This window comes from Lactococcus protaetiae (assembly GCF_006965445.1).
Taxonomy (GTDB): Bacteria; Bacillota; Bacilli; order Lactobacillales; family Streptococcaceae; genus Lactococcus; species Lactococcus protaetiae.
The window spans coordinates 1,382,672-1,613,357 of record NZ_CP041356.1; the positions used below are offsets into that span (position 1 = coordinate 1,382,672).

Genomic DNA, 230,686 nt, shown 5'->3' on the forward strand with positions numbered 1-230,686 from the left:
TGAATTTACTGCTTTTGGGATTAAGGCTGTAGGTATCTCAGGAGATATTTCAAAATCAGAAGACGCAAAACGAATGGTTGGCGAAGCTGTTGAAGCGTTGGGTTCAGTGGATATTTTGGTGAATAATGCGGGTATCACACGTGATGGCTTATCACTCAAAATGTCTGAAGAAGATTTTGAAGCGGTACTCAAGATTAATCTGACAGGGCATTCAACATGACACAGGCTGTCCTAAAGCCAATGACTAGAGCAAGAAGTGGGGCAATTATCAATATTTCATCAGTAGTTGGATTGATTGGTAATGCGGGTCAAGCAAATTATGCTGCATCAAAAGCGGGCTTGATTGGTTTCACAAAATCAATTGCGCGTGAAGTGGCTGGACGCAATGTACGTGTTAATGCTGTAGCACCAGGTTTCATTGAATCTGATATGACAGACGTACTCTCTGATAAAGTAAAAGATGCCATGAAAGCTCAAATTCCAATGAAACGTTTTGGAAATCCAGAAGAAGTTGCTTCAGTTGTGAAATTCCTTGCAGAGCAAGAATATATGACTGGTCAAGTCTTAGCAATTGACGGCGGAATGGCAATGTAATAAAATAATATGCTAGAAAGACTTATTTATAAACTCTCAAAAATTCTTTCTAGCTAGTTATAATGTATGGGATACTGCAAATCAATTGTGTGGTACTTTCATTCAAAAAGAACAAAGTCGTTCAGAAACTGATTTTGATTTCGTTTGAAACTACTTTTTAATACTGTTTGATTTTTAAACGTTTCGCTATTTATCTAATAAATTGTCATAGAGAAGTTAAAGATGAACTAGTATAAGATTGTAGATAAGAAAGAAAAATTTGTGTTAAACACAATTCGGTTAAAAACCTTCTGAACATGTCTAATAATAAAGGATAAAAATATGACAAATCGTGTAGTTATCACAGGTTATGGTGTTGTTTCTGCAATTGGAAATACTCCAGAAGATTTTTGGAAAAGTCTTAAATCAGGTAAAACTGGTATTGGACCAATCACACACTTTGATGCGCAAGCAACGGGAATCTCTGTTGCTGCAGAAGTGAAAGATTTTCCATTTGACAAATATTTTGAGAAAAAAGATGCGCGTCGCATGGATACTTTTAGCTTATATGCTGTCCATGCAGCACTTGATGCTTTCAATATGTCAGGTATTAACGAAGAAAATACAGACTTTGATCGTTTAGGCTGTATCATGGCTTCTGGTATTGGTGGTTTGGAACAATCACAAAAAAATGCTCAAGTTATTCTCCAAAAAGGACCACGCAAGGTGGCGCCACTCTATGTGCCACTTGCAATTGCTAATATGGCGACAGGAAATGTTGCTCTGCGGACGGGCGCGCGCGGTGTTTCTCGTGCGGAGGTGACAGCTTGTGCGGCCGGTGCCAACTCGATTGGTTCTGCTTTCCGTGAAATCAAGCATGGTTACGCAGATGCTATGATTGCTGGCGGTGCAGAAGCTGCAATTTGTGAACTTGGTATTGCTGGTTTTGCTAATTTGACTGCACTTTCTAAAGAAACTGACCCAATGATTGCTTGTCGTCCTTTTGATAAAGACCGCAATGGTTTTGTGATGGGTGAGGGTGCTGGAGCCGTAATTCTTGAAAGTCTTGAACACGCTCAAGCACGCGGTGCGAATATTCTTGCTGAAATCGTAGGTTATGGGAATACAAACGATGCATTTCATATGACGACACCATCAGGTGTTGGGGCAGAAAAAGCAATGAAATTGGCGCTTGAAGAAGGTGGAATCAAACCTGAGGAAGTTGATTATATCAATGCTCATGGAACTTCTACTCACGCAAATGAGGAAACAGAGGCAGCTGCGATTCATAATGTCATCGGTGATAAAGCACTCGTTTCATCTACTAAATCATTCCACGGTCATGCACTTGGTGGAACAGGTTCTATTGAAGCTGTTGCTACGATTATGTCCATGCAAAATAATTTTGCACCAGTTAATGCTGGGACAAAAGAACTTGATGAAGGAATGACGATTAACGTTGTGCTTGGTCAAGGTCAAGAAGCTGAAATTAATGTTGCGCTGAGCCAAGATTTTGGTTTTGGTGGACACAATGCCGTTCTTGCATTTAAGAAATGGTCTGAATGAAGTCAAGACTAAATTCGAAGCATAGTGCTGCTTTATCCCCTACCTAAGATAGGATATGCTAGTTGTTACACCTGGGTAGGGTTTAGCACGTACTTGCTTTGATAAAAAGATTAGAGTTATGCGGTTTTTGAAGAGCTTTTTAGCAGTGAGTATTCTAAAAATTAATTTTTAATGAATTAGAAATGAGTTGTAAGATGCTCATTGTTAGAAATAATTTTCATAAGAACTGTATGGAGAAATATTATGAATATCAATGAAGTTAAGGAATTGATGAAACAGTTTGATGGTTCATCTTTACGTGAGTTTTCTTGGAAAAATGCAGAAGGCGAGCTTGGTTTTTCTAAAAATGATGGACATGGAGTCGTTGCAGCATCAGCTGCGCCAGCTCCTTTATTAGCAACTGTTCCAGTCGCATCCCCACTTGTAGAAAATTCTGAGAAAGTTTTGGACGAAGCTGTTCTAGAAGTAAGTGTAGCAGAGGGAGAAGCAGTTAAATCTCCTCTTGTAGGTGTGGCTTACCTGAGACCAGCTCCTGAAAAATCTGAGTTTGTAAGTGTTGGGGACAGTGTGAAGAAGGGACAAACCTTGCTTATTATTGAAGCGATGAAAGTAATGAATGAAATCCCCGCTCCACGTGATGGCGTTGTGACTGAAATTATGGTTTCTGCAGAAGAAGTTGTTGAGTTTGGTCAAGAATTGGTACGAATCAAGTGAGAAGTTCATGACAATGATTTTGTCAGTAAAGCTTATTGCTGACAGAAAGCTGTCAGTAATTTTTGAAACCATTTATTAGAGGAATTTTAGAATATGGCTGAAACACGAATTGATGTAACTAAAATTATGGAGGCTTTGCCACATCGTTATCCATTTTTATTGGTGGATCGCGTGATTGATATTGCTGACGATGAGATTACAGCAATCAAGAATGTGACGATAAATGAGGAGTTTTTCCAAGGACATTTTCCACAATATCCAGTAATGCCTGGGGTTTTGATTATGGAAGCTTTGGCGCAAGCCGCAGGAGTTTTGGAATTATCAAAACCTGAAAATAAAGGAAAACTGGTTTTTTATGCAGGCATGGATAATGTCAAATACAAGAAACAAGTCACGCCGGGAGATCAACTTGTTTTGCACGCAAAGTTTATTAAACGTCGTGGACCTATTGCAGTAGTTGAAGCTGAAGCAACTGTTGATGGAAAATTAGCAGCGAAAGGTACTTTGACTTTTGCTCTAGGTGCTTAGTTTTCTGATAATTTATTGATTTGTTTGAGTGTGTTGTGTGGTTTGGAGTAACTTACTCGGATAAAAAAAGGTTTATCAAAGCAAGTGCTACACCCTCACTCATAGGTAGGGGCGGAAGCGAAGGGGTGACTGCGTATTGAAGAGATAAGGTTGTACCCTAAATTCAGTGGTGAGTTGCCCTTTTATCAGTCGCATTTGCCTTTTGCTCTTGCCAGCTTTGCTTGCTAAGCAAACGGACAGCGGAGCAACGAAGTTGCGTAGACCGTTCGCAGAACGGCGTGCAAAGCACGTAGCACCATAGCGAGCATGAACAGCGAAGCAACGAGGTTGCGGAGATAGTGAAATCGACAGCGTAGTGAAGCGGAGAGAGAGCGAATGGATAGCGAAGCGCAGCAAAGATAGCGACTAGAGAAAATGAATAAATGTTTTACGAAACTCCCACTGAATAAGTCTTGACTTTATTTTAACCATGACTGATTATTTTTCAGTTATGGTACATTTTTGGACTTATTTTAATTTTAGTTATAAAAGTTTTGCTATAATTTTTATTAAAGCAAAAAAATTTCTGTATTGACAGAAACTTTCTATTTGGAGAAAGGAATTGAGTTCAACTATTTAGAAATGATGACTCTACGGTTTGCTTATTACAGCAGGCAGAGGGTTCTTGTTTTATATAGCTGATACTCGCATCTTAGATATGTTTAATAAAATTTTAATCGCCAATCGTGGCGAAATCGCAGTTCGGATTGTCCGCGCTGCTCGTGAATTAGGTGTAGAAACTGTCGCAGTTTATTCGGAAGCTGACCGAGATGCGCTGCATGTTGCACTCGCCGATGAGGCGATTTGCATTGGACCAGCGCGTGCAGCAAGCTCATACTTGAATATGAATAATATTCTTTCAGCGGCAGTTGCAACAGGTGCGCAGGCCATTCATCCAGGATTTGGTTTCCTTTCTGAAAACTCAAAATTTGCTCGCCTTTGTGAAGAAATGAATATCAAATTTATCGGTCCTAGCGCTTCTGTAATGGATATGATGGGAGATAAAATCAATGCTCGTGCTGAAATGATTAAAGCTGGCGTGCCCGTCACACCAGGTTCTAAAGGTGAAGTGCATACCACTGATGAGGCGGTGAAAATTGCAGAAGAGATTGGCTATCCAATTATGCTTAAAGCTTCAGCAGGCGGTGGTGGTAAAGGAATTCGTAAAGTAAATAACGTCGAAGAACTTGTCCCTGCTTTTGAAGCAGCAACAGCAGAAGCAAAAGCAGCATTTGGTAATGGGGCAATGTTCATCGAACGTATGATTTTCCCCGCACGTCATATTGAAGTACAAATTTTGGGTGACCAGCATGGTCATACGATTCATCTTGGTGAGCGTGATTGTTCTTTACAACGTAATAATCAAAAAGTATTGGAAGAATCGCCTTCGGTTGCTATCGGTCATACTTTGCGTGAAAAAATCTGTACTGCGGCAGTCAAAGCCGCAGCCCACGTAGGTTATGAAAATGCGGGAACAATTGAGTTTTTGTTGGATGAAACTTCTGGAAATTTCTATTTTATGGAAATGAATACGCGAGTGCAAGTTGAACATCCAGTTACAGAATTTGTCAGTGGTGTTGATATTGTCAAAGAACAAATCCGAATTGCTGCTGGTTCAGAACTTTCTGTGAAGCAAGAAGAAATTGTTTTCAAAGGTCATGCCATTGAATGTCGAATCAATGCTGAAAATCCAAAGTTTAACTTTGCGCCATCACCAGGAAAAATCACGAGTCTTTTTTTACCGTCAGGTGGTGTAGGTTTACGTGTAGATTCAGCGATGTATGCAGGTTATACAATTCCTCCTTACTATGATTCGATGATTGCTAAAGTCATTGTTCATGGGGAAAATCGCTTTGAGGCATTGATGAAAATGCAACGTGCCCTGATGGAATTTGATATTGAGGGTGTAACGACAAATATTGACTTCCAATTAGAACTCATCGCTGACCCTTATGTTGTCGCTGGTGATTACGACACAAGCTTTTTGGGTAATGTTTTCTTACCAGAATACCTGAAAGAAGACTGATAGAACTTCTGTCAGCGATAACCAAAGCTGTCAGTATACTGACAGAAAAAATAACTCTGCGTGAAGTCAAAACTAATTTTCGTCAAAACGTAAAACGAATTAACTTCACAAGTTTAACGAAAAACGAGAAAAGGAAGCAAAAATGGCTCTTTTCCAAAAGAAAAAATACATTAAAATCAACCCGAATCGTTCAATCATTGAAAAACAAGCTGAAAATCCTGAAGTTCCTGACGAACTTTTTGCAAAATGTCCAGCGTGTAAACATACGATTTATCAAAAAGATTTAGGTGAAACAAAAATTTGTCCAAACTGTGACTATAATTTTCGAATTACAGCTCATGAGCGTCTTGCTCTTGTAGCAGATGAAAATTCATTTGAAGAAATGTTCACAGGAATTAATACAAAAAATCCACTTGATTTTCCTGGATATCTTGAAAAGTTAGAGGCAACAAAGGCAAAAACAGGTCTTGATGAAGCGATTATGACAGGAAGCGCAACGATTAAAGGTCAAAAAACGCTACTAGCCATCATGGATTCAACTTTTATCATGGCTTCAATGGGAACCGTTGTCGGTGAAAAATTGACTCGACTTTTTGAATACGCAACTAAAGAAAAGCTTCCTGTTATTGTTTTTACAGCATCAGGTGGTGCTAGGATGCAAGAAGGAATCATGAGTTTGATGCAAATGGCAAAAACATCAGCAGCTGTTAAACGTCATTCGGCTGCTGGTCTTCTATATATTACTGTTTTGACAGACCCAACGACAGGAGGTGTTACGGCATCATTTGCGAGCTTGGGGATATTATTTTGGCAGAACCGCAGTCACTCATTGGTTTTGCGGGACGCCGAGTTATTGAACAAACAGTACGACAAACGTTACCAGATGATTTCCAAAAAGCAGAATTTTTGCTCAAGCATGGTTTTGTAGATGGTATTGTAAAACGTACAGAACTCCGAGAAAAACTTGCTCTTTTGCTTGCGTTTCATGCTGAAAAGGAGGATGAAAATGTCTGATATTGCTAAAATTATCAATAAAGCAAGAGCAGCAGACCGCATTTCTGCTCGCGATATCATTACTCATGTTTTTACTGACTTTTTTGAACTTCACGGCGATCGTCAATTCACAGATGATGAAGCTATTGTTGGTGGAATCGCACGATTTAATGGCAAATCTGTAACGGTTATTGGTATCCAAAAAGGAAGAAATCTTGAAGAAAATTTAGCCACAAATTTTGGTCAACCTTCACCTAATGGCTATCGTAAAGCGTTACGCTTGATGAAGCAAGCAGAAAAATTTGGTCGTCCTGTTATTACTTTTGTCAACACAGCAGGAGCTTATCCAGGGATTGAAGCTGAAGAACGCGGTCAAGGAGAAGCTATCGCAAGAAATCTATTCGAGATGTCAGATTTGAAAGTGCCTATTATCGCCATCATCACTGGAGAAGGTGGTTCAGGTGGTGCTTTGGCTCTGGCGGTGGCCAATAAAGTATTCATTCTTGAGAATGCTGTTTATTCGGTTTTATCACCAGAAGGATTTGCAACAATCCTTTGGAAAGATGGTACAAGACGGGATGAGGCAGCCGAGCTCATGAAGATTACGGCTCCACATCTGCTTGATATGGGTGTAGTTGATGGCATCATATCAGAGGAAAATCTTGTCGAAAACATTAAGAGTGTACTGACAGAACAAATCGAAAATCTGTCAGCACTGACAGCACAAGAACTAGCGGAACAACGCTATGAACGTTTTAGAAAATACTAAAAATCAGTCTTAACTGATTTTTTTTACTTATAAACAAAAGAATTATTTCATAATGTTAAGTAGTTTTGAATTTAAGTAAAATAAAACACGTAATAAATTTATTCAGTTACAATTTGTAACTGTTTTTATTTTTATACGAAATAATAAAGTAATCGAAAGTACATTTTTTTAGCTATAATTAATAAAGTAATAAATATATTACATTATTGATAAATAAAGGAGCTATTTAAAATGTTGAAAACAAGACGTCATTTCTGAATTGTTATTGTTGAAATTCAATTAATAACAATTTTGTTGGTAACAAGAAAAACCAAAAATTCGGGAGAAATTAGATGATTTATTATAATGAAAAATTAAAAGATAAGAAAAAGTTATTTCGTATGGGACGAGCGAGTATTATGCTTTTATGTATAAGTTTGCCATTTTTGAGCATGACTTCACAAGTCCAAGCAGAAGAACAACCAAACCAATCCCCCAAAATACCTTAGCGGCTCCTGCAGATAACATTATATCTATTCCAGATAGTTTTCTAAAACAAGCAATTGTATCTACCCTAGGATTAGCTGCAGGAAGTGATGTAACACAGTCTGATATGGCTCGCTTAACCGCTCTAACATTAAATTCTGCACAGATTAGTAGTTTTGAAGGTCTAGAATATGCAGTAAATCTCTCATATATCTACATGAATGTGGATAACAATATAACAGATTTTAGTCCTTTAGCACAACTTTCATCCTTAACAATGGTCTATCTCCAAACGTCAAGTCTCACAAGTAGTAATTTTCCAGACTTAAGTAAGAGTACAGGACTAACAAATCTGAGTTTAGCTGGAACTAGTATAGATGATAATGTGCTCCCTAAACTTGCAAAATTAACTAGTTTGACATCTCTAAATTTAGACTCAAATATGAATATTACTACATTTGCACCCTTAAAGACATTGCCTAATCTAAAATCGCTGAATGTTCAGTTTTGTGGAATTACAGACTTTACTGTCATTAATCAATTTCCAGTCCTTAACAACTTGGCTGCTTTTGGACAGAACACAGGGCGAAATGATTTGCCTACCACGATTGGTCGCTCCTCTTTAGACTATAATTCTGATAATCAAACTTTATTTTTGCCTTTCTCCATGATGCCTAATCGAATGATAAATTTTGATGGTTATATTCCACCGTTTACAACTTCGAATACAGCAAGTAATACATACTTGGATTTTAACGGTGTACAATTATCAGCAGATCGTCTACAGATTGATGAACAAGGGATAACAGTTCTAGGTGTGACTGAGGATGAGTTTAAAAATATCACTAGTTTTGAATACAATGCTCGCATAAATAATCCAGCGGAACTTATGCTACACCTGATGGGTACACATTTTATGCCATTTCATCAGGAACTTACCTTCACCAATTTAAAGTTGCTGAGGACGGGCAGCCTGTGACGGTCCATTATCAAGATGAAAATGGAGAAAAAATGAGTGGAGTAGCTGATAAGACTATTTCTGGATATGCAGGAGAGGCATATGATACCACGACTTCAGAATACAAAATAGAAATTCCAGGTTATCATATCGATGAAAATAGAATCCCAGATAACGCAGTAGGAGTATTTACGGCTCAAGCTCAGACGGTAACTTACACATACATTAAAGATAAAAAAGCGACTATTGCAGCCCATGACTCAATACTATATGTAGGAGATAGTTGGAAACCTGCAGATAATTTTGATGGAGCTACTGATGAAGACGGAAATGCTGTTACTTTTGAACAAAATATGACAGACGATAAGGTAGATACTAGTAAAGCTGGTATATATCCTGTCAACTACTCATATCATGGGGCAACTACAACAATAAATGTGACTGTTTTAGAAAAAACGCCAGAGGATTCAGAGTCAGCAGATAATCAAAAACCGAAAGAAAAAGAGGGTAAAAATAGGACTTCATCAAATAAAAACAAAGAAAAGTCAAATCCAAATGTAAAGAAAAAAACTCTTCCTAGGACAGGTGAGAAGTCAGAAAAGACGTTATTTATTACAGGAATTACTTTTATCTTTGGAAGTCTTATCTACCTTAAAATAAGAAAAGATTAATAAGTTTAAGAAAATACGACTAGAATTGGTCGTTTTTTATTAAAACAGAGATATGTTATAATGAAACAAGCCACACAGATTTATAATTGCAACAAAAAGGAAGTGAAAAATGTACGATTTTTATTGGTATCCAAAATGTTCAACTTGTCGTAAAGCCAAGGCGCAGCTTGACTCTCTTGGAATTGAATATAGAGAAATTGATTTGAAGTTGCTACCTCCAGCAGCAGAAAAATTTGAAACTTGGTTTGCTCAGGGAGATTTTCCTACGAAAAGGTTCTTTAACACGAGCGGGCTTGTTTACCGAGAGTTGGGATTGAAAGATAAATTGGACTCACTTTCGGAAGCGGAAATGGCACAGTTACTTGCATCAGATGGTATGCTGATTAAGCGCCCACTCATCGTCAAAGATGGAAAAGTTCGGCAAATTGGTTACAAAGAAGAACAGTATACTAGCTTACAATGAATTGATTCTTTTCTAAGTGAATTGAGATAGATTTGGAATAGAACAAACGAAGTCAAGATTTATTTAGCGGGAGATTTAACTTGCTATTAGATGAAATAATCTTGTCCTAGAAGTTTAAGTGCTAAAAGTTAGGGTAGTCAAACTAAATTTGAAATTTAGCACGTACTTGATTTGATAAAAAAATGAGCTGGTTAGACTCATTTTTTTATGTAATAATTTTTATGGAGCACTATTTTCGGAAATGTTTGGTAGAGAGCCATTTTATCATGATGATAATAATCGAAATTGTAATCATATTAAGTGCTCCTAGTAGGAAAATATGTTTCATTTGAAATTATATTTATTTCTTATGAAATAAATATAGCATAAGTTAGATAATCTGTCAATAAAAAATCTGGACTATTTCCAGATTTTTTTATAAATATGATTTATTGAGTTAAGCGATAATCACATCAATTTGATTTTGAGTGAGGAAACTTTTTATTTTATCGCTAATTGAACTATCGGTATAGACTTTTGAGATTTCAGAGAATGAAAATTCTGTGACCGTCCCATTTTGTTGAAATTTTGAAGCATCTGTCAGGATGATAACCTCTTTTGCGGCAGCTGACATGAGATGTGTCGTATCGCTTCTATCAATATCGTTACTTCTAAATCCTCTAACCTCGTCAAAACCATCAATGCCAATGAATAACTTATCAACATAAAATTCGTCAACTACTTTTTTTATTAAAGGTCCTACATTAACTTGTGAATTACTTTGATATTCTCCTCCAAGTAAAATCACTTTAATTGCATCAGATTTACGCACATAGTTGGCGATAAAAACAGAGTTTGTGATTAGGGTAATGTTTTTGCGATTAAAGGCTAGTTCTTCGGCGAGTAACGCACAAGTGGAACCTGATTCAATCATGACAACATCACCATCAAGAATATTTTCAGCAGCTTTCAAGGCAATTTTTCGTTTTAAATCATAATTTTTAGCTAAACGGAAGTTGATGTCATCAGTATTGTTTATTACAGCAAAGCCGTGTTGACGATTGATGATTCCTTTTTCTTCAAGTTTATCGAGATCTTTTCTAATGGTAACATTTGAAACATCAAGCAACTCTGCAAGTTTGTTGACTTCTATCTTTTTAGCATCACTAACAATTTTGATTATTTCTTCTGAACGCGACATAGGGAGACCTCACAAATAGATTTACTTTGAGCTTATCACAAAAACGATAAAAAATAAAATAATTAGCCAAAAGAAAGCTAATTATTTTTGAATGAAAATAATTGATTTTGAAGTGATTACTTCATTGGTGGGGAGTTAGTAGCACTTGCTAAGTTAAATTTCAAATTCTAATAAAATAGGAATGTGATCCAAGCGTTCTCCAGAATCCATTGGTTCAGAAGTCAGAAGTTGTTCAGCAATCCGGTTGGAAACGAGCCAGTAATCGATTCTCCAACCAGAATTATTGATTTTTGAAGTTTTTGCGCGTTGGGCAAACCAAGTATAAAGGCTATGTCCCTCTGCGTAAAAGCGCTCAACATCACCGTGAATTTTACGGAAACTATCGGTAAATCCACTGGCTAAAAGTAAACCAAATTTTTCACGCTCTTGGTCTGTAAAGCCTGCAGTATTGCGGTTTCCTTTTGGATTGGCAAGGTCAATCTCGGTATAGGCAGCATTGAAGTCACCACAAGCAAACACAGGTTTTTGAGCATCCAAGCTTTTCAGGTATTCGCGGTATTTATCATCCCAAATTCCCCGTAAATCTAGGCGTGTTAATCCTTCTTGAGCATTTGGTGTATAGACGGTTGTGACAAAGAAGTCAGGAAATTCAAGAGTAATGATGCGACCTTCAAAGTCCATTGGACTAGGTGCTCCAATCTCTGGATAAGTGACAATGGGTTCAGGTAAGCTCTTTTTGTAGAGGAACATTGTACCTGAATAACCTTTTCTAGCAGGTTCATTAGACGAACGCCAAACAATATTATAGTCTTCGAATAGAGCTTCTAGCACTTCAAGATGGGCTTTTTTGGGACCTGAGGAAGGAAGTTTTGTTTCTTGAATAGCAAGGACATCGGGTTTTGCATCAGCAAGTTGTTTGACAACAGCGAGTGATAATGCCGCGCGTTCAGAAGTACCTGTTAGTGCTGCATTGAGTGAATCAATGTTCCATGAGATAAATTTATATTTCATTATATTTCCTTTTTGATTTCTATAAGATTGAGAGGGATTACTGTAAGCAATCGTCATCTGATAAGATTAATTATATCAAATTTTTGGTATAATATTTAGATGAGAATCTTCTCAAATATCGAGCCTCATTTGCTCGGAAAGCTGAAGAAAGGAATTGAGTTCGCCCTCCTTGAAGTCAGCAAAAATAGATAAAATGGAACCTGTGCTGTGCACAGAACCCATTTTCCTAATTTTAGTAACTTCAAAGCAGTCGGGCTCACATCTTAAAATATGACTGAAAACAAAACTTTTTACATTACTACTCCGATTTATTATCCGTCCGGTAAGCTTCATCTGGGTTCAAGTTACACGACCATTGCTTGTGACGTATTGGCACGCTATAAACGCTTGATGGGCTTTGACACTTTTTATTTGACAGGTCTTGATGAACATGGAATGAAAATTCAACGAAAAGCCGAAGAGTTGGGATTGACACCGAAAGAATATCTTGACCCCATGGCGGAAGATGTTAAAGCGCTTTGGAAAAAGTTGGATATTTCTTATGATAAATTTATTCGGACAACGGATACTTATCATGAAGAAGCGGTAGCTAAGGCATTTGAGCAGTTGCTTGCGCAAGATGATATTTATTTGGGCAAATATGCAGGTTGGTATTCAGTTTCTGATGAAGAATTCTTCACGGAAACGCAGCTTGAAGAAGTTTATAGGGATGAAAATGGTGTGATTACTGGTGGTATTGCACCAAGTGGTCACGAAGTGGAATGGGTTGAAGAAGAAACTTATTTCTTCCGTATGGGTAAATATGCGGACTGGCTCTTGGATTATTATGAAACACATCCTGATTTTATTCAACCTGAAATTCGTAAAAATGAAATGATTAACAACTTTATCAAGCCTGGTTTGGAAGATTTGGCATTGACTCGAACAAGCTTTACTTGGGGGATTCCTGTACCGTCAAATCCTAAACACGTTGTTTATGTCTGGTTTGATGCGTTGCTCAACTATATTACTGCGTTGGGTTATAATTCTGAAGATGATAGTAACTTTAAAAAGTTTTGGCCGGGGATCAATATGGTGGGTAAGGAAATCGTGCGTTTTCATACGATTTATTGGCCAATCATGCTCCATGCGCTTGGTTTACCTGCACCGAAGAAAGTTTTTGGTCACGGCTGGCTTTTGATGAAAGACGGAAAGATGTCTAAATCTAAAGGGAATGTGGTCTATCCTGAGATGTTGATTGAACGTTATGGACTTGATGCGGTACGTTATTATTTGATGCGCGCCATTTCTTTTGGTCAAGATGGAATTTTTACACCTGAGGATTTTGTAGGGCGGATTAATTTTGACCTTGCCAATGATTTGGGAAATCTTTTGAACCGTACAGTTTCGATGATTAATAAATATAATGATGGTCGAATTGAAGCAACTACTGCGACAACTGAGTTTGATGGATCTTTAGAAGAAGTTGTTACAGATACAGTGGCGCATTTCCATGAAGCAATGGACAAATTTGAGTTTAATGTGGCACTTGCTGATGTTTGGACTTTGATTGCACGAACGAATAAATACATTGATGAAACAGCGCCTTGGGTACTTGCGAAATCGGCAGATGATAAGGCGAAGCTCAATAACGTTTTGTATCATTTGGCTGAAAATCTGCGCGTTGTTGCGACTTTATTGCAACCATTTATGCGTGCAACTTCTGGGAAAATTTTTACACAGTTAGGACTTTCTGAAACGAGCTTTTCAATCGAAGAATTAGCATTTGGTTATGACTTTGTAAATCCAGTAGTAGCCAAAGGAGAACCTATTTTCCCACGACTTGATGTCGAGGAAGAGGTGGCTTACATTAAAGAACAAATGAGCGGAGGTAAAACTGTGGAGAAAGAATGGATTCCTGAAGATGTTGAATTGAACTTGACTTTACCTGAAATTAAATTTGATGATTTTGAAAAAATTGAATTGAAAGTGGCAGAGGTTCTTGAAGTTGAGCGTGTGGAAGGTTCTGATAAATTGTTGAGATTTAAACTTGATGCTGGTGATAGTGAACCTCGTCAGATTTTATCTGGTATTGCACAATTTTATCCTAATGAACAAGAGTTGGTTGGTAAAAAACTACAAATTGTCGCAAATCTGAAACCACGTAAAATGATGAAAAAATATGTGTCGCAAGGAATGATTCTGTCAGCTGAATTTGGGAATGAATTGCGTGTGTTGACAGTGGATAAGGATATTCCAGCAGGATCATTAATTGGTTAATGATGAAACATGAAAAACAGGATTTGTCAGCACTGACAGAAAAACTGATGATTGAAAATGTAAATCTGTCAGTGCTGACAGAAGTTATGATGATTGAAACCACTGGTTTTTCAGTGGAAGAAGCAGCAACGGAAGCCGCAATGTATGAACGTATTGAAAAATTGCAAGATACCTTTCTTGTTGCTAAGACAGAATCAGGAAAAGTAGCAGGATTTATTGTCGCCTGTGCTTCAAAATTACGCTATATCACGGATGAATTATTTGAGAATGTGCGGAAAAATGAGGGAACAGATGATTATCTCTTGGTGCTAAGTCTTGCGGTTTTACCTGAGTTTCAGCATCAGGGGATTGCGGGAAAACTTCTCCTTGCTCTAGAAAATGTAGCTAAAAAACAGCAACGTAAAGCGATAAGTTTGACTTGTTTGGCAGAAAAGATAGGGTTTTATGAGGTTAATGGCTATCGTAACGAGGGCGTTTCGACATCAAGCCACGCCCATGAAGTTTGGTATAATCTTGTTTTAGAGTTGGCATACTAGACTAACTTTGAAGTGATTACTTCATTGGTGGGTCCACCAACGATAGGGCACAACCTCATATCTTTGATGTGAGGTCAATCTATTCGCTCTATCTCCGCTTCGCTACGCTGTCCACACCACGGGTATCCATCTCGCCTCGCTACGGTGCTGAAGCACCAAGTCGCAATGGTTCTTGCTAAGTGGCTAAAGCCACAAGTCGAGTCGCAAAGCGCTAAGACCCTAGGGCAGTAGAACGAAAGCAGAGCTTAGTGCTTTTAAGAGGTGTGGAATTGCGATTGTGACTAGGTGCTTTGCCTTTTGCTCTTGCTGCTTTAGCAGCTTAGAGCGAATGGATACCTGTGGTGCATCGACAGCGTAGCCCAAAGGGCGGAGATAAGTTAAAACAGTATATTTTATCAAAGCAAGTGCAATTAACCCAAAATCGGAATGTTTTTAGTCAATAGAAGAAAATTGAGTGTGATGATATGACATTTGAAGAAATTTTACCTTTGCTTAAAACTGGTAAGAAGGCAGTACGTACAGAAGGTTGGGGTGGTGCCGAAAATTATGTGAAAATTTATGATTCAATCGTGTTGGAAAATGGGGAGAAACTTGATGTAACTCCTTATTTCCTAATTAATGTCGAAGGCGAAAGCGAAGGTTTTTCGATGTGGTCTCCTACACCATGCGATGTTTTGGCTAATGATTGGGTTCTTGTCGAATGAGATTTTCAGGTAAAAAAGTATTAGTGACAGGTGCAAGTTCTGGAATCGGTTTGGCTCAAGTGCAGGCTTTTTTGGCAGAGGGAGCTGATGTCATTGCTGTTGACGTTAAAGTATTTACTGACAAAAATGCTGTCAGTAAATTTTCAAATCTGTCAGTAAAAATTTGTGACGTTTCTGATGCTCATGCTGTTCAAGTATTGGCTGATGAGGTGGGCAGCATTGATATTTTGTGTAATACAGCTGGAATTTTGGATGATTATGCGACTATAGAAGAAACGGATTTTATGTTATGGCAGCGGATTTTACATACGAATCTTGACTCCATGTATTTGATGATTTCAGCATTTTTACCGAGAATGAAGCGGAAAAAATCAGGAGTGATTATCAATATGGCTTCGGTTGCTGGACTTGTTGCTGGAGGTGGAGGAATTGCCTATACAGCGAGCAAACACGCAGTTGTCGGATTGACGAAACAGTTAGCGCTGGATGAAGCTCAGCACGGAATACAAGTGCTTGGCATTGCTCCAGGAGCGATCGACACACCGATGAATGCTGCTGATTTTTTGGAAAATAATGGAGAAATGGCAAAATGGGTAGTATCTGAAACCCCCGCTAAACGTTGGGCAAAGGCTTCTGAAGTCGCAGAATTAACGCTGTTTTTGGCAAGTCCACAGGCAAATTATATGTCAGGGGCAATCGTTCCTATTGACGGAGGTTGGACCATTAAATAATAGACTTATTTTGAAATTCCTCAGCATTCGAAGACTATCTCGTTCTTGCGCTCGCTTACTAGCACTGCTTTAGGGTTGAAGATAAAAAACGTAGTTTTTCTCGTTCATAGTCATGAATAAGCGAAAAATTGGATTTTAGAGTAGATTTAATACTGACAGATTTCTGTCAGTAAATAAAAGTGTTGACAAGAGTCTGTCAGCACTTTTCATTTTGTAAGAAATCTGATAAAATAGGGACGTTGCTTTGACAGGAATAGAGAGAAGCGATCCTCAGGACTTATGACCTTTGCCTGAGCATATTTCAAGTGAACCGAGATTGCAAAATCAAATTCAACGGTTTCACTAAAGGAGAAAAATTGAAAAAATCAAGAACTTATGATGTAGTGACAATTGCTATTGTCGCAGCGCTGTATGTCATTTTGACTGTTGCACCAGGATTGAATGCTATTAGCTATGGACCAGTCCAGTTCAGAATTTCTGAAATGTTAAACTTTACAGCATTTTATAACAAAAAGTATATTATTGCTGTGACGATTGGGTGCATGATTTCCAACTTTTTGAGTTTTACTTGGGTAGATGTCATCGTTGGTGGACTGTCAACACTGGTCTTTTTAAGTTTGGGTGTTTTGCTATTTGAACGCTTTAAAAAGCAATATTTATTTAATGGGCAGCTCAATAAAGCATTTTTATATTTTGCTATTTTTTTCTCAATTAGCATGGTAACTATCGCAATTGAGCTCTATTATATTGCTGGTTTACCTTTCTGGATTGACTGGGCGACGCTTGCGCTGGGCGAGTTTGCTAGTTTGATTGTGGGAGCTTTCATTATTGATAAACTTGGGAAACGAATTGATTTAACGAAATAATTGTAGCCTTTAGGCTACTTTTTTTGAACGAATAAGAAAACATTAGTGATAAGATTTGTTATAATTATATTAGACTCACATTAATAATGTCATTCTATATACAAATTACTTTATCAAAGCAAGTGCGTGCTATCTCCGCCTTACGGCCAAGCTGTCGATGCTCACTAAGGCGCTGAAGCCCTAGTCGCAATCGCAATACTCCGACCTCTTAGGTCGGAGATAAAGCAGCACTAAGCCTTGAACTTCGTCCGACTAAATTCAGTGGTGAGTTGCCCTTTTATCAGTCGCTTTGCCTTTTGCTCTTGCTGCTTTAGCAGCTAAACAAACGGGCAGCGAAGATAGCGACTGGAGAAAACAGACAAATGTTTTACGAAACTCCCACTGAATAAGTCTTGACTTCATTTTACTCTCTGGTATTGGTAATGAGTGTATTGTAATGAAAAATGATTAAGCGAACTGCAAATAGACTGAATTGCAGTGCCACTAGTCGTTTTGTTTTATTGCTTTAGCAACTTGGAACGAATGGACACCTGTCGTATAGACATCTGTAGTACAAAATTTTAAAGTGAGACTTATAACTTCAGCCATGAATAAAGAAACAGGAGGTTTCATTTAATGAAAAAGATTGCAGTAATCGCAGCAAGCGGAAAAGCAGGAAGCTTAATTGCTGAAAAAGCAATGACAAAAGGATTTGAAGTCGTTGCTATTGTCCGCAATAAAGCACGTCTGAAAGTAGCTGTGACAGAGGTTATTGAGAAAAATATTTTTGATTTAACGTCAGAAGATTTGTCGGGATTTGACGCTGTCGTCCTCGCCTATCGGGCTCCTGAAGGGAATGAAGCTGAATATTCTAAAGTGGCACATCATGTCACAGAGATTTTGTCAGGAAGTACAACGCGCCTTATCGTAGTTGGAGGAGCGGGTTCGCTTTACTTGGATGAAAGTCGAACACGTCGTTTAGTTGACGAACTTTCCAAAGATTTGCCTTATTACCCAACCATTGCGGAGATGGGAAAAGCAAGCCTAATTTATAAAAATTCTAATGTTAATGTAACTTTCTTCTCACCAGCAGACTTTTTCGATCCAGACGGAGCAGAAACTGGAAGCTACACAATTACGAGTGATATTTTTGAGAAAAATAAATCAGGAAAAAGTAGGGTAAGTTATGCTGATTATGCTGATGCAGTTGTAAATATGATTGATAAAGGGACACATCAGAACGAACATATCGGAATTTATGAGAACTAGAAAATTGCACGAAAGTGCAATTTTTTTATTGAACATGTACGATTTTGAACGCATTATGAGAGATAATTACTCTCATCTAATAAGCAAGTTCTTGGCAGTCATACAAATTTTAACCATTTTTTGTTATAATTGAGTTCATATGATGGGCAATGAAGTCAAGACTTATTCAGTGGAAGTTTCGTAAAACATTTGTCCATTTTCTCTAGTCGCTATCTTCGCTGCGCTACGCTGTCCGTTTGCTTAGCTGCTAAAGCAGCAAGAGCAAAAGGCAATACGACTGATAAAAGGGCAACTCACCACTGAATTTAGTCGGACGAAATTCAAAGTTAGCACGCACTTATTTCGATAAAATTTCTACTAGTCATCGTTAAGCTTTTAGCACCAGCATTGTGGTAAGTATAGACCATGTAGCAATGATGTATTTTTTATATAAGTTTATCTTTAATTTTTCTAAGAATAATAAGTAGACAAACTGCAAATATACACATTATATTTATTGTAGGGTTGGTTGTTAGCGATTGACTTTACCAAAGTTTGGTAAAAGTGCTGCTTGAATTGACGTAGCATCTCAACTGTAAAAGTCATCATAGACCTCTCGAAAGAGACAAAAAGTTGAAATTGTATAAATGAGTATTTTGAAGCAAAATATTGCTAGGGAAAATACTGCTGTATAAATGGAGGGGCTTTATGCGTAAGCTTCAAGAAAAATTAAAAAATGATTTTGGGATTAGCTTTTCTGATGAAGAATTGCTGAAAACAGCTTTTACCCATTCTTCATTTACTAATGAAGAACGGCTCCCAAAGATTGCAAACAATGAACGTTTGGAATTTTTGGGAGACGTGGCTTTGTCACTTGTTATCTCAGACTATCTTTATCGTACTTATCCGGAAAAACTTGAAGGAGAGTTGTCGAAAATGAGGTCGAGTATTGTTCGGACGGAATCTTTAGCAAATTTTGCACGTAATTGTGGATTTGGTGAATTTTTACGTTTAGGACATGGTGAAGAAAAAATGGGCGGTAGAAGTCGTGAAACAACTCTTGAAAATTTGTTCGAAGCCTTTTTAGGCGCGCTTTTTTTGGATAAAGGGATGGATGAAGTACGTCAGTTTATTAATCGTGTCGTGATTCCTCATGTGAAAGCTGATGATTATGTTAAAATCATTGACTATAAGACAGAGCTACAAGAAATTTTGCAAACAGGTGGCGACGCGCTGATTTCATACAAAATCCTTTCAGAAGAAGGACCGGCACATGACCGTTCATTTGTTGCTGCCGTTTACAATAATGGTTCAGAACTTGGACGAGGAATGGGAAAATCAAAAAAAGTCGCTGAACAAAAAGCGGCAGAAAATGCGATAAAAGGACAAAGCAACCACTAATTCATTTCTATGCGGACTACCCAAAACTGAGAATTCTGATCGTGCAGTGGAGGTACAATTAATAGTGTACTTTAAAAAGTGGAGCTTTTTATAAAAATGTATCTAAAAAAAATGGAAATTGTCGGCTTCAAATCATTTGCCGATCGAACAAAAATTGAATTTGATAAAGGAATAACAGCAGTTGTTGGGCCAAATGGTTCTGGCAAGTCCAATATTGTAGAAAGTTTACGTTGGGTTCTTGGTGAACAATCTGCAAAATCGCTGCGTGGCGGGAAGATGCCTGATGTTATTTTTGCAGGAACAGAGAAAAGAAGAGCACTCAACTATGCAGAAGTGATTGCTCATTTTGATAATACAGATGATTATTTAGTGGGACACGATGAAGACGATGAGGTCGTAATCACACGTCGTTTGTATCGAAATGGTGATTCAGAATTTTTGATTAATGGTAAAAAATGTCGTTTGCGTGATATTCATGACCTGTTTACAGATACTGGATTGGGGCGTGACAGCTTATCCATTATTTCTCAGGGGCGGATTGAATCTGTTTTCAATTCTAAACCAGAAGAGCGCCGTGCGATTTTTGAAGAAGCTGCAGGTGTTTTGAAGTACAAAAATCGAAGAATAGAAACAGAGTCAAAACTAACAGCTACTCAGGATAATTTAGACCGTTTAGAGGATATTATTTTTGAATTAAACGGCCAGCTTGTTCCCCTACAGGCTCAACGAGACGTTGCTCTGCGCTTTCGTGAATTGGAAGCCAATCGCAGTGAACTTTCGCTCTCTGTGCTAGTTGGTCAACTCCTTTTTGAGAAAGAAAAGTATGATGAAACTCGAAATCAACTGACAGAAGTTCTGTCAGTGCTGACAGGATTGACAGAACGTAAAAAAGTCTATGACGATGAACTGTCAGAACTTAGAAAACGTCGTATCGAAGTCGAACAAGAGCAAGAACAATGTCGAAATGAACAGATGACATTATCAGGCTTAAAAGCAGATTTGACAAGAAAAATTGAACTTTTTGATGTGCAGAAAGATTCTTCTGAAAAAACGGCACTAGAGCGTGAAAACCGTTTGAAACAACTGATAGACAGGCTGACAGCAATGGAAGAAGAACTGTCAGTACTGACAGAAAAGCAAAAACTTCTTTTAGAAGAAAAGACAAAACTTGAGCTTACGCTTGAGGCGCTGTCAGTAGAGTTGGAATCTTTGTCAGAAGCACCTGAGACCGTCATTGAGCGTCTTCGTGATGAGTTTGTCACTTTAGTAGGGCAAGAAGCGGAGCAATCAAATATTATTGTTCGAAATAAAGCTGAAATCGAAAACTTGACGAGAAAGCAGTCAGAACAAGATGAATCAACAAAAGAAAATCTTGCTAAATTTGAAAAAGTATCTGCTGAGCTAGATCAGTCTGAAAAAATTTACGAACAGTTAAAAAATGAAATCAGCCAACTTTTAGAGCAGTATGAAAATCAGTCAATCATAAAAAAACAATACGAAGAACAAGAGCGCTATGCACAAAATGAAATGTATGACCGATTGCAAGAGTTGAATCAACAAAAAGCGCGCTTGACTTCATTGCAGAATATCCGTGATAGTCACAGTAATCTATTTGCTGGTGTGCGCAGTGTGATGCAAAATCAAGATAAAATTGGCGGTATCATTGGTGTTGTAGCAGATGTATTGAGTTTCGATAGTAAGTACACCACAGCAATTGACATTGCACTTGGTGGAGGTAGTCAAAATATCATTACTGAAGATGAAAATGCCGCGAAACGTGCCATTGCTTTTTTGCGCGAAAAACGCTTAGGGCGTGCGACATTTTTGCCTTTAACAACGATTAAATCTCGCGAATTTAACGGTCTTTCGAGAATTTCTGGACAAAAAGGATTTATTGATTTAGCAATAAATCTAGTACACTTTGAACCACGTTTACAAAAAGCGCTGAGTTCACTTTTGGGGACAACGGTCATTGTGGACACAGCAGAGAATGCGACAGCGATTGCTAGGAGCATGAGCTATACTGTAAGGATTGTAACGCTTGATGGCACACAAATTAATCCAGGCGGATCTTACGCCGGCGGAGCTGGAAAACGTAATACAACGACTTTCAGTAATGTAGAGATTGATGCGTTAAATGGGCAAATCTTGACATTAGAAACTCAGCTAAAGCAAGCAGAAAAAACAGTTCAAAAAGCTCAAAAAGAAAGACTAGAGTTAGAACAACAACTTGCTACTCTAAAAGCACAAGGTGAAGAAAAACGTTTTGAGGAAAAGACGCTACTCATGACAATTGAGCAACTAAAATCTCAAAAATCAACCTTGTCAGCACTGACAGAACTTTCTGTCAGTAAAAATACATCAGAAACTCTGTCAACATTGACTCAACAAAGTCAAGTAGCGGATTCAATGCTTACAAAAATTTCTGAACGTAAATCAGAAATTGAGCAACAAATTGACCAACTCAAATCTAATAGTCAAGCTCATAAAGCCTTACAATCGGAAAAAACGCAAGCAAGTTCAGAAACACAGCTTCGTCTTTCAGAGGTTACAAGTGAATTGCGCTTTAGCAAAAACGATGAAAAACGACTACTGACAGATTTGTCAGCACTGACAGAAGAAAAAACGCAGTTACAAGCAAGTTTGAACCCAGTAAAATTTGATGAAAAAGAGCGAAAACTTTTTGCTAACCAACTCCAAACAACAGAACAAAAGCTCGGCGAGCTCAATGTCAAAATGGTCAGTCTCAAATTTGAACGCGAAGACCTATCAGCGCAAATGGAAGATTTGGAGCAGCACAATCAGGACTTTATCCAACAAAGTCAAAATCTGAGTACACAAAAAACGCGTTATGAAATGCAGCTTGAACAGTCAGAGCAACGTTTGATGACACTTCAAGAAACGCTCAATACTGAACATCAGATGAGTTTTGAAGAAGCGCAAGATACTGCTGTTCAGTTGGAAAACTTAGTAAGTGCAGAACAAGAACTCAAACAGCTTGAGCGTCAGATTCGTGCACTTGGTCCAATCAATCTAGATGCGATTGCTCAATTTGAGGAAGTCAACGAAAGATTTATTTTCCTATCAAGTCAAAAAGATGATTTGCTAGAGGCAAAAAATTTACTTCTTTCAACAATTGATGACATGAATGACGAAGTTAAAATTCGTTTCAAATCAACATTTGACGCTATTCGTGAGAGCTTTAAAATGACTTTCTCACAGATGTTCGCAGGAGGTCAAGCCGACCTTGAATTGACAAGCGACAATTTACTTGAGGCAGGAGTCGAAATCAAAGTTCAACCACCAGGTAAAAAATTATCAAGCCTAAATTTGATGTCAGGCGGAGAAAAAGCACTGACGGCACTTGCTCTCATCTTTGCGATTTTGCGTGTCCGCACAGTACCTTTCGTTGTACTTGATGAAGTAGAGGCTGCACTTGATGAAGCTAATGTCAAGCGTTTTGGCGACTATATGAATCATTTTGATAATAGCAATCAATTTATTGTAGTGACACATAGACGCGGGACAATGGCAGCAGCAGGAAGTATGTATGGCATCACCATGGCAGACGCAGGGGTATCCAAAGTTATCTCTGTCAAGCTTGAAAATTGAGCAAAAAGAACATTAAACAATTCATTTACTTTTGGCGTTAACGTTTTATATTAGTTCTACATGAGCAAAGACTTATTCAGTAGGAGTTTCGTAAAACATTTGTCCATTTTTTCTAGTCGCTATCTTCGCTGCGCTACGCTGTCCGTTTGATTGCCATTTGGCGTTGGCACTTTAGTGCCTTACAGCCAATGGTCATGCGAAGCTAGCTGCTAAAACAGCAAGAGCAAAAGGCAAAGCGACTGATAAAAGGGAAACTCACCACTGAATTTAGGGCACAACCTCTAGGTGTAACAACTAAGCGACCTGTACGCAGCTAAAGCTGCAACAGTCTGCTTAACATCTTCGATGTGAGATCACACCTCCGCTTCGCTTCGTTATCCATTCGCTCTATCTCCGTTTCACTGCGCTGTCCACACCACGGATATCCATGCTCGCTACGGTGCTGAAGCACCAAGTCGCAATGGTTCTCGCTAAGTGGCTAAAGCCACAAGTCGAGTCGCAAAGTACTAACGCCCTAGGGCAGTCGGACGAAATTCAAAGATTGCCATTCCGCCTTATCGTTTTAGCGAGTTGCGACTTCGACTAGGCACGTTCGTGCCGTAGCGAGAATCGACAGCGAAGCAAAGCGGAGGTAGAGCGAATGGACAGCGTAGCCCGAAGGGCGGAGATAGCACGCTCTTGTTTTGATAAAAACTTGATAAGATTTTAATAGTGGGAATTATCTTTCACTAAAATATCTCATTATTACGATTAAAAGTCCTAATTAATGAAGCTTAAATAGTGTTAGAATCTAACTTAAGATTTCGTTAAACTTAATATGGTATATTTAATTCTAAATTTTTGTGTAAATATTGTATATGATTTGCCTAAAATAGCTAAATAGCATATAATTTAGGCAATCTAAAAACAATAAATTTGTTTCAAAATTTTATTTTCTTCATCATAGGCTATACTTTAACATAAGCTTAAAGTCAACATTTAATTCCAATCTACCCTTAATTTTCTGTGAAAAATTATTGGAAAAACTGGAGTTTTCCTGACGATAGATGGAGTAATAAGCTATGAAACACATTCAACGGTTTTCTATCTATATTGATTTATTAAAAAATATTTCGCGGATACAAAATGAGATATTTAAAAAATTAGTCTAGCACGTTTCCACACAAAAAAGAAATTAGTTTTGGAGTTACAAAATTGAAAAAACTACTATCTGCGTTCAACACTCGTGTTGGCTTGCTTAGTTTTATTGTATTTTTCGTTTGGGTTAAATCAATGATTGCCTACTTTGGAGTTTTCAATCTCCGAGGCGTAGGTCCAGCCGAATTTTTACTAATGATTATTAACCCAATCGGGTTTACTGCAACTTGCTTTGCCGTTCTACTATTCATTAGGAGAACATCAATCTTTTATTTGGCAACACTTATTTTAAGTATCGCAGCAAGCTTTCTACTCTATCTCAATGTTCTCTATTATCGAGAATTCACCGATTTTATAACAATTGATACAATGACAGGTGGAGCAGGAATGTTCCAACACGGCTTTGATTTTGGCTCGATTCCTGTGCATTTGATGGACTGGGTTTATTGGATTGACCTTGTTGTACTTATTGTTTTAGTTATTGCTAAAAAGGTCAAGTTGGATAATAGACCAGTAGGCGCTAAACGTGCCTTTACTTTCATGTCAATGGGGCTTGCACTTTTTGGATTAAACTTCTGGTTTGGTGATTTTAACAAACATCAATTGATTTTACGTCGTGCCCAATCGGATAAAACATATGTTGTCCGTTATCTTGGCTTAGGTCCATGGATGCTGACGGATGGTTATTACACTCACCTTGCAAACTCACAGCGTAAAGATGCTAGTAAAGAGACATTAGACCAAATTCAAAAATATATTGCTTCTAATCGTTATCTTGCACCAAATGCCAAAATGTTTGGTATTGCTAAAAACAGAAACGTAATTGAGATTCACCTTGAATCTTTCCAACAAGATTTGATTGACTTAAAAATTAAGGGAACAGATGGTAAAGAACACGTTGTTACACCGTTCCTGAACTCACTTTATCATTCGAACTCTGTTTATGCATTTAGTAATTTCTTTAACCAAGTTGGACAAGGGAAAACATCAGATGCAGAAAATATGCTAGAAACTTCAACCTTTGGTTTGCCAGCAGGCTCACTCTTTGCGAAATATGGCTCAACACAGACTTTCCAAGCGATGCCAGCAATTCTAAATCAAACGGATGGTTATAGCTCAGCCGTTGTTCACGGAAATGTCGGAGCCTTCTACAATCGTCTAAATACCTACAAACAAATGGGTTATCAAAATTTCTTTGATCAAAGTTTCTTCGATAATTCAGCTTCAAATATGAGTCCTTGGGGGATTAAAGATAAACTCCTATTCCGAGATTCAGTACCATTGCTTGAACAAATGCAACAGCCGTTTTATATTAAATATCTGACAGTAACTAACCATTTGACTTATACAATGGATGACGAAGACCGTGACCCAAATTTTGCCACCGTAGATTCAGGGGATAAACTTGTTGATGGATATTTTGAAACAGCACATTACCTTGACCAAGCCGTACAACAATTCTTTGACTATCTGAAAAAATCAGGTTTATATGAAAAATCAATTATTGTACTCTATGGTGACCATTACGGTGTGTCTGGTTCAGATTTGAAAGCTTTGGCTCCGTATATTGGTTACACTTCAGATGATTTCAATAGTTTTGATAATACAATGTTACAACGTACACCATTCATGGTAGATATCCCTGGTCGGACAGATGGACATATCATAAACACTTACACTGGTGAGATTGATGTGATGCCAACCCTAGAACATTTACTTGGTATTAATACTCAAAAGTACGTTCAGTTTGGTCAAGATATGTTTGCATCTGGAAGACAAGACTATGTCGCACTGCGAAATGGTGGCTTTGTTACTCCAACCATTACCTTACCAAGCTTGAATAGTCGTTATTATTACGACACTCAAACTGGTTTGCAGATTGATAAGCTAACTCCTGCACAGGAGGCTTACGTCAAGTCGACAAAAGAAAAAGTAGCAGAGTTGCTATCAGCATCTGATAAAGTGAATAATCAAAATCTACTTAGGTTCTACACGCCCGAAGGCTTTACTCCAGTTAATCCTAAAGAGTATAACTATGCAGTTAAGCCAACAGAAAGTAGGCTGAAGAAAGAGAACGAAGATCTTTCTGCAAAATCAAACAGCTTACTTAGTCAAAATCAAGGTAAATCAACATTACCTGATTATACGACTGACATTCCGCAAGTCAAGGACGGACAGGATAAAACAAAAGTGAAAGATTAAACATAAGAAACTGTCAACCTGAGCAGAATAGAGTTTTGAAGTAATTACATTATTAGTCGGAGATTTTTTCTCCGACTAGTAGTGGTAGAATGTGCTACTTAGTCAATATTTAACCAAGCAAGTGTCTGCTAACCCCCACCTATTTTAGGTGGAGGGGCTAGCAACACTAAGCTTTGCTTTCGTTCTACTGCCCTAGGGTCTTGGCGCTTTAGCGAAATCGACAGCGTAGCAAAGCGGAGGTGTGACCTCATATCTTTGATGTTAAGCAGACTGTTGCAGCTTCAGCTGCGTACAGGTCGCTTAGTTGTTACACCTAGAGGTTGTACCCTAACATCAGTGGGAGAGAAAGAATCGTCCACTGATGAAGTAATCACTTCAAAAGAAAGACTTATGCACGCACCTACTAAGTTAGACTTATTAAGAGAGGAATCAATGAAAACAGGATATTTTCTTCCAGTTTCGCTCAATCATCGATTGGCTTGGCTCTGGACAATCATCATTTTAAGCTTTGAAAGAGTTATTTTCTACGAACTTGACAAGAAGGGAAATTGGTTTCTGACTGCTTTAGCAATTATTTCCTACATTGCTTTTATCGTTTTGATTTGGCCACATCGTTTCTTCATCTCAGATAAACATTTGCACTTCACAACATTTCCCGTGTAAAAATGAAAAGCATTGATTTGAAGTACATCACAGCAGTCAGGACGACAAAATTTGGCTTTGAATGTAGCTATGCTGGGAAACGTTATCAATTTTTAACTTTTGGTAACTCCAAGCAAACACTTGCAGAACTACAAACTATTGAATCTGAACAAGAAGTAGCAGAAATAAAAGCCTAAATCAACTTAAAAATGCAAAGAGAATTAAGGCTAAAAACAAAATTGTTTTAGCCTTTTTTCTCCGACTTGAGCTCTTTAAACTAATATAAAAATATGAACATAAAATTCATTACAAAAAAAATACTGCTACCAATTCTAATCAGTGTATTTGTTTTTGTTATTGTTGATAATGACAGTTTTATCTATCAAATGCCTGTTGGGAGAATTGTAAAAGTAACCACCACAAATATTCAAGAAACATCAGACGATTTTCAAAACAAAGACCGAGAAATCACACAAAAATTAACCATTAAACTGTTAAACAATAATCACCAAAAACTGACCCTAAAAAATACAGTAACTGAGTCGCAAACAACAGGTCAGATTTATCGTAAGGGGCAACAAGTAATCCTAAAAAAAATAGGTGGAAATTATCAACTTTCCACTCTAAAAAGAGATGCTTTGATTGCTGCCTTAATCACTTTGTTTATCGGTTTCTTAATTAGTTTTCAACGCTTTAAATCCTCTATTTTTCTGATTTTATCACTGATTTTAAATCTAGTGTATTTTGTCATTGTTATTGGATTAAATGTTGAGTTCAATCCTCCAGTGCTTGCATTATTTGGTGGATTATCAGTAATATTTGCAGTTTCTTCCTTATTTTTTGTTTTGGGAGCAACACGTCAGATGTTTTATACTTTTATAACCACTATTCTGACGACTTTACTCACTTTTGCCCTCACGTTAACCGTTTTAAACCTGACAGGAAATACAGGAGTTCACTTTGAGTATTTGGAGTACGTCACACAAAATCCATCCGAATTTTTCTTTGTAGGAACGATGATTTCCGTTCTTGGTGCAATTATGGACGGCACAGGCGACATTGTTGCAGGACTTTTTGGTCTAGCTAGACAAAATGAACTGAATAATATCAATATGACAAGAACTGATTATATAAAATCAGGCATTTCAATAGGTCAAGAAATTATAGGAACGCTAACAAATGTCCTCTTTATGATTTTTATGGCAGAAGCTCTGCCTATGACTTTGCTCCTTCTCAGAAATGGGAATACATGGGGATATATTGCAACCATCGGACTTAATCTAGGTTTGCTTCAAACAGTAATATCAGCAATTGGAATCGTTCTAGCAGTACCAATTACAGCTTTTGTAACAAGTATAGGGTTAGTAAAATATAGTGAACGAAAGGAGATTCAATCATGAACTCTCTCCTTGTTTTATTAATTATTTTGGTTGTACTGATGCTCTTGGTTGCCAGAAAAGACGGTGTGCGAAATCTAATGGGCTTACTGATAAATTTTGGTATGATTTTTGTACTCATTACCTTGATTTCTTGGGATTCAATGCACTCTTGGTCTTGGTTATTTTATCCGTAATCATTTTAGCTTTTGCAATTTTCATGTCATCAGATGAAAATGAGATGACAGTCATCGCTTTTAAGACAAGCGTCATTGTTGTTTTAAGTCTTATGGTATTAGCAGTATTTGTTCAGCATATTGGACAATTTCAAGGTTTTGCAGCAGAAGATGTTGATGAATTAGAAAATCTCTCACTAACTGTTGGACTAAATTTCTCAAATGTTGCTATTGTAGTTATGGTAATTTCAATGCTTGGAGCTGTTGCCGAATCTGCAATGGCACTGACAGCAAGTTTGTATGAAGTCATTGAGCAAGATGAATTCATGACAATTGAACAATTTAAAAATCAACGAGTCATTATTTCTCAACAAATATTAGGAACAGCAGTCAATACACTATTTTTCGGTGTTTTAGGTGCAACTGTTGGATTAATTCTCTGGTTTGTACGACTTCAATATAGTTGGGCAGAGATTTTTAACTCAAAATTGTTAATGGCAGATGTTGCTGCGATGCTTTTAGGAATGCTTGGAATTTTATTTTCTATCTGGCTTTCAGGATATTTTGTAGAAAAAGATTTTGAAAAAGAAAAACATGAATCAGACTAAACAAATTCAAGACTTATTCAGTGGGAGTTTCAACTCACCACTGAATTTAAGGTACAACCTCACATCTTCGATATGAGGTCACCTTGTCCAAGAAGCCTAGGCGCTAAAAGCGCCAACGCCCTATGGCAGTCGGACGAAATTCAAGGCTTGCCATTCCGACTAGGTGCTTCAGCACCTTAGCGAGGATGGACAGCGTAGCAAAGCGGAGATAGTGCTGCTAATACTCCTACCTAAGAGGTCGGAGTATTAGCACGCACTTGCTTTGATAAAAAAATATTTAAATTTTAGGTCATATCATTAGCATAAGTTAAGAAAACTATGATAAACTGGTAACGTTGACATCTTTTATTTATGTTATAACAAGAAAGGAACTTATTTAATTATGGATGTTTCATGGATGACAAAGTATCTTGCCGAAGGCTTGGGGACAATGCTCCTTGTTTTGCTTGGTAATGGTACAATTGCAGGAGTAACTTTAAAAGGCTCTAAAAATGAGGGAATGGGTGGCTTAGCCATTGCATGGGGATACGGAATTGCTATCTTAGTCCCTGTTCTTGCTTTCGCAAATATCTCAGGAGCGCACATTAACCCAGCAATTACTCTTGGTCTTGCATCAGCTGGGCTTTTCCCTTGGGCGCATGTCGCACAATATATCTTAGCACAATTAATTGGTGCTATTGTAGGTCAATTGCTAGTCGTTGCAATTTACAAGGAATACTTTGCTAAAACAAACGATGCTGCAATCTCTCTTGGAGCATTTGCGACAACAAATGCTTTGGATGATGGTAAAAGTCGTGGTAAAGCTATCTTAAATGGTTTTGTGAATGAAGTTATTGGGATGTTTGTATTCGTATTTGGTATCCTCAGCTTTACAACCAATTTCTTTGGTGCCGAAGGTATAAAATGGATGACTGACTATGCTCAAAAACAAGGAGCAAACATCAATTCTAGCGATACAGTAAGCCAAATTTGGGCATCAGTTTCAGGAGCTTCATCGTCAAAAATGGTTGGAGCGCTTGCAATTGGTTTGATGTTTGTTGGGTTGGTTACAGCTTTTGGTGGTGCAACAGGTGCAGCACTAAATCCTGCGCGTGACTTTGGACCACGTTTAGTTTATAGCTTTATGCCAAAATCAATCGTTGGTCAAGATAAAGATGCAAAATGGTGGTACGCATGGGTACCAGTTGTCGCAACAATTATTGGTGCAGTTATTGCAGCCACAGTTTTCAAAATATTCTTTGCTTGATGAAGTCAAGACTTATTCAGTGGGAGTTTCAACTCGCCACTGAATTTAGTCGGACGAAATTCAAAGCAGCACTTGCTTTGATAAAAAACTAGTAAGAATAACAAAAAAACCAGTTCTAAAAGAATTGGTTTTTTTGTTATTCTAATGTCCAATCCCCTTATAAATCAAATCATACATAGAAATTTTCATAAGATATAAAAATTTAGGTTTAAAAACACTAGGTTCAACAGGAACGTCAGAGCTTAACCAAAGAGACAAAAGAGCATAGATATAAGTATTGTAAAATCTAACAAGCTCTTTTGCCGTAAATATTGGAGCAAGCCTATGTTCTTTAACCAATCGCTCATAACGATCTCCCAGCCAAGAAAATGAAAGCTCTACAGTCTGAGAAGCAGGCTTGAATGGCAAATCAGAAGTATAAATGATGTGTGCTTCATCTCGGTGCTCCCACATTACAGACAATAAAATATCAGCAAATATTTCCAGTGGTAGTTCATCAGGTTGATGTCTAAAAATTTGATTATTAATTTCCTGAACAATATTACCATTGATATAGTCAACGATACCTTTTATTCCCTCGTTATTAAAATTTCTTTGAATAGTATTTCTTGTGATATTTGAACGACGTGAAACTTCCTCAATAGTAAGACTACCATGTTGCGCTGCTATTTCCAGTAAAGTACGAACAATAATTTTTTTAGTATCTTTAGTCATTATAAACATATTCTTTCAAAAATGAATTAGCTAATCTATAGCTGATAAGATTATATCAAAAAATATGAATTATTTCCTTTTGTTTACGATTATATTTTTGACTATTATAGGTAAAAATAGAGTAAAATTTTTATTTTAATAGGATAAATTAGCTGTTTTTTACTTTATTATTAATCAAAATAATCTATTATTTAATACGGCTTTTACTGAATCTAATTAATATTTTGTGTAAAAAACAAGTAAAATAGATTTTTATTATATAATAAAAGACTATTTCGATTATCTTTTAACAATTGCAAAAAATAGAATATTTTTGTAAACTAATCGTAAAGAATGGTTTGTATAAAAAGGAGAAGAATATGAAATTACCCACAGTTAAGTCACTTAACCGTAACGTTGCGCTGTCATGTGTAACTTTATTGACGATAACGACTCTAGGAGGTGTGTTACTGACTACAACGGCAGCTTTTGCTGCTTCATCGGGTGAGATAATTATTAATGCTCAGTCTGCTGCACCACAAATGACCAATGATGGAACACAAACAGGGAATACTAATATCGGTCAAACCTCTGGTGCGGGAGGACAGGGAAACACTTCTGGTACAACCAATGATGGTTCTGACCAAAGTGCATTGGACGCAAATAGCACAATGGCAAATGTTACTTTCTCCGCTACCCCCATCACACCAGATACAGCAAATGGTAAGACAGCAGCAAATATGGTTGCACCAACGATAGCTTCGGATGGGACAACCTCAACTACTGGTGCAGGATATGTTATCAATAATTCAGTGAATAGCGGCGTCCCTTATGATGCCACTACAAATAGTAATGGAGTTGCTACATTGAGCAGCTTACCTAATGGCTATTATCTTGTTCAACAAGAAACAAAAGTTGGTGGTGTATATGAGATCCAACCTTTTATTGTGAATGTAGATGGAAACACAGGAAGTGCTACGAGCCCTACAAGTCCAGGAGCAGTCACAAATGTTTATCCGAAACTCGACCTCACAACAACAATGAATACTCAAAATACAGCAGTCACAAATGCTGAGGATGCTGTAACAAATACACTGAATAACAATACAGCTACACCAAACGATTTAAGTCCAGCTACAAGCGCTAAAGCCGGTGCATTGAATACACCAACATCCAATCAATCAGATTTGACAGATTTAAGTGTATCTGATACTGGTAATACCACAACAGCAGCGGGCGGGAACCAAGTTTCTTTTAACTTAAACACAAGTTTTGATGCATCACAAGTAACAAATGCAGCAGACGGTTCAACAACATCTACTTCATATACTGATTCATCAGGGAATAGCTATATTACAGGAAGTTATAGTATTACAGATATTCTTCCTACAGATTCATCTACAAAACAACAACTTGCGACACTTAATAATAATTTGACTGGAGATGTGACAGATGATGTAACTATCCCATCTATTGTTCTCACAACTGGCGATGATGCTGGAAAAGATTTATTATTATCCTTGAAAGCCAATACAGATTATACAGCAACATCAACAGATGGTAAAACAATAACGATTGCTTTAACTTCACAAGGTCAAGTTGATATTGCTAATCAGATTGCAGCAGCAACAGGAACACCAGTGGGACAAGTTTCAGGAACGCTCAATATTCAAGTTGCTACAACGGTTCCCACAACTGCAGTGGGGTCAGCGATGAACCTAGTAACAACAAATGTTACTAATGCTTTTGGTACCACTCTAACGACAGGGAGTGCGGGAAATACTACAGCATCTTCAACGTTAAATGTTGGTGGATTGGATATTGAAAAGGTGGATACTGATAATTCACCAATTAAAAACGTAACCAATGGCGCAACTTTCGTCTTGATTAATGCAGCGAGCTGGGCAGACGCACAAAAATTAGTAAGAGATAATGCAGCATCATTTGATAATACGATTCCGATGAAACAAATCACAGATAGCAGTACTGGAGCCGCTCTTGTTTTAGGAAATAGCTCAGGAGCAGTAGATGCAAGCGGAGCAACGATGACACCAGTTTCTGCGGTATCCAGTACAACAGATGGGACTCTTTCTTTCACAGGTTTAGATTTGTCAGGTAGCGGTAATTCATCAAAAACAACACAAGGGCAATCCAACACAGGAGCCTCAGGGAATTATTATGCAGTTGAAGTAAAAGCTCCAACGGGCTATCAACTTCCAAACCCTAGTACAGGCGCTAATGTTTTCGGGCCTACAAATAGTATGAATGTCAGCACAAATCCTGTGCAAAATCTCATACAAAATAGTAAACCTTTTGCACTTCCATTTACAGGGGGAAAAGGAATTATTGGTGTTATCATTCTCGCCGGAACGCTTACCGTAGGAGGTGTGGTTATTCGCAAACGTCACGGAGATAAAGTGAGTGAATTTTAAGCTGATATTGATGTTCTAAAAGAACTTAAAGATAAATAAATAGATAATGAAGGAGGTTCACTTAATGGCGAAAAGGAAAGAAAAAAACGCCAAAAAGAGAACCTCTTTTCGTAATATAGTAAGCACGATTCTGTTTTTCTTAGCGATTATAGTATTATTTTATCCGATTGTGTCAAACTATCTTACTGGAAAGCAGATGACTCAGTCCATTCAAAACTATAAAAAAACTTATTATAATGAATCAAAAGAAAAGCAAGAACAACAACTTTCTTATGCCAAAAAATATAATGAATATATCTATGATAAGGCAAATCTAATCCCTTGGAGTGGGCAGATTCCACAATATAATCAAGCGCTAGAAGTGGATAAAACAGGGATGATGGGTTATCTTAGCATACCACAGATTAAACTAAAAAACCTTCCTATCTATCATGGTGCTACCGAGGAAATTCTTGCAGGAGGCATTGGACATTTACCTCAAACTTCACTTCCAATTGGTGGAAAAAGCACTCACGCAGTACTCCCAGCTCACTCAGGGAGAGTAAACGATTCACTATTCACTGATTTGGATAAACTTAAACTTGGTGATGTGTTCTATATTCACGTATTAAATCAAAATTTGAAATATCAGATTGATAATATAAAAATTGTTAAGCCCAATCAGATTTCTAGTCTTAGTATTGTAAAAGGGAAAGATTTAGTAACTCTAGTAACATGTTATCCGACAGGGATTAATAATGAAAGACTCCTAGTGACAGGACAACGTGTCCCTTATAGTGAAAAAATCCCTAATGAAAGTATTCAACGCAATAAATATGGATACGATTTTTGGGTCATTTTATTTTCGGCGCTTTTAGCAATTCTTGGATTAAGTTATCTTATTTATTGGCTTTTAGATATGATATTACTTTCATTAGGGCATTTAGGAAGACTTTGGGTACCCAAAATACATTTGAATGCTGCACTGATTTATCATGGTAAAAGAGTAAGGAGAGCAAATAGTAGAATTGATCATATCGAAATCTTATCGCTTCATCGCCAAGAACCAATAGTTCTACCCGAACACACAGGTAAAGTAGTGATGAATTCTGTGGAGGCGATAGAAACATTATCTGTCGGAGACCAATTTTACATTCGTAGACTTCTTCGGAAGAAAAACTTCCAAATCGTAAATATCCAAAAGCAAAGTAATAAAGTGAGAGTAGTACCTCTACATAGAGCAAATATTATAACCTTGAGTAGCTCATTTGACTCTGAATATTGTGTACTTATCACAGGTAAGATGCTGAAGAAAACTAAGACTAAAACTAATAGATAAAAGATCAAAAAGGAAGAAAGGTAATGCAAAAATTAAAATTCATTGTGGCAACTTCTATTTTCCTTTTATTGGTTTTAGGGGTAACGCCATCTGTACTAGCAGATAGTAGTCATACTCAACAACTCATCATTATTAAGTATGGTCTCTCCCAAGGAGCAACAGGATTTTGTAAAAAAGATACTCAAAATAGTGGATTGAAGATTAATAATATTCCAACAGACAACTTTAATAATGAGTTATCTCCCGTGGCGGACATTCATTATCGTATTCAACAGATTTTTCCAAAAATAAACGATTTTACAAAGATTTCTCTGAAAAAGCCAGAAACTTATGCAAGAAAAGGTAAAATTTTTGAAATAAAAACTAATATAACAGGTGTCGCTAATATAAAATTATCTGATGGTTTTTATATCGTAGAAGAACTTCCTAATCCAACTCAACATCTAAATGCCCCAGCTCAACCTTTCCTTATTGATTTGCCTATCTGGGATTCGGAGAAAACTGAGTTGAACAAGGTCTATATTTATCCAAAATCAAGCGTAGATCTCCCTTTAAGAAATCCTTCTTCACAAATAAAAAATACTACAAAAGAAAAAGGTACTTTACCAAAAACAGGAGAGGTGCAGGATACATTAGCTTGTATTATAGGATTAGGTTTATTTGGACTTGCTTTTCTATTGAAAAAAGAAAATAAGGATAAGGTAAGAATCATTGAAAATAGTTAAAATAACCAGTATTTTTTAGAATTAAGGTTATAATGAAATAAGCGAGGTATTAACGAAAGAATAAATCCAAAATACATTCTTGAAAAATAGGTTAAATTAAAGTAAAATACAATGGACAGAGTATTTAGAATTTATAATAAATAATAAATAATAATTTAAAAAAAGAGGGGAACTTATGAAGGAGTCAAATGAGGGAGTTGTAGATTTAAGGGGGATTTTATCAATTTTCCGAAAACGATTGCTCATGATTATCATGAGTGTGGTAATTGTTGGATGTTTTGGAGCTGTTTATACGTTTTTTATTGCAAGTCCAGTATATACGGCCTCAACTCAGTTAGTAGCAAAGTTGCCAACTTCAGATAGTTCAAGTGTTTATGCAGGTCAAGTAACAGGAAATATTCAGATGGTTAATACAATCAATCAAGTTATTGTTAGTCCGGCAATTCTTGATAAGGTCAAAAACAACTTAAACCTCAACACTAGTCTTTTAGAGCATGTAACAGCAACAAATGCGACAAATTCCCAGGTTATTAATATAACGGTTAGATATAATAATCCCTATACGGCTCAGAAGATTGCCGATGAAACAGCAAAAGTATTCAGTAGTAACGCTCAAAATATTTTGAATATTACAAATGTTAGTGTTTTAGCAGGGGCCACAGTCAATACCACACCAGTTAGTCCTAGGCCTTTACTTTATATTGGTATTTCTGTAATAATAGGTCTCATTTTGGGACTTGGTTTAGCACTTATTCGTGAGGCTTTCAATAATAAAATAGTTACCGAACAAGATGTAGAGGTAATAGGTCTTACTCTACTTGGTACAACAGCATTTGCTAAAGCAAAAGATTTTAATAGTTCAAAGATTGCTCAAGCGGAGAATACAAGAGCCCAAAATCCATCAAGAACGAGAAGAGGACGTTAGAGAAAATTTGAATCGTCAAAAATAGGGAGTAATCACATGTCAAAGAAAAAACTCGAAGTAGATAGTAACCGTCTAGTTATATCAAGTGTCAATCCACAGTCTCCAATTTCGGAGCAATATCGTACTATTCGTACAAATATCGAATTCATGATGGTTGATAATAATCTTCGGACACTATTGGTCACCTCAGCAGAAGCAAGCGCAGGGAAGTCCACTCTTATTGCAAATTTAGCGGTAGTTTTTGCTCAACAAGGAAAAAAAGTCTTGTTGATTGATGCAGATTTACGTAAACCGACAACACATCTTACATTTAGAGTGGATAACAAAATAGGTCTGACGAACGTTCTAACCAGACAAGCGTCATTGGACACGGCACTGCAAGGAACTCGAATTGCAAAGAATCTGGCCATTCTTACCTCTGGTCCCATACCACCTAACCCTTCAGAATTATTGAGTTCTCAGATAATGAAAGATTTGATTGCTACGGCTAGTCGTAACTTTGATGTTGTTCTGGTAGATGCACCACCAGTGGTCAGTGTTACGGATGCACAAATACTCAGTCGTATTATTGATGGAGTTGTTGTTGCAGCATGTGCAAATCAAACTAAAAAAGAAGAATTATCTAGAGCTAAGAGGTTGCTTGAGCATGTTCAAGCTAATGTGCTTGGATGTGTACTTACTCAATATGAGTCAGAAGATACTGCCTATTATTACTATGGAGTATAGAAAATTAAGGAATCTTTATGATTGATTTACATTGTCATGTTTTACCTAATATCGATGATGGTGCAAAAACAGTAGAAGATACCCTGAAAATGCTTCAGGCTGCGATTGCAGAAGGAATCACAGTTATCACGGCGACACCACATCACAATCCTGAATATAATAATGAGCGTCAAATCATCTTAGAGAAAGTAAAAGAGATTGAGAAAATTATTACAAAAAATAATCTTCCTATTCAACTTCTTGCTGGTCAAGAAGTTCGAATCTATGGTGATTTAGTCGCGGATTATAATGCGGGAAAACTTGTTACATCAGCGGATAGCACACGATATATGCTCGTTGAATTCCCAAGCAATCATGTTCCTAAATATGCCGAACATCTTTTTTATGATATGGCATTACAAGGTTTACAACCTATTCTAGTACATCCTGAAAGAAATTCAGGAATAATAAATAATCCAGAATTACTTTATAATTTTGTAAATCAAGGTGTACTATCGCAAGTCACAGCTTCAAGTATCACTGGTCATTTTGGTAAAAAAATCCAGAAGTTAACTTTCCAAATGATTGAGAATAATCTTACGCATTTTGTAGCATCTGATGCACATAATATAACTTCAAGAGCATTCAAGATGAAAGAAGCTTTTGAGATTATTAAAAATAAGTATGGACAAGCAGTCGCAGATGAATATAAGATAAATGCAGGTCGAGTGATTGAGGATAAAGTTATTTATCCCGCCGTTCCTTCTAAAATAAAAAATAAAAGGTTTTTAGGATTGTTTTAGACTATCGTCATTACAACAAATAAGGAGAAAAAATTGGAGTTAAACATTCATCACAGACCTCCTGATGAATATTCAAAGGATTTGCTTGTTAAAGATTTAATAGCCTTCAGGCCTTTTACGTATCGTGAGCTGTTTTTTAAGCGAATCATAGATATTGTAGGTGGTATGGTTGGTAGTTTTCTCTTTTTAATTGTGGCAGTCATTCTATTTATGCCTTATCTTTTGTCCAACGAAAAAGATAAGGGGCCGATGATATATAGGCAAAAAAGATATGGATATCATGGTGAAGTCTTTTATATTTTAAAATTTCGAACAATGATAATGAATGCTGAGGAGTATCTTAATACTCACCCAGAAATCAATAAACTTTATCATGATAATGGAAACAAATTAGAGCGTGATCCGAGAGTCACAAAAATTGGAGCATTTATTAGAAACAAGTCCATTGATGAACTTCCGCAATTTATAAATGTTTTAAAAGGAGATATGAGTTTAGTAGGTCCAAGACCAATTCTCCTTTTTGAGGCAGAAGAGTATGGTGAAAAACTTCCCTATCTCCTTGCCTGTAAACCAGGAATTACGGGCTATTGGACAACGCATGGTCGGAGTAAAATTCTTTTTCCAGAACGAGCAGACTTAGAACTCCACTATTTGAAGATTCATGGTTTTCGAATAGATTTATCTATAATCTTAATGACAATTTATCAGGCAATTCATGGAGCAGATGCCTATTGAGTTCAATCAAGGCTCATCGGAAGAAAATATGAATAAAAAAAATTTAGTAATTATCATACAGTCAGAAATAGCTGGTGCGAGTAAATATGTACGTGATTTAGTAGAGAACTTAGACGAGGCGATTTTTCAAATCAATCTTATATATAATCCTAAATTTGCTGATTCTGCATTTATTAAAAGTATTTTTTTAAATAAACATGTTGTATATATTCCGATAGAAGAAATGACTAGAGAAATTAATTTAAAAAAAGATTTATCAGCTTTTCGTAAAATTAATCAGTGGATGAGGGAAAATAAGCCTGATATCGTTTATTGTTTGTCTTCAAAGGCAGGAGTTCTTGGGCGTTTAGCGGCTAAAAGAAATAAAATTAATAGAGTTTATTATAATCCTTTGGCTTATTCGTTTATGTCAAAGGGTGAATTTTCTAAAAAACAAAAGTATCTATTCATTACAATAGAAAAATTCCTGAGTAGGTATGCAACGACAAAAACAATTGTAGAATCAGAAGGAGAAAAAGAAGCGGCAATCAGTGTTGGGCTAGATAGGGAAGATAAGTTTTTAATTATTAAAAATGCAATGAAAGATATGTCACTTCCAAATAAAGAAAAAATCCGACAGAAAGAAAACTTCCCGATAAATGCTTATATTATTGGGACTATTAGTAGATTATCAGAACAAAAAAATCCCATTTTATTTATGGACATAGCAGTAAAGTTATTAAAAAAATATCCAGATATACATTTTGTTTGGATTGGAGATGGACCACTAGAAGATGAAGTTAAAAATTATGCTAAACGCTTAGGAATTGACTCTTATATTTCGTTTTTAGGTTATCGAGATGATTCTGCCATACTTGCGGCATCTTTTGATGCCTATATGTCAACTTCATTGTATGAAGGATTACCTTATTCATTAATGGAATCAATAAGAGTTGGTGTACCATTGTTTGTCAGTAATGTGATTGGTAACAATGAAGTAGTCTTACCTAATAAAAATGGACATCTTTTCGAGTTGGGGAGCCAAAATATTGAGGAAGACTTTTCCAAATTTAAAGCATGGCAACAAAAAAATTCTGATGAAAACATTAGACAAACATTTCTTGACAATTTTTCAATGGATAAATTTATTGAAAAAACAACGCAAGAACTATTAAAATGAAAGAAATAAAAAATGAGTAATCCTCTAATAAGTGTTATTATTCCTTGTTATAATATAGCTGATTATGTGATGGAGTGTGTTCTCTCGGTTATAAACCAAACATACAAAAATATTGAGATAATATTGGTTGATGATGGAAGTACTGATGATACATTAAAAAATTTAGAAGTTCTTAAAACATTGGATAATCGTATTAGAATTCTTCAAAAAGAAAATGGCGGATTGAGTGATGCACGTAATGAAGGAATAAAATTTTCAACGGGTGATTATATCACTTTGATTGATGGGGATGATTCGGTAAGTGAAAATTATGTTAAACATTTATATCAAGGAATTTTAAAAGGTGCAGACATTTCTTGTGTCTCTTGGTACCTAACATATGAAAATGAGAAAATCGATTTCAAAGAGATTAGTTCCGCAAAGGATGATATTATCATCTTGTCAAAACGCGAGGGATTAAAACAGGTGTTTAATCAAGGAAATTTTGAAACAACTGCCTGTGCAAAGCTTTATCCACGGATATATTTTAATAAAATTAAATTTCCTAAAGGACTTTCTTTTGAAGATTTGGCAACAGTTCCTCTGTTATTGGAACAAGCTAATAAAATCTCATTTTGTAATGTCAGAGATTATTATTATTATCAGCGAGATAATAGTTTGTTACATGAAGACTTTAATCAAAGAAAGATGGATGTATTAATCGTTGGAGAGAGATTAATTTCGGAATTTCTACCTAAAAATTTTGAAATTCAGAGTATTTTTTATGGGAGGATTTTTGCTGCTTATTCAACAATCTATAGACAAATACCTGATAAAACAGATAAGTATCAAGAAGAAAGAGAAAGACTATGGAATGGAATGAAAAATGTCCGAAAAAAATTAAAAATTTTTGAAATTGAGAATAGTAAAGTAAAGCTTGGAGTCATTTCCTCTTATTTTGGTCAGCCAGTTTTTCGATATATTTTTAATATCTATAGTCAAAGAATTGTAAAAAGGAATTGATAAATGTTTATTTATTTTCTAATTTTTCCTATTATAGGATTAATTTATTTGGCTTTTCATAATCCGATAATCAAAAATAGAAAGTTATTTTTGATATGTTCTTTTTCTTTTTTAGCGGTTATTGCAAGCCTGAGGGCAAACACAGTAGGATCAGATGTAGCTAATTATCAAAATATCTTCGAAAGCACAATCAATGGGTACACCCCCGATACTAGATACCCTGTCTATGTTACTTATTCACACATTGTAGGGCTTGTTTCACAAAATCCCTATGCTATTACTATAGCAAATTCTCTGGTAATTTGTTCTTTAATTGGTATTTTTATCTATAGAAGTGGTGTTCACAGCTTATATTCCACCTTTTTATTTGTTGGTATGTATTTTTATGGAGATAGCTTGAATGGTGCTCGGCAATATATTGCTGTGGGATTAATTGCGAATGCTTTCCTGTTTATTTTAAATAAAAAGTGGATGCAGTATATTTTGCTTACAGTCCTTGCTATAGGTATCCATTCTACAGCAATTTTAAGTTTAATTTTTATTCCTATTGTTGTAGTCAAATGGACAAGAAAAAATATTTTTATGTTCTTTGTAATTATTATTGTTATTTCTCTTTTATATAATAGAATAATAAGCTTATTTTATATAATCTTTCCTCAGTATAGCATATATTCAAATCAGCAATTTCTAAGTACAATTCCTACGCAAGGCACGGGGATGATTGTTATTTATTATCTATTTTTATTATGCTTATTTTTGGTTTTTTTATATGTAATCAATTCTTACAATCTCCAATTAACAAGTGTTGAGATAAAAATTATTTTATCATATTCAATAAGTTTGTTGTTATCAATAATCTTTTTTAAAAATGTACTTATAATTCGTATGTTATGGTATTTCTCAATACTAGGGATTATCTGTTTCCCGATAATTATAGATAAAGTGAGTGCTCTTTTTAAAAAAAACAAGCAGGCGAGAGTTGTCATATTTTCTCTATTCTTTGTTATTATTTTCTTTGCCTATGTTATTCAACTCAAAAAAGGAATTGATGAAATCGTTCCTTATATAACATGGTTATAAACGAATGAGGTAAAATTTGTTAAAAATACTAAAAAAAATATTAAAAAAATTTATTCCAATAAGAGTTCGGATTTATATCAAATCGTTAAAATATAATGCTAGATACGATAAATATCGTTATGATGGAAAGAAAATTTTTCTCTTTGGTACACCTCATTCGGGTAACTTGGGAGACCAAGCGATAGTTATAGCTGAACTTGAATTTTTAAAGAAGCATTTTCCAAAGTATAGAGTGTTTGAAGTACCTGTTCCAATAATTTCAAGAAGTATAAAATATATAAAAAGGATAGTTGATTCGGAAGATTTAATAATGCTTCATGGTGGTGGTAGTGTAGGTGATTTATATTTGGATGCTGAGATTGGTACAAGGGCAGTTTTAAGTAATTTTCCAAATAAAAAGATAGTTTTTTTCCCACAATCCGCTACATTTACTAGTACTAATCAATCCTTTAAAGAGTTGAAAAGTTCACAAGATGTTTACGATAGAGCTGGAAAAAATTTGATAATAACAGCTAGAGAGAGTAAAAGTAAAGAAAAATTTGAACAAATTTTTTCTAAAAATACAGTTATTTTGGTACCTGATATAGTATTTAGTCTTCATAGTGAGCTACACAATAAAAGAAAAAATATCCTGTTTTGTATGAGAAAAGATTCAGAGAAGGTGTTAACATACGCTGACGAAACTACCTTGATTAAAAGTTTGTCTCAGAAATACAAGAATGTGCATATTTCTGATACTACAATTTCTGAAATTGTGACAAGAAAGACACGTGTGGAAATAGTAAATGAAAAATGGGATGAGTTTCGTAATGCTCGAATAGTAATTACAGATCGTTTGCATGGAATGATCTTTTCAGTTATAACAGGCACTCCATGTGTTGTGTTTGATAATTATAACTCTAAAATAAGAATGACTTATAAAGACTGGTTGAAAGACTATAAAAATATTAGATTTATTGATGAAAGCTTTGATAGTAACGAGATAATGAAGGCTGTAGAGGAAGTAATTGATCAAGAAATTCTCCCAATTAAATTTGAAAATAAATATCTTCCCCTTGTAAATGCGATAAAAGAAGCGGAGATGCAAAATAAAAATGATTCATTCGAGTAAAATATTTATTACTGGAGGAGCAGGGTTTATTGGTTCTTCTTTGGCAAACGTTCTTTTAAAATACAATAATAAGGTAATTGTTGTTGATGATTTATCAATGGGAAGGTTTGAAAATTTAATTCCATCTACTAATCTTATAACAATTAAAGGTTCTGTGACTGATAAAGAGTTAATGACCAAAATTTTAAAAGAATATAAATTTGATTATATTTTTCATTTAGCCGCTGTTGCTTCTGTTGCTGCATCTATTGCTAAACCATTAGAAACACATGAGGTTAATTTTGACAGTACATTGATACTATTAGAATATTTAGTAAAACACCCTAAAAATTTAAAGAGGTTGGTATTTTCTTCTTCCGCAGCGGTGTATGGTAATGAAAAAAGGCTACCTAAAAGAGAAGAGTCTCCTATTCTCCCATTAACTCCATATGCAATTGATAAATTTTCATCTGAACGATGGATTACAATTTATAATACTCTATATGGAATTCCAACAAGTTGTACGAGATTTTTTAATGTATATGGTCCAAAGCAAAACCCAAATTCTCCATACTCTGGTTTTATTTCTATACTTGTGGATAGATTGAAAAATTTGACAGAATTGAATATTTTTGGAGATGGGGAACAGGCAAGAGATTTTGTCTATATTGAAGACGTTATCCAAGCATTAATATTAATTGCTACATCTGAGGAGTCTCTAGGAGAAGTGTACAATGTTGGGACTGGTAGTCAAAGTACCTTAAACGAATTAATTGAATTATCGCAAGTATTAACCCAAAAAAATATAAAAGTAAATTATTTAGAAAATCGTGAGGGAGATATTAGACATTCTGTGAGTGATATTTCTAAATTAAAAGCTATTGGTTATCAACCAAAATTTGATATAAATCAGGGAATGAAAAAGTACTTCGACTATGAATTCAAATGAAATCAGATATAGTGGGCATAATCATAGGATAAAAAAATGAAGACAATATTTTCAAAATTATTGGGTAATACTGCAATTTTTGCTATTGGTAATGGAGCAACATTAATTGTATCCTTTTTCATGGTACCTGTTTATACTCATATTTTATCAACCTCATCATTTGGTATATCTGATTTAATAAATACAACAGTTAATATGCTTTTACCAGTTGTATCCCTTAATATTTTTGCAGCAGTATTTCGTTGGACGCTGGATGAAGAAACCAATGAGTTAGAAATATTCTCTAACGGTCTATTTATAACGGGAATTGGTGCTTTTACATCAATTATCATAGGTTTAGTCTTAATATTATTTCATGTAAAATACACTTGGGCAATTGGAATTAACTTGGGTGGGGTCGTTCTTCTTAATCATTTTCAGAACTTTGCTCGTGGAACGGATAGAATAAAACTCTATGCATTGTCTGGAGTAGTTAGTTCGGTCGTTAATGTCTTATCCAATGTTGTTTTAATGATAGTTTTTAAGTTTGGTTTAACAGGTTACCTTATTTCTTTAATTCTCTCAAATTATATTGCGGTTTTATTTTTAATAGTTTTTGGTAAACTTTATCACTATTGGAGCAGAGCGTTAATCTCCAAAAATGTTATTCGCGAAATGCTTAGATTTAGTCTACCTATGATTCCCAATGCTTTTACTTGGTGGATGACAAACGATGCTAGTAGATTGATTATTTTGATGTTTGTTGGACCTGCTGGTAATGGACTTTTTGCAATTGCGAATAAAATCCCGTCTATGATTACTACTGTATTTAATCTTTTCCAAAATGCATGGCAGATTTCTGCTGTGGAAACATCTAAAGAAAAAAATGTATCAAGGATTTATTCTATTACATTTAATGTTGTTTTGGGCTTCCTTGTTTTTGGGTCAACAATTATTGTCAGTATGATAAAATTGTTTATGCACTATTATGTTGCGCCAGATTTCTTTATAGCTTGGGAATTTGTTCCTATTCTACTGTTAACAGTAACGTTTTCTAACGCATCAGCTTTTCTTGGCACAACATATCTTGTAGCTATGAAGACAAAAGGATTGTTTACTACAACTATTTGGGGGACTATTATAAATTTAAGTTTGAGTTTTATCTTGATTCCTTTATTTGGGGTACATGGTGCGGCAATATCTGGGGCTTTAGGTTTTTTAGTAGTGAGTGTGATGCGGCTTAAACAAACTGCCAGATGGATTAGAATTAGGATAAAATGGGGACTTCAACTGGTGTTAATTGTTGGATACAGCGCGATGACTGTAATTGAATATATAAGTGCTAATGCAATAATATTAAAAATTTTCATTTTGATTATAATGGCTGGATTTTTAATAGTTTATTTGAAGAGTGTTAGAAAATTTAATTTTAATAAGTAGTTTGAGGTTGTTATGGGAAATTATAGAAAGCATAAAAAGAGTAAATATAAACACATCCGGATAATAGGAATAGTAATTCTTTTCGGAGCTATTGCATTTGGCATATATTCACTGAGTGAAAAAACTTTCACTAATAAAAAACTATCGGCACCACATATTGCACAAACAAACAACTCTCCTAAAAAAACAAATGAAGTAAATGGCTATATAAGTTCAGATTCGCCAAAAGCTGTATCTGGAAGTATGCAAATAGTAGCAAACAGTGGTGCTCCTCAGTGGGTTAAAGTTCCTTCAAATGAACAGTTAAACAGATTTACAGATATGTCAAAAGATGGTCTTACAATTTATCGGATAAATAACCCTGAAGTTCTAAAGACAGTTACGACGTTGAAAACACCAAGACGTTCGATGACTGATATCGAAAAAGAATATCCTAATACATTGATAATGAATGCCTCGGCTTTCAATATGACGACAGGTCAGATAGTTGGTTTTCAAATTAATAATGGTTTTCTACTAAATGACTGGGCGGTTGGGAACTATTTGCAGTATACTTTTGTCATTAATAAAAATGGTTCATGTAAAATATATGATTCGACGACACCTGCAAGTACAATCATTAAAAATGGTGCAACGCAAAGTTATGATTTTGGTACGGCACTTATTCGTGATGGAAAGACTGTTCCTAGTGACGGTAGTGTAAATTGGGAAATTCATGCTTTTATTGCTAATGACAAATCTAATAATCTTTATGTGATTTTGAGTGATACAAATGCTGGTTATGATAATATCATGAAAGGTGTTGCTTCTCTAAATTTGGAGAATATGCTCCTTCTTGATAGTGGGGGTTCTAGTCAGCTTTCTGTAAATGGCAAAACAATTGTAGCTAGTCAAGATAATCGTGCTGTTCCAGATTATATTGTGATGAAATAATTTTATATTGTTTTGGTTTGTTAGGAAAAAATGAGAAAATAGTATTATAAAAATCGAATGGAGTCTTGATTTGGTACTATTTTGTATTAGTAGCATCGTTGTTCTTAGCATTTTGGTTTTATTATTAAACCAGGGAGCGAGCAATAATATTAATCGCAATGCTGGAGATTTAGAGGAGATGAGAATCTTATCTGAAATGAGTAAGGGAATAAATAAAAAATCATGAGTAGCACTCATGATTTTTTTGTTTACTATTGGAGAGAAGTGAGGAAGAGGTGTTTGACAGTTGTTAATTCATTGCTTGTTATAATTTCGTTACCATCTTGTTTAGTGGTATGAAGATTAAGCTTACTTGTCGTCAATAGTGCCTTATTGTAGTGAATTAATATTTCTTTAAATTCGTTGAAAGAAATATTGGTTTTTACAGTGTCACTAAAAGAGTAAAGAATGTTGCGATAGTAGTTAAAGTTAGAAAAATTCTTGGCTTTGGTTAGCTTTTGAATATTGCCATAAAGTGCCATTGAGACGTTTTGGATGCGTGTGATAAGGGCTTGTTGGTCGTTTTTGTCAACGAGAGAAAGATAAGCCTGAACTTCTTTAGTAGCATTAAGGTGAAGAGTACCTCGGTTAAACTGGTAGCCTTCTGATACAAAGGCAGTAGGATTTTGAAGAGTGATCCCTCCGGTTGCTTCAACTATCTCTCCTATTTTATCTATGTCTATTTGTACGATTTTATTAATAGGAAGTGATAAACTTTTGTGAATGTCGTTGAGGACAGCATTTTTACCTCCCTTGGCGTAGCTATCAGCAATTGTTGTTTGATTGGGCAGTGTAGCTGTAACTGGGAAATTTAAAAATGTAGTTTGTTTGGTTTGGGCATTAGTGGCAACTAAAACTGCTGCAAAACAGGAATTTTCTCCATTTACCGTATTGGTTTCTATAATCAATGTCGTAAAAGGTTTAGATTTTGAAAAATTGATAGGTGTAGTAGCTGAACTTTTAGCGTATGAGCTAGAAAAGGTAGACTCAATATTCTTGTAAATACCAAAAGCGGCTGCACCTATAATTAAGATAAGTGTAATAATGACACTCAAGATAATCTTTAGAGCTAAGTGTTTTTTTCTTTTATGGTGTCGGTGATGACTTTTTGATTTATGTGCCATTCTCTGCCTCTTACGTTAATAATATGATAACATTATACTATATTGCACTGAATATGGAAAGCTTTTACAGGGGAGAAGAGTGTAACTTAATTGCGGTGCTAATATTTATAAATTGTGAATGTTTAGAACACGATAAATAAAAATTTAGGAATAAATTTGTAGTAACAATGACTTCAAACTATTTGTCGTGTGATGGGGTATGATATAATTAATCCATGGAAAAATTTTACAAAGTAGGAACAATCGTAAATACGCAGGGACTTCAAGGGGAAGTACGTGTGATGCCATCAACAGACTTTGCTGAGGAACGCTTTTCTAAGGGAGCAGTTCTGGCGCTTTTTGATGATAAGGATAACTATATACAGGATTTAAAAGTTAAATCAGGTCGTTCTCAAAAGAATTTTTATATTGTTAAGTTTGAAGGCTTTTATCATATTAATGAGGTAGAAAAATTTAAAGGGAGTGTTCTTAAGGTTTCAGAAGAACATCAGTCTTCTCTTGATGATGGTGAGTTTTATTATCATGAGATTATTGGAAGTGATGTTTATGAAAACGGAGCGCTTATTGGGCAAGTCTCAGAAATTTTGCAACCGGGAGCAAATGATGTCTGGGTGGTAAAACGTAAAGGAAAGCGAGATTTACTCTTACCATATATTCCTTCGGTCGTTTTGAATGTTGATGTAGCCAATCATCATGTGGATGTTGAAATAATGGAAGGTTTGGATGATTAGTAGGGAATAAAATGAGAATTGATATTTTAAGCATTTTTCCAGAAATGTTTATACCACTGAATCAGTCTATCGTAGGAAAAGCGCAAGAAAAAAATATTGTGGACTTTCATACGCACGATTTTCGTGAAAATGCAGCAAATAAGCAAAGACACGTTGATGACATGCCTTATGGTGGCGGTCAAGGAATGTTGCTCATGCCACAGCCGATTTTTGATACAATTGAGCAAATTCCAGTTTCTCAAGAAAAAGTGCCGCGCGTGATTTTGATGGATCCTGCAGGCAAACGCTTTAATCAAAAAATGGCTGAGGAGCTAGCTCAAGAAGAGCAACTTATTTTCATTTGTGGGCATTATGAAGGCTATGATGAACGGATTAAGACATTAGTAACAGATGAGGTTTCACTAGGAGATTTTGTGTTAACAGGTGGAGAAGTAGCTGCTACGGTGATGATTGATGCAATCGTTCGTTTAATTCCTGGTGTTCTTGGGAAACAAGCAAGTCATGAGGATGATTCTTTTTCAAGTGGTTTATTAGAGTATCCACAGTATACAAGACCAGAAGAGTTCAGAGGAATGAAAGTACCATCGGTGTTGATGAGCGGTCATCATGAAAATATTCGAAAGTGGCGTTTAACTGAAAGTTTGAAAAAAACATTAGAACGTCGTCCAGATTTGCTTGAACACTATGAAGCGAATGAAGAAGAAACGAAAATTTTGAAATCTTTACGCGAAAATGGTAAAGATGTGGTAAAATAAGAGAGTACTGAAAATTTTTATTAATGCGATTTCATAGGTTAAATTTGCTTTAGATTTGACTGTGAAATCGAAAAATTTTACCGTGAATTTTGGTAGAAATGATTTGATTTTGATGTTAGGGCACAACCTCTAGGTGTAACAACTAAGCGACCTGTACGCAGCTAAAGCTGCAACAATCTGCTTAACATCAAAGATATGAGGTTACCCTGTCTCTGAAGTCTATCTCGCTTTGCTCCGCTGTCGATTTCGCTAAGTTGCTAAAGCAACAAGCTCAAATCGCAATCGCTAAAGCGCTAAGACTCTGGGGCAGTAGAACGAAAGCAAAGTCTAGTGCTGCTTATCCGTGGGGAGTTGCCACTCCGACTAGGTGCTTTAGCACCGTAGCGAGGATGGACAGCGTAGTCCAAAGGGCGAAGATAGCACGCACTTGCTTGGTTAAAATGGAAAAAATGGAGTGACTTTAAAAATGACTTTAACTATTGACCGCGAACAAGAGTTCGTTAATCAATTTCATTATGATGCGCGTAACTATGAATGGGAAAAAGAAAATGGAACGCCTGAAACAAATTTGAATGTTCAATTTCAATTGGTTCCTGTTGAACAGCTTGAAAAAGCAAATGAGGGCGACACCGCAATTCATGCTGTGTTGACTTATCTGATTGCATTAGATAATATTGTTCTTTCTGGATTTGTTAGTCAGCTCAACTATGTAAGAAATCGTGTGATTGCTGAACAGGAAGAACTTGAACAAGAGGAGCTGGGGCAACTTGCAGCGCCTTTGTTTGATTTGCTTAAACGTTTGGTCTATGAGACAACGGAAGTCGCCTTGGATCAACCAGGGATTAATTTGGAGTTCTAATTAAGAATTATTATATTTTTATGAAATTAGCTGTTATTACTGACTCCTCAGCGGACTATGCTGAGAAATATAAAACTTACGAGAATCTTTTTGTTTTAGATATCCCTATATCAATTGATGGGGTAGATTATGACTTGAGGAAGATTTCTCATGAAGAATGGTTTGACTTGATGGAAAAAGCACAGGATGTGCCAAAAACGGCGCAACCTAGTGTGGCTGAACTTGAAGTTCTTTTGAAAAATTTGGAAAAGCAGGGCTATACTCATGTTTTAGGTCTTTTCTTGCCCGCGGCCATCTCTGGTTTTTATCAAAATGCTTTCTATTTACAAAATGAATTTGAACAAATGGAAGTGAAGTTTCCAGAAACATTTATTACTTCTAGTCCTTTGGGATATATGGTGGAAACTGTTCTTGATTTGTATGAATCAGGGGCTTTATTTGACGAAATCATATCAAAATTTGAGAAACAGCGTGATGGAGACCGAGCTTACATGCTCGTAGATGATTTGAACTGGTTGGCTAAAGGCGGACGTTTGTCCAATGGAGCCGCTGTTTTAGGGACTTTGTTGAATATCAAACCTGTGTTGACTTTTAGTCAAGAGGGTAAAGTTGAGGTTTTTGAGAAGGTTCGTACAGTAAAAAAATCAATGAATCGAATCAAAGAGCTATTGCTACAAGAGGCGGAAAGTCGCTCTGCTTACAAGGTGTATGTTATTCATGCTCGTGCCGAGGAGAGAGCACAAGAACTATACGATTATGCGCTAGAGCAAGGTTATGATGATGTTGAGATTGTAACTTTTGGTCCTGTGATTGCGACACATTTGGGACTTAATACTGTGGCTTACGCTATTTCACCGAAAAAATGAAGTCAAGACTTATTCAGTGGGGAGTTTCAACTCCCCACTGAATTTAGTCGGACGAAATTCAAAGTTAGTGCTGCTTCATCCCCTACCTAAGAGGTAGGGGTGTTAGCACGTACTTACTTCGATAAAAGCACGTCTTTGCGTGCTTTTCTGTAAATGTGAATGTTCAGAAAAATCAAAATTGTGCTAGTTCATCTAAGCGACCTGTGCGGAACAGTCTGCTTAACATCAAAAATATGAGGTTACACTGTAGTGAAGCGGAGATAGTACTGCTAAGTTAAAACAACTATTGGATGGACTGCTATGCGGACGATGGTTTTCTTGGAACGAAAACTTTAATGATATTTTAATGATATGAGGAGAAAGAAATGAGTAAAATTAAAGTAATTATTGCGGGATTTAAAGGACGTATGGGTTCTACTGCTGTAAATATGGTATTGGAACAGGCAGATTTTGAATTGGTAGCTTTGCTTGATCCTTTTACAACGGAGGCAGAGGCCTTTGGTGCACCAGTTTTTAATGTAAAAGAGGAACTGAAAGACTTGTCGGCAGATGTTTGGATTGACTTCACTCAGCCATCTGTTGCTTTTGAAAATACAAAATTTGCAATTGAACATGGATTTCGACCAGCCATTGGTACAACAGGCTTTACAGAAGAACAGATTGCAGAATTAATTGAGATTTCACGTCTAAAAAATTTAGGTGGGTTGATTGCGCCTAACTTTGCATTGGGTGCTGTGTTGCTCATGCAATTTTCGAAATCTGCTGCAAAATATTTTCCAGATGTAGAGATTATTGAGCTTCATCATGATAAGAAAATGGATGCACCGTCAGGAACAGCTGTGAAAACTGCAGAATTGATTTCTGAAAATCGGAAGAGTCACAAGCAAGGAGCAGCAGATGAGCTGGAAACTTTAGCGGGCGCGCGTGGTGCAGATGTTGATGGAATGAGGATTCATTCGGTGCGTTTGCCAGGGCTTGTCGCACATCAGGAAGTGATTTTTGGTTCGCTAGGTGAAGGCTTAACTTTGCGACATGACAGCTATGATCGTGTGAGCTTTATGACAGGGGTTGCATTGGCTGTGCGTGAAGTGATGAAAGTCAATGAGTTGAAGTATGGTTTGGAGCATTTCTTGGATTTATGATGTTCTTGAACGAATAGAAAATTGAGAAGTTTTATGGAAAATTTAGAAATCAGGCAACTAGAGCCAAGAGATTTAGAGGCTTTTCTACGCTATACTGCTGACTGGAAAACAGATACAAGCCCCTTCAAGATTGATGAGACAAGTATTTATAATGAAATTTCTAGGGAAAATTTTTTGGAGTGGCAGGAGAAAATTCGTCGTGAAGAATTTGCTGTTGAAAACCCTGATTGGTCAACTTGTACGAAGTATTTTGCTTTTGTTGATGGCGAAATTGCAGGAGTTTGCTCTTGTCGTTGGCAGATTGAAAAGGGAATTTTGCTAGAATGGGGCGGACATATCGGCTATGGTGTAGCACCGAGCTTTCGTGGCGCACATTTAGCTAGTCAAATGGTAACTTTTGTACTTGAAAAATATCGGGAGCGAGGGATTTTGTCTGTGATGATTTCTGCTGATGAAGATAATATTGCAAGCCGTAAGACCATTGAACAGTGTGGGGGTGTACTTGAAAATATTGTTGATATTGATGGAGATGAAGTTTGTCGCTATTGGATTGATTTGAGATAAATATGTGTTTGTCAGTACTGACAGAATGTACTGATACTGTTTAATTTCTAAATATTCCATTTAGAAATTAAAGTTTGCGTGAAACGCAAACTGCTCCTTGTTCGAGCGCAAGCGCAAGGCAATATCTTTGCAGTTGCCATTTGGCGTTGCTGCTTTAGCAGCTTACAGCCAATGGACAGCGTAGCCAACTAATAATTTTACTGCGTAAAATTAAAGATGAACTAGTATAACATGAAAAAGTTTACTGACAACAGTTCTGTCAGTAAACTTTTTTGATATTTAGAGCATTGTGTTGAGATTATCGGACAATCTTTAGAGCGAGTGGAAAGAACGTGGCGAATTTCACGTTTTTTTGATAAAATGAAAGAATGAAATTAGAAAAAATGCCGTCAGAGTTTGTTCGAGCGCTGCCGGTTTTGCAAAAAATACAAGCGCATGGTTTTGAGGCTTATTTTGTAGGTGGAAGTGTGCGTGATGTGCTTTTGGGGCGTGATATTCATGATGTTGATATTGCGACGAGCGCTTATCCTGAAGAAGTCAAGATGATTTTTCCACATACGATTGATATCGGAATTGAGCATGGCACGGTATTGGTGCTTGCAGGTAAGGACTTACGTGATGAAACAGAACATTATGAAATTACAACTTTCAGGACGGAGAGTAAATATACGGATTTTAGGCGACCTGATTCTGTGGACTTTGTGCGTGATTTGCGTGAGGATTTAAAGCGGCGTGATTTTACGATTAATGCATTTGCTTGTAATGCTGATGGTGAAATCATTGATTTGTTTGACGGCTTGTGTGATTTGCATGAGCGCCGTTTACGTGCAGTGGGTAGTGCGTTTGAGCGTTTCAATGAAGATGCTCTACGAATCATGCGCGCCATGCGCTTTGCGGCGACACTTGAGTTTGAGATCGAACCCGAAACTTTTACCGCAATGAAAAATCATGCATCATTACTGACAAAAATTTCGGTGGAACGAATTTTTATCGAATTGGATAAGTTGTTGAATGCTGAGGGATGGCGCAATGGGCTGTTACTGCTTGCACAGTCTGATGCTTGGAAATATTTACCTGAATTTGAGTTGTCAGCACTGACAAAACTGACAAAAGAGCTGTCAGTAGATTTTAGTTTTAAATGTTCAGAACAAGCATGGGCAGCGCTTTTGGTTAGATTTGATAGCATTGATGTTAAGAAATTTTTGCGCCAATGGAAAGTTTCTAATGAATTTATCACAGCTGTCAGCAGTCTGACAGAGGCTTATAAGTTGTCAGCATGGGATTTACCGAGCCTCTATCGCTTTGGCTTAGAAAAGTGTCAAATGATTGATGACTTGAAAACAGGAGAAGGCAAAAATGTTGATTTTTCTGAAGCAATCAAAATTAACAATGCTTTACAGATTCACGATAAATCGGAAATTGTAGTGACAGGTAGCACTTTGATGAAAGAATGTAATCTAGAAGCTGGACCGCTACTTGGCAAAATCTTGAAAACAATTGAAGAAAAGATTGTCAAAAATGAGTTAAAAAATGATAAAGCCAGCATTATGAACTTTGTTGCAGAAAACTTTGCTCATTAATATTATTGCTAGTCCCGCTTCGGAATAGTCGAGGAGAATAAAATGAATGTTCATCAAAACGGCAGTCCGCTGTTACTCATTCCATTATTGATTATTGTGTTCATTGTTAACTTCATTGCGGCACGTTTTATGCACTATGAATGTCCGCAGTGTCAAGTGCATTTTCAGACTTCAGTAGCAGATGATATGTTCAAGCCACATTATTTTGGCGAAAGAGAAGAAACTTGTCCACACTGTGGCTATACAGGGTTGATGCGCAGACATTCAGGTAAAAATTAATCTTGAGTCTGCTCATTAGCTTCATTGCGTGAATAAATGACATGACTAAAAAATTCAAATTAGAATGATAGGAGTTTATAATGAAATTTCAAGACAGAAAAAAAGGTTCATGTACGACAGTCTTAGTCGGGAAAAAGGCGTCACTTGACGGCTCAACACTCATTGCCCGCAACGATGATGGGCACGAAGCACTTGACCCACAACGCTTTGTCGTTGTTCATCCTGACGACCAGCCACGCCACTACAAAGCAGTTCTTTCAGGGCTTGAACTTGATTTACCTGAAAATCCATTGCGTTATACTTCTACACCGAACGCTGTCCTCAAAGACGGCATTTGGCCAGCAGCAGGCATTAACAGCGCCAATGTTGCCATGTCTGCGACCGAAACGATTACGACCAATCCACGCATTCTTGGGCTTGACCCTTATGTTGAAAATGGGATGGGCGAGGAGGACTTGGTTACGTTAGTCTTGCCTTATATCACTTCAGCACGCGCAGGTGTAGAGCGTCTCGGCGAGTTGCTCACGACTTACGGCACTTATGAGCCAAACGGCATTGCTTTTGCTGATCATGATGAAGTGTGGTGGCTCGAAACGATTGGCGGACATCACTGGGCAGCAGTGCGTATCCCTGATGACAGCTATGTTGTCGCACCAAACCGTATGAATATTGACGAGTTCAAGTTTGACAATGACGACTATCTTTGCTCATCAGACTTGAAAGCCTTGATTGATGAAAATCATCTGAATCCTGATGACTTTGGCGGTTACACGACACACTACAATCTGCGCCATATTTTTGGTTCAAGCTCGATTAAAGACAGCGTTTATAACAATCCGCGGACTTGGTATGGGCAAAATTTTTTAGGTGAAAAGTCTGATGACCCACAAAATCATGACCTCCCTTTCATTTGCGAAGCAACTCGAAAAATCTCTGTTGAAGATGTGAAATTCGTCCTGAGCAGTCATTTTGAAAACACACCTTACGATGTTTATAGCACGACAAATACAGCAGCCGAGCGCAAACTTTTCCGTCCGATTGGCATTAACCGAAACCACAGTGTGCATATCCTTCAAGTCAGAAATCATGTCCCTGCTGAACTTGCAGGCATTCAGTGGCTGGCTTTTGGTGCAAATACCTTCAACCATGTCGTGCCTTTCTACACGAATATTGACGATACACCTGCTTGCTACCGTGACGCCAAAGCCGAATACGACCCAACCAATATGTACTGGCTCTCTGCGACAACGGCGGTGCTTGGCGATAGCAACTATGACCTTTTTGTTGATTTGCGTGATACTTATGCGCTTGACACGATGGCAAAATTCCACGAAATCCAAAACGAAACTGACCGCAAGCTCCCAGAAATCAACATCACAGCCTATCTCACAAAAGCGAACGAACAACTTGCCAAAGTCGCCCTTGAAGCTCAAACCGAACTTCTCGGACGCATGGTGGTTTTAGGCTCTGCTAACATGAAATTGCGATTTGATTTTAATGATTAAATGATAAAATAATGAGAAAAAAAACATAGATGATATGCTGTGAAACGCATATCATTTTTTTTTTTTAGATTTTTATTATAATTATATTAGAAAATGATTATAAATAAAAAGGAGATCTATGAGCCAATCAATGAATAAAAAGTCAGTCCTTTCGATGATTTTGTTAAGCACACTCATACTTTCACAAGCTGCACCAGTTTTCGCAACTGTGCAAGAAGAAATCACTGAGCCAAACACGGAGCTTGTCACTGAAACACCAACAGTTGAAACTGAAAGTAATGCAGAAGCACCTCCAACAGAGGAAAACTCTGAACTAGAAGATAACTCTGAAATGCTTCAAAAAATTGCAGAAGCAAATTTAACGCAAGTCACAGAAGAAACATTTGCAATCACACCATCAGAAGACACAATCTTCGATGGTGGCAATGGCACAGTTGAAAATCCTTATCTTATTTCTACAGCGGAGCAACTTGATAGAATACGTGATGATTTGGGAGCTCATTACGAATTGACGGCAGACATTGATTTGTCTGCTTATTCAAATTGGACACCTATTGGAGGCACTATTGAAGATCCCTATAAGGAATTTATGGGTTCGCTAAATGGAAATAACCATTCAATCAGTAATTTATTAATCAGTAATGCGTTATATACAGGACTGTTCAGAATGACTGGTTCTACTGCGGATATTCGAAATATATCTTTAAATGCGGTAGATATATCAGGCATGACCTGGGTCGGTGGAATAGCAGGAAGAAATTCTGGGACTATCAATAATGTTATAATTACTGGAAATATTAGTGGTAGCAATGTCATCGGAGGAGTAACAGGTTCTAATAGTGGCGGAACCATCTCTCACAGTCGTGTTGATGTTAACATTGCTGCTAATTATAGCCCCTCTAACGCTGGCGGGATAGCTGGACAAAATTCTTCCTCAGCTTCTATCATTTCATCTTATTCTTTAGGGAAAGTAACTGGCTTAGGCACAGTTGGAGGACTTATCGGAAGCAACAATGGAAATGTTGAGAATTGCTATTCATTGACCGATGTAGAAGGAATTACAAATGTTGGAGGACTTATCGGTTATAGTGCTGGAAAAGTGAGTTCAAACTATGCTGCTGGAGATGTGACAAGAGTAGGATCAAACGATACTGGAAGATTCGGCGGTTTGATTGGCTCTACTAGTTTTTCAGCTATTATGAATAATGTAGCAGTAGGAAAAACGATTAATGCCCAAAGTGTTCCTTATGTTAATGCTGTTCTCGGTTTAATTGAGGGGCACCTGATATTAGAAATAATCATCGTTATGTAGGGCTTGCCATAAACGGAACTTCTATAGGTTCCGAAATTAGTAATCAAAATCATGGTTCAGCCTTAACAGCTCAACAACTTCGAGACAAGCAAACTTTTGTCAATCTTGGCTGGGATTTTGAAAATGTTTGGACTTGGGATAGTGAACGAAATATTCCAATCTTAGGATTTGGCGATGAGCAGGATACTTTTCCTATTGCGCCTGTCAATCATGGGAATACGATTGACAAAACTTATGCAGGGGATACTAAACTCACTTTTGACATTGATGACCTCTTTACTTTTAGTGATGATTTTAGTTCTGCAGATTTCACTTATGAGTTGGTTACAAAAGACGCTGAGGCTAATTTAAGTCAAAACGGTAATGAATTGACTTTAACTTTTGAAGATGTCAAACGTATCGGAACTTATCAGATTCGAGCTGTGCCCAATGGCGGAGAAAGTCGTCTGCTCCAAAGTGCAGATATTGCTACGATTAACATTGCTCCTGCTGAGCTGACGCTAACTGAAAACATTAACTTGACAAGAGCCTATAATGGAGCAAATACTTTTACCTTATCCGCTGCTGATGTGAACAGTCTATATACTGGAGAAATTTTTGAAGAAGATAGCGCAAGTATAGCTGGTATGACTGGGAGCACAGCAGATACTTCCGCCAATGTAGGAATGAGTACACTTGTTCTTGATAATGGGGGGCAACTTGTTGGAGAGCATGGGGTGAATTATCGTTTCGTTATGGCGGACAATGTGAGTATCAATACCGAAATCAAACCCGCAACGCAAGACATTATGGTATCTGATTTTGATGTAAAGACGACAGCGACTACGCTCACGGTGTCAAATGTTGAAACGAGTAGTCCACTCGGTGATTTTGTTCTTGAGTATGGCGTTACAGATGATTCTTCTGGTTATGGGACACACTGGCAAAGCAGTCCAGTATTTACTGGTTTAAAAACAGATACTAAATATTATATCCATGTTCGTGTCGCCAAAAGTCAAAATCACTCTGTTGGAGCTTTCTTGGCGAAAATTATCAATACGACAAAAGGTGTAACAGCCGAAGATACAAAACTAGTCTATACTGGACGCACACAAGAATTAGCTGATTTGTTTGAATTTGCGGACGGTTTGTCTATTGATGATTATGACTTACGACTGCTTGATGGCAAGGGAGAGATTGAGGGTTCTATATTAAACTTTGAAAAGGTAGGAACTTTTGAGATTGGCGCTTTTGCCAAGCACAACGATGAAAGAGCTGAGGCGGTGCTTGAACTCATGATTAGCCCTCGGTCTGTCCGTTTTGGCGGAGAGATTACATTGACAAAAACGTTTGATGGGTCAAGCTTCTTTGGCATACTTCCCACTGCTGCTGGAAACTTTACTAGTACCGTGACCAATGCTGATCGTTTTTTAAATGCTGAGAATTTAGAGTCTGGAATTATCGAAAGGGATGAACTGTTGATGTCCAATGACTTTACGCACTTTTCTGGAGAACACATGGCAGGGAGCAATGCTGGCATGAGTATACTTGAACACAAACAACCTATCATAGATTTTCTGTTGTATGGTGCGCAAGCAGCGAATTATGAGTTGAGTGAGAAACCTGTGATTAACACAGTGATTACACAGGCAACGCGTGATAACCAGTTTGAACTCAACTTGGGAGTAGAAAGTTTCAGTCACAATCATGTCAGTCTTAGCTATACGTTGACTCATCTGGAGTTGGCGGAGCGCTTGATGACACCAATGAACTTTACGAGTCTGACTCGTGCGGAAGTTGATGATACACCAAGGGTAGAGTATGCTTATAGTGCAACAAACTCAATAACTGGTGTAACTTGGCAGACTAGCCCAACATTTACTGGTTTGCAACCAAACACAACCTATCATTTCTTTGCTCGTGTTGCTGAAACGAATAACTTTCATGCAACAGCACATGAAGTTTTATCCCTCCGCACTAATGCTTTAGGGAATGTAACAGTCCCAGAAGAGATAGAGGACGGCAATGGTGGGGGAGTAATGAACAGAACTTTACCACAGGTGCTGAAAATGTTGAGGGATCTAAAAACTTACCAAGTACAGGCGAGGTACTAGATCCACTCTTTGGTCTTTTGGGTACAGGTGTGCTTGTAGGACTTTTAACTTGGCTCAGACAAAGGAAAAATTGAAGTGATTACTTCATTGGTGGGAATTCTTTCTCCCCACCAATGTTAGGGCACAACCTCACATCAAAGATATGAGGTCACCCTGTCCCTGAAGTCTAAGCGCTAAGACCCCTAGGGTAGTAGAACGAAAGCAGCACTTGCTAAGTTGAAAGCTTGGATTTCCAAGCTTTTTTGCATCTCATTTGCTAAAAAAGTTAAAAGTGATAAAATGAAGTCAGGGAAAGAAGGTGGGTATGAATTCAAGAAAGCTAAGAAAAGTTAAAAAACATCGAGGGCGAAAGATTGTTGTTACGCTCTTGTCCATCATCGTGGTGTTGGCATTGATTGCTTTTGGCACTATCATGCTAGAGCGTCATATGATTGCAAGCAAGACGGAGGCGATAATCTCAAAAATCGTGCCGAATACGTCAAGTTTAGACGAGGCAGCAGGAAAGATTGCCTCTGCGAGCCCTAGTGGCATTGCCAATAAACTGAATGAAAATGCGGATGCCATCGTGAGTCAGTCGCAAGGTCTGATTGATTCTGCTAAGGCTACGAGTACTAACTCAGGGGTGACCTATACTATTCAATCTTCAAAGCTTAATGCTGCTGCGGTAAACACACTGCTCACAACAAATGGAGACCAAGCGCAGACGATTGCAGATAAGGTATTAGATGCGATGAGTCAGTCAGGCGTTGAGCATCCCAAGCTTAAACTCCAATTGACAAATGCCAGTGGAGAAACAGTGAAAACTCTAACTTATGATAAATAGTCAACAGATAATCTGTTGATTTTTTCTTGCAAAATTTACCAATAAAGAGTAGAATGTTTTATAAAATTAAAATATTTTCAGAATATTATAAAAGGGAGTTTTGCTATGAATTTAATTGAAGAAGTACGTCCTGGGGCGAATCGTTATGTTTCTGGAGTTGGAGTATTGAAAGATTTGCCTGAGTATCTGAGGGATTTTGAGAAGATTGCGGTAATTACTGGAGAGCAGTCTTATCAGGTGTTTTCAGACTTTTATCAGGGAGAATTTACTTTTCCTGTTTTTCGTTATGATGGCACGGCTTCCACGGCAAATGGAAGAGCACTTGCGAGTGAAATTGGTAAGGCAGATGTGATTTTGGCCATTGGTGGTGGTCGTGTGATTGATACGGCAAAAGTTGTGGCGCGTGAGCTTGGCTGTGATCTAGTGGTGGTGCCGACTTTGATTTCAAATTGTGCGCCTTATACACCTGTTGCAGCGCTGTACCATAGCAATCATACATTTGATAAAGTTGATTATTTTGCACGTGGGCATATTTAACACTGGTTGACTGGGAATTTTTACTTGCGACACCACGAGAATATTTGGTAGCAGGGATCGGCGATACTGTCGCTAAATGGTATGAAATGGAAGGAATTGTGCGTCATGTGGCGTCTGAAGATTTGACGGCTTCTGTACGGCTTGGTTTTGCAAGTGCTAAGACAGTTTTCAAGATTTTGTTTGAGGATTCGGCGGAAGCTTTGCAAGCTTTAGAAAATCAAAAAGTTACACCTGCTTTTGGTCGGATTGCAGATACGATTATTGAGCTTTCTGGAACTGTAGGTGGTTTTGCGGGTTCTTATGGTCGGATGTCGGGGGCGCACGCTTTGCATAATGGCTTGTCACTTTTACCTGAAACACATCCGATTTTGCATGGCTCGAAGGTGGCTTATGGTGTTTTGGTGCAGCTCGCATATACAGGAGATTTGGCTGAGGTTGAAAAATTATTACCCTTCTATGTAGCGAGTGACTTGCCTACACGTCTGGCGGAGTTGAATATTACAGGCTTTGACCGTCAGAAACTTTTAAGTGTGGCAGAGTTTGCTGCAAGCAGCAAAGAGTCCTATGTGCTGATTGATCCAGAAGTGACGGGTGAGAAAGTGCTGGATGCGATTGAGAAGTTGGAGCAGTTTGTTGCTAAAATTGTCTAGAATCTGTATTAATTTATCGAAAAAGTGGAATTATTGTGCTAAATGATGAAGTCAAGACTTATTCAGTGGGAGTTTCGTAAAACATTTGTCCATTTTCTTTAGTCGCTATCTTCGCTGCGCTGCGCTGTCCACACCACGGGTATCCATGCTCGCTACGTGGCTACGTGCTTCGCACACCGTTCTACGAACGGTCTACGCAACTTTGTTGTTTGCTTAGGGCTAAAGCCCCAAGAGCAAAAGGCAAAGCCACAAGTCGAGTCGCAAAGCACTAACGCCTTAGGGCAGTCGGACGAAATTCAAAGCAGTACTTGCTTTGATAAAATAAGTATAAATTTGGATTTAAAACAACAGTCTGTTGAAAAATTTGATATAATATTCGTAGATAAGTGATTCTGGTTCATTTTAGTATTGTTTTGCATTGTGGACAATTAGCGGAATTTCTAATTCTAAATTTTATAGCCTCAAAAGCAGTATCAGGAATAAGAGGTTAAACAATATTAGAAGGAATAAAGAGATGGATATCAAAGATAAGTTTTTAAGTCAGGCAAATGGTTTTGAGATGATTTTTAATGACGTTTTTAGTAGTAAAAATCAGGTGGGGGATGAAGATTCAGAAATTGCGCTTTTATTGTTTAATCAGGTGGACTCGGCTGAGAAGTCAGATGTGACTGCTAATATTGATAACATGGAAAAAGTTTATAATGTCATCCAACTTCAAACGGAGATGATGACAGAGTATATTCGCGCGACAGTAGGTTCAATCATGAGTTGGATAGCGAGCGAGGATGCAGCGGAAGATGAGATTATTCCGATGTTTATGTTTGTCCATGAGAAGATGATTAAACTTCATGACCAGCTTGATTTTTTCTATTCAAGTTTTGAAGAAGAAGACCTTAAAAAAGGTTTTAGTATTACTAGACGTAGTGTGGCGGCGATGAAATTCACTAAAAATACAGAAAAAGATCAAGTGATTGCTTTTGTTCGTAGCTTGAAATCACGGGTTCTGGGTTATCTGACCACAGTAAATAATATGCATGATTGGTTACACGGTATGCTTGATACACTTGATTCAGAGTTGAACAAGAATGGCGAAATTGAATCAGTACATCACCATTGAAGTGATTACTCCATTGGTGGGTGATTCTTTCTCCTCCACCAATGTTAGGGCACAACCTCTAGGTGTAACAACTAAGCGACCTGTATGCAAACAGTCTGCTTAACATCAAAGATATGTGGTCACACCTCCGTTTCACTTCGTTATCCATTCGCTCTATCTTCACTTTGCTCCGCTGTCGATTTCACTAAGCCACTAAAGTGGAAAGTTCAAATCGCAACTCGCTACGTGCTTCGCACGCCGTTCTACGAACGGTCTACGCAACTTCGACTAGGGCACGTTCGTGCCGTAGCGAGAATCGACAGCGCAGTAAAACGGAGATAGAGCGAATGAACAGCGTAGCTAAGTGTAGATAGCACGCACTTGCTAAGTTAAAATGTCGCTTTAGCGGCTTTTTTTAGACATGGGGGAGATGATGAGTTTTCTCAGAAGAGGAAATATGTTAGAATGGAACTATTGTTCAAAAATGAGGAAGAAAGCAAATCCTCCTAGCTTTCTTGTGATGAAGGATGGTTTATTTTGGGAAAGGAGCAGGGGACATAATGCCTTTTTAGCAAGGGAGTAGAACAGTCGGATTTGTAGCATTTTAAAGGAGAAAACATGAAATTTAATGGACGCTTAGGAATTCTTACGGCCATTTTTATTGCGACATTTATGACCTCTGTTGAGGTGACAATTGTGACAACTGCAATGCCAACGATTATTTCAGAATTGCATGGGCTTGAGTTACAGAGTTGGGTGTTTGCGATTTATTTGCTTACGACTGCTATTACGACACCGATTTATGGGAAATTATCCGATACGATTGGGCGTAAAAGAATCTTTATGTTTGGACTCTTTTTCTTTTTAGTTGGTTCAGGGCTTTGTGGATTTGCCCCAAATATGCTGACGTTGATTATGTTTCGCGCGGTTCAAGGATAGGTGCTGGGCAGTTATGCCGTTGACTTTCACGATTATTGCGGACTTATTTACTTTTGAAGAACGGGCAAGTATCATGGCATTGAACAATACGGCTTGGGCGATTTCAGCGCTTGCTGGTCCGCTGCTTGGGGGATGGATTGTTGATACGCTGGGGTGGCACTGGGTCTTCTTTATTAATGTTCCGCTTGGTCTGATTACGATTTTACTTGCTGCTTTTGGTTATAAAGATTTACATGAGAGAAAAGATAAGGTGTTAATGGATTGGATGGGGATTTTATCTCTTTCTGCGCTATTGATTTCTTTGTTAATGGTTTTTCAAGGTTTAGCTGGAGCAGTTATTAATTGGACTTTTGAAGCTATCTTTGCGGTTATATTTGTGATGGCTTTGGTGATTTTTATTCGAGCAGAGAAGAAAGCAGCGGATCCTATTTTGAATTTTGAAATGTTCAAAACGAGGACTTTTACGATTCAAATTTTGCTGGCGACACTTTTGTCAGGGTGTCTGATTGGGTTTAATATTTATTTTCCGATTTGGCTTCAAGCCATTTATCGTGTGCCAGCTTTTGTCGCTGGTCTTGCTTTGACACCAAGCTCAGTCCTTTGGATGATTGCCTCGTTTTTTGTTGGGTTTTTAATGCGACGATTTATGGTGCGTCCTTTGTTTGCGGTGCTTATTGGTATATTGCTTATCAGCTATATTCCACTTGTTTTTGCTGGAGCAAAATTTCCAATGTTTGCTTTCTATGTGATTTCAGGTGTGACTGGTGCGGTGATGGGAATTATTTTGACGGCAACAACTTTGCTTGCTCAAAAACTTGTTCCAAAGGAAATGGTAGGGCAGGCGAGTTCAATGGTTGTTCTTGGTCGAACGCTTGGTCAAGCAATGATGACAGGAATTTTTGGATTGGCATTTTCACTTGGAATTAATATAGGCCTCAAGAAATTTCCAGAGGTGAGTTATAAGTTAGTCAACGAGTTTGTCAGTACGACAACTTCAAATGCTGTGCCTAGTGGACTGCACGCCTCGCTTGAAAAAATTGTCCTTGGAGCAATCCACCATGTTTTTTGGATTACAATTGTTTTATGTGCATTGAGCTTTGTCATCAATCTTTTTGATAAAAAAGTCGTTAGTAGCGACAAAATATGATAGTTACACTTTAAAAGTTGTAAGGGTTTTATACCCCAATCGACCGCACAATCCTTTTGCAAGAGATTAATCATAATGTGGTCCATGCTGATGAAGTCATCAGCTCAATGACAAACTCTCTGTCAGTACTGACAGAGAGTTTTTAGGGTAATCAGCAGGAAAAGTGTAATATATGGTATAATTTACCTTAGTATTGCAAGTGTTTCATCTCATATTTATCAAAACAAGTGCGTGCTAATACTCCGACCTCTTAGGTCGGAGATAAAGCAGCACTAAGCTTTGAATTTCGTCCGACTAAATTGCTCTGTTATAATTTAACAAATGCTTTGAAAAAGAGAGATGGAGCGACAACTTTATTGACAGAAATTAGGATAAATAATGGCAGATTTTATTGCGCAAAATTTGACAAAGTCGGTTGGTGACAAGACGGTTTTTGATAAGGTTAATTTTATCATTCACGACCTTGACAGGATTGGACTTTTGGGAATAAATGGAACAGGAAAAACGACACTTCTCAATGTGATTTCAGGAAGTAGTGGATTTGATGGCGATGTATCGCCTTTTGAACATCCACAAAATTATAAGATTACTTATTTGACGCAGGAACCAGATTTTGACGATGATGCAACGATTTTGGATGCAGTTCTGGATGACCAATTGCCACAGATGCGCGTGATTAAGGCTTATGAACAGGCTTTGAATGATTTGTCAGTACTGACAGAAAGCCAAGAAGCGCTGTCAAAACTGACAAAAGTTCAAGCAGAGATGGATGCATTAAATAGCTGGCGGGTTGAAGCTGATGTAAAAATGGTCCTTTCGAAGCTCAATTTGCCTGAGCCGACAAGTCGGATTGGAACGCTTTCAGGAGGTCAGAAACGTCGAGTACAGTTGGCACAGGCGTTAGTCAATGCGTCTGATTTGTTGCTTTTGGATGAGCCGACGAACCATTTAGATGTTGAGACGATTGCTTGGTTGCAAAATTATTTAAAAAATGCGAAGCGTACTGTGCTGTTTGTGACGCATGACCGCTACTTTTTGGATAATGTCGCAACTCGCATCTTTGAGCTAGAAAATGGTGGTCTTCGTGAATATCAGGGAAATTATCAAGATTATCTTGCCAAAAAAGCAGAAGATGAGGAACGAGAAGCGGCTGCCAGCCATAAGGCAAAGCAACTTTATAAGAGCGAGTTGATATGGATTCGCAAATCACCACAAGCAAGAAGTACGAAACAGCAAGCGCGAATTGACCGTTTTGAAGAACTAAAAACGGCTGTAAGTAGTGACAAAACGAATGATGACAGCCTGTCAGTAAATATTGCAAGTACCAGACTTGGAAAGAAAGTGTTGAGCTTTAAGGATGCGGGTTTTTCTTATCCTAATCGTACCATTTTTGAGCATTTCAATCTGCTAGTGCAACCTCAAGCTCGGATTGGGATTGTGGGGGATAATGGTGTTGGAAAATCAACACTGCTTAATCTGATTGCAGGAGAATTACCGCTGACTTCAGGACTTTTAGAAATTGGCGAAACAGTGAAAATTGGTTATTTCAGCCAAGAAATTCGTGGTTTGGATGAAAATAAAAGAATCATCAATTTCCTTGAAGAAGTCGCCTCAGCTGCACATAATACAAGTGGTGAGAATATTTCAATTGTGAATCTACTTGAACAGTTTTTATTTCCACGAAGCAGTCATGGAACATTGATTTCAAAACTTTCAGGTGGTGAGAAAAAACGACTTTATTTGCTTAAGATTTTACTCTTGCAACCGAACGTACTTTTGCTCGATGAACCAACGAATGACCTTGATATTGCAACCTTGACCGTACTTGAAAACTTCTTAGCTCATTTTTCTGGTAGTGTTTTGACTGTCTCACACGACCGCTATTTCCAAGACAAAGTTTCCAATGAATTGTTGGCTTTTGAAAATGGTGAAATCAACCATTATTTCGGTGCTTACAGCGATTATTTAGCTGTAATCTCGCCTAAAGGCTCGAATGTCGATGGAACTAAAGGCGCTAAAGCACCAAGTTCCAGTCGCAACTCTACTGAAAAAATTGCTGACAGCTCTGTCAAAACTGACAAAAAAGCTGTCAGTACTGACAGGAAGACAAACAGCGAAAAAACAAAACTAACCTACATGGAAAAGAAAGAATGGGAAAGCATTGAAGCTGAAATTGAGCAGTTGGAAGATCGAATCACAGCCATTGATATAGAAATGAATGAAAATGGTTCTAATACAACACTTTTACTTGATTTACAAAAAGAACGAGATATAAAGTCGAAAGAGTTAGAAACGAAATATGGCCGCTGGGAATACTTATCAGAAAGGGCAGAATCATGACAACAGCAGAACTTATTGAAAAATTATCCAAACTTCCTCAAGATGTCACAGTCAAAATCATCCAAGAAGACATGAGTGGTGAGCGTTTTTTTGATGTCAATACTGTTGAAAATCTTGCCAGAGTACGTGTGACAACAGCAGGAGTAGAAACAGTTGAAACAGTAATCATTGGAATTTAATGATGTCAAGAGCAGTAAAAATAAAAACACTAATTATTAGTGTTTTTTTCGTAAAAAATTAAATTTCCCTTTAAAGTGTTTCAAAGCAAGATAGCGTTCACGCGCTTTATGCATGGCTTGATAACGCTTAGGATCTTTCTTATAAAACTGTTGATGATAATCTTCAGCTGGCCAAAAAGTCTTAGCATCTTCAATCGGCACAACGATAGGTTTTTCCCAAATTCCAGACTCGGCTAGTAACTGTTTGCTCGTTTCTGCAATCTCACGTTGCACCTCATTTTCAACAAAAATCACGGGACGATAATTATCTCCACGATCATAAATCTGCCCTTGTTCATCTGTTGGGTCAATCAACGTCCAATAAAGTTCAACTAATTCTTTATAAGTAATCACTGCATTATCAAATAAAATTTCAACGGCTTCTGTATGCCCAGTATATTTTCCAGAAACTTGGTCATAAGTTGGGTCATCCACATGTCCACCTGTGTAGCCACTTGTCACAGACAAAATACCCGAACGTTGTTCAAAAGGCTCAACCATGCACCAAAAACAACCTCCAGTAAAAATTGCACGCTCTGTACTCATATTTGTACCTCCCAAAAGAGTTATAAGCTCATTATATCACGGAAAATGCCCGCTCGTGCTATAATGAGCTCATGGAAAAAAATGCAGAAAAGCAAGAGTTGCTCAATGAACTTTATAATCTCATCTTAGATAAACATATTCGTGATTGGGAGCGTAAGCAACTCATTGATATGAAAAATAATTTAGCAAATCAAGAACGATTTACGGATGAATTATCACGTTTAGAAATTGCCCTTCGCCCTCTAGCCTTACGGCATAATTTAACTCCAAAGATGACAGTTTTCTATGAAAAAATAACAAGTTCCAAACTTTTTGGGCGTGGTGTTGGTGGTATTTTTTAGCAGTCCTGAACAGATAAGATAATAAAAAATCATTTTATCAACCACTAAAGTGCTAAGAACCTAGAGCATGAGAAAAGACAAAATGGAACCTGCTCTACGAGCAGAACCACATTTTTCTATTTCTCTACGCTTCTTGACGGCGTTACTCACATCTTGTTATAATTAGAGAAGAAAAAGTAGGAAAAGGAAAAATTTATGACGTATGCAGACCAAATCTTCAAACAAAATATCGAAAATATCTTAGAAAACGGCGTTTTTTCAGAAAATGCACGTCCAAAATATAAAGATGGAAAAACTGCTAATAGTAAATATATTACAGGTTCTTTCGTGACTTACGATTTACAAAAAGGACAATTTCCTATCACTACGCTCCGTCGTATTCCTATAAAAACGGCGATTAAAGAATTAATGTGGATTTACCAAGACCAAACAAGTCGTCTTGATATTCTTGAAGATAAATATGGTGTCAAGTATTGGGGAGAATGGGAGATTGGTGATGGTACGATAGGGCAACGCTATGGTGCAACGGTCAAAAAACATGATATTATCACTAAGCTTCTCGCAGGTTTAGAAAAAAATCCTTGGAATCGAAGAAATATTATCAACCTTTGGCAATATGAAGACTTTGAAGAAACAGAAGGGCTGCTTCCTTGTGCTTTCCAGACCATGTTTGATGTTCGCCGCGAGGCCGATGGAGAGATTTACCTTGATGCAACACTCGTCCAACGCAGCAACGATATGCTCGTCGCCCACCATATCAATGCGATGCAATATGTTGCTTTGCAAATGATGATTGCCAAACATTTTTCATGGAAAGTTGGAAAGTTCTTCTATTTTGTCAATAATCTGCATATTTATGATAATCAATTTGAACAAGCGAGAGAACTCCTCAGCCGTACAGCTTCCGATAAAGAACCTTACCTCCTGTTGAATGTTCCAGATGGAACAAACTTTTTTGACATTAAGCCAGAAGATTTTGAACTGGTCAATTATGAACCTGTCAAACCTCAATTAAAATTTGATTTGGCGATTTGAATCTTCTTTAGAAAATAAAAAATTACTAGGGATGTGTTTTTAATATCATTTCTTACAAAAAATAAAAAGTTGTTGATTAATTAATCAACAACTTTTTATTTTACAAATTTAAGTCAGATATAAATGGATAGAATAAAAATGACAACGTTTACACTGAAAATTATACAAAAATTGTAGGAAAAATCATAAATGAAAACGTATACTTAAAAACAGATATATCAGTTCTACTCAAAGGGGTACCTCTTTCTCTTTTATCTACAAGAGAAATCTAGAAAGACTCATTTCATGAAAACATCATTATTTATTCCTTATCTCTTGCGAGATGGTGCAGTTTTACAAAGAAATGCCATTAATCATTTTTGGGGATATACTGCATCGAACAAATTTATTAGCTTAACTTATGAAAATTTCTTTGAAAAAGTTTCAGCAGATAAATATGGTTATTTTATCTTTGAGCTTCCTGCGCATGAGGCAAGTTCAAATCTTGATTTTACGATACAGATAGATCGTGAAAAGTGGGTAATTAGAGATATTTCTTTTGGAGATGTCTTTCTATTAAGTGGTCAGTCAAATATGCAACTTCCGATGGACCGCTTAAAGATGCTTTATCCAGATGAAGTTTCTAAAGCGAACAACCCCCATATTCATTTTTTTGAAGTGCCCGAATCTCCTGTTTTTAAAGAAAAAAGGAAAGAACTTGAATCAGGAGTCTGGTATAGAGCTATTGGAGAGGATTTAAAAAGACTATCTGGGATTGCCTATTTCTTTGCTAAGGAAAAATATAAAAAGGACGGGATTCCTATTGGTCTAATATTAGCTGCAGTTGGAGGAAGTCCGATTAATAGTTGGATGAGTGAATTGACGCTTAAAACATTAAATTCTCTACCAATATATTATTCTTCATTGAAAGATGAAACCTTTCTCAAATACCGTACAACTCTTGATGAAGAGTATCAAACTGGCTACCAGAAGATGTGTGAGCAAACAGATAGGGGCTTATTAGAAAATTGGAAAACGGTTACGTTTGATGATAGTGAGTGGGAAGAAGTTGAGCTTAATAAACAATGGTTACAAAAATATAGAACGCCAGGTTGTATCTGGTTACGCAAAAAAATCGTGTTACCTAAAACATTTGTAGGCAAAACTGCTCAACTCTACCTAGGAACAATGAAAGATGCAGATGAAGTTTTTGTCAATGGAAAGTTAGTTGGTAATACTGAATATCAGTATCCACCACGGATTTATGAACTGACAGAACTTTCATCAGTACTGACCATTGTTATCCGAGTAAAAATTTATCAATCTTTAGGTGGGATAACACTGACAAAAAACCACTGTTTACTGACAGAAACACAGTCATTAGATTTGGATAATTTTGGTCATTGGAAGATCAAGCGTGGGAATCATCTTCCAGAACGTGTTCCGCAATATTTTCCTCAATGGGAGGCAAGTGGACTTTTCAATGGGATGATTGCTCCGTTAAAGCATACGCGCTTTTCAGCAATTCTTTGGTATCAAGGTGAGAGTGATACGGTTTCAGCCAATAATTATGGTTTAAGATTTTGCAAATTAATACAAGAGTGGCGCAAGATTTTTTCAGATTCAGAACTCCCTTTTCTCTTTGTTCAACTTCCTAACTATGCTTTGGAGCCAGAAAATGATTGGGCAAGATTACGTGAAGAACAAAAGAAAGCTCTAGTATTAGATAAGACGGCTATGGTTGTATCAGTTGGAGATGGTGAGGATGATGACCTTCATCCTCTCAATAAGGAGGTCATTGCAAAACATCTTTTTCAATCCTATCAAAAGATAGAAAAATATCCTCATGGTTATTGTAATGGTCCTCTAGCTCTTCAAGCTTATCAGTATAAAGATCAAATCGTCATTGAATTTCAAACTTTTGGAAAGCATCTAAAAATCAATCACCAACTTGAACTCAAACTCATAGAAAATGAGAAAGTGTATCAGTTAACAAACATTGAACTAAGTGAAAATGAAGTCAGAATACGTCTTCCATCAACATTAGAGTTGACTCATACAAGTTTAATTAGATACAACTGGACTAACCATCCAAAACCATTCATTACAGATGAAGCAGGCAATGCAGCTTCGCCATTTGAACTAAAAATTAGCTAAAAAAATATTGGAGAATATACCTAATGAAATTTAACTTTAAACAAAATTGGAAAAAAGTCGCTCTCGGAGGGACAGCACTACTTGCGGTAGCTACACTTGCAGCATGTGGCAGTGGTGCCTCAGCAAGTAAAGCAAATGCAAAAGCAAATCTAAGCTTTTGGTGGTGGGGCTCAGCAGACCGTAACACTGCGACTCAAAAACAAATTGATAATTTTCAAAAAAGCAATCCTAATATCACTGTAAAAGGTCGCCCAACAGGATTTGGAAATTTAGATCAGGTCTTTGCTACTCAATACGCAGGTGGGACATCAGCTGATGTTTTAACTTTACTCTACAATTGGGTGCCAATGTACGGTCAAAATGGAGGATTTTATGATTTAAGTAAAATCAAAAGTCTTGATTTAAAAGATAATTATGATGCGAGTTTCTTGAAATTTGGTCAAGTCGATGGTAAACAAGTTGCAGTTCCCTATGGTCAAAATGTAATGGTAATGTGGGTTAACAAAACAGTTTATGAAAAATTTGGTGTAGATGTCTCAAAACTTCACACTTGGCAAGATTATATTAATGCTGCTAAAAAATTCCCTAAAGGTTATTACCCATTATGCTCTCCAACTTGGAATTTTATGCCGACAATCTATCTTCAACAACTTACAGGAAAAACAGAATTTGATGCTAAGGGTAATCTGAACTGGTCAGAAAATGACATTGAACAAGCTGTTTCTTGGTATTATAGTCTAGTTAAAGATGGTGTTATGGTTCCAGCAGATAACTATATTGCAAACGTTGGTTCAGACCCAGTTAGCTTAGCAAATAATAAAATGGAACTCAATGGTAATTACGCAGGTGGCGTAGGATGGAATGCAGGACTGCAAGCTGACCACGATGCGCTTGCTGCTAAGGGCGATGATATGGAGATTGTTCCATATCCAGTGATTGATAACGCAAAAGGAGCTAATATCCTCTCTAAACCATCACTTTTACTTGCAATTAAGAAAGATGAAAAGAATCCAGAGCAGGCTGGAAAATATTTGAATGATTTTCTCAATGGAAAGAAAGCGAATCAAATTTTGGGAACGACTCGTGGTGTCCCAGCATCAAAATCAGCAGTAAAAGCGCTCACGGATAATGGACAATTAACAGGTTTTGCAAAATCAGCATATGAAGCAGGCTTAAATGTCAAGACAATGAACGAAACACCTTTCTATGAAGATGGTACATTGACTCAAATCTGGACTCAACAAGCTCAGGCTGTAGAGTTAGGTAAACAAGATGTAAAAACTGCCGCTAAAAATATTTATACTCAAACAAAAGCTCAAGCAGCTAAATTAGCGGTGCAGTACAAACTTACTAAGTAAAAAAGACCAGAGAAAAGTCACTCCTAAGGCTTTTCTCTAGGATTTTTAAGCAATCCAATGAGAGTTGGATCGCTCAGTGCTATTGAAGTGATTATTTCAATAGTACTAAGCAATTCATCACTCTACTATTATTAAAATTAAAGAAAGGAATTCCATGAAAAATCATAAGATTGGATTACTTTATATTGCACCCTGGATTATCGGATTTTTGGTTTTGACGATTTGGCCAATTATCATGTCCTTCTATTACTCGTTGACAGATTATAATATGATTACTACACCAAGCTTTATCGGTTTTAAAAATTATACGAGTCTTTTTCAATCATCACTTGTAAATCCGAATAGTTTTACCGTTTCACTGAGAGCTACAATCATCTATGTTATTTTTTCAGTACCTCTGCAGCTCGTTTTTGCGTTATTTGTCGCCTTTGTACTAAATTTCAAAATCAAAGGAATTTCATTTTTCCGTACGGCCTATTACATCCCATCAATTCTTGGGGGAAATGTCGCGGTTGGAATTCTTTGGCGTTTTATGTTTAATCCAACGGGACTTGTGAATACTTTTCTTGGTACATTCGGTATTCATTCTGTGGACTGGTTATCAACAACGGCAGGTGCAATGTTTAGCATTGTATTACTGAAAGTTTGGCAATTTGGTTCATCTATGCTGATTTTTTTAGCCGCTTTAAAGAATTTACCACCAGATTTATATGAGGTAGCAAGTCTTGAAGGGGCAAGCAAACTTAAACAATTTTTTAAAATTACAATTCCGTTGATTACACCTTCTATTTTCTTCAATTTGGTAATGCAAATCAGTAATGCTTTCCAAGAGTTTAATGGTCCTTATCTGGTAACACAAGGTGGTCCGCTACAAACTACAAATTTAGCGTCACTATTCATTTATCAACAAGCGTTTCAACGATACAATATGGGCTATGCGAGTGCAGCAAGTTGGGTTTTATTTGCGATTATTGTAAGCATTACAATTATTTTGTTTGCTACTCAAAGATTTTGGGTTTACTATTCTGATGGAGGTAATGACTAATGGAAAAGATTACAGGTGGATACCATACAAAAATAAAAACTCGGCAACGTTTGGGTAATATTTCAAGATATGTGATTTTGACACTCTTTGCTATTATCATGATTTATCCTCTATTATGGCTAATTGGTGCAACTTTCAAGACCAACGCTGAAATTTTTACACAAGTTAGCTTCATTCCAAGAAGGATTGATTTTACTCCTTATATCAAAGGGTGGACATCACCAGGTGCTGGTACCAATACTTTTACGACCTATTATATCAATACATTTTTGTATGTTATTCCAAAAGTAGTTTTTACAGCACTTTCAGCGACAATCGTAGGCTATGGTTTTGCTCGTTTTGAATTTCCATTTAAGAAAATATTTTTTGCTCTTTTAATGGCAACAATGTTTTTACCAGCAGTTGTAACGCAAATTCCACTTTATCTGTTATTTAAACAAGTAGGACTGCTTGACTCTTATGCACCATTAATCATACCAGCGGCTTTAGCACAACAGCCTTTCTTTGTATTTTTGATGATTCAATTTATCCGTTCAATCCCTAGAGATTTTGATGAAGCGGCAACAATTGATGGATGTGGTTCATTTGGGATTCTATGGCGAATTTTACTCCCTTCTCTCAAACCAGCGATTATGTCTTGTGTAATCTTCCAGTTTGTATGGAGTTTTAGTGACTTCTTGGGACCTTTGATTTATATTACATCTCCTGAGAAATATCCTGTTTCTATTGCGTTACAGTTAAACACAGATACTTCATCAGGAGTTGTACCTTGGAATCAAATTTTTGCAATGTCGGTTATCTCGCTACTTCCTGCAATTATTTTGTTCTTTAGCGCACAAAGATATTTTGTTGAAGGAGTTACTTCCTCAGGAATAAAGGGTTAGTTCAAATGAAAAAGAATTTTAAGTGGAGCTTTAACATTATCACAGATTGGACCGTTCTTGGAGTTAATTGGTTTTATAAGTTAATCGTGCAAAATTTATATTTTGTTTTGTCTAACTTATTATTTATTGCTATGTTATTTGTTTTTCAACTCACTTTAAATAATTTCCCCTTGTTTATCATACCCATTTTTTTATTTTATGTGAGTTTGGCTACACAGTTTAAGATGATAGAGCAAGGAGGGCAAGAAGAAAACGGAATATCATTTGGAAGTTATCGGAAATATTACCAAAAAATGATTAAGAAGAATTGGAAAACTTTTCTGTTTTATACTTTTCTTACCTCATTCATCATTTTTGAAGTAAAAGTGCTTTGGATGGCACAAAAGGGTTTATTACTCATTCCTTTATTAATTACAGCTAGTTTTTTAGCAAGTGGTATGTTCTTTGTTTTTCTTCTTTCAAGTGATGAGAGAGCAAGTCAGATTTCTATGGGACAAAAATTTTTTTCTATGCTACTTGTAAGTTATAAGCTGCCATTCGTAACAGTAGTCAATATGATTTGGATTATAATCGTAGTTTTTGCGTTGCAAAGATTTTCGTTAGCTTACCTTTTATTTTTAGGAGGAGCGATTAATTATATGATTTGTCTTAACCTGAAACGACGATTTTCTGTTCGACTTTATTTTGAACAAATAGGAAAATAAAATCGAAGTAAATTTTTTATAAAATGGAAGGTAGAGATTATGGGAGTTGATGAAATGTGGTTAAATTCATCAAAGATAAAAGATATTTTGAAAAATGAAGTATTTTATTGTAACTTTGATGAGGAAGATAGCGTTACTCTACGCTTACGTAGCGAGATAGTGAATTGGTTGGGATTGAAGCTGACCACAAAACAAGAGCTGGCTACTATTAAGTTAGAGATTGATAATAAGCTTGATAAAAACTTGGAGGCTTATCAGATAAAAGAACAACAAATTCGGGGAACTTCCTCAAAAGGAGTGCTTTATGGATTTTATGCTTATTTGAGAAGAAAATTAATAAAATTACCTTTGGAAGAAACATCTGCACCACAGCAGGCATTGCGTATGATTAATCATTGGGATCAAGTAGATGGTACGGTTGAACGAGGTTATGCTGGGGAGTCAATTTTCTTTGGAAGATTTGGAAGTAATGATAATACAGACAAGGGGTCTTTTGAAGTAAAAGATATTGGAACAGATATTTTTCGTAATGACTTTACCCGTTTAGAAATGTACGGTCGTTTTCTTGCTTCTATCGGAATTAATGCTATTTCTTTAAATAATGTTAACGTTAGAGGACTAGGGACGAGTCTAATTATTTCTCCTTATATTGAGAAGGTAAGCGAGATTGCAAAAATATTTTCTAGTTTTGGAATTAAGACTTTCTTAGCAGTAAACTGGTCTGCTCCCAAAATAATCGGCAAATTATCAAGTTCTGACCCTCTAGAATGTGAAGTTCGTCTTTGGTGGTCGAAGGTTATCTCTCATATTTATCAAGTGATTCCTGACTTTGGAGGTTTTGTAGTAAAAGCTGACTCTGAAGGTGAGCCAGGTCCTTATCAATATGGCAGAAATCATGCAGAAGGGGCCAATATGTTAGCAGAGGCTTTTCAAGCCTATCAAGGATTAGTGATTTGGCGAACTTTTGTTTATAATTCGCAAACGGACTGGAGAAACCGTAAAAACGATCGTGCAAAAGCTGCCTATGAGAACTTTATGCCACTTGATGGGAAATTTGCAGAGAATGTAATCTTACAAATTAAGTTTGGTCCAATTGATTTTGGTGTACGTGAGCCGTTAATGCCTTTGTTTGGTGCGTTGAAAAAGACGAATCAACTGATGGAATTTCAGATTACCGCAGAGTATTTAGGACAACAAATTGATTTAAATTATTCTGTTCCACAGTGGTTATCTATGATTCATTTTAGTAATTATGGACAAGCAAAAGATACTGTAAGAGATAATTCACCTCTTCCAAGCAACTCTGGTTTTGTCGCAATTAATAATGTTGGGATGGATGAGAACTGGTGTGGAAATAAATTGGCTCAAGCTAATTTTTACGGTTTTGGTCGGATGTGTTGGGATAATAATTTAAATGCAGAGCAAATATTGGATGAGTGGTTAAAGTTAACTTTCACAGAAATAGATGCTATTACACAAAAGAAAATATTCACGATGCTTATCAGCTCAAATCGGACCTATGAACTTTATAATGCTCCTTTATCTGTGGGGAGCATGATGGTACCACATTATCATTATGGTCCAGCGGTTAATGGTTACGAATACGATCGCTGGGGAGCTTATCATTTTGCTGATTGCAATGGTGTAGGTGTTGATCGTACGGTAGCGACTGGGACGGGCTATACTAGTCTTTATGAACCAAGTATAGCTAAAAAATTCGAGTCTTTGGAGGAGATTGCTGATGAAGATTTACTCTTTTTTCATCATGTGAACTATAATTATATTTTACATAATGGAAAAACTTTAATTCAAACGATTTATGATCAGCACTTTGAAGGGGTATCATGTGTTAAAAATTATATTAAAGTTTGGCAAAGTGTCAGTGGAGAAGTTGATGAAGATACATATAATAATGTTGCGGAGCGACTTAATTTGCAACTATGTAATGCTCAAAATTGGTGTGACCAAGTGAATACTTATTTTTATCGGATGTCGGGCATAGATGATAATCGAGGTAGACAGATTTATAAGTAAGCATGTTTTTTCCGAACGTTCGAAAAAGCCGAACAATAAAATAGAAAAGTTCTAATATTACTGGTTGGAACTTTTTTTATTCGTTCTGGTAGTCTAGAATAAGAAGCATAAAGAATTCCGTGGAAGGATGGAGGCTTATTTTGAAAAAAGAAACTTTGCTTTATGAGGGTAAGGCTAAGAAACTCTATGTTACTGATGATTCAGAGGTGCTTTGGGTAGAATATTGTGACCAAGCGACAGCATTAAATGGCGCGCGCAAGGAGCAAATTGCAGGTAAAGGAGCGTTGAATAATCAGATTACTGCTTTGATTTTTGAGCGATTAAATGCCGAAGGTGTGACGACTCATTTTATTAAAAAGTTGTCTAAAACCGAACAATTAAATAAAAAAGTAGAGATTATTCCATTGGAAGTTGTCTTGAGAAATGTGGTGGCAGGTTCATTTGCCAAACGTTTTGGTCTTTCTGAAGGGAGCGTTTTACCTGCTCCAATCGTTGAGTTTTACTATAAAAATGATGATTTAGATGATCCTTTTATCAATGATGAGCATGTGAAATTCCTGAACATTGCGACTGATGACGAGATTGCATTTTTGAAGTCTGAAACGCGTAAAATCAATGAAATTCTCAAAAAGATTTGGTCAGAAATTGGTTTGACTCTGGTGGATTTCAAGTTGGAATTTGGTCGTTTGGCTGATGGGAGTATTATTCTTGCGGATGAGATTTCTCCTGACACTTCACGGCTCTGGGACGCGGATGGAAATCACATGGATAAGGATGTTTTCCGTCGGAATATTGGCGATTTGATGGAGGTTTATAGCGAAGTTTTAGCGAAATTGCAAGCAGCAAAATAAGAGGAGAATGAGCAAAAATGACAAAAGCAACAGTTTATGTAACCTACAAAGAAAGTATTCTTGATCCTCAAGGACAGGCAGTGCAAAAGGCGGCAAGCAAGCTTGGTTATGACAAGGTGTATAAAATCCGTATCGGTAAATATTTTGAAATCGAAGGGACAGGGTCAGCCGAAGAGCTGAAAACACAAGTCGAAGCGTTGTCTAATGAGCTTTTGGCCAATCCAAATATGGAAACATACAGAGTTGAGGTTCAAGACTAGAAAGGGGGAAGTGCAAAGCGTGTCTTTTTAGGCACAGTGAGCAGCTTTCGAGTTGCTGCTTGGAACAGTGCTTGAAACTTCGTTTCAAGTCAATGAACACTGTTCTACGCTACAATCGAAAGCTTAACGCTCACTTTTGCACCAAGATTATGAAATTTGCAGTGATTCAATTTCCTGGCTCTAACTGCGATTTTGACTTGCTTTGGGCGATTCGGGATGTGATGGGTGCTGAGGCAGAGTTTGTCTGGCATGATGAGACCTCCCTCTCTGGTTTTGATGGAGTGTTGATTCCTGGAGGATTTAGCTACGGCGATTATTTGCGCTGTGGTGCGATTGCTTCTTTTGCCAATATTATGCCCGAAATCAAGCGTTTAGCGGCTGAGGGGAAACCTGTTTTTGGCACTTGTAATGGTTTTCAAATTTTGGTTGAAGCTGGGCTTTTGCCAGGCGTATTGATTAGAAATGACAGCTTAAAGTTTGTCAGCAAATGGCAGACTTTAAATGTTCGGAATAAGCAAACAAAATTCACGACAGAATACGCTGAAAACGAGGTCATTAACTTGCCCATCGCCCACGGTGAAGGAAAATACGTGGCAGACGAAGCCACGCTTGCTGAGCTGAAAGCGAACAATCAGATTATCTTTACTTATGAAAACGGCAATCCGAATGGCTCGGTTGACAATATCGCAGGCATTATCAACAAAGAGGGTAATGTGCTTGGCATGATGCCTCATCCAGAGCGTGCGATGGAGGATCTGCTTGGCGGGAGTGATGGTGCGAAGCTGTTTGCTAGTGTGTTGAAGAATTTTGTGAAAGTGGAAGAGGTGAACGCCTGATGACTGTTGAATTATCACCTGAACAAATCCGTGAAACGAAGATTTATCGTGAATGGGGTTTGACGGACGAGGAATATCTGAAAATCAAAGATGAGATTTTGGGTGGGCGGCTGCCGAATTTTACGGAAACGGGAATGTATGCTGTGATGTGGAGCGAGCATTGCTGCTATAAGAACTCGAAGCCTGTGCTGAGGAAGTTTCCAACGACTGGTTCACAGGTGCTGATGGGACCTGGTGAGGGTGCTGGCGTGGTCGATATTGGCGATGGTCAGGCGGTCGTTTTTAAGGCGGAAAGTCATAATCATCCCTCTTATGTTGAGCCTTACGAGGGTGCGGCGACTGGTTCTGGCGGAATTATTCGTGATATTTTCTCAATGGGTGCGCGTCCGATTGCGATTTTGGACAGTTTGCGTTTTGGGCAGATTGATAATGCACACACGAGGCATATCGTGGACCAAGTTGTGGCAGGGATTGCAGGCTACGGCAACTGTATTGGGATTCCAACGGTTGGTGGCGAGGTGGCTTTTGATGAGTCTTATAGTGGAAATCCGCTGGTTAATGTGCTTTGCGTGGGCTTGATTGACCAAAAAGACATTCAAAAAGGTCAGGCAAAAGGTGTTGGCAATAGTGTCTTTTATGTCGGCGCGAAAACAGGTCGTGACGGCATTCATGGGGCTTCATTTGCCTCAAAAGAATTTGGCTCTGGGTCTGAAACGCAGCGTTCTGCGGTACAGGTCGGTGATCCATTTATGGAAAAATTGCTGCTGGAAGCTTGTATTGAAGTGATCCAAAAGCATGGCGATATTTTGGTCGGCATTCAGGATATGGGTGCAGCTGGTTTGGTTTCATCGACCTCGGAAATGGCTTCAAAGGCTGGCTCTGGCTTGCGGTTGAATCTTGATGATGTGCCACAGCGTGAAACAGGCATGATTCCTTACGAAATGATGTTGTCCGAAAGTCAAGAACGGATGGTGCTTTGTGTCAAAAAAGGACATGAGCAGGAAATCGTGGATTTGTTCAAGAAATATGACCTTGACGCGGTCAATATTGGCGAGGTAACAGACGATGGCTACTATACCTTGTACCACAAGGGGCAACTGGTAGCGCACGTGCCTGTTGACAGTCTTGCTGAGGACGCGCCTGTCTATTACCGAGAAGCAAAAGTGCCTGCACGCATTAGCGTATTTGCTGACGAAGCGAAATATGTGCCTGTCATTTCTGACGCTACTAAAATTTTTAAAAAATTGCTTGCTCAACCAACGATTGCCAGCAAACGTAGTATTTATGAGACTTATGACAGTCGTGTCATGACTAATACTGTTGTCGCACCTGGCTCTGACGCTGCTGTTTTGCGGGTTCGTGGGACAAAGAAGGCGCTCGCGATGACGACTGACTGTAACGCGCGTTATCTCTATCTTGACCCTGAAAAGGGTGGCGCGATTGCGGTGGCTGAAGCGAGCAGAAATATCGTGGCTTCTGGTGGGAAACCGCTTGCCATCACGGACTGTCTCAACTTTGGTAATCCTGAAAAACCTGAACAGTTCTGGGAGCTGACGACTGCGGCTGACGGCATTTCTCGTGCTTGTTTGGCGCTTGACACGCCTGTCATTTCGGGCAATGTGTCGCTCTACAATGAAACGAATGGTTCTGCGATTTTGCCAACGCCGATGATTGGCATGGTTGGGCTGATTGAGGACACTGACTATATCACGACACAGGATTTCAAAAGGACGGGGGATAGCATTTATCTGATTGGGACAACTGCTGATGATTTTGCAGGCTCTGAGTTGCAAAAAATGCTGACAGGTAAAATCAGTGGAAGGATTGACTTTGACTTGGATAGCGAGAAGCGCAATCAAGATTTGGTCCTTGCTGCAATCAAGGCTGGTCTAGTGGAGTCCGCACACGATTTGTCAGAGGGTGGACTTGCGATTGCACTGGCTGAATCAGCCTTTGCAGGCAATCTTGGTGTGACTGTCAAATTTGACGCTACTGATGCACAGCTTTTTAGCGAGACACAGGGGCGCTTTATCCTGTCTGTCAGCGCTGACAAGACTGCTGATTTTGAGAAATTGGCAACTGAGCACGCTGTCAAATTTGTGCAAATTGGCGAGGTTACTGACAGCGGTGTTTTGGATATTAACAGCATCTCTGTCAGTACTTCCGAAGCCTTTGCTATTTATGAAAATGCTTTGCCTGAATTGATGAAATAATAATCTGAAAAGACGCGAAATCAAAATTTTGCGTCTTTTTTGTTGAGATAACTGACAGGAGAATTGTCATAGAATGATTTGAAATTGAAAAAATTTCATGAGTACTAAAAAGCTGTCAGTACACTGACAAATATCAAATTTTCACTCTAACTCACTTTTTCCTTGACAAAAATAATCCCCAAGAGATATAATTGATACTATCAATAATATCAAAAGGAAAATAAAAATGACAAGAGAACAAGCGGAGCGTTTTACGGATATTGTCAAGGCGGTGAACCAGTCAGAAGCTGTGGAGAGCTTCAACTTATATGCGCATGGCGAAATGTTGGTGCTGGTGCATTTGGCACGGGCTTTTGGACAGACGGTCTTTCCGAGTGAAATCGCTGAGGCGACACGCACCAGTCCAACGCGCGTGGCGAAAATCTTGAATACGCTGGAAAAAAAGGGCTACATTGTCCGCAAAACAGATGTCAAAGATCGGCGCAAAGTTCAGGTCAGTGTTACGGAGCTGGGCAACCAGAAGGCTCTGCAGGAAAAAGAGAAGGCGCTGACACGGATTTCCAATGTTTTGGAGGAAATGGGGCAAGACGATAGTGAGCAATTTATCCGCTTGCTGACGCAATATTTGACGATTACCGAGCGGCAAAGTTTGGACTGGGAGGACTGAGATGGCAAAGGACATTCACGGAAATCCCTATTCTCTCTGGGCTTTGGCAGTTTTGGTTTTGGTGGCGACCTTTGCCGGCGACTTGAACGCGACCATGCTGGCAACGGCGGTACCAACGCTCATGCGCGACTTCAATATCTCACTCTCGACTGCACAGCAGGCTTCCACTTGGTTTTTGCTGGGCAATGGCATTATGATTCCCGTTACGGCTTATTTGGGGACGCGTGTTCCGACGAAAATTTTGTATCTGTTCTCGCTTGCGGTGCTGTTTCTGGGCGGACTTGTGGCAATCGCTGCGCCGAGCAGTAATTATCTGCTCTTTATCGTGGGGCGCGTGATTCAGTCGCTGGGCGTTGGCGTGATTATTACCTTGCAAATGGTCATTTTTGCGGAGATTTTTCCTGAAGAAAAGCGTGGTCAGGCGATGGCGATTGCAGGGCTATCCCTTGCGGTTTCCCCTGCTTTGGGGCCAACTTTTGCAGGCTGGGTGTTGAATAAAAATCACAGCTTTTTAGGACTGACTTTGAGTGATTCTTGGCGCTCGATTTTCATTGTGCCAACGGTCATTATCGGGATTTGCCTACTTTTAGCGCCCTTTGTCATGCGTGATGTGCTGAAAAATAAGACTGTCAAATTGGACATCCTGTCTTTAATTTTGACCGTTGCAGGTTTTGGGCTATTTTTGTACGGTCTGACAAATGCTGGCACTGACGGCTGGCTCACATTTGACACTGTCTTGCTACCAACGCTGTCAGGGTTGATTTTACTTATCATTTTTAGTCTGCGACAGTTAAAAATGACAGCACCATTTTTAGATTTACGTTTACTGACAAATAAGCAATTTTCGCTTGCTACGTTGATATTAGCCTTTGTGACGATGGCGATGATGGGTGTGGAAATTATTTTGCCCGTTTATTTGCAAGAAATTCGAGGATTGAGCGCCCTGGGGTCAGGTTTGACCTTGCTTCCTGGGACTTTGATTATGACCGTTGCCATGCCAGTTTTTGGTGGCATTTATGACAAGATTGGTGGAAAAATGCTGTCCATCTGCGGTTTCATTGCCCTGACACTTGCGACGATTCCCTTTATTTTTATCAGCAGCAGCACGCCGCGAAGCTGGATTATCTTCTTTTATGCCATTCGCGCCGTCAGCATTGCCGCTGTGATGATGCCGATGATGAGCGCCGTGATGGATGCGGTCAAGCCGAGCGAAATGACGCACGCCTCCGCCCTGAGCAATACGCTCAAGCAAGTCGCGTCCGCGCTGATTGTCGCCGTCTTTACGAGTGTGACAACCAAAGTGTCGAAAGACCATCTGCCATCAGCACAGCTGAAAGTCGAAAATCCTACCTTGTACCTCACCAAATTCATCAATGCCACGATAAAAGGCTATTCCGCAAGCTTTCTGCTGGCGGTAGTGCTTGGCACGATTGGTGTTGCTTTTACGCTTTTTTTGAGAAATAAAAGCCGTCAGCACTGACAGAAAGATAAAAAATTGTTTGTAAGTGCTGATGAAATAATAAAACTTCTGAAATTTTTATCAGAAGTTTTTTATTAACGAATTAAGAATGCTCAGCAATCCATTCATCTAAGTCAATCAATTCATAATTTTCCTGCGTGTTTTTCGCCACTTGTGCCAGCGTTACCTTTGTCAGCGTACTGACAAGCGTGTTTTCAATCACATCAAGTGCGTCAGTAATGGCGCATTTTTGCGCTTTATCGCCCTCAGTTCCGAGGAAATTTTTCAGCAACTGCTGACTAGCAAATATCCGTCCGCGTCCCTCAATCGCCAGAAAAACATCATAAAATGTAATCTCAGTCAGCGGTTTTGCCAGCGAAAATCCGCCATATTTCCCAGGTGTGGAGCTAATCAACCCCTCATTGACTAAAGATTTGATAATTTTATGTAAATAGGTTGGCGATACATCGAGTCTCGCCGCGATAGGAGCTGCGCTCATCAGCCTTTTTTCGGGCAAGCGTCCCAAAATCAGTAACACATAGACCGACTGCTCCCAGCCAGAGGATAGTTTCATTCTTGCAAATCTCCTTATGAAGTTTTATAATAGTTATTGTAGATATAATTTATCCATAATAACTATTATTCTATCTTATTTTACCATTTTGGAGGTCAAAATACAATGCAAACTCAAACAAGCAGGCGCGTCTTTCTCACCTGTATCCTCTTAACCACAGTCTTTATGGGTTCATCTTTCCCAACTGGCAAATATTTGATTTCAGTTGAGCAGGTGCCACCGTTTTTGCTGGGTGCTTGGCGCTTCATCATCGCAGGGCTCATCATGATTCTCTGGACACTTATCACAAAAGGTGGCGAAGCCATTATTCCACGCAGTAAAGGCAGCTTTTCAAGAGGATTTCTCCTTGTCGCGGTCATTGGTTTGCTCCAAACAACAGGCACGATGGGGCTGCTCAACCTTGCAATGGCACACGGACTTTCATCCTCAATGTCATCGGTTATTCTCTTTACCAATCCGCTCTGGCTGGCGCTACTTGCTCATCCCTTGCTCGGCGAAAAGCTGAATCTTTGGAAAATTTTATCCCTTATTTTAGGTGTTCTTGGTGTGATGATTTGTCTTGGCTTGGATAGCTCTGCGCTTGGCATTGGCGCCCTTTTCGCACTTCTTGGTTCATTTTGTTGGGCGATTAATTCTATCGTGACAAAACGTGTGCCTTTTGACAAAGGTGCTTGGATTTTTACAGGTTGGCAACTCCTGATTGGTGGAATTTTGATGCTGATTTTCTCATTTCCTATGCACGAAAGTTACCACATTTCACAACTTAACAGCTGGGGTTGGCTCTGGTTTGTTTGGCTGATTTTGCCTGCAAGCGTTGGTTCGTTTGGACTTTGGTTTTCAAGTCTCAGACAGCGCAAAGCTACGATTGCCAGCAGTTTTCTCTTTCTCGTTCCGGTGTTTTCCACGATTTTTTCAATCATTGGTTTGCACGACAAATTTACCCTAGGACTGGTCGTCGGTGGATTGCTGATTGTTATTGCCTTGATTTTGGTTAATCGTGAAACGAAAGAAATCCAAAAATAAAAATAGCTTTTACTGTACAGTAAAAGGGAGGAGCAAGCTCCTCCCACAAAAAAAGATAAAGGATTAAGACAATGGAAGTTGGAAACGGAATATTAATATCAGATGGAAAACAATGGAGCTTTGAAAATCAGGTGGCTGATCATTTCGATGAACACGTGAAACTTTCTGTTCCTCTTTATGAACAAGGACACGAACTGATTGGCTATCTGAGCGACTTCTTTTTACGAGATAGCAGTGTTTGCTACGAAATAGGTTGCTCTACTGGTAGGCTCATTGGGAAAATTGCTAAACGACATTTTCACAAATCAAATATTCAATTTATAGGAATAGAACCCGTTAAAGAGATGATTGATATAGCAGAGAAAGAGCAGGAAGTTAGTCAAATTAAATTTGTAGAAAGTTCCATAGAAGCTGCAAATTTAAAGCCGTGCGATTTGGTTTTGAGCTATTACTGCTTGCAATTTGTTTCGCTTTCTCAAAGAGATGAAGTTTGCAAAAAAATCTATAATGCCCTCAACACAGGCGGAGCTTTTATCCTTTTTGAAAAAGAAATTGCTGATGATCCTAAAATAAATAAGCTCATTACATCAAGCTATATCAAGTTTAAAGTTCATAATGGATTTAGTTCTGAGGAAGTCCTTTCAAAACAACTAAGTCTGGAAGGTGTTATGAAAACAAACACTCATTCTGAAAATAAAAAAATGTTGATTAATGTTGGATTTCAGCATGTTTCAACAATTATGAAATATGGAGAATTTAATGGATATGTCTGCATCAAATAAGACAAACGTAGAAAAATGGGCTGATTTACATCAAAAATCTAGTACAATCAGCATTCGTACTACACCAAATTATGCCGTCAAACAAATCTTGGATTTGAAACCTAAGAGGAAACTTGACAACATACTAGAAGTCGGATGTGGTTTTGGACGAAATCTAGCTTTTCTGATAAAAAATGATTACTCAAAAAATTACTATGGGATTGACCTTACCAAAACTTCTGTAAATAAATGTATAGATACTCTTGCTGACTTAAACGCCAAAACGGATATCAGAGTAGGAAATGCTGGAAAGTTTCTTGATTTTCCTAACAACTTTTTTTCTTCGGTGTTTGATATTATGTCAGCTATTACATTTATTTCCGATATTTCTGAAAGAAAAAAATATTTTTCCGAAATTGCGCGTGTCCTTGAACCAGAGGGGCATTATTACTTTCTGTGCCCACGAAAGAATGGGAAATTTCATGATATTTTTGAAAATCAAGACTTACTAGAAAAGGGCTATATTAAACGTAAATTAGATGGAATGTTAGAGAAAGTCTATACAAAAGATGAACTGACTCAATCATTTCCAAATTTTGACTACCTAAAATTAGAAGTTGTTTCAGAGCATACACGTGCTTTTGGAGATGAAAAATTTATTCGCGAGGACGGTTTCTGGTTTGGAGATTTCAAAAAGAGAAAATAGTATCAGTCAAAAGGCACTTACTTTAGCTACTATCGCAATGCTCATTTCTTTCATGAGCTGGTCTAGTCTGTCACCGTTGGCAAATTCTATCGCTTCACAATTTGGACTAAATATTACTCTACAAAAGATTTTGGTGGCTTTGCCTGTATTATTTGGTTCGTTATTGAGAATTCCGCTTGGTAAACTTTCAGATAATTTTGGTGGTAAGAAAATATATTTGAGTACTTTAGGGATAAGTTTAATTCCTTTAGCACTTGCCTATTTTGTATTAAAGTTTCATTTATCTATTAATCTTTTGTTTTTGGTAGCTCTAGGACTGGGAATATCTGGTGCTTCCTTTGCAATTTCTTTATCTTATGCCAGTGCTTGGTTCCCAGAGAGCAGGCAAGGTCGTACTCTAGGAATTGTTGGAATTGGTACAGTTGGCAACGCGATAAGTTCGGGGCTTCTTCCCTTTATTCAGAAAATATTTCATTCTTTAACGAGTGTTTATAGTTTCTTGTTTTTTATAACTCTCATCTTTATTGGAATTTTTAAATTTATAGGTGATGAAGTTCCTATTAACTTTAGAAAAAAGGAAGATAGTCCAAAATTAGATAAGAGATTTTCTTTGTTTTCACTTTCTTTTGCTTGCATGGTTGCCTCTGGATCTTTCGTAGCTTTTGGCGCATTGCTACCAACTTTTTTAGGCATTCATTCAATATTTGGTTTATCATCACTGACAGCAGGTTTATGGGGTGCAGTATTTTCAGTCCTCACTATTGTTACAAGACCACTTGGAGGATATTTTGCTGATATTTCCAACGCAAGAATCTATCTTGTGTTTTCGTTATTTGGAATTATGATATGTCAGTTTCTAATCAGTTTTTTCATACAATCACTTTTCTTATTTCTCTTTGTTTTTATGACTTATGCAGTCTTTATAGGACTTTGCAACGGCTGTATTTTCAAAATTACGGCTGAATATTTTCCAAGAAATATTGGATTTGCTTCTGGAATTGTAGGAGCAGTGGGAAGTTTTGGAGGTTTCCTATTTCCATTCATTTTTGTTTTCGTACCATCAAGTTCTGTAGCCTTTATTGTACTTGGTTTTTTGACTTTATTTAGTGTATTTTCTTCTATTTTTTCCTTAAAAATATTCTAAATAAAAGATAGCCGTGATGGATGCGGTCAAGCCGAGCGAAATGACGCACGCCTCTGCCCTGAGCAATACGCTCAAGCAAGTCGCGTCCGCGCTGATTGTCGCCGTCTTTACGAGCGTGACAACCAAAGTGTCGAAAGACCATCTGCCATCAGCACAGCTGAAAGTCGAAAATCCTACCTTGTACCTCGCCAAACTCATCAATGCCACGATAAAAGGCTATTCCGCAAGCTTTCTGCTGGCGGTAGTGCTTGGCACGATTGGTGTTGCTTTCACGCTTTTTTTGAGGAATCAGGAGAAATTTAAAAAATGAACATCAAACAAATCGCTGAAAAAACAGCTCTAAGCCCTGACACAATTCGTTATTATGAGAAAGAAAATCTCATCAGAATCCCACGAAACAGCAGTGGTTATCGTGACTTCAGCGCACAAAATCTGGAACGCTTGACTTTCATCGGGAAAATGCGTGCGGCTGGCTGTGGAATTGATTTTCTGAGAAAATATTGCGCGCTTCTTGATGACACAGAAAATCATGACAGCGAACAGCGCGAAATGCTGATTGTAGAGGCAAAATCAGCAAGAGAACGACTGTCAAATTTGACAGATGCCTTAGATTATCTGGAATGGAAGATTGACGTGTACTATAAAAATGTCAAAACGCAAGGAGACAAGTCAAAATAGAAGCTTTTTGCTTGCATTAGAGTGCACTTCAAGGTTTATAATAGACTCATAAACTAAGAAATGGAGATTTCAAAAATGACAAACAATGATAAAGTGTGGCTCGTGACAGGCTCTTCCACAGGCTTCGGGCGCGCACTTGTTGAAGAACTCATTGCGCAAGATTACAAAGTGGTCGCCACCGCGCGTCATCTGTCAGCACTGACAGACTTACCAGACAGCGAAAATGTACTCAAGGCAAGGCTTGATGTCACTGATAAAGCTTCTATCAGTGCTGCAGTGACTGCCACGATTGAAAAATTTGGTCGGCTTGATGTTTTGGTCAACAATGCAGGCTTTGGCTATTTTGGCGTCATGGAAGAATCGGATCAGACTGCCGTCAGACGCATGATGGATACGAATTTTTGGGGCGCAAATGACATGACACTCGCTGTTTTGCCTTATATGCGTAAGCAAAAGTCTGGGCGCATTCTCAATACAGTCAGTCGTGGTGGACTGACAACGACAGAAACGCTCGCTTATTATCACGCGACAAAGTTTGCGATGGAAGGACTTTTCCAAACATTGCGCAAAGAAGTTGAGCCCTTAGGGATTTTCGTGACTAATATTGAGCCTGGCTCATTTCGCACAGATTGGGCAGGACGCTCGAAAGAAAGCAGCCCCGCTGAGATTGCAGATTATGCCGTAGCGCACAAGACGCTTGAGCGCCTGAATAGCTACTCTGGAACTCAAGCGGGCAGTCCTGCTCTCGCAGCCAAAGCTTTCATCAAGGTGGCTGAACTGGATAATCCGCCCATGCACTATCTCATGGGCAAGGACGCTTATCAGCTCAGCAAGCAAGTTTTTGAAGCGGCACTTGATGAGTTTGAGGCTTACAAAGAAGAGGCGCAGCACCTTGATTTTGGTGACGAAGCCTATTGGGAATAGCAAATTTCCGAACAATGGCTGCTCAAAAATCGCTGATATACTACGTACATCAGGTTTGACAAATCTTGTCAAACCAACATTGGAGGCAACATTATGAGCGAAATACTTGAAGAGGGTAAAGCCATCTGCGAAGAATGCGGCGGCGAATTTTGGGAAGATGAGTTAGAAGACAGCTACTGCGAAAACTGTATGGATTTTCTCATTCAGTGCGGGATTGATGCGATGAACGGAGATTGACTTGGGAATATTTGACATCATCGCAGCCGTGGGCGATGCGCTTTCGGAAAATGGCGACAAAGCGACCTATTCTGACGAAATCAAAAACGATAAGCGCATTCAAAAAATGATGCACACTGATGGTACAACGCACCAGACCATCAAAGCATCAAAAGTAAAATATAAGAGTGGCAAGGTTACGGAAACACGCTCTTATTACGAAGATTAGAAAAATGGACTGACAGAGTAATTTGTCAGTTCATTTTATTTCTGTCAGCATACTGACGGATGACAAAACTATTTTTTCCGAACAATCTTTTCCAAAAAATCCAAAAATCTCACTTAGAGCTTTTTATTTCCAGACAATCCAGCTAAAATAAAGCTATAAACAAAGAAATTGACGAGGAAAAGCAACCAATGGCTGACAAGACAAAAATCAATCCCCCCACGTAAGAAAAAATTGGTGGCAAACGCACCCCGATGACGAGCGTTCGCATCTCAACGAAGAATGTGGGCTTTTCGGCGTTTGGGGACATCCAGACGCAGCTCGTTTGACCTATTTCGGGCTGCACGCTCTACAACACCGAGGTCAAGAAGGTGCAGGAATTTTAGTCAATGACAACGGAAAACTCAGTCGTCATCGTGGCTTAGGACTGGTCACAGAAGTTTTCAAAGACGAAAAAGACCTTGAGCTGCTTTCAGGCTCCGCAGCCATTGGCCACGTCCGCTATGCCACTGCTGGCTCGGCTGATATCAACAATATTCAGCCCTTTCACTTTGATTTTCACGATGGCGGTCTGGGTTTGGCGCACAATGGCAATCTGACCAATGCGCAGTCGCTCAGACGAGAGCTGGAGCATGATGGCGCGATTTTTAGCTCCAACTCGGACACTGAAATCCTCATGCACCTCATTCGCCGCAGTCATCATCCTGAGTTTATGGGCAAGGTCAAAGAGGCGCTGAACACCGTGCATGGCGGCTTTGCCTACCTGATTATGACCGAGCATTCGATTTTGGCGGCGCTTGACCCGAATGGCTTCCGTCCACTTTCTATCGGTCAAATGAGCAATGGTGCGATTGTTGTTGCCTCTGAAACTTGTGCCTTTGATGTGGTCGGTGCGACTTGGTTACAAGATGTCCAACCCGGCGAAATCATCGAAATCAATGATGACGGCATTCATGTGGACCAATTTACAGACAGTACCAATCTCACGATTTGCAGTATGGAATACATCTATTTTGCACGCCCTGACAGCAATATCATGGGGGTCAACGTGCATACTGCTCGCAAGCGTTCAGGCAGAATTCTTGCCCGCGAGGCGCATATTGACGCGGATATCGTCATCGGTGTGCCAAATTCCTCGCTCAGCGCAGCCAGTGGCTATGCCGAAGAAAGCGGTCTGCCCTACGAAATGGGACTGATTAAAAATCAATATGTGGCACGAACCTTTATCCAGCCCACCCAAGAGCTCCGCGAGCAAGGCGTGCGCATGAAACTCAGCGCCGTCCGTGGTGTTGTTGAGGGTAAACGGGTCATCATGGTTGACGACAGCATTGTCAGAGGAACCACCAGCAAGCGCATCGTCCGCCTCCTCAAAGACGCAGGCGCAGCCGAAGTCCATGTCGCCATCGCCAGCCCCGCCCTCAAATATCCTTGCTTTTACGGCATTGACATCCAAGACCGCGACGAACTCATCGCAGCCAGCCACACCACCGACGAAATCTGCACCCTCATCGGCGCTGACAGCCTGACCTACCTCAGCCAAGAGGGTCTCGTCGAGGCTATCGGACACGACAAGCTCACACTTGCCTATTTTGACGGGAAATATCCTACGCCGCTTTATGATTATGAGGAGGAATATTTGGAGAGTTTGGAGAAGAATGGGGTGAGATAAAATCCATCATTACTGATAACAGATGAGAATACTGACAGAAATCTCTGTCAGTATTTTTCACAATCAAAAAGTTTGACCAATACTGACCAATCAGGTATAATAGGAATGTAGTGAGAAGAGCTCACTAAAAACTGAATGGAAAAGGAGTGAAATTGAGTTCGCCCTCCTTGAAGCTATACAATTAGATAAAATGGAACCTGCACGCTATGCAGAACCTCATTTTCCTAAATTGTTACGCTTCAGAGCAGTCGGGCTCACATCTTAATTATGGACATCGAAAAAATGACAACAACAATGCAAGAAAGTCTTGCTGCGGCGCAGCAAATTGCGCAGACGCGGCATCAGCAGGCGATTGAGATTCCGCATTTGTGGCGGATTTTTGTGCAACCGAATAGTTTTGGAGCAAATTTTTATCAGGATTTGGGGATCAATCTGGACGAATTTACGTCCGTGATTGAGCAAGAAATTGACAAGATTCCATCAGTGGAAGGCAGTTCGGTCAGTTATGGGCAAGGGCTGAGTCAAGACTTGTTCAAACTTTTGAATGAAGCAGATCAGATTGCTAAGAAAATGGGCGATGAATATCTCTCAACCGAAATCGTCTTGCTGGCGCTCTTTGAGTTGAGGCAAAATTCATTGACCCAATATCTGACAACGCATGGCGTGAGCAGACAAAAGGCTGATGAAGCCGTGAAAAATCTACGTGGAGGTGATAAAGTGACGAGTCAAAATGCAGAAGAAACTTACAAAGCGCTAGAAAAATACGGTGTGGACCTCGTACAACAGGTCAAATCGGGCAAGCAAGACCCTGTGATTGGGCGTGATGAGGAGATTCGCGATGTGATTCGCGTACTTTCTCGGAAAACGAAAAATAATCCGGTGCTGATTGGTGAGCCGGGTGTTGGTAAAACAGCGATTGTTGAGGGTTTGGCGCAACGGATTGTGCGCAAGGACGTGCCTGAAAATCTGAAAGACAAGACGATTTTCTCGCTGGATATGGGCGCATTGATTGCGGGTGCGAAATATCGGGGCGAGTTTGAAGAACGCTTGAAAGCGGTGCTGAACGAGGTCAAAAAGTCTGATGGGCAAATCATTTTGTTCATTGACGAGCTGCACACGATTGTAGGCGCAGGTAAAACCGAAGGTTCGATGGATGCAGGAAATCTGCTCAAGCCAATGTTGGCACGTGGTGAGCTGCATTTGATTGGTGCGACTACACTCGACGAATATCGTAAATACATGGAAACCGACAAGGCACTAGAACGCCGTTTTCAAAAGGTTTTAGTGACAGAGCCAACGGTTGAGGATACGATTTCCATTTTGCGTGGGCTGAAAGAGCGCTTTGAAATTCATCACGGCGTGACGATTCATGATAACGCGCTCGTGGCAGCTGCAACTCTATCCAATCGCTATATCACTGACCGCTTTTTGCCCGACAAAGCGATTGACCTGGTTGACGAAGCCTGCGCGACCATTCGGGTGGAAATGAATTCTTTGCCCACCGAGCTTGACCAAGCCAATCGTCGTCTGATGCAGCTTGAAATCGAAGAAGCAGCACTCAAAAAAGAACGCGATGATGCGTCTAAAAAACGGCTGGAAATCTTACGTGCCGAAATCGCTGAACTTCGTGAAGAAAATAATCAACTCAAAAGCCAATGGGAAGCGGAGAAAAAGGAAGTCGGCAAGATTTCTGAAAAACGCAACGAGCTAGAACAAGCACGTCATGAGCTTGATGAGGCGCAAAATGACGGCAATCTCGAAAAAGCTGCAGCGCTGCGCTATGGCAAAATTCCTGAAATTGAAAAAACGCTCAAGGAACTTGAAGAGAAGGCGAAATCTGATGATTTGAGTTTGGTGCAAGAGTCTGTCACAGAGGAGCAAATTGCCGAAGTGGTCGGGCGCATGACAGGCATTCCCATTACCAAGCTGGTTGAGGGCGAGCGTGAAAAACTACTCCATCTGCCAGAAACCTTGCACGAGCGTGTGGTGGGGCAAGATGAAGCCGTTGAGGCAGTATCTGATGCTATTATCCGTGCGCGGGCAGGCATTCAAGACCCCAATCGTCCGCTGGGTTCTTTCCTTTTCCTCGGTCCGACTGGGGTCGGTAAGACTGAGCTTGCCAAGGCGTTGGCTGAAAATCTATTTGACAGCGAGGAGCATATGGTGCGGATTGACATGAGCGAGTACATGGAAAAGCACAGTGTATCGCGGCTGGTCGGCGCCCCTCCAGGCTATGTCGGCTACGACGAGGGTGGCCAGCTGACCGAAGCCGTGCGGCGCAATCCTTACACGATTATCCTGCTTGACGAGATTGAAAAAGCGCACCCTGACGTGTTCAATATTCTCTTGCAAGTCTTGGACGACGGGCGTTTGACAGATTCCAAAGGTGTTCTGGTTGATTTCAAAAACACAGTGCTGATTATGACGTCAAATGTTGGCTCGCAGTATTTACTTGACGCTGTCAGTGCTGACGGAAAGCTGTCAGAAGAGGTCAATGAAGCCGTCATGGCGCAACTCCGTGCGCATTTCAAACCCGAGTTTCTCAATCGGATTGACGACACGATTATCTTCAAGCCTTTGTCGCTTGACAACATTAAAAACATTATCGTCAAAATGACGAGTCTGCTGACCAAACGTTTGGAAGAAATGGAAGTGACCCTTGAGCTGACCGACGAGGTCAAGACATGGATTGCCGAAAATGCCTACGAACCAGCCTATGGCGCGCGTCCACTGAAACGCTATCTGACAAAAGTTATTGAAAATCCACTCGCGAAATTGATTGTTGGTGGGAAGATTTTACCGAAATCGAAGGTTTTGGTAGAGTTGAATGATGGGCAGATTGATTTTGAGATTCAGTCTATTTCTGAATAAAAATTAGAACCGCTGAGTGCATGATTTTCAGCGGTTTTTTGCTTGCTCTTGGCTGAATAAAAAGGTAAAAAATGGTAAAATTAAAGGAAGTAAAAAGAGTTTGGAGAGAGAATGACAGCACAAAATCAAAGACAAGAACTACAACGAAATATCTGGTCTATTGCTGACCAAGTTCGTGGCGCTGTGGACGGGTGGGACTTTAAACAGTACATTCTAGGGATTTTGTTCTACCGTTTTATCAGTGAAAACTTTCAAAATTATATAGAAGCAGGTGACCCAGAAGTTCACTATTCGGATTACCCAGATGAAGCGATTAGCCCTGAGATTATTGATGACGCAGTAAAAACGAAGGGTTACTACATTGCACCCAGTCAACTTTTCTCAAATGTTGAGAAGACTGCGCGTGAAAATGCTGATTTGAATACAGACCTCAAAGCAATTTTTACCGCCATCGAATCAAGTGCGATTGGCTATGCTTCGGAAAATGACATCAAAGGTTTGTTTGATGACCTTGATACAACCAGTAATCGCTTAGGAAATACGGTTGCAGAGAAGAATAAACGCTTAGCCGATGTCCTTGAAGGAATCAATCAACTGAACTTTGGTCGTTTTGAAGATAATCAAATCGATCTTTTTGGTGATGCTTATGAATTCTTGATTTCAAACTATGCCTCAAACGCTGGTAAATCAGGAGGCGAATTTTTCACACCTCAATCTGTCTCAGCACTACTAGCTAAAATTGTCATGCTTGGGAAAGATGAACATAATAAAATCAATAAAATCTATGACCCTGCCTGTGGTTCAGGCTCTCTTTTGCTTCAAGCGAGAAAGCAATTCTCAGAGCATATCATCGAAGAAGGTTTCTTTGGTCAAGAAATCAATATGACCACCTATAACCTTGCACGCATGAATATGTTTTTACATAATATCAACTATGATAAATTTGATATTAAACGTGGAGATACGCTTATCAATCCACTGCACAATGATGACAAGCCTTTTGATGCCATTGTCTCTAACCCTCCTTATTCCATCAAATGGATTGGTTCAGATGATCCAACTTTAATTAATGATGACCGCTTTAGTCCAGCAGGTGTTTTAGCGCCCAAATCAAAAGCCGATTTTGCCTTTATCATGCACGCTTTAAGTTATTTGTCCGCCAAAGGTCGTGCCGCGATTGTCACTTTCCCAGGGATTTTTTATCGTGGTGGTGCCGAGCAGAAAATTCGTAAATATTTGATTGACAACAACTTTGTGGAGTCTGTTATCCAACTGCCCAGCAATCTTTTCTTTGGGACAAGTATCGCCACTTGTATCTTGATTTTGGCAAAAAATAAGTCGAATACTGATACATTTTTTATTGATGCAAGCAAAGAGTTCAAAAAAGAAACTAATAATAACATTCTAACGACTGATAACATCGATAAAATCCTTGCTCATTTTGATAAAAAAGAAGAGTTGGACTATTTCTCAAAAGCCGTCAAATTTGATGCGATTGTCGAAAATAACTATAATCTCTCTGTTTCTAGCTATGTGGAAGCAGAGGATTTGACGGAGAAGATTGATATTGATGTACTTAATCAAGACATCAAGGTGACTGTTGAGAAGATTGATAAATTGCGAGCTGATATTGATGAGATTGTGAAGGAGTTAAGTAAATGAAAAATCTAATTTTAGAAAAACTCCTAGAAGAACGAAAAAACGGTCTTAAAGGTGGGCTTTATCACAAAACACAAGTCAGCTTGACTTACAATTCCAACCGAATTGAAGGCAGTAAACTGACCGAAGAACAGACGCGCTATGTCTTTGAAACAAAGACGGTTGGTTTTGATGCGGACGGTCTGCCAGTTGATGATATTATCGAAACCAGCAATCATTTTCGAGCGTTTGATTATCTGCTTGACACGATTGAAGAAGATTTGAGCAAGAAAATCATCAAAACTTTTCACAAAATCCTAAAAGAAGGCACAAGCGATAGTCACAATGCTTATTTTAATGTTGGCGATTGGAAAAAAATTCCGAATGAAGTTGGCGATATTAAGACAAGTCTGCCAGAAAATGTCGACTCAGATATTTCCAACCTTCTTGTTGAATATTTGACAAAACCAGCAGTTACTTTTAATGATTTAATCGCTTTTCATGAGCATTTTGAGCGCATTCATTCTTTCCAAGATGGGAATGGTCAAGTTGGACGTTTGATTCTTTTTCGGGAATGCTTGAAACAGGACATTGTGCCCTTTGTGATTGATAATGATAAAAAGTTATTTTACTATCGTGGTTTGCGTGAGTTTGCGACTCAATCGGGTTATTTGATTGAGACTTGTTTAGCGGCGCAAGATTGTTTATAAAGAGTGGGTTCAGTATTTTTATCCAGAGGTTGAGGTGGATGACGATTAAGTTGTTAAAAAAACGGACAACACAAGTGCTGTCCCTCCCAGATCAATGCAAGCATTCTCCTTGGCATAGGTTGAAAAAGCTTATCTGGATGGTATTACGAAGCTTGGGAAAGAAAGGAAGCGGGAAGTTAGGAAGAAAAAATGAAAAAGTTAAGAGAAGATATAACAAAGCAACTTAGAAGTCTAGCAATAACAAAGCAACTGAACTTTTTGATAGGTTCTGGTGTATGTTTTGATGTGATTCCGGGTATGGGTGATAAGGCCTATCGAAATGATGAAATTGAAAATAAACCATGGGTTTCTTTGAGTGTTAATGATAAAGAAGATGTTTCAAAGAAGCTGACAGCCAAAGTATCTGAGGTTAGTAGCGAATTATTGAGTGACAGTCCTGGGGAAGATGTAGCGAATCTACAGAAATCCTTTGATGGATTTATGCAGTCTATTGTGTCTGTATTAAATCTATCGAATTCTCGTCAGACTCCAAGAAGCGCGAATATTTTTTCTACAAATTATGACTTGTTCATTGAAAAATCTGCTGACAATGTCCTGAAAACTAACAGACTAGTTTTTAATGATGGAGCAAGTGGGTATTTTGAGCGTTATTTGGATGGACAAAATTATAATAGATTGGTCTCCTATAAAGGACTTAACGATAACTATATCAGTGAAATCCCACAAATTTCTTTGATTAAACCTCATGGATCAATTAACTGGCAGAAAACCAGTGATGGCAAAATTCAAATAAAGAATGAAGTAGTTTCAAATTCCGAAGTGGTTAATCCTCTAGGTTTTGAATCAGAGGACACATTCTTGAATAATCACTTTCATGAAATGCTTCGTCTTTTTCAACTAGAGTTAGATAAGCCACAAACTGTTTTATTTGTGAGTGGCTTTTCTTTTCAGGACCCTCATATCTCTAAAATGGTCTCGCGTGCTATACAAAATCCTGAATTATTAACTTATGTTTTTGCTTATGACGATAAAGCAAAAATAGATATACTTAATAATATCAAAATATCTGAGAGGGTGAACTTTAAGGTTTTAACACCAAGGGATATTTTTGAAAATGTAGAAATAGAGGATAAGTTGACACTAGAAGTTTTGACCGAGATTCTAAATGGTTCCAGTTTGGAGGATTTGAAAGAAAATGGAAGTTCCAAGTAAAAAACTCGGTGTTATTGTCGGTGTGGACGGTACTGTGGCGCAAGTTGGAATGTATGATATGTCAAACGATACAAATTACATCTGGTTTGGAAATATTTTGTCAGGACCGAAAGTTGGTGCATTTTTAACAATTAATCAAAATTATTCAAAAATTATTGCTAAAGTTATCTCTGAGAAGGTAGTTGACCAGCAAAATACTATCAAGAGTACGGAGTTTGATAATAGGTATAGTAAGAACTCCATCAATAGGGTCATTTATCTTAAAACACAAGGAATAATTGAAGACGGTATATTTCAAGTAACTAGTTCTGTTGTACCGATGGTTGGGAATGAAGTCACTTTAACAACTCAAGAAGAGATAAAAATCATATATAATCTTCATCAAAATGATGCTACTATTTGTGTTGGGAAATCTATACTTGAAAATCAGCCAATACTTCTTTCAATAAATCAACTTTTTGCCAGCCATATTGGGATTTTTGGAAACACTGGAAGTGGAAAATCAAATACCTTGCACAAGGTTTTTCTTGAGTTATTTCGTTCAAAGTATTTACCCCAAATTATCAAGCACTCTCAATTTTTCGTTATTGATTTTAATGGAGAATACACTGGAAAAGATTTGTTTGGTATTGATGAAAACCATAAGAGAATCTTTGGAATTAATACTCGAAAACCTCAGAATGGTCAAAAACTACCAGTTAAAAAAAGTTATTTATTTGATGCAGATATCTTGTCAATTCTTTTTGACGCAAGACCTGCAACACAAGTTCCTTTTTTGAGAAATGCACTTCGTACTTACAGAGAAAAAATTAGTGATGGAATGTCATTTGCGAATCTTGAAATAGGACTATTAAAATCATTAATAATTTCAACAGATAAAGTTGAAAGTAATTCTATTGATGCATGGGTTGAGGCTGCGAGTTCATTACAAATTAATAAATCGCTTTTTGACGGAATCTTGAATAATCATTTCAAAAAAAGTTATGGAAATATGAATATCTACAACGAAAGCAATGAGGTTATCGTTGAAAATAACAATATTAGTATTAGAGGAGAGCAATTTTTTAAATTAGAGGAACTTGCTAGTGCTCTGGGTGATGCTTTTAACTCGGCAAGTGAAATTCAGAAATTGGCTTGCTTTTTACAATTTCAGAAAGTATATGTGTCTGCATGGAAATCTACTAATATTGAGTTTATCAATCCGTTGTTTCACAGGATTAAAACAGCTTTTGACAGTTTAGAAAAAGTAGTTGAAATAAAAAATTCTATCGAGAATGAGTTCTCAACCTTAAATATTATTTCTCTGTTGCATGCAAATCAAGAAATAACAAGATTACTGCCAATGCTTCTTTCAAAGATGATTTATGATGAACAAAAGATTGGTGTTTCGGAAAATCAAGCAAAGCAAACTAAACATCTAATTATTGATGAGGCTCATAATATTCTAAATGACCAATTTAGAAATAATAATGACGACTGGCAAGATTATCGTTTGACGGTATTTGAAGAAATAATAAAAGAGGGACGGAAATTTGGCTTTTACTTAACCCTGAGTTCGCAACGTCCAGCCGATATTTCACCAACGATACTTTCTCAAGTTCATAACTATTTCATTCATCGGCTGGTAAATGAAAAAGATTTGCGCATGCTCGAGAATACGATGCCTACTCTTGATGCTAGCTCATTTCAGATGATTCCCAGTTTAGGTAAAGGAGAAGTTATAATCACAGGAAATAGTATGCAGGTTCCAGTATTTGCTAAAATCTCAAAAGAAGAGAAGCTACGCCCATCTAGTGATGATATAAACCTGACGGAAATGTGGAGTGAAGAAAATGAATAATCTTTTAGACCTTATCCAAGGCGCAGATGTAGAGTGGAAACCACTTGGCGAAATTCTTGTCAGAACAAAAGGCACAAAAATTACTGCAAAGCAGATGAAAGAGGTTGACAAATCTAACGGACCAGTCAAAATCTTTGCAGGAGGGAAAACTGTTGCTTTCGTCAACTTTGACGATATTCCTGAAAAAGATATTTTGACTGAGACGTCTATAATTGTAAAATCTCGCGGGATTATTGAATTTGAATATTATGATAAGCCGTTTTCTCATAAGGCTGAGATGTGGTCATATCATAGTGAAGATGAAAATATTGATATCAAGTATGTTTACTATTTCTTGAAAATGAATGAGAAATATTTTCAAAATCTTGGTTCAAAAATGCAAATGCCACAGATTGCTACGCCTGATACTGACAAATATAAAATCCCCATCCCCTCCCTCGAAATCCAGCAAAAATGTGTCGAAATACTTGACAAAATGACAGATTATGTTACGGAGCTGACGGCGGAGCTGACGTTACGCCAAAAGCAATATTCGTTTTATCGGGATAAATTGCTGACCTTCCCTGGCGGTCAGAGCGACTCGGACGAGTCGCTCGCTGTTCGGTGGACGACTTTGGGGAAGTGGCAACGATTTTGGCTGGCGGAGATTTACCTGAAAAATATAACAAAGGTCAGAAAGAACCCAGTGAGGAATTTCCGTATCCGATTTATTCAAATGGTACAGGAAATCAGAGCTTATATGGATTTGCCAATAGTTATCGCATTGATGATGAGGCCGTTACAATTTCCGCACGCGGAACTTTAGGCTGGCATACAATAAGAAGTGCAAAATTTACACCGATTGTACGTCTGCTAACTTTAATACCTGATAAAGAAATCATTTCGACTAAATTTCTAAATTATATTCTAACACAAGCAGAATTGGGCGGTGTGCAGACAGGAATTCCAAGTTTAACCAAACCAATGGTTGAAAAAGTCAAAATCGCTATACCTCCCCTCAACCTCCAATCCAAAATCGTGGAAATCCTCGATAAGTTCCAAGCACTGACGGAGGACGTGTCAGGACTTTTGCCTGAGGAAATCGCCTTGCGTCAAAAACAATATGCTTATTATCGTGAACAGCTCTTGACATTTACCGCAAATAGTGGTAAAGCCAGCCAGCCAGCCAGCCAGCCAGCCAGCCATTAATTAGCAGCTATCTCTTTGTTTTGCGTGAAGCCGCTGAGAAAGTTGGCGTTTCGCTGGATGATTTGGTAAAAGTGATTTGGACAACGTTAGGGGAAATCGGTGAGTTTGTGCGCGGTAATGGAATGCAAAAAGCGGATTTTGTAGAAAATGGTTTTCCAGCCATTCATTATGGGCAAATTTATACAAAGTATGGACTGTCAGCTAATCAAACTTTTAGCTACGTTTCTGCTGACTTAGCGAAGAAACTCAAGATTGCTGATAAAAATGACTTGTTACTTGCGACAACCTCTGAAAATGATGAAGATGTATGTAAACCACTCGCTTGGTTAGGCGAAAAAGCTGCAATTTCGGGAGATATGATGCTTTTTCGACATCAACAAAATGTTAAATTTTTAGCTTATTACATTCAAACCACAATGTTTCAATCAGCTAAAAAGAAAAAAATTACAGGAACAAAAGTTCGACGTGTATCGTCAGCAGATTTATCAACTATGAAAATTCCAGTGCCCTCTCTGTCAGAACAAACCCACATCGTCGAAATTCTCGATCGCTTTGATACCCTCACGTCAGACCTGATAGTGGGCTTACCAAGGGAGATTGAGCTCCGACAAAAACAGTATGAGTATTGGCGAGAGCAGTTATTAAGCTTTAAAAAAATAAAATTTTAGGAGTTTATAGGATGGGAAATGAAATCTTTGAGTATGGTTTTCACTTAGTAAGTGAATTAGAGATTGCTGCAAATTTTATTTGGGCCGGTATAAAGGAAGTCAATAAAATAAGAGACTTTGAAGTTGATATTCCAATAGAACTGTCAGACCTAATGGATAAAACTGTTGATTATGGTAGAGCAGGAGGAACTTTTCAAGAAGCTAATGCACATCTAATAGTTAGAGAAAACCAAGATAAAATATTTACGGCTCTTTACCATTTTTCGATTGGAATTGAGAGAGTTCAAAAGACAATCCTTAAATTATATTTGTTTCCAAAGGATAGGGATGAGGATTATGAAAAGAGTGATCTTGAATTACTAAAAAGCCATAAAATGGAGGCACTTCAGCAACGCCTGAAAAGATTATTTCCAGAGCTTCATTTTGAAAAAAGAGAAAATAATCTTCTTGAACTTTTATCGCACTATTATAATCATGAAAGGTACATGAATCTTCATGCAGACACCAAGGAGGATAATTACTATCATCTTTTTATAGAGTTTCTTAAAAGGTATTCTAAAGATTTAACAAATAGGAAAACTGTATTAGAGGTTATTGGTAGTTCTGTTGGACGTATCATAGCAAAATACTATAGTATTCTTGAAAATTTAAGTCATGAAAAAGGAGTTTTTGTATATGAGATTAACTACCAAAAAGAGAGCAGATACGTTTATTTAGCATATCAAAATCGGAACGCTTCTTTACAAATCCAGTTTGATAAGATAAGACGTGCAAAACAGGAGTTAATCTTGTATCTGATAGAACAGGGGAAAGCAATTTATCCAGTAGATAGTTTAGAAATTGATTCTTTAGATTTTGATTTTGCAGAGCTCCCTGATATGATAGATTACATTTTGAATGAAAATGTTCTAAATGATTTCACAGACACAGTGGAAAGCTTTGATGACGATATCTTTTATGAGGTTGAGGATAAAAAGGAATTTCAAAGAATTATAGCTGAACGGAAAGAAATTCTAGATAATTTTTATAAATGATTGGTTTGGTAAAAAATAGGATAATAATTATGGGAAAAACTTTGAGTGAGATTGCAGAAGAGTTAAAAGAATGCGATAAAAAAGTTCAGCTCATTTATGCTTTCAATGGAACGGGAAAAACAAGATTGTCGCGTGAATTTAAGAAATTAGTACAGCCAAGTGATGCGAAAGATATCGAAACGGATAGTATGGCTCGCGATACAATTTTGTACTACAATGCGTTTACAGAGGATTTGTTTTATTGGGATAATGATTTAGAAGAGGATACTGATAGGAAATTAATTGTTCAGTCCAATTCTTTTATTGATTGGATTATTTTTGAGCAAGGTCAGGACCAAAGTATTATTGAACATTTTCAGCATTATACTGATAACAAGCTAGTTCCCAAATTTGAACTTCCTCCTATAAAAGATGAGAAAGGGGAAACTATTGGCTATGAAAACCACGTAGAAGCAATATCCTTCTCTTATCAGAGGGGAAATGAGGATGATTATGAATTAGTAAAAATTTCAAAAGGAGAAGAAAGTAATTTTATTTGGAGTATTTTCTACTCTCTAATTGAAAATGTTGTGGATATCTTGAATGTAGTGGAAGATAGAGAAACAGATGAATTTGATAAGTTAAAGTATATCTTTATTGATGATCCAGTGAGCTCATTAGATGAAAATCACTTGATTGAGACGGCTGTTGATTTGGGAACCTTGATAAAGTCTAGTGAATCAGATGTTAAATTTATTCTCACAACGCATAACCCATTATTTTATAATGTATTGCACAATGAGTTCAATAAAGCAAAGAAATATTTTTTGAAGCGATTGGAAGACGGAACATTTGAACTAAAAGAACAGTCAAATGATTCTCCATTTTCGTATCATTTAACTTTGCTAGAAGAGCTTCATCATGCAATCAAAGTTAACGAGATAACCAAATATCATTTTAATTTTTTAAGGAATTTGCTGGAAAAAACTTCAACATTTTTGGGCTATAAAAACTGGACTAGCTTATTGCCAGAAGATAGCAGAAAGGCTTACGAAAGCAGGATTATAAATATTTCAAGCCACTCTAAATATACAACAGATGAAATCGCTGAAGCAAATGATCAAGAAAAACAAATGTTAAAATATCTTGTTGAACTGTTAGAAGACACCTATAAATTTAATAAGGAGCAATAATGCAAGAAGCAACCGAAACTTCCCCAATCATAGAATCCAACAACTTCATCGTCCTTGACAAATGGACAAAACTTGAACAAAAAGGGAGCTTTCAATCTGAGGCAGACCTTGAACGTGAGATGATTTCAGATTTGCAACAGCAAGGCTATGATTATGCTAATTATTTAGTGACACCAGAAGCCTTACTTGGAAATTTGCGGCTTCAACTGGAAGATTTAAATGCTGTTCATTTTTCAGATAGTGAGTGGGAACGTCTTTTATCAGAATACATTAATAAACCAAGTGATGGCATTATCGAATGTACACGTAAAATTCATGATGACCATGTCTATGATTTTATTTTTGATGATGGGCATATTCAAAATATTTATCTATTGGATAAGAAAAATATTGCGCGCAATAAAGTCCAAGTCATCAATCAGATGAAGCAAAAAGGCAGTCATGCTAATCGTTACGATGTGACGATTTTAGTGAATGGTCTGCCTTTGGTGCAGATTGAATTGAAAAAGCGTGGGGTATCCATTCGGGAAGCCTTTAATCAGATTCATCGTTATAGTAAAGAAAGCTTTAACGGAGAAACTTCTCTTTTCAAGTATCTCCAAATTTTTGTGATTTCAAACGGCACAGAAACCCGTTATTTTGCTAATACCACAAAACGGGATAAAAATTCCTATGATTTTACCATGAATTGGGCGCGTAAAGATAACGAGCCGATTAAAGATTTGAAAGATTTTACGGCGACTTTTTTAAGTAAACGAACACTACTCAATGTTTTGATGAACTATTCGGTGTTTGATTCAAGTAACACGCTTTTAATCATGCGTCCTTATCAGATTGCTGCAACGGAGCGTATTCTTTGGAAAATTAAATCCGCTCATGATTCAAAATTAAAAGCAGGGATTGAAACAGGGGTTATATCTGGCACACTACAGGCTCTGGTAAAACGTTGACCTCGTTTAAAGCTGCCCGCCTTGCGACGGAGCTGGAGTTTGTTGACAAAGTTTTATTTGTGGTAGATCGAAAAGATCTCGACTATCAGACGATGAAAGAATATCAACGTTTTTCACCAGATAGTGTGAATGGTTCTGATAGCACAGCTGGCTTGAAGAGAAATATTGAAAAAGAAGACAATAAAATCATTGTGACGACCATTCAAAAGCTCAATCATCTCATGAAAACGACAGAGGCACATGAGATTTATGACAAGCAAGTGGTCTTTATCTTTGATGAATGCCATCGTAGTCAATTTGGTGAAGCACAAAAGAATCTGAAAAAGAAGTTTAAGCATTATTACCAATTTGGCTTTACAGGGACACCAATTTTTCCTGAAAATGCTTTGGGGAGTGAAACAACAGCTTCCGTATTTGGGCGAGAATTACATTCATATGTGATTACGGATGCCATTCGCGACCAAAAAGTTTTAAAATTTATGGTGGATTATAATGATGTTCGTCCACAGTTTGCAAGGCTAGAATCTGAAACAGATGATCAGAAATTATCAGCGGCTGAAAATCGACAAGCCTTACTTCATCCCACACGGATTCATGAAATTTCAGACTATATCTTAAATCATTTTGCGCAGAAAACGCACCGAACAGCAGGAAAAGGGTTTAATGCTATGTTTGCTGTATCAAGTGTCGAAGCAGCGAAACTTTACTATGAAGAACTCCAAAAATTACAAGAAAAATCTGAGAAGAAGCTGACGATTGCGACCATTTTTTCTTTTGCAGCAAATGAAAACCAAAATGCGATTGGTGATATTGAAGATGAAAGCTTTGAACCAACAGCATTAGATTTATCTGCAAAAGAATTTCTGACGAAAGCGATTGACGATTATAATCACAGCTTTGGTACAAGTGAATCAATTGAAAAATTTGAACAATATTACAAACGATTAGCTGAAAAAGTTAAAAACAAAGAAGTAGATTTATTGATCGTCGTCGGGATGTTTTTGACAGGCTTTGATGCGCCGACATTAAATACCTTATTTGTGGATAAAAATCTGCAGTATCATGGCTTGATTCAAGCCTTTTCACGGACTAACCGAATTTATGATGCGACCAAATCTTTTGGAAATATTGTGACCTTCCGTGATTTGGAAAGTAAAACAAAAGCAGCGATTACTCTATTTGGAAAATCACAAACAGCAGAAGTTCTCCTTGAACGACCATATAACGAATATATGAATGGCTTTAAAGATGATGAAACTGATGAAGCTAGGCGAGGTTATTTAGATGTTGTTCATGAGCTAAAAGAGAAATTTCCAGAGCCAGGTAAAATTGTTAAGGAAGTAGATAAAAAGCAATTTGTTAAACTCTTCGGCGAATTTTTGAAACTGGATAATATCTTGCAAAACTATGATGAATTTGCAGGATTGCAAGCTTTACAAGAAATTGATTTATCAGATGAGCAGGCGGTTGAGGAACTTAAAACAAAATTTTATTTAGATGATGAAAAGATTCAGGAGCTTGAACAACTAGAAATTCCAAATGTTCGAGAAATACAAGATTATCGCTCAACTTATAATGATATTCGCGAGTGGTATACGAATGAACGGCGGAATAAAAAGCAAGGAGAATCAACTGTAGATTGGGATAGCGTTACTTTTGAAGTAGAGCTCTTGAAATCCCAAGAAATTAATTTGGACTATATTTTGGAACTTATTTTTGAAACAAATAAAAAGGTTTCGGATAAAGATAAGCTGATTGATGAAATTATAGGGACAATCCGTGCGAGCGTTGGAAATCGTGCGAAGGAAAGTCTAATTGTAGATTTTATCCGTCATACAGACATTGATGCGATTAAAAATCGTCCAGAAATTCTTGAGAAATTTTATACTTTTGCGCAAAAAGAGCAACAAAAAGAAATGATCAAACTCATTAAAGAAGAAGGGCTAAATGAACAAAGTACAAAACGTTATATTCAAGCTTCGCTTAAACGCGAGTATGCAAGTGAAAATGGAAATGAGCTCAATGAAACATTGCCAAAAATGAGCCCTTAAATCCAGCATATCACACCAAAAAACAAACGGTCTTTGAAAAGCTCAGTGCTTTTGTAGAGAAATTTAAGGGATTGGTGGAAAATTATAATTTTTTTCGGACATTTGATTATGATAGAGATATAATAATCTTTGAATAGGGGAAGATGATGGCTGAGAATGCTGACTTGAAGTCTGGTGTTGAGGTTGGTTATAGGTGGTGAATCATGTTTTGTAGATAGTTCCTTTCATCGCCATAGGAATGCTGAAAGAGTTGATGAGGAAGCCATCAGCATCTGTGAACAAGTATCTTCATAAATTTACCGCTAGTGATTTATTGATAAAATTGGTGATAAAAGTGACAAAGGATAGATTGAAATAGTAATAGGGGGGGAGAGTTAAGTTTATCTATGCTTAAGGGAGAAGGGAAGAGATGGGTTATTACGATATTCTTGAAAAAAATAGAAATATTTTACTTTTTATAGATGGAGAAGATGCTACAACGAAAGTTGAATATGTGCAGCAAAATTATAATAAAATTGTAATTAAATATGTGGGTAATGAGAAAGTTTATAACTATTCATTTAGTAGAGCACAGTTCTTTAAAGTGATTGAAAAAGTTAATTCTGATACTACAAAAATTTGGATTGATGGGAAGGAAAATTTTTATTTTGATTTTGCGCAAATATTTAAAGATTATATCCGAATTATAAATGAGAATGGTTATTTTGAGGTCTATGAAAAAAGCCGGGTAAAAATTGAAAAATCGGCACTAGATAATTTAGAAACAAAGAGAACTTTCGATTATTTTAAAGAACTAGCAGGGATTAATTCATTAGATTATAATGGAACTAAGTTACTCAGTAAAAATTATGGGAAATGTTTTGTGAGAAAGCAAAGCGTTTTGGCTGATTATTTGAAAGGAAATTTTACTCAAAATGCAGAGAAAATTTCTGATATTCCGATTTTTCCTTTTGGATTTAATCTTAGCCAAAAAGAAGCGGTAGAAAAGGTTTTTCAGAATAAAATCAGTGTTATAGAAGGACCTCCTGGTACGGGAAAGACGCAAACCATTTTAAATATTATTGCGAATGCAATAATGCATGATAAAAAAGTTGCAGTGGCTTCTAGTAATAACTCAGCGACTTCTAATGTATTTGAAAAACTTCAAAAATATGATTTGAGCTTTTTTGCTGCTTTTCTTGGAGGGACTGTCGAAGAAGGTGGAAGTAGGAAAAAATATTTTATTGATCATCAGCCTGAAATTCCCGAGTTATCAAATTGGAAAAAAGACCAAAAGCAGAAAGAAAATCTTTTAGTTGAAATTCATACACTATATGATGATTTACAAAGCAAGCTAGCTGCAAGAAATCAACTCGCGAAACTTGAACAAAAACATGAAGAAATTCGACTTGAACGTAAATATTTTGTAGAAGATTATGGGAAGCAATTTGATTCTGATAGTGAAATTATTCTCCATAAAAAATTATCTTCTGAAAATTTTATGGAACTCTGGGTTAGATATGAAAATTTGCTTATTAGAAATAAACAATTCAATGTTTGGAGAAGACTTGTTAACCGTATAAAATTAGGGATTAGTAACCAAGAGATTTATAGCCATGCCTCTGACGAATTTATTTTCTTATGTCAGAAAAATTTTTATGATGAATTACTCAGAGAACTCGAACTACAAATCACAGAATGTAAAGATATTTTAGTGCATTTCTCATTTGAAGGTAAATTACAAGATTATCAAACTTTGTCAATGAAATATTTCAAAGCTTTCCTTCATGATAATTATCATAGCAGGAAGAGAAGAAAATTTAAAGATGGTGGCTCTAAGGAAGAGGGGAATTTATGGAAAAATTCCGAAGCTGTCTTGCAGGAATATCCCGTTATCTTGAGTACAACTTTTTCATTGAGTGTAATTTTTTCTGATAATCCTTTGTATGATTATGTCATTTTAGATGAGGCGTCTCAAGTCGATTTGGCGACAGGAGCGCTCGCACTGTCTTGTGCAAAAAATGTTGTGATTGTTGGGGATTTGAAACAACTTCCAAATGTGGTAACTAAGGAAGATAAAATAAATTCTGAACAAATCTTTAAAAGTTACAATTTATCGGAGTCGTATCAATATTCTACGCATAGTTTGCTTCAATCTATTAAAGAAGTTTTTCCCAACAGTGCTTCAACCTTGTTGAGAGAACATTATCGTTGTCACTCGAAAATTATTGGATTTTGTAATAAGAAATTTTATAATGACGAGTTGATTGTCTTATCAAAAAGTGAGGCTTCCGAAGCGTCTCCGTTGGCAGTCATTACGACAAAGCCTAGTGAGCATATGAGGTGGTCTATTGGACACAAAAACCAAAGAGAACTTGATGAAGTGGAGAACATTCTTTTACATGACTATGAAGAAAAGAACGAGTGGGGAGTGATTACGCCTTATCGAAAACAAGCTAATGAACTTCAAAAAATGCTATCAGAAGAAGGCTATTCTGCGGATACTGTTGATAAATATCAGGGGCGTGAGAAAAATAAAATTATTTTCTCAACAGTTGATAATAAAATTACACAATTTTCTGCAAGTCCTAATCGCTTGAATGTGGCGGTTTCACGAGCCATTAAAAAATTTATTTTGGTTGTAAATGGAAATGGTGAGGAAAAGCGTAATAATAATATTTCAGATTTGATAAATTATATTAAATATAACAATTTTGATGTTTCTGAAAGTAAAATTTATTCTATTTTTGACTATCTCTTCGAGGTAAATAAAGAAGCGCGAAAAAGATATTTGAAAGGGAAAAAATACAAGTCAAGGTTTGATAGTGAAAATTTGATGTTTTCACTCATTGAGGAGATTTTGGGCGAAGATAGATTTAGTAAATTTAAAGTTGTGCCTCAATATCAGTTGAAATTATTGATTAGAGATTTTGATGGTTTAGGATTAAGTGAACGAGAAAGAAAATATGCTGTAAATTCTAATACTCGAATTGATTTTTTAATTGAGAGTAAGATGGACAAAAGTCCTGTACTTGCGATTGAGGTAGATGGTGTGACTTTTCATAATGAAAATACTGCGCAGTTCGAACGGGATAAGCTGAAAAATCATATTTTAGAAGTTTGTGGTGTTAAATTACAACGTTTTCCAACGGATGGAAGTCGTGAAAAGGAACGTTTAACCAAACTTCTTGAGGAGTACTTGCTGTTACAAGACGATAACGCTAAATCCGAACAATAACCCCAAAAAGTTCCAGTATATCCTACTGGAACTTTTTATTTCCGAACAAATCATTTAACATAGAGTTATCAAATAAAAAACGGAGAATAAAAATGTCTGAGAATGCATATGCAAAATCTGGTGTTGATGTTGAAGCGGGATATGAGGTGGTTTCACGGATTAAGAAGCACGTGGCTAAAACCGAACGTTTGGGGGTGCTAGGTGCGCTTGGTGGTTTTGGTGGCGCTTTTGATTTGTCGGTGCTTGATGTGAAAGAGCCAGTGCTAATCTCTGGGACTGATGGGGTTGGGACAAAGTTGATGCTTGCGATTGCTGCCGATAGGCATGATACGATTGGGATTGACTGTGTGGCGATGTGTGTGAATGATATTATTGCAGCTGGAGCTGAGCCTTTGTATTTTCTTGATTATATTGCGACGGGGAAAAATGTGCCTGAAAAGTTGGAGCAGGTGGTTTCAGGTGTTGCTGAAGGTTGTGTACAGGCAGGTAGTGCGCTAATTGGTGGCGAAACGGCTGAAATGCCTGGTATGTATGACGCAGAGGACTATGATTTGGCAGGTTTTGCGGTTGGTGTGGCTGAGAAAGCGAATCTGATTGATGGGGAGAAAAATGTCGCTGAGGGCGATGTTCTGCTTGGTTTGGCTTCATCTGGGATTCATTCAAATGGTTATTCGCTGGTGCGCAAGGTTTTTGCTGATTTTGATTTGAATGTTGTTTTGCCTGAACTTGAGCAACCTTTGATTGATGTGCTTTTGACGCCGACTAAGATTTATGTGAGGGAACTTTTGCCTTTGATTAAAGAAAAGAAAATCAAGGGGATTTCTCATATTACTGGTGGTGGCTTTGTTGAAAATATTCCGAGAATGTTCGGAAATGGACTTGCCGCGGAGATTGCTGAGGGAAGTTGGGATATTTTGCCGATTTTCAAAGCGCTTGAAAAATACGGCAAAATCAAGCACGAAGAAATGTTCGAGATTTTCAACATGGGTCTTGGTATGGTGTTGGCGGTTTCGCCTGAGAATGCAGCAGCAGTAAAACAGGAACTTGGTGCTTTTGAGATTGGGCGCATGGTGGAACGGACGGATAAGGCGGTTGTGATTAAGTGAAAACTGCGCTTGGTAGCAGCGTAGAAATTTAGGAAAAAAATCCGTAGAATTGATGAAATCAATGAGGAATTTTTATCTAATTTCCTAGCTGCTAGCGCAGTTTTCCAGATAGGAGATCAAATGAATATAGCAGTTTTTGCATCGGGAAATGGTTCTAATTTTCAGGTGTTAGCGGAGAAATTTCCAAATCATGTGAAGTTGGCATTCTCTGACCATCATGAGGCTTTTGTACTCAAACGTGCGGAAAAGTTGAATATTTCAGCTGTAAGCTTTGAGTTGAAAGAGTTTGTTAATAAAGCGACTTATGAATCAGAGCTGGTTGGGATTTTAGAGCGTGAAAAGATAGAGCTGGTTGTACTTGCGGGTTATATGAAGATTATTGGTCCAACTCTGCTTAAGAAGTATGGAGGAAGAATCATCAACATTCACCCATCATTTTTACCGAATTTTGCAGGTTCACCGCACGCTATTGAAGAAAGCTGGGAAGCTAAGCGAGGATTGGGTGTGACGGTGCATTATGTTGATGAGGGTGTGGATACGGGAGAGATTATTGCGCAAGTGGCACTGCCTTATCTTGAGAACCTAGCAGAATATGAGCAAAGCGTGCATGAGGTGGAATATCGACTTTATCCTGATGTGATAGAAAAGATGATTTGTAGGTAATCACTACTGTTCAACTCTTAGAAATCATGTTTGGAAGTCAAAGTGTGTGTTTTTTGCCCTTATTGTTTTATACTAGTTCATCTAATAGTTTTACTACGTAAAATTAAAGATGAACTGCAACTATACTGCCTTGCGCTCGCGCAAGAGGTGGTTTGCGTGAAACGCAAACTTTGACTTTTAAGCCGTAGGTTTAAAAGTCAAACAGTATTAGAAGCTGAGCAAATGGACGGTGGAGCAAAGCGGATGTAGAGTGATGGACACCTGTGGTGTGAAATGAACGTAGAGTGTCTGCAGATATGTCATGGAGCTGCCTGAAGTTAGATGGCGACATCAATCTGTTGTTCGTTTTCCAATGGATAAGATATAGTATAAGTTGCTGGTAGCTGCTGGCTTCTATTTTTGTGTGAAAATAAAAGCTCCGAAAAGTTTTTTCAGAGCTTTTATATAAGGAAATTTACACTAGTTCAACGCTCTTACCTTACACTTGTGCAAGATGTAGTTTGTGTGAAACTCAAATCTTTAACTCCTAAAAAGAGTTTTTAGAAGTTAGACAATATTAGAATTTCAGATAACCTGTATGATAAGAGATTACGCCATTGAGGTCATAAGATTTAATCTTTGCAAGCGAAGCTTCAGCTTTTTCATTGTCCCAAGTCATGGCTGGATTTGAGCCGTGAAGTTCGTTGTTGTCTGCGATATTCGCGGCATCACCAACGACCATGATTTTGCTACTGCGAAGGTAGAAACTAGCATGACCTGGGGTGTGTCCTGGTGTGAAGACGGTTTCTATGCCACCGCATAAGTCAAGGACATCTCCATCACGAAGAAGGGTATCAACAGGAAGATGAGCCGTAGCAAAGCCTGTTTTTAGCATATTGTAAAAGGGAAGTTCAGCTGGGGAGAGGCTGTTTTTGCGTTGCTCTAAAGCCTCAAGTTTGGTTGGTGTTTTCTTGCCATCAATAAAGGGGGCGTCAATTTCATGAGCATAAACTTTGGCTTGAGGGGCAAACTTGAGCAGTTCACGAGTGCCACCAATATGGTCAATATCTTGATGAGTTAAGAGAATTTCTGTCAAATCTTTGGCATCAAAACCTGCATTTTTGATAGCTTGAGCGATGATTTCGCCTGAATTTGGGAGTCCAGCGTCAATAAGAACGAGATGGTTATCATTCCATATGAGGGTTGGATAAAGGGTCATGGTCTGCTCACCTCTAGGAATTTTAACTTCGAGCATTTCAACGTTTTCAGCAATTTTCATTTTTTTGATTCCTTTCTTGTTCAAATCGTGTATCTTTATTATAAACTAAAAAATAGGGAAAACCTTTTTTAATAAATTATTCGATATTTCCGAACAATAAAAGGTAAAAAAATGGCCTAGATCTGATTATTCCTTTTTGTTTATTGAAAAATACACTAAAATAGAGGAGCATCCTAAAATTGCCCTAAACTTTGTTTTTTTAGGAAAGATTTACTAGAGTTTATGAAAATGGAGAGAAAAATGCATCCACATTTAAAAGAAGTTTTATTTACTAGAGAAGAAATTGCTGTGCGCGTGAAAGAGTTAGCGGCAGTGATTTCGCAGGACTATGCAGGAAAAAATCCACTGGTTGTCGGGATTCTGAAAGGGTCAATCATGTTTACTGTTGATTTACTCAAGGAACTTTCGATTGATGCGGAGGTTGATTTTATGGACGTGACGAGCTATGGTTATGGGATTTCTTCATCAGGCGAGGTGCGAATTTTGAAGGACTTATCAACAGTAGCACATGGGCGAGATATTTTGATTGTTGAGGATATTATTGATACAGGAAATACTTTGCTCTATCTGAAAGGCTTGCTTGAAGAGCGGCAGGCGAATTCTGTGAAGATTATTTCATTTTTGGATAAACCAGCTGGGCGAAAAGTTGCGATTGAGGCGGATTATGTTGGTTTTGAGGTTCCTGATGAGTTTATCGTTGGTTATGGGATTGATTATGCGGAGCGCTATCGTCAACTGCCTTATATTGGGGTGTTTAATCAGGAATTTTTGATTAAAGACTAAGTTTTTGATTTGATGATGGGGCTGTCAGCGCTGACAGGATAAGCTTGTTTATAGGTAGAAGAGTGGAGTGGAATAAATAAAATCAAGTCTAAGTCCGATTTTTCTTTACAAATGTTGCTGCAATTGTGGCTACTTTGATTTAGGTATTGTAAGACAAGAATAAAATATATTATTTCCGAACAATAAACTTGAAAAGTCTTAGAGAACTACTCTAGGACTTTTTATTAGCGAACAATAAGCTTAAAATAGAATTATAAACTTCTGTCAGTATACTGACAGGCTGTCAGCACGCTGATAGAGATAAAATGATGTTGAAGTGATTACTTCATTGGTGGGGATTCTTTCTCTCCACCAATGTTAGTAGAACGAAAGCAGAGCTTAGTGCTGCTTATCTCGTCACCTTATAGAGGTGGGGGAATTAGCAGGCACTTGCTAAGTTAAAAGTGAGGATATAAAGTTGTCAAAACGTGCATTAATCAGTGTTTCAGATAAGACGGGGATTGTAGAATTTGCCGGAGAATTGGTCAAGTTGGGTTGGGAGATTATTTCAACGGGAGGGACAAAAGCGGCTTTGGATGCTGCCGAAATTCCGAACATTGCGATTGATGATGTTACGGGTTTTCCTGAGATGATGGATGGCCGTGTGAAAACCTTGCACCCTTTGGTGCATGGGGCACTCCTCGGACGACGAGATGTTGAAAGCCATCTTAAGGCAATGCATGAGTATGGGATTCAGCCGATTGACCTTGTAGTGGTTAATCTTTATCCGTTCAAAGAAACATTACTTGCAGGCGGCAGTTATGAAGAGATGATTGAGAAGATTGATATTGGTGGTCCCTCAATGCTACGCTCAGCGGCTAAAAATCATGCTGCGGTAACCGTTTTGACAGACCCAGCAGATTATGAAACTGTTTTGACAGAGCTGTCAAATACTGGGGAAACGCTGTTAACCACCCGAAAACGTTTGGCTGCCAAGGTTTTTCGCCATACGGCAAGTTATGATGCGCTGATTGCGGATTATTTAGGCAAGCAGCTCCACGTGACAGATCCTGAGCGCACGACATTGACTTATGATGTCAATCAACGTTTGCGTTATGGTGAAAATGAACATCAAGCTGCAGTATTTTATCAAACGGCGCTTTCAACGAGTTACTCGATTGCGCAGAGCAAGCAGCTCAATGGAAAAGCACTTTCATTTAATAATATTCGTGACGCGGATGCAGCGATTAAAATTGCGCGCGATTTCACAGCAGCACCGACCGTTGTGGCGTTGAAACACATGAATCCTTGTGGGATTGGAACGAGCGACACGATTGAGCAGGCTTGGGACTATGCCTTTGAAGCGGATTCTGTGTCAATTTTCGGTGGCATTGTTGTACTCAATCGTGAGGTTGACGCAGCAACGGCTGAAAAAATGCACAAAATTTTCCTTGAAATCATCATTGCACCAAGCTATTCTGCCGAAGCTTTGGAAATTTTGACGACGAAGAAGAAAAATCTGCGCTTGCTCCAGCTTGATTTCGCTGAAGCAGAAGCTTCCAAATCTGAGATGGAATACACCGGCGTGCTTGGCGGACTATTGGTGCAAAATCAAGATGTCATTGTAGAAAATCCAGCAGAATGGACAGTCGCAACAAAAACTCAGCCGACAGCACCGCAGTTTGAAGCCCTGAAATTTGCCTGGAAAGCGGTCAAATTTGTCAAGTCAAACGGAATTTTGGTATCCAATGAACACCAGACTTTGGGCGTTGGACCAGGTCAAACCAACCGTGTTGGCTCAGTTAAAATCGCGCTGGAAGCCGCATTTGAGAAGTCTCGTGAACTAACAGAAAATGCTGTGCTTGCGTCAGATGCTTTCTTCCCCTTTGCTGACAATATTGACGAAATCGCAAAATCAGGTGTCAAAGCCATCGTCCAACCTGGTGGGTCGGTACGCGACCAAGAGGTGATTGACGCTTGCGACAAGTACGGGATTGCCATGGTGTTCACTGGGGTGAGACATTTTAGACATTGAAATCAACTTACAGCCTGTCAATTTACTGACAGAGCTGTCTTTTTTTGATAAAATATGAGATAGAATATTTTCTAAGAAATGAGAAAGGAACTGAGTTCGCCCTCCTAGGAGCTAGCGACAATGTGACATCAAAGATATCACATTGTTGCTGTCCGCGAAGTCTAAGCGCTGAAGCGCCAAGACCGTGCGGCAGGCGATTAGATAAAATGGAACCTGCACTATGTGCAGAACCACATTTTCCTAAATTGCTACACTCCTGAGCAGTCGGGCTCACATCTTATTATGACAGTTTTACTTTTCGACATTGACAACACTCTTCTCAATTTTGACAAAGCGGAGTATGATGCGCTGGGCAAGATTTTTGCGCATTATCACATTGCTGATACGGCTGAAAATCGGGCGATTTATTCACGAGAAAACAAAGCACTTTGGCGGATTCATGAGTCGGGTGGAATGTCGCGCGAAGCGCTTACTTCGACTCGATTTGTGAAGGCTTTTGAGGCACTGAATGTCTGGTCTGATGGGCTTGATGGTGTTGCGATTGATGCGGAATATCAGACCTATTTGTCAGAGGGGCATGAGCTGATGAGCCATGCTAAAGAATTGCTGTCAGTGCTGACAGAGCGTCGTCAGGAGATGTATGTTGTGAGTAATGGTACATCGCGTGTGTCGCGACCTCGTATTGTGGAAGCGGGTATTGCCGAATACTTCCAAGAAATTTTCATTAGCGAAGAAGTAGGGGCGCATAAGCCTTCTCGCGAATTTTTCGACCGTGTATTTGCGCAGATTGATAGCGCAGAACGTAAGGAATTTACGATTGTCGGCGATAGTCTTGCAACGGATATCTTGGGTGGCAAAAACGCTGGTATTCACACGGTTTGGTACAATCCAAAACATCTTATGTATTCAGAAGATATTAAACCTGAGCGTGAGATTTCTGATTTGTTGGAGATTTTAGAGCTGGTAGGAGAATAAGAAAAAGCGCTCAACCAAGCGCTTTTCATCTCCAATCAAACATGACTCAAAACATCCTCTACCGAAAAAGAACCATCAAAAAGCAGTCGCAAAGTCAGCGTCATTTTATTCGCCAGAATACGAGCGTCAAGCGCAGAATAAGCAGACTCGACAAGCAGCTCAGCAATCGTTTGCTCATAAAGCGCCCAAGTCTTGAGGAGGCGCAGCCGCAAATGTGGCGTCTCGTCAATGATTTTTGGGATATTGAAAAAGTTTTTCGGGTCATCATCGTCAGCGATACACTGCCGGATAAAGTCAGGATAACTCTCCCAAACATTGTCAGGATTTGACCTCAGCCAAGACGAGATTAAATCTAGGAGAATGGTTTCATCATTAAAGATAATATCGTCCTTGCTCGAAAAATATTGAAAAAGGGTTTTTTTAGCAATCGCTGAGGCTGTCGCAATTTCCTCGGTGGTTACGCCATCAAAGCCCTTTTCTTCAAAAAGGCGCAGCGCATTTTCTATGATTTCAAGCCGTTTGGCTTTTTTCTTTTCTTCTCTTAAGCTCATAAATTGATTATAACATATTTTTAGTAACTCGGTAACTTTTTTGTTGACAAATAAAAAGTAACCGAGTATAATAATTTTGTAAAAGGTAACTGAGTTACCAAAAGAAAGCCAGGTTATTTCACAATGGAAAAACACAACAATATGCGCTTGCTCATGATTCCACTCATGCTGGTGCTATTTATCTCTACACTTGACCAAACGGTCGTGGCAGCAAGTCTAAGCTCAATCGGCAAGGCACTTGGTGATGCCAATCAAGTCACATGGGTAACGACTGCTTACTTGATTACAAGCGCCGTTACTACGCTGATTTTTGGCAAACTTGGTGATATGATTGGGCGCAAGCTCATGCTTCAAGTTTCGCTCAGTATTTTTCTGATTGGTTCGCTTTTGTGCGGACTTTCAGGCAATATGTGGTTGCTCATTGCCAGCCGTGCTTTTCAAGGCATTGGTGGTGGCGGTCTCGCAACGCTTTGTATGGCAGTGGTCGGTGATCTTGTCCCACCACTCGAACGCTCACGCTATCAAGGCTTGATTGGGCTGGTTCCATCTGTTGCGTTGGTTGCAGGACCATTCTTGGGAGGTTTTATTACAGACCAACTCAGCTGGCATTGGATTTTCTTCATTAATCTTCCGATTGGCATCGTGGCACTCGTTTTTATTGGCGCTTGCCTTCATCTTGAAAAACGTAAAATCTCAGGAAAGATTGACGTCTGGGGAGCAGTCACGATTTCGATTGCGACAGCGACACTTTTGCTCAACCTCAGTCTTGGCGGTGAAAAATGGACATGGGCTTCAGGACAAAGTATCGGTTTATTTGCGACCGCTGCCCTCATGCTCCTCGCCTTTATCTTGATCGAACGTAAGGTAAAAGCACCGATTACACCATTGACTTTTTTCAAATCCAATATTTTCACGATATCTACGATTCAATTTTTCTTGGTTTCAGCAACAATGTTTGTTTTCATGCTTTTCACGCCGATGTATTTCCAAATGCTTCGTGGTTATTCTGCAAGTAGCGCAGGCTCAACCGTGATTCCGCTGATGATTGGGGTTATCATAGCCTCAGCATCACTTGGTGAATTTATCACACGCACAGGTCGTTATAAAATTCTCCCTGTTTTTGCTAGTAGCTTGATTGCAATTAGTGCGCTGATGATGGGAATGATAGGTGAGCATACAAATGTCTGGTATGTCGCAGCAGCACTCTTTATCAGCGGTCTTGGACAAGGGGCAATGATTCAAACCGTCACAGTTGCTGGGCAAAATGCCGTGCCTTTTCAGCATATCGGGGCAGCCACAGGAGCACTCAATTTCTTTAAAAGTCTTGGTGGCTCATTTAGCTCCGTTATTTTTGCCTCTATCTTGGCAAATGCGACTGGAAACAGCCTACTTCCAGCACATTTGGCGCACGGCTTCTCTATCACATTCCTCTGGGTTCTTCCGCTCATGGCAATTTCCTTTATCCTCGCTATCTTCATGAAAGAAAAACCACTCTCAGAAGAAATGGTTAAAATCGCTGCTGGTGAAGAAGAAGCGCCAGAATATTGAATAGAATTTATACTGTTTTGTTTGCCTTTTTATCAGACGCTTCAGTCGCTAGATAAAAAGGACAGATGTTCATCGCGTAGCCCAAAGGGCGGAGATAGCACTTAGACTTCTGGGACAAGGAGATCTCATATCTTTGATGTTAAGCAGACTGTTGCAGCTCTAGCTGCGTACAGGCCGCTTAGTTGTTACACCTAGAGGTTGTACCCTACCATTTGTAGGGTAAGAAAGGGGTCCCCACTAATGAAGTAATCACTTTAATTTTCCTCAATAATCCAGCCCAGTGCTACTGACAGAAATTTCCCAAAGTCTGTCAGCTGCTTTGAGGTCAATCGAGTGTTGACGGACACCGCCGCCAAAGTTGTCAGCTTCGCTGTCAGCCATCAGTCTTGCGATATTGACGTCTTCGCAGTAAAGACCACCCTTGTCAGTGAGGTCAGGGCTGACGGCTGCCCAAACTTGTGTTGCTGCGCCTTGACGAGTGGTTTTGAAATAACGATATTTGCTACGGTCAAAGCCAGCTTTTAGACCTTGAAAAAAGACAGGAATATGAATAAAACCGAACTTGTCAGCGATTGTCCGTTGCCAGGGGGCGACATGAAATTGCTCGCGACCGATATTTGTCATAAGGACCATGCCAGGATGAACGGCGAAAGCGCGTATGCCGTCTTTTTGTCCGAGTGCGTCAAGTTTGACGGAAAACAAGACATTTGCCGTTTTTGATTGCTGATAGCCGATTTGAGGACTGTAGGTGCTTTCGTCAGTGAAGTTCCAGTCTGCCAGCAAGCCTGTGGACTGTTGAGCACGGCTAGAAACTGTGATGACACGGGCATTTCCAGCTGCTTTGAGCAAGGGTAAAAGCTCCATTGTTAATTGGAAATGTCCGAGATGATTGGTCGCAAAGTGAGATTCTATCCCACGCTCATCGCGCTGCAGCGGAACATACATGATTCCAGCAGAATTGACCAAAATGTCAATCTTGTCAAATTTACTTTTGACGCTGTCAGCAAAATCATGAATACTGACAGGATTTTGTAAGTTCATTGGTAAAACTGTCAAATTTGACAGTCCTGTCAATGCTGTCTGTGCCACATCAAGCCGTCTAGCAGGAACGATGACTTGCGCGCCAGCACTGACAAATTGCTTAACCGTTTCTAGCCCAACGCCTGAATAACCGCCTGTCACCAGTGCGATTTTCCCAGTCAAGTCAATATCTTTCATCACTTTTTTTGCAGTTGTTTTAAAATTAAACTTGTAGTTGTCAAATGGAATTTGCTGATTCATTTTTTCGCTCCTTTGTGATATGATACAAGTGTAACGTTTGGAGCGTCATTTTTCAAGATAAAACGACTGTCAAAGCGCTAAAATTGACAGTTTCAAAGGAGTGTAACATGACCGAGCGCAAGAATCAGTATCAATCTTTTCACGAATTTATCATCACGGCGACCATGCAATGTCTGGATAAGCACACGCTTTCAGAGTTGTCAGTAACCGAGATTTGCGAGCGAGCAGGAGTCAGCCGAATGGCATTTTATCGCCATTTCAAGAGCAAAGAGCAGGTGCTGCTGGAGTATTTCACGCCAATATACGGTGACTTTTTGGATAATCTGTCAAATCTGACAGAAATCAACAGCCAGATTCTCGCCGAAAAACTCGTTGATTTTTTTGCCAGCCAAGGCGCTGAAATCAGAAAAGCCACGCAAGCAGGCTACTATCTCCTGATTTTTCAGGTCTTTACCAAAAAACTCGCCGAATTTTATGACAAAACAACGACTTGGGAGGACTACGTCAGCACCAAACGCCAATGGTGGAACGACTTCATGGCAGCAGGTCTATTCTACGTTTTGGGAAATTGGGCAAAACACAGCGGACCCGAAACGCGCGAGGAAGTGATCAAAATGGTGATTGAATTTCATGAATGATTGAATAAAAATAGCTCTATTTCACATCAGAAATAGAGCCGTTTTTTATGAATTACCAGCAGTAGAATTGTCATTATTTCCCATACCACTCGGCATTAACATGATTGTTTTTGCCGTTTTTGATGTGCTGCTCGTTGGGATAATCACGACATTTGAGCCTGTGGTAACATCGCTAAGACTTGCGCTGCTTGATGAATCATCAGATGACGATGAGCTAGTCGTTCCGCCTTGATTAGGACCTTGTCCCATCTGGGCTTCTTGGACGCTTGTGCTGCTATTGATTGTGAAAGTTTCAGACGAACCAGACCTTGTTTTAATCGTAACTGATGACGAGCTTATCGTGCTGACCGTGCCCATATCGCCATTTTTCCTATCGCCAGCAAATCCGCCTGTTTGCCCCTGACCTTTCGTAAAATTCGCCGAAGTTTTGCTGTTGGCATGGTGTTGTCCGACAAAGTAACCGCCAGCAAATCCGCCTGCAGCAAAGAGAATTGCGATTAGTCCAGTCAAAATCAATAGAGGAGTCATCCTCTTTTTTCTCGTTCTAGCCTGATAGTTATTGCTCATATTTTCTCCTTTTCTAAGATGTGAGTGCGACTTTTAGGAGGCTGAACTCAATTTTTCTGATAATGTGTATATTTTACTGGATAAATCTTTTAACTCTCTTAATTTATTCTTTGCCTGAGCTTAACACATCTATATTGCTTTTGAGATGAATGGCTTTTTGTTAAAATATTAATTAGAATAAAATGAGAAATTCATAATAACATGAACTCAATAAATAATGAGAGGAAAATATGGAAAAAGTAGAAACAGCGAAAAAGTTTTGGAATCGTGACTTCATTCTTTACATGATTTCATTTGATATGGCTGAGATTGCAACGGCATTTTTACGCTTTGCAATTCCTGTCTATATCTTGACTCAAACGGGTAATGCTACGCTTTTAGGCACAGTGATGACACTTTCTTGGTTTCCTTTTGTACTTTTTACCTCGGTCGGTGGTGTGCTGGCTGACCGGATGAATAAAAGGCGGATTATTACCATTTTTAATTTTCTGATTGCACTGCTCATTGGAATTTACACGATTTTTTCAGGAATTTTTGACCATTTTTCCTTAACAGTTTCTCTGCTTTTTTTGATGACAAGTCTGCAAAGCTTGCAGTCACCCGCTTTTGACACGATTGTTTATCAGCTTATTCCAATGGAGCAGCTGATGAAAGCCAATCAAGTCACATGGGTCCTAATGATTGCTTCAGGAGTTCTCGCACCAATGCTTGCAGGGCTTATGCTTGCTCATCTAGGACTGACCAGTCTCATGATTGCTAGTAGTTTGCTTTTCTTGCTTGCCGCTGGGCTAAATTCGCAGCTGAAAATCAGTTTCAAAAAGACGAAACAGGAACAGGGCATTTTTCGGACAAGCTGGTCAGATTTCAAGTCAAGCCTGAGATACATTGGACGAGAAGATGAGGTGCTCAAGCGCTCCACTATCGGCTTATTTCTCTATGCATTGCTGCTTTTCCCAATCTTGACTTTACTCCCCACAGTTCTCATTCATCAGCGACTTCTTATGGGAGAGGCGAGTGTTGGCTTCGCACAAGGTTTTATTATGATTGGTGGTGTGCTGGGTGTTCTTTTAATCAGCAAAATCGGCAAGCAAGTGACTATCCAGAAAAGTGCGACTTTACTTATAGTCAGTTCGAGTTTGATGTTACTGACTCTCGTTTTGTTTGGGCTGACGGAGCATCCTGGACTAGCGTACGGGATTTTATTGGTCGGTTCTCTCTTGGTCAACACGACTTTAGTGATTTATTCGCTGAATTATTTTACCTATCTCGGTCAGCGTACTGACGAGCAGATGGTAGGCAAGATAATGGCTTTTGCCATAACCGTCATGATGTTGGGAGGGACACTCTCACAGTTTGCCCTCGGACGATTTTTTGAAATATTTAGTGAAAATCTTGCACTTGCAGGCATGATTTTACCACTTGTAGTGCTGTTATTTTCATTTACGATAAGGATAAAGACGAAGTAAATCAAAATCTGTCAGCATACTGACAGAAAATGACAAGGAGAAAAAGATGAAACAAACGATTGATGATTACTTACAAGCAAAAATTGGCGCAGAAAAAGATTTTCAGCCTGACTGGGAGGCGCATCGTTATCTGATCCGTGGGAAAATGTTTGCCATGCACGCGACTGATAAAAATGGGAAGGAAATTTTGACCCTCAAGCTCTTGCCCGAACACGGCGAGGAGTTGCGTGAGTTGCACAAGGACAAGATAATTGCAGGTTATTACATGAACAAAACGCACTGGAATAGCATTTATCTCACAGAAAATCTGCCTGATGAACTCATCAAAAAGATGATTGATGAGAGTTATCGTTTGATTCTTGGAGGATTTAGCAAGAAAGTGCAGCGTGAAATTATGGAAGGAGAAGTATGATGATAGAAATTCAAGACTTGAAAAAGTCCTATGCTAATAATCAAGTTTTAAAAGGTGTCAATCTGACGATTGAGAAAGGCTCTTGTACAGCGCTTGTCGGTAATAATGGCTCTGGAAAATCAACGATTGTTGATATTATCACAAAATCTAAAAAGGCAAATAGTGGACAAATCAACTATGACTTTGATGAGCAAAAACTTTTTGAGCATATTGGTGTGCAGCTACAAAATGCTGACTTTGACCAGCGCTTAAAGGTCAAGGAAATCATTCGACTCTGGCGTGATATTTATGGAGAGCCAGACGCTGAAATTGCACAATTTATCAAGATTTTGGGCATTGATGAAATCATGAATCAGCGTTCAACGAAGTTATCTGGTGGACAAAAACAGAAGTTGAGTATTTTGCTCTCTGTTTTTCATCAGCCAGAGCTGTTGATTTTGGACGAGCTGACGACAGGCTTGGATGCAGCGACACGTGAAGATGTGCGCGAATTTATCCGTGAATACAATAACAAAGGTAAAACAGTCTTTATCGTCAGTCATTACATGGACGAGGTTGAGGCGCTCTGTGATGTTGTTCATTTCCTCAAAGATGGTGTAATTTTTGAATCAGGAAATCCAAAAGCGTTACTTGTCAAGCATGATGTGAAAAATCTGCAAGAATTTGTCCGAAAAAATATGAGAAAGGCGGTGAGCCATGTTTAAAGGATTGATGAAATACCACGTTACGGTCTTGTCACGAGATTATATGAATGTACTTGTTGGACTGACGCTCCCTTTTATCATGCTTTTTGCGATAAGTCGGCAAATCCCAGAAGCTGGACTTTCAGCTTTTCTTGAAAGCCACTTTGTCCTTTGGCTTTTTATCTCAGGCTTGTTTTTGACCTTCTTTGGCGTCGCATGGGACACATTCACACAAGAAAAACTCGCTTTCTTCGCCGCTTACGGATGACACCAGTGACGGCAAAGGACTTCCTGCTCACAGGATTTACAGCTTGTCTGCCAATTTTGACAACAATGGCAGTCGCTCTGCTTGCGGTCATGAATCTCCAGATGGGCAAAGATTTGAGCGGTAGAAGTTGGTTGAGCTTTACGATTGCGCTATTCATCAGCTTTGTCATGTGTTATCTGATGAGTATGTTTATGGCAAATATCGTAGCAAATGCAAAAATGTCAGAATCACTGATGTATATCGGATTTTTCAGCTTAATTGGGCTCCTGCAATTTCAGCAGATTTTTCCAGAAAGCATCAGACAAATCTTGGACTACCTACCCAATTTTAGTGCATTAGAGATGATGCATATCGCATGGACTGGCGGTAACATCTTTGCAAGTGCGGCACTTTACATCACGCTTGTTTGGACTGTAGGCTTTGCTTTGCTCACTGTGAAATTTTTCAAATACGAATAAGGGCTATTTCCGAACAATAGCAAGATAAAAAAGTTTGACTTTAGACTCAGGCTTTTTTATTTTTGTTGTTCGGGCTAAAATGAAAGTATGAATAAAAAAATGAGAATTTTGGTGATTGGTAGTGGTGGACGTGAGCACGCGATTGCAAAGAAGTTCACGCAGAGTGCTCAGGTGAGTGAGGTTTTTTGCGCACCAGGGAATGCTGGTATGAAAAAAGACGGAATTCACATTGTCAATATTTCCGAACTTGATAATGAAAATTTAGTCAAATTTGCTCTAAATCAAAACATTGACTTGACTTTTGTTGGTCCTGAAACAGCCTTGATGAATGGTGTAGTTGACGCATTTGATGCAGTTGGATTACGAATATTTGGACCGACAAAAGCGGCGGCTGAGCTTGAGGGCTCAAAGGATTTTGCCAAGCAAATCATGAAAAAATATGGGGTGCCAACGGCGGACTATGCGACTTTTGAGGGGCTGGACGAGGCGCTAGCTTATGTGCGAGAAAAGGGCGCACCGATTGTCATCAAGGCTGATGGCTTGGCGGCTGGCAAAGGTGTGACGGTGGCAATGGACTTGGAAGTTGCTGAGGCTGCTCTGGCTGATATTTTTGAGGATGGACGAGGAAAAGTTGTCATTGAGGAATTTTTAGATGGCGAAGAGTTCTCTTTGTTTAGTTTTGTGCATGAGGGCAAGATTTATCCAATGCCGATTGCGCAAGACCACAAGCGTGCTTTTGATGGCGACAAAGGTCCGAATACTGGGGGGATGGGTGCTTATTCGCCTGTTTTACATCTGCCACAAAGTGTGGTGGACGAAGCGCTTGAGCGTGTCGTTAGACCGACAGTTGCAGGGCTGATTTCCGAGGGGAAATCCTTTACTGGCGTGCTTTATGCAGGTTTGATTTTGACTGCTAATGGTGTAAAAACGATAGAGTTCAATGCTCGTTTTGGCGACCCTGAGACGCAGGTCGTTTTACCACGCTTGACAAGTGATTTGGCGCTTGCGCTTGACGCGATTTTGGACGGACGCGAGCCAGAGCTGACATGGCTTGAAAATGGTGTCACGCTTGGCGTTGTCGTGGCGTCTAGTGGTTATCCTGCAACAAGTACGAAAAATCTGGAAATACCGAACATTCCAGCTGATTTGAATGTTTACTATGCGGGTGTCGCAGAAAAATCAGGCAAGCTTGTAAGTAACGGTGGTCGTGTCTATTTAGTCTCTGAAACAGGCATTGATGTCGCAAGCACACAGAAATCCCTTTATGAAAAATTAGCGAAATTGGATAATCAAGGAATGTTTTATCGGCATGATATAGGTTCGCGTGGATTATGAGCAAGATCCTTGTAAGTGCTTGTCTAGCAGGCTTTCCATGTCGTTATGATGGAAAAGCGAAAACAAATGAAGAAGTTGTAGCGCTTGTAAAACAAGGCCTTGCAATTCCAATCTGTCCTGAGCAACTTGCGGGTTTGGCGACTCCAAGACCTCCAATGGAAATCTTAGGAGAGCGAGTTGTAGCCGTTACTGGTGAGGCATTCACTGAGGAATTTTCCTATGGTGCAAGGGCAACTTTGCACTTGGCACAAAAATTTGGATGTAGTCAAGCGATTTTGAAGTGATTACTTCATCATTAGGGGAGGTTTTTCCCTAATGATGTTAGTAGAACGAACGCAAAGCTTAGTGCTGCTTATCCTCTAAAGGAGGATTTAGCAGTCACTTGCTTGGTGGAAGTCTGGTAGTCCATCTTGTGGATTTGGGCTGATTTATGACGGCACATTTTCAGGTCAGATGATTGCTGGAAATGGGATAACTGCGCAGTTACTTGCCGACAATGGAATTGAAGTGATTACTTCATCAGTGGGGATACCCACTGATGTTAGTAGAACGAATGCAAAGCTTAGTGCTGCTTATCCTCCAGAGGAGGATATAGCACGCACTTGCTTGGTGAAAATGGAGAGTAGATGATTTTTGTTTTCGATATAGATGGGACGATTTGTTTTAACGGTGTAAAAATCGCTGATGACATTCTGTCAGCACTGACAGCGCTTGAAAAACACGGTCATCAGCTCGTTTTTGCTTCAGCTCGTCCTGTCAGAGATATGCTGCCTCTACTGGCAAATTTTTCTGAAAATTTTCTCATCGGGGGAACGGTTCGATTGTTCGGAAAAATGAACAGATTGAAATTGTAAAAGCGATTGGAAACTCTGACTTTGAATGGCTTAGAAAGTTTGTTATTTCAGGGAATTTGGACTATCTCGTAGATACTGACTGGGACTATGCACTGAAAAATCAGCATGATGAAATCACGAACATTAACCAGAAAATCGACCAAAATCATCTGGCGAAAAATATCTCGTTGAATGAAATTGCGCAAGCGATAAAGTTCAATATCTTGAATTTTTCAGGAGATGAAGTAGCGTTCAATAAGTTGAACGTTGAAATCATTCGCCATGAGAACACGAAAAGCCTTGATATCACTGCAAAGAATATCAATAAATACACAACATTCAGAAGATATTTTCCATCAGAAAACTACATTGCGTTTGGCAATGATGCAAATGATGTAAAACTTCTGAAACACGCAGCATATTCTGTTGCAATCGGCGACAATCCTGCATTGAATTTTGCAGATGAATACTTGTCAGCACTGACAATGACACAATTTTTGAAGGAGAAAAAATGGCAGAAGTAGCAATCATCATGGGTTCCAGCTCAGATTGGGCAACCATGAAAAATACAGCAGATTTATTAGATGAATTTGGCGTTGAGTATGAAAAATTAGTCGTATCGGCTCATCGGACCCCTGAATTGATGGCAGATTTCGCACATAGCGCGCGCGAAAAAGGCTACAAAGTGATCATTGCTGGGGCAGGAGGAGCCGCGCATTTGCCAGGAATGACGGCAGCAATGACGACGCTCCCAGTGATTGGCGTTCCCGTCAAATCTCGCTCCTTATCTGGCTTAGACAGTCTCTACTCCATCGTCCAAATGCCCGCAGGCGTCCCTGTGGCGACAATGGCAATCGGCGATAGCGGTGCCAAAAACGCAGCGCTCTATGCCGTTCAGATACTCGCTGTCAGTGATGAAGCCTTGCATGAGAAATTGGTAAATTATCGGGAGCAGGCTAAAAAAATGGTTGAAAAATTAAATCATGATTTAGTTTAATTTAATGGGCGTATGATTTAAAATACAATCATTGAGGAATCTGTAAACACAATTATCTTAACAAATATAAAATCCGAACATTGGTTCGGTTTTTTTAATTTAATACCTTTTTTTAGGAGAAATTTCCGAACAAAAGTCGTAAAATTTAGTTATATAAGGCAGATTCTAAAAGCATTTTAGAAGTTAAACAGTATTAGAAAAGGGTTGACAAAATGTCAAATAAAAAGAAAACAATTGGAATTATTGGTGGTGGGCAGCTTGGTCAAATGATGGCTATTTCGGCACAATACATGGGACACAAAGTCATTACGCTAGACCCGAATCCGACCTGCTCAAGCAGTAAGGTGTCTGATGAGATGATTGTGGCGGATTATGATGATGTCGAGAGTTTGCTGAAACTTGCTTATGCTTGTGATGTCATCACTTATGAGTTTGAAAATGTAGATGCGGTGGCTTTGCACCAAATCGAGAGTTGTGTCGCGATTCCTCAGGGCATTCGCTTACTTGAAATCACACAAAATCGTAAGTTTGAAAAGAAATTTTTAACTGATGAGGCAAAAGTCCATGTAGCCCCTTGGCAATTGATTTCAAATGTTTCTGATTTGCCTCATCATGTTGTGAAAAAACAGGTTTTGAAAACTACAACAGGTGGATATGATGGGCATGGACAGGTTGTTTTGAAAACGGATGAAGATTTGATTGCAGCACGTCAATTGGCAACTGCAACGGAATGTGTGCTGGAAGATTTTGTCCCATTTGAACGTGAGATTTCTGTGATAATGTCCGGAAATGGCGAACTATTTGTTGCTTTTCCGTTAGCGGAAAATGCTCATAGTGAAAATATTCTACATCGCACGATTGCACCTGCGAGAATTAGTGAAGAGGTTGCTGAAAAAGCGCGTCAAATGGCGTTTGATATTGCGCGTGAATTGAGTCTTGCAGGAACTTTATGTGTAGAAATGTTTTTGACAGCCGATGGGGAGATTTTTGTGAATGAATTAGCCCCTAGACCACATAATAGTGGGCATTACACGATTGAAGCGTGTGACTTTTCACAGTTTGATTTGCATATCAAAGGTGTGTTAGGAGAAAAACTGCCAGAGCCTCAGCTTTTAAAAGCAGCAGTAATGCTGAATGTCTTGGGACAACATGTTGAACCAGTCAAACAGCTCACGGTTTCCCATCCTGACTGGCACCAGCATGATTATGGTAAGCCAGAGGCAAAGCACAATCGTAAGATGGGACATATCACGATTTTGACAGATAGTTTTGCCGAAACCTTGAAAGAAATTGAGCAAACAAAGATTTGGTAAAACACAAAAAAACACGGTAACCAGCCGTGTTTTTTTGTGTTTTAGGAGTAAACTTAATGAAAAAGTTTTATTGGAATGACTTTATTATAGACAATCTTACTTAACATTTACTAAAGTAAGGCTAAAATGAGACTAAAATAATAAATTATTTACTCAAGGAATAAGGAAGTTCAGAATCCTTGTATTGCTGCGGATTTGGTACGATGCCTAGTTCAAATTTTATTTCTCCACCAGCCATTAAATCATCATGATGGAAAAATGTTGTGCTGACCGTTTTTTTGTTAGTGCTGACAGATTGAACAAACATTTGCTGTGGCTGATTTGGTTCTGACAAAATCGTCAAATCTTTGCCTGAACTCAAATGCATCACTGCTTTATCCCATAAAGGCAGCCCAATCACGTACTCAAGCGAAGCAGCAGTAACAGGGTAAAAACCAAGACTTGAAAAGATATACCATGCCGCCATCGTGCCATTGTCTTCATCTCCTGGATAGCCGTCTGGTGTGTCATCAAAAGTTTGCGCGAGCAGATTTTTAATCAAAGGTTGCGCCATCCACGGCTTGCCGATGTAGCTGAACAGGTAAGGATAATGGAAACTTGGCTGATTGGAAATCGCGACTTGCCCGAACTCCAGTGCTGCCATCTCACTCATTTCGTGAATTTCAAAGCCATACCCTTCAACATTGAAATTTGGTCGCTGGTTGCAAAGGGCAATCAATTTCTGTTCAAAATGATCTGCGCCACCGTGTAAATTGATCAAGCCAGCAAAGTCTTGAAAAACAGACCAAGAGGTTTGCCAAGCAGAGCCTTCCGCATAATCACGACCCCAGCGGATATCAAGAAAATCAGGTCGAAATTCGCCATTTTCGTCTTTTGCTCGCATAAATCCAGTTGTCTTATCAAAAATATTGCGATAGTTGAGCGCTTGTTTGGCATAAAAATCTGCCGTTTCACTGTCGCCAACAACTTTTGCAACGCGCGAAATACAATAATCCGAAAACGCATAATCTAGCGTGTGGTTGACCGATTCATGATGATTAAACGGCACGTAGCCGTATTTCAAATAATCCGCTGTGCCTTGCCGTCCATAGTTTGGATTGTCAGATTGCACAGTTGCTGATTTTTTCATTGCGCTCAAAAACTCAGGCATCAAATCGGGTCGAATGCCTTTTGCTGCGGCATCAGCAATGACAGCGTCAATCAAAGTTCCAGGCATTAAACCACGTTCGTCAGGCGATAACCATTTCGGTAAAAAGCCTGTTTCGCGATAAGAATTTAAGAAACCTTCCAGCATATCGCCGTATTGCTCCACAGCGATGAGCGAATAAAGCGGATAGACGGTGCGAAAAGTGTCCCAAAAACCGTTATTCGTATAAAGCGGACCAGATTTGACCGATTGGTCAAAGGTATCATAATGAATTTTCTTTCCATTCTGGTCAAATTCGTAAAAAGTCTGTGGAAATAAGAAAGTCCGATACAGATTGTGATAGAAAGTCGAGACTTGACTTGCATCATGATGTTCAAGCTCAATCTTAGAAAGCTGTTCAGACCATGCTTTTTCGGCGTTTTCGAGATAGTTTTCAACTGACCAATCTTGTTCTCTTGAAAGATTTAATTTTGCTTGGTCAAATGAGATAAATGAAGTGCCAAAACGGACAATTTGCTTGCTGACCGCTCCAAAATCAATTCTGACAGCGCCATCAGTGTCTGTCAAATCGCTGTCAGTGCTGACAGGGCTGTCAAAAGCCATGACGACATAAAATTTGAAATCCTTATCTTCACATCCTGCAAAATTCACGACTGAAAAGGCGATTTCGTTTTCTGTCAGTACTGACAGCTCATATTTTCCAGGTAAATGCAACATCAGCGCATTGTCATGAACGGCTGAATTTTTGAAGACCATTTCCAAAACACCGCCATACATTGATGGAATCAAGCGTGAAGTGATTTGGTAGCGCAACTGCGTCAACTTTATCTGTGCGGGGGTCATCACAGCTTCACTTGGACGATACGACGAAATCGTGTGCCAGAGGGATGTTTCAGGCAAATGGCCTGCCACAGGTGTCAACGTAAAATGAGAAAAATCGCCCATCCACGGACTCGGCTGATGGGTCAGACGATAGCCCTCAAACGTTCGGTCTTCTGGATGAAACCACCATGCTCCCTTGCTATCAGCCGTTGAAGGGGAAAAATAATTCATTCCCCAAGGCAGTCCAGTGTAGGGCAAACAATTTCCGTGAGAAAAACTGCCCGAATTTGCCGTTGCATGACGTGTGTCGATTGTGTTGAGGTTCATTTCAACTCCTTTGGGATAAGATTTAATAAGCGATTGAGTTCAATCGTTGATAAAATTAGAGCAACATTATTTTGTTGTGTTTCGTTCAATAAGTTGAATAGGAATTTTCACATCATCTGGTACAAGCCCAGTATTGATCCATTCCACAAGCAATTCTCCTGCTTTTTTTCCAATTCCAGCGAAATCTTGGGCAATTGTTGTAAGTGGTGGATTTGATAAACTTGCTGCCAAGATATTATCAAATCCGATAATCGAAACATCATTTGGTATATCAATTCCTTGAGCTTGTAAGTTTGCCATCGTTTGTAGCGCCACAAGGTCATTTTCACAGATTAAAGCTGTAACATGTTGTTCATTAATCAAGTGAATAATCGAGTCTTCATTTACATTTTCATCATCTAAAGTAGTATGGAAAGCTAAGTGGCTTTCCTTTAGAACTTTGACATATCCTAGATAACGATTGCGCGTTGTATGTGGATGATGTTCTTCATTACTCATGACAAAGGCAATACGCTCGTGACCAAGACTGACGAGTGCTTGAGCGGCTTGCTCTCCACCATTAAAGTTATCAGAGGCCACACAAGGAAATCCCAAATCATAGATTTGCTTATCAAGCAAAACAACAGGGAAGTTTTGAAGAGAAAGTTCCAGTAAAACGTCTAAATAATCTTCGGTATGCATTGGATAATAAACCAAACCATCGAAGTTTTCTTTGATTTGTGCTGCAGTGTTTTCTTTTAAGTAGTTTGAATAAGTGATGAAAATAGTCGTATCATTTTCCTTTAAAGCAGGAGCAAGTCCTTGAGTAAAATCTCCAAAAGACATTCCCTCAAAAGGAATTACAAACAAAACTCGTTTAAGAGGAGCAGTATTGCTTGTGCTGGGACTTTTTACAAAAGTCCCCTTTCCTCTTGTCCGAGTGACCATGCCGAGTTGTTCCAATTCTGTCAGAGCGCGTTTAGCAGTAATGCGACTGACTTTATAAGTATCAGAAAGCTCTTTTTCTGTAGGAAGTTGCTCACCGGATTGAATCTTTTTAGTAATGATATTTTTCTTTAATTCATCAGAAATTTGTTGGTATAATGGTACATTCATGCGATTGTCCCTTTTTCTATAAATTAATTGATATACCATATTTTACTCTTTTTTGACAAAAATACAAGTCTTTTGAGTAAGAAAACGATTACTCTTTCTAAAAAGATATGTCTTTTTGGAGGTGAAATTCAGAAATAATACAATTAAATTGCAAAATTAATATAAATTTAATGAAAAACATCAAGTAAGCCCTTGCAAATCAAAAAGAAAAATAATACAATGTATATAAATGATATATCAAATATAAAAAATGAGCATTATTTCAGACAGAAATGATGAAAAGGAGAGGAAGTGAGTCCCATCATTCCGAAATCAGTGACAGACTTTATGAATGAAATCACAAATTTATGTGGTAAAGAACACAAAGATTGGGCAGTTAATTTTAATCAATCATTTTCTAATACGTTGGAAACAACCGTAAGACGATATGACGATGGCAGTACCTTTCTCTTGACGGGCGATATTCCGGCAATGTGGTTGCGGGACTCGACAGCTCAATTACGTCCTTATCTTGTCCTTGCTAAAGAGGATGAGGATATTTTAAAGTTGATTGCTGGTTTGGTTCAAAAACAATTTTTCTTTATTAATCTTGATCCTTATGCAAATGCTTTTAATGAAGCAGCTAATGGTGCTGGACACCAGACTGACCATACTAATTTTAATGAAAATAGAGACTGGATTTGGGAGAGAAAATACGAAATTGACTCACTTTGTTATCCAGTACAACTTGCTTATTTACTCTATAAAAACACAGGCTGGACAGCTCATTTTGATAAAAATTTTGTGAATGGTGTCAAGAAAATATTGGAAGTGTTCAAGACGGAGCTAAATCATGAACAATCTCCTTATCGATTTATCCGTGATACTGAACGCAAAGAGGACACTTTGACACGAGAGGGACGAGGTGCTGAGGTTGCTTATACAGGGATGACTTGGTCAGGTTTTAGACCGAGTGATGATGTTTGTGAATATGGCTATCTTGTTCCATCAAATATGTTTGCAGTAGTAATATTAGGATATATCAAATCAATATTTAGTGAAATTATAGAAAATACAGAGCTTGCGCGTGAGGCGGATGAATTGCAACGAACGATTCAACAAGGGCTAGATGAATTTGCTAAAGCTAAAAATGAAGCGGGGCAAGAAATTTGGGCTTACGATGTTGATGGCTTGGGGCATCAAGCGATTATGGATGACAGCAATGTACCAAACTTAATCGCAGCGCCTTATTTGGGTTATTGTGATTCCGAAGATGAGCTTTATTTGAACACGAGAAAAACGATGTTGAGTAAGGAAAATCCTTACTACTATGAAGGAAAGTTTGCGCGTGGTATTGGTTCAAGTCACACGCCAGAAAATTATGTTTGGCCTATCGCTCTTGCGATGGAAGGGATGACTACAAAGAATAAGCTTGAAAAGGAGCGAATTTTAAATCACTTGGTTGCAACTGACGCAGGTACACACCTCATGCATGAGGGATTTGATGTGGATAATCCAGACCATTATACGCGCGAGTGGTTTAGTTGGGCAAATATGATGTTTTGCGAACTTGTTATGGATTACTTTGATATTCGTGTTGAGATATGAGCAGATTATATCAAGAATTAAGCAAAAATGTGCTTGAACAGCTGATTTATCAATATTTTGGGGAAATAGATTTCACTGCTGAAGTGTTAAAAGGTGGAATGTTCAATACGACTTATTTGTTAGAAACAAGTGAAGACAAATTTGTTTTACGACTTGGTCCCATTCATCAAGAGTTGCTTTTGCCTTTTGAAGAAAATCTAATGGCTGCCGAAAAATTTGTTTATGAGCAGTTTAAAAAAAGTGAAATCCCAACTTCAGAGCTTGTGATTTGTGATGAGAGTAAAGCGTATATCAATCGTGATGTGATGATTGTCCGATATATTCCATCGCAAGTTTTATCTGAAAATGAAAGCCCTCATTATTATGAACAAGTTGGGAAACTTACCGCCAAAATGCACCAAATAAAAAGTAAAAAATTTGGAAGAATTTCTCAAATATTAAGAGGAAAAAGTTATGACAAATGGAGTGAATACTTGCAGAATGAATGTGCTGATGTGAGTAGGACTTTGCTTCGTTATGAGTTACTTTCCACGGAAGAAGTTTCAGAGATAGTTAAATGTTTTGAAAAATATCAAGTCCTTCTGAATGAAATTAAATCTCCTTGCTTGGTTCATGCTGATTTGTGGTCGGGCAATGTTTTGGTGGATAAACAAGAGGTTGTGGCAATCATTGATGCGGATCGTGCAATTTTTGGAGATAAAGATTTTGAGTTTGCTGGTGGTTGGCTGATTAACGATGATTTTCTTTGCGGATATGGTGAAAATCTTGGACAGTCGCAAGCAGCGAAAATCAGACGAATGCTTTATCAAATTTTGCAAGGCATGATTGATGCTTACGTTTGGTCTATTGAATATGAGAACCATGAAGAAGGAAACAAGACGAAACAGATGGTTTTAGAAAAATTGAAGGGGTTAGAAAAAATAAATGCCTAAGAAAACAGTACATATCATTTCCCACAGTCACTGGGATCGCGAATGGTATATGGCTTATGAAGAACACCATATGCGATTGATTAATTTGGTAGATGACTTGCTCGAGTTGTTTAAGACGGATCCTGATTTTGATAGTTTTCACTTGGATGGACAGACGATTATCTTGGACGATTATTTACAGGTTCGACCAGAGCGGGAAGCTGAGGTGCGTGCGGCGATTGCAGCTGGCAAACTTCGAATCGGTCCTTTCTATATTTTGCAGGATGATTTTCTGATTTCTCCTGAATCAAATGTACGTAATATGTTGATTGGGCGCAAAGAGTCTGAGCGTTTCGGAGCACCTGTTGAGCTTGGGTATTTTCCTGATACCTTTGGTAATATGGGACAAACGCCTCAGTTGATGAAACAAGCAAGGCTTGATGTCGCGGCATTTGGGCGCGGTGTGAAGCCGATTGGTTTTGATAATCAGGTGCTGGAACAATCAGAAGAAGCCTATACATCACAATTTTCTGAGATGTGGTGGGAAGGACCTGATGGCACGAAAATCTTGGGGATTTTATTTGCAAATTGGTATTCTAACGGCAATGAAATTCCTGCAGAAAAAACGGCAGCTATTGAGTTTTGGAAGCAAAAACTGGCTGATGTTGAGAAGTTTGCTTCAACCTCACATCTTTTGATGATGAATGGTGTTGACCATCAGCCTGTACAAAAGGATTTAAGTGCTGCGATTAGATTAGCGAACGAACTTTTCCCTGATTATGAATTTGTTCATTCAAACTGGCCAAAATATCTGGAAGAAGTAGCGGCTGATCTGCCAGAAAATTTATCAACGGTAAACGGAGAGTTGACTTCACAAGAAACAGATGGCTGGTACACGCTTGCTAATACTGCATCTAGTCGAGTTTATTTGAAACAGTTCAATACAAAAGTTGAGCGGAAGTTAGAAAATATTGCTGAACCCTTATCAAGTTTGGCATATCGTTTGACAGGTGAATACCCGCATGACAAGTTGACTTACGCATGGAAAACTTTGCTCCAAAATCATCCTCATGATAGTATTTGTGGATGCTCGTTGGATGAGGTGCATCGTGAGATGATGACACGTTTTGAAAAGTCTGAGTCCGTGGCTGATTATTTAATTGAAGATGCTTTAATCACTTTATCAAAAGGTATATCATTTGAAGGTGAGCATCCTTTTGTTGTTTTCAACACAGCGGGTCACAAAAAAACAGGAGAAGTTGAAGTTGAAGTAGTCCTTACGAGAAAACTTTTTAGAGAAGGCTTACCAGAGCAGCTATACGATGAACTAAAAGCGCAGCCTAAGCACATTTACAAAGTAGTTGATAGTGAGGGAATTGAAGTTCCAGCCGAAATTAGTGCTGAAGAAGTTCTTTTTGATTATGACCTTCCTAAAGACCGTTTCCGTATTCCTTATATGAAACGCTTTGTTAAAGTGAAATTATTTTTAAATGAGATGGATGCTTTGTCGTGGAAGACCTTTGATTTAGTAGAATCGTCAGAAGAAGTAACTACTGATGAAAGTATGATTTCAGGTTACACGATCGAAAATGAACTTATAAAAGTTTTTGTCAGCACTGACGGAAGTCTGTCAGTGACGGATAAACAGCTTAATCGCACATTTAATGATTTACTTATTTTTGAAGATACGGGCGATATTGGAAATGAATATATCTTTTTCCAACCTACAGGTACACATCCGATTTTATCTACTGACAGCTTACCAAAAATTTCTGTCAAAACTGACAGACCTGAAATCGCACAAATTCAGCTAACACAAACAATGATGATTCCAAAATCTGCTGACGAATTGCTTGATGAAGAGCAAAAGAAAGTCAAAGAATTTCATCATCGACAAGCAAAACGCTCTAGAGAATTGGTGCCACTTGAGTTGAATACAATCATTACAGTGAGAAAAAATTCACGTAAAATTGATTTTGAAACAACTTTTGACAATGAGATGAAAGACCATCGTGTGCGCGTGCTATTTCCGTCAGAACTGACAGAAGATACGCATGAAGCTGACAGCATTTATGAAGTGGTCAAACGTCCGAATAGCATGCCAAAAACATGGGAAAATCCCACCAATCCGCAACATCAAGGTGCTTTTGTCAATCTACACAATGACGACTATGGTATAACAATTGGTAACTTCGGACTCAATGAATACGAAATTGTTAATCGTTCAACTATTGCACTGACACTTTTAAGAGCTGTGGGTGAACTTGGAGACTGGGGCTATTTCCCAACGCCAGAAGCACAAACACTTGGGTCACACACTTTTAATTACAGTTTAGAGTTTCACGGCAGACCTGAGCAGCGCTATGAAACATATAAAAATGCTTATGCTGCACAGATTCCATTCTCGTCAGTTCTCCTTGATTCGTCAGTACTGACAGAAAATGATAAGCATACTGAGTTATCTCATGAAGGAAAATTTATCGAAGTCAATGCTGACAAATTTGCAATTACAGCTTTGAAACGCCGTGAGAGTGATAATGGATTGATTTTGAGAGGTTATAATTTATCAAATCAAAATGAAAAAATAGAAGTCAAAGCAAAAACGACTTCACTAAATTTACTTGAAGAAGAAATCGGAGAAAAACCAGAAAATCTCGCTCCTTATGAGATTAGAACCTTGCTGATAAAGGAAGGTCTAAACAATGATGGAGAAGATTCTACTCGGCAGATGAAATCTCCGAAGGAGGAATCAAATTGAGAAAATTTTTTAAAAACCTCTGGCGCTACAAAGCACTAGTCTTAATGGTATTGCCGGGTGCGATTTGGATGATTTTCTTCTTCTACATACCAGTGCTTGCCAACGTTGTGGCATTCAAAAACTTCCAATTTAGCCCCAACGGCTTCCTTGATAGCTTAATGAATAGTCCCTGGGTGGGTTTCAAGAATTTTGAATTCTTGTTTAAATCAGGTGCAGCCTTTGAAATCACAAGGAATACAGTACTGTATAACTTAGGATTCATCAGTCTAAATCTGATTATCTCCGTGACTTTTGCGATTATTATGTCTGAGTTACGCAACAAGCGTTTAGTCAAAGTTTATCAGACGATGACGCTTTTGCCTTATTTCCTTTCTTGGGTCGTGATTGGATACTTTGTCTACGCTTTCTTGAGCGTAGATAAAGGTCTGATTAACCAGTGGATTACAGGACATGGCGGTACCGCAATCCAGTGGTATTCTGATCCGAGATTCTGGCCATTTATCTTGCTGTTCATCGGAACTTGGAAGGGAATTGGTTATAATTCGATTATTTACTTTGCGACAGTAATGGGATTGACCCTACTTACTATGAAGCAGCAATGGTCGATGGTGCAACGAAATGGCAACAAATCAAAAATATTACTATTCCACAACTTGCTCCTTTAATTACAATCATGACAATTTTGGCAGCAGGGCGAATTTTCTCAGCTGACTTCGGATTGTTCTTCAATATTCCGCAAAACTCTGGTGCACTTTACTCTGTGACACAAGTCCTTGATACCTATATTTATAATGGTTTGAAGAGTACGGGAGACCTTGGTACGTCAACAGCTGCTGCTCTTTATCAATCTGTTGTTGGCTTTGTCTTCCTGATGTTTACCAACTGGCTTGCACGTCGTGTTGACAACGAATCAGCACTATTCTAGGAAAGGAAAATCATCGTCTGGTTAAAATTATGAAAAAGAAAAAAATCACCCAAGTGAGTGTGCGCCAATTTAATAAGCCTGTCAATTTGATTTTCAACATTACCATCGCTATTTTTGCACTCTCATGTATCTTACCTTTCCTGTTTGTTGTGGCAATTTCGGTAACAAAAGAATCTGCAATCATGTCACATGGGTATAGCTTCTGGCCAAGTCAGTTCAGCTTTGCTGGTTACACTTTCCTCTTTGGTCAAATGAAAAGTCAAATCCTACAATCATTGTTGGTCACTGTGACTGTCACGGTATCAGGAACAATTCTTAATTCGTCAATTGTTTCTCTGTATGCCTATGCTATCTCTCGAAATAATTTTCCATTCCGCAAGTTTTTCACTATATTTGCACTGATTACAATGCTCTTTTCACCAGGGATGGTAGCAACTTATTTGGTCACTACAAACTTACTACATCTTGGTGATACAATCTTTGCACTGATTGTTCCAAGTATGGTCAATGTTTTCAATATTATTGTTATGCGAACATTCTTTAAACGTTCTGTACCTGATGCGATTATTGAGTCTGCAAGGATTGACGGTGCAAGTGAGATGCGTATCTTTACACAAATTGTCTTGCCACTTGCAGTGCCTGGTGTAGCAACAATTTCATTATTTGCAGCGCTAGGTTATTGGAATGATTGGTTCAATGCTCTGCTCTATATTCAAAATGACAATCTTATCCCATTACAATATTTATTGATGAAAATTCAAAATAATTTGCAATATCTGATGCAAAATGCCGTTGCAGGAGCGCAACTTCAAGGAGGATTAGCTTCTTTACCTGGTGAGTCTGCCCGTATGGCAATTGTTGTTGTATCTATCTTGCCTATCGTTATTTCTTATCCATTCTTCCAACGTTACTTTGTTAGAGGATTGACGATTGGAGGTGTAAAAGAATAAGAAAACACCAATCTTTACGATGAGATGCCACAAGTTGATAGCGGTGGTAATCTATTACATCTTCATTGATATTTTTAGCGTTATGAACTGCTTCGACAAAGCGTTGAAGCAGTGAAAAATAATTTATTTTTAAAGCGTTTACAAAAAGTTAATTTGTTAATAATAATTGGGCAAACCCCAAAGGAGTAAAACATAATGAAAACATCACAAAAAGTCGTACTTGGTGCAGTTTCAGTGCTCTCTGCTTTAACTCTTGTTGCTTGTGGTAACTCTACATCAGCGAAAAAAGCAAGCGGACCTGTTACACTCAAAATGTATCAAGTTGGAGATGCACCTGTCAATCTTAAAACATTGTTGGCCAATACGAATAAAGTTTTAGAAAAGAAAATCAACGCGAAATTGGATATTCAATATATCGGTTGGGGAGATTGGTCGACAAAAATGAACGTTATCGTTTCATCAGGTCAAAACTATGATATGTCACTCTCAAATGGTTATGTTGTTAATGCTGGAAAAGGGCTTATGCAGATTTGACAAAGCTTTTACCTAAATATGCGCCTGATTATTATAAACAATTGAGTAAAGATTATATCAAAGGGAATGAAGTAAATGGTAAACTTTATGCCGTTCCTACAAATGCAAATATCTATGCTCAACAAATGTTGACATTCAATTCTGCTTACCTAAAGAAATATAATATTGATGTTTCAGGAATCAAAACTTATGCTGACGCAACAAAAGTGATGGAAGAATTCCACAAAGCTAATCCTTCAGTCGCAACACTTGCAATTGGTCAAGGTTATGTGGCTTCGGGTGATTACGACTATGTCTTAGGAAATACTCTACCATTTGCAGTATCTACCACAGGAGATGGGTCAAAGATTGTCAATCCTTATGACCAAAAAGACTTCCAAGATATTTTGAAAGTTCATCGCCAATGGTATAAAGAAGGAATCATTCCTGCTGGTGCTGCAACATTTAATCAAGGTTATCCATTGAATGGGGATACATGGTTTGCTCAAGTACAAACCCAAGGGCCTTTCGACTATGGGGATAATGCCTTGAAGTTGGCTGCCAATCAAGATGTGCAATCTGAACCTATTACCGTTCCATTGATTACAACTTCACAAGCTCAAATGGCGAATTTTGTTGTATCAAATACATCTAAACACAAAGAATTAGCTGTTAAAGCATTTAATATTATTAATTCTGACCCTGAAGTTTTGAATGGTTTGGTTTATGGTCCAGAAGGTACAAACTGGAAATTCACTGGTAAAGAAGTAGCAGGCGTGAAACAAATTGAATTGACATCTGAGTATGCAAAAGGTAATACTCACATGGCTGCGTGGAACACAGGAAACAACGCTATCTTGTATTTACCAACTACTGTTACAGCTGAACAAGTAAAAGAACGTGATGCATCAATTGCAGCAGCTAAAACTTCTCCATTGCTTGGCTTTAACTTTGATACAGCCAGCGTACAATCACAAATCACAGCAATCCAAAATGTTATGGCCAAATATATCAACGATATCAACACTGGTACAGTTGACCCAACAACAACCATCAAGAAAATGGATGCAGAGCTTAAAACGGCTGGTTATGATGATGTTTTGAAAGAAATGCAAAAACAATATGATGCGTTCAAAGCAACAAATAACTAAGTATATCTTGATGTGCAAGACTTCTTTCTATAGATTTTTTAGGTAGTTGAGAAGTCTTGTTTTCTTATGTTTTTTGAATATAAATTTTAGAGATGAACTGTAGTTATACTGCCTTTTGTTCTTGCAAGTTTTTCTTGCGAAGCAAACGGACCGTACAGTGAACCACCTTGCCTTGCTGTTTTAGCGGATTGCGATTTGAACTTGCTACTTTATAGGATAGCCGTTGGCGCTAAAGTAGCAACGGATATGCTAGTTGTTTCACCTAGTGGGTTGCCACTGCGACTAGGTGTTTTGCCTTTTGCTCTTACCATTTCGTCTTGCCAGCTTTGCTGGCTTAGAACGAATGGATAGCGGAGCGGAGCGAAGATGCAAGCTTTGCTTGCTAGCTTCGCATGACCATTGGCTGTAAGGCACTAAAGTGCCAACGCCAAATGGCAATCAAACGGACAGCGGAGCAACGAAGTTGCGTAGACCGTTCGCAGAACGGCGTGCAAAGCACGTAGCACCATAGCGAACCATTTCGCCTTGTTGCTTCAGCAACTTAGAGCGAATGGATACCCGTGGTGCATGGACAGCGAAGCAACAAAGTTGCGGAGATAATGAAATCGGCAGGGTAGCAAAGTGGAGATAGAGCGAATGGAGACCTGTGGTGTGCTATGAGCGGAGACTGTTCGTAACGGCACATGAAGTGCGTGCTTTTTGACGAGTGTGAAAAGCATTGCTTCTGTTCACAACCTTGGCGCACTGCGTCAAGTAAAAAAAAGAAAAAAGAGGTACGATTGGGGAAACGCTGTTTTCCTTATCTGCAAGCCTTGATGCATTGCATCAAGCATGGAACCCGAACTTTGACTTCTAAGCAGAATGATTAGGAGTTAAAGAGTATTAATTTATTAGTTTCAAATTTTAAGGAGATTCAAATGAAAGCTTCAAGAAAAGTGTCCATTGCATTTGGAGCAACAGCACTGATTGCTGCAAGTGTTGGAGTACTTTCAGCTTGTTCAAGTAACAGCTCTGTAAATATTAAATACAAGACAACAAGTAGTACTGCTATGTTGACACCTGATGTTCTAACGAGTAAAAATGCACCGATTGCGTCGTATTGGTTTCCAAATCAATTTTTAAAATGGTCAGCCAATAAAGACAAGGATTTGGATTATAACAAATCGACTGTGCCGCTTGCTAAACGTATTGTAAGCTCTAAGCTCACACCGACAAATGCAACACAAAATAAAGAGACAAAAATTGTTGCGTTGTCAAATATGAATTCGTCAACATCTGGAAATCCATCACGAGGTACAAATAGTATCAATGCTTATCCTTTTGATTATTGGCAATATGTTGATACTTTGGTTTATTGGGGTGGTTCAGCTGGTGAGGGAACGATTGTTCCTCCAAGTGCAGATGTGATTGATGATGCACATACAAATGGAGTGCCAGTTTTAGGAACGATTTTCTGTCCTCCTACGGTTTATGGTGGAAAAACTTCATGGGTTGAAACCATGATTAAGCAAGATAAAAATGGTGATTTTCCTTTTGCGAAACAAATGGTTGCTGTAGCTAAAGCTTATGGTTTTGACGGTTGGTTCATCAATCAGGAAACAGAAGGTTTAAATAGCAGTCAGGCTACGAAAATGAAAGAGCTTGTTGCCGCAGCTAAAGCACTTGATCCCCAATTGGATATTATGTGGTATGATGCCATGACCAAAGACGGAAAAGTGGGTTGGCAAAATCAGTTGAACAGTGAAAATGCTGAGTTCATTGATGATAACGGTCAAAAAATTGCGGACTCAATGTTTTTAAATTTTGATTGGAATCAAGCAAAATCAACACCTAATCTGGTAAAAAATTCAGCAGATTATGCAAAGAAAATTGGTGTTAATCCTTATGATATTTACGCAGGGATTGATGTTGGAGATGGTGGTGGAGTCAGCACGCAGGTCAATTGGCCACTGATTGAATCTGGTAAAAATTCTACTCATACTTCTATTGGTCTGTATTCTCCAAGCGCAACTTATTCTAATGCGAGCGATTTTGATGATTTTCAAACGCAAGAGTCTGCTTTTTGGGTCAATAGTCAGGGTGATCCTCGTGAAGTTGGCACATCAACAAATTATTCTTGGATTGGTTTGTCTAAGTATGTGATTGAGAAATCCGTTATTCAAGGGGAAGATTTTTCGACAAATTTCAATATTGGTGTGGGCTACAATTGGTTTAAAGATGGACAAAAAGTTTCAGCTCAACAGTGGTCTAATCGAAGTTTAGCTGAGGTGATGCCAACTTATCGTTGGATTATTGATAATGAAGGCAATAATAAATTGACACCAAGTATTGATTTGGCAAATGCTTATAATGGTGGAAGTTCGTTGAAATTTATGGCGAATATGGACGCTGGAAAAGCTTCTACGGTCACTTTATTTGCTTCACAACTAAAGGCAAACAAAAATACAGAATTTTCCGTAGCGATGCGCTCTGACGACAAGTTGAATGTATCGGCGGTTGTTGAACTTTCTGATGGCAGTAGCAAAACAATCAAAGGGAATACGGCTGCAACGAATAAATGGGGACTGATTAAATTTGATACGAAAGGCTTGATTGGCAAAACAATCACTAAGATTGGGTTGAAGTTTGAGGCAGATAAAGCGTTAGCGGGCAATGCAATAAATCTTGGTGCGCTTAATTTCACAGACAACCTTACATCTAAAAAACTCAGTATTTCTGATGTGAAGGCTGAGAGTAAAGTTTTTGAGCAAGAAGGAACGGTCGCTGGTGTTCGTTTGTCTTGGAATGGAACGACGAATAAAGATTTACAAAATTATGAAGTTTATCAAGTGAATAGTGATAGAACACGTAGCTTTATCGGAGCAAGTAATATTAATAATTATTTTGTTGATGCGCTTGTTCGTGGTAAAAATGTTAAATCGACGAAGTTCGAAGTTGTTCCTGTTAACAAGCAAGGAGAAGTTGGAGCTGGTGCGACGACTTCAATCACTTGGCCAGATAATTCATTGCCAAAGGCGAACTTTACTGCTGACCAAACAGTGGTAGCACCAGGTGCTACGGTTACCTTTATCAATCAGTCGAACTTGCCTTCAACGAAATTTAAATGGACCTTTGAAGGTGCGGATAAGACGACTTCTACGGCTAAAAATCCTAAAGTCACTTATGCTAAGGCAGGAACTTATAAGGTAACGCTTGAAGCGATTAATAGTAAAGGGAAAACTGATACTAAGACTAAAACAGGATTCATCACAGTGACTGATGCTGCAAAAGCTGGTCTTGAAAATTATGCGCTTAAAGCGAAAACGACAGTCGATAGCTTTACGAATGATAATGAGTGGGGACCAAATGCAGTTGATGGAAACGTCAAGACGAAATGGTGTGCTGTTGGTACAACACAACATAATATTGTAATTGATCTCGGAAGTACGAGAAAGATTAATGAAGTGGTGATTGATCACGCAGAAGCTGGTGGTGAATCTCCTGATATGAATACAAAAGCATACACGGTACAGGTCAGCACGGATAATAAAAACTGGACAGAAGTTGTTAATGTAACAAATAGTACTGCTGCTGAAACTAAAGATTCATTTGCACAAACAGATGCAAGGTACGTAAAATTGACAGCAGTTAAGCCAACACAAGGTTCTGACAACGCTGTTCGTTGGTATGAAATTCAAGTGCTTGGATTGAAAAACTAGGTGCTTCTCTAAGAAGCCATAAACAAAATAAGACTTCCAGATTCCAAAAAGTGTGGTTTGGATGTCTTATTTTATCAAAACAAGTGCGTGCTATCTCCGCCCTTCGGGCTACGCGATGAACATTTGTCCGTTTTATCTAGCCGCTGAAGCGTCTGATAAAAAGGCTGTCGATGCTCGCTAAGGTGCTTCAGCACCTTAGCGAGGATGGCAATCTTTGAATTTAGTCTTGACTTCATTATAGGTGTGTTTAGAAAGTCTGCTTTTTGTCGGACTACGGTTGTCTTGTCTACAATTTTAACAGTGTCAAGCGCTTGACATTTATGCAGAGTAAATGGATACAAAATTGTCATAGAGTGACCAGACTTCTTGGACAAAATCACTTCGCCTTGCGACTTTTAGTCGCTTACGATTTGAACTTCTATAGGATATCCGTTTGCGCTTCAGTGCTTACGGATATGCTAGTTGTTTTACATAGTTGGTTATGAAATCGACAGTATAACGAAGTAGAGATAGAGCAGGTGGATATGACCTCACATCGAAGATGTTAAGCAGACTGTTGCAGCTTTAGTTGCGTACGGGGTGCTACACCTAGAGGTTGTGATTTTGGTTTGCTGTCAAAAGTAATGTAAGTTTGTGAATAACTTTATTATAAGTGAGGAGCTGAGGAAATGGAGCGAGGACTCTTATTGGATGTAGGGCGTAAGTTTTGGTCAATTGATGAAATAAAGCAGTTGATTGAGCTTATGGCTAAGATAGGCCTGACTCATTTACAATTGCATCTGAGTGAAAATGAAGCATTCAGATTGAATTTGAAAGCTGTCAGTACTGACAGAATGTCATCAGTTAATGACAGAACTTATTCTTATGATGATATTCAGGAAATATTAAAATTTGCACATCGCTATAAGATTCAAGTGATTCCGGACATTGATGCACCAGGGCATTTACGAGCTTTGTTGAAAAATCGACAAGAGTTTGCACTTCCAGAAACAGAAGGATGTGCGTTAGATGTTACGAATTCTTTGGCTTGTGAGTGGTTTTTATCTATCATTCGTGAGTGCTGTGAGTGGTTTTCTGAGTGTGATATTTTTCATATTGGGGGAGATGAGTTTATTGATTTTAGGCGGATGGAAGATTATCCTTATTTACTTTCAAAAAGCCGTGAATACTACGGTGAAAAGGCTTCGGGCTTGGAATTTTATGTTGACTTTGTCAATTATATCGCACAATATTTGTCGCTAAAGGGTAAAAAAGTACGAGTTTGGAATGATGGCTTTTTACGGAAAGACCTTGAGAGTCTGTCAGTACTGACAAAGGATGTTGAAGTTTGTTATTGGACGAATTGGGATGTGAATATGGCATTAGTTGAGGACTGGCTACACGAGGGTTATCGCTTGGTTAATTTCTGTGATAATGATTTGTACTATGTGCTAGGGGAAAATGCGGGTTACAACTATCCGTCGGTTGAAAAATTAGTCAAATTTGCTGACAGAAATAAGTTTTCAGGCGGACAAATACTGACAAGTGAGGAAATGAAGTCTGTCAGTGGCACTTATTTTTCAGTGTGGGCTGACAAGGCGGAAGCGAAGTCTGTCAGTGAAATTTTAAATGATTTGGCGGAGCTGCTTCCTATTTTTGTCAAAAAATATGGGAGATTTAATGGAAAATTGGTGGAAAAAAGCGGTAATTTATCAGATTTATCCACGGAGTTTTAAGGATACAAATGCAGATGGTATCGGTGACTTACAGGGGTTATTGAGAAGTTAGATTATTTACAAAAATTAGGAATTGATGCGATTTGGTTGTCACCTGTCTACCAGTCACCAATGATTGATAATGGCTATGACATCAGTGATTATTTAGCTATTGACCCATTATTTGGTACAATGGATGATTTTGAGCGCTTGGTGTCAGAGGCGAAAGCGCGTAAAATTCGATTACTTATGGATTTGGTTGTCAACCATACTTCTGACCAGCACGATTGGTTTAAAGAAGCACGACAAACATTGGAAAATCCTAAGCGCTCGTTTTATATCTGGCGAGAACAGCCAGTTTCTGATGATAAAAACTGGACTTTTGACCCGCTAACTCAACAGTATTACTTTCATCTATTTAGCAAAAATCAGCCAGATTTGAATTGGGAAAATCCCGAGGTTCGCAGTGAAATTCATAAAATAATGAAGTTTTGGCTAGAAAAGGGAATCAGTGGTTTTAGGCTTGATGTTATTGACTTAATTGGCAAAATTCCAGATGAAAATATCACGGTAAATGGTCCTAAATTGCATGAATATTTGCAAGAGATGAATCGCGAAGTTTTCGTTGGGGACGATTTGCTCACAGTTGGTGAGGCTTGGTCAAGTTCGCCAGAACTCGCAAAGTTGTATTCAGCGCCAAATAGGCATGAACTATCTATGGTTTTCGGATTTTGGCATATTTTGACTTCGGCAGGAGAAGGGAACAAATGGAATTATCTTCCACTCAATGTTCCAAAGCTCAAGCAAGCTTTGTCGGATTGGCAGGAGATTACCCCTGATGAAGGGTGGAATTCATTATTTTGGGGAAATCATGATTTGCCACGTTTGGTATCATTTTGGGGAGAGTTACCTGATAAATATAGAGAAAAATCAGCTAAAGCATTCGCGATTTTATTACATCTGATGCGTGGCACACCCTATATCTATCAAGGAGAAGAGCTTGGGATGACAAACTTTCCGTTTGAAAAATTTTCAGAAATAAATGATATTGAATCTCTTGATTTTGCGGAAGAGAAGCGCAACATGGGCTGGACTGATAAAAAAATTATGGACGTATTGCGCAAAGTGAGTCGTGACAATGCTCGTACACCAATGCAGTGGGATAGCGGGGAACAAGCAGGTTTTACCACAGGACAAGCTTGGCTTGCGGTTAATCCGAACCACAAGAAAATTAATGCTCTGCTTGCCATAGCGAATCAGCAATCAATTTTCTACACTTATCAAAAATTGATTGCCCTTCGTCACGAGCAAGCTTGGCTGAATACTGCGACTTATGAATTACTTGATAGCTCTGATGAAATATTTGCCTATCTAAGAAAAACGGAAAATCAAACTTTTCTTATTGTCGCAAATCTGTCAAATCATGAAAATACTTTTGTCAGTAATTTTAGAAAAAAAGCTGAAATTATCAGTACTGACAGCTTCCCGTCAGCGCTGACAGAAATAAAAATGAAAGCTTGGGATGCGTTTGCTCTGGAGGTTGAGTGAAACAATGTAACCCCTAACATTTTTCTAAGTAAATGATATAATATATAAAGAAGAATGAAGGCAAGACTTATTCAGCGGGAGTTTCGTAAAGCATTTGTCCATTTTCTCTAGTCGCTATCTCCGCTATGCTACGCTGTCCGTAGAACGGCGTGCGAAGCACGTAGCGCCTTAGCGAGCATCGACAGCCTTTTTATCAGACGCTTCAGCGGCTAGAGAAAACGGACAAATGTTTATCGCGTAGCCGCAAGACGGAGATAGCACGCGCTTGCTTTGATAAAATGAAAGTAAAATTACGCTGGTCTCATTTTGAAGTGATTACTTACTTATTATAGAAATTAAGCAGTATTAGAAAGATATAAAAGCATGATTGGAAGAGCCTTAGAAGTATTATTTATCCGAATTTGGGTTGTAGTAAAATTGACCTTGATTTTCTGGTTATTAAGTTTATCTGGCGGCTTTGTTTTAGGATTTGGTCCAGCTTTTAAAGCAGTAACAGAGCTTTACTTAGCAGAAGGATTTGAGCATACAGCGATTAAAGTGAAAGAGGCTTATCGTATTTTCAAACGTAATTTTTGGCGTGCTAACTTAATCTTTTGGTTCTATGGCGCAATAAGTTTGCTCTTGATTTACAATCTATATTTATCTGTTCAAATTCGGGTTTGCTGTTTTTCATTATTGATTTTATTTTACTTTTTGGGTTGACATACGTGTTAACAGCCTTTGAGTATTCGATGATTTTAGATAGTCAGTTTGAGATGAGCTTTGGAAATCTTTTAAAAATCAGTTTTATTTCAAATTTTGTAAGTTTTAGAACTTACTTGAAACTATTGCTGGGAACGATAATTTTGCTGATCTTAACTTGGCAATTTAAAGGTTTGATTTTGTTTGCTGTAATTGGTGTTTTACAAATATACTGTGTAACAGTAACAAAAGAGTGGCGAGTGAAAATTGATGAACAATTGGCAGAGTAAATATTGAAGTGATTACTTCATTGGTGGAGGATTCTTTCTCCCCCACCAATGTTAGGTCACAACCTCTAGGTGTAACAACTAAGCGACCTGTACGCAGCTAAAGCTGCAACAGTCTGCTTAACATCAAAGATATGAGGTCACCCTGTCCCTGAAGTCTATCTCGCTTTGCTACGCTGTCGATTTCGCTAAGTTGCTAAAGCAACAAGCTCAAATCGCAAGCGCTAAAGCGCTAAAACCCTAGGGCAGTAGAACGAAAGCAGCTTGTTACTTCGACTTATCGCTTTGCTTTTTGCTCTTACTGCTTTAGCAGTTAAGCAAACGGACAGCGGAGCAACGAAGTTGCGTAGACCGTTCGTAGAACGGCGTGCAGAGCACGTAGCGAGTTGAGACTTCGACTAGGCACATTCGTGCCGTAGCGAGAATCGACAGCACAATGAAACGGAGATAGAGCGAATGGACAGCGTAGCGAAGCGGAGATAGTGCTGCTTATCCCGCCACCTTATAGAGGTGGGGAAATTGCCACTCCGACTAGGTGCTTTAGCACCGTAGCAAGGATGGACAGCGTAGCCCAAAGGGCGGAGATAGTACACACTTGCTAAGTTAAATTTTCCCATTTTACTTTGGGGAGATATCGTTTGAAGGAGGACTATGAACTTACAATTTCCAGAGAAATTCTGGTGGGGAGCGGCAACGAGCGGTCCACAAACAGAAGGTCGGTTTAAAAAACAGCATGATAATGTTTTTGATTATGATTTTGACCATTTTCAAGAACGATTTTGGGGAGCAATTGGCCCCGATACAGCAAGCAATTTTTTCAATGATTTTCGTGATGATATTGAGTTGATGAAAGCTGCTGGCTTGAATTCTGTGCGGACAAGTATTCAATGGTCACGTTTGATTGATGATTTGGAGCTTGGCACGCTCAATGAAAAAGCGGTTGAATTTTATAATGCAGTAATTGATGAGTTTTTAGCGCATGGGATTCGTCCAGTGATTAATTTGCATCATTTTGATTTGCCAGTGGAGTTATTGCATAAGTACGGAGGCTGGGAAAGTCGTTATGTGGTGGATTTATATGCGGACTTTGCTGGGAAATGTTTTGAACTTTTCTCAGATCGTGTGAGCGACTGGTTTACCTTCAATGAGCCAATGGTTGTTGTAGAGTGCGGTTATCTGCTTGGTTTTCATTATCCTGATGTGGTGGATGGCAAGAGAGCAGTTCAAGTTGCCTATCATTTACAATTGGCTTCAAGTTTGGCAATTAAGAAATTTAGAACAATCAATCAAAACCCCGCGGGACAAATTGGTATCATCTTAAATCTGACCCCTGCTTATCCTGCAAGCTCGCATCATGCAGATGTTTTTGCAGCAGAAATGGCGGATTTGTGGCAAAATCGTCTATTTTTGGACGCCTCGGTAAAAGGAGAATTTCCGTCAGTGCTGACAGAAATGCTGTCAGCAGAAAATGCGCTCTGGAAAGCGAATGACGAGGATTTGTCAGTGATTCGTCAGTATAAAATTGACGTTTTAGGTGTAAATTATTATCATCCCAGTCGTGTTCAAGAGCCAGAATTTTCAAGTGATAGTTTAGCCCAAGATTTTCGTCCAGATAAATTTTATGCCTCATACAATAAACGGGGGGTGCGAATGAATGCTGATCGTGGTTGGGAAATTCATCCACAAACGATTTATGAAATTGCCAAAAGAATACAAAACGATTATGAGAATCTCCCGTGGTTTATTTCGGAAAATGGGATGGGTGTTGCTAATGAACAACGCTTTGCTGACAATGACGGTGTCATTCAAGACGATTATCGTATTCAGTTTACAACCGAGCATCTTTATTGGCTTCATAAAGCAATCAGCGAAGGTGCAAATTGTTTTGGCTATCATGTTTGGACACCCATTGATTGTTGGAGTTGGAGAAACTCTTATAAAAACCGTTATGGATTGATTGCCTTAGACATTCACACACAAGTCAAGACATTGAAGAAATCAGCTCATTGGTTCAAGAGCCTGTCAACTGCTGGTGTACTTGAGGTTAGTCAGCAAATTATTAATAAATATGCTGACGATTACTGACAGAAATTCTGTCAGTAAGTTCATCATTTCTGGAAGAAGCTTTTCGTTTCAAATTTCGTATCATGAGATTACGTAATTAAATATAAATCATAAAAGGAGCAAAATATGTCATTACTAACGATTGATATTGGTGGTACAAGTATTAAATATGCACGTTTTGATAAAGGTCAGTTGAGCAATCAAGGAGCATTTGCAACGCCCGATAATCTTGAAACTTTTTATCAACATCTGAGTGCGGTAGTAGAGCAATTTAAGGAAAATAGCGATGTTTGTGGTGTTGCGATTAGTTCACCAGGTGCGGTAAATAAAATATCTGGTGTAATTGAAGGTGCTAGTGCTTTACCTTATATTCATAATTTTGATATTCATAGCGAATTTGAGAAACGTTTTGGATTGCCTGTTTCTATTGAAAACGATGCTAATTGTGCCGCACTTGCAGAAGTTAAGTTTGGTGCAGCTAAGGGCCATTCAGATGTGCTATTTCTTGTTTTAGGTACAGGGTAGGCGGTTCTGTTGTCGTTGATGGAAAAATTCATCACGGGAAGCATCTTTTTGGTGGTGAATTTGGATTTATGCTCATGGACGAAGAAAATTCATTTTCAACGCTTGGTACGACTGTTCGCATGGCGGAACGTTATAACACACGTACAGGTGAAAAGCTTGATGCCATTGATATTTTCAAGTTGGCTTTTGCGGGCAACAAAATGGCTAAAGAAGAAATGGATATTTTTACATTTAACGTTGCTAAAGGTATCTTTAATCTGAGTTATTCTTTTGACCCTGAATGTGTCATTATTGGTGGCGGAGTCTCTCAAGCAGAATGGCTTATTCCAGAGCTACAAAAACAACTCCAAAAGATTATGGATACCATCAAGATTGCACCGTTTATGCCTGAGATTACTGCTTGCCAATTTAAGAATGATGCAAATCTCATCGGAGCAACAGTGGATTTTGCTCAGACTTTTGATAAATAACTCTATTTATACACTTTTATATACGAAAAAAAATTCAAAAAGTCACAGAAATATACTATTTTTAAGGAAAAATTATGACAAAACTTTATGGTTCAGTAGAAGCAGGAGGAACAAAATTCGTCCTTGCTATCGGTGATGAACAATTTAACATTATTAAATCAATACAAATCCCAACAACTACTCCGGAAGAAACAATTACATCCGTTATTGAGTTTTTCAAAGATAATCCTGTGTCCGCCCTATCAATTGGCTCTTTTGGTCCCATTGACATCAATCCTGAAAGTCAAACCTATGGTTATATTACAACCACACCAAAAGCAGGCTGGGCAAATGTTGACCTTCTCGGCGAGCTTAAATTGGCGCTTCAGATTCCGATGGAATTTACGACAGATGTAAACAGCTCTGCATATGGTGAAATGGTCGTGACAGGGGGAACTCTCTGGTTTATTACACGATTGGTACAGGGATTGGTGGCGGAGCCGTTCAGGACGGAAAGTTTATTGGTGGCGTTTCACATGCAGAAATGGGGCATCAATATGTCAAAAAACATCCGAAAGACCTTGATTTTGCAGGAGTTTGCCCTTTTCATGGGGATTGCCTTGAGGGAGTTGCAGCAGGTCCTTCTCTTGAAGCAAGAACGGGGATTCGAGGTGAAAATATTCCACTTGACAGTGAAGTTTGGGAGATTCAAGCTTTTTATATCGCACAAATCGCCGTTAATACAACTTTGGCTTTAGCGCCAGAAAAAATTGTATTCGGCGGCGGAGTGATGGCGCAAGAACATATGATTTCGCGAGTACGTGAACAATTTGAAAAGCAACTTGCAGGTTACGTTAAAATTCCATCAGCACTGACAGAATATCTTGTCACTCCGTCAGTTGCTGACAACGGCTCAGCGACTATCGGGAACTTTGCTTTAGCTGCAAAATTATTGTAAGCTTGAACCGTAGTCAATTTTTGAAGTGATTCCTTCATTGACGGAGGATTCTTTTCTCCCACTAATGCTAGGGCATAACCTCTAGGTGTAACAACTAGACCTGTATGTAGCTAAAGCTGCAACAGTCTGCTTAACATCAAAGATACGAGGTCACACCTCCGTTTCACTTCGTTATCCATTCGCTCTATCTTCGCTGCGCTACGCTGCCGACTTCACTAAGTCTGAAGTGGCAAGTTCAAATCGCAATCGGTTAAAGTCGCAAGGCGAAGTGGTCCTGTCCCAGAAGCTTAAGCGTTAAGCTCTTAGGGCAGTAGAACGAAAGCAGTGCCTGCTAAATTAAAACGTTAGGTCTCCTAGCGTTTTTTTGATAAAATGAAATTAAAATTAGAAAAAGATTGGATAAAAATGTGAATAAAAAGTTAATTATTATTTTGATAGCGGGAAGTTTACTGATGTTAGGAGCTTGCACTAATGAGTCAGCCTCAAATAACACTGCAGCAAGGCAAGCAACAACTCATGCAATGAATTTTCTCATTAATAATGACACAAGAAATATAGGAGCAGTCACAAATGATGCCCCTTCTGAGATTATCTCAGAGCTGAAAGAAGACATTATAGAAGAACAAGAAAAAATATTAGGAGGTAAAGATGTCGTCCAAACCCTCAGTCTTAATCATATCCCAGCAACAGAAATCATTAAAAATTATGCTGACAAAGCGGTCAATGCTCTGACAAAAATCCAAGACTTTGAAATCACATCAGTCGTGACAAAAGGAGAAACAAAAGAGGTTACATTAAGATTTACACCACTGGTTGGAGTAAAAGAAACTTCTAGCAATACCGAACTTCTACAAGAGCTAAACGATTTTAATCCCAGATTATCATCAACACTGACCACCGTAAAACTACAATTAGAAAAAGATGGCAGAGGCATAGATTTTGATGATGATCATTTTAGAAAATTGGTCAATGCTGCATTTATTTAAAAAGATTTACTATTTCGCTTATTGGTGTCAGTAACAGAAAACGATGACAGCGCTTTTTACATATTATCTAAAAATCATCTCTGCAAAAGTTAATAATTTATGTTAGAATAAATCTAATAAATTTTAAATGAACAAAAGCATCCAGGGCAAAAAATAGTCACAAGATATGTGAGTTTAACGTTCCTTAAATGGTTGCTTTTGTATCTTACAGAGGAGGGTCCCTTGTCCGACAACACACTTGAAAAAATCATCGTGCTTGACTACGGTTCACAGTATAATCAACTTATCGCGCGCCGTATCCGCGAAATTGGTGTTTTCTCAGAACTCATGAGTCACAAAGTCACAGCCGCTCAAATCCGCGAGATTAATCCTATTGGTATTATTCTCTCAGGTGGTCCAAATTCCGTATATGATGAAGGTTCATTCGATATTGATCCAGAAATTTTTGAACTTGGCTTGCCTATTTTAGGGATTTGCTATGGAATGCAACTGATGAGTTATAAACTTGGTGGTAAGGTTGAAGGTGCTGCAGAACGTGAGTATGGTGTTGCCCCCCTCTCTCTCCAAAAAGAATCAGCACTTTTTGCTGGTACACCAGACTGCCAAGATGTTTTGATGAGTCATGGTGACCGCGTCACAGCAATTCCAGAAGGATTCCACGTTGTAGGAACTTCACCCAATAGCCCATTTGCAGCTGTTGAAAATACGGAACGAAACTTGTACGGAATTCAATTTCACCCAGAAGTCCGTCATTCAGTTCATGGGACAGACCTCCTTCGTAATTTTGCGCTAAATATCTGTGGAGCTAAAGGCAATTGGTCAATGGAAAACTTCATTGATATGCAGATCAAAGATATTCGTGCAAAAGTTGGTGATAAAAAGGTTCTTCTCGGTCTTTCAGGAGGAGTGGATTCATCAGTTGTTGGTGTTCTTTTGCAACGTGCAATTGGTGACCAATTGACATCAATCTTTGTTGACCACGGGTTTCTTCGTAAAGGTGAAGCTGACCAAGTCATGGAAACTTTAGGCGGAAAATTTGGACTCAATATCATCAAAGTAGATGCTCAAAAACGTTTTATGGAAAAGCTTGTAGGACTTTCAGACCCAGAGCAAAAACGTAAAATTATTGGTAACGAATTTGTCTACGTTTTTGATGATGAAGCAAGTAAATTAAAAGGTGTAGACTTCCTTGCCCAAGGCACGCTTTACACTGATGTGATTGAATCCGGAACAGATACAGCTCAAACCATCAAGTCTCATCATAATGTAGGTGGTTTGCCAGAAGATATGCAGTTCCAGCTTATTGAACCTTTGAATACACTCTTTAAAGATGAAGTACGTGCTTTAGGAACTCAACTAGGAATGCCCGATGAAATCGTTTGGCGTCAACCTTTCCCAGGACCAGGTTTAGCAATTCGTGTCCTTGGCGATTTAACAGAAGAAAAGCTTGAAACTGTTCGCGAATCAGATGCTATCCTACGCGATGAAATCTCAAAAGCAGGTCTTGAACGTGATGTTTGGCAATATTTCACAGTTAATACAGATGTTCGCTCTGTTGGGGTTATGGGTGATGGACGAACTTATGATTACACAATTGCGATTCGTGCAATTACATCAATTGATGGTATGACCGCTGACTTTGCCCGTCTTCCATGGGATATTTTGCAAAAAATTTCAGTTCGTATTGTCAACGAAGTTGACCACGTCAATCGTATCGTTTACGATATTACGAGTAAGCCACCAGCAACTGTTGAGTGGCAATAGAAATTTTGAAGTGATTACTTCATCAGTAGGAGATTCTTTCTCTCCTACTGATGCTAGTAGAACGAAAGCAAAGCTTAGTGCTGCTTATCCCTCCACCTAAGAGGTGGGGATTTAGCACGCACTTGCTTGGTTAAAAAAGTAGACAATTTCAATTGCCTGCTTTTTTGTTTTTCTCTATAAAAATAGTTAAAGTCATCATAAAAAAATTTTATAACGACGTATATAAGCTCATGGTAATCTATATATAGAAAATAATTAGAAAGTCTAGAGAAAAATGACAAATTTAAAAACAAAAGTAATCCATGGTGGTATATCAACAGATAGTACAACAGGAGCAGTATCTGTTCCTATCTATCAAACTTCAACTTATAAGCAAAATGCTTTGGGTCAGCCTAAAGAATACGAATATTCACGTTCAGGGAATCCTACGCGCCATGCTCTTGAAACTTTGATTGCAGAGCTTGAAGGTGGAGTGAAAGGATTTGCATTTAGTTCGGGACTTGCAGGAATCCATGCTGTACTCTCAATGTTTTCTGCTGGAGATCATCTTATTTTAGCTGATGATGTATATGGTGGAACCTTCCGCTTACTTGACAAAGTATTAGTACGCAGTGGCATCACCTATGATTTAGTTGATTTGAGTGTGCCAGCAAGTTTAGAGGCTGCTTTTAAGCCTGAAACAAAAGCAGTTTACTTTGAAACACCTTCAAATCCTTTACTGAAAGTCCTTGATATTAAAGAAATTGCTCGTATTGCTAAAGCTCATCATTCACTCACTTTAGTTGACAATACTTTCGCAACTCCTTATTTACAACGACCATTAGAATTAGGTGCAGATGTTGTGTTGCATTCTGCTACTAAATATCTTGGCGGTCATTCTGATGTGGTAGCAGGATTAGTAACAACAAATTCGGAAAACTTGGCAGAAAAAATAGGTTTTCTACAAAACTCAATCGGAGCAGTGCTTGGTCCACAAGACAGTTGGTTGATTCAGCGTGGAATTAAGACACTTGCACTTCGGATGGATGCTCATAGCAAGAATGCAGAAAAAATTGCAAAATTATTAGAGGAATCAGAAACAGTAGCCAATGTTTATTATCCAGGCTTGTCAAGTCATAAAGGCTATGAGATTGCGCAAGCTCAAATGGATGCCTTTGGTGGAATGCTTTCTTTTGAATTAGTCGATGAGTCAAAAGTAAAACCATTCGTTGAAAGCTTACACTATTTTACGCTTGCAGAGTCACTTGGTGGAGTGGAAAGTTTGATTGAAGTGCCAGCCATAATGACTCATGCATCAATTCCCAAAGAAGTTCGTGAATTATCTGGTATTAGAGATGGTTTGATTCGTGTTTCTGTAGGTATTGAGGACGTAAATGATCTTATTGATGATTTAAAACATGCCATTCATTTAATCGGAGCATGAAATGGATAAAATTGTTGAAAATATTGTTGAACTCATCGGTGAAACGCCAATTGTAAAACTAAAAAATACTCCAAAAGGGAGTGCAGATGTTTATGTTAAGTTAGATTTTTTTAATCCTGGAGGTTCGGTAAAAGATCGAATTGCCTTAAACATGATTCGTCAAGCACAGATGGACGGGCATCTGAGAGAAGGAGGGACAATCGTTGAGCCGACTTCTGGAAATACAGGGATAGGACTTGCTCTTGTCGGCGCAGCTTTAGGTTATAAAGTTGTGATTATTATGCCTGATAATTATTCAATTGAGCGGCGTAAACTTATCCAAGCCTATGGTGCAGAGTTAATTTTGACTCCTGCATCAGAGGGAATCAGGGCCGCAATTGATTTGGGAAAACATCTGGTCAAAGAGAAGGGGTGGTTTATGCCAATGCAATTTGAGAATTCAGCTAATATTACTGCACATGAACAAACGACAGCTCCTGAAATTTTAGCGGCTTTTGGAAGTCAAGGATTGGATGCTTTTGTAGCAGGCGCAGGTACTGGGGGAACAATATCAGGAGTTTCACATGGATTAAAGACCATAAATTCAAAGATAAAAACTTTTGTGGTTGAACCTGCTGAATCTCCAGTCTTATCTGGTGGAAAAAGTGGACAGCATGGAATTCAAGGAATTGGAGTTCCTTTCGCATCTTTAAATTTAGATAACGAGGCTTATGATGATATAATAGATATAACGACTGATGAGGCAATTATGACTGCTCGAGAAGTTGGACGAAATGAAGGAATTTTAATTGGTTTTTCTTCAGGTGCAGCAATTTGCGCAGCATACAAGGTGGCCAAAAAACTTGGAGTTGGTAAAAGAGTTTTAGCACTTTGTGCAGATAATGGTGAGCGCTATTTGTCAACGGAGCTCTATGATTTTTGATTGAAGTGATTACTTCATCAGTAGGAGATTCTTTCTCTCCTACTGATGTTAGTAGAACGAAAGCAAAGCTTAGTGCTGCTTATCCCTCCACCTAAGAGGTGGGGGATTTAGCACGCACTTGCTTGGTTAAAAAGACGAAGAAATAAGACGATGGATTATATTTTAAAAGGGGAATATTGTGAAAAAATTTTTTGACCACATTGATGAGAAAATGGTGAAATTTTTGTCAAGAATCAGTTTCTTGTCATTGATGGTTGTGGGACTTGTTATTGTATTTTTTCTTTTTAGAGAAATCTACAGTATGGTAACAATGGCATTTCAAGCTGATTCATCAACACATTATTATGAAGTTTTACAAAGTATTCTCTCGTTCTTCATCTTCTTTGAATTTTTAACATTGATCATTACATCAATTCGAAATAAAGGTCATGTTTCACTTATTTTCTTATTATCCCTAGGGATTACCTCTTTAATCCGAGTGCTATTGACTTATCATGACCAACTGATTGGCTTGATTGCAATATCTAGTAGTATTTTGTTACTCATCATTGGTGTGGTTGTATTGAAAAGGTTTATTTTTACGGAAGATAAAAACGAAGAACATTTATAGAATTTAGATTATTATCTGAATTTTATTATAAAATCCTTGACAAGCCTATAGAAAAGTTTTACAATATGAACAACATCAGAAGAGTAACTCTTTACAAGAATTTTTTCAGGAAGTCTGCGGTTGTGTGAGCAGATAAATTCAAGAGAGTGAATGGACTGATTTCAAAGTCGATAATGTTTTATCGCAAAAATGATTTGAAACAATAAAAATCACGGATGCTCCCGATACCGAGCTACTTGTTGTTAGACGAGAAAAAGATGAGTCTTTTTAGGTATTTTTTAGACTCTCAAATTACGGTGGCACCGCGTGGAATACGCCCGTAGAGTATTTTTTACTCTGCGGGTTTTTTTTGACTTTCCAAAATGGAAAAAAGGAAAATTTTACAAATGAGAAAGCGATGGCAAAGTTCAATGAAGTCAAGACTTATTCAGTGGGAGTTTCGTAAAACATTTGTCCCTTTTCTCTAGTCGCTGAAGCGACTGATAAAAGGGCAACTTACCACTGAATTTAGTCGGACGAAATTCGAAGCTTAGTGCTGCTTTATCCCTTTAGGGATATTAGCACGCACTTGCTTTGATAAATGAGCATAAAAATTAATAAATTAATAAATAAATAAAAAGAGAGAAAATAATGAGAATAATAAAAGAAATCCCAGCAGACACATTGACACCTATTTCAGTTTATCTTCGTTTGAAGGGGAAAAATAAGGTGATTTTGGAGTCGATTCCGAGGGAAAATGATCAGTCGCGTTTTTCTATCATTGCTTTAAATCCTGTCAAACAGGTGAAGTTTACTGACGGAGTTTTGACGGTAAATGACGAAGTTGTCAGCACTGATGAGCCTTTGAAGTTTGTTGAAAAATTAGTTTGTCTTGCTGATAAAAATGATGAAGACAATTTGCCTTTTACGAGTGGTGCGATTGGCTACGCAGGATTTGACACTTACGGCATTTTTGAGAAGATTCAGCCAGAGTTGATTGATGAGATTGGTACGCCAGACTTGTATTTTATGCTTTATGAAAATGCGATTGTCTTTGACCACAAGCGTGAAAAATTGATACTGGTTGAAGACAACATTTACAGTCATAGGGGAGAAGAAGCGCTGCAAGCGGCGCTGACAGAAAAAATCGAGGCGCTGTCAGTGCTGACAGAAGCAGAAAAACGAATTCCGAAGCTGTCAAAAATGAATTTCACAAGTAACACGACAAAAAAGGCGTTCAAGGAAAAAGTTGAGGCTGCTAAAGCTTTAATCAAGAATGGCGATATGTTCCAAATCGTTTTGTCACAACGATTGAGCGCAGATTTCACGGAAAATCCTTTTGATTATTATCGTCAGTTGCGCGTGGAAAATCCGTCATCTTATATGTATTTTCTTGAATTTGACGATTTCCACGTGATTGGCTCATCGCCTGAGCGGCTGGTCGCTGTGCATGGTAATCAAGTCTCAACCAATCCAATCGCAGGAACGAGAAAACGTGGCGCAGATGAGTTTGAGGATCAACAGCTCATTGAAGAATTAGAAAATGACCAAAAAGAAATTGCCGAGCATAAAATGCTGGTTGACCTTGGGCGAAACGACATCGGAAAGCTGTCAGAGTACGGCTCAATCAGTGTTCCAGTCTTTATGAAAGTCGAAAAATATCGCTACGTCATGCACATCACGAGCGAGGTGAAAGGTCAATTACGCCCAGAATTTAGCGCAATGGACGCCCTGCTTGCGACTTTGCCTGCTGGCACTCTGTCAGGTGCGCCAAAACACCGAGCTTATCAGCGCATTTACGAGTTTGAGCAAGACAAGCGTGGGATTTACGGCGGTGCGATTGGCTATTTGACGAAAAACGGCAACTGCGATTTCGCGATTGCCATTCGGACGATGATTTTGAAAAATAAAAAAGCTCATGTACAAGCAGGCGCAGGCATCGTTTACGACTCCGTGCCAGAGCTGGAATATCAAGAAACATTGAATAAAGCACGGGGATTGTTGGAGATTGGGGAATAAGATGAATACAACGCAGCAAAATAATAACGCTTGGGATCAGAAAGTGGAAGAGGGATCTCAGTGGACAAAAGCCGTCAACCATGAAATCATCGAACAAGCGAAAAAAGGAAATTGGGAAATCACGGTGACGACGGAGAAAGCAGTACCTAAGTCATGGCTTCCGAAGGATTTGGCTGGGGTTAAAATATTGTGTCTCGCCTCGGGCGGAGGGCAACAAGCTCCAGTGCTTGCAGCAGCCGGAGCGGATGTGACCGTGACGGACATTTCTAAAAAACAACTTGAACAAGATGAAAGGGTTGCTAATCGTGAAAAGCTGGATTTGAAAATTGTTCAAGGAGACATGATAGATTTGAGCGATTTTGAAGATGAGAGTTTTGACATAGTGGTTAATCCAGTTTCTAATTTATTTGTGAAAGATATTCAGCCGGTTTGGAACGAAATCGCACGCGTCTTAAAGTCTAATGGAACTTTGATTGCAGGTTTTACCAATCCTTTGCTCTGGATTTTTGATGATGCTTTGGAGCAGCAAGGCATTTTGGATGTGCGGCATTCTATTCCTTCATCGACTTTAGATTATTTGCCTGAGACAGAAATCCAAGCTTATCTTGATAGCAATCAAACTATTGAGTATGCTCACACTTTGGAGAGTCAAATTCAAGGGCAGATTGACGCAGGATTTGCCATCACGGGATTTTATGAAGACGATTTTGGCGGTTCGAGAATGTTGGATAAGTATATTAAGATTTTTATTGCAACAAAAGCAGTTAAAGTGGTTGAAAATAGAAGATGACAGAGCTGGAATATCAAGAAACATTGAATAAAGTACGGGGATTGTTGGAGATTGGGAATAGTGAACGATTTTGAGAAAGGAAATTTTTGATAAATGAATAATCAAAATCTATCCGAAAATTTTTCAGGAAAAGCCGAAAGCTATCGTCTTGCCAGACCAGGTTATCCAGAGGAGTTGCTAGATTTTATTGCAGAAAAACTTCCCAAATCTGCAAAAGTGGCAGATATTGGTGCAGGAACAGGCAAACTAACCGAGTGTTTGGCTCAAAAAGGATTTGACACTTATGCTGTTGAACCCAATGCAGATATGCGAGAACAGCTTTTGCTGACTGTCAAAGATTTTTCAAATGTGTCAATTTTGACAGGACTGGCAGATGATACAGGGCTGCCTAGTCAGAGCATGGATGCTATTTGCGTTGCTCAGGCACTTCATTGGTTTGACCCTGTCACTTTTCGTGCCGAATGCGCGCGCATTTTGAAGCCGAATGGCTATGTTTTCTCGATTTACAATAGCTTTAGCTATTATGATGAAAATTCAAAAATCAAGCGAACAGAAGGACATAGCGCAAGCTCGGCATTGAGTTTCTTCAAAAAACAACACGATATCGAATTTCCCAATCCACAGACCTACACTAGAGAAAAATGGCTGACTTTTATGAGCAGTCACTCACACAGTCCTTTGCCTGACGATGAAAATTACGCTACTTATTTTAAAGAAGTGAATGAAATTTTTGAACGAGAAGCTGTGGATGGCGTGCTTAGCCGTGAGGTCAAGACTTGTGTGTATTATGAGAGATTATAAAGAAATGGAGCTTTAAAAATGATTTTAATAATTGACAACTACGATAGTTTCACCTACAATCTCGCCCAGTATGTCGGCAGTTTGACTGATGTGCAGGTGCTGAGGAACGATGACGCACGGCTTTACGAGGTCGCAGAAAGGGCTGACGGCTTGATTTTCTCGCCAGGTCCAGGTTGGCCAGCTGATGCGGGGAAGATGGAGCAGATGATTGCGGAGTTTGCGGGCAAAAAGCCGATTTTGGGCATTTGCCTTGGTTTTCAAGCCATTGTCGAAAGCTTTGGCGGAAACTTGCGCTTGGCGCACACGGTCATGCACGGCAAAAACTCACAAGTCCGTCAAACCTCAGGAAACTTGCTTTTTGGCAAGCTCCCTAGCAAATTTTCAGTGATGCGTTATCATTCGATTGTGATGGACGAAAACGTTGCGCTGCCTGATTTCGCGATTACCGCACTTGCCATAGATGACGGCGAAATCATGGCGATTGAAAACGAAAAATTGGGCATCTACGGCCTGCAATTTCACCCTGAAAGCATTGGCACACTTGACGGCATGACGATGATTGAGAATTTTGTGAAAGTAGTGGGATGATTTTATGAAAATAATCAAAGCAATTTCTGAGCAACTTATCATAAAAGAGCTGGCGCAGGCAGAATTTGAGCAGGCATATCCGCTTGTTCATCAGTTACGGCAGGCTTTACCACTGACAGATTTTCTGTCAGTAACCGCACAAATGCAAGGCTACCGCGCTTTCGTGCTGATGGATTCTGACAAGGCTGACAAAATCGTCGCCTACGCAGGTTTCGCCGAACAGCTCAATCTCTACGAGGGGCGACACATTTTCGTGTATGAGCTGGTCACGGACGAGGTCGTCAGAAGCCAGGGATACGGCAAAATGCTTCTGTCAGCACTGACAGAAGAGGGAAAACGCCTAGGCTGTGAAATGTTGGTCTTGACCTCAGGCCTACAGCGTGTGGACGCGCACCGATTTTATGAGAATAATGGACTGACGAAAACGAGTTTTGTGTTTCGCAAGGAGCTGTGAAAATGAGAACAAGATTACAAGAATTAGAAATGATTGCTTACGACTCTGACCCGTACACGACAAGCCTGCCGCCGCAAGAACAACTCAATGACGATGCGGCTTATGGCGAGGGAATGGCAATGTATAAGGGCTACATGATTATCCCCGATATGCCTGGGATTTTTCACTCGGAGGCTGAGGTTGATGAGTATCTGAGATTAAAAGAAGAAAAATGAAAAACTCAATTTGACAGAGCTGTCAAATCTGACAGATGCAATCATCAGCTCTGACAAAACAAAATTTTAAAAAAAGGAGATATAAATTATGATTAATCACTTCGGTATTGCAGTTAAAGATTGCGCACGTTCAAAACAGTTTTATGACGCAGCGCTTAAACCGCTTGGTTACAAGATTCATCGCACAGGAGCTGGAGGAACTGGCTATACAGATGGTATTTCGCATGATCCTTTTGGCGATTTTTGCTTTTTTGAAGGGTAACCATATCCTTTTCACTATGCTTTTGAAGCAAAAAGTAATGAAGCAGTTGACGAATTTTATAAGGGAGCAATCGAAAATGGAGGAATAGATAATGGAGCTCCTGGATATCGTAAAGACTATCACGAAAATTATTATGCTGCTTTTATCATTGACCCTGATGGCTATCGGATTGAAGCCGTTTGTCACAATGGACAGGCACATGGACTAGACAGAGATTTTTTGACAGAGATAGAATAACCTTGACAAACACTCAAAGGTAAAAATTAAATAGGAAATAGAGAAAGGAATTGAGTTCGCTCCCCTAGAGATTAGGAAAATGTATAAATTGAAACTTGCGCTAATGCCAGAATCTTCGCGATTTTGTCGCTATGCTGCGGCAAATAAAATTGCAAGTCAAGTGGAAATTTTCTACGTCTCTGATCAGTCGGACTCACATCTTATTATGAAAAACGAACTCGAAAAAGTAATCGCAGGTCACAACATGACCGAAAACGAAATGAATATGCTGGCAAACAGCATTATTCAAGGCGAACTCAGCGAGGTGCAAATTGCAAGCTTTCTTGTCGCACTGAAAATGAAAGGCGAAGCAGCGAGTGAGCTGACAGGTTTGGCGCGCGCCCTTCAAAAAGCCAGTCTCAAAATCCCGACTCAAATCACGGATGCGATGGATAATTGCGGAACAGGGGGCGACCGCTCGTTTAGTTTCAACATCTCGACAACTTCGGCTTTTGTTTTAGCCGCTGGTGGTGTCCACATGGCAAAGCACGGCAATCGTTCGATTACCAGCAAATCTGGCTCAGCAGATGTACTTGAAGCACTTGGAATCAATCTTTATTTGCCAGAAGAAAAACTGGCGCAAGTCTTTGACAAAGTCGGCTTAGTCTTTCTTTTCGCACAAAATCTGCACCCTGCGATGAAATATTTTACACCAGTGCGCAGACAGCTTGAAATTCCAACGATTATGAACCTGACAGGCCCTCTGATTAATCCGATTTCCCTTGATACGCAGCTCCTCGGCACTTCACGTCCTGATTTGCTAGAGTTGACGGCAAATGTCCTAAAAGGCTTAGGGCGCAGGCGCGCAGTGGTGATTACAGGCGAGGGTGGCATGGACGAGGCAGCACTTTTTGGTGTCAATCGCTACGCACTACTTGAAAATGGCGAAGTCAGCCTACACGAGTTTACAGCGAGAGACCTCGGCATGAAAGAAATCCAGCTCAATGAAATCCGTGGCGGCGAAGCTCCTGAAAATGCAGAAATTCTAGTCAAAGTGCTAGAAAATGAAGCCTCACCATTCTTGGAAACAACCGTCTTAAACGCAGGCTTAGGCTTCTTTGCAAATGGCAAAGTCGAAAGCGTGAAAGACGGTGTGCAACTCGCGCGCGAAGTGATTGCAAATGGCAACGCCCTTGCGAAATTGAGGGAGTTGCAAGCTGAGCAGGTGGGGTAAAAAATGAAGTCAAGACTAAATTCGAAGCATAGTGCTGCTTTATTCCCTACCGAAGAGATAAGGGGGATTGCGACTAGGCGCTTTGCCTTTTGCTCCTGCTGCTTTAGCAGTTAAGCAAACGAAGTTGCGTAGACCGTTCGTAGAACGGCGTGCGAAGCACGTAGCGCCTTAGCGAGCATCGACAGCCTTTTTATCAGACGCTTTAGCGGCTAGATAAAAAACGGACAAATGTTTATCGCGTAGCCGCAAGGCGGAGATAGCACGCACTTGCTTTGATAAAGAATTATGAAGAGTAAAATCCAAGAAAATGAGGTAAAAACATGGGAATCGTGCAAGAATTACAGGAGCAAGGGATTTGCCCGACTTGCTATAAATTTGAACATGGTGGGGTATATTCCGATTTTACAAAGCGTCTGATTTTCGAGGACGAGTGGCTTTACTGCTTTTTGGAAGAAAGACCTCGTGCGAAAGGGCATACGATTATCCTTGTTAAGGCGCATTATGATGATATGGCAGCTTTGCCCGATGAACTTTGTGCGCACGTTTTTACCATTGCCAAAAAATTAATGAATGTGTTGAAAACCGAGCTAAAGGCAGAGCGCGTGTATCTTTGCAGTATGTGTGACGGGAAAGCCAATCATTTTCACGCGCAGCTCCTCCCTCGCTATGCTGGCGAAAAAATCGGCTCAACAAATTTTGTAAAAGAACGATGGACTTATGACGGAAATCCTGTTCCTGTTGAGCGATTGGAGCAGTTGATAAAGGCGATGAAAGAAGGAACAAATAATGAATGATAGTAAGATTATTTTAGCAGAGCATGAGATTTTTGAGACCAATCGACTCATTTTGCGAAAAATTACTTTGGCGGATGCTGAGGATATGTTTGAGTTTACAAGTGACCCAGAGGTAGCGCGGTATGTCACTTATCCGCCACATGAAAACTTGGACGTGACAAAAGAGGGAATTGTGAATTACTTTATTCCTAATCGGCTAGAAACTTGGGGCTTGTGGAAAAGGCTTCAAATAAGCTCATTGGGACACTTGACCTTAGGGTAAATGGAGATTCTGGCACTTTTGGTTGGGCTTTAAATAGAAATTATTGGGGGCAGGGCTTGATGCCTGAAGCAGCGAGTGTTTTGCGCGATTTTGCCTTTAATACGCTGAAATTAAACGTGATTATTGCTGACCATTATGCTCTGAATCAAAAGTCTGGACGCGTGATGGAAAAACTCGGCATGCATAAAATTGGACAGATTTGGGTTTATGTGCGAAAAGAAGAGAAATCTGTGCTGGCGGATTATTGGGCATTGACACGTGCTGAATATTTGGACGAGGTAAAAAATGGAAATTCTAAAATATCGAAAAGCTGATGAAATGCGCTATGCACAGACTTTAGCTTTGCGGGATAAGATTTTACGGCTACCACTGGGGTGAAGATTTATGATGAAAATTTGGATTACGAAGTTGAAAATATTTTCTTCGGTGCTTTTGAAAATGGTGAGCTGATTGGCACGGTTAATTATTTTGAAAAAACGTCAAAAACGGCTCAACTCTGTGCTTTTGCTGTCACTGCTGAACGTCAAAAATCGGGGATTGGTCGTCAGTTGATTCAGGTGTTATTTGCTGATTTACGTGCGCAAAAATTTGAAAAATGTATCGTGGAAGCGCGTGGCACAGCCGTTGGATTTTATGAGAAAATGGGCTTTGTGTTGACGAGTAGTGCCTTTAAAAATGAGCGCTTGGGGCACGAGGATTTCATGATGGCGATTGACCTATGAACAAAATTTTCATAGAAATCGGTTTTGACCTTGACAATAATCGTTTTGGTTTTGGAAAAAGTGTGGAAATTGAACACACTGACGGTAGCGAGGTGCGCATAAAAACGGCACCTCAAATTGATAAGCCGAAGTCCTATTATGTTAGAATTTGGATAGGGAAAAGTGTCTTGATTTTTGATAGTCAAAGTCCACATTTTTCATTCAAAAAGAAAAGGCGTCGGAATTTTAAGTTTGTGATTGGGAAGTGGGGAGAGGAAATATGACAATAATCTATTTTATTCGGCACTCAGTGCCTGATTATGCGGATGGGATAGCTGATGGGGAACATCCTTTGACCGATGAAGGTTTGAAACGTGCCGATAAGTTAGTTGAAATTTTTGAAGATATCAAAATCAATGAAATTTTTTCAAGTACTTATAAGCGCGCAATGCAGACGGTTGAGCCGATTGCAAAAGATAAAAATTTGGATATTCAAGAAGTCTATAACTTCCGTGAACGTGAACGAGGGCAACGAAAAATCAATTTTGATGAGCTTATAAAAAGAATGTGGGCAGATTTTTCGTGGCAACCTGAAAATGGCGAGAGTTTGCAACAAGTACAAGAGCGAAATATTCATACACTGAAGCAGATTTTGACGGAAAATAAAGGGCAATCGCTCATTATTGGTACACATGGTACAGCGCTTTCAACCATTTTGAATTATTATGAGCCAAGTTTTAGTGTGACAGAATTTATGCGGATTGCAGATGTGATGCCTTATGTGATTAGGCTGGATTTTGACGCTCTGGAATACTTGGGGAAGGAAGAAATAACGGAAATATGAACATTGAACAGGGAAAATTTTTAGAGACTATCTTGGCACAGAAAGCGCAAGAAGTCGCAGAAATGCCAAACGAAGAAGTGGGGAAAGTGCGCAAAACCTACAAGCTCTATGACTTTTTGCGAACGCACACTGATCAGCTCCAAGTCATTGCAGAGTGCAAAAAAGCCTCGCCTAGTCTTGGCGACATCAACACCGAGGTGGATTTGGTAGCGCAGGCAAAAAGTTACGAAAAGGCAGGCGCAGCGATGATCTCGGTGCTGACCGACCCAGTGTTTTTTAAGGGCGATATTGAATATTTGCGTGAAATTTCTAATGCCGTTAGCATTCCGACGCTCAACAAGGATTTTATCATCGACAAAAAGCAGATTGACCGTGCAATCAACGCTGGTGCAACGGTGATTTTGTTGATTGTCGCTTGCTTTGCAAATGACGATGAAAAATTGCGCGAGCTTTATGATTATGCAATTTCGTTAGGACTTGAAGTGCTGGTCGAAACGCATAATAAGCCCGAACTTGACCGCGCGCACGCACTTGGCGCAAAGATTATCGGCGTGAATAATCGTAATCTCAAGACATTCGAGGTCAGTTTGCAAAATTCGCTGGATTTGGTGCAATTTTTCAAGCCTGAAAATATCTATATTTCGGAGAGTGGCATTTTTGGCACTGCCGAGGCAGAATTAGTTGCGGACGGTTTCAACGGAATTTTGGTGGGGACGGCGTTGATGCAGTCTGACAATGTTTTGTCAGCACTGACAGAATTGAAAGTAGAGAGAAGATGAACACGATTATTTTGTGGATTGCTTGTCTTGGCAACTGGTTGCTTTTTGAGGGAACGCTGATTCAAGCAATGATAGAGCTGAAAGATACCTCTGAAAAAGTAAAATTACTGCGTGCAAGGGGCTGGACAATCGTCTCATGGGGCGCCTGGTTATCTGCTTTAGCGGTTGGGAGGTAAGTCAAACGGTCGTTTTATGGTTAGTGTTTACTGCATTAGGTAGCGTCTTAACCGTTGGAATTACAACAAAAATTTTTTCAAGGGAGTTCGGGGGATTAAAAAATGAACATCAAAATCTGCGGGCTCCGCACAAAATCCGCTGTTGATGAGGCGGTCAAAAATGGTGCGACACACCTTGGCTTTATCCTGTCAAAATCGCGCCGTCAAATCACGCCAGAAGAGCTGTCAGTACTGACAGCCGATGTGCCGAAGTCGGTCAAAAAAGTTGGCGTATTCGTCAATGAACCGATTGAATTTGTCAAAAATGCAGTGGCGACTGCTGGACTTGACCTTGTGCAGCTCCACGGTGACGAAGATATGAGCTATATTCGTCAGTTGTCAGTGCCTGTGATTAAAGCTGTCAGTGATTTTGCAAAGACCATCCAATACGAAAATGTTATTTTGCTTTTGGATAGCAGCTCAGGTGGCAGCGGTCAGTCTTTTGACTGGCAATCTGTAAGTAGCAACGATTTCAAATTGCCCTTTTTTGTGGCTGGTGGATTGAATCCTGACAACGTGGTTAACGCGGTGCAGTATTTTCAGGATTTTTCTAACTTCTATGGTGTGGATGTGTCGTCTGGCGTGGAAACGGATGGGGTCAAGGATTTGATGAAAATTCGTGCTTTCATCCAAAGTGCAAGTCTGGCACGTTATGACTATTTGCTGACAGCATTTCAGACTATCTCGCAAAAGCTCAATGCACATGGCATCATACCTTATCTGATGGGAAGCATTGCCACCCAGTTGGTGACTGGTTTTTCGACCAATCCTGATGATATCGACATTCAGCTTCGACTGTCTGATTTTGTGCAATTTGAGCGATTGTCAGTGCTGATGGAAGAGTTAGGCTACCATTTGATTGACCTGCATGAGCATAAGTTTGAAAAGGGTAATATTCATGTTGGTTTTGCCAATGTTGAAACGCTGGAAAGCTATGCTAACGTTGATTTTACAGCTTTATCAAAAAGTGAACTCGGCGAATTTTATTTGCCCAATCTTCAGCAAAACATCAAAATTTATGAGGCAGCAATCCACGACAGTTGGCGCAATGGTAAGCACAAAGATAAATTGATTTTAGAAAAATTAAAGGCGCTGGAAAATGGAAACTGAAAGCGAAGTAACCATTCGCCCCGTTCAAAAAGCGTATTTACGAGAATTGTGGGAAATCAGCTATGGCCCAAAAGCCGATTTGAAATGGATGGACTACAACGGACCATATTTCCAAGACCCAATTTTGAGCTGGGAAGAATTTTCAGCAAAAATCACTCCCAAAATCAATCAACCGAATTTTGCACTGATTATCTATCAAAACCGCATTGTTGGGCAACTTTCGAGCTATTGGGAAGATGGCGACTTGCAAAAATGGCTGGAGTTTGGACTTGTCATCTATGACAGCAAACTTTGGGGTAAAGGCATTGGCAAAGGTGTTGTACCGATTTGGATGCAGCAACTTTTTGAAACTTATCCAGAAATCCAACACCTCGGCTTCACCACTTGGTCAGGAAATCCAGGTATGATGAGACTAGGTGAAAAATGCGGCTTAAAACGTGAGGGACAAATACGCAAAGTTCGCTTTTGGCAGGGAAATTGGTATGATTCGGTGAAATATGGAATTTTGAGAGAAGAATTATGACTAAGTTTAAAAATATAAAATGGCTTTTCTTTGACCTGGGCTCCACACTTGTCAACGAAGAGAAAGCGCAAGAAGCACGAATCAGAGAAAGTGTGAAACTCCTTGCAGAGCAAGATATTTCAATGACTGAACAACAATTCTTTCAAGAAATGTGCAATGCTTCAAAACGTTATGAATCGCAATATTTTACAGTCATGAAAAACTTAGGGAGCGACAAAATAGCGCCCTATCCTCATCAATTTGAGCAACTCTATGCAGAGACCTTACCGCTCTTAGACAAATTGCGACAGTACTATAAAATAGGAATCATTGCCAATCAATCGCTGACAGGTGCAGAACTTTTGAAAAAATGGCAGTTACAAGATAAAGTGGATTTTATTCATTCATCCGCAGACCTTGGTATCGCAAAACCAAACTTGGAAATATTCAAAATAGCACTGAAATCCAGTGACTGTGAACCAGAAAATGCTTGTATGATTGGAGATAGACTGGATAATGATATTTTTCCAGCCAAACAACTTGGAATGAAAACGATATGGGTCAAACAAGGCTTTGGAGCTTATCAAGTGCCAATTTTAAAGGCTTATGAACCAGATTTGGAAGTTGAAAGTTTGAAAGAGTTGTTTGATTTGTTATAGATTGAGGAGGATAAAAAATGTCGTATTCAACATCTGGCATAGACCACTTCGGTCTGACCGTGAAAGATTTAACAGCCAGCAGCAACTTTTTCATCAACTGCTTAGGTTTCGAAAAAGTTGGCGAGCGCCCAGAATATCCAGCGGTGTTTGTCGCGGATAGCGCGGTCATGATCACGCTCTGGCAGGCAAAAGATGATGCTGAGACTCTGGATTTTGATCGACAGCATCATGTTGGACTCCATCATCTCGCTTTTCGTGTTCAAAATCATGAGCAACTCGACCAGTTATTTGCCAAAATAAAGAACTGGCAAGCTATCAAGATTGAGTTTGCACCAGAAAACCTCGGCACAACAGAAGCGCGCCATTTTATGATTTACGAACCAAGCGGAAATCGGATTGAATTTATTTCGAGAAATGCTTGAAAATCAATGCTGAAAGGAGCAAAATGCCAGAAATCATCACGACAAAACAGGGAAAAATCGAAGTAGAGATAGAAGGAACAGGACTTCCAGTTATTGCTATCCATGGCAGTCCTGGCGGCTGGGACGGTGCAAAAATGATGCATGATTTTTTACCATCAGACAAATTTCAAAAAATTGCCTTTTCACGACCCGGTTATCTCGGAACACCGCTAAATGGAAAAAATGATTCGATTGACCACGAAGCTGATTTGATTGCCAGCTTGCTAGAAAGTTTACAGATAAAACGTGCGGCAGTTTTGGCATGGTCAGGTGGCGGTCCGTCTGCTTACCGTTTGGCGGTGCGCTATCCAGAGCAGATTTCGACCATGGTGATGATTGCCGCAGTGAGTGAGCGCTGGATTTGCCCACCTTATCCCGCATCCGACAGGTTTCTTTACGGCACAACCTTTGGGAAATCTCTTGTTCATTTTCTGGCAAATGTTGCACCAAAACAGATCATCAGCGGTGCTTTGGCAGGTGAGGGAAAGCTCAGCGATGCAGAAGTCCAGAAACAGACAGAAAACGTGATGGCGCATCCAGCGCAGCGTAAAGCCGTTCTTGATGTGGCAAAAACCATGAACTGGGTCGGCAAACGAAAGCCAGGCTGGGACAATGATGTGAAAAATTATGCCAAAATCGACAGCCTAGAGTTAGAAAAAATCCGCTGTCCAGTGCTTATTGTTCAAGGTGAGGTCGATACTGATGTGCTTCCTTTTTACAGTGAAAATGCACACAAATGCCTGAACAAGAGTCAACTTATCATGGTAAAAAATGGCACACACCTTGCATTCTATGCCCATCCTGACGCAGAGAAAATTCAAGCACAAGCTGAAAGGTGGTTTTTGGAGCATTTATGATAAATAAAATCAGTTGTTTTGGAAATACGGCTTCGGGCAAGAGCTATCTCGCCGAAAAGCTCGCTCAAGAGCTAGATTTGCCACATTTTTCATTGGATAAACTTTATTGGCAGGAAAATTGGACGCACTGCACGAAAGCTGAATTTTTAGCAGAGCAAAGGAAAATTCTTGCCGGGGAGTATTGGGTGCTTGACGGCACCTTTGCAGAATGTGGCTTAGCTGAGCGTATCGAGCGTTCAGAACTCGTGGTATTATTAGACAGCAAGCCACTTGATTGCTTTACCAAGCAAGTGGCTGCTAAATCTCCCACCTCTTAGGTGCGAGATTTAGCAGCACTAAGCTTTGCATTCATTCTACTAACATCAGTAGGGGAGAAAGCTTCCCTACTGATGAAGTAATCACTTCAAAACGTGCCTTGAAAAGACGGGGAAACGAAACAGAACGTTTGCCAAATGGAGCAGATGATCAAAAATTAGGCTTTTTCCGTAGCATACAATTTTTATCAAACCAAGTGCATGCTAACATCCCCATCTCTTAGGTGGGGGATGAAGCAGCACTAACTTTGAATTTCGCCCGACTAAATTCAATGGGAGTTGAAACTCCCATTGAATAAGTCTTGACTTCATTTGATATTTTAACTTTCAATCTTCGTGACCGTAGGAAAATCCTAAAACTCACGCATCGTTTTCCTGAAAAACTTGTGATTTTACAGGATTGGAGCGAGGAGGAAAATTTAATCAATCGGCTCATGGGACAATAACATGAATAGATAAGAGGAGAACAAAAAATGATCTACAACCAACCAGACGAACGCGGCTTTTACGGCAAATTCGGTGGACAATTCGTCCCTGAAACGCTGATGACGGCGGTCAAAGAACTCGAAACGGCTTACGAAGAGAGTAAGCAAGACCCTGATTTTCAGGCAGAGCTGGATTATTTGCTCAAAGATTATGTTGGACGTGAAAATCCGCTCTATTTCGCAAAACGTTTGACCGAATATGCAGGTGGCGCCAAGATTTACCTGAAGCGCGAAGACCTCAATCATACTGGTGCGCACAAAATCAACAACGCGCTTGGACAAGTCCTACTCGCGCGCAAAATGGGCAAAAATAAAGTGATTGCTGAGACTGGCGCAGGACAGCACGGGGTCGCAACGGCAACGGCGGCGGCACTTTTCGGCATGGAATGCACGATTTATATGGGAGAAGAAGATGTCAAGCGTCAGGCGCTCAATGTTTTTCGTATGGAGCTGCTGGGGCGAAAGTTCACAGCGTGACGGACGGTTCGCGCGTGCTCAAAGACGCGGTCAATGCGGCTCTGCGTGCGTGGGTGGCAAATGTCGAGGACACGCACTATGTCATGGGATCCGTCCTTGGACCACACCCTTATCCTGAGATTGTGCGCGACTATCAGGCGGTCATCGGGCGTGAGGCGCGAGCGCAATTTCTCGAAAAAGAGGGCAAACTGCCTGACGCGCTGGTCGCCTGTGTCGGCGGCGGTTCAAACTCGATGGGGTTGTTCTATCCTTTTGTCAATGACGAAAGTGTCGAAATGTACGGCGTTGAGGCGGCTGGTTTAGGTGTTGATAGCCCTTACAATGCGGCAACCATCACCAGCGGTCGCCCTGGCATTCTCCACGGTCAACTGATGGATGTCCTGCAGGACGAAAATGGTCAAATCCTCGAAGCTTTCAGTATTTCTGCGGGTCTGGACTATCCAGGCATCGGTCCTGAACACAGCTATTTCAACGCGATTGGACGAGCAAAATACGTCGATATTACCGACGATGAAGCGGTCGAGGCTTTTCAACTCCTCAGTCGTCAAGAAGGCATTATCCCAGCGCTCGAAAGCTCGCACGCCATTGCCTACGCGGTCAAACTCGCCAAGAAACTCGGCAAAGAAAAGAGCATGATTGTCTGCCTGTCTGGTCGTGGCGACAAGGACGTTAATCAAATCAAAGAACGTCTGGAAACTGGCGAGACGAGTTTGGAGCATTATGAAAAGATGTATAAAAAAGACATTGAGAAATGAATGAGAGCAAATAAAAAATGAAAAACTCAGCATTAATCGTGGTAGATTTGAACGCTGGCATTCAAAAAATTGCGAAACACCCCTATCCGCACAGTTGGACGGAGATTGAGGCGAACAATCGCGCGCTGATGACCGCTTTTCTGACGGAAAATTGTCCTGTTTATGTGACTAGCGTGCAACCCAAATTTTTGCTTAAAAGTTGGGGACGAGCCTTTGGAAAACAGCTCATCACTGACATCTCAGGTGCCCGCGAAGTCGTCAAATTTGGTCCGTCAATTTTCACGCAGTCTGACGCAGGTTTAGTTGAAAAGTTGAAAGCACAAGGCATCACGAAAGTTTTCTTTTCAGGAATTTCTACAAGTAATGGCGTTTTTAAATCAGCAAAAGATGCCGTAGCGCAAGGGTTTGACGTGGTGCTCGTGAGTGACGCAACGGCGGATAGAAGTGCTCCTGGTTATGAAAAAATTATCAAAGATGAGTTTCCAAAGATTGGAGAAATCCAGACGACAGAGGAAATTTTGGTAAAAAATGAGCGATAAAAAAAGGATGTTTCGCCCTCGACGTTTTGGTTGGGGGTTGAGACCGCAGACAAAAAGGGGGGTTTCATTATCGCTTGGTTGATACTATTTGTTGTACCAGTGGAAATTGCTGCTTTGTTATTCAAATCACAGCTAGGCATACTGTTAGGATTAATTTGGGCGATATTGGGTAGCATTTTACTCACAATTTTTGTTGTAATTTATTTGAGAAAACATTATTGTGATTGAGGAAAGTTATGAAAACACTGAAAAGCAGGCGGACACAATGAGAGAGCGAACTTATGGACAAGTTGAGATAGATGGAGATACATTGGTTTATAAAATCACGGGTCAGGGTTTGCCGCTCCTTTGCATTGCAGGTGGTGGCGGTGAGGGAGACAGCTTTCTTCCACTCGCAGACCAGCTGGCTGAGCATTTCAAGGTGATAAGCTATGACCGACGTGCTAATGGTCGCTCTACGGCACATTTTCCTGAGCATTTTGATTTAGCACAGCAGGTGCGAGACGCTAAAGCCGTGCTTCATGCGACTGGCGAAAATTCCGCTTATCTGCTTGGCAATAGTAGTGGTGCAGTGATTGCGCTGAAAATGTTGCAAGATTTTCCAGATACGGTCAGAAAGGCGATTTTTCATGAGCCGCCTTTGACTCATTTGGCGGAAAATCCTGAAAAATGGCAGACTTTCATGAGCGATTGCTATCAGTTAGCGCTGGATAAAGGGGCTTCTAAGGCAGCGACAAAGTTTGGCATGGGAATCGTAGAGCGTTTTACGATTGAGCCGCTTTTAGCAGATTTTTATCTGAAACGCTATCTACGTACAGAAGCCAAAAAGGAAAGCTTGCCAAAGATTGAAGATGGACTTGCTGACAAGATTTTCATTGAGCAGGAGCTGTTAGCCGTAACAAATTTCTTGCCCGACTTTGCTGTCTTGGAGAAGTTAAAGAACAAAATGATTTTTGCGGCAGGTGAGTGGACTTTAGATAAAAAAGTCTGGTTAGCGCAGCCTCCTAAAGCTTGCAGTGAAAGGCTAGATTGCGATTTTGTTCGCTTAGCTGGCGGACATCTTGGCTTTATCAATCATGCGAAAGCCTGGCGCGAGATTTTAGAAGATAAGTTTTTGGAGCAAGAAAATCAGGTAAAATAAAATGAAAAAATATTTTGTTTACGATGTCAACATGCTGTCGATGAATTCGATTCTGCCATTTACAGCAAAGGACGCTGAGGCGGAGTTGAAGAAAGCGCAGGTTGAGTTTGGCGCAGATGTCGAATATTTGGCAGCTAAAGAATTGTTCCAAAAATTAAAAACAGGGGTACGCAGAAAAATGCGTGGCGAAGACGCAGAAATCATCTTGTCGCCTGTTTTGCAACGATATTTGGGCAGCTTTCGCACCGAATTTCCTAAAGCAATCGTGTGGGTCTATGACGAAGGACGGGCTGTTCCTGACGGACCACGTGGACCAATGTCTGCTTGGGGAAATGGCAATCCGCAATAGTAAAATAAAATAGAAATGGTGAAACAATGAAAACATTAGAAAAACATTTAAAAAACATTAGCAAAATCTTTATTCCCTACATCATGGCAGGTGACCATGAAAAAGGGCTGGATGGACTGCAAGAAACAATTTCAGCGCTGGCAGCTGCTGGGGCTTCGGCCATCGAAATCGGAGTGCCATTTTCCGACCCTGTGGCTGACGGTCCTGTCATTGAGCAGGCAGGACTGCGTGCGCTAGCGAAAAATATCAATCTGACAGACATTGTAGCGACTTTGAAAACTGTCAAATCTTCTGTGCCTTTGGTCATCATGACTTACATGAATCCTGTCTATCAATACGGCACAGACAAATTTCTGTCAGCACTGACAGAAACGCCTGTCAAAGGTTTGATTGTCCCTGATGTGCCAATGGAAGCGCAAAATTTTATCACAGATTTTATCGGTGACAAAGACATTGCCCTCGTCCAGCTTGTCAGCCTGACCACAGGTACTGAGCGTCAAAAAGAATTGGTCAAAAATGCCGAAGGCTTTGTCTATGCTGTCGCTATCAACGGCGTGACAGGAAAAGAAAATGCCTATTCTGACGAGCTAGACGAGCATTTACGTCAGCTGTCAGTACTGACAGAAGTCCCAGTCTGCGTTGGTTTTGGTGTTTCTAGCCTGTCAGATGTTGAGCGCTTTAACAAAGTCGCTGACGGTGTCATCGTCGGATCAAAAATTGTCCGTGACCTGCATGAGGGCAAAAAAGACGAAGTGCTTGCCTTTATTCAAGCAGCTACGCAGAAATAATAATAAATAAAATATATATTCTAATTTATTGTTGACAACGATTTCTTGAAATGTTATACTTATACTCAAATAAAACGTTTTCACGAAAAATGGATAGTGATTATTAAGTTAAGCTAGACCTTATCATACCTTATATTATGGGGTGGGTAAGGTCTTTTTTGTGAAATAATGGAGTAAAATTTGAAAATCAAAAAAGTTCTGAACAATAATGTGGTCATTGCGAAGAATGAAAACGGAGAAGAGACTATTCTTATGGACTAGGTCTTGGATTTGGAAAAAAGTCAGGAGAGTTTGTAGAGGATGAAAAAATAGAAAAGATTTTTTCTCTGAAAGCTGGTACTGATAAGCAGAATTTTTATGAAATTCTTTCAGAAATTCCAAGTCACATCATTGAGTTATCAATGGTCACGCTTTCTGAAGCGAAAGCGAAGTTCCAAAAAGAAATCTCAGATACAGTTTTAATTTCTTTTGCTGACCATCTCAATGCAGCAATCATTCGTGCAAAAGAAAATATTGTCATCAAAAATTTCTTGCTGTGGGATATTAAAAGATTTTTCCCCGAAGAGTTCAAAATTTGTCTAGGAACATTGGAAAAAGTAAAACAAGAGCTGGGAATTTCATTGCCAGAAGATGAAGCAGGTTTCTTGGCGATGCATATTGTCAATGGAACACTGGGCAGTGGACATGAGTATGCGACTCAGTTGACTAAACTTATGGAAGAAATCCTAACAACATTAAAATACACCTTACAAGTCAATTTTAACGAGCAAGATGCCTATTTTCAACGTTTTATCACACATCTCAAGTTTTTTGCTGAACGTATCTTGTCTGGGTCAATATCTGATGAAACGGCAGATGAGGATTTATTTGAACTCATCGTTCGTAAATACCCTAGAGCTTACCTCGGAACATCAAAAATAAGTGAGTTTTTGAAACAAACACGCGCTTATCAAGTTTCTCAAAGTGAGCAAATTTATATGACCGTGCATATTGCGCGAATTCTGGAAAAAATCCAGAAAAATTAATCTTGGTAACAATTGGATCGTGACATTAAGTTGGCGAAACCTCTAAAAAATATATTATTTTGGAGGTTTGTAATGGGCAAATATGAAGCTCTTGCAAAAGACATTGTAGCAAATGTGGGAGGCAAAGAAAATATCCTCTCACTAACAAATTGTGTGACGCGGTTGCGCTTTAAACTCAAAGATGAGAAAAAAGCAAATACCGATGTCCTAAAGAAAATGGACGGTGTGGTCACCGTTATGCAAGCTGGAGGACAGTATCAAGTTGTCATTGGTAACCATGTGCCAGATGTGCGAGCAGATGTAGATACAGTCATCGGAAAGCTAGATACATCTGCTGCCGATACAGCACCAAAAGGAAGCCTTTTTGACCGTTTTGTTGAATTGATTTCTGGAATTTTTCAACCTATTTTGGCACCACTTGCAGCAGCAGGGATGCTTAAGGGATTGAATGCGATTCTTTCCTTTGCACTTGGTAAAGGATTTCAGGCATCGTCAACTTATGCAGTAATTCATGCGATGGGAGATGGACTTTTCTTATTCCTTCCTATTTTCATTGGTTACACAGCAATGAAGAAATTCAAGGGTTCGCCATTTGTTGGGATGATGATTGCGGCTGCGATTGTTTATCCTGGATTTGTCGATGGTTCAGTGGCAAAAACTTTTGCGGAAAGTGGTGGTTTAAGTTTCTTTGGTATTCCATTTTCTGTTCCTGTTGCAGGTTACGGTTCTTCGGTTATGCCGATTATCGCAATTACAGCATTTGCAGCCTTTCTCGAACATCAACTTAAGAAAATTATTCCTGATGTAGTTAAACTCTTTTTGACACCGTTTTTTACAGCATTGATTACGATTCCTTTGGGATTTTTAATCATCGGTCCAGTGATGAATGTTATTTCTGATGCTCTTGGTAAAGGATTGATGGCGCTTCAAGGATTTAGTCCAATCATTTTTGGATTGGTTCTTGGATTCACTTGGCAAATTATGGTAATGTTTGGACTTCACTGGGCGCTTGTACCATTTGTAATCATTGCTCTTGCACAAGGTGAGCCTACAACACTTTTAACAGCAGCAAGTACGGCTTCCTTTGCACAAACTGGTGCTGTAGGTGCTGTTATGATGAAAACTAAAGATAAACGTTTGCGTGAACTTGCAATACCAGCTTTTATTTCAGGGTGGTTTGGTGTTACGGAACCCGCGATTTATGGGATTACCCTCCCTAAAAAACGTCCGTTCTGGGCTTCATGTATTGTCAGTGCAGTAATCTGTGCAGCAGCAATGGCATTGGGAGTTAAAGCGTATACAATGGCAGCGTTTGGAATATTTAGTTTTACTGCCAATATTTCGCTTGACGGAAATGTTTCTGGTGCAATAACAATGATGATTTTATGTGCTATTTCAGTTATTGCTGGTTTTGGATTGACTTGGATATTAGGTTTTGAAGATGATAGCAGCGAACCTATTGAAGAAACTTCTAAAAATCCTATAAATTTTAAACCAACAACAGAAAAAGAAGTTATTTTAACACCTATCGAAGGAAATGTTCTTTCACTTGCAGAAGTAAAAGATCCTGCTTTTTCAGCAGAAATCATGGGGAAAGGCGCAGCAGTTGAACCGACAGTTGGTGAAGTGAGAGCACCTTTTGATGGAACAGTTATGATTATGTTTCCAACCAAACATGCAGTGGGACTCGTTTCAAATCAGGGCACAGAAATTTTGATTCATGTCGGCATAGATACTGTGCAACTTGATGGAAAATATTTTGAAGCTTTTGTAAAACAAGGACAAACTGTTAAAAAAGGAGATTTGCTTGTTAAATTTGATATTGTAGGAATTCAAAATGCTGGATATAGTACGCAAGTTCCGATAATTGTGACAAACACTGATGATTATATGGATGTCATTGCAACGGATAAGAAATTTGTTAGTAAAGATGATATGCTGATAACAGCGGTTGCAGCGCAAACCACTCAGTTGGTGGCAAATCCTGCATAGTAAAAACATCAACAGGTAGAAGAACTAAATGATAAAAAACTAAAAATAAGGAGACAAAATGGGATTTAAAAATGATTTTTTATGGGTGGTGCGACAGCAGCCAATCAATTGGAAGGTGCTTATGATGTTGATGGAAAGGGACTTTCTGTTGCTGATGCGATGCCCGGTGGGAAACAGCGCATGAGTATCCTTGCTTCTCCAGAGTTTGATTGGACGATTGATGAAAAGCACTACGTTTATCCTAATCATTATGGGATTGACCATTATCGTCATTTTAAAGAAGATATTGCACTATTTGCGGAAATGGGTTTTAAAGCTTATCGGTTTTCGGTTGCTTGGTCAAGAATTTTTCCTAAAGGAGATGAAACGACGCCAAATGAGGCGGGTTTACATTTTTATGATTGTTTGATTGATGAATGTTTAAAATATGGGATTGAGCCAGTTATCACGATTTCGCACTATGAAATGCCTTTGCATCTAGCTAAAGAATATGGTGGATGGAAAAATCGTGCTTTGATTGAATTCTATGTTCGCTATGCTAAAGTTCTCCTTACACGTTATCAAGATAAAGTTAAATATTGGATGACTTTTAATGAAATCAACTCAGCTACTTTTTTCTCTGCACTTAGTCAAGGCTTGGTTCCGTCCAATGGTGGCGCTGATAAGACAAATGTCTTTCAGGCCTGGCATAATCAATTTGTAGCAAGTGCTGAAACAGTTAAGTTTGGGCATGAGCTAAAGAAAGATTTACAGATTGGTTGTATGAGTATTTATTCTACGACTTATTCGTTTGATTCCAATCCAATTAATCAGATTGCGACTCAACAAAGTATTCAGGAGTTTAATTATTTTTGTAACGATGTGCAAGTGCGTGGAGAATATCCTGTGTTTACTCAGCGTTTACATGAAAAATATGGTGTCAAATCGGAAGATTTGGAGATTACAGAAGAAGATTTAATTTTACTCAAAAATGGTTGTGTGGACTATATCGGGTTTAGTTATTATATGTCAACAGTAGAATCAAAAACTGGTGAAGGGACTTCTGCAAGTGGCAATATGGTACTTGGTGGAGTCAAAAATCCATTCTTACAGGAAAGTGAATGGGGCTGGGCAGTGGATTCTGATGGTTTACGTTATGCTTTAAATGATCTCTATGGTCGCTACCAAGTTCCACTGTTTGTTGTTGAAAATGGTTTAGGAGCGATTGATAAAGTTGAAGAAGATGGGTCGATTAATGACGATTATCGGATTGACTATCTGAGAAAACATATTATTGCCATGAATCAAGCGATAGAAGATGGTGTGGAACTCATGGGTTATACGCCTTGGGGATGTATTGATTTGGTATCGGCTTCTACTGGTGAGATGAGTAAGCGTTATGGGTTTATTTATGTTGATTTGGATGATTTAGGTCATGGTACAGGTCAACGCTCTAAGAAGAAATCTTTTGACTGGTACAAAGAGGTAATTGCTTCAAATGGTGAGAAACTCTAAAAAGGATAAGAAATTCCGTCAAATTTGACGGAATTTTTATGTATCATAATAAATTAGATAGCATCTCAGACTTCATTTTTGGTTTGACTAAGATGACAAGATTGGAGAAAAATAAAGATATAAAACTTCTAAGAAATTTTGTTTTGTTTCGAGATTTTCTATTTTGTAATGAAGGTCTGCTCTTTGGGACTGTATATAAATGCTTATAATGAGTAAGTCTTATCTCTAAGTTTTCTTGATTTTCCTGAGTTCTGGACAAACAGCTTCACATCTTGATATAATTGAGCTTGTGTTAAATTAGATTAAAATGATATAGAGGAGTATATGGAAAAAGAAAAGAAAAATTCAGGGATGTTTGCTGTATTTGCAGCGCTTGGTGCCAATGTTTTGGTGGCAATCAGTAAATTTATTGGTTTTGGGTTGTCTGGCTCCGCTGCGATGCTTAACGAGAGCATTCATTCGGTTGTAGACTGTGGTAATCAGATCTTGTTACTCTTCGGTGACAGGCAAGCGAAACAGGCTTCAAGTAATCTGCATCAATTTGGTGAGGCGCGAGCGAAATACTTTTTTAGCATGATTGTTGCAACGTTTCTATTTTTTGGTGGAGGAGTGATTGGTGTGATGGAGGCATTTGAAAAGCTTATTCATCCTGAGCACTCAGTTGAAAATCCTTGGATTGTTATTGTAATTTTGCTTGTTGGTATGTTGATTGAAGGGTCATCATTGCGAATTGCATTTAAAGAAATTGCGGAGTTGAATACAGATAAATTACCTATTTTCAAGTTTTTACATGAGAGTCGTCACAGCGAAATTTTGGTTATTTTTGCTGAGGATTTATGTGCAATTATTGGACTACTCTTGGCGCTTTTAGGAACTGTTTTGACGATGTTTACGTCTAATCCATTATTTGATGCAATAAGTGGTCTTTTAATTGGCTTTTTACTTATGGCTGCAGCGATTTTCTTGACAAGAGAATTTTATAGTTTGATTGTCGGGGAGAGAGTGACAGACAGTGACCTTTCTAAAATTTTATCAGCATTTGAACGTCCTGAAATTAAACAAGTCATCAATATTAGAACGACTCATCTAGGTCCAACAGAAATCTTGATTGCAGCAAAAATAGATATTATAAGTAGTGAAGAAGCGCATGGTTACGGAATTATCAATAGTATTGAGGAGAAAATTCGACAAAAGCTCCCAGATAAAAAATGTTATATTTATGTTGAAATTGATGAATTTGATGAACATTATAACAGATGATAGGTTTCTGCCATAACTATTTCCACTTTAAAATCCAATAGGAATTTTATACGACAGATGTCTATCCGCTCTAAAGGACTAGAATGATTCGTGGCAACTGCAATTAGTGCATCATGGTGCTATTTTTACGCCGAGAAGTCGATTCGTTGTTGCTTTTCATAACAAATAGCTATATAGTAGAATTAAAACCTGTCAGCATGCTGACAGGTTTTTGTAATTAATAATATTAGAATTTTTTTAGATAAATTTTATCAACATAATGATTTTCTGATTTATGTAGGATGACTTCTGCACGATTTCTCGTAGGTTCAATGTATTCTTTTAAATTAATTCGATTAACTCTTGCCCAAGTTTCTTTTGCCAAATTGACAACTTTACTTGTAGACATTTTAGTAAATTGGTGATAAAAATTTGTTGTGTCATATTTTGCTAATTTTAAAAGACTATCAAAACGTTCTAGATACCACTTTTCAATTAATTCCTCTTCAGCATCAACATAAATTGAAAAATCATAAAAATCACTGATATAGAGCATCTGATTTTGTGGATTTTGTAAAACGTTGATTCCTTCAACAATGAGAATATCAGGACTGTCAATAGTTTGAACTTGATCAGGAAGAATATCGTAAGTTTCATGTGAATAAATTGGAATTTCACATTTCTCACCATTTTTCACATGATAGAGAAAGGCAAGCAGCCGCTCCATATCGTAGCTCTCAGGAAAACCTTTTCTATCAAGTATTCCTCGGTTTTTCAAATCATCAGTAGTATATAAAAAACCGTCAGTAGTGACTAACTCAACACTGAGTTTAGGAAAAGCGCGTGAAAGTAAAAGCTGCACAAGTCTTGCTGTAGTTGATTTTCCGACAGCGACAGAGCCAGAAATGCCGATAATTAATGGTGGCGTTTTCACGATTTTTTGTAAAAAAAGTCCTTTAGAAAAGCTCATATCTTCTAAATTTTTTTTGTATAAACGTAAGAGATGGACGAGCGGTAGATAGACATCTTGCACGTCTTTCAGACTAATTTCGTCATTGAGTGAGCGAATAGATTCAAGCTCATCATGTGTCAGAGGCGCGATAGAAGTTTTGTAAAGATTTTGCCAAGTTTCACGGCTAATTTCGTCGAAATTGATGAATTCATTCATGATAAATATTTTATCATATTTCTGTCATTACTGACAAACTTTCTGTCAGCTGTCAGTAAGCAGTAAATCTGTGATGAAGTCAAGACTTATTCAGTGGGAGTTTCGTAAAACATTTGTCCATTTTCTCTAGTCGCTAAAGCGACTGATAAAAGGGCAACTCGCCACTGAATTTAGTCGGACGAAATTCAAAGATTGCCATTCCGACTAGGTGCTTCAGCACCTTAGCGAGGATGGACAGCGTAGCGCAGCGGAGATAGTGCTGCTTTATCCCCAATCTAAGAGGTGGGGAATTGCGATTGCGACTAGCCACTTTAGTGGCATAGCGAGCATCGACAGCGGAGTCGTAAGGCGGAGATAGCACGCACTTGCTTCGATAAATATATAAGTTCAAACATAGAATGTAAGCAGTGCTTAGTTCTGCTAAGTTAAATATCGTAAAATAGCTTCAACGATGTGGGTTGCCAACATTACATCTAAATAAATGTAAGAGTTTACATGATAAAATTGCACTTATGAAAAAATTTTCAGCGCGAAAAAAAATGATTTATGATAGAATAATGATAATGGTAAAGACAAATATGTACTACGAGGATAATCGTGATTTAGCGCATGATATCCAAGAAATAAAAGTTCAACTTCTAGGAATACCCATGAAATTTTTGACAGACAGTGGTGTCTTTTCAAAAAACGGGATTGATTATGGTTCACGAGTTTTATTAGAAAATTTTGAACAAGAGGGTGCTAAAACGCTATTGGATGTTGGTTGTGGTTATGGGACACTTGGACTAACTTTAGCCAAAAAATATGATTTAGCGGTCACAATGGTTGATGTAAATAGTCGTGCATTGGATTTGTGCCGTCAGAATGCTGACAGAAATGCTGTCAGTACTGATGAAATCAAAATTTCTGATCTTTATGATGCTGTCAGTGGGAAATACGATGCAATTATCAGCAATCCACCGATTCGGGCAGGAAAATCAGTTGTTCATGGTATTTTAGAGGGAAGTTTTGAACATCTCAATGATGAAGGAACGCTTACGATTGTCATTCAGAAAAAGCAAGGAGCACCATCTGCTCAAAAAAAGATGGAAGAAGTCTTCGGCAATTGTACCGTAGTTGCGAAAGATAAGGGTTACTTCATTTTGAGAAGTTACAAAAAATGATAGTAAAATTAGAATAGGAGCAAAAATGACCTATAGAATGGTTGACCTCATCCAAAAAAAAAGAGATGGTGAAAGTTTTAATAAACCCGAAATAGACTGGATGATTGAAAATTATGTAGCTGGTAGCGTTCCAGACTATCAAATGTCTGCACTTGCAATGGCAATTTATTTCAAAGGGATGAATACTTCTGAAATATCAAATCTCACGATGGCAATGGTTCATTCAGGAAAAGAATTTGATTTGAGTGAAATCCCAGGCATCAAAGTAGATAAACATTCAACAGGTGGTGTTGGCGATAAAGTAACGCTAATCCTCGCTCCACTCGTTGCTTCTTTCGGTGTTCCTGTTGCAAAAATGTCAGGACGTGGACTTGGTCATACAGGTGGAACTTTAGATAAATTAGAGTCTATTCCAGGTTTTAATATTGAAAAAACTGAGGCAGGATTCATTGAACAGGTAAAAGATATTGGGATTGCTGTGATTGGACAATCAGATGAGCTTGTAAAGGCGGATAAGCTCCTTTATGCGCTCCGAGATGTAACAGCGACAGTTGACATTATTCCTCTTATTGCAAGCTCTGTGATGTCTAAAAAGATTGCCGCAGGTTCAGATGCAATTTTACTTGATGTGACAGTAGGAGATGGTGCTTTCATGAAGTCTGTGGAAGATGCACGGATTTTGGCACGAACTATGGTTGATCTCGGTAAATCTGTTGGCCGTGAAACTGTTGCTGTTATCACAAACATGAGTCAGCCTTTAGGCTATGCCATTGGAAATCGTAATGAAATTACAGAAGCAGTCAATACGCTAAATGGTAAGGGAACAGCTGAATTTCGCCAATTTATTGCCGAATTAGCACAGATTATGCTGGAGCTTGCAGGCGATAAAAAAACAATCCCAGAAATCCTACAAAATCTTGATAATGGACTTGCCTATGCCAAATTTGTCGCTATGATAAAAGCCCAAGGAGGCGATCCAACAGCCTTTGAAAATCTGACTGCACCGCTCAAAACCAAATACAAAGTTGAAATTCGTGCCTCCAAAACAGGCTTCATCACTGATGAAAAAGCATTAGGTGTTGGTGTTCTTGCCATGAAACTGGGTGCTGGACGCGCTACAAAAGCTGATACAATTGATTTTGAAGCAGGAATTCTACTTGCAAAAAAAGTCGGAGATAAAGTTAGCAACAACGATTTAATTGCAACACTTTATAGTAATCGTGAAATTTCAGAAGAACTCATCTCCGAGTTTAACGATAGCATTGTCATTTCTGACGAACAAGTTCATCAGAAAGAAATATTAGAAATTGTTCGCTAAAATGAATGATGATTTAAAACTTCCGCCAGTCATTGTTGGACTTCAAGTCGTATTATCTGCACTTTCTGGTGCAATAATAAAGTTGCTCTTGCAAAATTATAGTTGGGTTATACAACTTATCGCTTTTATTATCATCTTCGTCATTATTTACATCATTGTCGGAATGGTTTATTTGAAATGGAATAAAAACAGAACCTAGTGTTTACGCAAACCATCTCTTATGTTTGCCCTTACTTTTATCATTTATCGCATACTAAATCTGCTAATATAGTTTTAGATTTAGAGATAAACTATTAAAAGATAAAATTTAAAAACAATAAAGAAAGGAATTGAACTCCAAATAAGGGGTTCATCTCTTAAAAATGAAAATTAATAAATATATTGACCACACGATTCTTAAAGCGGATAGCTCGCAAGAAAAAGTTCAACAAATCATTGATGAAGCTAAAAAATATGACTTTATGAGTGTATGTATTAACCCAACATGGGTAAGTTTTGCAAGTAAACAATTAAAAGATACGGATGTTAAAGTTTGTACAGTCATTGGTTTCCCTCTTGGAGCAAACACATCAGAAGTTAAGGCTTTCGAAGCAAAAAATGCCATTGAAAATGGTGCTGATGAGATTGATATGGTCATTAATATTGGTGCAGCTAAAGATGGAAATTGGGAGCTTGTTGAATCAGATATTGCAGCAGTAAATGCAGTAAAAGAAGACAAACTTTTGAAGGTCATTATTGAAACAAGCCTCCTTACAGACGATGAAAAAGTCAAATCTTGCGAAGCAGCAGTACGTGCAGGGGCAGATTTTGTCAAAACATCAACTGGTTTTTCAACTGCAGGAGCAACGGTTGCAGATATTAAATTGATGCGTGCTACAGTAGGTCCTGATATGGGTGTTAAAGCATCAGGTGGGGTACATAATCTTGAAGAAGCCAAAGCAATGATTGATGCAGGGGCAACGCGACTTGGTGTATCCGCAGGAGTTGCAATCATGGAAGGTTTAGGGCGACCAAATGAGGGTGCTAAATCTGCGGATAAAACATCGGGAGAGAGTGATGCCAGTTACTAATGATATGATACAGGCGGCTAAAGATGCTGCTTCGCACGCTTATATCCCCTATTCTCATTTTCCAGTTGGTGCAGCTTTTCATACACCAGATGGTCAAATCATTACAGGGTGTAATATTGAAAATGCCAGTTTTGGATTATCTAATTGTGCCGAACGAACAGCGATTTTCAAAGCAATATCAGAGGGGATAACACATTTTGATGCGCTTTATATCTATGGTGAGACGCAAGAACCTATCAGCCCTTGTGGTGCTTGCCGACAAGTGATTGCAGAGTTTTGTGCTGCAGATATGCCAGTTTATCTATTGTCAAAGACGGATAAAGTTAAGGAAACTTCTGTAGGTGAATTGTTACCTTATTCGTTTACCGAATTGAACTAATTAAGAGTAGGAGGGTAGTATTATTCAATTTTGCTTTCTTACAAAAGAAAGCACTCAGATTTTTCTGCCAGTGAAATTCATTGGCAGAAAAATTAGAGTATTAAAGAAAGCGCTGTAATTTAAAAATTGGACACAATTGTGTGCATAATTGAAAAAAGTAAGCGCATTTCCAGTAGAAAAATAGTATTCTATAAAAATTGTAAGGTAATACCGAACGTTAAGGGAAAAGTACCTTCAATCTTTGTATAATGCTTGAAAAAAAGAAACAGATAGCTTAAAATAGTCTTAAGCTAAAGTTTAGCCATTAAAAAATATTCGGAGGGTTCCGTTTCCATGAACAAACGCGTAATCGCAGTCGGTGCAGTTGCACTTGCTTCAGTGGCAGTCCTTGCAGGATGCCGTTCACACGATGCAGCAGGGTCATCATCAGGTAAAGCTAAGACAGACCTTAAAGCAGCTATCATCACAGATACCGGTGGTATCAACGACCGTTCATTCAACCAATCAGCGTGGGAAGGTCTTCAAGCGTGGGGTAAAGAAAACAACCTTAAAAAAGGTCAAGGTTTCATGTACTTCCAATCAAATTCAGCTTCAGATTATACAACAAACTTTAACTCAGCTGAACAACAAGGTTATAAACTTTTGTTTGGTATTGGGTTCTCACTTCAAGATGCTACTTCTGCAGCAGCTAAGAATAATCCAAAATCAAACTTCGTTATCATTGACTCAGTAATTACTGGTCAAAAGAACGTAGCTTCAGCAACATTTGCTGATAATGAAGGAGCTTATCTTGCTGGTGTAGCTGCTGCGAAAGCAACTAAGACAAATAAAATTGGTTTCATCGGAGGAATGCAATCTGATGTTATCACTCGTTTCCAAGTTGGTTTTGAAGCAGGTGCAAAATCTGTAAATCCTAACATTAAAGTAGATGTTCAATATGCTGGTTCATTTACAGACGCAGCTAAAGGTAAAACTATTGCAGCAGCAATGTATGGTTCTGGTGATGATGTAGTTTACCAATGTGCCGGTGGTGTTGGTGTTGGTGCATTTAGTGAAGCAAAAGCTTTGAATGCTCAAAAGAATGAAGCAGATAAAGTATGGCTTATCGGTGTTGACCAAGACCAAAAATATCTTGGTGGTTACACTTCTAAAGATGGTAAAAAATCAAACTTTGTCCTCGTTTCAACAATCAAAGAAGTTGGTAAAGTCGTTCAAGATATTGCTGATAAAACTAAAGATGGCAAATTCCCTGGTGGAACAACTGTTACTTACAACCTCAAAAATGGTGGGGTAGACCTTGGTCTTGATAATGTAACGCCACAAATCAAAGATGCTGTTGCTACTGCAAAAGCTGATATTATTTCTGGTAAAATCACTGTTCCATCTAAATAATGAAGTCAAGACTTATTCAGTGGGAGTTTCGTAAAACATTTGTCCATTTTCTCTAGTCGCTAAAGCGACTGATAAAAGGGCAACTCGCCACGGAATTTAGTCGGACGAAATTCAAAGCTTAGTGCTGCTTTATCTCCGACCTAAGAGGTCGGAGTATTAGCACGCACTTGCTTTGATAAAAATAAAAAACCAGCAAATATGTTGGTTTTTTTTATATTGGATTGAATTGTCTGTTAAATTATATGTTTTTGTATAAAAATAGTGATAAACTATGTTATAATGATATAGACAGATTATAAATCGGTATAGATTTTTTAGCAGAGGGGAGAGGCCATGAGAAAAGCAGTGCCAAACTATATTAAAATTCATGATGCACTTAAAGATGAAGTTGAGAAAAATATCTGGAAAATTGGTCAACGTCTGCCAAGTGAAAGAGATTTGGCTGAACGATTTGGTGTAAGTCGTATGACCGCAAGGCAGGCAGTAACCGCTTTGGTAGATGAAGGGATTTTGGACCGAAGAGTCGGCTCTGGTACCTACGTTGCAAGTCGTCGAGTACGTGAAAAAATGAGAGGTACGACTTCTTTCACAGAGATTATCACATCACAGGGTAAAGTGCCTTCAACTGAAGTATTAAGCTATATCAAGACCGCTCCCAATGAAGTAGAGTGCGAAAAATTGAACATCACTAAAAAAGATTCAATCATTCGTATGGAGCGGATTCGTTATGCGGATAATATTCCTATTTGTTTTGAAGTGGCGAGTATTCCTTTTAATCTAGTAAAAAACTTTGATAAAAAAGAGATTACAAGTAATTTCTTTAAAACATTGGAAAAGCATGGGCATGTGATTTCGCGTAGTGAGCAAATCGTTTCTGCTAAAAAAGTAAGTACTGAGGTGTCTGAGTATTTAAAAACTCGTGCTGGTTCTGCAATTTTAGGGTTAACTCAAGTTTCTTATCTTGCTGATGGACAGCTTTTGAGTATGTACTTTCCCAATATGTTGGAGATCGTTTTGAGTTTTATTTGGAAAGATAGTATAAGTATATAGTACGCTAGTTTTATTTTACTTAGCAAGTGTGTGCTATCTCCGCCTTTGGGCTACGCGATAAACATTTGTCCGTTTTATCTAGCCAAAAAGCTGTTGATGCTCGCTACGGTACGAAAAGTGCCTATTCGAAATCGCAACTCGCGCACTGTTCTATGAACGTTCTCCACAACTCTGTTGCTTCGTTGTCTTCTTGTTCGTATGCAAGTAGAGCTTGCAACGATAGAGGCGAAGCGATAGGACGTAATGGCAATCTCTGCTTTCCTTCTACTGTCCTAGGATTTTGATTTTAGTGCTTAGACTTTAGGAACAGAGGAGATGCTACTATTGGTGGGGAGAAGAATTACCCACCAATGAAGTAATCACTTCAAAACCCTGCCAGTTGACTAGCAGGGTTCTTTTATTTGCGGTATTATGAGAGGCCTTTTTTTATTTTTCTTTTATATTGATATTGTTTGATTTGAAAATGGAGCCAGCACCCCACACAGAAACCACTTAGGGCTACACTTGCTGCGATGAAAACGAACGCGGCAAAGATAATAGCAAGAATAAGATGACCAAAAAGCGAAGCAATTAGGCTTGCTGTTAAGAGTACAGTAGCAATAATTTGATTAAAACGCAAATCAGACTTATCTTCCAAAAGGTATTCAGAAGCTTTCTTTTTTAGAAAATGTTTTGCGATAAGAATAACAAAGTTTCGTTCAAAGAAAATACCAAAAAAACCAGCAAGGATAGGGAGCAGGAGGAACCAAAAAAATTGAGTGACAACGGCAAGGATAATACTGATGATGATTACGGTTTGATTGGTGCGCACAAGTGGGCGAGGAACGCCTTGGATACTAGGTTTGTTCATAAGAAATCTCCTTTAAGATTTTCGAGTTTGTACAGATTTTTTTAAAATGAAGTCAAGAATTATTCAGTGGGAGTTTTAACTCACCACTGAATTTAGGGCACAACCTCTAGGTGTAACAACTAAGCGACCTGTACGCAGCTAAAGCTGCAACAGTCTGCTTAACATCAAAGATATGAGGTTACACCTCCGCTTTGCTTCGTTATCCATTCGCTCTATCTCCGCTTTGCTGCGCTGTCGATTTCACTAAGCCACTAAAGTGGCAAGTTCAAATCGCAATCGACTAAAGTCGCAAGGCGAAGTGGTCTTGTCCCTGAAGCCTAAGTGCTATCTCCGCTTCGCTACGCTGTCCACTCTCGCTAAGTGGCTGAAGCCACAAGTCGAGTCGCAAAGCGCTAAGACCCTAGGGCAGTCGGACGAAATTCAAAGATTGCCATTCTGACTAGGTGCTTTGCCTTTTGCTCTTGCTGCTTTAGCAGCTAAGCAAACGGACAGCGGAGCAACGAAGTTGCATAGACCGTTCGCAGAACGGCGTGCGAAGTACGTAGTACCGTAGCGAGGGTGGACAGCGTAGCGCAGCGGAGATAGTGCTGCTTTATCCCCAATCTAAGAGGTGGGGGAATTGCGATTGCGACTAGGTGCTTCAGCACCGTAGCGAGCATCGACAGCCTTTTTATCAGACGCTTTAGCGGCTATATAAAACGGACAAATGTTTATAGCGTAGCCCGAAGGGTGGAGATAGCACGCACTTGCTTTGATAAAAGCAATCTACTAGAACTACTTTAAAATGAGATTGCCATTTTATTTAGTTGTTCTTAGATTGGCGGGTTCTGGTGCGTTTTTGTGCCAGAACAGATGCGAAGCACCGCAAACCCTCGTGATTTTTACAATGATTTGGCTATAGTTTGATTTTATCTTATTTGAGGAGAGATGGATTTAAAATTTTTTTATGATGAGTGATAAGTTTGACAAAGGTAGAGAAAAAAGCTTCTGTCAGTACACTGACAGAAGTCTATATCCATTGCTTATGGTCGTATAAAGCTGTCAGTATGCTGACAGAGTGTTACAGGGTGACGGTAAAAGTCGTCCCTTTTCCGATAATGCTGACAACGTCGATGTGTCCTTGAAGTTCCTGAACGTTTTTTTCAACAATTGAGAGTCCAAGCCCAGTTCCTTTAACTTCTGAACGACTTTCATCAACACGATAGAAACGGTCAAAAATGCGTTCTTTTTGGATTTCTGTCAGCCCTGGTCCATTGTCAGTGACACTAAAGATTACTTTTTTATCTTTGGTTTGAAGACTGACAATAATTTTCCCATCGTTTGGTGTGTATTTAATGGCGTTTTCGATGAGATTTTCAAAAATGCTATGAACCATTTGTTGGTTGGTTTTAAAAGTTATATTTTCAACTTGAGCTTCCAAATGGAGATTTTTTTCTGAAATTTGCGGACGAGAGGTGTTCAAAATATCTTGGATGAGCGTGGTAAGATTGAGTTTTTTCTTATCAATTCGATGATTTTGTTTGGTTAAAAGTAGAGTGTCCTGCACCAAATTCATCAAACGAGAACTTTCTTTATTGATAATTGCTGCAAAGTTTTTGCCTTCTTCTTGAGAAATATCATCAGATTCTAAAAGTTCAGCAAATCCTTTGATAGAAGTCAGAGGTGTTTTCAATTCATGCGAAACGTTGGCAATAAAGGCGTTGTGAGCATCTAAGGTACGATAGTAGCTTGTAACATCCATCATAGTAACGAGAAAACGGCTATCAAGTTCTGGTAAAGGTGTAATTCTAATTTGATAGTAGGCAGCAATTTCTTCAAAATAAAAGAGTTTTTCTTGGATATCAGGATGTAACATTTTATCAACTAGGAAGGTCAGAAAATCAGCATAAGGGCTAAAAATATCAAGATTCTGTGTATCCGTAAATTCATTTTTAAAGGCAGCATTAGTTTTGCGAATTTTACCTTTGTTGTTGTAAATAAAGATGGGAAATTGGAAAAATTCAATGAATTCATAGAGGTTTTCTTTTTTCTCAGTATGAGATAATCCTTGTCGCTGGATGCTTTCACCAAGTGTATTTAGTGCTGTTGTGATACGATCATCTTTTTCACTGATGAGATAACTTTGTGTAAGTGGACTGCGCTCAATATTTTTAATTTTTGCAACGGTGTTTTCAGTAAAATTGTGCAATTCACGAGCTCGTTTGAGGACTTGAAAGCCTACACTGAGATAAATTAAAATAGCAAAAGTAATCGTGGCAAAGGTGATGAACCAAGTGGAAGTCCGACTTTCGGTAATTTGCAGATAATTTTTGACCTGCCCATCGTCGAAAATCGGGCTTGTAATTGTAATCTTAGATCGGGTCAAATCTCTTGAGTAAGCAGCACCATGTGCAATTTTTCTTGTGTCAGAATCATCTGTAGCTTTGGGGAGAAGCTCAAAACCTTTAGGGAGAGAAACATTGGGATGCTTTTCAAGAAAAAGTTGAATATTACTTGAGCGTTCAAGCACTCGATTTGTATCATTATTAAGAATATTTTGATTGAGCAAAATAACTAAACTCAAAGTTGCGATGATATAAATCACCGTCAGGATGACGATGTTTCTAAGCTTCGTTTTCTTCAAAGTAGTAACCAAATCCTCGTTTTGTTTTGATGTATCGATTGTCTAATTTTTTTCTTATTTTTGAGATAAGGACGTCAATAGTTCTTGTTTCTGCGGATTCTGAAATTCCCCAAAAATGCTTGAGCAACTCTTCGCGGCTGACAACTTCGCCTTGTCTTTCTGCTAAAAGTTCTAAAATTTCAAATTCTCGCTTGGTTAAATCCAAAATTTTCCCGTCAAAAGTTACTTCTTTTTTGACAAAATCAATTTCCATTCTGTCAGTAATCAATGAGGTTGGTTTGTTGTTGTCAGTGCTGACAGAATTTTTAGGAACATCGTTATACATCTGACTGCGACGAATCAATGCGTTGGCACGTACGATAATTTCTTTCATTGGAGTGGTTTTATCCAAATATTCATCAGAACCTGCTGACAGTCCTGTCAGTTTCATTTCGTCATCATCTCGTGCTGTCAAAATTAAAATCGGTGTAAAATTTCCTTCCTTACGAAGTTTTTTTGTTACTTCAATCCCGGAAAATTCAGGCATCATGAGGTCTAATAAGATTAAATCAAATGGATTTTTCCTCGCTTTATCATAAGCTTTTTTTCCATCATCAGCTGTCGTCACTTCAAAATCATTTTGACGGAAATGATAAGAGAGAAGGGTCAAAATTGACCGATCATCATCAGCAATTAAAATTTTTTTCATACTTTTTATTATAACAAATGAATGCTGATTTTGCTCCCAAAGATTCACATCTTTTGCTAAATAAAAGCAGTCAATTTTATTTGACAACATACCCATACGGGTATATAATGAAATTATTAAACGATTATTTCTACTTTGAAAAGATATTTACCGAAAAGCAATTCGCGTATTAGGCACTGTTCTTGCGCCAGAAATCATCTAAAAATATAGAAGTAGAGCAAACAAGAAAAATTGGAGATTAAAATGAAAACTGTAAAAATACAAGAATTAACACAAGCGATGGCAAACAAAGCAGTTATTGTCGATGTCCGTGAAAGCAATGAATATAAAGCAGGACACGTACCAACAGCAAAAAACATTCCTTTGAGTGAGCTTGCTACGCGAGTAAATGAGGTTGAAAATGGAGCTTACATTATTTGTCAATCTGGTGCGAGATCAAAACGAGCCTGTCAATTTTTGGAAAGTAAGGGATTGGACGTAACAAATGTGAGTGGCGGCACGCTTGCTTGGAAAGGAAATTTGGTAAATAATGGCTAAAAAATATCTCATTGTTGGTGGTGTAGCTGGCGGAATGTCTGCCGCAACTCGATTGAGAAGGCTCCAAGAGGATGCAGAAATCATTGTTTTTGAAAAAGGTCCCCATGTGTCATTTGCAAATTGTGGTCTGCCTTATTATGTTGGTGGTGAAATTGAAAATCGTGATGACTTAATTGTTCAATCTGCTCAAGCTTTAAAAGCACGTTTTAACTTAGATATTCGTGAAAATGCTGAAGTGGTAAAAATTAATGCTGACAATAAAACCATTTCTGTAAATAGTGATGGAAAAATTTACACTGAGCGTTATGATACATTGATTTTGTCGCCAGGTGCCAAACCTATTGTTCCACCAATAGTAGGTCTGTCAGAAGCAAAGCACGTATTTACTTTACGCAATATTCCTGATGTTGATCAAATTATGGCGCACGTTGAAAAACATCATCCACAATCAGCGCTTGTCATTGGTGCAGGTTTTATCGGATTGGAGATGGTAGAAAATCTCAAAAAACGGGGAATAGAAGTCACACTTGTAGAAAAAGCAACTCATGTTTTACCGATGATTGATAGAGAAATGGCTGTTCAGGTTCGGAGGGAACTAGTTAAAAATTCTGTCAGTATACTGACAGGAACGTCTGTCAGTGAATTTACTACGGACAACATTATTTTAGAAGATGGTAGAGCTCTGTCAGCAGATATGGTGATTCTGTCAGTAGGTGTGCAACCTGAGTCAGCTTTGGCTCAAGAAGCTGGAATAGAATTAGGCTTACGTGGTGGTATCTTAGTTGATGAAAATTACGAAACCTCAATAAAAGATATTTACGCTGTTGGTGATGCGATTGTTGTCAAAAATCAGATTACTGAGCAGGATGCCTTGATTTCTCTAGCTAGTCCAGCCAATCGTCAAGGGCGTCAAGTTGCAGATGTTTTGTCGGGATTGCAAGTCAAAAATCGCGGCTCCATTGGAACAGCAATCGTTCGTGTTTTTGACTTAACCGTCGGATCCACAGGGATTTCTGAACGATATGCACAAGAATTAAAATTAAATCATAAAGTTGTTCATATCACAGCCAATGACCATGCAAGCTATTATCCAAATGCAACTTCAATTTTACTAAAGCTCATCTTTAACCCAGAAAGTGGGATGATTTATGGTGCACAAGCGGTTGGACAAAAAGGTGTTGATAAGCGAATAGATGTCTTGGCAACAGCAATCAAGGGCAATTTAAGCGTCTTTGATTTACCTGAGTTGGAGCTGACTTACGCACCGCCATTTGGCTCTGCTAAAGATCCAATCAATATGTTGGGCTATGCGGCAATGAATATCAGTTTAGGATTGTCAGAAAATATTCAGTGGCATGAATTAGCCAGCGAACTTGCGAAAGGGAAGCAATTGCTTGATGTGCGCAACCCTAGTGAAATTAAGCTTGGTGCGTTCAAAAATTCTATCAATATTCCACTTAATGAACTTAGGAGTCATCTTGACAAACTAGACAAAAATCAAGCCTATATCGTAAGCTGTCAATCAGGCTTGCGTTCTTATAATGCAGAGCGAATTTTAAAAGGAAATGGTTTTCAAGTCCAAAATTTAGACGGTGCATATGGACTTTACAGCTCAGTGACAAATGAAGGGTTGGAGTAAAAATGAATAATTATGATAAAAAAATGACAAATCGTTTAAAACGCGCAGATGGACAGCTTCAAGGAGTTCTGCGCATGATGCAAGAGGAAAAAGATTGTATTGACATAGTCATGCAGCTTACCGCTGTACGTTCTAGCTTAGATAATCTCATTGGGCTTATCGTAGCTGAAAATTTGAAATCATGCCTGTTATCAGAAGATATTGAGAAAAAAGAAGATAAAATTGAACAAGCTATCAAAATGATTATAAAAAAATAAATACTTTTGCTCCAGAACTGTAACAGAAACATTTTGTGCTCTCTCTTTACAATTTTGTACTTTATTTGTTCTAAAATACCAAGCGGATAAAGCGAAAACTCTAGTAAAATCTTCAATGAATATTTAGTAATGTTGACTTTTCATGATGAACTATCTATAGTATTGAAAAAAAGAGTATAAAAAGCTATAATATGGTGAAACTTTTAACTTAGTGTCAGAGAGCGACTCCTCCACTGATGAAGTCACCACACTAGAAAAATACTTAATAAAATAGCGAGGAGATATAGCGTGAAAGAAGTGAGACAGCCGAGGTACCAACAAATTGCTATCCTAATTGCTGAAAAAATAGTTCATAATGAGCTCAAAGTTGGACAAAAAATATATGCACGTTCGACCTTAGCTACCACCTTTGGTGTATCATCCGAAACAGCTAGAAAAGCAATCAGTGTATTAGGTGATTTGGGTATCGTTGACTCAATTCATGGAAGTGGAGTTGTCATCGCCTCACGCCAAAAAGCTCAAGAATATTTAGCACAATATCAGGAAGTAAAAAGTATTCAGGATTTACAAACAGAGATTTTAAAAAGCGTATCTCGCCAACAAAAAGAATTAGCTAATTTTTCATCTATTCTTGATAAACTTGTAGGACAAACAGAACATTTTCAAAAGTCGAATCCAATGACTCCTATCGAATTTGAGCTTGCAGGAGCATCTGAAAAATTAGGAAAAACGTTGGGTGAGATGAGCCTCTGGCAAAATACAGGTGCGACAGTTATAGCAATTCTCCAAAACGATGAATTAGTGATTTCCCCTGGACCGTATGCAACAATAAACCAAGGAGATACACTTTATTTTGTTGGGACATCAGATACACTTCAAATTCTTCAAAACTTCTTTTATACCAAGGATTAGCATTGTTTGATTAAACAATGCTTTTTCTTTATGTCAAACGGTATGTTTGACAAAGTGACAACTTGCTGATATTATTAAGTGGTCACTTTACGCATATTCAAAAGATAACAGTAATGGATAAGTGATTATGGTTAGTTGTAGAAATTTTAAAAGAGTAAAGGAGAAAAGTTTGCCAGTAAAAGTTAAAATTGAACATCTTACCAAAATATTTGGTAAGCGTGTGAAAAATGCACTAGCAATGGTTGAACAAGGAGAATCCAAAAATGAAATCTTGAAAAAGACAGGTGCAACTGTCGGTGTCTATGATACAAATTTTGAGATTAATGAGGGAGAAATTTTTGTGATTATGGGATTATCAGGATCCGGAAAATCTACCTTATTACGTTTGTTGAACCGTTTGATAGAGCCTACAAGTGGTAAGATTTATATTGATGGACAAGATGTCGCAACACTCAACAAGGAAGACTTGCTTAAAGTTCGTCGTAAAACAATGAGTATGGTTTTTCAAAATTTTGGACTGTTTCCTCATCGTACTATTTTGGAGAATACAGAATATGGCTTGGAGGTTCAAAATATACCTAAAGAAGAAAGACGTAAACGAGCGGAAAAAGCACTTGAAAATGCAAACTTACTTGATTTCAAAAATCAGTATCCTAATCAATTGTCAGGCGGGATGCAGCAACGTGTAGGATTGGCGCGTGCTCTAGCCAATGACCCTGAAATTCTGCTCATGGATGAGGCTTTTTCTGCGCTCGACCCTTTAATTCGTCGAGAAATGCAGGATGAATTATTGGAACTTCAGGCAAAGTTTCAGAAAACAATCATATTTATCTCCCATGATTTAAATGAAGCTCTTCGAATCGGAGACCGTATTGCGATTATGAAAGATGGGAAGATTATTCAAATCGGTACAGGTGAGGAAATCTTGACTCATCCAGCCAATGACTACGTAAAAACCTTCGTAGAAGATGTTGACCGAGCTAAAGTAATAACAGCAGAAAATATTATGATTCCAGCTTTAACAACGAATGTTGATGTTGATGGGCCAAGTGTCGCGCTTAAAAAGATGAAGACAGAAGAAGTCAGCTCTTTGATGGCTGTTGATAAAAAGCGCCAATTTCAAGGAGTTGTCACAAGTGAGCAAGCCCTAGCAGCAAGAAAGAATAATCAATCTTTGCGTGAGGTGATGACAACAGAAGTCGGGAAAGTAGGCAAAGAAACATTAGTCAGTGATATTTTACCAATCATTTATGATTCACCAACACCAGTAGCAGTAGTTGATGAGCAGGGATATTTAAAAGGGATTCTGATTCGAGGAAGTGTATTAGAAGCTTTAGCAGATACACCGACAGAAACAGAGGAGGAGATTAATGATTGAGTTATCAATTGATAAATTACCGTTGGCAGAATGGGTTTCAACGGCAACAGATTGGATTACAAGCCATTTAGCGACTGGTTTTGATATTATCCAAAAATCTGGAACGACAATAATGAATGGGTGACTGCGGGGTTAACGGCTGTACCATTTTGGTTGATGATTATTGTTGTCACTCTATTAGCCGTTTTAGTTTCAGGGAAAAAAATCGGTTTTCCTATTTTTACATTTTTAGGTTTAGTTTTGATTGCTAATCAAGGACTTTGGTTGGATTTGATGAATACCGTAACTTTGGTGTTATTGTCTAGTTTATTATCAATTATTATTGGTGTTCCATTGGGATTTGGATGGCGAAGTCAGAGCTTGTTGCTAAAATTGTGCAACCTATTTTAGATTTTATGCAGACTATGCCTGGTTTTGTTTACTTGATTCCAGCAGTAGCATTCTTTGGAATTGGAGTCGTTCCTGGTGTGTTTGCTTCGGTTATCTTTGCCTTACCTCCAACAGTTCGTATGACCAATTTGGGGATTCGACAAGTTCCTACAGAGCTGGTGGAAGCTGCAAATTCATTTGGTTCCACACCAAGACAGAAATTATTCAAGCTAGAATTTCCATTAGCCAAAGGGACGATCATGGCAGGGGTTAATCAAACGATTATGTTAGCATTATCTATGGTTGTGATTGCCTCTATGATTGGCGCACCAGGTTTGGGACGTGGAGTATTATCAGCCGTCCAGTCAGCAGATATTGGTAAAGGGTTTGTTAATGGTATTGCACTAGTTATTCTTGCTATTATTATTGACCGTTTTACCCAAAAATTAAATGTATCGCCAATTGAAAAACAGGAAAATGCTAAATTTAGAGTTTGGAAGCGCCGTGTTGCACTGTTATCTCTAGTTGTTCTTATCATTGGGGATTTTCAGGAGTCTCTTTTAAGAACAAGACGGCTAATAAAAAAGTTGACTTGGTTTACATGAACTGGGATTCAGAGATTGCCTCAATTAATGTTTTGAGTGAGGCGATGAAGCAGCATGGTTTTCAAGTTAAAACAACGGCGTTGGATAATACAGTGGCTTGGCAGACTGTAGCAAATGGTCAGGCAGATGGGATGGTTTCAGCTTGGTTGCCTAACACTCATAAAACACAGTGGAAAAAATTTGGGAAATCTGTTGACTTATTAGGGTCTAACTTGAAAGGGCAAAAGTCGGTCTGGTTGTTCCAAGTTATATGAAAGTCAATTCTATTTCTGAATTAACAGATCAAGCAGATAGGACAATTGTTGGAATTGAACCAGGAGCTGGTGAAATGGCTGCGGTCGAAAAAACACTTAAATCATATAATAATCTTAAAGATTGGAATTTGGTTCCATCATCTTCTGGAGCAATGACAGTTGCGCTTGGAGAGGCGATTAAACAGCATAAGGATATTATTGTGACAGGCTGGTCACCACATTGGATGTTTAATAAATATGATTTGAAATATTTATCTGATCCTAAAGGAACGATGGGAACGGAAGAAAATATCAATACTGTAGTACGTAAAGGATTAAAGAAAGAAAATCCTGTTGCTTATAAAGTATTAGATAAATTTAATTGGACCCAAAAAGATATGGAAGCTGTAATGCTAGATATTCAAAATGGTAAAAGTCCTGAACAAGCAGCGGATGTATGGATAAAGGCGCATCAAAAACAGGTGGATGCGTGGTTCAAATAAAGTTTATTGACAGTCAATACATTGAGTTTTAGATTTAAAAATTGTAAACACTTTTTTGTACTTTTCATATTACGAATGATAAAATGATAAGTAGATTAAAGTAAAATAAAAGGAGGGGTGAAAATGCACTTTATATGGTCATTGATTGTTGGAGCTCTTATTGGTGCGATTGCAGGTGCAATCACGAGTCGAGGGGCGAAAATGGGAATCATTAGCAATATTTTGGCTGGTCTAATCGGTTCGGCTATAGGTGAAGGACTTCTGGGACATTGGGGACTTCAATTGGCAGGTATGGCTATTTTTCCCTCCATTATTGGCGCAGTAATTCTAGTTTTGGTTGTATCAGCCATTTTTGGACGTTCAAATAAAAGGACATAATTATGTGAGCTATAATAACTCTCAATTTATGATTTGATAGATAAAGATGGAGGTGGATAAAGAATAAAAAAATAGGCACCTAAATAACTTAAAAATCATTAACAACTAAGGAGGAACTTTCATGACATTAAATGATAAACTTGATGCAGCTAAGGATAAGACAAGTGGAAAAATTAAAGAAGTAGCCGGAAAAGTGACAGGTGATGAAAAATTAGAAGCTAAGGGAAAAGGTGAGGGACTTCTTGGGAAAGCCAAAGAAGAACTTGGAACACTTAAAGACAAAGCTTCTGAACTCGCTGATGATGTTGCGGAAAAGTTCAATGATGTGGTTGATTCTGTGAAGGATAAAAAAGACAAATAGTCATTTAATTTTTAATAAATGAGGAGTTGGTAAGGTTTTCTTGCTAACTCTTTTTCTTTTTGCTTATTTGAGTAAACGCTTTAATTTATTTAATTGAGAAAACTTACAAAAATGTAAGATTGGGGCTACGAATTTGCTATTACTTTAAGTTATAATTATGCAAAAGGGACAGCTATGGATGGGAGAGTGGCTACGGAGATTAGTATCATTCGTCAGTACAATCAGCATCTGAAAGCATTTTGGAGTTAGATTAGTTTAGATTGAAGAGAGTGTTATGAAGAAAGTAATTGGGATTTTTGTTGTTATTGTACTGATCGGAGCTGGTATTTTTGTTGGATTGAATATCAAACATCAACATGATGTCAAGGTTCACAGAGAAAAAGTTGCCTTAGCTTATAAAAAATTAAAAAATGAAGCAATAAAGGCTGAAAAAAAAGCAGAACAGACGCTTGCTGACGAGGATATTGCAAGGAGTGAAAAATTAATTAATCGCCTAAAAAAATCTGACCGTACTTCACTGACAAAGCAACTGAATCAGGTCAAAGAGATAAGAGAAGATTTGGCAAATGCGCAGTTGCTGGTTGCAGAGGCGAACAGAAATCAAACAGATCAAACGATTGCTAATGCACAAGAAAAAGTAAATCAACTGACAAGCAAATCTGTCAGTACTGACAGAGCTCAATTACAGGCACAAATTAATGCTGACAAAGAGAAATTAGCAAAAGCAAAAGCAGAGGTAGCAGCGAAGGCAAAAGCAGATGCAGATGCGAAAGCAAAGGCTGCAGCGGAACAACAAAAAACTGCGAAAAGTCCAAAAATGATTGCCCTAACTTTTGATGATGGACCAAACCCAACGACAACTCCTCAGCTTTTACAAACTTTGCAAAGTTATAATGTTCACGCGACATTTTTTGCACTTGGTCAGCAAGCACAAGCTTATCCATCAATCATTAAGCAAGAAGCTGCTCAAGGAAATGAAGTTGCTTCACATACTTGGGATCATAAAGATTTGACCACATTGTCACAAAGTGCACAAGTCCAAGAAATTATGTCAGCTCACAATTTAATTAATCAACTCACAGGACAAAATGTGACACTTTTCCGCCCACCTTATGGAAGTTATGATGCAACAACGCTTGCCGCAACTCCCCTCACTGCAATAAATTGGTCAGTTGATACAAATGATTGGCGCTACAACAGTTCTGCTCCAGTGATTCAAAATGCACTTGCGAACGCTCATGATGGTGCGATTATTTTGATGCACGATATTCATCCTTGGTCTGTTGCCGCGGTACCGACAATCATCCAGCGGATCAAGGCACAAGGCTATACTTTTGTAACTGTATCTCAATTGCTAGAGGCGCGATATGGAGGCGCTCAGGCACAACATGTTTATTTTGGAAAATAATGAAAGAGGCTTAATCTTAGCAAGCGCGTGCTATCTCCGCCTTTGGGCTACGCGATAAACATTTGTCCGTTTTATCTAGCCACTAAAGCCTCTGATAAAAAGGCTATCGATGCTCGCTACGTCACTAGGTGCAACAACTAGCATATCCGTTGCTGCTTTAGCGCCAACGGGTATTCTACAAAGTGGCTAGTCGCAATCGCAATTCCCCCACTCTTAAAGGTGGCGAGATGAGTAGAATGCATCCTATTCATGAGGAGAAGTTGCTTGTATGTTATAATGTAAGAATGGAAATCGAAAAAACGAATCGAATGAACACCCTCTTTGAATTTTATGCTACTCTACTGACAGACAAGCAGATGAACTATATTGAGCTTTATTACGCAGACGATTATAGCCTTGCTGAGATTGCTGAAGAGTTTGATGTCTCTCGCCAAGCCGTTTATGATAATATCAAGCGAACAGAAAAAGTTTTAGAGGGGTATGAAGAAAAACTACATTTGTTTAGTAACTATGTTGTCAGAAATCAATTATTAGAGTCGCTGACAGAAAAATACAGTACTGACGAATATCTTGTCAGTAAACTTCGTGAAATTCAACAAATTGACGAAGAAGAATTTTAATAATAAGCACAGCCTTAGGATAATATAACTCTTTTTAATAAATTCTATTGCTGATAAAAACTCGAATTTATTCTGTCAGTACTGACAGAATGTGGAAAATATGCTATAATTATGCTCTAAGATTCAGTGATAGCTACTGATTTTTTATAAGGGGGCGTTACGGATTCGACAGGCATTGTCGCGCATGAACTGCAACTGCTGAGGGATCAGGATAATCATCCGCAGATAAATATAACTGCTAAAAATAATACACAAACTTACGCAATGGCTGCCTAAAAAACACCATGCGTGCCGAAATTTCATTCACTGATGGTGATACTTTCGGCCTAAACCTTTAGTCAGATACGTTGCTGTGGTAGCTTGACGCAGCAAAAGAGATTTCAAGCTCCGCAAAATATCGCTGTTTGAGACTGGCTTTGGTATTTTGTTAAATTTGAGAAAGTCCTATAGTTGTAGACGTTGATGTAGCAAGGTGTTTGGACAGGGGTTCGACTCCCCTCGCCTCCATAATACAGTTTGTATAGAATCTTATAGACCAAGAAATCGCTCAATAGAGCGGTTTTTGTTTTTTTATAATCCGATATGATACGATATAACCTGATAAAAGACAGACCCAAAAGCAGACCCAAAAAATATAAAAAACTAGCATATTTAGCTAGTTAAAAATCAATGTATGCTGAGAATTTATCGCCAATATTATCTTTGGCAAATTCTGTGATGTGAGTATAAACGTCCATAGTAGTTTTTAAATATGTTTTTATTTCCAAATTTAATTTTTACTCCATTTCTTGTTAAAATGAGCACAGTAAAACACCACATTTTCTGTGATATTTACTAAATATTTGTACTTAATCCGCCCTAGCCGTCCAAAGTTTAGGCGGATTTTTTATTATTTATGATTTTCTATAGCTTTCTTAATTTTATCTTGATATAGAGCGATATCGATAGGAGTATCTATCTCAAATGTACCAGCATCACGAATTTCTATAAGATTTTTTGTGGCTTTTTGGTAAAATCTAAATACCCATTTTCGATTATTATCATCAATTAAAATTCCAAAATAACTTTTTGTATCCCGATAATATAAACGAGAAGGGTCTATAAAATCCTTGGATGCTACTTTAAATACTGTAAAGGCTTCAAGTTCTTCAGGAGTAGTAATAATTCCATCATTAGGAGTGGCATCTGGTAATTCTTCAGATTCAACAATCGCTTTTGTTTCTACACTTGTATTTAATGCTGCTGAAAGTTTTTCATTTACTCTTTCAGTAATAAACTGATTGAACCCTTTTTTAATGATTGGAGAAAATTTTTCAAGTGTACTCTTTGTTTTTATTCCATCATATATTTGAGATACGAGGTAAGCAATAAAGCTTTCATTTGGTTCGTTTAAGTTATCTGACAAGAATAGTTTTAGATTGTTTAAATATTTTAACTCAGCGGCAGAGGAAGTTATCTTATCAACATCAAAATTTTCTTTGTGAAATTTTGCTAATTCTAAAAATTGATTATCTTTAATATTAGTAAGGTCAATTACCTAGCTTTTAGTGAGATTTAGGGTTTGCTCGCAAGTTCAAAAAACTAATTGTGATTGATTTTCAAAAGCAATTTGTTCCATTTCTTGTGCTGCCACATCGTAGAACTCTTGTACCGATAGTTTAAATCGAGTTAGAAACCGCTCTGGTGTGTAATAGTTGATATGATAGTCAATCTCTTCTAAGTAATCAATAGCTTTGCAGTGTATCATAAATCTATTTGCTTTAGCTTCGTTAATGATATGTAACTGACTTGGGCTTAGCTTAGAAAGTGTATGCCCTTTTATTTTATGTCCGCATTCATGTAAGATTACGCATTCAGTTTCTTCTTCACTTAGACTCAGCCTAACAAATATGATTCCATTCTCCGATTGACACTCTTCAGCGTAAGGAACATAAAAACCCTTGTCGTGTAATTCAGGAGCCCATATTAAGACTATTCCTGTTTCACGCAAAATATCGTGATAGTCCATATAAACTCCTTATTTTTTATTTTTTCCTGCAAAATAACCAGCTAGAAGCCCTTTTATTATTTCCTTGTCATGGTCATCCATCGGTTGACCTGAATAACCTTCTGCATTATCAATGGCTTCTAAGAGCTCAGGAGAAAACTGCGGTCCTTTAATTTCTTCACGTCCGAGAAGATAGTCCACAGTCACATGGAAGTAATCGGCTACTTTAGCCAAATCACTTGCTTTAGGATTTGAAGTTTTCCAACGATAAAAAAGGTTATCACTAAACTTTAAATCGGCAGAAACTGCAGGTAAAGATTTACCACGTTTTTCTGCAAGTTCTTTTATCCTGTCAAATGTAGTTTTATCATGCATTATATAGCCCTTTCAAAAATGTTTTTACAAAAACGTATACCACTTCTTGACAAAAATTACAAAAACGTATATAATTATTCTTGTAAGATAAAAAGTTAGAAAAAATATCTTAATCATAAACACAATAAACGAGCTGGCAAGCGGTTCTAAATGTTTTTGTTAAGGCTTTTCTCTATGCTTATATTCTATACGAAATGTAGATATAAGTCAAGCATAAACTACAAATAATCTAACTTTCTATCTAATTTTATAAAATAAAAAGACTTGGGGCGGAAAGGAAAACTGAATGTCAGAAGTAGAACAAAGTTTCGATTCTCAGCGAATGAAAATTGTTGATTATTTGAAACAACCAGAAAAAGGAAAGAAGGATGCTGTTTGGGCTTATGAAAATATCAAAGAGCCGCCTTATAAATTCACTAAATCAGATATTAGTGCTGCATTAAATGGAAATCGAAAATATACGCAATCAGTAAAATGGTTGATCACGTTTTTAGTTAAATATTTTGATTTAGATTAGGAGGTAAAGTATGAATGAATTAATAAAAATTTCGTCAAACGATTTGGGGAAGCTATAAAACGTACTATAAAAAGACAGCGAGAATATGGTTATGCTCAAGATATTCTTAAATCTTGGAACAATAAGGGGATAAAAACTCTTAAGCAAGCGAAAACTGAAGAAGTAAGTTTTAATAACAAATTGCAAAAAAATTATGCTCAAACACAATCTAAGCCAGTTAAGAACGTTCCTGATTGGACAGATGAAGGAAAACTTATCAGAGCAGGTGTTGATACTACTGGCATGGCTCAGAACGAAAGGTACAAGCTCGCTAGAGAGATGGGGTTGAATTAATGAAGTTTGAATTTGAATTGGATAAAATGTCTATAACGCAACAACAAAAGGGAATTAGTTATAAAAATGGGAAACCTATTTTCTATAACCATAGAGGTACTTATAATCAAGAGTTAAGGCTATTACTCATGCGAAATAATCCTCCTGAGTGTTTTGGAAAAGGAATTCTGATAAGCTTTCAGTGACATTTACTAACGCGATTAAGCAGGAAAAACGTTGGTTCAAATGGAAAACGACAAAATCTGATTTAGATAATCTCATGAAGAATTTACAGGACTATATGACAAAGCTTAAATTTTACAGTGATGATAGCCAAATCGTTTGTCTGGAGGCTAAAAAATATAACGGAGAGAGAAATAAAATTGCAATTGAGATAACTGAGGTTAGTCATGGATGTGATTGAACAAGTAATGAATACAATTGAAGGATACGAAGATAATGATTTCAACCGCTCGGAGCAGGCCGAGTCAGAAAACAAAAAGCCCACGGCAATGGGCTTTGACAACCTCATTATACCACAAAGGAGAATGAAATGGCTGATAAATTAGATAGAATTATTGGGGATTACTTAACAGGGAGGCTGAATGCCAATATTAAAGCAAGAGAAATTGATTTAAGAGCAAAGAAACCTATTGATAATTTAGGAATTCGGATGCAATCAAAAGGGCTTTCTCCACAAGAAGTAGTCTATCTAAGAATTGAAGAAGATGAACTTTTTGGGTTACTCGGAAGAATGAAAAAACAAAAAGAAATTCTTGATGTTTTCTGGAATGTAGAATGTGAGGATACTAAAAAGGCACTCCTGCTTCATTACAGAGAGCGAAAGACTTGGTATGGTGTTGCTCAAGAGTTATTTGTTGGGATTACCACTTTATGGCGGTGGAATAAAGCTTTCAAAGCAATGATTGAGCCTTATTTATAAAATGGCAATTTGGTGAAATGTTTTTGAAAGGTTCATTGAAAGATCCCCCTAAATTTAGTGAGATAATAGTATCATGAAGGAACGAGCAAGTAAGTATTCATTCAAATCAGTTCGGTGCTCAAACCCTTCATAGATTTTAAAGGAGGTCTAACAACTTTTAGTTGTTGTCGGTTCGATTCCGACTTAAAATCATTCCTAATTAAAAATACAGCTGTACATTAGGGCGAAACAGTCAGTAGATTGACGAATTTTCTTGGACTGAATAAAATGAAAGAAGGGGAAAGTAAATTGGGACAACAAGAAACAGCAAAACAAATCTGGGATTATCTTACGTCTCGCGGATGGAGCAAACAGTCTGTAGCGGCTCTTTTAGGAAACATGCAGAGCGAAAGCGGTATTATTCCTGACCGCTGGGAAAGTGACATTGTTGGCAATATGAACGGTGGATATGGTCTTGTTCAATGGACGCCAGCTACAAAATATATTGACTGGGCAAAATCGAATGGCTTGGTTTATCAAGATGTTATTTCTCAGTGCAAACGACTTGAATGGGAAGTTGCGAATAGTCAACAATTTTATCATCCGACTATGACTTTTGCACAATTTACTAAGAGTACACAATCTCCTGAAGAGTTGGCAGATATTTTTATTAGATACTATGAACGCCCACTTAATCCCAATCAACCTGTGAGGGGGACTCAAGCGCGTTATTGGTATAATCTCTTCCAAAATACAACAGGGGTTCTGGATCCGAAAACCAAACAAACAAAGGAGAAATTGAGATGTATTTAATTAATACAATTGACACAAAAAATTGGTATGTATCAAATGGAGTACAATGCAAATGGGTCAAAACCGAGCGCGTACTTAGAAATTATCAAAATGAATTTGGGAAACTTAATCTTCCAGTGGATAAAATGTACAGCACAGAACTATACAACGAATTCGCTCAAGATAAGATTTTGAAATAACTACCAAGTAGCTAAAGATGTCAGGGTTCGACTCCCTGACTTGCTATTATATTAATCAATAAAGCTGTCATCGATGACGGCTTTTTGTATGGAGTTTAGAGAGGAGAGAAAATGGCAAAAGCTAAATATGAGGAATGGCTTTCAGAAGAAGGGTTACCACTTTATGGTGGTGGAATAAAGCTTTCAAAGCAATGATTGAGCCTTATTTATAAAATGGCAATTTGATGAAATGTTTTTGAAAGGTTCATTGAAGGATACCCCCTAAATTTAATGAGATAATAGTATCATGAAGGAACGAGCTAATAAGTATTCATTCAAATAAGTTCGGTGCTCAAACCCTTCATGGATTTTAAAGAAGGTCTAACAACTTTCGGTTGTTGTCGGTTCGATTCCGACTTAAAATCATTCCTAATTAAAAATACAGCTGTACATTAGGGCGAAACAGTCAGTAGATTGACGAATTTTCTTGGACTGAATAAAAAGGAGGTCAATATGGCAGGATCATTAAATAAACTTGTTGAACGTATGGTTTATTGGTGTACTGAAGTAAGCCTTGGTTATGACCAAAGTAATCGTTGGGATATTCGAGATGGTGGAGAAACAGACTGTTCTGCTCTGGTTATTCATTGTTTACAAGAGGCAGGATTTACAACTGGTGAGGCAAGCTATACAGGAAATATGCGTTCCGCATTGACAGCGAATGGATGGACAGTAGTGGCGAACAATGGCTCACCACAAACAGGAGATATTCTCTTGAATGACGTGAATCATGTTGCAGTATATATTGGAAATGGGAAACTTGCTCAAGCTTCTGGGGATGAGAACGGCCAAATTTCTGGAGGACAAGCTGGTGACCAGACAGGACGCGAAACTAATGTAAGTAGCTATTACAACTACCCATGGGATTGCTATTTACGTTGGTCAGGGGGAGACGACTCAGGGTCATCTTCTAATAATCAAACAAACAAAGGAGAAATTGAGATGTATTTAATTAATACAATTGACACAAAAACTTGGTATGTATCAAACGGAGTACAATGCAAATGGATCAAAACCGAGCGCGTACTTAGAAACTATCAAAATGAATTTGGGAAACTTAATCTTCCAGTGGATAAAATGTACAGCACAGAACTATACAACGAATTCGCTCAAGATAAGATTTTGAAATAACTACCAAGTAGCTAAAGATGTCAGGGTTCGACTCCCTGACTTGCTATTATACTAATCAATAAAGCTGTCAACGATGACGGCTTTTTATATGGAGTTTGAGAAAGGAGAGAAAATGGTAATTTGATGAAATGTTTTTGAAAGGTTCATTGAAAGATACCCCCTAAATTTAATGAGATAATAGTATCATGAAGGAACGAGCAAATAAGTATTCATTCAAATAAGTTCGGTGCTCAAAATCCTTCATGGATTTTAAAGAAGGTCTAACAACTTTTAGTTGTTGTCGGTTCGATTCCGACTTAAAATCATTCCTAATTAAAAATACAGCTGTACATTAGGGCGAAACAGTCAGTAGATTGACGAATTTTCTTGGACTGAATAAAAAGAAGGAGATTGAAAAGTGAAAATTGGTTCAAATGGTTTAAATCTTATCAAACAATTTGAAGGTTGTCGACTTACAGCTTATGCTCTTGGTGATGGTAAGATTACTATTGGTTGGGGGCACGCAGAGCTGGTAGGACAAACTGGCTTGGTAGCTGGTGTTACAACATGGATTCAAGCCCAAGCAGATAATCAACTCGCTGCTGATTTGGTCCCTTGTGAAAATGCAGTAAATAATTATTTTACTCGCTCATTTAACCAAAATCAGTTTGATGCTTTAGTTTCTTTTGCTTATAACTTGGGAACTGCTGTATTTGCAAATTATAGTTGGAATAAAACAGCAAGTGATAGCTGGATTACTTCTGAAATGATGCTTTATATAAATAAAGGAACTCAGTTTGAAGAGGGATTAACGCGACGCCGTCAAGCAGAGGTAACTTTATATAACAATGAGGCAACATCTGGTACAACAGGGAGTTGGACGTGGTCTTTTACCAAGCCTTATACTGGCATCGTCTATTTAGATGGTCAGCAATTCGGTAATACTTCATATCCTAGAGGGCGTGGCTATTTCCATGATGGATTTGATTTTGATGCTAGCGTTTATGGTCCAGATATTTTAGCTGTTTCTGATGGAGAGGTAATCTATACTGGAGTGATGGGAGACGGACTTGGTTCTGTTGTTGTTTTGTCTATCCCACCCTATCAAGTAATGTATCAAGAATTTTCAAATTCCATGAGTGATATTTTTGTTTCAGTTGGGCAAAAAGTAACTAAAGGTCAACGTATCGCTCGGATGAATGGGGGACACATCTTCATTTAGGGATTACTAAAAAAGACTGGCGCACAGCATTAGCAAGCTGGGATATTGATGACGGGACATGGCTTAATCCAATAACGATTATTCAAACTGGAGTGGGAGAACCTGATCCAGAAACAAATATGGAGGAATTAAAAGATATGCTTAAATTATTTAAAATCAACACAGGTTACAAATCGCTTCAGCTTGTAAACACTGATACATTGAAATATTTCGCGATGAATGCCGATGAGAGTGCTCGTATGCGAAAATTCTTGTATGACAAGGAACCAATGTTTGAACCTGCTGAGTTTCAAAATGTATTGGACATTATCAAACATGTTCTCTAATTAACAACCTCATGTAAAAAGGTTGCAAAAAAAGCAAGTTAGGGTTCGACGCCCTGACTTGCTATTATATTAATCAATAAAGCTGTCATCGATGACGGCTTTTTGCAAGGAATATCTGACGATGAAAGCCAAGGTATCAAGAGCTGACAAACAAGGAGCACATTGCGTAGTCTTTGAAAAACAGAAAGATATTGCTCAAGACACAGAACACCTGTGGTATTTGTGGTAAGCCAATTGATAAGAGTTTGAAAGCCCCTGACCCATTGAGCGCGGTTGTTGACCACATCATCTATTAATAAAGGCGGTCACCTTTCATCAATAGATAGCTTACAGCTTGCTCACTGGACTTGCAATTGTCAGAAGTCTGATAAATTGTTCAATGTGAAGCAGGAAGAACCGAAAGTATTAGAAAATCGTAACTTGCCACAGAGCCGTGATTGGGCTTCTTATGTATTTTAATAATAATATCAAAGAAGATTTAATGGAATATTCCATAATGGTGTGCTTGTAGTTGCTGCTATTGCAGAAAATGGCGCAGTATAAGCAGAAATATATAGAACACCTTGTTTTACAAAGTAATACATAAGCCTAGCTGTATTAAAGCCTGATAAAGGCTTTCTCAACCAACCATCTGTATCTCTAGAAACTTGTAAGTTTTTGAAACAAACATTTACTATATTGAAATGATTGAAAATAGTAGCATGGGAAGATTTTGCTTAAGGACTTTACTTTCACTTGTAGAGATTGAGCGCGATATGATTGTTGAACGCGTTCAGGAAGGTAGAGAGAAAGCACGACAAAATCCGAATTTTAGAGAAGGACGACCAAAGCGTGTGATTACACCAAAATATCGTAAAGCCTATAACTTATTGACAGAATTATCAGTGAAGGAGGTATCAGCACAGACAGGACTGTCACGAAGTACCATTTACAGAATTAAAAAACAAATAGAACAAAAATAAACTCTGTCAGTACTGACAGAGTTTTTAGGAGGAGTATATGATTTGGAGCATTTAGCGCAGAGCTTTTCAGCTTTTTTGCTTGATATTTTAAGAAACTTACCACTAATTCTTGCTTTGAGTTCAGCGTTAAGTACTGTTTTTTATAAAATTTTTCAACGATTTATTAAACGCATTACTGAAAAGATTGAAAATGAACTAGCAGAAATTAGTAAACGAATTTCTGCGATTGAAAAAAATGCAGCAACGGCTCATAAAGACTTGGAAAAAGAGGTTTTACGCCTACAACTCTTAGAGGGATTAATAGTGAGCGACTTTCAGCGAGTGAGGTTGCATATTTTTATGACCGTTATGCCGCTTTAGGCGGAAACAGCTTTGTATCTGAAAAGGTTCACGAGTACCTTGAAAAACTCAACGGAGGAAAATAACATGAAAAATATTAATGCAGGTACGCTTACCCGTACCATTTTACTTTGGTTGGCCATTCTCAACCAAATTTTAACGGCGCTACATCTTAATCCGCTACCGCTTGATGATAATACGGTAAGTACGATTATCACGACTGTCTTTGCACTTTGGGCGTGGTGGAAGAATAATGATTTTACTCACGCTGCAAAAGAAGGGACAAAAGTCACACAGGCTTTAAAGCAAGGTCAGTCGCTTGAAATCACACGCTTAAAAAACGTAGACCAAGAATTTACGACAACGGGGACAAATAAAATGGGAAATATCGAAAATATGATTGTTCGGATGGAAGCAATTCTGTCAATATTAACAACAAGCCTCAGATGATTCAATTAGCTATTGATGGTCAATTTGGTAGTGCTACAGCTCGACGTCTTCAAGAATACTTTGATACCGATGGAAAAGATGGTGTGATCAGTCATCAATATAAACAGTCCTTTAACCAAAATATCTATGTCGCTCAGTTTGATTCCTCACTGACAGGTTCAAACGTCATCAAAGCTTTACAGAAATTCTTGGGTCTTGTCCAAGATGGACTGTGTGGGCAAGGCACAATTAAAGCCTTATAGAAACATTTAGGAACAACGCAAGACGGTGTGATTAGTCCAGTTTCTGATACTGTGAAAGCTCTGTAAAAACGATTGAATGCGAATAAACTCTAAAATTATCCCTGAAGATCACGGGGATTTTTTATTGTCAAAAATTTAATGTAATACAAATTTAATATAGATTCACGTGATTATACGTGCTAATTCTTGATTTTATAAGTGCAATAACGTATACATTAATAATGTAAGAAGGTAACGTGCACAGGCCACTTACTGGAAAGGGAATGCTTAAACTGCTTCTTAATGAAGGTGGGTTGAACGGAGACTTGAAGGTAGTCACTATCATTTATATAAAAATGGGGTGAGAATTACAGTTCCTGTTCATGGTAATCAAGATTTAGGAAATGGGCTTGAAAGCAAAATCCTAAAGCAGGCAGGGCTAAAATAGCCCTTGCCGTTTCATTGGAGGTTTTATTATGGCAAACAATACACCATTACTTGTTGCGTATCCAGCTATTTTTCACCCAGAAGAAAAAGGGGATATTTTATCGAATTTCCAGATGTTGATGGAGCTTTCACTGGTATAAACGAGAATAATTTCGCCTTTGGTCTCGAGATGGCTGAGGAAGTCTTGGGATGGTTCTTGCAGATTATATCGAAAATGGAGAAAATCTTCCTAAAGTGTCATCGGTTGAAGAAATCCAAAAAACGACTGATGATATGGTCACGCTTGTAAAAGTGGATATGGAAAGCTATTTTAAAGATGTATCTCCAGTGAAAAAAATATTGTCAATTCCAAAGTGGGCGGATGAAATGGGTAAACGTTCAGGAATTAACTTTTCTCGTCTTTTAACAGATGCAATTGTAAATGCTGCTCGAACATTTGAATTAGAAATCAATACAGATAAAGATTATCTGACACAAAAGTAATTTTTCGCTTAAACGGATTTTTACATATAATGTACTATAATGATTAAATCTTTAGCCAAGGAAGCTGGAATAATCCGGCTTCCTTTTAGGTTCTTTAGCTCAGTTGCTTAGAGCTAACAGCTCATAACCGTTCGATCGCTGGTTCGAGTCCAGTAAGAACCATGAATTAAATGGAGAGTGGAAAAAGAAGGGATAAATCCTGTAGCCCTCTATATATTAAGGTTCCAAAAACTCCCCTCACCTCCATAATACAGTTTGTATAGAATCTTATAGACCAAAAAATCGCTCAATAGAGCGTTTTTTATTTTTATGATTTGTAAGATTTTATTTCCAAAGTTGATTTTTACTCTATTTCTTACTAAAACTAAGTATAAAAAATGATACATGTTTCATGTATTTCCTACTTACTTGACCTAAATTCGCCCTCGCAGCTCAAAGTTTGGGCGGTTTTATTATTTATTCTCCATTAATAAGGTTTGTTCGTATTCAAATTTTTCAGGATTTTCACTCCATTTTACATCAAGAGAGCTATTATTGTCTAAATATTCTTTGATTTCATTTAGTTCTACATTAAAATATGCTTTATGATTATTAAATTTATTAACATGGAAGACAATACAAAAAGTCGAAAATCTAATATGTTTTATAAAATTGTCAAGGTATTGGGATTAAAAGCTAAACAACTGGTGCAAAATGATTTTGGTCGTTAATTTAGACTTCATACACGACTACATTTCTAAAGATAGCGAAGTCAGTCTAGATTTAACTTAAAAAGAAATTGTGGACTTGATAGGTTGTAAAATTGAATGGATTTAAGAACCTTGTAATTTAAAAGTGCAGTTGCAATGGAGAGGAAAAGCAAAAAACCCATTATAAAAATAATGAGTCTTGGATTCAGAATCTAGGCAAGCTGAGCAAATTATCGTTACTTATTGGGTTGGCTTCAGTATGGAGATACAGTATTCCATTAGTTGAACAAACAGCCTCAATGTATACTTTATCAGCTTGGGAATAAGCACAGGTGTAGAAAAAACGACTATCATTGTTGATAAAACGAATAATATCTGCAACTGAATATTCTAGATTGCTGCTTAGTTTAACATCAGTAATCTTGTCAGTAGAAGACACATAGTTATCAGAAACACGGATATGGGTTATTTGATATTCCATATGAAGTACCACCTTCTATTTATAATATTTTGAGTAAAATCAAGTAACTTATAACTTTATTCACAAATAGTATAACAAAATAAAATGAGTATACAATTTTGTTTTAGTGGAAATTTTGTTAAAAAGTATTTACATTTTAAAGAAATGAACAATCAAATATTAAATACAAAAGGAAAATAGTTCCCACACAAATAATCAATGAAAGTACTCGGGTGGGTCAAAAGTATCAAGAATTTGATGTAGATATAAGTCATTCTATGAGCAAGCCGTGGCATAAATCTCACGATTTTCAAAGGAATACTGCAAGAAAATGTCAGAAAATTGTTACCGATACTAACGAGTAATGTAAAATGAAGCCTGCCGTGAAACGTGGGAGTGAAAACACCACTTTTAACTTACTGACACAAAATAAAAAGCTCGCATGGGGAATGCGAGCTAAGAGTTGATGTGCTCTAGTTTGTACAATAGAAACGGAGAATGAAAATGACAGCATCAGTAGAAAAAATATACTTTCCATATGTTCAAATACTTACAAAGCAACAATTAGTATTGAGAAACTATAATCATAATTTTTTTTGCATGTTAATATCAGTAACCTGAAAACCAGTTTTTTGATAAACGTGTATTGCTCTCGAATTATTTCCAAAAATATGTAATGCTAAAGAAGTGAAAGAAAGCTGCTTTGCTTGAATTTCAATGAGATTGATAACTTTTGTTCCGAGTCCTATGTTTTGAAATTCTGGGTAAATCTCGAAGTCATATATAAAAGCTGTATTTTCGTTATCAGTACTTTTGGCAATCCAGATGTAGCCAATTATTTTTTCATGATATAGAACTGAGTAGAAATAATTATTTGGTGTTTGGAGTCCTTCGGGAGAAGTCTATCGTATTCTTTCTTAGAATTTGATATAGAATTAGCCTTGTCCCATGTCCCATTTTCAACCTTTTCGTTGGCAAAGATTTCGACAGAGGTTGCCATATAATCTTCGAAAGATTTTTTAGTCATTTTAGTAAGTTTTATCATAAGTACTCCTCGAATAAATGCCTACCATAAACCACAAATGGCGTAGGAAATAACACTTCATAGCCAGATTATATCATAAAAAGAAGAGTTTAGTTAATGGAGGATAGACTAGATAGCAAGACGTTTTCAAAAATACATTGATATGGTAGACAAAGAATATTATTATCAACCATCAATATCAACAGTTATTTGCTCAGTTTGATTAATCACTGGCAGGTTCAAACGCACATGGTAAAACTCTTGCAGAAACATCTAGGAACAGCGCAAGACAATGTGACTAGTCCACTTTTTGATTCTGTGAAAGCTCTCAAAAACGCTTAAATGCGAATAAATTGTAAGATGTATACATCTTATCTGTTGACAGGATTTAAATATTATTAAAATTGTGATATACTGAACATATTGACGAAGTTGAAAATAGCGGAGAAATGATGAAAAGTGAGACTATACAGATTAATCTATTCAAAACTAGTAGAGTGGATGGATAAAATTCATAATGGTGAAAGACCTGGAGTATTTTGTCCTGAGCGATTAGTAACACAACTCTTGTTTTGGGCAAGTATATTAATATTATCAATATTAGTGTTGGCACTACTGGGATTATTAACTTACTACCTTTATTCTAAAATAAAGCATTAATTTCCCTCGCTTTTGCAAGTTCTTTGTTACTGATAACATAATGATTAGAAATAGCCAATCTAAAATCTACAAATATTTCTGATTAGAACTATTTTTGAGAGGTATATTCATTACAGTAAATTCAGTAAAATACCAATAAATTAGGAGAGCCACCACCTCAAAGCAGAGGAGCTGCAGATAGCACAAAAACTTTAGGATTAATTCTGACGAAATCTTGAAATGATAGATAAGAATAATCACTCAAAATATAATGTTATTTCTCAATTTTACATGGATACGTCACTTATCAAATAAACTGTAAGACACGATGTTATAGTGCGTAAAAGGATTGCTATATTTACGAAAATAATCAGACAAGGTACTTCGGGAGTTGCTATTACTGTTTTTCTTCTAGTTAATCTTTTGGGGTAGTTTTTCTATTTTGCTTTGTAATTGATAATAATAGGGACTACGATGAAATTAAGCATGAGATAGATAAAAAGAGGGAGAAGACTAAAACAAATAGTTTCCCCTCCCCATCGCCTCAATAATAAGTTTTTTATAAATTTCTATAAACCACTCTATAAACTGCTTTGTTGAGCGGTTTTTATTTTATGGAACAATGTTGTTATAAATGAATGACGTGTTTTGATTCAGCGACAATTGACAAATATATCACAGGCAACTATAAATAAACTCGCAATTGAATACAATAGGCAGTATTTTTCGATCTACATCAAATGGCGTAATCTAAAAGAAACACAATAAGCTAAAAAACATAATCATGATTTAATCAAAATGTGATTGACGCTGATGTGAAAAAGTAATATACTTTAAAAGTTGTCGAAAATGGTAACTTTATTAATGTAATGTTATGAAATTACTATAATATTAATGAACAACATGAGGAAATAATGAACTATAAAAAACTTACAATTTCTATTGCTGCGGCCCTTCTTATTGCTCTTTCTGCTTTTGGAGTAAAGACTTTAGCGGATCAATTCTGGTCTGGTCACGGTGATATTCAAGCAATCAATGCTGATATTGATACATTGTCAAATAGAATTCAAGGTAAATCTCAACAAGTGACAACTTTGACAAGTCAACTTAGTGATTCACAAAATTCAGTAAATGGCTATAAATCACAACTTAGTAGTCTTCAAGATCAATTGACACAAGCGAACACTTCTGCTCAGACTCAAATCCAAGAAAAAATTAATGAAGTTAATCAAGCGATTAGTGATGGAAACCAAAAAACAGCAGCTGTGCAACAACAACTTGACTCTGCTAACCAAACAATTGCTAGTCTTAACCAACAGATTAATGACTTGAAAAATCAAGGTAATAGTGATTTGAATCAAGCTGTTAGTGATGTACAAGCCACTCGCCAAAAAGCAGATTCAGCAGTGAATAGCAACCAATAATGAACAAGCATTTTTGTACCTTTCGAGGTACTTTTTTACTTTATACGATAAAAATTTGACAAAGTATTTTATAGAGGACTATAATAAAAATGTAGTTTAAAATACTTTAGTGAGGTGCGAAAATGGCGTTTAAATGGATTCGTAAAATCTTTGGCACAGGCAAAAAGTTGTGGTAAATATTTGTTTGCTACGAGATTGAAATGATTTCCCTGTCATACTGGCAGAGATTTTTTTGTTGTTAAAATCTATGCTATAATAAGAATATCTTCAATCAAGGTAAGTTAGATAACTTCAACTTCCTTTTAGGTTCTTTAGCTCAGTTGGTTAGAGCTAACGGCTCATAACCGTTCGGTCGCTGGTTCGAGTCCAGCAAGAACCATATAAATATATCCATCAATTGTAGACATTGAAGCAGGTCTAAAGTCGTTTGAGAAGATATAGATTGTTACACGAATCTTCTCCCACCTCCTATTACGAGAGCTTACTAGAGTCAATAGAATTTAAAATCGCCTAATGGAGCGGTTTTTATTTTAAAAAAATTGAATTTCTAATTTGGAGTCCCAAAACTCAGTAGAGAAAAGAGTTTTGTATCCGAAAAAATTAGAAAATAAAAAAGTCCACAAAAGGACTTTGATGAAAAACTTGAATTAAAATAGAGGTAGTTGGCAGAGCTCGTCTGAACCTAGAGCTCGGTGGATAGAGCGAATATAAGGAGGCTTGATTTGCTGATGGACAGATTCGACATAGGAAAGCGTTCCTTTTGATGAAACATAATAGTACTCACATCCTAAACCAATAAAGTACGCCACTTCTGCAGCAGTTTCTATTGCCCCGCCTTCTAATTTTACCTCTTTAATTTGCATAGGCGATTTTGCTGGAGAAGTGGATAAATGAATATGTGTAATTCGATAGGCCATAAAATTTACCGCTTTCTTTTTATTATAAACCTTTTTGCAAATAAAATAAACTGAATTAGTCAATAAATACTGGTAAGAGAATAAAAATATAGGTGATAAATCTAAAAGGATAACACAACTATCCAGTAACATGCTAGTTATTCAAAGTTGCTACAGATAGATTTTGACCAAAAATAAATAAAAATCTACTATTTCAGTAAATTTCTTTGTAATGTTTTCTTTTAAGGTTATTTATTATATAATTAGGATGTAGAGAATAACTAAACGATGCAGGAGGTGAAAGTGATGAGAAAACAGTACAAAAACATCTTGGTTGCAGTAGATGGTTCAGAACAGTCCTATAATGCTATAAAAGAAGCTGTAGGAGTAGCTAAAAGAAATCAGGGAAAGCTCCATATCTTGACAGTTAAAGATATCAATCGTTATTATGGATTAGCAGGAAGAATGGATTTAACAGGTACTCCAGCTCTTGATAGAATCGCTAAGTCCATCCTAGTTAAATCTTGTAAATTAGTTAATTATGAAGTTGAATTTGAAACTTATGAACTTGCTGGGACTCCAAAGCATCTAATTGTCAAGTTTGCAAAAGAGCATGATATAGATCTTATCATTATTGGAGCGACTGGTGCAGGTTTTATTGACAAGTTAATGTTGGGTTCAACGACACAATATGTTATCATCCACGCTCCATGTAGTGTGATGGTTGTCAGATAAATAAAAAAAGTCATCGGAAAGGATGACTTTTTCACCAATATACGATAAAGGAATTTGATTTTCATTATAAACTCATCATTATTTAAAAAGAATTATTAAGACATGAACGACTAAGTATATACCATAGATTAAGACAATAGCACCTGAAATAACGTTGATCCAGACTAAGAAAAATTTTGGTAGTTTTTCTTTTAAAAGACCTACAAATAAAGTGATTCCATAAAACCACAAGATAGTAGCTAATAGTACGCCAGAAATGAAATAGAAGGCATCTATACCTGATAGAGTGCCATGTAATGCTCCAAGCATCAGAGAACCATCTATTAGAGCCTGCGGATTCGCCCAAACGAGAAGCAATGAAGATAAAAGAACTTTACCTAGAGTTTGAGAAGCATTCACTTGAGTATTTTGGTCGAAATGGGTCGCTCTAGCATCTTTCAAGATTCCACGTGCAATATAAATTAATAATGCACCCCCGATGCCCATCACCATGAGCTTAAAGATTTCATTTGAAGAAATTAAAGCTCCCATTCCATAAAATGCAGCAATTTCGAAAATCGCATCAGAAAACCATATAAAAAAAGCATAAAATAGTGCTTTTTTTATATTATTTGTCAGTGCGTTATTAAATACATATATATTTTGCATACCAATTGGCGCAATCGCAGCGAAACCAATAAGCATACCCTTAAAAATTACAAATAACATCCCACAATTATATCATAAATGAGTCTTGCAGGAGAGAAATAAATATGTTACCTAATACTTCAAAACATTGATATGATAAACAAATATTGCAGAGCATTATTGTCAGATCATCTTTAGAAAAATCATAAATTCTTTAGTTTGGGTGTAGTTGTTGGAATAATATTTACTTATTGTTTGATATTGGAATAAACGATGAAAAATTAAGCATATTTCAAACTTAGAAAAATAACATGATACAAAATTTACTGTATTAGACGTAAATAGCTGAATAGAGCGATTTTTGTTTTAATAGCTATCTCTGCAGGGTTTTCTTTTAAGGAGATTTATTATATAATTAGAGTGTAGAGAATAACTAGATGATGCAGGAGGTGAATATCATGAAAAAACAATACAAAAACATCTTGGTTGCAGTAGATGGTTCTGAACAAGCTTACAATGCTGTGAGTGAGGCTGCAGAAGTAGCCAAAAGAAACGATGGAAAGCTTCATATCTTGACAGTCAAGGATATCGGACGTTACTATGGTATGGCAGGTCGTGTTGTTTTAACCGACACATTGGAACTTGATAAAAGTGCTGAAGAAATCTTAGATAAAGCTTCTCATCTAGTTACAAACGAAGTGGAAACTGAAATTTATGAAGTTTCCGGAGTTCCAAAGTACACAATTGCTGATTTTTCAAAAGAGCATGATATCGATCTTATTGTTATAGGTGCGACTGGTACAGGATTTATTGACAAACTACTAGTAGGCTCAACGACTCAATATGTTGTTAGTCATGCATCGTGTAATGTGATGGTCGTTAGATAAATAAGGCAAGATTTATTCAAGCTATCAGCAATGATAGCTTTTTTTTATGGGAAAGAGTATAAATATAGAGTAAAAATGATTCAAATAGACGAGGTCAAGATGGGGATGTTTATTATGATGATACATCATTATTTATAATATAAATCTTGGAAAGTATCTATGCCTAGAATTAGTCATAGTTCTCTGATCTAACAAAGATATTTAACGATGGTATCTTATTATATTTAGTTATATAATAAGGATAGGGAGGTGTTATGATGGTTAAACAATATAAGAATATTTTAGTAGCGGTGGATGGTTCTGAACAATCGTATGATGCTGTTCGTGAAGCAATAAATATTTCAAAACGCAACAAGGCGCGTTTAAAGGTGTTGTATGTATTAAATGACAAATTAGCGAATATTCCAGTACATATGGACACAATAACACTTTATAAGAGCGTTCAAGAGCATGCTGATTTTGTTATGGAACAAATACACAGACGTATTGATGATAAAGAGTATGATTTTGAGATAGTAAGATTGACTGGTACACCTAAAAGAGAAATTGTCAGTTTTTCTAAAGAAAATAATATTGATTTAATAATTATCGGTTCGACGGGACTTGATGCAATTGATAGATTCATTGTAGGCTCAACGACTCAATATGTTGTTAGTCATGCACCTTGTAATGTTATAGTTGTTAAATAGTAAGCGAAGTAAGGTTTATATAACGAATGTTCTCTTTAGATGGTGTTTCATTTTAGAAGTATTTAGTATATAATTGAAGTGGAAATATAACTACATAGGAGGTGCTTATTATGAAAAAACAATACAAGAACATCTTGGTTGCGGTAGATGGTTCTGAGCAGTCTTATAACGCTGTGGGCGAAGCTACTGAAATTGCAAAACGTAACGAGGCTAAATTAGTTATTTTAACAGTAAAAGACATTAATCGTTATTACGGAATGGCTGGAGCTGGTAGGATTGAAACTCCAGGACTTGATAGGATTGCTGAGGATATTTTAGCCAAAGCTGCTAAGTTGGTAAAAAATGAAGTAGAAGTCAGAACAGAAGAGATTGCAGGTAATCCAAAACACAGAATTGTTAAGTTTGCGGAAGAAGAGGGTGTTGATTTAATCGTTATAGGTTCAACAGGTGCAGGTTTCTTCGATAAACTTATGCTTGGTTCAACTACGCGGTATGTTGTTGACAACGCAACTTGTAATGTTATGATTGTTAGATAAATCTAAAAATTATTAAGAGGATGATGAGGAGTTTATACATCGGTATAAAACGTTTTTCGGCGCTTAGTGATAAATAAATGTTATAATGTTAGTCAGACATAGTTCCTGCTGTAATGGTGGGAATTTTTTGTTTTTAAAAGGATATTTTAATTTAATTCAGAACTAATGTGATTCTCATACTTAAAAGTCTTTTCAAAGTTCTGTCATCTAAAAAATAGGCTGTTTTATTGAAAAATAGAGGTTAAGTTGTTATACTGTGGGTAAGAAATTAGGAGGTACAAAAAGATGTTAACGGATTTTGAAAAACTTCGTCGTGGAGTAGGATTTAGTGGTATTGTTTCGATAATTATTGGTTTATTGATACTTTTCTTACCTTCCAGAACGGCTATTATTGCAGCTTCTATCGTGGGTGTCGCTCTTGTAATAATGGGTATTACATATATCGGAGCTAATTTTATTAAAAAAAGAGATGATAAGGGACAAATTTGGAGAGTGGGGCATTTTCTCCTAGGCTTTATGTACCTTTTTGCAGGTATTTTCGTGTTTGTAGATTTAACTGCGGCTGCGGAGTCTCTCTTTATTCTTGTAGGTATTTTTGTTGGGATGCTTTGGATAATTGATGGTTTTGTTAATTTAACTGCTTTGAGTAATTTCAACAATAAACTCTGGGGTGTTATTTTAAGTATTATCAGTATAATTGCAGGAGCAATGTTACTTTTTTCACCGCTTTGGGGAGCAGTTGCACTCTGGATATTACTAGGAATTGAGTTCATCATCATAGGTTTAATTAAGATTATTCATTTCTATAATTGGAACAAGTGATAATTTGAGAACATATCTAATTAATATGAGCCAGCATATTGCTGGCTTATTTGCTTGTTTTAGAATAAAAATTTGTGGTATGATATAAAATAACTGGTTTTTATTAAGAAACCTATGTAAAGAGAGGGATATAATTGGTTGATAATATGCTAAATTGGGTAGCAAGTCTACCTCTGTGGCAAGCAACATTATTTTTATTTATAGTTGTGTTCTTTAGGGCACAGATGACTTTTTGGTTGGGGAAATTGATGTATAAAGGAATTTTGAAAACCAATTTGTCAAAAAATACAACACGGTCAGAAGAAAAAAGGGCAGGAATTGAAGCACTGCAAAAATATGGCTGGCCAGTCATTCCCTTGAGCTTTTTGACGGTAGGATTTCAGTCAGTTGTACAAATCGGTGCAGGTCTGCTTGATTGGAATTGGTTTAAATATACACTTGTAGCACTTCCTGGATATCTGGCTTGGGGCTTTATATATGCATTTGGTGGGTTGGCACTTTTTCGGTCTATTGCAAATGGATCTATTGGATTATTAATCATCGCTTTAATTGTTGCATTTTTAGTATGGAGTATAGGGTCTTTATTGTTAAAAAACTTAAAACAAGCGAATAATGAAGTTTCAAGTTTTAGATCATTTTCATTAAAAAGCACTCTATGAGTGTTTTTTAATATGAGCAGAGAAGAGCTTGCGCATAGATGGACTATGATATAATTAAAAAAAAGAAAGGATAGACCATGCTATCACTTATACTTGTATTTTTTGTAGCACTTGAACACCTCTTGTTTGGCTATATTGAAATGTTTGGGAGTGTTCAAGTGCAATCCAAAGCATTTGGGTTTCCAGAAAAAGAACTGCAAAATAACACTCTCCAAATAGCCCTATCCAATCAGGGGATTTATAATGTTTCACTTGGACTGTTGGTTATCGCTTTTATAATATTTAACTTAGCAGCCAATAGTCTTATTTTATCAATGATTTTTGTAGTTATTGTTGGTATTTATGGTGGTTTAACTGTTACTAAAAAAATATGGTTTATACAAGTTGGACCAGCTTTACTAGCGTTGTTAAGTCTTGTACTAGCTCTATAGTATTTTTTAATTCTTAGTGCCATAAGTCCTGAGATTCTTTAAAAATTTGATGATTTGATCTATTAAATTTATGTTATAATATGGGGGAGATTAATAAGGACTTGGGTATGGACTATCAGAAATTATTTTTTCGGTTAAATCAAAAACTGGCTGGGAGTAATTTGACTTTACGACTACATTGTGTGGGTGGATTTGTGTTAGAATACTACGGATTAAAAGCAACAAATGATATTGATGCGTTTTATGAATCTTCCGAAAAAATTGATGATTTGATTAAGGAAGTGGGCGAAGAATTCAATGTTGGTACGAGTAAGGAGTCATGGTTAAATCATGCTGTTGGGCGTGTCATGTCTATATCAAGTGAGAAAAATCAGATAGTTATCTTTCAAGATACTAATTTATCTGTGACTATTTCTCCCCTTGAATCGGTTTTGATTGATAAGCTTCAGGCCGGTCGTACAAAAGATATTTGGGATGTTGCAAAGATTATGCAGTATCTGGAAATAACACAACCAGATGGCTTGTTAAAATTAATGATGAAACATTCAGAGGGTGAAACAGACCCGGCAATTATTCTTGAAGCTTATAGCATTGCCTATGGAAAAGAAGCTTTAAAAGAATATTTGAGAAAAAATCCAGATTTGATGAGGTTACTAAAATGACATGGATTGAATATTACATAGAAGCTGCAAAAGAGTCAAAGGATGATTATGAGCTTTGGATTCGCTATTTGAATAAAGCAATTCAGCGAGATAAGATTGATTTGTCCAAAAATGAAATTGATTATTTGATACATTGTGAGGAATTATCAGCTCTTCAAAAGTTGGTTTTGAAGGAGGCTTGTAAGCCAGGAACATTATCGTGGGAAAAAACAGTGGTAATCTCTGAACCAGCAATGTTTAGGCAACTTCAGGAAGTAATTCAAGAGCTAGATGAAGAAGTAGTTTTGGTAAAATAAAATCATGAAATAAAAACCACTCATATGAGTGGTTTTCGTATTAATCTGTGGTTGCAAGGATAGTTTTTAGAACTTTTGTGAATTCTATGGAACTATTAAAGGGATGAACGAAGTCAAAGATTTCGCCACCATTAGAAGTAAAGACCTCTTTGTTCTCTATTTCTAATTCAAATAAGGTTTCTAAACAATCAGTGACAAATGCTGGTGAACAAATTAGTACTTTTTTTGCTCCTTCTTTGGGAAGACGAGCGACACGGTCAATAGTTGCAGGTTCTAACCATTTTTCTGGACCAAATTTTGATTGATAGGTATGCTCAAATTGATGTTTTTTGAGTCCAAGTTTATTGATGACTAATTCGGTTGTTTTTTGACATTGTTTTTCGTAAGGGTCTTTCTTTTTTGTGACATAAGATTGAGGGATACCGTGGTAGCTTAAAATAAGTTTATCATATTCTCCTGAATTCCATTTTTTCTTAATCAAGTTTACGAGTAAGTCGGTATATCCTTCAATTTCATGAAAGTCTTTAATCACTTTAAGATGTGGATTAACTTTTTTTACTTGTTGAATAATGGGTTCAACTGTAGTGAGCGAATACTGGGGATAAAGTGGAAGGATGGTGATATCTTCTATCCCTGAGTTTTGCATATCTTTTATTGTTTTATCAATGCGAGGTTCACCATAAGTCATGGCAAATCTTACATCCGCTTCTGGATAGATTTCTTGGAGTTGCTTTGTTTGAGCACTTGTATGGTTCATCAGAGGAGAGCCGTTTTCTGACCATATTTGTTTATACATTTCTGCAGATTTTGCTGGTCTGACTTTTAAGATAATTCCGTTAAGAATTGGAAGCCAGAACCATCTTGGTTTTTGTATTACTAAAGGATCGCTTAGAAATTCTTTTAGATATTCTTTGACGTCCTCAGTTTTATAGGAACGTGGAGTTCCTAGTGCTACTAGTAAAATTCCTTTTTTATTTTCCAAAACGATGAGTTCTCCTTTCACTTCGGGAAATTAAAAATATATGAAATATAAAGTTTAATTTATTCTAAAAAATACATTGAGAGTTACTAGTCTAGTTTAACAAAAATATTAGGAAAATAAAAAAAGCGCATTGATGCGCTTTGTAATAATTAGTTAATTAATATTAAAACTCCATACACTGAAAGCTAAAATCATGATAATAAGATAGAGGACTAGAACTCCCACAAAAATGAGGAATTGTACGAAACCAGCGCGTTTCCAGCTGTCCATAACTTTTCTAAATTCTTCTTCATCACGATATTCATTGTTATGATTAGAGAGTGCCCATTGCTCTCCTTTTGCTCCTGAAATAAAAATCCAGACAATATTCAAGATAGGAATTAAGGCGAGGAGCCCAAGGTAAGCTCGGTTACCGATGGCGAAACCGATAGGGTCAATGAAAGCACCCCAGTTCCATTTTGTAGTGAAATTTTGCTGTTCCATAAAAGTTCTCCAATAATTAAGTTATGTAATTATTATAACACGTTGGTAATTTTTCTTGCGTTTTAAAGTGTGATTTGTCAGGGAAATTAATATATGTTTAATTAATTCTTAGATTTGATTTGACAATATTAAATTTTTTTAATAAAATATAGGAAGTTAATTATTCCAAAGGGGAGTAGCGGCGGGAAACCGAAACAAAGTCGTCAATTCATGAGCTTGCTCATCGGCTTTGTTGACATACTTTGTATGTTAAGCAAGACCTTTGTCAGATAGTATTTCTGGCAAGGGTCTTTTTTTACTAAAAATACTCTATTTTGTTATAAATTTAGTGAGGAAGATTGGAAGCTTGAAAAAGATAAAATTTTTGAAGCGAATCTTCATCCCCATAGTTTAACTGAGTTCGGAGCGCTTGAAGTGTACGAAAATAGATAAAATTCAGAATCTGCGCCAACGCAGAACCTTGAATTTTCCTAATTTTCATCACTTCAAGGTGAGCGCCTCACATCTTACTTTACAAGGAGAACTAGCGTGCAATATTACAACGAGTCCCCCAATGATGCTTTGAAAAAAACGATGAGTCAAACGCAAGGGCTTAATCTTGATGAGGTCAAAAAAAGACAACTTCAAGAGGGCTACAATGAGCTAAACGAAAAGAAAAAAGTCTCGACATGGACTTTATTTGTAGACACTTTAAAAGACCCAATGGTTATCATCTTACTTTTGGTTGCGTTTATCCAACTGTTTTTAGGTGAGTTTATTGAGTCTATCGTTATTTTAGTGGTGCTTATGATTAATTCATTCGTCGCGGTGATCCAGAGTAAACGTGCTGAAGGTTCACTGGATGCTTTGAGAAAAATGTCTGCTCCGAGCGCGAAGGTTTTACGCGATGGCAATAAAATAGCGATTCCAGCACGTGAGGTGGTGGTTGGAGATGTTATTTTGCTTGAGGCTGGTGATTTTGTGCCAGCAGATGGTAGGTTACTCTCAAGTCAAAATCTACGTTTGGAAGAAGGAATGCTTACGGGAGAATCGGAACCTGTAGAAAAAATGACAGCAAGCATTGATGGTGAAGTTGGGCTTGGTGACAGAAAAAATATGGTTTTCAGCAGCAGCCTCGTGGTTTATGGGCGTGGTGAGTTTGTGGTCACAGCAATTGCTTCAAATACTGAAATTGGAAAAATTGCTGAGATGTTGGAAACGGCTCAGGCGAAACAAACGCCATTGCAGCAAAAATTAGAGAAATTCGGTAAACAACTTGGTTTTGCTATTTTAGGGTTGTGTTTATTGATTTTCGCTGTTCAAGCTTTTAGAATATTTGCGACTTCTCAAACTGTTGATGTTCAAAAAGATATTCTTAGTGCATTTATGTTTGCCGTGGCTGTGGCAGTTGCCGCAATTCCAGAGGCTCTATCTTCGGTGGTCACGATTGTGCTTTCTGTTGGAACGAACAAAATGGCAAAGCAACACGCGATTATGAGAAATTTGCCTGCGGTGGAAACTTTAGGCTCGACATCGGTCATTTGCACGGATAAAACAGGAACACTGACACAAAATAAGATGACAGTCGTTGAAACTTTCTTACCGACGAGGGCTGTCAGCGATTTGTCAGTATCTAGCTTTTCTGTCAGTACGCTGACAGACTTGTCAGTACAGTCGCAACAACTTTTGCTTAATGCAATGGTGCTTTGCAATGATTCGAGTTTTACTGCCCAAGGACAGGGACTTGGTGATCCGACAGAGCTTGCTTTGATTGCTTATAGTAATCAATTGAATCAACCTTATCAGTCATTGAGAAATAGCTCTCCTCGAATTTCAGAGCTTCCATTTGATTCGGAGCGTAAATTGATGAGTACTTTAAATCGTTTTGAAGATCGTCAAATACTTTTTGTCAAAGGGGACCAGATGTTTTGTTTTCACGCTGTAGTCATATTTTTGTTGATGGGAAGCAAGAAGTATTTACCGACGAATGGAAAAAGGTACTCCAAGAACAAAATGAAGCCTTTAGCCAGAAAGCATTGCGAGTGCTTGCTTATGCTTATAAAACTGTCAGTACTGACAAAAATGAGCTGGACTTGTCAGATGAGAATGAATTGGTCTTGATTGGTCTGTCAGCAATGATTGACCCACCACGTGAAGCTGTTTATGAGTCAATTGCTGAAGCGAAAAAAGCAGGGATTCGCACTATCATGATTACTGGAGATCATAAGACGACTGCGCGTGCGATTGCACAAGATATTGGACTGATGGAAGCGCAGGAGAGAGCTGTAACGGGTCAGGAGCTGGATGCAATGAGTGAAGAGGAGTTAGCAGATGAGCTTGAGCATATTTCAGTTTATGCACGTGTTTCACCTGAAAACAAAATACGAATTGTACGAGCATGGCAGGAGAAACATCAGGTCACTGCAATGACAGGTGATGGGGTTAATGATGCACCAGCACTTAAACAAGCAAATATAGGAATTGCGATGGGTTCTGGAACAGACGTAGCAAAAGATGCCTCAAGCATGATTTTGACAGATGATAATTTTGTATCAATTGTAAAAGCGGTTTCTATCGGTCGTGTTGTTTATGATAATATCAAGAAGTCGATTGCTTATTTATTTTCAGGTAATTTGGGAGCAATCATTGCAATTGTGTTTGCGCTTATTGTTGGTTGGGCAAATCCGTTTACAGCGTTGCAGCTTTTATTTATCAACTTGGTAAATGACTCTGTTCCTGCCATTGCCTTAGGGATGGAAAAAGCAGAACCTGATGTGATGGCAAAGCCAC

The 230,686-nt window shown here is 38.2% G+C and carries 205 protein-coding genes, 2 tRNA genes, 1 other RNA gene, 27 pseudogenes and 1 riboswitch (2 of these 236 cut by a window edge); of the genes and pseudogenes, 209 read left to right on the plus strand and 26 right to left on the minus strand.

The window, feature by feature from the left end:
- The 10 genes and pseudogenes from fabG to FLP15_RS06795 form a co-directional block, all read left to right on the plus strand.
- Window positions 1-594, plus strand: a pseudogene (gene fabG / locus FLP15_RS06750) (3-oxoacyl-[acyl-carrier-protein] reductase) (it extends 137 nt beyond the left edge of the window).
- Between the two features lie 321 nt (window positions 595-915).
- Window positions 916-2,139: a beta-ketoacyl-ACP synthase II gene (fabF, locus tag FLP15_RS06755; RefSeq protein WP_142766481.1), complete on the plus strand. Its 1,224-nt coding sequence runs from the start codon at window positions 916-918 to the stop codon at window positions 2,137-2,139.
- A 243-nt stretch (window positions 2,140-2,382) separates the two neighbouring features.
- Window positions 2,383-2,853 carry an acetyl-CoA carboxylase biotin carboxyl carrier protein gene (accB, locus tag FLP15_RS06760; RefSeq protein WP_142766482.1) on the plus strand — a complete coding sequence of 157 codons (471 nt, stop codon included), beginning with the start codon at window positions 2,383-2,385 and terminating at the stop codon, window positions 2,851-2,853.
- 93 nt (window positions 2,854-2,946) lie between these two features.
- On the plus strand, window positions 2,947-3,381 hold the full coding sequence (fabZ, locus tag FLP15_RS06765; protein ID WP_142766483.1) for a 3-hydroxyacyl-ACP dehydratase FabZ: 435 nt from the start codon (window positions 2,947-2,949) through the stop codon (window positions 3,379-3,381).
- A gap of 697 nt (window positions 3,382-4,078) precedes the next feature.
- Window positions 4,079-5,446 carry an acetyl-CoA carboxylase biotin carboxylase subunit gene (gene accC / locus FLP15_RS06770; protein ID WP_142766484.1) on the plus strand — a complete coding sequence of 456 codons (1,368 nt, stop codon included), beginning with the start codon at window positions 4,079-4,081 and terminating at the stop codon, window positions 5,444-5,446.
- 142 nt (window positions 5,447-5,588) lie between these two features.
- A complete protein-coding gene (locus FLP15_RS06775; protein ID WP_142766485.1) occupies window positions 5,589-6,374 on the plus strand; it encodes an acetyl-CoA carboxylase carboxyltransferase subunit beta in 786 nt (261 codons plus the stop codon).
- Between the two features lie 78 nt (window positions 6,375-6,452).
- Window positions 6,453-7,208 carry an acetyl-CoA carboxylase carboxyl transferase subunit alpha gene (locus FLP15_RS06780; protein WP_142766486.1) on the plus strand — a complete coding sequence of 252 codons (756 nt, stop codon included), beginning with the start codon at window positions 6,453-6,455 and terminating at the stop codon, window positions 7,206-7,208.
- 1,147 nt (window positions 7,209-8,355) lie between these two features.
- Window positions 8,356-8,570: pseudogene (locus FLP15_RS13840) on the plus strand (MucBP domain-containing protein); the annotation flags it as partial.
- Between the two features lie 114 nt (window positions 8,571-8,684).
- Window positions 8,685-9,302 carry a bacterial Ig-like domain-containing protein gene (locus FLP15_RS13085; protein ID WP_245392051.1) on the plus strand — a complete coding sequence of 206 codons (618 nt, stop codon included), beginning with the start codon at window positions 8,685-8,687 and terminating at the stop codon, window positions 9,300-9,302.
- 109 nt (window positions 9,303-9,411) lie between these two features.
- A complete protein-coding gene (locus tag FLP15_RS06795; protein ID WP_142766487.1) occupies window positions 9,412-9,765 on the plus strand; it encodes an arsenate reductase family protein in 354 nt (117 codons plus the stop codon).
- 436 nt (window positions 9,766-10,201) lie between these two features.
- Here the strand turns inward: FLP15_RS06795 and FLP15_RS06800 are convergent, their stop codons facing one another.
- On the minus strand, window positions 10,202-10,945 hold the full coding sequence (locus tag FLP15_RS06800; RefSeq protein ID WP_142766488.1) for a DeoR/GlpR family DNA-binding transcription regulator: 744 nt from the start codon (window positions 10,943-10,945) through the stop codon (window positions 10,202-10,204).
- A gap of 153 nt (window positions 10,946-11,098) precedes the next feature.
- The gene (locus FLP15_RS06805) at window positions 11,099-11,956 is read right to left on the minus strand and encodes an exodeoxyribonuclease III (protein WP_142766489.1); all 858 of its coding nucleotides are present in this window, start codon (window positions 11,954-11,956) and stop codon (window positions 11,099-11,101) included.
- A 270-nt stretch (window positions 11,957-12,226) separates the two neighbouring features.
- Between FLP15_RS06805 and metG the strand changes: the two genes are divergently transcribed.
- The 14 genes and pseudogenes from metG to FLP15_RS06870 all read left to right on the plus strand — a co-directional run bounded on the left by metG (window position 12,227) and on the right by FLP15_RS06870 (window position 30,679).
- Window positions 12,227-14,215, plus strand: a complete 1,989-nt coding sequence (gene metG / locus FLP15_RS06810; RefSeq protein ID WP_142766490.1) for a methionine--tRNA ligase — start codon at window positions 12,227-12,229, stop codon at window positions 14,213-14,215.
- Window positions 14,215-14,751 (plus strand): GNAT family N-acetyltransferase, encoded by a 537-nt coding sequence (locus FLP15_RS06815; protein WP_223804567.1) that lies wholly within the window; start codon window positions 14,215-14,217, stop codon window positions 14,749-14,751. Before metG ends, FLP15_RS06815 begins: the two co-directional genes overlap by 1 nt.
- A 464-nt stretch (window positions 14,752-15,215) precedes the next feature.
- Window positions 15,216-15,455, plus strand: coding sequence for a DUF2829 domain-containing protein (locus FLP15_RS06820; RefSeq protein ID WP_142766491.1), 240 nt, complete (start codon window positions 15,216-15,218; stop codon window positions 15,453-15,455).
- Window positions 15,452-16,186, plus strand: coding sequence for a 3-oxoacyl-ACP reductase (locus tag FLP15_RS06825; RefSeq protein ID WP_142766492.1), 735 nt, complete (start codon window positions 15,452-15,454; stop codon window positions 16,184-16,186). The genes FLP15_RS06820 and FLP15_RS06825 overlap by 4 nt, the downstream gene beginning before the upstream one ends.
- 221 nt (window positions 16,187-16,407) lie before the next feature.
- Window positions 16,408-16,545: riboswitch (PreQ1 riboswitch) on the plus strand.
- Window positions 16,543-17,052 carry a QueT transporter family protein gene (locus FLP15_RS06830; RefSeq protein WP_120771353.1) on the plus strand — a complete coding sequence of 170 codons (510 nt, stop codon included), beginning with the start codon at window positions 16,543-16,545 and terminating at the stop codon, window positions 17,050-17,052. (Overlaps the previous riboswitch by 3 nt.)
- Before the next feature lie 615 nt (window positions 17,053-17,667).
- Complete coding sequence (locus FLP15_RS06835) at window positions 17,668-18,300, plus strand: NAD(P)-dependent oxidoreductase (protein WP_142766493.1); 633 nt, start codon at window positions 17,668-17,670, stop codon at window positions 18,298-18,300.
- Window positions 18,301-18,987: 687 nt separating this feature from the next.
- Complete coding sequence (rnc, locus tag FLP15_RS06840; protein ID WP_120771355.1) at window positions 18,988-19,680, plus strand: ribonuclease III; 693 nt, start codon at window positions 18,988-18,990, stop codon at window positions 19,678-19,680.
- A gap of 96 nt (window positions 19,681-19,776) precedes the next feature.
- Window positions 19,777-23,292, plus strand: a complete 3,516-nt coding sequence (gene smc, locus FLP15_RS06845) for a chromosome segregation protein SMC (RefSeq protein WP_142766494.1) — start codon at window positions 19,777-19,779, stop codon at window positions 23,290-23,292.
- Between the two features lie 1,194 nt (window positions 23,293-24,486).
- Entirely contained in the window at window positions 24,487-26,631 is a 2,145-nt protein-coding gene (locus tag FLP15_RS06850) for an LTA synthase family protein (protein WP_190288260.1), read from the plus strand.
- Between the two features lie 336 nt (window positions 26,632-26,967).
- Window positions 26,968-27,294, plus strand: a complete 327-nt coding sequence (locus FLP15_RS13090; RefSeq protein ID WP_223804569.1) for a hypothetical protein — start codon at window positions 26,968-26,970, stop codon at window positions 27,292-27,294.
- 2 nt (window positions 27,295-27,296) lie between these two features.
- Window positions 27,297-27,470, plus strand: a complete 174-nt coding sequence (locus FLP15_RS13095) for a hypothetical protein (RefSeq protein ID WP_223804570.1) — start codon at window positions 27,297-27,299, stop codon at window positions 27,468-27,470.
- 93 nt (window positions 27,471-27,563) lie between these two features.
- Window positions 27,564-28,673, plus strand: coding sequence for a YibE/F family protein (locus tag FLP15_RS06860; RefSeq protein ID WP_142766496.1), 1,110 nt, complete (start codon window positions 27,564-27,566; stop codon window positions 28,671-28,673).
- Window positions 28,670-29,433: pseudogene (locus FLP15_RS06865) on the plus strand (YibE/F family protein). The gene FLP15_RS06860 and the pseudogene FLP15_RS06865 overlap by 4 nt, the downstream one beginning before the upstream one ends.
- Before the next feature lie 382 nt (window positions 29,434-29,815).
- Window positions 29,816-30,679 carry an MIP/aquaporin family protein gene (locus FLP15_RS06870; protein ID WP_142766497.1) on the plus strand — a complete coding sequence of 288 codons (864 nt, stop codon included), beginning with the start codon at window positions 29,816-29,818 and terminating at the stop codon, window positions 30,677-30,679.
- 141 nt (window positions 30,680-30,820) lie between these two features.
- On the opposite strand, the gene FLP15_RS06875 is transcribed toward FLP15_RS06870, so the two are convergent.
- Window positions 30,821-31,393: a helix-turn-helix domain-containing protein gene (locus FLP15_RS06875; RefSeq protein WP_142766498.1), complete on the minus strand. Its 573-nt coding sequence runs from the start codon at window positions 31,391-31,393 to the stop codon at window positions 30,821-30,823.
- A gap of 359 nt (window positions 31,394-31,752) precedes the next feature.
- On the opposite strand from FLP15_RS06875, the gene FLP15_RS06880 reads away from it, so the two are divergent.
- The 14 genes from FLP15_RS06880 (at window position 31,753) to FLP15_RS06945 (ending at window position 46,647) form a co-directional block, all read left to right on the plus strand.
- On the plus strand, window positions 31,753-33,804 hold the full coding sequence (locus FLP15_RS06880) for a beta strand repeat-containing protein (RefSeq protein ID WP_142766499.1): 2,052 nt from the start codon (window positions 31,753-31,755) through the stop codon (window positions 33,802-33,804).
- Window positions 33,805-33,868: 64 nt separating this feature from the next.
- Window positions 33,869-35,122 (plus strand): class C sortase, encoded by a 1,254-nt coding sequence (locus FLP15_RS06885; RefSeq protein ID WP_142766500.1) that lies wholly within the window; start codon window positions 33,869-33,871, stop codon window positions 35,120-35,122.
- A gap of 23 nt (window positions 35,123-35,145) precedes the next feature.
- On the plus strand, window positions 35,146-35,847 hold the full coding sequence (locus FLP15_RS06890; protein WP_142766501.1) for a pilin N-terminal domain-containing protein: 702 nt from the start codon (window positions 35,146-35,148) through the stop codon (window positions 35,845-35,847).
- A gap of 175 nt (window positions 35,848-36,022) precedes the next feature.
- Window positions 36,023-36,772 carry a Wzz/FepE/Etk N-terminal domain-containing protein gene (locus FLP15_RS06895; protein WP_142766502.1) on the plus strand — a complete coding sequence of 250 codons (750 nt, stop codon included), beginning with the start codon at window positions 36,023-36,025 and terminating at the stop codon, window positions 36,770-36,772.
- A 36-nt stretch (window positions 36,773-36,808) separates the two neighbouring features.
- The gene (locus FLP15_RS06900; protein ID WP_142766503.1) at window positions 36,809-37,498 is read left to right on the plus strand and encodes a CpsD/CapB family tyrosine-protein kinase; all 690 of its coding nucleotides are present in this window, start codon (window positions 36,809-36,811) and stop codon (window positions 37,496-37,498) included.
- Between the two features lie 17 nt (window positions 37,499-37,515).
- On the plus strand, window positions 37,516-38,280 hold the full coding sequence (locus tag FLP15_RS06905; RefSeq protein ID WP_142766504.1) for a tyrosine-protein phosphatase: 765 nt from the start codon (window positions 37,516-37,518) through the stop codon (window positions 38,278-38,280).
- A 33-nt stretch (window positions 38,281-38,313) separates the two neighbouring features.
- On the plus strand, window positions 38,314-39,015 hold the full coding sequence (locus FLP15_RS06910; protein WP_223804571.1) for a sugar transferase: 702 nt from the start codon (window positions 38,314-38,316) through the stop codon (window positions 39,013-39,015).
- Window positions 39,016-39,043: 28 nt separating this feature from the next.
- Window positions 39,044-40,174, plus strand: coding sequence for a glycosyltransferase (locus tag FLP15_RS06915; protein WP_190288261.1), 1,131 nt, complete (start codon window positions 39,044-39,046; stop codon window positions 40,172-40,174).
- A 12-nt stretch (window positions 40,175-40,186) separates the two neighbouring features.
- On the plus strand, window positions 40,187-41,176 hold the full coding sequence (locus FLP15_RS06920; RefSeq protein WP_142766506.1) for a glycosyltransferase family 2 protein: 990 nt from the start codon (window positions 40,187-40,189) through the stop codon (window positions 41,174-41,176).
- Window positions 41,177-41,179: 3 nt separating this feature from the next.
- Window positions 41,180-42,256 carry an EpsG family protein gene (locus tag FLP15_RS06925; RefSeq protein ID WP_120771369.1) on the plus strand — a complete coding sequence of 359 codons (1,077 nt, stop codon included), beginning with the start codon at window positions 41,180-41,182 and terminating at the stop codon, window positions 42,254-42,256.
- 16 nt (window positions 42,257-42,272) lie between these two features.
- Window positions 42,273-43,367 (plus strand): polysaccharide pyruvyl transferase family protein, encoded by a 1,095-nt coding sequence (locus FLP15_RS06930; protein ID WP_142766507.1) that lies wholly within the window; start codon window positions 42,273-42,275, stop codon window positions 43,365-43,367.
- Window positions 43,351-44,295, plus strand: coding sequence for an NAD-dependent epimerase/dehydratase family protein (locus FLP15_RS06935; RefSeq protein WP_142766508.1), 945 nt, complete (start codon window positions 43,351-43,353; stop codon window positions 44,293-44,295). The genes FLP15_RS06930 and FLP15_RS06935 overlap by 17 nt, the downstream gene beginning before the upstream one ends.
- Window positions 44,296-44,331: 36 nt before the next feature.
- Window positions 44,332-45,714, plus strand: coding sequence for a lipopolysaccharide biosynthesis protein (locus FLP15_RS06940; protein ID WP_142766509.1), 1,383 nt, complete (start codon window positions 44,332-44,334; stop codon window positions 45,712-45,714).
- Between the two features lie 12 nt (window positions 45,715-45,726).
- Window positions 45,727-46,647 carry a phosphodiester glycosidase family protein gene (locus tag FLP15_RS06945; RefSeq protein ID WP_142766510.1) on the plus strand — a complete coding sequence of 307 codons (921 nt, stop codon included), beginning with the start codon at window positions 45,727-45,729 and terminating at the stop codon, window positions 46,645-46,647.
- Between the two features lie 251 nt (window positions 46,648-46,898).
- On the opposite strand, the gene FLP15_RS06950 is transcribed toward FLP15_RS06945, so the two are convergent.
- Window positions 46,899-47,810, minus strand: coding sequence for an LCP family glycopolymer transferase (locus tag FLP15_RS06950; RefSeq protein WP_142766511.1), 912 nt, complete (start codon window positions 47,808-47,810; stop codon window positions 46,899-46,901).
- A 215-nt stretch (window positions 47,811-48,025) separates the two neighbouring features.
- On the opposite strand from FLP15_RS06950, the gene rimM reads away from it, so the two are divergent.
- The 18 genes and pseudogenes from rimM (at window position 48,026) to FLP15_RS07040 (ending at window position 67,207) form a co-directional block, all read left to right on the plus strand.
- Entirely contained in the window at window positions 48,026-48,541 is a 516-nt protein-coding gene (gene rimM / locus FLP15_RS06955) for a ribosome maturation factor RimM (RefSeq protein ID WP_142766512.1), read from the plus strand.
- Window positions 48,542-48,552: 11 nt separating this feature from the next.
- Window positions 48,553-49,296, plus strand: coding sequence for a tRNA (guanosine(37)-N1)-methyltransferase TrmD (trmD, locus tag FLP15_RS06960; RefSeq protein ID WP_142766513.1), 744 nt, complete (start codon window positions 48,553-48,555; stop codon window positions 49,294-49,296).
- Between the two features lie 466 nt (window positions 49,297-49,762).
- The gene (locus FLP15_RS06965; RefSeq protein WP_142766514.1) at window positions 49,763-50,155 is read left to right on the plus strand and encodes a DUF1149 family protein; all 393 of its coding nucleotides are present in this window, start codon (window positions 49,763-49,765) and stop codon (window positions 50,153-50,155) included.
- Between the two features lie 20 nt (window positions 50,156-50,175).
- Window positions 50,176-51,021, plus strand: a complete 846-nt coding sequence (locus FLP15_RS06970; protein ID WP_142766515.1) for a DegV family protein — start codon at window positions 50,176-50,178, stop codon at window positions 51,019-51,021.
- Between the two features lie 365 nt (window positions 51,022-51,386).
- Window positions 51,387-52,163: a 4-hydroxy-tetrahydrodipicolinate reductase gene (gene dapB / locus FLP15_RS06975; protein WP_142766516.1), complete on the plus strand. Its 777-nt coding sequence runs from the start codon at window positions 51,387-51,389 to the stop codon at window positions 52,161-52,163.
- A 33-nt stretch (window positions 52,164-52,196) separates the two neighbouring features.
- Window positions 52,197-52,727 carry a GNAT family N-acetyltransferase gene (locus tag FLP15_RS06980; protein WP_142766517.1) on the plus strand — a complete coding sequence of 177 codons (531 nt, stop codon included), beginning with the start codon at window positions 52,197-52,199 and terminating at the stop codon, window positions 52,725-52,727.
- Between the two features lie 368 nt (window positions 52,728-53,095).
- Window positions 53,096-54,307, plus strand: a complete 1,212-nt coding sequence (locus tag FLP15_RS06985; protein WP_142766518.1) for a CCA tRNA nucleotidyltransferase — start codon at window positions 53,096-53,098, stop codon at window positions 54,305-54,307.
- A 42-nt stretch (window positions 54,308-54,349) separates the two neighbouring features.
- Window positions 54,350-54,586 (plus strand): hypothetical protein, encoded by a 237-nt coding sequence (locus FLP15_RS06990; RefSeq protein ID WP_142766519.1) that lies wholly within the window; start codon window positions 54,350-54,352, stop codon window positions 54,584-54,586.
- 80 nt (window positions 54,587-54,666) lie between these two features.
- Window positions 54,667-56,091: a C69 family dipeptidase gene (locus FLP15_RS06995; protein ID WP_142766520.1), complete on the plus strand. Its 1,425-nt coding sequence runs from the start codon at window positions 54,667-54,669 to the stop codon at window positions 56,089-56,091.
- A gap of 118 nt (window positions 56,092-56,209) precedes the next feature.
- Entirely contained in the window at window positions 56,210-57,403 is a 1,194-nt protein-coding gene (locus FLP15_RS07000) for a hypothetical protein (RefSeq protein WP_142766521.1), read from the plus strand.
- A 320-nt stretch (window positions 57,404-57,723) separates the two neighbouring features.
- Window positions 57,724-59,496, plus strand: a complete 1,773-nt coding sequence (locus FLP15_RS07005) for a hypothetical protein (RefSeq protein WP_142766522.1) — start codon at window positions 57,724-57,726, stop codon at window positions 59,494-59,496.
- Window positions 59,497-59,510: 14 nt separating this feature from the next.
- A pseudogene (locus FLP15_RS13845) lies at window positions 59,511-59,570 on the plus strand (hypothetical protein); the annotation flags it as partial.
- Window positions 59,571-59,800: 230 nt separating this feature from the next.
- Entirely contained in the window at window positions 59,801-60,319 is a 519-nt protein-coding gene (locus tag FLP15_RS07015) for a hypothetical protein (RefSeq protein WP_142766523.1), read from the plus strand.
- A gap of 105 nt (window positions 60,320-60,424) precedes the next feature.
- Window positions 60,425-61,506 (plus strand): annotated as a pseudogene (locus FLP15_RS07020) (iron-containing alcohol dehydrogenase family protein).
- A gap of 514 nt (window positions 61,507-62,020) precedes the next feature.
- Window positions 62,021-62,623 (plus strand): hypothetical protein, encoded by a 603-nt coding sequence (locus FLP15_RS07025; protein WP_142766524.1) that lies wholly within the window; start codon window positions 62,021-62,023, stop codon window positions 62,621-62,623.
- A 597-nt stretch (window positions 62,624-63,220) separates the two neighbouring features.
- A pseudogene (locus tag FLP15_RS07030) lies at window positions 63,221-64,688 on the plus strand (MFS transporter).
- Between the two features lie 378 nt (window positions 64,689-65,066).
- The gene (locus tag FLP15_RS07035) at window positions 65,067-67,028 is read left to right on the plus strand and encodes an ABC-F family ATP-binding cassette domain-containing protein (RefSeq protein WP_142766525.1); all 1,962 of its coding nucleotides are present in this window, start codon (window positions 65,067-65,069) and stop codon (window positions 67,026-67,028) included.
- Window positions 67,025-67,207 (plus strand): hypothetical protein, encoded by a 183-nt coding sequence (locus FLP15_RS07040; RefSeq protein WP_142766526.1) that lies wholly within the window; start codon window positions 67,025-67,027, stop codon window positions 67,205-67,207. Before FLP15_RS07035 ends, FLP15_RS07040 begins: the two co-directional genes overlap by 4 nt.
- Before the next feature lie 36 nt (window positions 67,208-67,243).
- Here FLP15_RS07040 and msrA read toward each other — a convergent pair whose 3' ends face one another.
- Window positions 67,244-67,792 (minus strand): peptide-methionine (S)-S-oxide reductase MsrA, encoded by a 549-nt coding sequence (gene msrA / locus FLP15_RS07045; protein ID WP_142766527.1) that lies wholly within the window; start codon window positions 67,790-67,792, stop codon window positions 67,244-67,246.
- A gap of 71 nt (window positions 67,793-67,863) precedes the next feature.
- On the opposite strand from msrA, the gene FLP15_RS07050 reads away from it, so the two are divergent.
- The 14 genes from FLP15_RS07050 to FLP15_RS07115 all read left to right on the plus strand — a co-directional run bounded on the left by FLP15_RS07050 (window position 67,864) and on the right by FLP15_RS07115 (window position 83,636).
- Window positions 67,864-68,133 (plus strand): bacteriocin immunity family protein, encoded by a 270-nt coding sequence (locus FLP15_RS07050; protein ID WP_142766528.1) that lies wholly within the window; start codon window positions 67,864-67,866, stop codon window positions 68,131-68,133.
- 195 nt (window positions 68,134-68,328) lie between these two features.
- Window positions 68,329-69,168 (plus strand): thymidylate synthase, encoded by an 840-nt coding sequence (locus tag FLP15_RS07055; RefSeq protein ID WP_142766529.1) that lies wholly within the window; start codon window positions 68,329-68,331, stop codon window positions 69,166-69,168.
- 285 nt (window positions 69,169-69,453) lie between these two features.
- Window positions 69,454-71,304, plus strand: a complete 1,851-nt coding sequence (locus FLP15_RS07060; RefSeq protein ID WP_142766530.1) for a sialate O-acetylesterase — start codon at window positions 69,454-69,456, stop codon at window positions 71,302-71,304.
- A 23-nt stretch (window positions 71,305-71,327) separates the two neighbouring features.
- A complete protein-coding gene (locus FLP15_RS07065) occupies window positions 71,328-72,662 on the plus strand; it encodes an ABC transporter substrate-binding protein (RefSeq protein WP_142766531.1) in 1,335 nt (444 codons plus the stop codon).
- A 154-nt stretch (window positions 72,663-72,816) separates the two neighbouring features.
- Window positions 72,817-73,707 carry a carbohydrate ABC transporter permease gene (locus FLP15_RS07070; protein ID WP_142766532.1) on the plus strand — a complete coding sequence of 297 codons (891 nt, stop codon included), beginning with the start codon at window positions 72,817-72,819 and terminating at the stop codon, window positions 73,705-73,707.
- Window positions 73,707-74,591 carry a carbohydrate ABC transporter permease gene (locus FLP15_RS07075; protein WP_142766533.1) on the plus strand — a complete coding sequence of 295 codons (885 nt, stop codon included), beginning with the start codon at window positions 73,707-73,709 and terminating at the stop codon, window positions 74,589-74,591. The genes FLP15_RS07070 and FLP15_RS07075 overlap by 1 nt, the downstream gene beginning before the upstream one ends.
- 5 nt (window positions 74,592-74,596) lie before the next feature.
- Entirely contained in the window at window positions 74,597-75,295 is a 699-nt protein-coding gene (locus FLP15_RS07080; protein WP_142766534.1) for a hypothetical protein, read from the plus strand.
- A 39-nt stretch (window positions 75,296-75,334) separates the two neighbouring features.
- Complete coding sequence (locus FLP15_RS07085; RefSeq protein WP_142766535.1) at window positions 75,335-77,329, plus strand: alpha-glucuronidase; 1,995 nt, start codon at window positions 75,335-75,337, stop codon at window positions 77,327-77,329.
- Between the two features lie 140 nt (window positions 77,330-77,469).
- The gene (purC, locus tag FLP15_RS07090) at window positions 77,470-78,180 is read left to right on the plus strand and encodes a phosphoribosylaminoimidazolesuccinocarboxamide synthase (RefSeq protein ID WP_142766536.1); all 711 of its coding nucleotides are present in this window, start codon (window positions 77,470-77,472) and stop codon (window positions 78,178-78,180) included.
- Between the two features lie 17 nt (window positions 78,181-78,197).
- Window positions 78,198-78,440, plus strand: a complete 243-nt coding sequence (gene purS / locus FLP15_RS07095) for a phosphoribosylformylglycinamidine synthase subunit PurS (protein WP_142766537.1) — start codon at window positions 78,198-78,200, stop codon at window positions 78,438-78,440.
- Between the two features lie 149 nt (window positions 78,441-78,589).
- Window positions 78,590-79,276 carry a phosphoribosylformylglycinamidine synthase subunit PurQ gene (purQ, locus tag FLP15_RS07100; protein ID WP_142766538.1) on the plus strand — a complete coding sequence of 229 codons (687 nt, stop codon included), beginning with the start codon at window positions 78,590-78,592 and terminating at the stop codon, window positions 79,274-79,276.
- Window positions 79,276-81,489, plus strand: a complete 2,214-nt coding sequence (gene purL / locus FLP15_RS07105; protein ID WP_142766539.1) for a phosphoribosylformylglycinamidine synthase subunit PurL — start codon at window positions 79,276-79,278, stop codon at window positions 81,487-81,489. Before purQ ends, purL begins: the two co-directional genes overlap by 1 nt.
- A 226-nt stretch (window positions 81,490-81,715) precedes the next feature.
- Window positions 81,716-82,156 (plus strand): MarR family winged helix-turn-helix transcriptional regulator, encoded by a 441-nt coding sequence (locus FLP15_RS07110; protein WP_142766540.1) that lies wholly within the window; start codon window positions 81,716-81,718, stop codon window positions 82,154-82,156.
- Between the two features lies 1 nt (window position 82,157).
- Window positions 82,158-83,636, plus strand: coding sequence for a DHA2 family efflux MFS transporter permease subunit (locus tag FLP15_RS07115; RefSeq protein WP_142766541.1), 1,479 nt, complete (start codon window positions 82,158-82,160; stop codon window positions 83,634-83,636).
- Between the two features lie 82 nt (window positions 83,637-83,718).
- Here the strand turns inward: FLP15_RS07115 and FLP15_RS07120 are convergent, their stop codons facing one another.
- Window positions 83,719-84,189, minus strand: a complete 471-nt coding sequence (locus FLP15_RS07120) for an Rrf2 family transcriptional regulator (protein WP_142766542.1) — start codon at window positions 84,187-84,189, stop codon at window positions 83,719-83,721.
- A 105-nt stretch (window positions 84,190-84,294) separates the two neighbouring features.
- Here FLP15_RS07120 and FLP15_RS07125 point away from each other — a divergent pair, with 105 nt between their 5' ends.
- The 24 genes and pseudogenes from FLP15_RS07125 to purN all read left to right on the plus strand — a co-directional run bounded on the left by FLP15_RS07125 (window position 84,295) and on the right by purN (window position 111,856).
- Window positions 84,295-85,212: a DMT family transporter gene (locus tag FLP15_RS07125; protein WP_142766543.1), complete on the plus strand. Its 918-nt coding sequence runs from the start codon at window positions 84,295-84,297 to the stop codon at window positions 85,210-85,212.
- A gap of 71 nt (window positions 85,213-85,283) precedes the next feature.
- Window positions 85,284-85,994, plus strand: coding sequence for a methyltransferase domain-containing protein (locus FLP15_RS07130; protein ID WP_142766544.1), 711 nt, complete (start codon window positions 85,284-85,286; stop codon window positions 85,992-85,994).
- Window positions 85,972-86,679 (plus strand): class I SAM-dependent methyltransferase, encoded by a 708-nt coding sequence (locus FLP15_RS07135; protein WP_142766545.1) that lies wholly within the window; start codon window positions 85,972-85,974, stop codon window positions 86,677-86,679. The genes FLP15_RS07130 and FLP15_RS07135 overlap by 23 nt, the downstream gene beginning before the upstream one ends.
- Window positions 86,621-87,823: an MFS transporter gene (locus tag FLP15_RS07140; RefSeq protein WP_142766546.1), complete on the plus strand. Its 1,203-nt coding sequence runs from the start codon at window positions 86,621-86,623 to the stop codon at window positions 87,821-87,823. Before FLP15_RS07135 ends, FLP15_RS07140 begins: the two co-directional genes overlap by 59 nt.
- A 16-nt stretch (window positions 87,824-87,839) precedes the next feature.
- Window positions 87,840-88,133, plus strand: a complete 294-nt coding sequence (locus FLP15_RS07145) for an MFS transporter (RefSeq protein WP_190288262.1) — start codon at window positions 87,840-87,842, stop codon at window positions 88,131-88,133.
- Window positions 88,130-88,501 carry a MerR family transcriptional regulator gene (locus FLP15_RS07150; RefSeq protein ID WP_142766548.1) on the plus strand — a complete coding sequence of 124 codons (372 nt, stop codon included), beginning with the start codon at window positions 88,130-88,132 and terminating at the stop codon, window positions 88,499-88,501. Before FLP15_RS07145 ends, FLP15_RS07150 begins: the two co-directional genes overlap by 4 nt.
- 75 nt (window positions 88,502-88,576) lie before the next feature.
- Window positions 88,577-89,425, plus strand: coding sequence for an oxidoreductase (locus tag FLP15_RS07155; RefSeq protein WP_142766549.1), 849 nt, complete (start codon window positions 88,577-88,579; stop codon window positions 89,423-89,425).
- A 93-nt stretch (window positions 89,426-89,518) separates the two neighbouring features.
- Window positions 89,519-89,662: a hypothetical protein gene (locus FLP15_RS12730; RefSeq protein ID WP_190288263.1), complete on the plus strand. Its 144-nt coding sequence runs from the start codon at window positions 89,519-89,521 to the stop codon at window positions 89,660-89,662.
- Window position 89,663: 1 nt separating this feature from the next.
- The gene (locus FLP15_RS07160) at window positions 89,664-89,870 is read left to right on the plus strand and encodes a hypothetical protein (protein ID WP_142766550.1); all 207 of its coding nucleotides are present in this window, start codon (window positions 89,664-89,666) and stop codon (window positions 89,868-89,870) included.
- Between the two features lie 256 nt (window positions 89,871-90,126).
- Window positions 90,127-91,536 (plus strand): annotated as a pseudogene (purF, locus tag FLP15_RS07165) (amidophosphoribosyltransferase); the annotation flags it as partial.
- A gap of 267 nt (window positions 91,537-91,803) precedes the next feature.
- On the plus strand, window positions 91,804-94,407 hold the full coding sequence (clpB, locus tag FLP15_RS07170; RefSeq protein WP_142766551.1) for an ATP-dependent chaperone ClpB: 2,604 nt from the start codon (window positions 91,804-91,806) through the stop codon (window positions 94,405-94,407).
- 111 nt (window positions 94,408-94,518) lie between these two features.
- Window positions 94,519-96,069: a type I restriction-modification system subunit M gene (locus FLP15_RS07175; RefSeq protein ID WP_142766552.1), complete on the plus strand. Its 1,551-nt coding sequence runs from the start codon at window positions 94,519-94,521 to the stop codon at window positions 96,067-96,069.
- On the plus strand, window positions 96,066-96,755 hold the full coding sequence (locus FLP15_RS07180; protein WP_223804572.1) for a Fic family protein: 690 nt from the start codon (window positions 96,066-96,068) through the stop codon (window positions 96,753-96,755). The genes FLP15_RS07175 and FLP15_RS07180 overlap by 4 nt, the downstream gene beginning before the upstream one ends.
- 189 nt (window positions 96,756-96,944) lie before the next feature.
- Window positions 96,945-97,967 (plus strand): SIR2 family protein, encoded by a 1,023-nt coding sequence (locus tag FLP15_RS07185; RefSeq protein WP_142766553.1) that lies wholly within the window; start codon window positions 96,945-96,947, stop codon window positions 97,965-97,967.
- Window positions 97,951-99,807: an ATP-binding protein gene (locus tag FLP15_RS07190; RefSeq protein WP_142766554.1), complete on the plus strand. Its 1,857-nt coding sequence runs from the start codon at window positions 97,951-97,953 to the stop codon at window positions 99,805-99,807. Before FLP15_RS07185 ends, FLP15_RS07190 begins: the two co-directional genes overlap by 17 nt.
- Window positions 99,800-100,258, plus strand: a pseudogene (locus FLP15_RS13105) (restriction endonuclease subunit S); the annotation flags it as partial. The gene FLP15_RS07190 and the pseudogene FLP15_RS13105, both read left to right, overlap by 8 nt.
- 170 nt (window positions 100,259-100,428) lie before the next feature.
- A complete protein-coding gene (locus tag FLP15_RS13110; protein ID WP_223804573.1) occupies window positions 100,429-100,995 on the plus strand; it encodes a restriction endonuclease subunit S in 567 nt (188 codons plus the stop codon).
- A gap of 20 nt (window positions 100,996-101,015) precedes the next feature.
- Window positions 101,016-101,663, plus strand: a complete 648-nt coding sequence (locus tag FLP15_RS07205) for a restriction endonuclease subunit S (RefSeq protein WP_223804574.1) — start codon at window positions 101,016-101,018, stop codon at window positions 101,661-101,663.
- Window positions 101,664-101,674: 11 nt separating this feature from the next.
- Window positions 101,675-102,697: a hypothetical protein gene (locus FLP15_RS07210; protein WP_142766557.1), complete on the plus strand. Its 1,023-nt coding sequence runs from the start codon at window positions 101,675-101,677 to the stop codon at window positions 102,695-102,697.
- Window positions 102,698-102,726: 29 nt separating this feature from the next.
- A complete protein-coding gene (locus FLP15_RS07215; RefSeq protein ID WP_142766558.1) occupies window positions 102,727-103,869 on the plus strand; it encodes an AAA family ATPase in 1,143 nt (380 codons plus the stop codon).
- A pseudogene (locus FLP15_RS07220) lies at window positions 103,869-107,007 on the plus strand (type I restriction endonuclease subunit R). The gene FLP15_RS07215 and the pseudogene FLP15_RS07220 overlap by 1 nt, the downstream one beginning before the upstream one ends.
- A 272-nt stretch (window positions 107,008-107,279) precedes the next feature.
- Window positions 107,280-110,087, plus strand: a complete 2,808-nt coding sequence (locus FLP15_RS07225; protein ID WP_142766559.1) for an AAA domain-containing protein — start codon at window positions 107,280-107,282, stop codon at window positions 110,085-110,087.
- 92 nt (window positions 110,088-110,179) lie between these two features.
- Window positions 110,180-111,193 (plus strand): phosphoribosylformylglycinamidine cyclo-ligase, encoded by a 1,014-nt coding sequence (gene purM / locus FLP15_RS07230; RefSeq protein ID WP_142766560.1) that lies wholly within the window; start codon window positions 110,180-110,182, stop codon window positions 111,191-111,193.
- Window positions 111,194-111,313: 120 nt separating this feature from the next.
- The gene (purN, locus tag FLP15_RS07235; RefSeq protein ID WP_142766561.1) at window positions 111,314-111,856 is read left to right on the plus strand and encodes a phosphoribosylglycinamide formyltransferase; all 543 of its coding nucleotides are present in this window, start codon (window positions 111,314-111,316) and stop codon (window positions 111,854-111,856) included.
- 556 nt (window positions 111,857-112,412) lie between these two features.
- Here the strand turns inward: purN and FLP15_RS07240 are convergent.
- Entirely contained in the window at window positions 112,413-113,114 is a 702-nt protein-coding gene (locus tag FLP15_RS07240; protein ID WP_142766562.1) for an MBL fold metallo-hydrolase, read from the minus strand.
- Window positions 113,115-113,354: 240 nt separating this feature from the next.
- On the opposite strand from FLP15_RS07240, the gene hpt reads away from it, so the two are divergent.
- The 3 genes from hpt (at window position 113,355) to FLP15_RS07255 (ending at window position 116,886) form a co-directional block, all read left to right on the plus strand.
- A complete protein-coding gene (gene hpt, locus FLP15_RS07245; RefSeq protein WP_142766563.1) occupies window positions 113,355-113,897 on the plus strand; it encodes a hypoxanthine phosphoribosyltransferase in 543 nt (180 codons plus the stop codon).
- Window positions 113,898-114,354: 457 nt separating this feature from the next.
- Window positions 114,355-115,911 carry a bifunctional phosphoribosylaminoimidazolecarboxamide formyltransferase/IMP cyclohydrolase gene (gene purH, locus FLP15_RS07250; protein WP_142766564.1) on the plus strand — a complete coding sequence of 519 codons (1,557 nt, stop codon included), beginning with the start codon at window positions 114,355-114,357 and terminating at the stop codon, window positions 115,909-115,911.
- Window positions 115,912-116,193: 282 nt separating this feature from the next.
- Window positions 116,194-116,886 carry a YjjG family noncanonical pyrimidine nucleotidase gene (locus tag FLP15_RS07255; protein WP_142766565.1) on the plus strand — a complete coding sequence of 231 codons (693 nt, stop codon included), beginning with the start codon at window positions 116,194-116,196 and terminating at the stop codon, window positions 116,884-116,886.
- Window positions 116,887-116,921: 35 nt separating this feature from the next.
- Here FLP15_RS07255 and FLP15_RS07260 read toward each other — a convergent pair whose 3' ends face one another.
- Entirely contained in the window at window positions 116,922-117,437 is a 516-nt protein-coding gene (locus tag FLP15_RS07260) for a TetR/AcrR family transcriptional regulator (protein ID WP_142766566.1), read from the minus strand.
- A 123-nt stretch (window positions 117,438-117,560) separates the two neighbouring features.
- On the opposite strand from FLP15_RS07260, the gene FLP15_RS07265 reads away from it, so the two are divergent.
- Complete coding sequence (locus FLP15_RS07265) at window positions 117,561-118,985, plus strand: MDR family MFS transporter (RefSeq protein WP_223804575.1); 1,425 nt, start codon at window positions 117,561-117,563, stop codon at window positions 118,983-118,985.
- A gap of 264 nt (window positions 118,986-119,249) precedes the next feature.
- On the opposite strand, the gene FLP15_RS07270 is transcribed toward FLP15_RS07265, so the two are convergent.
- A complete protein-coding gene (locus FLP15_RS07270; RefSeq protein WP_142766567.1) occupies window positions 119,250-120,266 on the minus strand; it encodes an SDR family NAD(P)-dependent oxidoreductase in 1,017 nt (338 codons plus the stop codon).
- A gap of 107 nt (window positions 120,267-120,373) precedes the next feature.
- On the opposite strand from FLP15_RS07270, the gene FLP15_RS07275 reads away from it, so the two are divergent.
- Window positions 120,374-120,904, plus strand: a complete 531-nt coding sequence (locus FLP15_RS07275; RefSeq protein WP_223804576.1) for a TetR/AcrR family transcriptional regulator — start codon at window positions 120,374-120,376, stop codon at window positions 120,902-120,904.
- A 45-nt stretch (window positions 120,905-120,949) separates the two neighbouring features.
- Here FLP15_RS07275 and FLP15_RS07280 read toward each other — a convergent pair whose 3' ends face one another.
- Window positions 120,950-121,471, minus strand: coding sequence for a hypothetical protein (locus FLP15_RS07280; RefSeq protein ID WP_142766568.1), 522 nt, complete (start codon window positions 121,469-121,471; stop codon window positions 120,950-120,952).
- 230 nt (window positions 121,472-121,701) lie between these two features.
- On the opposite strand from FLP15_RS07280, the gene FLP15_RS07285 reads away from it, so the two are divergent.
- The 12 genes from FLP15_RS07285 (at window position 121,702) to purK (ending at window position 129,236) form a co-directional block, all read left to right on the plus strand.
- Window positions 121,702-122,937, plus strand: a complete 1,236-nt coding sequence (locus FLP15_RS07285) for an MFS transporter (protein WP_142766569.1) — start codon at window positions 121,702-121,704, stop codon at window positions 122,935-122,937.
- 46 nt (window positions 122,938-122,983) lie between these two features.
- The gene (locus tag FLP15_RS07290) at window positions 122,984-123,349 is read left to right on the plus strand and encodes an MmcQ/YjbR family DNA-binding protein (RefSeq protein ID WP_142766570.1); all 366 of its coding nucleotides are present in this window, start codon (window positions 122,984-122,986) and stop codon (window positions 123,347-123,349) included.
- Complete coding sequence (locus tag FLP15_RS07295) at window positions 123,346-124,053, plus strand: ABC transporter ATP-binding protein (RefSeq protein WP_142766571.1); 708 nt, start codon at window positions 123,346-123,348, stop codon at window positions 124,051-124,053. The genes FLP15_RS07290 and FLP15_RS07295 overlap by 4 nt, the downstream gene beginning before the upstream one ends.
- On the plus strand, window positions 124,046-124,300 hold the full coding sequence (locus FLP15_RS07300; protein WP_142766572.1) for a hypothetical protein: 255 nt from the start codon (window positions 124,046-124,048) through the stop codon (window positions 124,298-124,300). The genes FLP15_RS07295 and FLP15_RS07300 overlap by 8 nt, the downstream gene beginning before the upstream one ends.
- On the plus strand, window positions 124,297-124,758 hold the full coding sequence (locus FLP15_RS07305) for a hypothetical protein (RefSeq protein ID WP_223804577.1): 462 nt from the start codon (window positions 124,297-124,299) through the stop codon (window positions 124,756-124,758). Before FLP15_RS07300 ends, FLP15_RS07305 begins: the two co-directional genes overlap by 4 nt.
- Window positions 124,759-124,857: 99 nt before the next feature.
- A complete protein-coding gene (gene purD, locus FLP15_RS07310; RefSeq protein WP_142767461.1) occupies window positions 124,858-126,093 on the plus strand; it encodes a phosphoribosylamine--glycine ligase in 1,236 nt (411 codons plus the stop codon).
- Window positions 126,090-126,377, plus strand: a complete 288-nt coding sequence (locus FLP15_RS13595; protein ID WP_142766574.1) for a 2-thiouracil desulfurase family protein — start codon at window positions 126,090-126,092, stop codon at window positions 126,375-126,377. Before purD ends, FLP15_RS13595 begins: the two co-directional genes overlap by 4 nt.
- Window positions 126,378-126,519: 142 nt before the next feature.
- Window positions 126,520-126,723 (plus strand): hypothetical protein, encoded by a 204-nt coding sequence (locus FLP15_RS13600; protein ID WP_280954096.1) that lies wholly within the window; start codon window positions 126,520-126,522, stop codon window positions 126,721-126,723.
- Window positions 126,720-126,947: an HAD hydrolase family protein gene (locus FLP15_RS13605; protein ID WP_280954061.1), complete on the plus strand. Its 228-nt coding sequence runs from the start codon at window positions 126,720-126,722 to the stop codon at window positions 126,945-126,947. The genes FLP15_RS13600 and FLP15_RS13605 overlap by 4 nt, the downstream gene beginning before the upstream one ends.
- 5 nt (window positions 126,948-126,952) lie before the next feature.
- Complete coding sequence (locus FLP15_RS07325) at window positions 126,953-127,450, plus strand: HAD hydrolase family protein (protein WP_280954097.1); 498 nt, start codon at window positions 126,953-126,955, stop codon at window positions 127,448-127,450.
- A complete protein-coding gene (gene purE, locus FLP15_RS07330) occupies window positions 127,438-127,923 on the plus strand; it encodes a 5-(carboxyamino)imidazole ribonucleotide mutase (RefSeq protein ID WP_142766575.1) in 486 nt (161 codons plus the stop codon). Before FLP15_RS07325 ends, purE begins: the two co-directional genes overlap by 13 nt.
- Before the next feature lie 212 nt (window positions 127,924-128,135).
- On the plus strand, window positions 128,136-129,236 hold the full coding sequence (purK, locus tag FLP15_RS07335) for a 5-(carboxyamino)imidazole ribonucleotide synthase (protein ID WP_142766576.1): 1,101 nt from the start codon (window positions 128,136-128,138) through the stop codon (window positions 129,234-129,236).
- A gap of 145 nt (window positions 129,237-129,381) precedes the next feature.
- Here purK and FLP15_RS07340 read toward each other — a convergent pair whose 3' ends face one another.
- Together FLP15_RS07340 and FLP15_RS07345 are read right to left on the minus strand one after the other, a co-directional pair.
- Complete coding sequence (locus tag FLP15_RS07340; RefSeq protein ID WP_142766577.1) at window positions 129,382-131,532, minus strand: GH92 family glycosyl hydrolase; 2,151 nt, start codon at window positions 131,530-131,532, stop codon at window positions 129,382-129,384.
- Window positions 131,533-131,598: 66 nt separating this feature from the next.
- On the minus strand, window positions 131,599-132,627 hold the full coding sequence (locus FLP15_RS07345; protein ID WP_142766578.1) for a GntR family transcriptional regulator: 1,029 nt from the start codon (window positions 132,625-132,627) through the stop codon (window positions 131,599-131,601).
- A 327-nt stretch (window positions 132,628-132,954) separates the two neighbouring features.
- Here FLP15_RS07345 and FLP15_RS07350 point away from each other — a divergent pair, with 327 nt between their 5' ends.
- The 49 genes and pseudogenes from FLP15_RS07350 (at window position 132,955) to FLP15_RS07585 (ending at window position 183,392) form a co-directional block, all read left to right on the plus strand.
- Entirely contained in the window at window positions 132,955-134,214 is a 1,260-nt protein-coding gene (locus FLP15_RS07350; RefSeq protein WP_190288380.1) for a glycoside hydrolase family 125 protein, read from the plus strand.
- The gene (locus tag FLP15_RS07355) at window positions 134,211-135,146 is read left to right on the plus strand and encodes a phosphotransferase family protein (RefSeq protein WP_142766580.1); all 936 of its coding nucleotides are present in this window, start codon (window positions 134,211-134,213) and stop codon (window positions 135,144-135,146) included. Before FLP15_RS07350 ends, FLP15_RS07355 begins: the two co-directional genes overlap by 4 nt.
- Window positions 135,139-137,883: an alpha-mannosidase gene (locus FLP15_RS07360; RefSeq protein WP_142766581.1), complete on the plus strand. Its 2,745-nt coding sequence runs from the start codon at window positions 135,139-135,141 to the stop codon at window positions 137,881-137,883. Before FLP15_RS07355 ends, FLP15_RS07360 begins: the two co-directional genes overlap by 8 nt.
- Before the next feature lie 44 nt (window positions 137,884-137,927).
- Window positions 137,928-138,808: pseudogene (locus FLP15_RS07365) on the plus strand (ABC transporter permease).
- Window positions 138,809-138,837: 29 nt separating this feature from the next.
- Window positions 138,838-139,758 (plus strand): carbohydrate ABC transporter permease, encoded by a 921-nt coding sequence (locus FLP15_RS07370; protein ID WP_142766582.1) that lies wholly within the window; start codon window positions 138,838-138,840, stop codon window positions 139,756-139,758.
- 195 nt (window positions 139,759-139,953) lie between these two features.
- Window positions 139,954-141,422: pseudogene (locus FLP15_RS07375) on the plus strand (ABC transporter substrate-binding protein).
- A gap of 917 nt (window positions 141,423-142,339) precedes the next feature.
- The gene (locus FLP15_RS07380) at window positions 142,340-145,120 is read left to right on the plus strand and encodes an endo-beta-N-acetylglucosaminidase (RefSeq protein WP_142766583.1); all 2,781 of its coding nucleotides are present in this window, start codon (window positions 142,340-142,342) and stop codon (window positions 145,118-145,120) included.
- A 668-nt stretch (window positions 145,121-145,788) separates the two neighbouring features.
- Window positions 145,789-146,835, plus strand: coding sequence for a family 20 glycosylhydrolase (locus FLP15_RS07385; RefSeq protein ID WP_142766584.1), 1,047 nt, complete (start codon window positions 145,789-145,791; stop codon window positions 146,833-146,835).
- Window positions 146,780-148,362, plus strand: a pseudogene (locus tag FLP15_RS07390) (glycoside hydrolase family 13 protein). The gene FLP15_RS07385 and the pseudogene FLP15_RS07390 overlap by 56 nt, the downstream one beginning before the upstream one ends.
- 363 nt (window positions 148,363-148,725) lie before the next feature.
- Window positions 148,726-149,333, plus strand: a pseudogene (locus FLP15_RS07395) (YesL family protein).
- Window positions 149,334-149,981: 648 nt separating this feature from the next.
- The gene (locus tag FLP15_RS07400; protein WP_142766585.1) at window positions 149,982-151,415 is read left to right on the plus strand and encodes a glycoside hydrolase family 1 protein; all 1,434 of its coding nucleotides are present in this window, start codon (window positions 149,982-149,984) and stop codon (window positions 151,413-151,415) included.
- Window positions 151,416-151,520: 105 nt separating this feature from the next.
- Window positions 151,521-152,389: pseudogene (locus tag FLP15_RS07405) on the plus strand (ROK family protein).
- 74 nt (window positions 152,390-152,463) lie between these two features.
- Window positions 152,464-153,326, plus strand: a pseudogene (scrK, locus tag FLP15_RS07410) (fructokinase ScrK).
- A gap of 407 nt (window positions 153,327-153,733) precedes the next feature.
- Entirely contained in the window at window positions 153,734-154,312 is a 579-nt protein-coding gene (locus tag FLP15_RS07415) for a hypothetical protein (RefSeq protein ID WP_142766586.1), read from the plus strand.
- A gap of 222 nt (window positions 154,313-154,534) precedes the next feature.
- Window positions 154,535-156,076, plus strand: a complete 1,542-nt coding sequence (gene guaA / locus FLP15_RS07420; protein ID WP_142766587.1) for a glutamine-hydrolyzing GMP synthase — start codon at window positions 154,535-154,537, stop codon at window positions 156,074-156,076.
- A 274-nt stretch (window positions 156,077-156,350) separates the two neighbouring features.
- Window positions 156,351-157,499 (plus strand): cystathionine gamma-synthase, encoded by a 1,149-nt coding sequence (locus tag FLP15_RS07425; RefSeq protein WP_142766588.1) that lies wholly within the window; start codon window positions 156,351-156,353, stop codon window positions 157,497-157,499.
- 1 nt (window position 157,500) lies between these two features.
- On the plus strand, window positions 157,501-158,421 hold the full coding sequence (gene cysK / locus FLP15_RS07430; protein WP_142766589.1) for a cysteine synthase A: 921 nt from the start codon (window positions 157,501-157,503) through the stop codon (window positions 158,419-158,421).
- Window positions 158,422-158,599: 178 nt separating this feature from the next.
- Window positions 158,600-159,031, plus strand: a complete 432-nt coding sequence (gene psiE, locus FLP15_RS07435) for a phosphate-starvation-inducible protein PsiE (protein ID WP_142766590.1) — start codon at window positions 158,600-158,602, stop codon at window positions 159,029-159,031.
- Window positions 159,032-159,661: 630 nt separating this feature from the next.
- Window positions 159,662-161,029, plus strand: a complete 1,368-nt coding sequence (gene trpE / locus FLP15_RS07440) for an anthranilate synthase component I (protein WP_142766591.1) — start codon at window positions 159,662-159,664, stop codon at window positions 161,027-161,029.
- Window position 161,030: 1 nt separating this feature from the next.
- Window positions 161,031-161,819 carry a class I SAM-dependent methyltransferase gene (locus FLP15_RS07445; RefSeq protein ID WP_142766592.1) on the plus strand — a complete coding sequence of 263 codons (789 nt, stop codon included), beginning with the start codon at window positions 161,031-161,033 and terminating at the stop codon, window positions 161,817-161,819.
- A 93-nt stretch (window positions 161,820-161,912) separates the two neighbouring features.
- A complete protein-coding gene (locus FLP15_RS07450) occupies window positions 161,913-162,620 on the plus strand; it encodes a class I SAM-dependent methyltransferase (RefSeq protein ID WP_142766593.1) in 708 nt (235 codons plus the stop codon).
- Between the two features lie 18 nt (window positions 162,621-162,638).
- On the plus strand, window positions 162,639-163,208 hold the full coding sequence (locus tag FLP15_RS07455; protein WP_142766594.1) for an aminodeoxychorismate/anthranilate synthase component II: 570 nt from the start codon (window positions 162,639-162,641) through the stop codon (window positions 163,206-163,208).
- 4 nt (window positions 163,209-163,212) lie between these two features.
- Complete coding sequence (locus tag FLP15_RS07460; protein ID WP_142766595.1) at window positions 163,213-163,662, plus strand: GNAT family N-acetyltransferase; 450 nt, start codon at window positions 163,213-163,215, stop codon at window positions 163,660-163,662.
- Window positions 163,663-163,664: 2 nt separating this feature from the next.
- Window positions 163,665-163,877, plus strand: a complete 213-nt coding sequence (locus FLP15_RS07465) for a hypothetical protein (RefSeq protein ID WP_142766596.1) — start codon at window positions 163,665-163,667, stop codon at window positions 163,875-163,877.
- Window positions 163,878-163,965: 88 nt separating this feature from the next.
- Window positions 163,966-164,376: pseudogene (locus tag FLP15_RS07470) on the plus strand (VOC family protein).
- Window positions 164,377-164,581: 205 nt separating this feature from the next.
- Complete coding sequence (gene trpD, locus FLP15_RS07475; RefSeq protein WP_142767463.1) at window positions 164,582-165,589, plus strand: anthranilate phosphoribosyltransferase; 1,008 nt, start codon at window positions 164,582-164,584, stop codon at window positions 165,587-165,589.
- Between the two features lie 320 nt (window positions 165,590-165,909).
- The gene (locus FLP15_RS07480) at window positions 165,910-166,383 is read left to right on the plus strand and encodes an HIT family protein (RefSeq protein ID WP_142766597.1); all 474 of its coding nucleotides are present in this window, start codon (window positions 165,910-165,912) and stop codon (window positions 166,381-166,383) included.
- A gap of 85 nt (window positions 166,384-166,468) precedes the next feature.
- Window positions 166,469-166,959, plus strand: a pseudogene (locus FLP15_RS07485) (GNAT family N-acetyltransferase).
- A 60-nt stretch (window positions 166,960-167,019) separates the two neighbouring features.
- Window positions 167,020-167,367, plus strand: a complete 348-nt coding sequence (locus FLP15_RS07490; protein ID WP_142766598.1) for a GNAT family N-acetyltransferase — start codon at window positions 167,020-167,022, stop codon at window positions 167,365-167,367.
- Entirely contained in the window at window positions 167,364-167,630 is a 267-nt protein-coding gene (locus tag FLP15_RS07495) for a DUF3977 family protein (RefSeq protein WP_142766599.1), read from the plus strand. Before FLP15_RS07490 ends, FLP15_RS07495 begins: the two co-directional genes overlap by 4 nt.
- Complete coding sequence (locus tag FLP15_RS07500) at window positions 167,627-168,190, plus strand: histidine phosphatase family protein (protein WP_142766600.1); 564 nt, start codon at window positions 167,627-167,629, stop codon at window positions 168,188-168,190. Before FLP15_RS07495 ends, FLP15_RS07500 begins: the two co-directional genes overlap by 4 nt.
- A complete protein-coding gene (gene trpC / locus FLP15_RS07505) occupies window positions 168,187-168,969 on the plus strand; it encodes an indole-3-glycerol phosphate synthase TrpC (protein WP_142766601.1) in 783 nt (260 codons plus the stop codon). The genes FLP15_RS07500 and trpC overlap by 4 nt, the downstream gene beginning before the upstream one ends.
- A complete protein-coding gene (locus FLP15_RS07510) occupies window positions 168,966-169,145 on the plus strand; it encodes a hypothetical protein (protein ID WP_142766602.1) in 180 nt (59 codons plus the stop codon). The genes trpC and FLP15_RS07510 overlap by 4 nt, the downstream gene beginning before the upstream one ends.
- A 102-nt stretch (window positions 169,146-169,247) precedes the next feature.
- Window positions 169,248-170,294, plus strand: a complete 1,047-nt coding sequence (locus tag FLP15_RS07515; protein ID WP_142766603.1) for a phosphoribosylanthranilate isomerase — start codon at window positions 169,248-169,250, stop codon at window positions 170,292-170,294.
- A complete protein-coding gene (locus tag FLP15_RS07520) occupies window positions 170,284-170,817 on the plus strand; it encodes a GNAT family N-acetyltransferase (protein ID WP_142766604.1) in 534 nt (177 codons plus the stop codon). Before FLP15_RS07515 ends, FLP15_RS07520 begins: the two co-directional genes overlap by 11 nt.
- The gene (locus FLP15_RS07525) at window positions 170,814-171,455 is read left to right on the plus strand and encodes an HAD family hydrolase (protein ID WP_142766605.1); all 642 of its coding nucleotides are present in this window, start codon (window positions 170,814-170,816) and stop codon (window positions 171,453-171,455) included. The genes FLP15_RS07520 and FLP15_RS07525 overlap by 4 nt, the downstream gene beginning before the upstream one ends.
- Before the next feature lie 17 nt (window positions 171,456-171,472).
- The gene (locus FLP15_RS07530; protein ID WP_142766606.1) at window positions 171,473-171,877 is read left to right on the plus strand and encodes a VOC family protein; all 405 of its coding nucleotides are present in this window, start codon (window positions 171,473-171,475) and stop codon (window positions 171,875-171,877) included.
- A gap of 23 nt (window positions 171,878-171,900) precedes the next feature.
- The gene (locus tag FLP15_RS07535; RefSeq protein WP_142766607.1) at window positions 171,901-172,773 is read left to right on the plus strand and encodes an alpha/beta fold hydrolase; all 873 of its coding nucleotides are present in this window, start codon (window positions 171,901-171,903) and stop codon (window positions 172,771-172,773) included.
- Window positions 172,770-173,090, plus strand: coding sequence for a P-loop NTPase family protein (locus FLP15_RS07540; protein ID WP_142766608.1), 321 nt, complete (start codon window positions 172,770-172,772; stop codon window positions 173,088-173,090). Before FLP15_RS07535 ends, FLP15_RS07540 begins: the two co-directional genes overlap by 4 nt.
- 299 nt (window positions 173,091-173,389) lie before the next feature.
- The gene (locus tag FLP15_RS12735) at window positions 173,390-173,533 is read left to right on the plus strand and encodes a hypothetical protein (protein ID WP_190288265.1); all 144 of its coding nucleotides are present in this window, start codon (window positions 173,390-173,392) and stop codon (window positions 173,531-173,533) included.
- Between the two features lie 27 nt (window positions 173,534-173,560).
- A pseudogene (gene trpB / locus FLP15_RS07545) lies at window positions 173,561-174,804 on the plus strand (tryptophan synthase subunit beta).
- Between the two features lie 17 nt (window positions 174,805-174,821).
- Window positions 174,822-175,343 carry a cysteine hydrolase family protein gene (locus tag FLP15_RS07550; protein ID WP_142766609.1) on the plus strand — a complete coding sequence of 174 codons (522 nt, stop codon included), beginning with the start codon at window positions 174,822-174,824 and terminating at the stop codon, window positions 175,341-175,343.
- A gap of 220 nt (window positions 175,344-175,563) precedes the next feature.
- On the plus strand, window positions 175,564-176,484 hold the full coding sequence (locus FLP15_RS07555; protein WP_142766610.1) for an alpha/beta hydrolase: 921 nt from the start codon (window positions 175,564-175,566) through the stop codon (window positions 176,482-176,484).
- A 40-nt stretch (window positions 176,485-176,524) separates the two neighbouring features.
- Window positions 176,525-176,833, plus strand: coding sequence for a hypothetical protein (locus FLP15_RS07560; protein WP_142766611.1), 309 nt, complete (start codon window positions 176,525-176,527; stop codon window positions 176,831-176,833).
- Between the two features lie 26 nt (window positions 176,834-176,859).
- Window positions 176,860-177,621, plus strand: coding sequence for a tryptophan synthase subunit alpha (trpA, locus tag FLP15_RS07565; RefSeq protein ID WP_142766612.1), 762 nt, complete (start codon window positions 176,860-176,862; stop codon window positions 177,619-177,621).
- Between the two features lie 180 nt (window positions 177,622-177,801).
- Window positions 177,802-178,646: pseudogene (gene licT, locus FLP15_RS07570) on the plus strand (BglG family transcription antiterminator LicT).
- A gap of 72 nt (window positions 178,647-178,718) precedes the next feature.
- Complete coding sequence (locus FLP15_RS07575) at window positions 178,719-180,638, plus strand: beta-glucoside-specific PTS transporter subunit IIABC (protein WP_142766613.1); 1,920 nt, start codon at window positions 178,719-178,721, stop codon at window positions 180,636-180,638.
- Between the two features lie 81 nt (window positions 180,639-180,719).
- Window positions 180,720-182,132, plus strand: coding sequence for a glycoside hydrolase family 1 protein (locus tag FLP15_RS07580; RefSeq protein ID WP_142766614.1), 1,413 nt, complete (start codon window positions 180,720-180,722; stop codon window positions 182,130-182,132).
- Between the two features lie 324 nt (window positions 182,133-182,456).
- Window positions 182,457-183,392, plus strand: coding sequence for a cation diffusion facilitator family transporter (locus FLP15_RS07585; protein WP_142766615.1), 936 nt, complete (start codon window positions 182,457-182,459; stop codon window positions 183,390-183,392).
- A gap of 226 nt (window positions 183,393-183,618) precedes the next feature.
- Here the strand turns inward: FLP15_RS07585 and coaA are convergent, their stop codons facing one another.
- The gene (gene coaA, locus FLP15_RS07590) at window positions 183,619-184,539 is read right to left on the minus strand and encodes a type I pantothenate kinase (RefSeq protein WP_142766616.1); all 921 of its coding nucleotides are present in this window, start codon (window positions 184,537-184,539) and stop codon (window positions 183,619-183,621) included.
- Between the two features lie 563 nt (window positions 184,540-185,102).
- On the opposite strand from coaA, the gene FLP15_RS07595 reads away from it, so the two are divergent.
- From FLP15_RS07595 to FLP15_RS07625, 7 genes and pseudogenes are all read left to right on the plus strand, one after another.
- On the plus strand, window positions 185,103-185,702 hold the full coding sequence (locus tag FLP15_RS07595; RefSeq protein ID WP_142766617.1) for a class I SAM-dependent methyltransferase: 600 nt from the start codon (window positions 185,103-185,105) through the stop codon (window positions 185,700-185,702).
- 25 nt (window positions 185,703-185,727) lie between these two features.
- Window positions 185,728-187,020, plus strand: coding sequence for a pyrimidine-nucleoside phosphorylase (locus FLP15_RS07600; RefSeq protein ID WP_142766618.1), 1,293 nt, complete (start codon window positions 185,728-185,730; stop codon window positions 187,018-187,020).
- Between the two features lies 1 nt (window position 187,021).
- The gene (locus FLP15_RS07605) at window positions 187,022-187,219 is read left to right on the plus strand and encodes a hypothetical protein (protein ID WP_120771480.1); all 198 of its coding nucleotides are present in this window, start codon (window positions 187,022-187,024) and stop codon (window positions 187,217-187,219) included.
- Between the two features lie 163 nt (window positions 187,220-187,382).
- On the plus strand, window positions 187,383-188,090 hold the full coding sequence (gene deoC, locus FLP15_RS07610) for a deoxyribose-phosphate aldolase (RefSeq protein ID WP_142766619.1): 708 nt from the start codon (window positions 187,383-187,385) through the stop codon (window positions 188,088-188,090).
- Window positions 188,077-188,469 (plus strand): cytidine deaminase, encoded by a 393-nt coding sequence (locus FLP15_RS07615; RefSeq protein ID WP_142766620.1) that lies wholly within the window; start codon window positions 188,077-188,079, stop codon window positions 188,467-188,469. Before deoC ends, FLP15_RS07615 begins: the two co-directional genes overlap by 14 nt.
- 333 nt (window positions 188,470-188,802) lie before the next feature.
- Window positions 188,803-189,861 carry a BMP family lipoprotein gene (locus FLP15_RS07620; protein ID WP_120771483.1) on the plus strand — a complete coding sequence of 353 codons (1,059 nt, stop codon included), beginning with the start codon at window positions 188,803-188,805 and terminating at the stop codon, window positions 189,859-189,861.
- A 333-nt stretch (window positions 189,862-190,194) separates the two neighbouring features.
- Window positions 190,195-190,898 (plus strand): annotated as a pseudogene (locus FLP15_RS07625) (GntR family transcriptional regulator).
- A gap of 422 nt (window positions 190,899-191,320) precedes the next feature.
- On the opposite strand, the gene FLP15_RS07630 reads toward FLP15_RS07625, so the two are convergent.
- The 3 genes from FLP15_RS07630 to FLP15_RS07640 all read right to left on the minus strand — a co-directional run bounded on the left by FLP15_RS07630 (window position 191,321) and on the right by FLP15_RS07640 (window position 195,072).
- On the minus strand, window positions 191,321-191,761 hold the full coding sequence (locus tag FLP15_RS07630) for a DUF4395 domain-containing protein (RefSeq protein WP_142766621.1): 441 nt from the start codon (window positions 191,759-191,761) through the stop codon (window positions 191,321-191,323).
- Between the two features lie 1,060 nt (window positions 191,762-192,821).
- On the minus strand, window positions 192,822-194,384 hold the full coding sequence (locus FLP15_RS07635; protein ID WP_142766622.1) for a sensor histidine kinase: 1,563 nt from the start codon (window positions 194,382-194,384) through the stop codon (window positions 192,822-192,824).
- Window positions 194,365-195,072, minus strand: a complete 708-nt coding sequence (locus FLP15_RS07640; protein ID WP_142766623.1) for a response regulator transcription factor — start codon at window positions 195,070-195,072, stop codon at window positions 194,365-194,367. Before FLP15_RS07640 ends, FLP15_RS07635 begins: the two co-directional genes overlap by 20 nt.
- Window positions 195,073-195,315: 243 nt before the next feature.
- On the opposite strand from FLP15_RS07640, the gene FLP15_RS07645 reads away from it, so the two are divergent.
- From FLP15_RS07645 to ssrA, 11 genes and pseudogenes are all read left to right on the plus strand, one after another.
- Window positions 195,316-195,609, plus strand: a complete 294-nt coding sequence (locus tag FLP15_RS07645; protein ID WP_142766624.1) for a rhodanese-like domain-containing protein — start codon at window positions 195,316-195,318, stop codon at window positions 195,607-195,609.
- Complete coding sequence (locus tag FLP15_RS07650) at window positions 195,602-197,248, plus strand: FAD-dependent oxidoreductase (protein ID WP_142766625.1); 1,647 nt, start codon at window positions 195,602-195,604, stop codon at window positions 197,246-197,248. The genes FLP15_RS07645 and FLP15_RS07650 overlap by 8 nt, the downstream gene beginning before the upstream one ends.
- Window positions 197,249-197,250: 2 nt before the next feature.
- Complete coding sequence (locus FLP15_RS07655; protein WP_142766626.1) at window positions 197,251-197,505, plus strand: metal-sensitive transcriptional regulator; 255 nt, start codon at window positions 197,251-197,253, stop codon at window positions 197,503-197,505.
- 288 nt (window positions 197,506-197,793) lie between these two features.
- Complete coding sequence (locus FLP15_RS07660; protein ID WP_142766627.1) at window positions 197,794-198,417, plus strand: GntR family transcriptional regulator; 624 nt, start codon at window positions 197,794-197,796, stop codon at window positions 198,415-198,417.
- Window positions 198,418-198,586: 169 nt separating this feature from the next.
- Window positions 198,587-199,795, plus strand: coding sequence for a quaternary amine ABC transporter ATP-binding protein (locus FLP15_RS07665; protein WP_142766628.1), 1,209 nt, complete (start codon window positions 198,587-198,589; stop codon window positions 199,793-199,795).
- A pseudogene (locus tag FLP15_RS07670) lies at window positions 199,788-201,505 on the plus strand (ABC transporter permease/substrate binding protein). The gene FLP15_RS07665 and the pseudogene FLP15_RS07670 overlap by 8 nt, the downstream one beginning before the upstream one ends.
- 123 nt (window positions 201,506-201,628) lie before the next feature.
- Entirely contained in the window at window positions 201,629-201,883 is a 255-nt protein-coding gene (locus FLP15_RS07675) for a GlsB/YeaQ/YmgE family stress response membrane protein (protein WP_142766629.1), read from the plus strand.
- Window positions 201,884-202,004: 121 nt separating this feature from the next.
- A complete protein-coding gene (locus FLP15_RS07680) occupies window positions 202,005-202,244 on the plus strand; it encodes a CsbD family protein (protein ID WP_120771494.1) in 240 nt (79 codons plus the stop codon).
- Window positions 202,245-202,518: 274 nt separating this feature from the next.
- Window positions 202,519-203,652 carry a polysaccharide deacetylase family protein gene (locus FLP15_RS07685; protein WP_142766630.1) on the plus strand — a complete coding sequence of 378 codons (1,134 nt, stop codon included), beginning with the start codon at window positions 202,519-202,521 and terminating at the stop codon, window positions 203,650-203,652.
- A 284-nt stretch (window positions 203,653-203,936) separates the two neighbouring features.
- Window positions 203,937-204,272 carry a putative DNA-binding protein gene (locus FLP15_RS07690; RefSeq protein ID WP_142767464.1) on the plus strand — a complete coding sequence of 112 codons (336 nt, stop codon included), beginning with the start codon at window positions 203,937-203,939 and terminating at the stop codon, window positions 204,270-204,272.
- Between the two features lie 150 nt (window positions 204,273-204,422).
- Window positions 204,423-204,782: a transfer-messenger RNA gene (ssrA, locus tag FLP15_RS07695) on the plus strand.
- Window positions 204,783-204,931: 149 nt separating this feature from the next.
- On the opposite strand, the pseudogene FLP15_RS13725 reads toward ssrA, so the two are convergent.
- From FLP15_RS13725 to FLP15_RS07710, 4 genes and pseudogenes are all read right to left on the minus strand, one after another.
- Window positions 204,932-205,021: pseudogene (locus FLP15_RS13725) on the minus strand (integrase); the annotation flags it as partial.
- A 140-nt stretch (window positions 205,022-205,161) separates the two neighbouring features.
- A complete protein-coding gene (locus FLP15_RS07700; RefSeq protein WP_142766631.1) occupies window positions 205,162-205,677 on the minus strand; it encodes a hypothetical protein in 516 nt (171 codons plus the stop codon).
- Between the two features lie 168 nt (window positions 205,678-205,845).
- A complete protein-coding gene (locus FLP15_RS07705; RefSeq protein ID WP_142766632.1) occupies window positions 205,846-206,280 on the minus strand; it encodes an ImmA/IrrE family metallo-endopeptidase in 435 nt (144 codons plus the stop codon).
- A 9-nt stretch (window positions 206,281-206,289) separates the two neighbouring features.
- On the minus strand, window positions 206,290-206,634 hold the full coding sequence (locus FLP15_RS07710) for a helix-turn-helix domain-containing protein (protein WP_142766633.1): 345 nt from the start codon (window positions 206,632-206,634) through the stop codon (window positions 206,290-206,292).
- Between the two features lie 286 nt (window positions 206,635-206,920).
- Here FLP15_RS07710 and FLP15_RS07715 point away from each other — a divergent pair, with 286 nt between their 5' ends.
- The 18 genes and pseudogenes from FLP15_RS07715 to FLP15_RS07795 all read left to right on the plus strand — a co-directional run bounded on the left by FLP15_RS07715 (window position 206,921) and on the right by FLP15_RS07795 (window position 215,138).
- A complete protein-coding gene (locus FLP15_RS07715; RefSeq protein WP_142766634.1) occupies window positions 206,921-207,151 on the plus strand; it encodes a hypothetical protein in 231 nt (76 codons plus the stop codon).
- 180 nt (window positions 207,152-207,331) lie between these two features.
- The gene (locus FLP15_RS13120) at window positions 207,332-207,484 is read left to right on the plus strand and encodes a hypothetical protein (protein ID WP_223804578.1); all 153 of its coding nucleotides are present in this window, start codon (window positions 207,332-207,334) and stop codon (window positions 207,482-207,484) included.
- Window positions 207,484-207,887, plus strand: a pseudogene (locus tag FLP15_RS07725) (RusA family crossover junction endodeoxyribonuclease). The gene FLP15_RS13120 and the pseudogene FLP15_RS07725 overlap by 1 nt, the downstream one beginning before the upstream one ends.
- Window positions 207,874-208,032 (plus strand): hypothetical protein, encoded by a 159-nt coding sequence (locus tag FLP15_RS12740; RefSeq protein WP_190288268.1) that lies wholly within the window; start codon window positions 207,874-207,876, stop codon window positions 208,030-208,032. Before FLP15_RS07725 ends, FLP15_RS12740 begins: the two are co-directional and overlap by 14 nt.
- Window positions 208,017-208,406 (plus strand): DUF722 domain-containing protein, encoded by a 390-nt coding sequence (locus FLP15_RS07730; RefSeq protein ID WP_142766636.1) that lies wholly within the window; start codon window positions 208,017-208,019, stop codon window positions 208,404-208,406. Before FLP15_RS12740 ends, FLP15_RS07730 begins: the two co-directional genes overlap by 16 nt.
- Window positions 208,407-208,673: 267 nt before the next feature.
- Window positions 208,674-209,198, plus strand: coding sequence for a phage tail tip lysozyme (locus FLP15_RS07735; RefSeq protein ID WP_223804579.1), 525 nt, complete (start codon window positions 208,674-208,676; stop codon window positions 209,196-209,198).
- Window positions 209,189-209,377 (plus strand): hypothetical protein, encoded by a 189-nt coding sequence (locus tag FLP15_RS07740; RefSeq protein ID WP_190288269.1) that lies wholly within the window; start codon window positions 209,189-209,191, stop codon window positions 209,375-209,377. Before FLP15_RS07735 ends, FLP15_RS07740 begins: the two co-directional genes overlap by 10 nt.
- 492 nt (window positions 209,378-209,869) lie before the next feature.
- Window positions 209,870-210,547, plus strand: a complete 678-nt coding sequence (locus FLP15_RS07745; RefSeq protein WP_223804580.1) for an endolysin-like domain-containing protein — start codon at window positions 209,870-209,872, stop codon at window positions 210,545-210,547.
- 397 nt (window positions 210,548-210,944) lie between these two features.
- Window positions 210,945-211,748, plus strand: a complete 804-nt coding sequence (locus FLP15_RS12745; RefSeq protein ID WP_190288270.1) for a glycoside hydrolase family protein — start codon at window positions 210,945-210,947, stop codon at window positions 211,746-211,748.
- Between the two features lie 119 nt (window positions 211,749-211,867).
- Window positions 211,868-212,074, plus strand: a complete 207-nt coding sequence (locus FLP15_RS07755; protein ID WP_142766637.1) for a hypothetical protein — start codon at window positions 211,868-211,870, stop codon at window positions 212,072-212,074.
- A 121-nt stretch (window positions 212,075-212,195) separates the two neighbouring features.
- A pseudogene (locus FLP15_RS13125) lies at window positions 212,196-212,533 on the plus strand (HNH endonuclease).
- A gap of 227 nt (window positions 212,534-212,760) precedes the next feature.
- Window positions 212,761-213,036: pseudogene (locus tag FLP15_RS07765) on the plus strand (recombinase family protein); the annotation flags it as partial.
- A gap of 75 nt (window positions 213,037-213,111) precedes the next feature.
- The gene (locus tag FLP15_RS07770; RefSeq protein ID WP_142766639.1) at window positions 213,112-213,396 is read left to right on the plus strand and encodes a hypothetical protein; all 285 of its coding nucleotides are present in this window, start codon (window positions 213,112-213,114) and stop codon (window positions 213,394-213,396) included.
- Between the two features lie 66 nt (window positions 213,397-213,462).
- On the plus strand, window positions 213,463-213,825 hold the full coding sequence (locus tag FLP15_RS07775; protein WP_142766640.1) for a phage holin: 363 nt from the start codon (window positions 213,463-213,465) through the stop codon (window positions 213,823-213,825).
- On the plus strand, window positions 213,822-214,067 hold the full coding sequence (locus FLP15_RS07780; protein WP_223804581.1) for a hypothetical protein: 246 nt from the start codon (window positions 213,822-213,824) through the stop codon (window positions 214,065-214,067). Before FLP15_RS07775 ends, FLP15_RS07780 begins: the two co-directional genes overlap by 4 nt.
- Before the next feature lie 340 nt (window positions 214,068-214,407).
- Window positions 214,408-214,494 (plus strand): type II toxin-antitoxin system HicA family toxin, encoded by an 87-nt coding sequence (locus tag FLP15_RS13850; RefSeq protein ID WP_425351493.1) that lies wholly within the window; start codon window positions 214,408-214,410, stop codon window positions 214,492-214,494.
- A gap of 188 nt (window positions 214,495-214,682) precedes the next feature.
- A complete protein-coding gene (locus FLP15_RS13730; protein ID WP_342588716.1) occupies window positions 214,683-214,976 on the plus strand; it encodes a hypothetical protein in 294 nt (97 codons plus the stop codon).
- 88 nt (window positions 214,977-215,064) lie between these two features.
- Window positions 215,065-215,138, plus strand: a tRNA-Ile gene (locus FLP15_RS07795).
- Window positions 215,139-215,870: 732 nt separating this feature from the next.
- Here FLP15_RS07795 and FLP15_RS07800 read toward each other — a convergent pair.
- Both FLP15_RS07800 and FLP15_RS13735 read right to left on the minus strand, forming a co-directional pair.
- Window positions 215,871-216,146 carry a DUF3892 domain-containing protein gene (locus FLP15_RS07800; RefSeq protein ID WP_142766641.1) on the minus strand — a complete coding sequence of 92 codons (276 nt, stop codon included), beginning with the start codon at window positions 216,144-216,146 and terminating at the stop codon, window positions 215,871-215,873.
- 563 nt (window positions 216,147-216,709) lie between these two features.
- Window positions 216,710-217,170, minus strand: a pseudogene (locus tag FLP15_RS13735) (GNAT family N-acetyltransferase).
- A gap of 480 nt (window positions 217,171-217,650) precedes the next feature.
- On the opposite strand from FLP15_RS13735, the gene FLP15_RS12750 reads away from it, so the two are divergent.
- The 3 genes from FLP15_RS12750 to FLP15_RS07815 all read left to right on the plus strand — a co-directional run bounded on the left by FLP15_RS12750 (window position 217,651) and on the right by FLP15_RS07815 (window position 219,591).
- Window positions 217,651-217,809 (plus strand): hypothetical protein, encoded by a 159-nt coding sequence (locus FLP15_RS12750; protein ID WP_190288272.1) that lies wholly within the window; start codon window positions 217,651-217,653, stop codon window positions 217,807-217,809.
- 893 nt (window positions 217,810-218,702) lie between these two features.
- A complete protein-coding gene (locus FLP15_RS07810; protein ID WP_142766642.1) occupies window positions 218,703-219,212 on the plus strand; it encodes a hypothetical protein in 510 nt (169 codons plus the stop codon).
- Between the two features lie 305 nt (window positions 219,213-219,517).
- Window positions 219,518-219,591, plus strand: a tRNA-Ile gene (locus FLP15_RS07815).
- Between the two features lie 268 nt (window positions 219,592-219,859).
- Here FLP15_RS07815 and FLP15_RS07820 read toward each other — a convergent pair.
- Window positions 219,860-220,261: a hypothetical protein gene (locus FLP15_RS07820; RefSeq protein WP_142766643.1), complete on the minus strand. Its 402-nt coding sequence runs from the start codon at window positions 220,259-220,261 to the stop codon at window positions 219,860-219,862.
- Window positions 220,262-220,414: 153 nt separating this feature from the next.
- Here FLP15_RS07820 and FLP15_RS07825 point away from each other — a divergent pair, with 153 nt between their 5' ends.
- Window positions 220,415-220,843 carry a universal stress protein gene (locus FLP15_RS07825; protein ID WP_142767466.1) on the plus strand — a complete coding sequence of 143 codons (429 nt, stop codon included), beginning with the start codon at window positions 220,415-220,417 and terminating at the stop codon, window positions 220,841-220,843.
- A gap of 78 nt (window positions 220,844-220,921) precedes the next feature.
- Here the strand turns inward: FLP15_RS07825 and FLP15_RS07830 are convergent, their stop codons facing one another.
- Complete coding sequence (locus FLP15_RS07830; protein ID WP_142766644.1) at window positions 220,922-221,551, minus strand: LysE/ArgO family amino acid transporter; 630 nt, start codon at window positions 221,549-221,551, stop codon at window positions 220,922-220,924.
- Between the two features lie 377 nt (window positions 221,552-221,928).
- Here FLP15_RS07830 and FLP15_RS07835 point away from each other — a divergent pair, with 377 nt between their 5' ends.
- The 8 genes from FLP15_RS07835 to FLP15_RS07870 all read left to right on the plus strand — a co-directional run bounded on the left by FLP15_RS07835 (window position 221,929) and on the right by FLP15_RS07870 (window position 226,452).
- Complete coding sequence (locus FLP15_RS07835) at window positions 221,929-222,357, plus strand: universal stress protein (RefSeq protein ID WP_120771502.1); 429 nt, start codon at window positions 221,929-221,931, stop codon at window positions 222,355-222,357.
- 257 nt (window positions 222,358-222,614) lie between these two features.
- Window positions 222,615-223,046 carry a universal stress protein gene (locus FLP15_RS07840; protein WP_142767467.1) on the plus strand — a complete coding sequence of 144 codons (432 nt, stop codon included), beginning with the start codon at window positions 222,615-222,617 and terminating at the stop codon, window positions 223,044-223,046.
- Between the two features lie 110 nt (window positions 223,047-223,156).
- Window positions 223,157-223,582 (plus strand): universal stress protein, encoded by a 426-nt coding sequence (locus tag FLP15_RS07845; RefSeq protein WP_142766645.1) that lies wholly within the window; start codon window positions 223,157-223,159, stop codon window positions 223,580-223,582.
- Window positions 223,583-223,867: 285 nt separating this feature from the next.
- The gene (locus FLP15_RS07850; protein WP_142766646.1) at window positions 223,868-224,404 is read left to right on the plus strand and encodes a DUF308 domain-containing protein; all 537 of its coding nucleotides are present in this window, start codon (window positions 223,868-223,870) and stop codon (window positions 224,402-224,404) included.
- A 134-nt stretch (window positions 224,405-224,538) separates the two neighbouring features.
- Window positions 224,539-225,063: an SNARE-associated domain-containing protein gene (locus tag FLP15_RS07855; RefSeq protein ID WP_142766647.1), complete on the plus strand. Its 525-nt coding sequence runs from the start codon at window positions 224,539-224,541 to the stop codon at window positions 225,061-225,063.
- 77 nt (window positions 225,064-225,140) lie between these two features.
- On the plus strand, window positions 225,141-225,494 hold the full coding sequence (locus FLP15_RS07860; RefSeq protein WP_142766648.1) for a DUF1304 domain-containing protein: 354 nt from the start codon (window positions 225,141-225,143) through the stop codon (window positions 225,492-225,494).
- Between the two features lie 107 nt (window positions 225,495-225,601).
- Window positions 225,602-226,156 carry a DUF6036 family nucleotidyltransferase gene (locus tag FLP15_RS07865; protein ID WP_142767468.1) on the plus strand — a complete coding sequence of 185 codons (555 nt, stop codon included), beginning with the start codon at window positions 225,602-225,604 and terminating at the stop codon, window positions 226,154-226,156.
- Window positions 226,153-226,452: a hypothetical protein gene (locus FLP15_RS07870; RefSeq protein ID WP_142766649.1), complete on the plus strand. Its 300-nt coding sequence runs from the start codon at window positions 226,153-226,155 to the stop codon at window positions 226,450-226,452. The genes FLP15_RS07865 and FLP15_RS07870 overlap by 4 nt, the downstream gene beginning before the upstream one ends.
- A 40-nt stretch (window positions 226,453-226,492) precedes the next feature.
- Here the strand turns inward: FLP15_RS07870 and hemH are convergent, their stop codons facing one another.
- Both hemH and FLP15_RS07880 read right to left on the minus strand, forming a co-directional pair.
- Window positions 226,493-227,434: a ferrochelatase gene (hemH, locus tag FLP15_RS07875; protein WP_142766650.1), complete on the minus strand. Its 942-nt coding sequence runs from the start codon at window positions 227,432-227,434 to the stop codon at window positions 226,493-226,495.
- Between the two features lie 153 nt (window positions 227,435-227,587).
- Window positions 227,588-227,917, minus strand: coding sequence for a ribonuclease G (locus FLP15_RS07880; protein ID WP_142766651.1), 330 nt, complete (start codon window positions 227,915-227,917; stop codon window positions 227,588-227,590).
- A 528-nt stretch (window positions 227,918-228,445) separates the two neighbouring features.
- Here FLP15_RS07880 and FLP15_RS07885 point away from each other — a divergent pair.
- Window positions 228,446-230,686: pseudogene (locus FLP15_RS07885) on the plus strand (cation-translocating P-type ATPase) (it continues 461 nt past the right edge of the window).

Bases quoted from the DNA above. Each gene is read 5' to 3' on its own strand.
- fabF (WP_142766481.1), top strand. From the start codon at position 916: ATGACAAATCGTGTAGTTATCACAGGTTATGGTGTTGTTTCTGCAATT.
- accB (WP_142766482.1), top strand. From the start codon at position 2,383: ATGAATATCAATGAAGTTAAGGAATTGATGAAACAGTTTGATGGTTCA.
- fabZ (WP_142766483.1), top strand. From the start codon at position 2,947: ATGGCTGAAACACGAATTGATGTAACTAAAATTATGGAGGCTTTGCCA.
- accC (WP_142766484.1), top strand. From the start codon at position 4,079: ATGTTTAATAAAATTTTAATCGCCAATCGTGGCGAAATCGCAGTTCGG.
- FLP15_RS06775 (WP_142766485.1), top strand. From the start codon at position 5,589: ATGGCTCTTTTCCAAAAGAAAAAATACATTAAAATCAACCCGAATCGT.
- FLP15_RS06780 (WP_142766486.1), top strand. From the start codon at position 6,453: ATGTCTGATATTGCTAAAATTATCAATAAAGCAAGAGCAGCAGACCGC.
- FLP15_RS13085 (WP_245392051.1), top strand. From the start codon at position 8,685: ATGAGTGGAGTAGCTGATAAGACTATTTCTGGATATGCAGGAGAGGCA.
- FLP15_RS06795 (WP_142766487.1), top strand. From the start codon at position 9,412: ATGTACGATTTTTATTGGTATCCAAAATGTTCAACTTGTCGTAAAGCC.
- FLP15_RS06800 (WP_142766488.1), bottom strand. From the start codon at position 10,945: ATGTCGCGTTCAGAAGAAATAATCAAAATTGTTAGTGATGCTAAAAAG.
- FLP15_RS06805 (WP_142766489.1), bottom strand. From the start codon at position 11,956: ATGAAATATAAATTTATCTCATGGAACATTGATTCACTCAATGCAGCA.
- metG (WP_142766490.1), top strand. From the start codon at position 12,227: ATGACTGAAAACAAAACTTTTTACATTACTACTCCGATTTATTATCCG.
- FLP15_RS06815 (WP_223804567.1), top strand. From the start codon at position 14,215: ATGATGAAACATGAAAAACAGGATTTGTCAGCACTGACAGAAAAACTG.
- FLP15_RS06820 (WP_142766491.1), top strand. From the start codon at position 15,216: ATGACATTTGAAGAAATTTTACCTTTGCTTAAAACTGGTAAGAAGGCA.
- FLP15_RS06825 (WP_142766492.1), top strand. From the start codon at position 15,452: ATGAGATTTTCAGGTAAAAAAGTATTAGTGACAGGTGCAAGTTCTGGA.
- FLP15_RS06835 (WP_142766493.1), top strand. From the start codon at position 17,668: ATGAAAAAGATTGCAGTAATCGCAGCAAGCGGAAAAGCAGGAAGCTTA.
- rnc (WP_120771355.1), top strand. From the start codon at position 18,988: ATGCGTAAGCTTCAAGAAAAATTAAAAAATGATTTTGGGATTAGCTTT.
- smc (WP_142766494.1), top strand. From the start codon at position 19,777: ATGTATCTAAAAAAAATGGAAATTGTCGGCTTCAAATCATTTGCCGAT.
- FLP15_RS13095 (WP_223804570.1), top strand. From the start codon at position 27,297: ATGAAAAGCATTGATTTGAAGTACATCACAGCAGTCAGGACGACAAAA.
- FLP15_RS06860 (WP_142766496.1), top strand. From the start codon at position 27,564: ATGAACATAAAATTCATTACAAAAAAAATACTGCTACCAATTCTAATC.
- FLP15_RS06870 (WP_142766497.1), top strand. From the start codon at position 29,816: ATGGATGTTTCATGGATGACAAAGTATCTTGCCGAAGGCTTGGGGACA.
- FLP15_RS06875 (WP_142766498.1), bottom strand. From the start codon at position 31,393: ATGACTAAAGATACTAAAAAAATTATTGTTCGTACTTTACTGGAAATA.
- FLP15_RS06880 (WP_142766499.1), top strand. From the start codon at position 31,753: ATGAAATTACCCACAGTTAAGTCACTTAACCGTAACGTTGCGCTGTCA.
- FLP15_RS06885 (WP_142766500.1), top strand. From the start codon at position 33,869: ATGGCGAAAAGGAAAGAAAAAAACGCCAAAAAGAGAACCTCTTTTCGT.
- FLP15_RS06890 (WP_142766501.1), top strand. From the start codon at position 35,146: ATGCAAAAATTAAAATTCATTGTGGCAACTTCTATTTTCCTTTTATTG.
- FLP15_RS06895 (WP_142766502.1), top strand. From the start codon at position 36,023: ATGAAGGAGTCAAATGAGGGAGTTGTAGATTTAAGGGGGATTTTATCA.
- FLP15_RS06900 (WP_142766503.1), top strand. From the start codon at position 36,809: ATGTCAAAGAAAAAACTCGAAGTAGATAGTAACCGTCTAGTTATATCA.
- FLP15_RS06905 (WP_142766504.1), top strand. From the start codon at position 37,516: ATGATTGATTTACATTGTCATGTTTTACCTAATATCGATGATGGTGCA.
- FLP15_RS06915 (WP_190288261.1), top strand. From the start codon at position 39,044: ATGAATAAAAAAAATTTAGTAATTATCATACAGTCAGAAATAGCTGGT.
- FLP15_RS06920 (WP_142766506.1), top strand. From the start codon at position 40,187: ATGAGTAATCCTCTAATAAGTGTTATTATTCCTTGTTATAATATAGCT.
- FLP15_RS06925 (WP_120771369.1), top strand. From the start codon at position 41,180: ATGTTTATTTATTTTCTAATTTTTCCTATTATAGGATTAATTTATTTG.
- FLP15_RS06935 (WP_142766508.1), top strand. From the start codon at position 43,351: ATGATTCATTCGAGTAAAATATTTATTACTGGAGGAGCAGGGTTTATT.
- FLP15_RS06940 (WP_142766509.1), top strand. From the start codon at position 44,332: ATGAAGACAATATTTTCAAAATTATTGGGTAATACTGCAATTTTTGCT.
- FLP15_RS06945 (WP_142766510.1), top strand. From the start codon at position 45,727: ATGGGAAATTATAGAAAGCATAAAAAGAGTAAATATAAACACATCCGG.
- FLP15_RS06950 (WP_142766511.1), bottom strand. From the start codon at position 47,810: ATGGCACATAAATCAAAAAGTCATCACCGACACCATAAAAGAAAAAAA.
- rimM (WP_142766512.1), top strand. From the start codon at position 48,026: ATGGAAAAATTTTACAAAGTAGGAACAATCGTAAATACGCAGGGACTT.
- trmD (WP_142766513.1), top strand. From the start codon at position 48,553: ATGAGAATTGATATTTTAAGCATTTTTCCAGAAATGTTTATACCACTG.
- FLP15_RS06965 (WP_142766514.1), top strand. From the start codon at position 49,763: ATGACTTTAACTATTGACCGCGAACAAGAGTTCGTTAATCAATTTCAT.
- FLP15_RS06970 (WP_142766515.1), top strand. From the start codon at position 50,176: ATGAAATTAGCTGTTATTACTGACTCCTCAGCGGACTATGCTGAGAAA.
- dapB (WP_142766516.1), top strand. From the start codon at position 51,387: ATGAGTAAAATTAAAGTAATTATTGCGGGATTTAAAGGACGTATGGGT.
- FLP15_RS06980 (WP_142766517.1), top strand. From the start codon at position 52,197: ATGGAAAATTTAGAAATCAGGCAACTAGAGCCAAGAGATTTAGAGGCT.
- FLP15_RS06985 (WP_142766518.1), top strand. From the start codon at position 53,096: ATGAAATTAGAAAAAATGCCGTCAGAGTTTGTTCGAGCGCTGCCGGTT.
- FLP15_RS06990 (WP_142766519.1), top strand. From the start codon at position 54,350: ATGAATGTTCATCAAAACGGCAGTCCGCTGTTACTCATTCCATTATTG.
- FLP15_RS06995 (WP_142766520.1), top strand. From the start codon at position 54,667: ATGAAATTTCAAGACAGAAAAAAAGGTTCATGTACGACAGTCTTAGTC.
- FLP15_RS07000 (WP_142766521.1), top strand. From the start codon at position 56,210: ATGAGCCAATCAATGAATAAAAAGTCAGTCCTTTCGATGATTTTGTTA.
- FLP15_RS07015 (WP_142766523.1), top strand. From the start codon at position 59,801: ATGAATTCAAGAAAGCTAAGAAAAGTTAAAAAACATCGAGGGCGAAAG.
- FLP15_RS07025 (WP_142766524.1), top strand. From the start codon at position 62,021: ATGGATATCAAAGATAAGTTTTTAAGTCAGGCAAATGGTTTTGAGATG.
- FLP15_RS07035 (WP_142766525.1), top strand. From the start codon at position 65,067: ATGGCAGATTTTATTGCGCAAAATTTGACAAAGTCGGTTGGTGACAAG.
- FLP15_RS07040 (WP_142766526.1), top strand. From the start codon at position 67,025: ATGACAACAGCAGAACTTATTGAAAAATTATCCAAACTTCCTCAAGAT.
- msrA (WP_142766527.1), bottom strand. From the start codon at position 67,792: ATGAGTACAGAGCGTGCAATTTTTACTGGAGGTTGTTTTTGGTGCATG.
- FLP15_RS07050 (WP_142766528.1), top strand. From the start codon at position 67,864: ATGGAAAAAAATGCAGAAAAGCAAGAGTTGCTCAATGAACTTTATAAT.
- FLP15_RS07055 (WP_142766529.1), top strand. From the start codon at position 68,329: ATGACGTATGCAGACCAAATCTTCAAACAAAATATCGAAAATATCTTA.
- FLP15_RS07060 (WP_142766530.1), top strand. From the start codon at position 69,454: ATGAAAACATCATTATTTATTCCTTATCTCTTGCGAGATGGTGCAGTT.
- FLP15_RS07065 (WP_142766531.1), top strand. From the start codon at position 71,328: ATGAAATTTAACTTTAAACAAAATTGGAAAAAAGTCGCTCTCGGAGGG.
- FLP15_RS07070 (WP_142766532.1), top strand. From the start codon at position 72,817: ATGAAAAATCATAAGATTGGATTACTTTATATTGCACCCTGGATTATC.
- FLP15_RS07075 (WP_142766533.1), top strand. From the start codon at position 73,707: ATGGAAAAGATTACAGGTGGATACCATACAAAAATAAAAACTCGGCAA.
- FLP15_RS07080 (WP_142766534.1), top strand. From the start codon at position 74,597: ATGAAAAAGAATTTTAAGTGGAGCTTTAACATTATCACAGATTGGACC.
- FLP15_RS07085 (WP_142766535.1), top strand. From the start codon at position 75,335: ATGGGAGTTGATGAAATGTGGTTAAATTCATCAAAGATAAAAGATATT.
- purS (WP_142766537.1), top strand. From the start codon at position 78,198: ATGACAAAAGCAACAGTTTATGTAACCTACAAAGAAAGTATTCTTGAT.
- purQ (WP_142766538.1), top strand. From the start codon at position 78,590: ATGAAATTTGCAGTGATTCAATTTCCTGGCTCTAACTGCGATTTTGAC.
- purL (WP_142766539.1), top strand. From the start codon at position 79,276: ATGACTGTTGAATTATCACCTGAACAAATCCGTGAAACGAAGATTTAT.
- FLP15_RS07110 (WP_142766540.1), top strand. From the start codon at position 81,716: ATGACAAGAGAACAAGCGGAGCGTTTTACGGATATTGTCAAGGCGGTG.
- FLP15_RS07115 (WP_142766541.1), top strand. From the start codon at position 82,158: ATGGCAAAGGACATTCACGGAAATCCCTATTCTCTCTGGGCTTTGGCA.
- FLP15_RS07120 (WP_142766542.1), bottom strand. From the start codon at position 84,189: ATGAAACTATCCTCTGGCTGGGAGCAGTCGGTCTATGTGTTACTGATT.
- FLP15_RS07125 (WP_142766543.1), top strand. From the start codon at position 84,295: ATGCAAACTCAAACAAGCAGGCGCGTCTTTCTCACCTGTATCCTCTTA.
- FLP15_RS07130 (WP_142766544.1), top strand. From the start codon at position 85,284: ATGGAAGTTGGAAACGGAATATTAATATCAGATGGAAAACAATGGAGC.
- FLP15_RS07135 (WP_142766545.1), top strand. From the start codon at position 85,972: ATGGATATGTCTGCATCAAATAAGACAAACGTAGAAAAATGGGCTGAT.
- FLP15_RS07140 (WP_142766546.1), top strand. From the start codon at position 86,621: ATGAAAAATTTATTCGCGAGGACGGTTTCTGGTTTGGAGATTTCAAAA.
- FLP15_RS07145 (WP_190288262.1), top strand. From the start codon at position 87,840: ATGGATGCGGTCAAGCCGAGCGAAATGACGCACGCCTCTGCCCTGAGC.
- FLP15_RS07150 (WP_142766548.1), top strand. From the start codon at position 88,130: ATGAACATCAAACAAATCGCTGAAAAAACAGCTCTAAGCCCTGACACA.
- FLP15_RS07155 (WP_142766549.1), top strand. From the start codon at position 88,577: ATGACAAACAATGATAAAGTGTGGCTCGTGACAGGCTCTTCCACAGGC.
- FLP15_RS12730 (WP_190288263.1), top strand. From the start codon at position 89,519: ATGAGCGAAATACTTGAAGAGGGTAAAGCCATCTGCGAAGAATGCGGC.
- clpB (WP_142766551.1), top strand. From the start codon at position 91,804: ATGGACATCGAAAAAATGACAACAACAATGCAAGAAAGTCTTGCTGCG.
- FLP15_RS07175 (WP_142766552.1), top strand. From the start codon at position 94,519: ATGACAGCACAAAATCAAAGACAAGAACTACAACGAAATATCTGGTCT.
- FLP15_RS07180 (WP_223804572.1), top strand. From the start codon at position 96,066: ATGAAAAATCTAATTTTAGAAAAACTCCTAGAAGAACGAAAAAACGGT.
- FLP15_RS07185 (WP_142766553.1), top strand. From the start codon at position 96,945: ATGAAAAAGTTAAGAGAAGATATAACAAAGCAACTTAGAAGTCTAGCA.
- FLP15_RS07190 (WP_142766554.1), top strand. From the start codon at position 97,951: ATGGAAGTTCCAAGTAAAAAACTCGGTGTTATTGTCGGTGTGGACGGT.
- FLP15_RS07210 (WP_142766557.1), top strand. From the start codon at position 101,675: ATGGGAAATGAAATCTTTGAGTATGGTTTTCACTTAGTAAGTGAATTA.
- FLP15_RS07215 (WP_142766558.1), top strand. From the start codon at position 102,727: ATGGGAAAAACTTTGAGTGAGATTGCAGAAGAGTTAAAAGAATGCGAT.
- FLP15_RS07225 (WP_142766559.1), top strand. From the start codon at position 107,280: ATGGGTTATTACGATATTCTTGAAAAAAATAGAAATATTTTACTTTTT.
- purM (WP_142766560.1), top strand. From the start codon at position 110,180: ATGTCTGAGAATGCATATGCAAAATCTGGTGTTGATGTTGAAGCGGGA.
- purN (WP_142766561.1), top strand. From the start codon at position 111,314: ATGAATATAGCAGTTTTTGCATCGGGAAATGGTTCTAATTTTCAGGTG.
- FLP15_RS07240 (WP_142766562.1), bottom strand. From the start codon at position 113,114: ATGAAAATTGCTGAAAACGTTGAAATGCTCGAAGTTAAAATTCCTAGA.
- hpt (WP_142766563.1), top strand. From the start codon at position 113,355: ATGCATCCACATTTAAAAGAAGTTTTATTTACTAGAGAAGAAATTGCT.
- FLP15_RS07255 (WP_142766565.1), top strand. From the start codon at position 116,194: ATGACAGTTTTACTTTTCGACATTGACAACACTCTTCTCAATTTTGAC.
- FLP15_RS07260 (WP_142766566.1), bottom strand. From the start codon at position 117,437: ATGAGCTTAAGAGAAGAAAAGAAAAAAGCCAAACGGCTTGAAATCATA.
- FLP15_RS07265 (WP_223804575.1), top strand. From the start codon at position 117,561: ATGGAAAAACACAACAATATGCGCTTGCTCATGATTCCACTCATGCTG.
- FLP15_RS07270 (WP_142766567.1), bottom strand. From the start codon at position 120,266: ATGAATCAGCAAATTCCATTTGACAACTACAAGTTTAATTTTAAAACA.
- FLP15_RS07275 (WP_223804576.1), top strand. From the start codon at position 120,374: ATGACCGAGCGCAAGAATCAGTATCAATCTTTTCACGAATTTATCATC.
- FLP15_RS07280 (WP_142766568.1), bottom strand. From the start codon at position 121,471: ATGAGCAATAACTATCAGGCTAGAACGAGAAAAAAGAGGATGACTCCT.
- FLP15_RS07285 (WP_142766569.1), top strand. From the start codon at position 121,702: ATGGAAAAAGTAGAAACAGCGAAAAAGTTTTGGAATCGTGACTTCATT.
- FLP15_RS07290 (WP_142766570.1), top strand. From the start codon at position 122,984: ATGAAACAAACGATTGATGATTACTTACAAGCAAAAATTGGCGCAGAA.
- FLP15_RS07295 (WP_142766571.1), top strand. From the start codon at position 123,346: ATGATGATAGAAATTCAAGACTTGAAAAAGTCCTATGCTAATAATCAA.
- FLP15_RS07300 (WP_142766572.1), top strand. From the start codon at position 124,046: ATGTTTAAAGGATTGATGAAATACCACGTTACGGTCTTGTCACGAGAT.
- FLP15_RS07305 (WP_223804577.1), top strand. From the start codon at position 124,297: ATGACACCAGTGACGGCAAAGGACTTCCTGCTCACAGGATTTACAGCT.
- purD (WP_142767461.1), top strand. From the start codon at position 124,858: ATGAGAATTTTGGTGATTGGTAGTGGTGGACGTGAGCACGCGATTGCA.
- FLP15_RS13595 (WP_142766574.1), top strand. From the start codon at position 126,090: ATGAGCAAGATCCTTGTAAGTGCTTGTCTAGCAGGCTTTCCATGTCGT.
- FLP15_RS13605 (WP_280954061.1), top strand. From the start codon at position 126,720: ATGATTTTTGTTTTCGATATAGATGGGACGATTTGTTTTAACGGTGTA.
- purE (WP_142766575.1), top strand. From the start codon at position 127,438: ATGGCAGAAGTAGCAATCATCATGGGTTCCAGCTCAGATTGGGCAACC.
- purK (WP_142766576.1), top strand. From the start codon at position 128,136: ATGTCAAATAAAAAGAAAACAATTGGAATTATTGGTGGTGGGCAGCTT.
- FLP15_RS07340 (WP_142766577.1), bottom strand. From the start codon at position 131,532: ATGAACCTCAACACAATCGACACACGTCATGCAACGGCAAATTCGGGC.
- FLP15_RS07345 (WP_142766578.1), bottom strand. From the start codon at position 132,627: ATGAATGTACCATTATACCAACAAATTTCTGATGAATTAAAGAAAAAT.
- FLP15_RS07350 (WP_190288380.1), top strand. From the start codon at position 132,955: ATGAATGAAATCACAAATTTATGTGGTAAAGAACACAAAGATTGGGCA.
- FLP15_RS07355 (WP_142766580.1), top strand. From the start codon at position 134,211: ATGAGCAGATTATATCAAGAATTAAGCAAAAATGTGCTTGAACAGCTG.
- FLP15_RS07360 (WP_142766581.1), top strand. From the start codon at position 135,139: ATGCCTAAGAAAACAGTACATATCATTTCCCACAGTCACTGGGATCGC.
- FLP15_RS07370 (WP_142766582.1), top strand. From the start codon at position 138,838: ATGAAAAAGAAAAAAATCACCCAAGTGAGTGTGCGCCAATTTAATAAG.
- FLP15_RS07380 (WP_142766583.1), top strand. From the start codon at position 142,340: ATGAAAGCTTCAAGAAAAGTGTCCATTGCATTTGGAGCAACAGCACTG.
- FLP15_RS07385 (WP_142766584.1), top strand. From the start codon at position 145,789: ATGGAGCGAGGACTCTTATTGGATGTAGGGCGTAAGTTTTGGTCAATT.
- FLP15_RS07400 (WP_142766585.1), top strand. From the start codon at position 149,982: ATGAACTTACAATTTCCAGAGAAATTCTGGTGGGGAGCGGCAACGAGC.
- FLP15_RS07425 (WP_142766588.1), top strand. From the start codon at position 156,351: ATGACAAATTTAAAAACAAAAGTAATCCATGGTGGTATATCAACAGAT.
- cysK (WP_142766589.1), top strand. From the start codon at position 157,501: ATGGATAAAATTGTTGAAAATATTGTTGAACTCATCGGTGAAACGCCA.
- trpE (WP_142766591.1), top strand. From the start codon at position 159,662: ATGAGAATAATAAAAGAAATCCCAGCAGACACATTGACACCTATTTCA.
- FLP15_RS07445 (WP_142766592.1), top strand. From the start codon at position 161,031: ATGAATACAACGCAGCAAAATAATAACGCTTGGGATCAGAAAGTGGAA.
- FLP15_RS07450 (WP_142766593.1), top strand. From the start codon at position 161,913: ATGAATAATCAAAATCTATCCGAAAATTTTTCAGGAAAAGCCGAAAGC.
- FLP15_RS07455 (WP_142766594.1), top strand. From the start codon at position 162,639: ATGATTTTAATAATTGACAACTACGATAGTTTCACCTACAATCTCGCC.
- FLP15_RS07460 (WP_142766595.1), top strand. From the start codon at position 163,213: ATGAAAATAATCAAAGCAATTTCTGAGCAACTTATCATAAAAGAGCTG.
- FLP15_RS07465 (WP_142766596.1), top strand. From the start codon at position 163,665: ATGAGAACAAGATTACAAGAATTAGAAATGATTGCTTACGACTCTGAC.
- trpD (WP_142767463.1), top strand. From the start codon at position 164,582: ATGAAAAACGAACTCGAAAAAGTAATCGCAGGTCACAACATGACCGAA.
- FLP15_RS07480 (WP_142766597.1), top strand. From the start codon at position 165,910: ATGGGAATCGTGCAAGAATTACAGGAGCAAGGGATTTGCCCGACTTGC.
- FLP15_RS07495 (WP_142766599.1), top strand. From the start codon at position 167,364: ATGAACAAAATTTTCATAGAAATCGGTTTTGACCTTGACAATAATCGT.
- FLP15_RS07500 (WP_142766600.1), top strand. From the start codon at position 167,627: ATGACAATAATCTATTTTATTCGGCACTCAGTGCCTGATTATGCGGAT.
- trpC (WP_142766601.1), top strand. From the start codon at position 168,187: ATGAACATTGAACAGGGAAAATTTTTAGAGACTATCTTGGCACAGAAA.
- FLP15_RS07510 (WP_142766602.1), top strand. From the start codon at position 168,966: ATGAACACGATTATTTTGTGGATTGCTTGTCTTGGCAACTGGTTGCTT.
- FLP15_RS07515 (WP_142766603.1), top strand. From the start codon at position 169,248: ATGAACATCAAAATCTGCGGGCTCCGCACAAAATCCGCTGTTGATGAG.
- FLP15_RS07520 (WP_142766604.1), top strand. From the start codon at position 170,284: ATGGAAACTGAAAGCGAAGTAACCATTCGCCCCGTTCAAAAAGCGTAT.
- FLP15_RS07525 (WP_142766605.1), top strand. From the start codon at position 170,814: ATGACTAAGTTTAAAAATATAAAATGGCTTTTCTTTGACCTGGGCTCC.
- FLP15_RS07530 (WP_142766606.1), top strand. From the start codon at position 171,473: ATGTCGTATTCAACATCTGGCATAGACCACTTCGGTCTGACCGTGAAA.
- FLP15_RS07535 (WP_142766607.1), top strand. From the start codon at position 171,901: ATGCCAGAAATCATCACGACAAAACAGGGAAAAATCGAAGTAGAGATA.
- FLP15_RS07540 (WP_142766608.1), top strand. From the start codon at position 172,770: ATGATAAATAAAATCAGTTGTTTTGGAAATACGGCTTCGGGCAAGAGC.
- FLP15_RS07550 (WP_142766609.1), top strand. From the start codon at position 174,822: ATGAAAAACTCAGCATTAATCGTGGTAGATTTGAACGCTGGCATTCAA.
- FLP15_RS07560 (WP_142766611.1), top strand. From the start codon at position 176,525: ATGAATTCGATTCTGCCATTTACAGCAAAGGACGCTGAGGCGGAGTTG.
- trpA (WP_142766612.1), top strand. From the start codon at position 176,860: ATGAAAACATTAGAAAAACATTTAAAAAACATTAGCAAAATCTTTATT.
- FLP15_RS07575 (WP_142766613.1), top strand. From the start codon at position 178,719: ATGGGCAAATATGAAGCTCTTGCAAAAGACATTGTAGCAAATGTGGGA.
- FLP15_RS07580 (WP_142766614.1), top strand. From the start codon at position 180,720: ATGGGTGGTGCGACAGCAGCCAATCAATTGGAAGGTGCTTATGATGTT.
- FLP15_RS07585 (WP_142766615.1), top strand. From the start codon at position 182,457: ATGGAAAAAGAAAAGAAAAATTCAGGGATGTTTGCTGTATTTGCAGCG.
- coaA (WP_142766616.1), bottom strand. From the start codon at position 184,539: ATGAATGAATTCATCAATTTCGACGAAATTAGCCGTGAAACTTGGCAA.
- FLP15_RS07595 (WP_142766617.1), top strand. From the start codon at position 185,103: ATGGTAAAGACAAATATGTACTACGAGGATAATCGTGATTTAGCGCAT.
- FLP15_RS07600 (WP_142766618.1), top strand. From the start codon at position 185,728: ATGACCTATAGAATGGTTGACCTCATCCAAAAAAAAAGAGATGGTGAA.
- FLP15_RS07605 (WP_120771480.1), top strand. From the start codon at position 187,022: ATGAATGATGATTTAAAACTTCCGCCAGTCATTGTTGGACTTCAAGTC.
- deoC (WP_142766619.1), top strand. From the start codon at position 187,383: ATGAAAATTAATAAATATATTGACCACACGATTCTTAAAGCGGATAGC.
- FLP15_RS07615 (WP_142766620.1), top strand. From the start codon at position 188,077: ATGCCAGTTACTAATGATATGATACAGGCGGCTAAAGATGCTGCTTCG.
- FLP15_RS07620 (WP_120771483.1), top strand. From the start codon at position 188,803: ATGAACAAACGCGTAATCGCAGTCGGTGCAGTTGCACTTGCTTCAGTG.
- FLP15_RS07630 (WP_142766621.1), bottom strand. From the start codon at position 191,761: ATGAACAAACCTAGTATCCAAGGCGTTCCTCGCCCACTTGTGCGCACC.
- FLP15_RS07640 (WP_142766623.1), bottom strand. From the start codon at position 195,072: ATGAAAAAAATTTTAATTGCTGATGATGATCGGTCAATTTTGACCCTT.
- FLP15_RS07645 (WP_142766624.1), top strand. From the start codon at position 195,316: ATGAAAACTGTAAAAATACAAGAATTAACACAAGCGATGGCAAACAAA.
- FLP15_RS07650 (WP_142766625.1), top strand. From the start codon at position 195,602: ATGGCTAAAAAATATCTCATTGTTGGTGGTGTAGCTGGCGGAATGTCT.
- FLP15_RS07655 (WP_142766626.1), top strand. From the start codon at position 197,251: ATGAATAATTATGATAAAAAAATGACAAATCGTTTAAAACGCGCAGAT.
- FLP15_RS07675 (WP_142766629.1), top strand. From the start codon at position 201,629: ATGCACTTTATATGGTCATTGATTGTTGGAGCTCTTATTGGTGCGATT.
- FLP15_RS07680 (WP_120771494.1), top strand. From the start codon at position 202,005: ATGACATTAAATGATAAACTTGATGCAGCTAAGGATAAGACAAGTGGA.
- FLP15_RS07685 (WP_142766630.1), top strand. From the start codon at position 202,519: ATGAAGAAAGTAATTGGGATTTTTGTTGTTATTGTACTGATCGGAGCT.
- FLP15_RS07690 (WP_142767464.1), top strand. From the start codon at position 203,937: ATGGAAATCGAAAAAACGAATCGAATGAACACCCTCTTTGAATTTTAT.
- FLP15_RS07705 (WP_142766632.1), bottom strand. From the start codon at position 206,280: ATGGACTATCACGATATTTTGCGTGAAACAGGAATAGTCTTAATATGG.
- FLP15_RS07710 (WP_142766633.1), bottom strand. From the start codon at position 206,634: ATGCATGATAAAACTACATTTGACAGGATAAAAGAACTTGCAGAAAAA.
- FLP15_RS07715 (WP_142766634.1), top strand. From the start codon at position 206,921: ATGTCAGAAGTAGAACAAAGTTTCGATTCTCAGCGAATGAAAATTGTT.
- FLP15_RS12740 (WP_190288268.1), top strand. From the start codon at position 207,874: ATGGATGTGATTGAACAAGTAATGAATACAATTGAAGGATACGAAGAT.
- FLP15_RS07730 (WP_142766636.1), top strand. From the start codon at position 208,017: ATGGCTGATAAATTAGATAGAATTATTGGGGATTACTTAACAGGGAGG.
- FLP15_RS07735 (WP_223804579.1), top strand. From the start codon at position 208,674: ATGAAAGAAGGGGAAAGTAAATTGGGACAACAAGAAACAGCAAAACAA.
- FLP15_RS07740 (WP_190288269.1), top strand. From the start codon at position 209,189: ATGTATTTAATTAATACAATTGACACAAAAAATTGGTATGTATCAAAT.
- FLP15_RS07745 (WP_223804580.1), top strand. From the start codon at position 209,870: ATGGCAGGATCATTAAATAAACTTGTTGAACGTATGGTTTATTGGTGT.
- FLP15_RS07755 (WP_142766637.1), top strand. From the start codon at position 211,868: ATGGAGGAATTAAAAGATATGCTTAAATTATTTAAAATCAACACAGGT.
- FLP15_RS07775 (WP_142766640.1), top strand. From the start codon at position 213,463: ATGAAAAATATTAATGCAGGTACGCTTACCCGTACCATTTTACTTTGG.
- FLP15_RS07780 (WP_223804581.1), top strand. From the start codon at position 213,822: ATGATTCAATTAGCTATTGATGGTCAATTTGGTAGTGCTACAGCTCGA.
- FLP15_RS13730 (WP_342588716.1), top strand. From the start codon at position 214,683: ATGGTTCTTGCAGATTATATCGAAAATGGAGAAAATCTTCCTAAAGTG.
- FLP15_RS07800 (WP_142766641.1), bottom strand. From the start codon at position 216,146: ATGGAATATCAAATAACCCATATCCGTGTTTCTGATAACTATGTGTCT.
- FLP15_RS12750 (WP_190288272.1), top strand. From the start codon at position 217,651: ATGGATAAAATTCATAATGGTGAAAGACCTGGAGTATTTTGTCCTGAG.
- FLP15_RS07810 (WP_142766642.1), top strand. From the start codon at position 218,703: ATGAACTATAAAAAACTTACAATTTCTATTGCTGCGGCCCTTCTTATT.
- FLP15_RS07820 (WP_142766643.1), bottom strand. From the start codon at position 220,261: ATGTTACTGGATAGTTGTGTTATCCTTTTAGATTTATCACCTATATTT.
- FLP15_RS07825 (WP_142767466.1), top strand. From the start codon at position 220,415: ATGAGAAAACAGTACAAAAACATCTTGGTTGCAGTAGATGGTTCAGAA.
- FLP15_RS07830 (WP_142766644.1), bottom strand. From the start codon at position 221,551: ATGTTATTTGTAATTTTTAAGGGTATGCTTATTGGTTTCGCTGCGATT.
- FLP15_RS07835 (WP_120771502.1), top strand. From the start codon at position 221,929: ATGAAAAAACAATACAAAAACATCTTGGTTGCAGTAGATGGTTCTGAA.
- FLP15_RS07840 (WP_142767467.1), top strand. From the start codon at position 222,615: ATGGTTAAACAATATAAGAATATTTTAGTAGCGGTGGATGGTTCTGAA.
- FLP15_RS07845 (WP_142766645.1), top strand. From the start codon at position 223,157: ATGAAAAAACAATACAAGAACATCTTGGTTGCGGTAGATGGTTCTGAG.
- FLP15_RS07850 (WP_142766646.1), top strand. From the start codon at position 223,868: ATGTTAACGGATTTTGAAAAACTTCGTCGTGGAGTAGGATTTAGTGGT.
- FLP15_RS07860 (WP_142766648.1), top strand. From the start codon at position 225,141: ATGCTATCACTTATACTTGTATTTTTTGTAGCACTTGAACACCTCTTG.
- FLP15_RS07865 (WP_142767468.1), top strand. From the start codon at position 225,602: ATGGACTATCAGAAATTATTTTTTCGGTTAAATCAAAAACTGGCTGGG.
- FLP15_RS07870 (WP_142766649.1), top strand. From the start codon at position 226,153: ATGACATGGATTGAATATTACATAGAAGCTGCAAAAGAGTCAAAGGAT.
- FLP15_RS07880 (WP_142766651.1), bottom strand. From the start codon at position 227,917: ATGGAACAGCAAAATTTCACTACAAAATGGAACTGGGGTGCTTTCATT.